Source organism: Nocardia arthritidis NBRC 100137 (assembly GCF_001612765.1).
Lineage (GTDB): Bacteria > Actinomycetota > Actinomycetes > Mycobacteriales > Mycobacteriaceae > Nocardia > Nocardia arthritidis.
On the sequence record NZ_BDBB01000011.1, the window covers coordinates 1 to 171,779 of the forward strand.

167 protein-coding genes and 6 tRNA genes are annotated in these 171,779 nt (G+C 69.5%); 64 read left to right on the forward strand and 109 right to left on the reverse strand.

Translation table 11 applies throughout. From position 1 onward, the window contains the following. The 6 genes from thrS to NA8_RS10005 form a co-directional block, all read right to left on the reverse strand. On the reverse strand, nucleotides 1–2,040 hold a 2,040-nt coding region (gene thrS, locus NA8_RS09980), incomplete at its 3' end, for a threonine--tRNA ligase (RefSeq protein ID WP_063050225.1). Between the two features lie 178 nt (nucleotides 2,041–2,218). Next, complete coding sequence (locus tag NA8_RS09985; protein WP_245663751.1) at nucleotides 2,219–2,833, reverse strand: (2Fe-2S)-binding protein; 615 nt, start codon at nucleotides 2,831–2,833, stop codon at nucleotides 2,219–2,221. Between the two features lie 2 nt (nucleotides 2,834–2,835). Next, nucleotides 2,836–3,258 carry a TIGR02611 family protein gene (locus NA8_RS09990; protein WP_245663752.1) on the reverse strand — a complete coding sequence of 141 codons (423 nt, stop codon included), beginning with the start codon at nucleotides 3,256–3,258 and terminating at the stop codon, nucleotides 2,836–2,838. A 106-nt stretch (nucleotides 3,259–3,364) separates the two neighbouring features. After that, nucleotides 3,365–5,614, reverse strand: a complete 2,250-nt coding sequence (locus NA8_RS09995; RefSeq protein WP_063050112.1) for a SulP family inorganic anion transporter — start codon at nucleotides 5,612–5,614, stop codon at nucleotides 3,365–3,367. 244 nt (nucleotides 5,615–5,858) lie between these two features. After that, nucleotides 5,859–8,087: a SulP family inorganic anion transporter gene (locus NA8_RS10000; protein WP_063050113.1), complete on the reverse strand. Its 2,229-nt coding sequence runs from the start codon at nucleotides 8,085–8,087 to the stop codon at nucleotides 5,859–5,861. Between the two features lie 342 nt (nucleotides 8,088–8,429). Beyond that, a tRNA-Val gene (locus NA8_RS10005) sits at nucleotides 8,430–8,501 on the reverse strand. Nucleotides 8,502–8,874: 373 nt separating this feature from the next. Between NA8_RS10005 and NA8_RS10010 the strand changes: the two genes are divergently transcribed. From NA8_RS10010 to NA8_RS10035, 5 genes are all read left to right on the forward strand, one after another. After that, nucleotides 8,875–8,947, forward strand: a tRNA-Gly gene (locus NA8_RS10010). 43 nt (nucleotides 8,948–8,990) lie between these two features. Beyond that, nucleotides 8,991–9,061: transfer RNA gene (locus tag NA8_RS10015), tRNA-Cys, on the forward strand. Between the two features lies 1 nt (nucleotide 9,062). Next, a tRNA-Val gene (locus tag NA8_RS10020) sits at nucleotides 9,063–9,137 on the forward strand. 701 nt (nucleotides 9,138–9,838) lie between these two features. After that, the gene (locus tag NA8_RS10030; protein WP_063050115.1) at nucleotides 9,839–10,816 is read left to right on the forward strand and encodes a hypothetical protein; all 978 of its coding nucleotides are present in this window, start codon (nucleotides 9,839–9,841) and stop codon (nucleotides 10,814–10,816) included. A gap of 203 nt (nucleotides 10,817–11,019) precedes the next feature. Beyond that, nucleotides 11,020–12,249, forward strand: coding sequence for a sigma factor-like helix-turn-helix DNA-binding protein (locus NA8_RS10035; protein WP_084466661.1), 1,230 nt, complete (start codon nucleotides 11,020–11,022; stop codon nucleotides 12,247–12,249). On the opposite strand, the gene NA8_RS10040 is transcribed toward NA8_RS10035, so the two are convergent. Then, nucleotides 12,215–13,159: a hypothetical protein gene (locus NA8_RS10040; protein ID WP_245663753.1), complete on the reverse strand. Its 945-nt coding sequence runs from the start codon at nucleotides 13,157–13,159 to the stop codon at nucleotides 12,215–12,217. The two genes, NA8_RS10035 and NA8_RS10040, sit on opposite strands and share 35 nt — an antisense overlap. A 558-nt stretch (nucleotides 13,160–13,717) precedes the next feature. Here NA8_RS10040 and NA8_RS10045 point away from each other — a divergent pair. Further along, nucleotides 13,718–14,743, forward strand: a complete 1,026-nt coding sequence (locus tag NA8_RS10045) for a hypothetical protein (protein WP_063050117.1) — start codon at nucleotides 13,718–13,720, stop codon at nucleotides 14,741–14,743. On the opposite strand, the gene NA8_RS10050 is transcribed toward NA8_RS10045, so the two are convergent. From NA8_RS10050 to NA8_RS10060, 3 genes are all read right to left on the reverse strand, one after another. Next, complete coding sequence (locus NA8_RS10050) at nucleotides 14,710–15,681, reverse strand: LysR family transcriptional regulator (protein WP_174550061.1); 972 nt, start codon at nucleotides 15,679–15,681, stop codon at nucleotides 14,710–14,712. The genes NA8_RS10045 and NA8_RS10050 overlap by 34 nt on opposite strands. A gap of 484 nt (nucleotides 15,682–16,165) precedes the next feature. Further along, entirely contained in the window at nucleotides 16,166–17,725 is a 1,560-nt protein-coding gene (locus tag NA8_RS10055; protein WP_084466662.1) for a flavin-containing monooxygenase, read from the reverse strand. A gap of 58 nt (nucleotides 17,726–17,783) precedes the next feature. Further along, the gene (locus tag NA8_RS10060) at nucleotides 17,784–19,016 is read right to left on the reverse strand and encodes a cytochrome P450 family protein (RefSeq protein WP_063050118.1); all 1,233 of its coding nucleotides are present in this window, start codon (nucleotides 19,014–19,016) and stop codon (nucleotides 17,784–17,786) included. Nucleotides 19,017–19,184: 168 nt separating this feature from the next. On the opposite strand from NA8_RS10060, the gene NA8_RS10065 reads away from it, so the two are divergent. Both NA8_RS10065 and NA8_RS10070 read left to right on the forward strand, forming a co-directional pair. Continuing rightward, nucleotides 19,185–20,414, forward strand: coding sequence for an MFS transporter (locus NA8_RS10065; RefSeq protein WP_063050228.1), 1,230 nt, complete (start codon nucleotides 19,185–19,187; stop codon nucleotides 20,412–20,414). 441 nt (nucleotides 20,415–20,855) lie between these two features. Continuing rightward, nucleotides 20,856–21,395, forward strand: coding sequence for a GNAT family N-acetyltransferase (locus NA8_RS10070; protein WP_063050119.1), 540 nt, complete (start codon nucleotides 20,856–20,858; stop codon nucleotides 21,393–21,395). A gap of 7 nt (nucleotides 21,396–21,402) precedes the next feature. Here NA8_RS10070 and NA8_RS10075 read toward each other — a convergent pair whose 3' ends face one another. The 3 genes from NA8_RS10075 to zapE all read right to left on the reverse strand — a co-directional run bounded on the left by NA8_RS10075 (nucleotide 21,403) and on the right by zapE (nucleotide 24,089). After that, nucleotides 21,403–22,155 (reverse strand): alpha/beta fold hydrolase, encoded by a 753-nt coding sequence (locus NA8_RS10075; RefSeq protein WP_063050229.1) that lies wholly within the window; start codon nucleotides 22,153–22,155, stop codon nucleotides 21,403–21,405. Between the two features lie 64 nt (nucleotides 22,156–22,219). Next, complete coding sequence (locus NA8_RS10080) at nucleotides 22,220–23,002, reverse strand: tyrosine-protein phosphatase (RefSeq protein ID WP_063050120.1); 783 nt, start codon at nucleotides 23,000–23,002, stop codon at nucleotides 22,220–22,222. 70 nt (nucleotides 23,003–23,072) lie between these two features. Next, nucleotides 23,073–24,089, reverse strand: a complete 1,017-nt coding sequence (gene zapE, locus NA8_RS10085; RefSeq protein ID WP_063050121.1) for a cell division protein ZapE — start codon at nucleotides 24,087–24,089, stop codon at nucleotides 23,073–23,075. 35 nt (nucleotides 24,090–24,124) lie between these two features. On the opposite strand from zapE, the gene NA8_RS10090 reads away from it, so the two are divergent. The 4 genes from NA8_RS10090 to msrB all read left to right on the forward strand — a co-directional run bounded on the left by NA8_RS10090 (nucleotide 24,125) and on the right by msrB (nucleotide 28,330). Continuing rightward, nucleotides 24,125–24,886 (forward strand): pyrimidine reductase family protein, encoded by a 762-nt coding sequence (locus tag NA8_RS10090; protein ID WP_063050122.1) that lies wholly within the window; start codon nucleotides 24,125–24,127, stop codon nucleotides 24,884–24,886. A gap of 31 nt (nucleotides 24,887–24,917) precedes the next feature. Next, nucleotides 24,918–26,465, forward strand: coding sequence for an alpha/beta hydrolase (locus NA8_RS10095; RefSeq protein ID WP_063050123.1), 1,548 nt, complete (start codon nucleotides 24,918–24,920; stop codon nucleotides 26,463–26,465). Nucleotides 26,466–26,546: 81 nt separating this feature from the next. Continuing rightward, entirely contained in the window at nucleotides 26,547–27,890 is a 1,344-nt protein-coding gene (locus NA8_RS10100) for a glycosyltransferase family 87 protein (protein ID WP_218019434.1), read from the forward strand. Then, complete coding sequence (gene msrB / locus NA8_RS10105) at nucleotides 27,887–28,330, forward strand: peptide-methionine (R)-S-oxide reductase MsrB (protein ID WP_063050125.1); 444 nt, start codon at nucleotides 27,887–27,889, stop codon at nucleotides 28,328–28,330. The genes NA8_RS10100 and msrB overlap by 4 nt, the downstream gene beginning before the upstream one ends. Before the next feature lie 84 nt (nucleotides 28,331–28,414). On the opposite strand, the gene hemQ is transcribed toward msrB, so the two are convergent. The 5 genes from hemQ to hemE all read right to left on the reverse strand — a co-directional run bounded on the left by hemQ (nucleotide 28,415) and on the right by hemE (nucleotide 33,606). After that, nucleotides 28,415–29,110 carry a hydrogen peroxide-dependent heme synthase gene (hemQ, locus tag NA8_RS10110; protein ID WP_063050126.1) on the reverse strand — a complete coding sequence of 232 codons (696 nt, stop codon included), beginning with the start codon at nucleotides 29,108–29,110 and terminating at the stop codon, nucleotides 28,415–28,417. Between the two features lie 4 nt (nucleotides 29,111–29,114). Next, complete coding sequence (locus NA8_RS10115; protein ID WP_063050127.1) at nucleotides 29,115–30,359, reverse strand: globin domain-containing protein; 1,245 nt, start codon at nucleotides 30,357–30,359, stop codon at nucleotides 29,115–29,117. Next, on the reverse strand, nucleotides 30,356–30,829 hold the full coding sequence (locus NA8_RS10120; protein ID WP_063050230.1) for an RrF2 family transcriptional regulator: 474 nt from the start codon (nucleotides 30,827–30,829) through the stop codon (nucleotides 30,356–30,358). The genes NA8_RS10115 and NA8_RS10120 overlap by 4 nt, the downstream gene beginning before the upstream one ends. A 177-nt stretch (nucleotides 30,830–31,006) precedes the next feature. Next, the gene (locus NA8_RS10125) at nucleotides 31,007–32,368 is read right to left on the reverse strand and encodes a protoporphyrinogen oxidase (protein ID WP_063050128.1); all 1,362 of its coding nucleotides are present in this window, start codon (nucleotides 32,366–32,368) and stop codon (nucleotides 31,007–31,009) included. Between the two features lie 182 nt (nucleotides 32,369–32,550). Next, nucleotides 32,551–33,606, reverse strand: coding sequence for a uroporphyrinogen decarboxylase (hemE, locus tag NA8_RS10130; RefSeq protein WP_063050129.1), 1,056 nt, complete (start codon nucleotides 33,604–33,606; stop codon nucleotides 32,551–32,553). Between the two features lie 132 nt (nucleotides 33,607–33,738). Between hemE and NA8_RS10135 the strand changes: the two genes are divergently transcribed. Together NA8_RS10135 and NA8_RS10140 are read left to right on the forward strand one after the other, a co-directional pair. After that, the gene (locus NA8_RS10135) at nucleotides 33,739–34,377 is read left to right on the forward strand and encodes a DUF3000 domain-containing protein (protein WP_084466663.1); all 639 of its coding nucleotides are present in this window, start codon (nucleotides 33,739–33,741) and stop codon (nucleotides 34,375–34,377) included. Between the two features lie 139 nt (nucleotides 34,378–34,516). After that, complete coding sequence (locus tag NA8_RS10140; protein ID WP_063050130.1) at nucleotides 34,517–35,755, forward strand: HRDC domain-containing protein; 1,239 nt, start codon at nucleotides 34,517–34,519, stop codon at nucleotides 35,753–35,755. A gap of 19 nt (nucleotides 35,756–35,774) precedes the next feature. Here the strand turns inward: NA8_RS10140 and dxs are convergent, their stop codons facing one another. Next, on the reverse strand, nucleotides 35,775–37,673 hold the full coding sequence (dxs, locus tag NA8_RS10145; protein WP_063050131.1) for a 1-deoxy-D-xylulose-5-phosphate synthase: 1,899 nt from the start codon (nucleotides 37,671–37,673) through the stop codon (nucleotides 35,775–35,777). A 326-nt stretch (nucleotides 37,674–37,999) separates the two neighbouring features. Between dxs and NA8_RS10150 the strand changes: the two genes are divergently transcribed. Then, a complete protein-coding gene (locus NA8_RS10150; protein WP_063050132.1) occupies nucleotides 38,000–38,674 on the forward strand; it encodes an SIMPL domain-containing protein in 675 nt (224 codons plus the stop codon). Nucleotides 38,675–38,975: 301 nt separating this feature from the next. On the opposite strand, the gene NA8_RS10155 is transcribed toward NA8_RS10150, so the two are convergent. After that, nucleotides 38,976–39,275, reverse strand: a complete 300-nt coding sequence (locus tag NA8_RS10155; protein ID WP_063050133.1) for a DUF1330 domain-containing protein — start codon at nucleotides 39,273–39,275, stop codon at nucleotides 38,976–38,978. Between the two features lie 121 nt (nucleotides 39,276–39,396). Here NA8_RS10155 and NA8_RS10160 point away from each other — a divergent pair, with 121 nt between their 5' ends. After that, nucleotides 39,397–40,200, forward strand: a complete 804-nt coding sequence (locus NA8_RS10160) for an enoyl-CoA hydratase (RefSeq protein ID WP_063050134.1) — start codon at nucleotides 39,397–39,399, stop codon at nucleotides 40,198–40,200. A gap of 4 nt (nucleotides 40,201–40,204) precedes the next feature. Here NA8_RS10160 and NA8_RS10165 read toward each other — a convergent pair whose 3' ends face one another. After that, nucleotides 40,205–41,617 carry a class I SAM-dependent RNA methyltransferase gene (locus NA8_RS10165; protein ID WP_063050135.1) on the reverse strand — a complete coding sequence of 471 codons (1,413 nt, stop codon included), beginning with the start codon at nucleotides 41,615–41,617 and terminating at the stop codon, nucleotides 40,205–40,207. 19 nt (nucleotides 41,618–41,636) lie between these two features. Further along, entirely contained in the window at nucleotides 41,637–43,625 is a 1,989-nt protein-coding gene (locus NA8_RS10170; protein ID WP_063050231.1) for an APC family permease, read from the reverse strand. 161 nt (nucleotides 43,626–43,786) lie between these two features. On the opposite strand from NA8_RS10170, the gene NA8_RS10175 reads away from it, so the two are divergent. Both NA8_RS10175 and NA8_RS10180 read left to right on the forward strand, forming a co-directional pair. After that, nucleotides 43,787–44,452 carry a potassium channel family protein gene (locus tag NA8_RS10175; RefSeq protein ID WP_063050136.1) on the forward strand — a complete coding sequence of 222 codons (666 nt, stop codon included), beginning with the start codon at nucleotides 43,787–43,789 and terminating at the stop codon, nucleotides 44,450–44,452. 2 nt (nucleotides 44,453–44,454) lie between these two features. Further along, nucleotides 44,455–45,126 carry a potassium channel family protein gene (locus NA8_RS10180; protein WP_063050137.1) on the forward strand — a complete coding sequence of 224 codons (672 nt, stop codon included), beginning with the start codon at nucleotides 44,455–44,457 and terminating at the stop codon, nucleotides 45,124–45,126. A gap of 51 nt (nucleotides 45,127–45,177) precedes the next feature. On the opposite strand, the gene NA8_RS10185 is transcribed toward NA8_RS10180, so the two are convergent. From NA8_RS10185 to NA8_RS10195, 3 genes are all read right to left on the reverse strand, one after another. Then, a complete protein-coding gene (locus tag NA8_RS10185) occupies nucleotides 45,178–45,804 on the reverse strand; it encodes a sigma-70 family RNA polymerase sigma factor (RefSeq protein WP_084466664.1) in 627 nt (208 codons plus the stop codon). Nucleotides 45,805–45,970: 166 nt separating this feature from the next. Beyond that, entirely contained in the window at nucleotides 45,971–46,663 is a 693-nt protein-coding gene (locus NA8_RS10190; protein ID WP_084466665.1) for a DUF3159 domain-containing protein, read from the reverse strand. A 3-nt stretch (nucleotides 46,664–46,666) separates the two neighbouring features. Next, nucleotides 46,667–47,044 carry an OB-fold nucleic acid binding domain-containing protein gene (locus tag NA8_RS10195; protein ID WP_040867807.1) on the reverse strand — a complete coding sequence of 126 codons (378 nt, stop codon included), beginning with the start codon at nucleotides 47,042–47,044 and terminating at the stop codon, nucleotides 46,667–46,669. 132 nt (nucleotides 47,045–47,176) lie between these two features. Between NA8_RS10195 and NA8_RS10200 the strand changes: the two genes are divergently transcribed. Beyond that, nucleotides 47,177–47,872, forward strand: coding sequence for an alpha/beta fold hydrolase (locus tag NA8_RS10200; RefSeq protein WP_063050138.1), 696 nt, complete (start codon nucleotides 47,177–47,179; stop codon nucleotides 47,870–47,872). 10 nt (nucleotides 47,873–47,882) lie between these two features. Here the strand turns inward: NA8_RS10200 and NA8_RS10205 are convergent, their stop codons facing one another. After that, nucleotides 47,883–48,752, reverse strand: a complete 870-nt coding sequence (locus NA8_RS10205) for a DUF3710 domain-containing protein (protein ID WP_063050139.1) — start codon at nucleotides 48,750–48,752, stop codon at nucleotides 47,883–47,885. Nucleotides 48,753–48,757: 5 nt separating this feature from the next. Further along, the gene (gene dut, locus NA8_RS10210) at nucleotides 48,758–49,258 is read right to left on the reverse strand and encodes a dUTP diphosphatase (protein WP_063050140.1); all 501 of its coding nucleotides are present in this window, start codon (nucleotides 49,256–49,258) and stop codon (nucleotides 48,758–48,760) included. Nucleotides 49,259–49,337: 79 nt separating this feature from the next. On the opposite strand from dut, the gene NA8_RS10215 reads away from it, so the two are divergent. Next, entirely contained in the window at nucleotides 49,338–49,823 is a 486-nt protein-coding gene (locus NA8_RS10215; RefSeq protein ID WP_040867968.1) for a DUF3093 domain-containing protein, read from the forward strand. Between the two features lie 23 nt (nucleotides 49,824–49,846). Here NA8_RS10215 and NA8_RS10220 read toward each other — a convergent pair whose 3' ends face one another. Then, a complete protein-coding gene (locus NA8_RS10220; RefSeq protein ID WP_014986697.1) occupies nucleotides 49,847–50,149 on the reverse strand; it encodes a DUF4193 domain-containing protein in 303 nt (100 codons plus the stop codon). Nucleotides 50,150–50,525: 376 nt separating this feature from the next. Here NA8_RS10220 and cei point away from each other — a divergent pair, with 376 nt between their 5' ends. Beyond that, nucleotides 50,526–51,203: an envelope integrity protein Cei gene (cei, locus tag NA8_RS10225; RefSeq protein ID WP_063050234.1), complete on the forward strand. Its 678-nt coding sequence runs from the start codon at nucleotides 50,526–50,528 to the stop codon at nucleotides 51,201–51,203. Between the two features lie 27 nt (nucleotides 51,204–51,230). Here the strand turns inward: cei and NA8_RS10230 are convergent, their stop codons facing one another. Beyond that, nucleotides 51,231–52,163 (reverse strand): inositol monophosphatase family protein, encoded by a 933-nt coding sequence (locus NA8_RS10230; RefSeq protein WP_063050141.1) that lies wholly within the window; start codon nucleotides 52,161–52,163, stop codon nucleotides 51,231–51,233. Between the two features lie 167 nt (nucleotides 52,164–52,330). Here NA8_RS10230 and ppgK point away from each other — a divergent pair, with 167 nt between their 5' ends. The 3 genes from ppgK to NA8_RS10245 all read left to right on the forward strand — a co-directional run bounded on the left by ppgK (nucleotide 52,331) and on the right by NA8_RS10245 (nucleotide 55,665). Then, entirely contained in the window at nucleotides 52,331–53,089 is a 759-nt protein-coding gene (ppgK, locus tag NA8_RS10235) for a polyphosphate--glucose phosphotransferase (protein ID WP_063050142.1), read from the forward strand. A gap of 193 nt (nucleotides 53,090–53,282) precedes the next feature. Beyond that, complete coding sequence (locus NA8_RS10240) at nucleotides 53,283–54,647, forward strand: RNA polymerase sigma factor (RefSeq protein ID WP_063050143.1); 1,365 nt, start codon at nucleotides 53,283–53,285, stop codon at nucleotides 54,645–54,647. A gap of 253 nt (nucleotides 54,648–54,900) precedes the next feature. After that, nucleotides 54,901–55,665, forward strand: coding sequence for a rhomboid-like protein (locus tag NA8_RS10245; protein WP_063050144.1), 765 nt, complete (start codon nucleotides 54,901–54,903; stop codon nucleotides 55,663–55,665). On the opposite strand, the gene NA8_RS10250 is transcribed toward NA8_RS10245, so the two are convergent. Together NA8_RS10250 and NA8_RS10255 are read right to left on the reverse strand one after the other, a co-directional pair. Next, on the reverse strand, nucleotides 55,666–56,850 hold the full coding sequence (locus NA8_RS10250; protein ID WP_084466666.1) for a cation:proton antiporter: 1,185 nt from the start codon (nucleotides 56,848–56,850) through the stop codon (nucleotides 55,666–55,668). Nucleotides 56,851–56,853: 3 nt separating this feature from the next. Beyond that, on the reverse strand, nucleotides 56,854–57,336 hold the full coding sequence (locus NA8_RS10255) for a cation:proton antiporter regulatory subunit (protein ID WP_063050145.1): 483 nt from the start codon (nucleotides 57,334–57,336) through the stop codon (nucleotides 56,854–56,856). A 110-nt stretch (nucleotides 57,337–57,446) separates the two neighbouring features. Between NA8_RS10255 and NA8_RS10260 the strand changes: the two genes are divergently transcribed. Together NA8_RS10260 and NA8_RS10265 are read left to right on the forward strand one after the other, a co-directional pair. Further along, nucleotides 57,447–58,619, forward strand: a complete 1,173-nt coding sequence (locus NA8_RS10260; protein WP_245663755.1) for a sensor histidine kinase — start codon at nucleotides 57,447–57,449, stop codon at nucleotides 58,617–58,619. Next, nucleotides 58,616–59,263, forward strand: a complete 648-nt coding sequence (locus NA8_RS10265) for a response regulator (RefSeq protein ID WP_063050147.1) — start codon at nucleotides 58,616–58,618, stop codon at nucleotides 59,261–59,263. The genes NA8_RS10260 and NA8_RS10265 overlap by 4 nt, the downstream gene beginning before the upstream one ends. Here the strand turns inward: NA8_RS10265 and NA8_RS10270 are convergent, their stop codons facing one another. Continuing rightward, nucleotides 59,264–59,623, reverse strand: a complete 360-nt coding sequence (locus tag NA8_RS10270) for a DUF952 domain-containing protein (protein WP_063050148.1) — start codon at nucleotides 59,621–59,623, stop codon at nucleotides 59,264–59,266. It abuts the gene before it with no gap. A gap of 275 nt (nucleotides 59,624–59,898) precedes the next feature. Between NA8_RS10270 and NA8_RS10275 the strand changes: the two genes are divergently transcribed. Continuing rightward, a complete protein-coding gene (locus NA8_RS10275; protein ID WP_036538000.1) occupies nucleotides 59,899–60,093 on the forward strand; it encodes a DUF7455 domain-containing protein in 195 nt (64 codons plus the stop codon). A gap of 105 nt (nucleotides 60,094–60,198) precedes the next feature. Here the strand turns inward: NA8_RS10275 and NA8_RS10280 are convergent, their stop codons facing one another. Then, nucleotides 60,199–60,915: a TetR/AcrR family transcriptional regulator C-terminal domain-containing protein gene (locus tag NA8_RS10280; protein WP_063050236.1), complete on the reverse strand. Its 717-nt coding sequence runs from the start codon at nucleotides 60,913–60,915 to the stop codon at nucleotides 60,199–60,201. A gap of 158 nt (nucleotides 60,916–61,073) precedes the next feature. Here NA8_RS10280 and NA8_RS10285 point away from each other — a divergent pair, with 158 nt between their 5' ends. Together NA8_RS10285 and NA8_RS10290 are read left to right on the forward strand one after the other, a co-directional pair. Further along, nucleotides 61,074–62,831 (forward strand): DEAD/DEAH box helicase, encoded by a 1,758-nt coding sequence (locus NA8_RS10285; protein ID WP_063050149.1) that lies wholly within the window; start codon nucleotides 61,074–61,076, stop codon nucleotides 62,829–62,831. Then, the gene (locus NA8_RS10290) at nucleotides 62,831–63,385 is read left to right on the forward strand and encodes an SWIM zinc finger family protein (protein WP_063050150.1); all 555 of its coding nucleotides are present in this window, start codon (nucleotides 62,831–62,833) and stop codon (nucleotides 63,383–63,385) included. Before NA8_RS10285 ends, NA8_RS10290 begins: the two co-directional genes overlap by 1 nt. A gap of 222 nt (nucleotides 63,386–63,607) precedes the next feature. Here the strand turns inward: NA8_RS10290 and NA8_RS10295 are convergent, their stop codons facing one another. After that, nucleotides 63,608–64,177, reverse strand: a complete 570-nt coding sequence (locus NA8_RS10295; protein WP_169810483.1) for a class I SAM-dependent methyltransferase — start codon at nucleotides 64,175–64,177, stop codon at nucleotides 63,608–63,610. A 55-nt stretch (nucleotides 64,178–64,232) separates the two neighbouring features. On the opposite strand from NA8_RS10295, the gene NA8_RS10300 reads away from it, so the two are divergent. After that, entirely contained in the window at nucleotides 64,233–65,000 is a 768-nt protein-coding gene (locus NA8_RS10300; protein WP_245663756.1) for an AraC family transcriptional regulator, read from the forward strand. Here the strand turns inward: NA8_RS10300 and NA8_RS10305 are convergent, their stop codons facing one another. Beyond that, nucleotides 65,001–65,741: an SDR family NAD(P)-dependent oxidoreductase gene (locus NA8_RS10305; RefSeq protein WP_063050152.1), complete on the reverse strand. Its 741-nt coding sequence runs from the start codon at nucleotides 65,739–65,741 to the stop codon at nucleotides 65,001–65,003. A 105-nt stretch (nucleotides 65,742–65,846) separates the two neighbouring features. On the opposite strand from NA8_RS10305, the gene NA8_RS10310 reads away from it, so the two are divergent. Beyond that, nucleotides 65,847–66,443, forward strand: coding sequence for a TetR/AcrR family transcriptional regulator (locus NA8_RS10310; RefSeq protein WP_063050153.1), 597 nt, complete (start codon nucleotides 65,847–65,849; stop codon nucleotides 66,441–66,443). A 6-nt stretch (nucleotides 66,444–66,449) separates the two neighbouring features. On the opposite strand, the gene NA8_RS10315 is transcribed toward NA8_RS10310, so the two are convergent. Beyond that, the gene (locus NA8_RS10315) at nucleotides 66,450–68,201 is read right to left on the reverse strand and encodes a DEAD/DEAH box helicase (protein ID WP_063050154.1); all 1,752 of its coding nucleotides are present in this window, start codon (nucleotides 68,199–68,201) and stop codon (nucleotides 66,450–66,452) included. 336 nt (nucleotides 68,202–68,537) lie between these two features. On the opposite strand from NA8_RS10315, the gene NA8_RS10320 reads away from it, so the two are divergent. Further along, complete coding sequence (locus tag NA8_RS10320; protein WP_169810486.1) at nucleotides 68,538–69,545, forward strand: YihY/virulence factor BrkB family protein; 1,008 nt, start codon at nucleotides 68,538–68,540, stop codon at nucleotides 69,543–69,545. Nucleotides 69,546–69,548: 3 nt separating this feature from the next. On the opposite strand, the gene NA8_RS10325 is transcribed toward NA8_RS10320, so the two are convergent. Continuing rightward, nucleotides 69,549–69,794: a DUF3039 domain-containing protein gene (locus NA8_RS10325; RefSeq protein ID WP_085994906.1), complete on the reverse strand. Its 246-nt coding sequence runs from the start codon at nucleotides 69,792–69,794 to the stop codon at nucleotides 69,549–69,551. 229 nt (nucleotides 69,795–70,023) lie between these two features. Here NA8_RS10325 and NA8_RS10330 point away from each other — a divergent pair, with 229 nt between their 5' ends. Continuing rightward, nucleotides 70,024–70,377 (forward strand): DUF3099 domain-containing protein, encoded by a 354-nt coding sequence (locus tag NA8_RS10330; RefSeq protein WP_063050238.1) that lies wholly within the window; start codon nucleotides 70,024–70,026, stop codon nucleotides 70,375–70,377. Between the two features lie 16 nt (nucleotides 70,378–70,393). On the opposite strand, the gene NA8_RS10335 is transcribed toward NA8_RS10330, so the two are convergent. Then, on the reverse strand, nucleotides 70,394–71,704 hold the full coding sequence (locus NA8_RS10335; protein WP_063050155.1) for an MFS transporter: 1,311 nt from the start codon (nucleotides 71,702–71,704) through the stop codon (nucleotides 70,394–70,396). 182 nt (nucleotides 71,705–71,886) lie between these two features. Between NA8_RS10335 and NA8_RS10340 the strand changes: the two genes are divergently transcribed. From NA8_RS10340 to NA8_RS10350, 3 genes are all read left to right on the forward strand, one after another. Beyond that, the gene (locus tag NA8_RS10340; RefSeq protein WP_063050156.1) at nucleotides 71,887–72,630 is read left to right on the forward strand and encodes a VOC family protein; all 744 of its coding nucleotides are present in this window, start codon (nucleotides 71,887–71,889) and stop codon (nucleotides 72,628–72,630) included. Nucleotides 72,631–72,758: 128 nt separating this feature from the next. After that, nucleotides 72,759–74,276 (forward strand): DUF7782 domain-containing protein, encoded by a 1,518-nt coding sequence (locus tag NA8_RS10345; RefSeq protein WP_084466667.1) that lies wholly within the window; start codon nucleotides 72,759–72,761, stop codon nucleotides 74,274–74,276. Nucleotides 74,277–74,471: 195 nt separating this feature from the next. Further along, on the forward strand, nucleotides 74,472–75,440 hold the full coding sequence (locus NA8_RS10350) for a sigma-70 family RNA polymerase sigma factor (protein ID WP_040867841.1): 969 nt from the start codon (nucleotides 74,472–74,474) through the stop codon (nucleotides 75,438–75,440). Nucleotides 75,441–75,609: 169 nt separating this feature from the next. On the opposite strand, the gene NA8_RS10355 is transcribed toward NA8_RS10350, so the two are convergent. The 3 genes from NA8_RS10355 to NA8_RS10365 form a co-directional block, all read right to left on the reverse strand. Next, the gene (locus NA8_RS10355) at nucleotides 75,610–75,912 is read right to left on the reverse strand and encodes a DUF4333 domain-containing protein (protein WP_063050157.1); all 303 of its coding nucleotides are present in this window, start codon (nucleotides 75,910–75,912) and stop codon (nucleotides 75,610–75,612) included. A gap of 156 nt (nucleotides 75,913–76,068) precedes the next feature. Next, complete coding sequence (locus tag NA8_RS10360; RefSeq protein WP_063050158.1) at nucleotides 76,069–78,741, reverse strand: bifunctional acetate--CoA ligase family protein/GNAT family N-acetyltransferase; 2,673 nt, start codon at nucleotides 78,739–78,741, stop codon at nucleotides 76,069–76,071. Next, nucleotides 78,734–80,005 carry an acetoin utilization protein AcuC gene (locus tag NA8_RS10365; RefSeq protein ID WP_063050159.1) on the reverse strand — a complete coding sequence of 424 codons (1,272 nt, stop codon included), beginning with the start codon at nucleotides 80,003–80,005 and terminating at the stop codon, nucleotides 78,734–78,736. The genes NA8_RS10360 and NA8_RS10365 overlap by 8 nt, the downstream gene beginning before the upstream one ends. Nucleotides 80,006–80,212: 207 nt before the next feature. Here NA8_RS10365 and NA8_RS10370 point away from each other — a divergent pair, with 207 nt between their 5' ends. Both NA8_RS10370 and galE read left to right on the forward strand, forming a co-directional pair. Further along, complete coding sequence (locus tag NA8_RS10370; RefSeq protein WP_063050160.1) at nucleotides 80,213–80,899, forward strand: iron-dependent transcriptional repressor DtxR; 687 nt, start codon at nucleotides 80,213–80,215, stop codon at nucleotides 80,897–80,899. Nucleotides 80,900–80,902: 3 nt separating this feature from the next. After that, entirely contained in the window at nucleotides 80,903–81,883 is a 981-nt protein-coding gene (gene galE, locus NA8_RS10375) for a UDP-glucose 4-epimerase GalE (RefSeq protein WP_063050161.1), read from the forward strand. Nucleotides 81,884–82,085: 202 nt separating this feature from the next. On the opposite strand, the gene NA8_RS10380 is transcribed toward galE, so the two are convergent. Both NA8_RS10380 and NA8_RS10385 read right to left on the reverse strand, forming a co-directional pair. Next, a complete protein-coding gene (locus NA8_RS10380; RefSeq protein ID WP_063050162.1) occupies nucleotides 82,086–83,450 on the reverse strand; it encodes a DUF4192 domain-containing protein in 1,365 nt (454 codons plus the stop codon). A gap of 158 nt (nucleotides 83,451–83,608) precedes the next feature. Further along, complete coding sequence (locus tag NA8_RS10385; RefSeq protein WP_245663757.1) at nucleotides 83,609–84,313, reverse strand: DUF5642 family protein; 705 nt, start codon at nucleotides 84,311–84,313, stop codon at nucleotides 83,609–83,611. A 278-nt stretch (nucleotides 84,314–84,591) separates the two neighbouring features. On the opposite strand from NA8_RS10385, the gene NA8_RS10390 reads away from it, so the two are divergent. The 4 genes from NA8_RS10390 (at nucleotide 84,592) to speD (ending at nucleotide 90,594) form a co-directional block, all read left to right on the forward strand. Then, on the forward strand, nucleotides 84,592–85,536 hold the full coding sequence (locus NA8_RS10390; protein WP_040867985.1) for a PAC2 family protein: 945 nt from the start codon (nucleotides 84,592–84,594) through the stop codon (nucleotides 85,534–85,536). 69 nt (nucleotides 85,537–85,605) lie between these two features. Then, nucleotides 85,606–88,104 (forward strand): DEAD/DEAH box helicase, encoded by a 2,499-nt coding sequence (locus tag NA8_RS10395; RefSeq protein WP_063050163.1) that lies wholly within the window; start codon nucleotides 85,606–85,608, stop codon nucleotides 88,102–88,104. Nucleotides 88,105–88,267: 163 nt separating this feature from the next. Further along, the gene (locus tag NA8_RS10400; protein ID WP_063050164.1) at nucleotides 88,268–89,383 is read left to right on the forward strand and encodes a type III PLP-dependent enzyme; all 1,116 of its coding nucleotides are present in this window, start codon (nucleotides 88,268–88,270) and stop codon (nucleotides 89,381–89,383) included. Between the two features lie 8 nt (nucleotides 89,384–89,391). Then, a complete protein-coding gene (gene speD / locus NA8_RS10405; protein ID WP_063050165.1) occupies nucleotides 89,392–90,594 on the forward strand; it encodes an adenosylmethionine decarboxylase in 1,203 nt (400 codons plus the stop codon). Here the strand turns inward: speD and NA8_RS10410 are convergent. The 6 genes from NA8_RS10410 to NA8_RS10435 all read right to left on the reverse strand — a co-directional run bounded on the left by NA8_RS10410 (nucleotide 90,591) and on the right by NA8_RS10435 (nucleotide 94,177). Next, nucleotides 90,591–90,893 (reverse strand): hypothetical protein, encoded by a 303-nt coding sequence (locus NA8_RS10410; RefSeq protein WP_245663766.1) that lies wholly within the window; start codon nucleotides 90,891–90,893, stop codon nucleotides 90,591–90,593. The two genes, speD and NA8_RS10410, sit on opposite strands and share 4 nt — an antisense overlap. A 165-nt stretch (nucleotides 90,894–91,058) precedes the next feature. Then, nucleotides 91,059–91,265 (reverse strand): tautomerase family protein, encoded by a 207-nt coding sequence (locus tag NA8_RS10415; RefSeq protein WP_062973959.1) that lies wholly within the window; start codon nucleotides 91,263–91,265, stop codon nucleotides 91,059–91,061. Nucleotide 91,266: 1 nt separating this feature from the next. Beyond that, nucleotides 91,267–92,001, reverse strand: coding sequence for an SDR family NAD(P)-dependent oxidoreductase (locus tag NA8_RS10420; protein ID WP_063050167.1), 735 nt, complete (start codon nucleotides 91,999–92,001; stop codon nucleotides 91,267–91,269). A gap of 76 nt (nucleotides 92,002–92,077) precedes the next feature. Beyond that, on the reverse strand, nucleotides 92,078–92,668 hold the full coding sequence (locus NA8_RS10425; RefSeq protein WP_063050168.1) for a TetR/AcrR family transcriptional regulator: 591 nt from the start codon (nucleotides 92,666–92,668) through the stop codon (nucleotides 92,078–92,080). Between the two features lie 55 nt (nucleotides 92,669–92,723). After that, the gene (locus tag NA8_RS10430) at nucleotides 92,724–93,215 is read right to left on the reverse strand and encodes a gamma-glutamylcyclotransferase family protein (RefSeq protein WP_218019435.1); all 492 of its coding nucleotides are present in this window, start codon (nucleotides 93,213–93,215) and stop codon (nucleotides 92,724–92,726) included. 53 nt (nucleotides 93,216–93,268) lie between these two features. Continuing rightward, nucleotides 93,269–94,177, reverse strand: coding sequence for a hydrogen peroxide-inducible genes activator (locus NA8_RS10435; RefSeq protein ID WP_063050169.1), 909 nt, complete (start codon nucleotides 94,175–94,177; stop codon nucleotides 93,269–93,271). Nucleotides 94,178–94,353: 176 nt separating this feature from the next. Between NA8_RS10435 and NA8_RS10440 the strand changes: the two genes are divergently transcribed. The 3 genes from NA8_RS10440 to NA8_RS10450 all read left to right on the forward strand — a co-directional run bounded on the left by NA8_RS10440 (nucleotide 94,354) and on the right by NA8_RS10450 (nucleotide 96,361). Beyond that, complete coding sequence (locus NA8_RS10440; protein WP_040867866.1) at nucleotides 94,354–94,941, forward strand: peroxiredoxin; 588 nt, start codon at nucleotides 94,354–94,356, stop codon at nucleotides 94,939–94,941. A gap of 98 nt (nucleotides 94,942–95,039) precedes the next feature. Continuing rightward, nucleotides 95,040–95,579 (forward strand): alkylhydroperoxidase, AhpD family, encoded by a 540-nt coding sequence (gene ahpD / locus NA8_RS10445; protein WP_063050170.1) that lies wholly within the window; start codon nucleotides 95,040–95,042, stop codon nucleotides 95,577–95,579. A gap of 107 nt (nucleotides 95,580–95,686) precedes the next feature. Next, a complete protein-coding gene (locus tag NA8_RS10450; protein ID WP_063050171.1) occupies nucleotides 95,687–96,361 on the forward strand; it encodes a PhzF family phenazine biosynthesis protein in 675 nt (224 codons plus the stop codon). A gap of 7 nt (nucleotides 96,362–96,368) precedes the next feature. Here the strand turns inward: NA8_RS10450 and NA8_RS10455 are convergent, their stop codons facing one another. From NA8_RS10455 to NA8_RS10475, 4 genes are all read right to left on the reverse strand, one after another. Further along, the gene (locus NA8_RS10455; protein ID WP_084466669.1) at nucleotides 96,369–97,103 is read right to left on the reverse strand and encodes an anti-sigma factor; all 735 of its coding nucleotides are present in this window, start codon (nucleotides 97,101–97,103) and stop codon (nucleotides 96,369–96,371) included. Continuing rightward, nucleotides 97,096–97,782 carry an ECF RNA polymerase sigma factor SigK gene (gene sigK / locus NA8_RS10460; protein ID WP_245663758.1) on the reverse strand — a complete coding sequence of 229 codons (687 nt, stop codon included), beginning with the start codon at nucleotides 97,780–97,782 and terminating at the stop codon, nucleotides 97,096–97,098. Before sigK ends, NA8_RS10455 begins: the two co-directional genes overlap by 8 nt. A 63-nt stretch (nucleotides 97,783–97,845) precedes the next feature. Further along, nucleotides 97,846–98,529: a DUF5134 domain-containing protein gene (locus NA8_RS10465; protein WP_063050174.1), complete on the reverse strand. Its 684-nt coding sequence runs from the start codon at nucleotides 98,527–98,529 to the stop codon at nucleotides 97,846–97,848. Nucleotides 98,530–98,980: 451 nt separating this feature from the next. Then, a complete protein-coding gene (locus NA8_RS10475) occupies nucleotides 98,981–100,210 on the reverse strand; it encodes an aminotransferase family protein (RefSeq protein WP_063050176.1) in 1,230 nt (409 codons plus the stop codon). 186 nt (nucleotides 100,211–100,396) lie between these two features. Between NA8_RS10475 and hrpA the strand changes: the two genes are divergently transcribed. After that, complete coding sequence (hrpA, locus tag NA8_RS10480; RefSeq protein WP_063050177.1) at nucleotides 100,397–104,506, forward strand: ATP-dependent RNA helicase HrpA; 4,110 nt, start codon at nucleotides 100,397–100,399, stop codon at nucleotides 104,504–104,506. 1 nt (nucleotide 104,507) lies between these two features. Here hrpA and nrdR read toward each other — a convergent pair whose 3' ends face one another. The 3 genes from nrdR to NA8_RS10495 all read right to left on the reverse strand — a co-directional run bounded on the left by nrdR (nucleotide 104,508) and on the right by NA8_RS10495 (nucleotide 107,018). Then, the gene (nrdR, locus tag NA8_RS10485; RefSeq protein ID WP_040867881.1) at nucleotides 104,508–104,978 is read right to left on the reverse strand and encodes a transcriptional regulator NrdR; all 471 of its coding nucleotides are present in this window, start codon (nucleotides 104,976–104,978) and stop codon (nucleotides 104,508–104,510) included. Nucleotides 104,979–105,184: 206 nt separating this feature from the next. Beyond that, nucleotides 105,185–106,438 carry a hypothetical protein gene (locus tag NA8_RS10490; protein ID WP_063050178.1) on the reverse strand — a complete coding sequence of 418 codons (1,254 nt, stop codon included), beginning with the start codon at nucleotides 106,436–106,438 and terminating at the stop codon, nucleotides 105,185–105,187. A 124-nt stretch (nucleotides 106,439–106,562) separates the two neighbouring features. Continuing rightward, on the reverse strand, nucleotides 106,563–107,018 hold the full coding sequence (locus NA8_RS10495) for a hypothetical protein (protein WP_063050179.1): 456 nt from the start codon (nucleotides 107,016–107,018) through the stop codon (nucleotides 106,563–106,565). Nucleotides 107,019–107,287: 269 nt separating this feature from the next. Here NA8_RS10495 and lexA point away from each other — a divergent pair, with 269 nt between their 5' ends. Then, a complete protein-coding gene (gene lexA / locus NA8_RS10500) occupies nucleotides 107,288–108,016 on the forward strand; it encodes a transcriptional repressor LexA (protein WP_063050180.1) in 729 nt (242 codons plus the stop codon). Between the two features lie 386 nt (nucleotides 108,017–108,402). On the opposite strand, the gene NA8_RS10505 is transcribed toward lexA, so the two are convergent. The 21 genes from NA8_RS10505 to NA8_RS10600 form a co-directional block, all read right to left on the reverse strand. Continuing rightward, the gene (locus tag NA8_RS10505; protein ID WP_063050181.1) at nucleotides 108,403–108,816 is read right to left on the reverse strand and encodes a hypothetical protein; all 414 of its coding nucleotides are present in this window, start codon (nucleotides 108,814–108,816) and stop codon (nucleotides 108,403–108,405) included. Between the two features lie 29 nt (nucleotides 108,817–108,845). Then, nucleotides 108,846–109,355, reverse strand: coding sequence for a DUF2231 domain-containing protein (locus NA8_RS10510; protein WP_063050182.1), 510 nt, complete (start codon nucleotides 109,353–109,355; stop codon nucleotides 108,846–108,848). Between the two features lie 707 nt (nucleotides 109,356–110,062). Further along, nucleotides 110,063–110,806 (reverse strand): DUF6390 family protein, encoded by a 744-nt coding sequence (locus tag NA8_RS10515; protein WP_063050183.1) that lies wholly within the window; start codon nucleotides 110,804–110,806, stop codon nucleotides 110,063–110,065. Then, nucleotides 110,803–111,918 (reverse strand): Nickel transporter NicT, encoded by a 1,116-nt coding sequence (gene nicT, locus NA8_RS10520; protein WP_501193536.1) that lies wholly within the window; start codon nucleotides 111,916–111,918, stop codon nucleotides 110,803–110,805. The genes NA8_RS10515 and nicT overlap by 4 nt, the downstream gene beginning before the upstream one ends. A 40-nt stretch (nucleotides 111,919–111,958) precedes the next feature. Beyond that, the gene (hypE, locus tag NA8_RS10525; protein ID WP_063050184.1) at nucleotides 111,959–113,035 is read right to left on the reverse strand and encodes a hydrogenase expression/formation protein HypE; all 1,077 of its coding nucleotides are present in this window, start codon (nucleotides 113,033–113,035) and stop codon (nucleotides 111,959–111,961) included. Next, nucleotides 113,028–114,140 carry a hydrogenase formation protein HypD gene (gene hypD / locus NA8_RS10530; protein WP_063050185.1) on the reverse strand — a complete coding sequence of 371 codons (1,113 nt, stop codon included), beginning with the start codon at nucleotides 114,138–114,140 and terminating at the stop codon, nucleotides 113,028–113,030. Before hypD ends, hypE begins: the two co-directional genes overlap by 8 nt. Then, complete coding sequence (locus tag NA8_RS10535) at nucleotides 114,137–114,463, reverse strand: HypC/HybG/HupF family hydrogenase formation chaperone (RefSeq protein ID WP_063050186.1); 327 nt, start codon at nucleotides 114,461–114,463, stop codon at nucleotides 114,137–114,139. Before NA8_RS10535 ends, hypD begins: the two co-directional genes overlap by 4 nt. Before the next feature lie 17 nt (nucleotides 114,464–114,480). Next, entirely contained in the window at nucleotides 114,481–116,847 is a 2,367-nt protein-coding gene (locus NA8_RS10540) for a carbamoyltransferase HypF (RefSeq protein ID WP_063050187.1), read from the reverse strand. After that, nucleotides 116,844–117,086 (reverse strand): HypC/HybG/HupF family hydrogenase formation chaperone, encoded by a 243-nt coding sequence (locus tag NA8_RS10545; RefSeq protein WP_063050188.1) that lies wholly within the window; start codon nucleotides 117,084–117,086, stop codon nucleotides 116,844–116,846. Before NA8_RS10545 ends, NA8_RS10540 begins: the two co-directional genes overlap by 4 nt. Nucleotides 117,087–117,088: 2 nt before the next feature. Beyond that, nucleotides 117,089–117,595, reverse strand: coding sequence for a hydrogenase maturation protease (locus NA8_RS10550; RefSeq protein WP_063050189.1), 507 nt, complete (start codon nucleotides 117,593–117,595; stop codon nucleotides 117,089–117,091). Between the two features lie 13 nt (nucleotides 117,596–117,608). After that, nucleotides 117,609–117,926, reverse strand: a complete 318-nt coding sequence (locus NA8_RS10555; protein ID WP_063050190.1) for a hypothetical protein — start codon at nucleotides 117,924–117,926, stop codon at nucleotides 117,609–117,611. Between the two features lie 21 nt (nucleotides 117,927–117,947). After that, nucleotides 117,948–118,067, reverse strand: a complete 120-nt coding sequence (locus NA8_RS35895; RefSeq protein WP_086006670.1) for a DUF6893 family small protein — start codon at nucleotides 118,065–118,067, stop codon at nucleotides 117,948–117,950. Between the two features lie 13 nt (nucleotides 118,068–118,080). After that, nucleotides 118,081–119,409 (reverse strand): hypothetical protein, encoded by a 1,329-nt coding sequence (locus NA8_RS10560; RefSeq protein ID WP_063050191.1) that lies wholly within the window; start codon nucleotides 119,407–119,409, stop codon nucleotides 118,081–118,083. After that, on the reverse strand, nucleotides 119,406–120,053 hold the full coding sequence (locus NA8_RS10565) for a DUF6084 family protein (protein ID WP_063050192.1): 648 nt from the start codon (nucleotides 120,051–120,053) through the stop codon (nucleotides 119,406–119,408). Before NA8_RS10565 ends, NA8_RS10560 begins: the two co-directional genes overlap by 4 nt. Further along, on the reverse strand, nucleotides 120,050–120,685 hold the full coding sequence (locus NA8_RS10570) for a DUF5947 family protein (RefSeq protein WP_063050193.1): 636 nt from the start codon (nucleotides 120,683–120,685) through the stop codon (nucleotides 120,050–120,052). Before NA8_RS10570 ends, NA8_RS10565 begins: the two co-directional genes overlap by 4 nt. Next, nucleotides 120,682–121,596, reverse strand: a complete 915-nt coding sequence (locus NA8_RS10575) for a NifU family protein (RefSeq protein WP_063050243.1) — start codon at nucleotides 121,594–121,596, stop codon at nucleotides 120,682–120,684. Before NA8_RS10575 ends, NA8_RS10570 begins: the two co-directional genes overlap by 4 nt. A 32-nt stretch (nucleotides 121,597–121,628) precedes the next feature. Further along, nucleotides 121,629–123,425 (reverse strand): nickel-dependent hydrogenase large subunit, encoded by a 1,797-nt coding sequence (locus tag NA8_RS10580; RefSeq protein ID WP_063050194.1) that lies wholly within the window; start codon nucleotides 123,423–123,425, stop codon nucleotides 121,629–121,631. A gap of 11 nt (nucleotides 123,426–123,436) precedes the next feature. Next, on the reverse strand, nucleotides 123,437–124,492 hold the full coding sequence (locus tag NA8_RS10585; protein WP_063050195.1) for an NADH-quinone oxidoreductase subunit B family protein: 1,056 nt from the start codon (nucleotides 124,490–124,492) through the stop codon (nucleotides 123,437–123,439). A 93-nt stretch (nucleotides 124,493–124,585) separates the two neighbouring features. Next, nucleotides 124,586–125,452: a hydrogenase nickel incorporation protein HypB gene (gene hypB / locus NA8_RS10590; protein WP_063050196.1), complete on the reverse strand. Its 867-nt coding sequence runs from the start codon at nucleotides 125,450–125,452 to the stop codon at nucleotides 124,586–124,588. Continuing rightward, entirely contained in the window at nucleotides 125,410–125,784 is a 375-nt protein-coding gene (locus NA8_RS10595; RefSeq protein ID WP_063050197.1) for a hydrogenase maturation nickel metallochaperone HypA/HybF, read from the reverse strand. The genes hypB and NA8_RS10595 overlap by 43 nt, the downstream gene beginning before the upstream one ends. 236 nt (nucleotides 125,785–126,020) lie before the next feature. After that, the gene (locus NA8_RS10600; RefSeq protein WP_063050198.1) at nucleotides 126,021–126,395 is read right to left on the reverse strand and encodes a PepSY domain-containing protein; all 375 of its coding nucleotides are present in this window, start codon (nucleotides 126,393–126,395) and stop codon (nucleotides 126,021–126,023) included. 114 nt (nucleotides 126,396–126,509) lie between these two features. Here NA8_RS10600 and NA8_RS10605 point away from each other — a divergent pair, with 114 nt between their 5' ends. Both NA8_RS10605 and NA8_RS10610 read left to right on the forward strand, forming a co-directional pair. Continuing rightward, nucleotides 126,510–127,187 carry a response regulator gene (locus NA8_RS10605; protein WP_063050199.1) on the forward strand — a complete coding sequence of 226 codons (678 nt, stop codon included), beginning with the start codon at nucleotides 126,510–126,512 and terminating at the stop codon, nucleotides 127,185–127,187. Next, nucleotides 127,180–128,664, forward strand: coding sequence for a sensor histidine kinase (locus NA8_RS10610; protein ID WP_063050200.1), 1,485 nt, complete (start codon nucleotides 127,180–127,182; stop codon nucleotides 128,662–128,664). The genes NA8_RS10605 and NA8_RS10610 overlap by 8 nt, the downstream gene beginning before the upstream one ends. A 40-nt stretch (nucleotides 128,665–128,704) precedes the next feature. On the opposite strand, the gene NA8_RS10615 is transcribed toward NA8_RS10610, so the two are convergent. From NA8_RS10615 to NA8_RS10650, 8 genes are all read right to left on the reverse strand, one after another. Continuing rightward, entirely contained in the window at nucleotides 128,705–129,607 is a 903-nt protein-coding gene (locus NA8_RS10615) for an alpha/beta hydrolase (protein WP_063050201.1), read from the reverse strand. 121 nt (nucleotides 129,608–129,728) lie between these two features. Continuing rightward, on the reverse strand, nucleotides 129,729–130,874 hold the full coding sequence (locus tag NA8_RS10620; protein WP_063050202.1) for an acyl-CoA dehydrogenase family protein: 1,146 nt from the start codon (nucleotides 130,872–130,874) through the stop codon (nucleotides 129,729–129,731). 734 nt (nucleotides 130,875–131,608) lie between these two features. Then, nucleotides 131,609–132,505 (reverse strand): lysophospholipid acyltransferase family protein, encoded by an 897-nt coding sequence (locus NA8_RS10625; protein ID WP_063050203.1) that lies wholly within the window; start codon nucleotides 132,503–132,505, stop codon nucleotides 131,609–131,611. A gap of 323 nt (nucleotides 132,506–132,828) precedes the next feature. Continuing rightward, complete coding sequence (gene hflX / locus NA8_RS10630) at nucleotides 132,829–134,256, reverse strand: GTPase HflX (RefSeq protein ID WP_063050244.1); 1,428 nt, start codon at nucleotides 134,254–134,256, stop codon at nucleotides 132,829–132,831. A gap of 189 nt (nucleotides 134,257–134,445) precedes the next feature. Continuing rightward, on the reverse strand, nucleotides 134,446–135,327 hold the full coding sequence (gene dapF / locus NA8_RS10635; protein ID WP_063050245.1) for a diaminopimelate epimerase: 882 nt from the start codon (nucleotides 135,325–135,327) through the stop codon (nucleotides 134,446–134,448). A 33-nt stretch (nucleotides 135,328–135,360) separates the two neighbouring features. After that, nucleotides 135,361–136,197 carry a TrmH family RNA methyltransferase gene (locus NA8_RS10640; RefSeq protein ID WP_063050204.1) on the reverse strand — a complete coding sequence of 279 codons (837 nt, stop codon included), beginning with the start codon at nucleotides 136,195–136,197 and terminating at the stop codon, nucleotides 135,361–135,363. Continuing rightward, nucleotides 136,194–137,126: a tRNA (adenosine(37)-N6)-dimethylallyltransferase MiaA gene (miaA, locus tag NA8_RS10645; RefSeq protein ID WP_063050205.1), complete on the reverse strand. Its 933-nt coding sequence runs from the start codon at nucleotides 137,124–137,126 to the stop codon at nucleotides 136,194–136,196. The genes NA8_RS10640 and miaA overlap by 4 nt, the downstream gene beginning before the upstream one ends. After that, the gene (locus NA8_RS10650; RefSeq protein WP_063050206.1) at nucleotides 137,123–137,887 is read right to left on the reverse strand and encodes a class III extradiol ring-cleavage dioxygenase family protein; all 765 of its coding nucleotides are present in this window, start codon (nucleotides 137,885–137,887) and stop codon (nucleotides 137,123–137,125) included. The genes miaA and NA8_RS10650 overlap by 4 nt, the downstream gene beginning before the upstream one ends. Before the next feature lie 241 nt (nucleotides 137,888–138,128). On the opposite strand from NA8_RS10650, the gene NA8_RS10655 reads away from it, so the two are divergent. Further along, nucleotides 138,129–139,505 carry a DUF349 domain-containing protein gene (locus tag NA8_RS10655; protein WP_063050207.1) on the forward strand — a complete coding sequence of 459 codons (1,377 nt, stop codon included), beginning with the start codon at nucleotides 138,129–138,131 and terminating at the stop codon, nucleotides 139,503–139,505. A gap of 56 nt (nucleotides 139,506–139,561) precedes the next feature. Here NA8_RS10655 and NA8_RS10660 read toward each other — a convergent pair whose 3' ends face one another. Together NA8_RS10660 and miaB are read right to left on the reverse strand one after the other, a co-directional pair. Further along, the gene (locus NA8_RS10660; RefSeq protein WP_063050247.1) at nucleotides 139,562–140,143 is read right to left on the reverse strand and encodes an Rv2732c family membrane protein; all 582 of its coding nucleotides are present in this window, start codon (nucleotides 140,141–140,143) and stop codon (nucleotides 139,562–139,564) included. Between the two features lie 131 nt (nucleotides 140,144–140,274). Further along, nucleotides 140,275–141,822: a tRNA (N6-isopentenyl adenosine(37)-C2)-methylthiotransferase MiaB gene (gene miaB, locus NA8_RS10665; RefSeq protein WP_084466671.1), complete on the reverse strand. Its 1,548-nt coding sequence runs from the start codon at nucleotides 141,820–141,822 to the stop codon at nucleotides 140,275–140,277. Nucleotides 141,823–142,080: 258 nt separating this feature from the next. Between miaB and NA8_RS10670 the strand changes: the two genes are divergently transcribed. The 4 genes from NA8_RS10670 (at nucleotide 142,081) to NA8_RS10685 (ending at nucleotide 145,393) form a co-directional block, all read left to right on the forward strand. Further along, a complete protein-coding gene (locus NA8_RS10670) occupies nucleotides 142,081–142,809 on the forward strand; it encodes an amino acid ABC transporter ATP-binding protein (RefSeq protein WP_063050248.1) in 729 nt (242 codons plus the stop codon). 46 nt (nucleotides 142,810–142,855) lie between these two features. After that, nucleotides 142,856–143,692, forward strand: a complete 837-nt coding sequence (locus tag NA8_RS10675) for a glutamate ABC transporter substrate-binding protein (RefSeq protein ID WP_063050208.1) — start codon at nucleotides 142,856–142,858, stop codon at nucleotides 143,690–143,692. Nucleotides 143,693–143,790: 98 nt separating this feature from the next. Continuing rightward, entirely contained in the window at nucleotides 143,791–144,471 is a 681-nt protein-coding gene (locus tag NA8_RS10680) for an amino acid ABC transporter permease (RefSeq protein WP_063050209.1), read from the forward strand. A gap of 19 nt (nucleotides 144,472–144,490) precedes the next feature. Continuing rightward, nucleotides 144,491–145,393 (forward strand): amino acid ABC transporter permease, encoded by a 903-nt coding sequence (locus NA8_RS10685; RefSeq protein WP_063050210.1) that lies wholly within the window; start codon nucleotides 144,491–144,493, stop codon nucleotides 145,391–145,393. Between the two features lie 458 nt (nucleotides 145,394–145,851). Here the strand turns inward: NA8_RS10685 and recX are convergent, their stop codons facing one another. From recX to NA8_RS10700, 3 genes are all read right to left on the reverse strand, one after another. Continuing rightward, on the reverse strand, nucleotides 145,852–146,502 hold the full coding sequence (recX, locus tag NA8_RS10690; RefSeq protein ID WP_084466684.1) for a recombination regulator RecX: 651 nt from the start codon (nucleotides 146,500–146,502) through the stop codon (nucleotides 145,852–145,854). Nucleotides 146,503–146,689: 187 nt separating this feature from the next. Beyond that, the gene (gene recA, locus NA8_RS10695) at nucleotides 146,690–147,733 is read right to left on the reverse strand and encodes a recombinase RecA (protein ID WP_043728224.1); all 1,044 of its coding nucleotides are present in this window, start codon (nucleotides 147,731–147,733) and stop codon (nucleotides 146,690–146,692) included. Between the two features lie 169 nt (nucleotides 147,734–147,902). Then, nucleotides 147,903–148,367, reverse strand: coding sequence for an Lrp/AsnC family transcriptional regulator (locus tag NA8_RS10700; protein WP_245663759.1), 465 nt, complete (start codon nucleotides 148,365–148,367; stop codon nucleotides 147,903–147,905). A gap of 83 nt (nucleotides 148,368–148,450) precedes the next feature. Between NA8_RS10700 and NA8_RS10705 the strand changes: the two genes are divergently transcribed. After that, nucleotides 148,451–149,452: an MFS transporter gene (locus tag NA8_RS10705; protein ID WP_245663760.1), complete on the forward strand. Its 1,002-nt coding sequence runs from the start codon at nucleotides 148,451–148,453 to the stop codon at nucleotides 149,450–149,452. 71 nt (nucleotides 149,453–149,523) lie between these two features. On the opposite strand, the gene NA8_RS10710 is transcribed toward NA8_RS10705, so the two are convergent. The 3 genes from NA8_RS10710 to NA8_RS10720 form a co-directional block, all read right to left on the reverse strand. Next, nucleotides 149,524–149,973, reverse strand: a complete 450-nt coding sequence (locus tag NA8_RS10710; RefSeq protein WP_063050211.1) for a nuclear transport factor 2 family protein — start codon at nucleotides 149,971–149,973, stop codon at nucleotides 149,524–149,526. Between the two features lie 24 nt (nucleotides 149,974–149,997). Continuing rightward, nucleotides 149,998–150,840 carry a pyridoxamine 5'-phosphate oxidase family protein gene (locus NA8_RS10715; protein WP_063050212.1) on the reverse strand — a complete coding sequence of 281 codons (843 nt, stop codon included), beginning with the start codon at nucleotides 150,838–150,840 and terminating at the stop codon, nucleotides 149,998–150,000. A gap of 75 nt (nucleotides 150,841–150,915) precedes the next feature. Beyond that, a complete protein-coding gene (locus NA8_RS10720) occupies nucleotides 150,916–151,377 on the reverse strand; it encodes a VOC family protein (protein ID WP_063050213.1) in 462 nt (153 codons plus the stop codon). 153 nt (nucleotides 151,378–151,530) lie between these two features. Here NA8_RS10720 and NA8_RS10725 point away from each other — a divergent pair, with 153 nt between their 5' ends. After that, complete coding sequence (locus NA8_RS10725; RefSeq protein WP_063050250.1) at nucleotides 151,531–152,046, forward strand: CGNR zinc finger domain-containing protein; 516 nt, start codon at nucleotides 151,531–151,533, stop codon at nucleotides 152,044–152,046. A 3-nt stretch (nucleotides 152,047–152,049) separates the two neighbouring features. Here NA8_RS10725 and NA8_RS10730 read toward each other — a convergent pair whose 3' ends face one another. The 7 genes from NA8_RS10730 to NA8_RS10750 form a co-directional block, all read right to left on the reverse strand. After that, nucleotides 152,050–153,294 (reverse strand): aminoglycoside 3'-phosphotransferase, encoded by a 1,245-nt coding sequence (locus NA8_RS10730; RefSeq protein WP_245663761.1) that lies wholly within the window; start codon nucleotides 153,292–153,294, stop codon nucleotides 152,050–152,052. Further along, nucleotides 153,291–153,485, reverse strand: a complete 195-nt coding sequence (locus NA8_RS10735) for a DUF3046 domain-containing protein (protein WP_062974051.1) — start codon at nucleotides 153,483–153,485, stop codon at nucleotides 153,291–153,293. Before NA8_RS10735 ends, NA8_RS10730 begins: the two co-directional genes overlap by 4 nt. Nucleotides 153,486–153,539: 54 nt before the next feature. Further along, nucleotides 153,540–154,697, reverse strand: coding sequence for a glycosyltransferase (locus NA8_RS10740; protein WP_063050214.1), 1,158 nt, complete (start codon nucleotides 154,695–154,697; stop codon nucleotides 153,540–153,542). 87 nt (nucleotides 154,698–154,784) lie between these two features. Beyond that, the gene (locus NA8_RS34325) at nucleotides 154,785–154,958 is read right to left on the reverse strand and encodes a hypothetical protein (RefSeq protein ID WP_169810484.1); all 174 of its coding nucleotides are present in this window, start codon (nucleotides 154,956–154,958) and stop codon (nucleotides 154,785–154,787) included. Nucleotides 154,959–155,175: 217 nt separating this feature from the next. Next, nucleotides 155,176–155,805, reverse strand: a complete 630-nt coding sequence (locus tag NA8_RS10745) for a PRC-barrel domain-containing protein (protein WP_084466672.1) — start codon at nucleotides 155,803–155,805, stop codon at nucleotides 155,176–155,178. Between the two features lie 78 nt (nucleotides 155,806–155,883). Next, complete coding sequence (locus NA8_RS33680; protein WP_157106634.1) at nucleotides 155,884–156,048, reverse strand: hypothetical protein; 165 nt, start codon at nucleotides 156,046–156,048, stop codon at nucleotides 155,884–155,886. A 170-nt stretch (nucleotides 156,049–156,218) separates the two neighbouring features. Further along, nucleotides 156,219–157,748, reverse strand: a complete 1,530-nt coding sequence (locus NA8_RS10750; RefSeq protein WP_084466673.1) for a bifunctional phosphatase PAP2/diacylglycerol kinase family protein — start codon at nucleotides 157,746–157,748, stop codon at nucleotides 156,219–156,221. 193 nt (nucleotides 157,749–157,941) lie between these two features. Between NA8_RS10750 and NA8_RS10755 the strand changes: the two genes are divergently transcribed. Next, nucleotides 157,942–158,175: a hypothetical protein gene (locus NA8_RS10755; protein WP_157106635.1), complete on the forward strand. Its 234-nt coding sequence runs from the start codon at nucleotides 157,942–157,944 to the stop codon at nucleotides 158,173–158,175. 11 nt (nucleotides 158,176–158,186) lie between these two features. Here the strand turns inward: NA8_RS10755 and pspM are convergent, their stop codons facing one another. The 5 genes from pspM to pgsA all read right to left on the reverse strand — a co-directional run bounded on the left by pspM (nucleotide 158,187) and on the right by pgsA (nucleotide 161,997). Continuing rightward, on the reverse strand, nucleotides 158,187–159,077 hold the full coding sequence (gene pspM, locus NA8_RS10760; RefSeq protein WP_245663762.1) for a phage shock envelope stress response protein PspM: 891 nt from the start codon (nucleotides 159,075–159,077) through the stop codon (nucleotides 158,187–158,189). Nucleotides 159,078–159,218: 141 nt separating this feature from the next. Continuing rightward, a complete protein-coding gene (gene pspA, locus NA8_RS10765; protein WP_062974061.1) occupies nucleotides 159,219–160,040 on the reverse strand; it encodes a phage shock protein PspA in 822 nt (273 codons plus the stop codon). Nucleotides 160,041–160,239: 199 nt separating this feature from the next. After that, the gene (locus tag NA8_RS10770; RefSeq protein WP_063050254.1) at nucleotides 160,240–160,701 is read right to left on the reverse strand and encodes a helix-turn-helix domain-containing protein; all 462 of its coding nucleotides are present in this window, start codon (nucleotides 160,699–160,701) and stop codon (nucleotides 160,240–160,242) included. A gap of 112 nt (nucleotides 160,702–160,813) precedes the next feature. Further along, complete coding sequence (locus tag NA8_RS10775) at nucleotides 160,814–161,341, reverse strand: CinA family protein (protein ID WP_063050255.1); 528 nt, start codon at nucleotides 161,339–161,341, stop codon at nucleotides 160,814–160,816. Further along, complete coding sequence (pgsA, locus tag NA8_RS10780) at nucleotides 161,338–161,997, reverse strand: CDP-diacylglycerol--glycerol-3-phosphate 3-phosphatidyltransferase (protein WP_063050217.1); 660 nt, start codon at nucleotides 161,995–161,997, stop codon at nucleotides 161,338–161,340. Before pgsA ends, NA8_RS10775 begins: the two co-directional genes overlap by 4 nt. A 142-nt stretch (nucleotides 161,998–162,139) precedes the next feature. Between pgsA and NA8_RS10785 the strand changes: the two genes are divergently transcribed. Both NA8_RS10785 and NA8_RS10790 read left to right on the forward strand, forming a co-directional pair. Next, nucleotides 162,140–162,706: an amino-acid N-acetyltransferase gene (locus tag NA8_RS10785; protein WP_084466674.1), complete on the forward strand. Its 567-nt coding sequence runs from the start codon at nucleotides 162,140–162,142 to the stop codon at nucleotides 162,704–162,706. A gap of 25 nt (nucleotides 162,707–162,731) precedes the next feature. Beyond that, nucleotides 162,732–163,016, forward strand: a complete 285-nt coding sequence (locus NA8_RS10790; RefSeq protein ID WP_063050219.1) for a YciI family protein — start codon at nucleotides 162,732–162,734, stop codon at nucleotides 163,014–163,016. A 4-nt stretch (nucleotides 163,017–163,020) separates the two neighbouring features. Here the strand turns inward: NA8_RS10790 and NA8_RS10795 are convergent, their stop codons facing one another. Continuing rightward, nucleotides 163,021–164,001, reverse strand: coding sequence for a TerC family protein (locus tag NA8_RS10795; RefSeq protein ID WP_063050220.1), 981 nt, complete (start codon nucleotides 163,999–164,001; stop codon nucleotides 163,021–163,023). Nucleotides 164,002–164,770: 769 nt separating this feature from the next. Here NA8_RS10795 and NA8_RS10800 point away from each other — a divergent pair. Then, nucleotides 164,771–164,843 (forward strand) — tRNA-Trp (locus tag NA8_RS10800). A gap of 30 nt (nucleotides 164,844–164,873) precedes the next feature. Next, nucleotides 164,874–164,950, forward strand: a tRNA-Leu gene (locus tag NA8_RS10805). A gap of 6 nt (nucleotides 164,951–164,956) precedes the next feature. Here the strand turns inward: NA8_RS10805 and NA8_RS10810 are convergent. After that, a complete protein-coding gene (locus NA8_RS10810; RefSeq protein WP_245663763.1) occupies nucleotides 164,957–167,365 on the reverse strand; it encodes a DNA translocase FtsK in 2,409 nt (802 codons plus the stop codon). On the opposite strand from NA8_RS10810, the gene NA8_RS35005 reads away from it, so the two are divergent. Further along, nucleotides 167,358–167,585 carry a hypothetical protein gene (locus tag NA8_RS35005; RefSeq protein ID WP_063050221.1) on the forward strand — a complete coding sequence of 76 codons (228 nt, stop codon included), beginning with the start codon at nucleotides 167,358–167,360 and terminating at the stop codon, nucleotides 167,583–167,585. The genes NA8_RS10810 and NA8_RS35005 overlap by 8 nt on opposite strands. Nucleotides 167,586–167,810: 225 nt before the next feature. On the opposite strand, the gene NA8_RS10820 is transcribed toward NA8_RS35005, so the two are convergent. Continuing rightward, on the reverse strand, nucleotides 167,811–168,434 hold the full coding sequence (locus NA8_RS10820) for a TIGR03085 family metal-binding protein (RefSeq protein WP_084466676.1): 624 nt from the start codon (nucleotides 168,432–168,434) through the stop codon (nucleotides 167,811–167,813). 403 nt (nucleotides 168,435–168,837) lie between these two features. Between NA8_RS10820 and NA8_RS10825 the strand changes: the two genes are divergently transcribed. Together NA8_RS10825 and NA8_RS10830 are read left to right on the forward strand one after the other, a co-directional pair. Then, entirely contained in the window at nucleotides 168,838–169,218 is a 381-nt protein-coding gene (locus NA8_RS10825; RefSeq protein ID WP_169810485.1) for a DUF4189 domain-containing protein, read from the forward strand. A gap of 29 nt (nucleotides 169,219–169,247) precedes the next feature. Beyond that, entirely contained in the window at nucleotides 169,248–169,805 is a 558-nt protein-coding gene (locus tag NA8_RS10830) for a WKL family lipoprotein (protein ID WP_063050224.1), read from the forward strand. A 67-nt stretch (nucleotides 169,806–169,872) separates the two neighbouring features. On the opposite strand, the gene NA8_RS10835 is transcribed toward NA8_RS10830, so the two are convergent. Further along, complete coding sequence (locus tag NA8_RS10835; protein ID WP_084466677.1) at nucleotides 169,873–171,714, reverse strand: ribonuclease J; 1,842 nt, start codon at nucleotides 171,712–171,714, stop codon at nucleotides 169,873–169,875. Nucleotides 171,715–171,779: the final 65 nt, after the last annotated feature.

Genomic DNA, 171,779 nt, shown 5'->3' on the forward strand with positions numbered 1-171,779 from the left:
CTTGATCTCGAAACCGTCGGCCGTCGGCGACGCGTTCTCCCGGTGGGCGATCCACGCGACAATGGTTGCCACCGCGTCGTCGACCGGTACGCCGTTGACCTGGGTGCCGTCGCGGAAGCGGAAGCTCACGGCGTTCGCGGTCACGTCGCGCTCACCGGCCAGCAGCATGAAAGGCACCTTCTGGGCGGTGTTGTTGAAGATCTTCTTCTGCATCCGGTCGTCGCTGCGATCCACCTGTGCCCGGATGCCCTCGTCCTGCAACCGTTCGATCACTCGATCCAGATGCGGGGCAAAGGCTTCGGCGACCGGGATGCCGACGACCTGCACCGGCGAGAGCCAGGCCGGGAACGCGCCCGCGTAGTGCTCGGTGAGCACACCGAAGAAGCGCTCGATCGAGCCGAACAGCGCGCGGTGGATCATGACCGGCCGCTGCTTGGTGCCGTCGGAGGCGGTGTATTCCAGGTCGAAGCGCTCGGGCAGGTTGAAGTCCAGCTGAATGGTCGACATCTGCCAGGTGCGGCCCAGCGCGTCCTTGGCCTGCACCGAGATCTTGGGGCCGTAGAAGGCGGCGCCACCCGGATCGGGCACCAACTCCAGGCCGGAGGCCGAGGCGACCTTGGACAAGGTCTCGGTGGCCTCCTCCCAGATCTCGTCGGAACCGACGAACTTCTTCGGGTCCTTGGTGGACAGCTCGAGGTAGAAGTCGTCGAGGCCGTAGTCCTTCAGCAGATCCAGCACGAACCGCAGCGTGTCGGTCAGTTCGCTGTGCATCTGTTCTTTGGTGCAGTAGATGTGCGCGTCGTCCTGCGTCATGCCGCGCACCCGGGTCAGGCCGTGCACCACGCCGGACTTCTCGTAGCGGTAGACCGAGCCGAACTCGAACAGGCGCAGCGGCAGCTCCCGGTACGACCGGCCGCGGGCGCGGAAGATCAGGTTGTGCATCGGGCAGTTCATCGGCTTGACGTAGTAGTCCTGGCCGGGCTTGCGGACGGTGCCGTCCTCGTTGAGCTCGGCGTCCAGGTGCATGGCCGGGAACATGCCGTCGCGGTACCAGTCCAGGTGGCCGGAGACCTCGAACAGGTGGCCCTTGGTGATGTGCGGGGTGTTGACGAACTCGTAGCCCGCCGCCACGTGCCTGCGGCGCGAGTACTCCTCCAGTTCCTTGCGGATGATCCCGCCCTTGGGGTGGAAGACCGGCAGGCCGGAGCCGAGTTCGTCGGGGAAGCTGAACAGGTCAAGCTCCAGGCCGAGCTTGCGGTGGTCGCGGCGCTCGGCCTCGGCGAGCAGGTGCAGGTGCTCGTCGAGCGCCTCCTGCGATTCCCACGCGGTGCCGTAGATGCGCTGCAGGTCCTCGCGGCTCTGGTCGCCGCGCCAGTAGGCGGCCGAGCTGCGGGTCAGCTTGAAGGCCGGGATGAACTTCGTGGTCGGAATGTGCGGACCGCGGCACAGGTCGCCCCAGATCCGCTCGCCGGTGCGCGGATCCAGGTTGTCGTAGATGGTCAGCTCTTTGCCGCCGACCTCCATGACCTCCGGATCGTCGATGCCGGACTTGTCACTGATCAGCTCCAGTTTGAACGGCTCCCCGGCCAGTTCGACCCTGGCGTCCTCGATCTCGACCACCCGGCGGGAGAACCGCTGCGCGCCTTTGACGATCTTCTTCATCCGGGATTCCAGCTTGGCCAGATCCTCCGGGGTGAACGGCCGTTCGACGCGGAAGTCGTAGTAGAACCCGTCCTTGATGTAGGGACCGATGCCCAGCTTGGCCTCGGGGAACTCCTGCTGCACGGCCTGGGCGAGCACATGCGCGGCGGAGTGCCGGATGACGTTGCGGCCCTCGGCGGTGTTCGCCGCGACCGGCTCCACGTCCACGTCGTCGGCCGGGGTCCAGGAGAGGTCCTTGAGCTCACCGTCCACCCGGACGACCACGACGGTCTCCGGCCCCTTGGTCGGCAGGCCCGCCTCGCGCACCGCGGCGCCCGCCGTCGTCCCGCCCGGCACCCGGACGAGGGTGACTGGGCTGATGGGGGCTGAGGTGGTCACGGCTGCGCTCTCCTTGGCGTTCTCGTGTGCGGGCGGGGCCCGCTGGATGGTGGCCGATCGCGAGTTCGTCCGGCGCGACCATGCTACTGTCCCGCCGCTGTCCTGCCGCTGCGGGCCTTTGGCCGTACCGGTCGGGTGGCGCGGGGAAACCACTTGCGCCTCGCGCAGGTTGCTCTGCTCAGTTTTCGGCTGCCAGGTCCGCGAGCAGTGCGGTCCGTTCGGCTGCCGGCCGCTTCGGGCAGCTGGTGCACATCTGGCAACCCGGCACCTCGAACACCAGGCAGCAGGAGATGCGCCGGACGAAGGTGCGTCCGCCGATCTCCACGAACCGCGGTACCGGGAGTTTGCCCGCGATGTCGGCCGCCAGCCGCGCCCCCGCATCCGGCGAACCGGCGTCGAGCGCGCGGTTGCCGATCGCGTCGGCGACGATCGCCCACAGCGCGGGGACTCCCGCGCCGGACACCTCGGCGACCGGCGGGATCACGACGCCGAGCGTGTCGCGCAGCGCCGTCGCGCCGTCGGCTGAGGAAACATCGTGCGCCGGCACGCGCACCCGCTCGACGCCACCGTCCGGGCGCAGCTCGCACTCCAGCCGGTCCAGCGCGGGCACGGGGGCGTCCTCGTCGTCCGCGTAGGCGCGCGCGAGCTGCTCCACCAGAGCGGAGGCGACCATGCACCACCACAGCGTGCCCGCGATGCGCGGCGACGTGGTCCCCCAGGAATGGCCCATCTCCGCGATGCGTGCGGCCAGCCATTCCGGTTCGGTGAGCATGCGCCCCGGAACGGTGGTCACCGTTAGAGGGGGCTGCGCAGCCATTCCCATTCGACTCCGATCCAACTACCCACGAGCCCGAAGGTCCCCAATATCCACAGCGTCGCCACGACCAACGCGACGGTGCCGATCGCCCCGACCGCCTGCACGGTCCGGCCCTGCCTGCGGTACCAGTCCATCAATTGCCGGTACCGGTCGCGTAACCAGGCCAGTGTGCTACGCGCCCAAGCGAATTCGGTGGCGAGGATGCCGAGCCCGGCGAACACGATCGCCCAGCCGGGACCGGGATAGGGGATCGCGAGCACGCCGACCGCGAGCACGGCGACACCGACGACCGCGACGACGATCCGGTAGACGAGGTAGAGCTTAGGCCGTCGTTCGAGGCCGGCGCGGAAGGCGCGCCAGCGGGTCGGATCGTCGGAGCTCGTTTCCAAGTCTGCGGTCACCTTCCCAGGGTACGAGCAATACGGCATGCCCAATTCGCTCTCGACTTCCGGATACAGCGATCCCGCCCGGGCGGCGCGCCCGGGCGGGATCACCCATCCCCGTCGATCACACGAGTTCGGGAGTGTGCTGATGGCCCGCGTCATCGATGTGCGCGATGCCGTTCTCGGTCACCTCGACGACCCGGGCACTGGCGATGTCGAAGAACAGGCCCGACACCGTGACGCCGCGCTCGGCGATCGCCTTGCGCACCGCCGGGTGCCGGTGCAGCAACTCGAGCTGTACCGCGACGTTCACCATGGCGAGCTGATCGACCTCGCCGAAACCGGCTTCCTGCGCCGCGACCGCTACCGGATGGCCCGCGCGGAATCGCTCGAGGCTCGGTCGCGCATGCGCGAGCCAGGCGTCCACACCGGGTACCTCGGCGCCGGTGTGCAGCGCACTCATCGCGCCGCAGGAGGAGTGCCCGCAGACCACGATCGAGCGGACGTTCAACTGCTCGAGCGCGAACACCAGTGCCGCCTCGACGGACGCGTCGCCCTCGGCGGGCGCGAGGTTGCCCACGTTGCGCACGGTGAACAGGTCGCCCGGTCCGCTGTTGGTGATGATGTTCGGCACGATCCGCGAGTCCGAGCAGGTCAGGAAGAACGAATCCGGGTCCTGCTTGTCGCGCAGCTCGTCCAGGTGCGGCCGGACCACGTGCGCGTGGCTGCGGTGGTAGGCCGCGACGCCCGCCGCGACCGGATTCTCGTGCCGCTCGTCGCGCCGCCAGGGGCCGAGGATGTCGTCCCACACCGAGCGCGCGAAGCTCCGCGCGGGCGGTTTCGCGCCGGCGTGGGCCATCCTGGCTCCGCCGATCTCCACGAAATCGACGCTGCCTCCGCTGTTCACCTGCTGGCGGGCGAACTCCTCGATGGCCTCGAAGGCCGCGTGATCGAGGAAGTCGACGGTCATCTCCACCGTGACCTCGGCTCCCGGAGGGATCTTCGCGAACTGCGCCGACAGCTTCGGCAGTGCGAGGAAGGTGGCCGAGCCGTCGATGGCGAAGAGCCAGCGCTGCGTACCGGGGACCTGCTCGGCCCTGACCGATACCCGGACGACCCGCCACAGCAAGAGCCCGAAGGCCAGGCCGAGGCCGATCAGCACGCCTTCCAGCAGGTTCAGGAACACCACACCGAGCACCGTGACGGCGTAGACCAGCAGGTCACCGGTGCGCCGGGCCAGTTTGATGTGGGCCAGCTTGACCAGCTGGGTGCCGATCACGATGAGCAGACCGGCCAGCGCGGCCTTCGGGATCTGCTCAACGACGGACACCAGCGCCACGGAGAACACCAGCAGCCAGACGCCGTGCAGGATCGCGGAGGCTCGGCTGTGCGCGCCCGCCTGCACGTTGGTGGCGCTACGCACGATCACGCCGGTGACCGGCAGGCCGCCGAGCAGGCCGGACAGCACATTCGCCGAACCCTGGCCGATCAGCTCGCGATCGAAGTCGGTGCGCTTGCGCGAGTGCATCTTGTCCACGGCCACCGCGGACAGCAGGCTCTCGACGCTGGCGATCAGGGCGATGGTGAGGACGGCCAGAGCCAGACCCGACCAATCGCCGCTGGGCAGCGCGGGCAGGCCGATGGCGTCGAACAGCGAGCCGTTGAGCACGATGCGCTCGGCATTCAGCGGCAACACCAGCGACAACGCCGTGCCCACGAGCACCGCGACCAATGGACCCGGCACCACGCGCACCCTGGCGGGCAGGTATTTCCAGCCGACCATGATGGCGATCACGACCACGCCGATCAGTGCGCCGCCGCCATGCAGGGACAACAGCTGCCCGGGCAGCTCGGTGATGTTGCGCCAAGCCGAACTGTGCGAGGAACCGCCGAGCAGCACATGGATCTGCTGCAGCGCGATCGTGATGCCGATACCGGCGAGCATCGCGTGCACCACGACGGGCGCCACCGCGAGCGCCGCTCTGGCCACCCGGCTGAGCCCGAGCAGGATCTGCAGCACACCGGCTGCGAAGACGATGAAACACGTGGTGCGCCAGCCGAATTGATTGATCGTCTCGGCGACGACCACGGTGAGTCCCGCGGCGGGGCCGCTCACCTGGAGAACCGACCCTCCGAGCGTTCCGGCGACGATACCGCCGATCACGGCGGCGATGAGCCCGGCGGCGACGGGGGCTCCGGAGGCGATCGCGATGCCCAGCGAAAGCGGCAGCGCGACAAGGAAAACCACGATCGAGGCGGGTACATCGTGGCGGAGGATCTCGGTGAAGCGGTCGGACAGTGGTCCGGAACTGCGGCCCGGGTCCGCCGGTGCGGGTATGGACGGTGGCGGGGCTAAATCGTGATCGATAGCCATGACTCTCCTTCGCCGACTCGGCTGATTTCGCCGAGGTCGGTTGACGATCAACATGTCCAGCAGGGCACAAGACCGCGAACCGGCATCTCGCGGTGAAGCAGTCCCGACACAGCGATGAGTCGAGATGTAAACACCGACAAGTGTATTGGTAAAGACTTAGCAAAGCCTGAGAATTTCGCCGATTGTGTGTAGTTCCCCACTGTCCTCTCGTCGTTATCACCGTGCCGCACCGCACATCGCCTGGTCAGACCGGCTCCGCAGCGATCCGCCCCTCCTGGTCGCCGAACTCCGCGATGCCGTCGACCATGACCTCGATCACGCGCGCCGTGGCGAGATCGAAGAACAACCCCGACACCGCTACGCCCCGCTCCTCGATCCCCCGGCGCACGACCGGGTGCGCGTGCAGCGTCTCCAGCTGCACCGCGACGTTCACCATGCCCAGCTGGTCGACCTCACCGAACCCCGCGACGGCCGCCGCGGCGGCTACCGGATGCCCCAGCCGATAGCGCTCCAGACTCGGCCGCGCGTGCGCGAGCCAGTCGCCGAGACCGGCCCCGGCACGCACCTCGCGGTGCAGCGCCTCCATCGCACCGCAGCCGGAATGACCGCATACCACGACCGCGCGCACGTCCAGCCGCTCCAACGCGTAGATCAGAGCCGCCTCCACCGAGACGTCCCCACCGCGCACCGGTACCAGGTTGCCCACGTTGCGCACTGTGAACAGATCACCCGGTCCGCTGTTGGTGATGACGTTCGGCACGATCCGCGCGTCCGCGCAGGTCAGGAAGAACGAGTCGGCGTCGTGCCGATGTTGCAGCTTGTCCAGATGCGGGCGCAGCACGTGGGCGTGGCCGCGGTGGTAGGCGGCGATGCCCGCCGCGATGCGGTCCTCCCCGGTACCCGAGCGCCGCCACGGCCCGATCACCTGGTCGATGACCTGCCGCACGTGCCTGCGCTCGGGCGGTCCGGTCAACGCGGTCGCCATCCGCGCGCTGCCCAGCTCGGCGAATTCCACGGTCGCGGAGCCGGATTCACGCTCCCGAGCCCACTCGGTGAGGAAGTCGTGCGTGGCATGGTCCAGGAAATCGACAGTCATCTCGACGGTCACGTCCGCGCCCGCCGGAACCGTCGCCAGTTCCGCGGTCAGCTTCGGCAAGGCCAAGAAGGTGCACGTGCCATCGATGCTGACCACCCACCGTTCCGAGCCCGGGACGGGGGCCGCCACGATCGTCACGCGCACCACCCGCCACAGCAGCAGCGCGAACGCGAGCACCAGACCGATCACCATGCCCTGCAACAGATTCAGGAACACCACGCCCAGCACCGTCGCCAGGTAGACGTACACCTCGCCCGCTCGCCTGGCCAGCCGGATATGCGCCAGTTTGATCAGCTGCGCGCCCACGAAGATGAGCAGTCCGGCCAGTGCGGCGGTCGGGATCTGCCGTACGAGCCCGGCCAGCGCCACCGCGAACAGCAGGATCCAGACTCCATGTAGCACGGTCGACGCCCGGCTGCGGGCGCCGGCGTTCGCGTTGGTGATGCTGCGCACGATGACGGCCGCGATCGGCAGGCCGCCGAGCAGGCCGGACACGACGTTGGCCGACCCCTGCCCGATCAGCTCCCGGTCGAAGTCGGTGCGGTGGCCTGGCCGCATCTTGTCCACCGCGACGGCCGACAGCAGGCTCTCGACACTCGCGATGAGCGCGATCGTCACCATCGTCGTGATGACGGCGGTCGTGCCGCCGGAGGGGACGGCGGGCAGGCCCAGGGAGTCCAGCAACGAGCCGTTCAGCACGATCCGCTCGACGTGCGTGGGCAGGACGAGCGCCAGCAGCGTGGCGGTGACCACGGCGACGAGCGGTCCGGGGATCAGGCGCACCCGCGGCGGCACGAATCGCCAGGCGATCAGGATGACGATCACGACGAGACCGACGCACAGGTCGCCCGTGCGCACCGACGTCAGCTGTTGCGGTAGGGCGGCCAGCGCGGCGAACGACGAACTCAGCGAGTTCCCGCCGAGCAGCACGTGCACCTGTTGCAGCGCGATCACCACGCCGATGCCCGCCAGCATGCCGTGCACGACCACCGGTGCGATGGCCAGCGCGGCGCGCGCGACCCGGCTCAGCCCGAAGAGTATCTGCAGCACGCCCGCGCCGACGGTGATGAAGCACGTTGCGGCCCAGCCGAAATGATGCACGCTCTCGGCGACGACCACGGTGAGGCTGGCGGTGGGCCCGCTGACCTGGATCGAGGAACCGCCGAGCAGCCCCGCCACCACGCCGCCGACCACGGCCGCGATCAGGCCCGCGGCGACCGGAGCGCCGGCGGCCACCGCCACGCCGAGCGAAAGAGGAAGAGCGACAAGGAAAACCACGATCGAGGCGGGTAGATCGTGACGGGCAATCCGGGTAAGCCGATCGGCCATGTGCGCGTGCGGCGACGTCCTGGGTGCGGAATCGGTGTCGGTGGACATATTTTCTCCTTCGCCGGGTGGTGATCCCGGTTCATCGGTCAAACATGTTCTTGGCATCGAAGGCGAGCGGCGGGCGGAACTCGGGCCGTCCCCCGTCGGTGGAAGCACGACCCCTGACACGGCGGTCGCGACAATAGTAAAGACTTCCCAAAGCGCATGAAAAGGTTTCGGGTCCGGATGGCGGCAACCGCTACCATAATGTGACCCAGGTCACAACACAACAGGGTCGCCACGGACGCCGAGTCTTCGAGGGCGCATGCCCGCGCGGCGGCCCGACAGCAGCACCTGGCGCGGAGAAGAGAAAAGACCGGGCAACAAGTGCACCGGTCTCACATATGGGAGTGGTCCCAGCTGGGATCGAACCAGCGACCTTCCGCGTGTGAGGCGGACGCTCTCCCGCTGAGCTATGAGACCTGATGTATTTCCGGCGGCTCGGGGTGCCCTCCGGACGAGACGAAACATTAGCACGCGCCACCGGCGGTTCACCAAATCGCCATCCGGACAGGGATGGTTCGGCGGAACCTTCACTCACCCGGCAGCCCCTCCCCACCCGGCCCGCACACTCGCCTCGATGCGGTCGCGGCCGGGCGCCGGCTCGACGTCCGCACCGCCGGAAGCGACGACCGGAGCCTCCCCTCCCCCATCCACCACATGCGCCACCGCCGTCACAGCATTCAACTTCTGGATTTCCGCCGTTCTACCAGCGGATTTGTACCTTTCACCGAGCGTCCGCTAATGTTCTGTCTCGCACCACGGAGGCCGGAAACGAGCCCCGGGGAGGCAGAATGCGGATGTAGCGCAGCTGGTAGCGCATCACCTTGCCAAGGTGAGGGTCGCGGGTTCGAATCCCGTCATCCGCTCGAGAGGTAGGGCCAGGCAACATAACGCCGTCCCCCTTTGCGCGGTGGAGTGGCCGAGTGGTGAGGCAACGGCCTGCAAAGCCGTGCACACGGGTTCGATTCCCGTCTCCACCTCGCGCGATTAGCTCAGCGGGAGAGCGCTTCCCTGACACGGAAGAGGTCACTGGTTCAATCCCAGTATCGCGCACCACCGTCTCACGAGGTCAGGCCCGGTTTTCACCGGGCCTGTTCTTGTTGCGGCCTACGAACGCCACCTTACCGATAGTCGGCCGCAGTCGGACGTCCCGTCACAAGGGCTCCACGAGTCGAAAGACAAGTAGTCGGCTACCCGTGAGCAACCATCAATGCCGTGGCAGTCTGCTCCTGATTTCGAGTAGTCGGATCAGGGAGTTCCGATGCGGTCACCACGAAGTAATCGCGCACGAAGCACACAAGTCGCTCGGCTCGCCGCTGCCATCTCGGCACTGGCAATTTCGGTAGCCGTGTTCACGGCTTGCGAGAGCAGCGCCACAGACCCAGCAACACCGCCCGGGTCGGCATCACCTGCCGTGACCGCCCCCTCTTCACCTTCTACGCCGAGTGCGCCACTACCCGGGTCGCCGATTTCCCCCGCGAATTCGGCCTCGGCGTCTCGGTCGGGGGCGACGCCGCGCCAAGCGCCGGTACCGGAGGGCAATTTGTTCCCCACCGCGGAACAATTCAGAACCCGTGCACCAGGAGGACGACCATCCGGACCGGAAGGCAACATCCGCCCTTCCACCCCACCATTGCCAAGTTTTACGAGCCCACCCCCGCCACCGCTGAGACCGTCTGACGGCACCCTGCCGCACCCTCCGGGCGCACCGGGCGGGCAAGCACCCGCTCCCGGCGGCACGCCGACGGCTCCGTGAGATGACCGAGCAGTCGGCCGCGCCGGCGTCTGCGGCGATGCTCCAACGGTGGGTCGGTGTCATCGGGGCGGTCGTCGCGCCGACCACAATCATCACGGCGCTGTGCTACTACTTCGGCTACGTCTACACGCGCAAGAAACTCGCCTATTTCGGCGTGGACTGCGATGCTCTCGGCTTCACAACCAGCGACTATGTCGTGGGAAGTGTCGGCGTGCTGTACGCCCCGCTGTTACTGCTGATCGTCGGGTGGTTCGCCGCTGTGTGGGTAGGCGCCTACGCAGGCCGCTTCATCCGGAGCGGCCGGCGACCGCGCCTGATTCGCACCGTCGGCCGCGTCATGCTGGCGCTCGGAGCGACCTTCGTCGTCACCGGCGTCACCGGAGTCGTGGTGCCGTGGCTCACGCCCGGGTGGGCCGTCGTCTCCTGGGCATTCGCGCCCATCACACTGGGTTCGGGCGGCCTTCTGGTCGTGGCCGGCTACTGGGTCCTGTCCACCTCGATGAGCGACACCGGAACACACGAACCGGGACCGACCACACGAGTAAGCCGCACCGTGGCGATCGCGATCAGCCTTCTGGCTCTCTTCGCCGTGATGAACTCCTTCGCCACCCGGCTAGGCGACAACGCCGCTCAAACCGCGGCGCACGATCTCTGGACGAAGGAATCCGTCGTCTCCGTCGTGACGGATGAACGCTTGGACGTGCCGACCAACATGATCGCGGAGACACTGGTCGAGGCCCAACCGCAACAGCCTCCGAGATTCCGCTACCAGTGTTTCCGCGCCCTCGTCGCACGAGGCGACGTATGGGTACTCGTTCCCGCGAAATGGTCCCGCGACAACGGATTCGCTGTCATCGTTCCCGCCGAGTCCTCTCTCGTCAGCGTCTCACGATCAAGTGCCTTCAGAAAGGTCGCCGAGGAAAACCCCCGAATCGACGGCGTGATATGGCAATGCCCCGAGCGGGCGCCGAACCCCTGAACCAGCCGGCATACCGCGCGCCGCTACGCCGCTACCGGAATGATGCGCCATCTGGGTGGGTCGTCTGCGCGGGGCGCTGAAAGACGGGGCTTCGATCGTTGTGGCGCGAACGTGTTCGCGACTGGTCGCGGCGGCGGTCCGGTGTCGGTGGGTGGGGATACGCTGTGGCGCACAGTGCCGGAGCCGAGTCAGGGGGTTGTCGCGTGACGATCAGTGCGGAGGTCGCGCAAGGGGCGGCGCCGGATGACGACGATCCCGAATCGCTCGATCTGCGAGATGTCATCTCGTTCGAACTCGAAGAGGTCAACGAGGTGCTCGGCGAGTTGATCGCTTTGCGTGCCGACCACAAGGCCAAGGACGGTGACCTGCTGACGGCTCGGCTCGGGGTGGGTGGGGAGAAACCCGAGACGTTGGCCCGGATCGGCGCTCGCTACGACCTTTCCCGCGACCGGGTGCGCCAACTGCACACCAAAGCGGTGGGGCAGATGATCCGGATGGCGCAACTGTCCGGGCATCACGCCGCCGCGGTCCTGTCCGCGCGCTATCCGCTCGACGCCAGGGACCGGCAGCTGGTGCGCGCGCTCCTGGTGGAGACGTACGCGACCGACACCGACATCGCCGCGACCGAACTGTCGTACCTGAAGCTGCGGCTGGCCGGGCACGCGGCCGAGGACGCGAAGCGGATCGCCGGGTTCGTCACCCAGCGCATCGCCGCCTGGCAGAAGAAGACCAACCGGCGCCTGGCGAAGCTGCACGATGCCGAGCCGCGGGCGACGAGTCAATTGAATCCTTGGCTGAGCCAGGTCGATTGGCCCAGCGCAGGCGCGGCGACCGCGGTCCCCACCGTCTCCGCGCGGACCGTGGACAGCGACGACGACGGCCGCGGGCGCTTCTACCTGGATAAGGTCGGTCGCGACGTGCCGTTCGACTCCGGCCTGGAGGCCAGGCTGCTCTGGATACTCAATGCCAGCGATCTGGTCGAGACTTTTCAGGAGCAACCCGCGGCGGTCGTCTACGACCTCGACGGCGCGCAGCGGGTTCACTATCCCAGCATCGTCGCCCGGCTCACCGGTGGCCGCACCGTCTTGATCGACGTCGCCGCGCTCGGGCACGTCGGCTTCCACGTCAGCCGGGTGAAGGCCGCCGCCGGTCGAGCACACGCGCACGCCAACGGCTGGGGCTGGCTGGTCTGGACCGGCAGCCGCATCGGGGTTCCCGATCTGCGCGCACGCCCCGTCGACGCCACCAGCGAACGGATGCTGCGCGACCTCGTCGAGCACGGCGCCGTGCACTGGGCCGCGCTGCGCGAGGTACGCGCGAAAACCGGCCTGGAACTGCTGGACTTCCTCGCGCTGGTGCTGCGCCACGACTGGCGATGGGAGCGGGCGCCCTTCCGGCTCAGCGCACCACCATCGCCGCCGCGAGGAACGTGACGATCAGCAGCATCGCGCAGATCGTGATCAGCTGCCAGCGGCCGATGGTCACCTCGAGATTGGCGATCGTGTTGCGCAACGCCTTGTCGAGCCGATCGTGATCGGCGATCGTACGCTGGGCGGTGGCGAGGGCGTCGGCCTGTTTCTGGGCGGCCAACTCCGCGCGTTCCAGTCGCGTGGTCAGCTTCAGCAGGTGTTTCTGCCTGTCGCGCAATGATTTGCGAGTCACCGCCAGCGCGGTGCGCTGGTTGACCAGTTCCTGGCGCTGCCGGGCGATGACCATGGCCTGCGTCTTCGTGTGGTATTCCCAGTCGGTCACGGTGGCCCAGCCTCCTGTCCTCTCATCCCGATAACCCCAGACGTACTCGCCGCGCACCCAGCCCGCGATGAACTCGCGCAGTTCGACCGGCTCCCGCCGCGGCGCCGCCATGGCGTGCTCGGTGTCCAGCACGCCGGTGACCGCGCGGTAATCACAGGCGGCGGGCGCGAAGTCGGCGATGCCGAGAGCGTGCAGGTACGGCACCCAGTAGCCGGGCGGGCACAGCCACAGCACGTCCGTGCAGCCGGCGGCGCGCAGCCGCTCGGTGTGCTCGTGAGCGAGGCCCCGCTCCAGCGGGCCGCTGCGCACCTCGATCGCGTACACCCGGTCGCCCTTGCGCCAGTACACGTCCACCGGCAAGGTGCCGATGCGCCGATCCACCTCGGCTTCGTCGGCCCCGTAGGCGAGTAGCCTGCCGCACAACCAGTACTTGAGCCGCCGCATATCCCACTGAGCGGCGGCACATTCCGGGCACCCGCAGGCGTAACCGGCTGTAGACCCACGCGTACGGCCGGAAGCCTCTCCGATACCCAACTCGGCGAGCATCGCCCGGCGCCCGCAGGCGATCTCCGCCCGCTGCTTCGTTCTCACGCGACCACTCCCCTGCACAAACCACCGCAGGCCCGGCGACCTACGCCATAGATCAAGAGTGCGTCAGACTCGGCTACCTCGCCAGCCCCGTTCACCCGCGCTCGGGTGTGCCGCGCAGGTGACCGATCAGCGGTATTGGCGTTGTACTCTGCGGCACAAGGACTTTCATCATGCCACGGGCCCGCACCGGGCAGTCCGGTATCGGCGAATTGACAGTTGCCGCCATCCCATGACGCGCCCGCCCGTCCGGCGTCCGGGCGAACTCGCGGCACCTGCGCGGCCCGCGTAACGCAGCTCACCGCGGCGATCCGGAGCGCGGAGTCGCGGAGGGCGTGGATCAGGCGGATAATGACCGATCAGACGCGTCGGCCTGTTTCCGGACAAACCGGGTCGCCGCGTAATCCCCCTGCAGGGGGGTAATTCCGGGGGCCTAGGCTGCTTCGATCAGGTCATGGATCGGCGCGCCGCCGATACTTCGCGAGCCGCGGATGTCCAACTGGGCGGATAGAATCGTCCGGCCGAGTGCGAGCTGGGCCGATACGGGGAAGTAGGTACTTGATGGAGCACGGTCAGCAGACCGGCGAGTCGATCGGCGCGATGTTGTCGAGTATCGCGTCGGCTCTCCGAGAGGTCAGCGACAAGCTGGACGCGGTGGCGGCCCGGATCGATGGCGCGCAGACCGTGGTGAGCGAACCGACCGCCGAGGGTCGGTTGGCGAAGCTCGAGGCGTGGGCTTTCCGTGCCGGACAGGATATCTCGGGTCTCGACGCCAGGATGCAGCGCCTGGAATCCGGCGACGACCCGGCCCCGGAGGATCGGACGGCGGCAGCGCAGCGCCCGGCAGGCTCGCTTCCCCGGGCGGCCGCGGGGCGGGCGAACGCACGCAAGGCGGAGCACGGCGGCGCCGAACCCGTGGCGCGAAACAGCGATGCCGGCGAAGCGGCCGTTTCCCGCAACGGCGCGCGACCACAGAGCACGCCCCGGGAGCCGGTGCATGCGGCGGCCGAACCGAATTCCGCCGCACAGACAGGTTTCACACCGCCGCGCGAGCCCACGCCCACCGCGCTGGATCCGACCCCCGCCCTGAGCTTCACCGCGCCCCGCGAACCGGCGTCGAACTTCACCGCCCCGCCCTCGCGTGAGCCTGCTTTCACCACACCGACACCGCGGGAACCCGTGGCTGCATTCACTCCGCCAGCGCCGCGCGATCCGAGTACCGGTCAGCGGGAGACGCACGAACCCGCCACCTCGACGGCCGCGTACTCCCCCGGCGAGAATGCCGCGTACGAGAGCATCGTCGCGCCCACCCCGAGCACGCGCCACAGCGGATCGGAGAACGGGGCGACACCGGGCACCGGACTCACCGGTGCGCACCGCGCCGGTGAGGACGACCGGACAGCGGTCGAGAACACCCACGTGGACAAGCTGCAAGCCATGCTGGACGAACTCAAGCGCACGGCCGCGGCCCCGCTGGGGCGCTCCGACCTCTTCGACTCGACCTCGAACGGCTATCCCTCCGAGCGCACCGAAGCGCAGCGCAGGCCTGCCGACTACCGGCTCTCCAGCCCGCCGCCGGTGTCCTGAGCCACTCTGGCGCGCCGCCGCTTCGGCGGACGCGCCGCGCCCGCCGAACGCAGCAGGATCTCCTGGACGAGATCGCGCAGCCAGCGATGCCCTCCGTCGGCGGTGTTGCGCGGATGCCACGCCATCCCGATCGCGGCCTCCGGCAGTGGCAGCGGTATCTCGAACGCGCCCAATCCGATCGCCGGTAGCGTGGCGGCGCTCAACATGGCGGGCGCGGAGCAGACCAGGTCGGTGCCGCGCACCGCGAACAGCGCGCTGGTCAGCGTCGGCACGGTGGCCACCACCCGCCGGGTGCGGCCGTGCAGGGCGAGACGGTCGTCGATCGGGCCGTGTGAACGTCCGTTGCGCGAGATGCTCAGATGCGGTGCGGCCGCGTACGCGGCGACGGTGACGCGATCGGTGACCAAGGGATGGTCGGCGGCGGCGACGCCGATCACGCGGTCGGTGAGCACTCTGCGCACGGTGGTCTCGGGGTCGGTGTGGTCGATCACTCCGACTTCGAGATCGACCCGTCCGTCGCGCAACGCGGCGGTGCCCTCCAGGGTGTCGGACAGGAAGCGCAGCGTGACGCCGGGCGCCTGGGCGCGCACCGCCGACAGCAGGGGCCCGGCCAGTTCGGTGAGCACCATGTCGCCCGCCTGCACGGCGAATGTCCGGCGCAGCGCCGCCGGGTCGAGGTCGTCGCGCGGTGTCAGCAGCGCGCGTCCCTGCTCGACCAGCGTGCTGACCTCGTAACGCAATTCCAGTGCCCGTGGTGTCGGCACCAGATTGCGACCCGCGCGTACGAGCAAGGGGTCGCCGAGCACGCCGCGCAATCTGGCCAGCGTCCGGCTCATCGCGGGCGGCGAGGTGTGTAGGCGCTGCGCGGCCAGGGTGACGCTATGGGTATCCAGCAGTGCGTCCAGGGCCACGAGAAGATTCATGTCCAGCGCTTCCACCCTTGGATTATCGCCAACGCAAACAGCGTGCCCCGGTATTGCGCGGGCGACAAGCGGGGGCGAGTCGCACCCCGGCGGCAACTCCGGACAGTCGTCGACGAAACTGCCCACGATCGAGCAGGCCATAACGCCGTCTCTCGTGTTCATGTGCCCGATGACCTCCGGATATGCCCTACGCACGTCGGCTCTGGGCCGCTCGGGCGACGACGCCGGAAACGGCGACTCTCACCGGCCCCGCACACCAGCCGGATGCCTCGGCACGATCTCGCCGATCGCCACCCGAGTTCGGCAGTCGATGCAATTGTGCGCACACACCATTTCGCTGACCGATGACCGTCCAGAAGTCGCAGGGCGCAGAGCGCCGAACTGCCCGCGACCTACCACCTCGCACGATAGAACCGGAACCGGCGCACCGGATCGACCGATTCTCACTCCGCGCCCCACCAGAGGTCGGATCGCCGCCTGCCAGGGCAGGCACGGAGGTCTAGTGGCTGACCCGGCCGCCGCCGCCCTCGTAGGGAAGCAGTTCCGCCTCGATCGGGGCGGGCGGCGGTGCCACCGGTCCTCGCCCCGGCTTGCGGCGAGTGGCCAGCCCCCGGTAGGACTCCGGCTTGATCCGGCGGAACACCTGCGCCAGACGCGTGTGCAGGGGCAGGCGGAACTTCAGGTCGCCGAGCATCTCGTCGATGTTCTGGATGGAGAACGGGATGACAGCCGTGCCGTGTGCGTGGTGGCCGGGCGTGCGTTCCTCCATCCAGCGCAGGCGGGCGTCGATCTGCTCGTCGAGTTTCTCGGCGGGCGGCAGATCGAGCCTGCCGGTGAGCAGTGCGGCGGTCCAGTGCGCGGCTACCTCGGCGTTCAGCGTGCTGATGACCGACGAGTTGTATCCGGCGAAGGTCAGGTTCGGAACCTCGAGCGGCAGGATCTGGCGGTGCAGGCGGAAGTTGCCGTGCTCATCGGTGAGCCTGCGCTGGATGTACGGCGTGAGGAAGGGTACGCGCTGCTGGAATCCGGTCGCGCAGATCACGACGTCGGCCTGCAGCACCTGCCCGGTGGACAGCCGGACCCCAGGCGCCGCCTTCGGACCGCCGCCCATCTCGGTGATCGTCGTGTCCCGGTGCACCGTGATGCGTCCGTTGGCCACCTGTTCGTAGAAGCCCTCGCTCACCAGGCTGACGGCGCTGTCGGCGATCTCCTCGAACCGCCCGCCGGGCACCAGACCGAGTTCACGCAGGTGGGAGTGCTTGGTGACCAGTTCCTGGATCAGGTCGAAGTTGCTGATCCGCACCGATTCCCCCGGTCCGTCCAGAAACCGGTCCATCCAGCGCGGCCGCAGGTAGTGGAAGTGCGCCTCGCCGAAGCGGGTCAACATCAGCCGTTCGTAGTCGATCACCCTGGCCAGCTTGCGCGGCATCTTCCACAGCAGCCGCCGGGCCACCACCGAGGTGGACGCCGCGACCTCGCTCACCGCGGTGGCGATGTCGCAGGCGGACTTGCCGTAACCCACCACGACGACCGACTTGCCGCGCACCGACTCCAGATCGGTGAACTCCGAGGAGTGGCACAGGCGCCCGCCCGCCGCGCGGAACCAGTCCGCGCCGCGATACTCCGGCATCGCCGGGTCACTGAAGATGCCGTTGGCGATCACCAGGTGGTCGCACGAGGCCCGATGGATTCCACTCTCGTCGCGAATCTCCAGCAACCAGCCGCTGTCCACCGGATCCGCGGCAACCACCTCGGTGCGCAAACGCAGGTGCTCGGTCAGCCCGAAGCGCTCGGCGTAGGCGGCCAGATAGGCCTGCATGTGCGGCCCGTCGAGGACCCGCGGGTAGTCGGCGGGCATGGGGAAGTCGGAGAAGTGATACGTGTCCTTGGAGTTCTGCGTTTGCAGTCCCGGGTATCGCCGGGTCGCGCTCCACACGCCACCGATATCGGGTGCGCGGTCGAAAATCTCGACCGGAAAACCCTCCTGTTTCAGCACTTTCGCGCAGGCGAGACCTGCGATACCCGCACCGACGATCCCGATGCGGCTTCCGCTTGTCATGCGCAGGAGACTACGTCGCCTGCGGCGCGCAGCAAAGTCGGTCGACCGAATCCGCTCTTCAACGTACTGCGGGCGCACTCACCGCAACGACGGGAAGCTCGAGCAGCCCGCGGATCAGGATGCTCTCCCGCCACCGCAGGTCCACGTCGTCGAAGGCGGGCCGCAGCAGCGGATAGCGCCGCACCAGACTGGTCAGCGCGACGCGGGCCTCGAGCCGGGCCAGACCCGCCCCGAGGCAGTAGTGGATGCCGTGGCCGAAGGCCAGGTGACCGTTCGCGCCGCGGTCCGGGTCGAATGCCGCGGGCGCGGTGAAGTGCTGTTCGTCGTGATTGGCCGCTGCCACCGAGACCAGCACCAGCTCCCCCGCCGGGATGACGCCGCCGCCCAGCCGCACCGGCGCGGTGGTGTACCGCAGGGTCGCCACATTGACCGGTCCGTTGTAGCGCAGCATCTCCTCCACCAGCGGTGCGACGCCCGCGGGGTCCTCGCGCAGGGCCTGATAGCGGGACGGATCGGCCAGAAGTTCCAGCACGCTGTTGCCGATCAGGTTGACCGTGGTCTCGTGACCGGCGACCAGGATCAGGAAGGCCATGGAGATCAGCTCGTCGTGGCTGAGCCGGTCCCCCTCCTCGGTGGCCGGCAGCAGCTGCGAGATCAGGTCCTCGCCCGGCCCCTCCGCGCGCCGCCGGGCGATCAGCCCATCGAAGTAGTCGACGATGGCGTCGGTCGCGGTGCGCATACGCTCCGGGGTGGACATGGGACTGTCGACCACGGCCGCCGACCACTCCCGGAACCGCGCGCGGTCCTCGACCGGCACGCCGAGCAGTTCGCAGATCACCGTGATGGGCAGCGGGAAGGCGTACTCCGCGAGCAGGTCGACGGGCCCGGCGCCCACGGTGCGATCCATCGCGTCGAGCAAATCCTCCGCGATCGCCACGACCCGTGCTGCGAGGGCCTCTGTTCGCGCGGGTGCGAACGCCGGGGTGACGAGTTTGCGCAGCCGCGAGTGCCTCGGCGGGTCGGCGTTGAGCAGATGGTGGCTCAGGCGCTGGTTGACAGCGGTCACGCCGCTGTCGCCCGCGGCTGATGTCCGGGCGTGGGCGCCTACCGACGTGCGCGGGTCCTTGCGGACGTCGGGATGGCGCAGCACCTGCTTGGCGGCGTCGTAGTCGACCACCAACCAGGCCCGAACGCCGGTACGCAAGCGGATCCGGTGCACCGGCCCCTCGGCGCGCAACTGCTGGTAGAAGGCGTGCGGCGTGTGGAAGAAGTCCGCGGGCAGCTCTCTCATCCGGTCGGTTCCCCCTCGGTTCGCGAGTGTTGTTGCGGCCCTTCGATAGTGACACCGATCACCGGTGTCGGCCAGGCCACGCGCCCGGACGTGCCGTCCGATCACCCTGGCCGATCGCCCCGGCCGGGTCGCCGCGCGCCGCCGCCACTGCCCGGCTACCCTGCGCCCATGAGTTCGATCGCGCCCGTCCTGCGGCGCGCCCGGATCGCGAACTCGTTCGCGTTCGGTTCGCAGGGCTTCTTCCTCGCCGTGGTGCTGACCGAATTGCCGCAGCAGAAGGAGCACTTCGGCCTTTCGGACGGAGTGATCGCCGTCTCGGTGGTGCTGATCTCGTTACTGGCGGGTGGCGGCAGCGTGCTGGCGGAGCGGCTGGCGCTGCGCTGGTCCAGCCGCGCGGCGGTACGGATCGGGCTGCTGCTCGTGACCGTCACCGGCTCGGCGGCGGCGTTCGCGCCGAACACGGCGCTGCTGGTGGCAGCGCTCGGCTGCTACGGGATCGCGGTGGGGATCGTCGACGCGGGCACCAACATGCAGGCGGTGTTCATCCAGCACGGGTACGGGACGTTCATCCTATCGTCGTTCTACGCCGCGTGGAGCGCCGGAACCATTGGCGGGGCGCTGTTCGTCTCGGGGTGCGAGGCGCTGGAGGTGACGCTGCGCCAATCGCTGCTCGTGGCCGCGGCGATCGTGCTGATGCTCGGCTGGGCCCTTGGGCCGGGGCTGCTCGGCGCCCGGGACGCGGAGACCGGTCCCATCGAGACCGCCGCACCCGGTCCGCCCGTCGCGCTGCGCGCGTATCTCGCGCTCGGGATCGCGGCGGCGTTCGTCTTCGCCGTCGATCTGGCGGTGGGCAACTGGTCGGCCCTGTATCTCACCGACGACCTGCTCGCCGGATCGGCGACCGCGGCACTCGCCTTCGCGGCGTATCAGGGGACGTCGCTGGTCGCCAGGGCCGCAGGCGATGCGCTGGTGCGCCGTTTCGGCCCGCGCAAGGTGGTGCGGACCGCGGCGGGCATGGGGGTTTTCGGTCTGGCGCTCGTGGTGGGCGCGCCGAGTCCGGCCGTCGCGATCGCGGGCTTCCTCATCGCGGGCGCCGGGCTGCCCGTGATCGCGCCCTTGTGCTTCAGCGCGGCCGGGCAATTGACGACGGGACGGGAACTCGACGCGTTGATCGCGCGTCTCAACCTGTTCAACTATGCGGGGACCCTGTTGGGCGGCGGCGCGGTCGGCGCGGTCGCGGCGAGCGCCGGGCACCGCGCGGGCTTCGTGATGCCGCTACTGTTCGCCGTCGCCTTGATCGCCCTGTCTCGCGTCTTCCACTCCCAGCGCGTCTCGAGCGCGCCTACCGCTCCCCGGCCTGCGACGCTGGACCAGCCCACCGAGTTCGGCGCCGAGTAAGCCGTGCCGGGCATCGCCGGTGCCGACCGGGTGGCCACAGGTGGGTTCCCCGTGGCGCTCAGCGGTGCACGGACCTTCCAGCGGATGAGCCAGGAAGAAATCCCACACGATCTCGTCGGCGCTGATCGACGTGGTGATGGCGCCGACCAACGGCACAGGCGGCCCCACGGACGGGTTGCCCGGCCATGTGTGCCCGCCGTCGATGATCGAGTGGAACTCGACGGCGCCTCCGGCCGGGCACGGATAGCTCGACAGTGCGACGTCGGAAGCGATCTGCCGCTGGAGGGAGCCGGGTCCGCAGCCGTTCCGGCGCGCCCATGCCGCCGCTTGCGCCGGAATGCTCTCCGGGCCCGGCCCGGTGATCACCGGGCGGCCCGTTCCGGCGTCCGGCCGCACGACCGAACCCCAGCCGTCCGGGGCGTCTTGTGCTCTGATGGAGGTATGAGCAACCTCCCAGTCATCGTCGACCGGGCCGGGCTGTGGGACGCGGAAGCACTCAGCGACGTTGCGGCGGCGACCTTTCCGCTCGCATGTCCGTCCGAGGCGACGCCCGACGACATCGACGTCTTCGTCGGTGAAGCGCTGTCGGGCGAACGCTTCGGCGAATACCTCAACGACCCGGCCAGGATCGTGCTCAAAGCCGTCGCGGACGACGAGATCGTCGGGTACGCGATGCTGGTCACGGGCGGTCCGGCCGACCCAGCGGTGATGGAATCGGTCGGGCCGCAACCGATGGTGGAGGTCAGCAAGATGTACGTGCTGCCCGGCCATCACGGCACGGGGGTTTCCACCGCGCTGATGCAGGCCGCGCTGGACTGGGCGCGCGCCGAGGGGCATCCCGGTGTCTGGCTGGGCGTCAACCAGGAGAACGCGCGCGCCCGGCGCTTCTACGCGAAGCACGGCTTCACCGAGGTGGGCACCAGGACATTCACCGTCGGCAGCCAGGTGCACCGCGACTACGTGCTGCGGCTGGTCTTCTAGTGCCGGCTCAGCGCACGAAATCGACGAGCGCGGTGTGGAACGCGGGGTTCACCACCGCCATCAGGTGATCGCCGGGCACCACGGCGAGCGCGCCGTTCGGCAGCGCCGCGGCGAGGCGCTCGGGTTCGGCGGCGAACGGGTCGTCGGCGCCCGCCAGCACCAGGGCGGGCACGGTGATGTCCGCCAGAGTCTCGATGGGACGGTCGTCGAGACCCGTCGCCACCGCGTGGATGGCGTCCACGTCGGCCCCGACCGCGTCGGCCAGCACCCGGAACATCTTCGCGGCCGGTGATGCGCCCGCGCCGTCCCCGGTCATCGCGGCCTGCAGGTCGGGCAGGTCGATCACGCGGCGGTCGACGCCGCCGCAGTCCAGCACACCCGAACCGATGCCGCCGACGGCCAGCCGCCGCACCCGCTGGTCGGTCGCGGCCACCATCAGCGAGATCACTCCGCCCATCGAGTATCCGACCTGCACGACTTCCTCGAAGCCCAGCTCGTCGTAGAGCGCGCGCACGTCACGCGCCATGGCCTGCCACGAGTACCGCGCCGCGTCGTGCGGCTTGCCGGAACGACCGTGGCCGCGCGCGTCCAGGGAGACCACGGTGTGCCCGGCGGTTTGCAGGGCCGCGACCACGCCGGTGCTCATCCAGTTCGCGTTGGTGTCGGCGACCACCCCGTGCTGCAGCACGACCGGGACGCCCTCGCCCTCCCAGACCCGATAATTGAGTTCCAGGCCGTCCCATGTCTCAAACTTCGCCATGCCGGGATCGTAGTGCACGCCGCGGCCCGGTACCGCCGAAGTGGGCGTTCGGCCGAGACGCCGCTCAGCCCAGCAGACGGGCCCGCAAGGCGGCGATATCGCCGTCGGTGAGCCTCAGCCCGTCCCGGACGTAGGCGTCGAAACTGCCATAGGTCTGGTTCGCCTGGTCGAAGGCGGCGTCGAGCCAGGACGCCTGGACACCGTTGAGCGGATCGTCCTGGCTCGCGTTGCGGAACCGGTTGGACAGCAGGTAGTCCTCGGTGACGGTGGCCCGATCCACACCGAGCAGGGTGAGCAGCACCGCCGCCGTCCAGCCGGTGCGATCCTTGCCCGCGGTGCAGTGGAACAGCACCGCCCCGTCGCCGCCGGTGATGTCGCGCAGCACCGACGCGAACGCCTCGTTCGCGCCCGGCGCGGTGATGAACGCGCGATACAGCCCATCGCCTCCGGTGAGCGTGGTGGCGATGACCTGCGGCGGAGCCTGGCCGATCACGTCGGCCCAATGCGCCGCCGCGCCGGCGGGCAGCCGGTCGGGCCCGAGCGCCCGCTCGTAGACCGTGCGCAGGTCGTGGACGGAGCGCACACGGCGATCGCTCAGCGCGGCCAGATCCTCCGGCGTCGCGTTGTTCAACTGCCCGGTGCGAAACACCAGACCGGTGCGCACGATCCGGCCGCCGGCCGTGCGGTACCCGCCGATGTCGCGGGCGTTCTGCACCCCCTGCAGGTGTAAGGCGGGATCGGCTACGACGGCCGCGGGCGGCTCGGCCTGCGCGAGGCCCGCTACCGGTCCGAAGGCGACTGCCAGACCGGCCGCCATCGCGACCGGGGCACGGAGACCAGGTGCCATTCGGCTGCTCCAATCATCGGTTCGCGGGCTCGCACCCGTCGTTGTCTCGCCGGAGTGTCGAGGTCGGTCGCTAGGCCGCGACTTCGAACCGCGACAGCGCGAGCAAGCGCGAGATGGCGCGCAGGTACTTCTTGCGGTAACCGCCCTCGAGCATCTCGGCGGAGAAGATCTCGTCGAGCTTCGCACCCGACACCGTCACCGGGATGCTCGCGTCGTAGAGCCGGTCGGCCAGCACCACGATGCGCAGCGCCACGGCCTGATCGGTGACCGGATGCACGTTGGAGACGAACACCGACGACACTCCGGAGATCAGCGCGCCGTACTTCGACGGATGCAGTGTGCCGAGGTGCTTCAGCAGCGCGTCGAACTCGTCGAGGGTGGCACCCGGTGTGCTCGCGGCCCGCTCGGCGAGCACCTCCGGCGCGGTGGGCGCCGGGGCGGGCGGCAGGTCGCGATGGCGGTAGTCCGGCCCGTCGACGCGCACCGCCTCGAAGATGGCGCCCAGCTTCTTGATCTCGCGCAGGAAATCTTGTGCGGCGAAACGTCCTTCGCCGAGCTGGCCCGGCAGGGTGTTCGACGTGGCCGCGATCGAGACACCGGCGGCGGACAGTTCGGTCAGGAGCCGGGAGACCAGCATGGTGTCGCCGGGATCGTCGAGTTCGAATTCGTCGATGCACAGCACACTGTTGTCCGACAGGCGCTCGAGGGCGTTGGCGAAGCCGAGCGCGCCGACCAGGTTGGTGAGCTCACCGAACGTGCCGAACGACTTGGGCGCGGGCGAGCTGTGGAAGATCGAGGCCAGCAGGTGGGTCTTGCCGACGCCGAAGCCACCGTCCAGATACAGGCCAGCGCCGCTGACCGGCTTCTTCTTGCCGAAGAAGCTCTTCTTGTTGGCGGCCTTGCTGATCTTGGCGACCTGCCCGGCGAAGTCCTCGGCCTTGCCGACCGCTTCCGTCTGGCTCGGTTCCTTCGGGTCGGGAATGTAGGAGGCGAAGCTCACCTCGTCGAACATGGGCGGAGGCACCATCTGGGCGACGAGCTGATCGGCCGGGACCTCCGGGTGACGATCGACGAGGCGTTCTTGCATGGACGAAGCCTAGAGACGTGGTGTGATCTGGTCTCATGCAGCGTAGCCAGAATGCGATCCAGCTCACAGGACTCAGCCCCGACGACCTCGCGCAGTTGTACGCCTTCCCCGCCGCGCTCGACGCGCCTTTGGTCAGGGCCAATTTCGTCTCCAGCATCGACGGCGCCGCGACCAGCGGGAACCTCACCGAAGGACTGGGCACGCCGGCCGACCGGACGGTGTTCATGTTGCTGCGGGAACTGGCGGAGGTGATCGTGGTGGGCGCGGGCACGGCGCGCGCGGAGAACTACGGCGGGGCGCGCACCGATCCGGCGCGCAGGCGCGCGTTCCACGAGCGCGGCATCGGGGGCCATCCCGACGGCGCCCCGCCGCCGATCGCGGTGGTCACGGCGAGCGCGGCGCTCGACCCAGGCGCGCGCCTGTTCACCGATACCCAGGTGCCGCCACTGATCATCACGACGGTCACCGCACCCGCCGACCGCAAACAGCGCTTGGCGGAGGCGGGTGCCGAGGTGATCGAAGCGGGTGACATCGCGGTGACGCCGGGCGGCCTGCTGCGGGTACTCACCGAGCGCGGCCTGCTGCGCGTGCTCACCGAGGGCGGCCCGCACCTGTTCGGCGAGTTGCTGGAGGCCGACGTGGTCGACGAACTCTGCCTGACCACCGCACCGCTGCTGGTCGGCGGCGCGGCGCGGCGAATCTCGCTGTCCGCGCACGAGTTCCGCGTCCGCATGACGCGCGCGCATGTGCTGCTGGACGACGACGGCACGATGCTCACCCGGTGGGCCCGTCGATGAAAGAACCGCCCGAACCTGGCAGGCTGTAGCAATGCGCTGGACTCGGGCCGCCGTGCTTGCCGCCACCCTCTCGATCGTGACCGCCGGTTGCGGCGCGGGACCGTCGGATCGTCCCGGTGTCGCGGTGCAGCGCCCACCCGTCGCCGGCACCGCGACGACCTCCTCCGCACCCGCGCCGCCGCCGAGCGCCGAGTTGCCCAAGACCGACCTCAGCTGGCGTGAATGCACGCAGCCGACCCTCGATCAGCTCGGGCTCGGCCCGGCGCCCGCAGGGCTGGTGCTCGACTGCGCCGAGTACTCCACCCCGATCGACTCGACCGGCGCGGTGCTGGGCAGCTTCCGCGCCGGCGCGTTGCGGGCCAGGCTGGCGCAGACCCCGGCCGACGCGCCGCCGCTGGTGCTCACCTCCGGTTCGGATCGCTCCTCCTCCGCCACCCTGGCCGGTCTGGCCGCGGGCCCGGCGTCCGCGCTGCTGGCCGCCCGCCCGATCGTCGCGGTGGACCGGCGTGGCATCGGCACCTCGCAGCCGATCGACTGCCTGCCGGCGGACATCCGCCGCGGCCTGGCCGAGAACGCCCAGTCCGCGGGCGACCCGGTGGCGCGGATGACGAAGCTGAGCCAGGACGGCACCATCGCCTGCCGCGACTTCCTTCAGCCCTACGAGGGCGCCTTCGACGCACCGCACGCCGCCGACGACATCGAACAATTGCGCAGGCAGTGGCAGGTGGAGCACATCGCACTGCTGGGCACGGGCAACGGCGCCAAAGTCGCGCTCAGCTACGCCCGCAAATACGGCGACCATCTCGCCCGGCTGGCGCTCGACTCCCCCGAGCCGGTCGGCACCGACTCCGTGACCCGCGCCGAACAAGCCGTGCAGGGCGCCGAGGCGGCGCTGACGGCGTTCGCGCAGCGCTGCGTCGGCGTCGGCTGCTCGCTCGGCGCCGACCCGCGCGCCGCGGTCACCGATCTGGTGAACCGGGCCGCGACCGGCGGCCTCGGCGATATCTCGGCGAACGCCGTGCTCACCGCCGTGTCGGGCTTCCTCGGCAGCCCGCGCGCCGACCAGGCAACTCGGGTCGCCGAGCTGTCCGACGCGCTCGCCGCGGCCGGACGCGGCGACCGGGGCCCGCTGGAGGCTCTGATCACCCGCGAAAGCGCGGCTATCGCGAGCGACGGCCAGTTCGTCAACCGATGCACCGACACGCAACTGCCGCCGACGCCGGACAAGGCCACCGAGCTCGCCGGCACCTGGGCGGGCAAGTACCCCGTCTTCGGCAAAGCCGCGGCCATCGGACTCATGGAGTGCGCGGCCTGGCCGGTGTCTGCCGCACCACCCATGCCGGAGAAGCTGGGTATCCCGGTGCTCGTGCTCGGCGGGGTCGCCGACCCGGTGGTCGGCAACGGTGGTCAGTCGTCGGTGACCGGAGCGCTCGGGGCGGCGGGCGCCCGTCACGCGGCGCTGTCCTGGCAGGGCTTCGGCCATCCGGTGGCCACGCACTCCGGCTGCGCGCAGCGGGCGGTCGTCGACTATCTGAAGGACGGCAAACTCCCCGCAGACGGTACCGCCTGCCCGGCCTAGCGCCGCTCGAGCGGCCGATCGGGCGGCGAGTCGGGCAGGTCCGGCCAACCGCCGGTAACCGATCCGGTGTACCGTGCCCCAGTGTTCCTTCGACCGCTCGAGCCCCGGACCGCTCGCACCACCGCCGAGGTGATCAAGTTCGCACTCTGGCCCCTGGCGGTCATGACCGTGCTGAACCGGGTTTTCATCAAGGCTGTCAACGGCTTCATCACCGACGACTACCGGCCGGTCTACCAGGCGTCGCTCGACTTCTTGAACGGGCGTCCGGTATACACCGCGAACTTCGACTCGGTGGACCCGCATTACCTGTACCCGCCCAGCGGCACCCTGCTGATCGCGCCGATCGCGGCCATCGACTACGAGAAGTCGCGCTGGCTGTTCATCGCCCTGAACGCGATCGCGATCCTCATCGCCTGGTACCTGCTGCTGCGGCTGTTCCGCTACACCCTGAACTCGGTCGCCGCGCCCGCGCTGCTGCTGGCGATGTTCACGTCCGAGACGGTGATCAACACACTCGTGTTCACCAACGTCAACGGCTGTGTGCTGCTGGCGGAGCTGATCTTCATCCACCTGCTGCTGAAACGGCGAGACCTCTGGGCGGGCGCCGCGCTCGGATTGAGTATCGCGGTCAAACCGACACTCGCTCCCTTGCTGTTGATCGCGCTCGTGCGCGGGCAGTGGAAGGTTTTCGTCACCGCGCTCGGCGTGCCGCTGGCGCTGACCGCGATCGCCTGGCCGCTGTCGAAGGATCCGGAGAAGTTCCTCACCCGCACCGCGCCCTACCTCTTCGAATCGCGCGACTATTTCAACAGCGCGATCGTCGGCAACGGCGAGTACTACGGGCTGCCGCCGTGGCTGACGTGGGGTATGCGCGTGGTGCTCGGCGTGCTCGTGCTGATCTCGCTGTGGCTGCTGTACCGCTACTGCCGCGAGGACGAGCTGTTCTTCGTCTGTACCGCCTCCGGCGTGCTGCTGACCGCCTCGTTCCTGCTCAGCTCGCTGGGACAGATGTACTACTCGATGATGCTGTTCCCGTTCCTGATGACGGTGGTGCTGCGCAACTCGGTGCTGCGCAATTGGCCGGCCTGGCTGGCGATCTTCGGGTTCATGAGCTACGACAAGTGGCTGTCGGACCGCTGGCAGCACATCGGCCGCAACCTGGAGTACCTGCGCATCACCTTCGGCTGGGGTCTGCTGCTCATCGTCGTGTTCTGCGTGCTCGGCGACCGCTATCTGGCCGCACGGCGGGAGGGCAGGCTGCCGTTCGGCATCGATCCCGCGTGGATGAGGTCCGCGCCGGACCCGCGCGGCGAGGCGCCGCAGCGTCCCTTCCCGGCGGGCGACTCGGCCCCGGCCGCGGAAACCCCCAGGCCACACAACGGTTCGGCGCCGGTGGAGCAGAATCGTATTAGCGTGGAGCCATGAGCTCCGAAGCCGAGACGTCCCTGCCCGCGCCGCGCATTCAGCTCACGCCGCAGGAATGGCGAGTGAAGCTGGACCCCGAGGAGTATGCGGTGCTGCGCGAGGCCGCCACCGAGCGGCCGTTCGTCGGCGAGTACACCGACACCAAGACCGAGGGCGTCTACGTGTGCCGGGCCTGCGGCACCCAGTTGTTCCGCAGCACGGAGAAGTTCGACTCGCACTGCGGCTGGCCGTCCTTCTTCGATCCGGCGGCATCCGACGCGGTGATTCTCCGGTCCGACGACTCGCTCGGCATGCACCGGGTCGAAGTGCTGTGCGCGAACTGCCACAGCCACCTCGGCCACGTGTTCGAGGGCGAGGGGTACAACACGCCCACCGATAAGCGCTACTGCATCAACTCCATCGCCCTGCGACTGCACCCCTCGGACAGCGCAGCGGAGTAACAGCCCGACGCTCATCGGCAGCGTACGGAACTCCAGCGCTCGGCGCATGCCCCGAAAATTTCGGGCAAGCGGTCCCGTGCGGCGTCAGGGCAGAGTGGCGAGCAGTTCCTCGACCTCGACGCGGGGGCCGGTGAAGAACGGGATCTCTTCGCGCACGTGCCGCCGCGCGTCGGTGGCCCGCAGATCGCGCATCAAATCGACGATGCGGTGCAGTTCGGGCGCCTCGAACGCCAGGATCCACTCGTAGTCGCCGAGCGCGAACGAGCTGACGGTGTTGGCCCGCACGTCCGGGTAGTCGCGCGCGGCCTTGCCGTGTTCGGCCAGCATCCGGCGGCGTTCCTCGTCGGGCAGCAGATACCACTCGTAGGACCGGACGAACGGGTACACGCAGATGTAGGCGCCCGGCTCCTCGCCGGCCAGGAACGCCGGGATGTGGCTCTTGTTGAACTCGGCGGGGCGGTGCAGCGCCGCGTTGCTCCAGACCGGCGCGCTCGCCCGGCCCAGCTCGGTGGTGCGGCGGAAGTCGGCGTAAACGGCCTGCAGGTCCTCGATCCGCTCGGCGTGCGTCCAGATCATGAAATCGGCGTCGGCGCGCATCCCGGCCACGTCGTAGATGCCGCGGACCACCACATCGCGGTCGGCGAGACCGTCGAAGAACGCCTTGGCCTCCTTGGTCGCGGCGTCGCGGTCCTCGCCCAGTACTCCGGGCTGCACCTGGAAGACCGAAAACATCAGGTAGCGGATGGTGGAGTTGAGAGCTTGATAGTCGAGTCGCGCCATAGCACTATCGTGCCACTCGCTCCGGAGCGCCCGCGTCGCCGGGCGTGAACTGCTCGATGTGCACCCGGGCCTCCGGGATCCCGGCGGCGCGCAGCTGACGCCCGATATCGCGCAGGAACATGGGCGGACCGCAGACGTAGACGTCGGCGTCGTCGGGCAGGCTCAGTGCCGAGAGATCGACCCTGCCGTGCCGCACGCCGGGAGCCGGTTGCTCGTACCAGATTTCGACATCGGCCTGTTCGAGCCTGGTAGCGAGTTGCCGGAGCCGATCGCGCAGCGGATGGGTCCCCGGTCCACGATCCGCGTGCACGATGAGGGTGCGGCGCCATGGGGCGTGAGCGGCGAGGTATTCCAGGATGCCGACCGTCGGGGTCACCCCGATTCCGCCGGAGATCAGCACCAGCGGCGTCGTCGCGGTGGTGTCGACGACGACATCGCCGAACGGGAGAGTGATCTGCAGTGGGTCGCCAGGGCGCAGATGCTTGTGCAGCCACGAGGAGACCTCGCCCGCCGGGCACCCGCCCGCCGCCTCGACCCGTTTGACGGCGAACGACAGCGCGCCGTCGCGCGGCCTCCCGACCAGGCTGTACTGACGTAGCTGGCGCGCGCCGTCGGGTAGGCGCACGCCGACCGAAATATACTGTCCCGGAACGAAGCCCGGCAGCTCGGTGGCCGGGTCGGCGGATTCGACCGTGAAGACCGCGACGCCGGAGGGGTCGTCGTCACGCGCCAGCACGCGCACATCCCGGAAGACGTCGCCGAAATCCACGCCCGCCTCGGCGTAGAGCCCCTTCTCCTGGTCGATCAGGGTGTCGGCCATCAGCCAGTAGACCCGATCCCAGGCCGCGGCGACCGTCTCGTCGACCACGTCGGCGCCGAGCACTTCCACGATGGCGGCGAACAGGTTGTCGTGCACGATCCGGTACTGCTCCGGAGTCACTCCGAGTGACGCGTGCTTGTGCGCGATCCGCGACAGCATGGTGGCCGGGTGCGGCAGCGCGGGGTCCACCAGATACGTGGCGAAGGTGGCGATAGAGGCGGCCAACGCCCGCTGCTGACTGCCCTGCGCCTGGTTGCCCCGATTGAACGTGTCACGCAGCAGCTGCGGGTGGGCATCGAACATGGTGCGGTAGAACACCGCCGTGATGCGGTCGATGTTCGCCGCCACGAGCGGGAGGGTCGCGCGGACGACGTCGGCGTACCGCGGTTCGAGTTCCGGTTCGGCACGGACAACGCTGTCGAGGTTCATGACACTTCCTTCATCTCAGGGGAAACATTCGCTGGGGAGCGGACGAGTAGATGCAGCAACCCGGCGGTCGACGAGGTGACCAATTCCTCTATCGAATAGCGGTCCAGTTCGGCATAGAAAGCTTTCTTCGCGTCGCCGAGAATTCGGCGCAACCGGCACGCGCCGAGTAATGGACACGGATTCGGTTGGCCGCACTCCACTACGTCGCGGTCGCCTTCCAATTCCCGGATCAGCTCACCGACCGACGCGGCGCGCCCGGCTGCGGTGATGAAGAGTCCGCCGGATCGTCCGCGGTACGCCTGCACCAGACCGAGCTCGACCAGCCGGGAAACCGCCTTGGCCACATGCTTTTCCGACGCGCCCACCTGCCGCGCGATGAGTTTGGTGGTGATTCGGGAATTCTTCTCGTCCTCGACCGCCAGCCGCATGATGGTGCGCAAACCGATATCGGTGAAGTGCGAGAGCTGCATGATGATCACGCTACCGGCGAATTCCCCCGATGCGGCATACCGGCGGAGTGTTCTTAATTACGCCGATTCGTGCGCATTTTCAGCGGGAATTGCAGAGCAGGCCCGGGAAAGCGGAGAATCGCATCGGCGGTATCGCGCTGCCCCGGCGTGCACGAGCGGGCGCGACCCCGGGTCCGCTCAGCGTGCGCTGTCCGCACCGATCGTCGCCGCGATCCGCTGCGCGGCGGCCGTGCCGGAGGCGACGCACGCGGGCACCCCGACGCCGTGCAGGTACGCGCCCGCGACCGCCAGCCCGTCGAGCGCCGCGACCTCGGCTTCGACGGCCGCGATGCGGGCCGGATGGCCGGGCGCGTACTGGGCGAGGCCCCCCGGCCAGCGCTGCACGACAGCCTCCATCGGCTCGATGGCCGCCCCGGTAACGGTAGCCAGGTCCTCGGTGGCGGCCGCGACGAGTTCCGCGTCGGGCCACGACAGCGGGGAGTCGTCCCCGAATTTGCCGAACGAGACGCGAACGAGGGCCGTTTCGCGCCGCGCGAGATGCGTCCATTTGCGGCTGGACAGGGTGAACGCCTTCGCACGCAGCGGCTCTCCGGTGGCCACCAGGATGCCGGAGTTCCGCGGCAGCGCGGTCTCGCGGGGCAGCGCCAGCGCGACCACCGCCGACGAGGAGAGTTCGACGCCCGCCAGTTCCGCCGCGGCGGCGGGGGCGACGGTCTTCAGCAGGCGCGCGGTCACCGGCGCGGGGGTAGCGAGCACCACCGCGTCGACGGCGCCGATCGGGTCGACCACCCAACCGCGCAGCCCCCTGGCCAGACGCGTTCCCGGGGTCGCGGTGACAAACCTCGCCTCGGAGCGTTCGGCGAGTGCCTCGAGCAGCACCCGGTACCCGTCGCGGATGGCACCGAAGACCGGTGCGTTCGAAGGCGGTGGCAGCGCGGCGCCGACGGCGGCGGTGAGGCTGGTCGCGCCGTTGTCCAGCGCGGCGGCGAGGGTGGGCAGCGCGGCACGGACACCGATGGATCGGGAGCTTCCCGCGTACACGCCCCCGAGCAGGGGGTCCACGCTGCGCTCGGCGACTTGTGCGCCGAAGCGATCGGCGACCAGATGGTAGACGTCGATATCGGAGCCCGGCTCCCAGGCCAGCGGCCGGTCGGGTTCGGCGGCAATCCGCCGCAGCGTCTCGGCGTCGACCAGATCGCGCATCGACTCGGCGTTCGACGGAACGCCCATCAACGTGCCCTCCGGAAGCGGATGGGTGGCTCCGGAGGACCACACCAGCGGCCGCAGGCCGGCAGGCGTCACCAACTGCGACTCGAGCCCGAGTTCCCGCAGCATCGCGGGTACCTCCGGCCGTCGGCCGACAAACGCTTCCGCGCCGAGATCCAATGGCTCTCCGGCCAGTTCACCGGTGTAGAGGATGCCACCTACCCGTTCGGCGCGATCGAGCACGACGAGGTCGGCATCCGGCCCGAGCAACGTCCGCAATCGATACGCGGCCACCAGTCCGCTGATCCCACCGCCGACCACCGCGATACGCATGCCTCGACCGTATCGCGTACCGCCACGGCGACAGTCCGACGGTCGGCGAACGATGACCCGGGACACATCGTGCCAACGGCGACAGCTGCCGTGCCGCCCGCAGCTTCCACCCGGACCGGATGGAACCGGCCACTGCGAACCGGCTGTTCCCGATGCCGGGGGGTTCCCCGCTTCGCCTTCCCCTATAGCTCGTGCACGAGCTCCACCAAGGCGGTCAGCACGCCGGGATCGGTTTCCGGCAGCACCCCGTGGCCCAGGTTGAAGATGTGCCCGGTGGCGCCGAGTGTGATCGCCTCGTCCGCTTCGCGCGCGATCCGCCGGGCCTGCGCCTCGACTGCGGCGGGGCCCGCGAACAGGACGGCGGGATCGAGGTTGCCTTGCAACGCCTTTCCGGGCCCGACGCGACGGACGGCCTCGGTCAGCGGCACCCGCCAATCGACACCGACCACGTCGGCGCCCGCCTCGCCCATGGCGCCGAGCAGCTCGCCCGTCCCTACCCCGAAGTGGATGCGCGGCACCCCCGCATCCGCGATCTCCGCGAACACACGCTCCGAATGCGGTAGCACGAAATTGCGGTAGTCGGCCAGCGAGAGCGCGCCCGCCCAGGAGTCGAACAACTGCACCGCGTCCACGCCGGCCCCCAGCTGAGCCTGCAGGAACGCGATGGTGATGTCGGTGAGCACGCCGAGCAGCACGTGCCAGGTCTGCGGGTCGGCGTACATCATCGCCTTGGTGCGCTCGTGGTTCTTGCTCGGGCCGCCCTCGACCAGGTAGGAGGCCAGGGTGAACGGCGCGCCCGCGAACCCGATCAGCGGCGTCTCCCCCAGCGCGTCGACCAGCAGGCGCACGCCGTCGGTGACCGCCCCGACCTCCTCGGGGCGCAACCGGGGCAGTGCGCGCACGTCGTCGACCGTCCGCACGGGCGCGGCGACCACCGGGCCCACGCCTGGCACGATGTCCAGATCGATCCCCGCCGCTTTGAGCGGAACGACGATGTCGGAGAACAAGATCGCCGCGTCGACCCGGTGCCTGCGGATCGGCTGGAGGGTGATCTCGCACACCAGCTCCGGATCGAAGCAGGACTCGAGCATCCCGACACCCGCGCGCACCTCGCGGTACTCGGGCAGCGAGCGTCCGGCTTGGCGCATGAACCACACCGGACGCCTGCTCGGCGTCGCGCCGGTAGCGGCGGCCAGGAACGGGGCATCGGTCAACCGGCGGCGGGTATGAGTGCTCATCACGGCTATCGTATGCGGGCCCGGCAGGAGGGGCGGACGCGGAGGCGGCAGCGATGACCGCGCAGACGCCGCCCGGCCCGTAGCGGCGCGCCTCCGACTGCACGGGGGGCGCAAGGTCTACCGTCAGCAGTCGTGACACCGCTCGACTTCCGCGACGGCGCCGCACCGACCGAAGGACCTCATGGCGAACCAGCTCGATTTCGCGCCGCGGTCGAGGCGATGGGCACCGCAACCGTGCACCCTCGGATCGAGCTCGCGCCCATCCGGCCGCCGCAACGGCTCGCACCGTACTCCTACGCCATCGGCGCCGAGGTCGCCCATCCGGAAACCCCTGTCGTGCCGATCGATTCCGAAGGCGACGCGTTCGGCAGATTGATCCTGCTGCACGATCCGGACGGCGACGACACCTGGCACGGCACCCTCCGTCTGGTCGCCTACATCCAGGCCGACATCGACGCCGCCCTCGCCACCGACCCCCTGCTACCAGAAGTGGCGTGGAGCTGGCTGGTGGACGCGCTGGAGTCACGGACCGAGCCGTTCACCGCGCTGGGCGGCACGGTGACCTCGACCAGCTCGGTGCGCTACGGCGACATCGCCGGACCACCGCGCGCCCATCAGCTGGAACTACGCGCCTCGTGGACGCCCGTCACCACCGATCTGCGGCCGCACCTGGAGGCGTTCTGCGAGGTGCTGGCCTACGCGGCGGGACTACCGCCTGCCGGGGTGACCCAGCTGCGGGTACCACCCGGCTTGTCCGGCGATCGTCCCTGAGCACGCCCGCCGGGGTGGCGTGACCTGCGCCGAAATCGCCGTCACCCGCTCCACCGGGCACATCGCGCCCGGTCCTTCGACACACTTATGCGCCGATAGGACGGCGGCGCCGTAGAGTCGGCACGTAGAGTTCAACACCATGTCCGTACCAGACCAATCCGAACCCTCGGCCGCGACGCCGCTGCTCGCGCCGGTGGAGGGCGTGCCACCGGTACTGGACACCGCCGCCGAGATCAGCGCAGCCGCCGCCCGCCTGGTGGCGGGCACCGGCCCGCTCGCCGTGGACGCCGAGCGCGCCTCCGGGTTCCGCTATTCGGCGCGCGCGTATCTGATCCAATTGCGCCGCGCAGGCGCGGGCACGTTCCTCATCGATCCCATCCCGGTCACCGACGCGCTCGGCCCGCTGGCCGACGCGATCAACGGCCTGGAGTGGGTACTGCACTCCGCGGATCAGGATCTCCCGGGGCTGGCCGAACTGGGCTTGCGCCCGGCCCGGCTCTTCGACACCGAGTTGGGCGGACGCCTGGCGGGTTTCGAGCGCGTCGGGCTCGCCGCGATGGTGGAACGGCTGCTGGGCCGTGCGCTGCGCAAGGGGCACGGGGCGGCCGACTGGTCCACCCGCCCGCTGCCCGCCGACTGGCTGAACTACGCCGCCCTGGATGTCGAACTGTTGCTGGAACTGCGCGACGCCGTGGCCGATGCTCTCGACGAGCAGGGCAAAATGGATTGGGCGGCACAGGAATTCGAGCACATTCGCACGTTGGACCCGCCCGCGCCGAAGGCCGAGCGCTGGCGGCGCACCTCGGGCATCCACACGCTGCGCCGCACCAGGCAGCTCGCGGTGGTGCGCGAGCTGTGGACCGCCCGGGACGCGCTGGCCCGCGCCCGCGACGTGGCGCCCGCCCGCATCCTGCCGGATGTCGCGATCATCGCCGCGGCGACCGCGGAGCCCAGATCCATCGCGCAGTTGCGCACCCTGCCGGTGTTCGGTGGGCCACGGCAGCGCCGGTACTCCCGTGAATGGCTCGCCGCGATCGAGCGCGGCCGCACCTTGCCGGACAGCGACCTGCCGCCGCTCGCCCAGCCCTTCGACGGCCCGCCGCCGGTCAACCGCTGGGAGCGCCGTGATCCGGCCGCGGCGGCCCGCCTGACGCGGGCGCGAGCCGCCATGGGCGATCTGTCGACCGAGCACTCGATCCCGGTGGAGAACTTGCTCGCGCCGGACCTGGTCCGCCGCCTGTGCTGGGACGGGCTGCCCGACTACGCCGCGGTCGAACCCTCCGCCGTCGACGGATTCCTGAAGTCCGGTGGCGCCCGGCCGTGGCAGCGCGAGCTGGCGGTTGCGCAGCTGGCCGCGGTGTTGCCGCCGTCGGACTAGGCACCGCTCGCCTCCGGCGTCAGCGAGCGGCGAGCCACCCGCTGATCCGCCGGGCGATCTCCGGGCCGGTGAGGCCGAGTTCGGCGTGCACTTCGCCGCGTGCGGCATGGTCGAGGAACTGCTGCGGAACACCGAGGTCGCGGGCCGGGATGTCCAGGCCCGAGTTGCGCAGGCGAGCCGACACCGTAGAGCCGATGCCGCCGTGCAGCCCACCGTCCTCCAGCGTGACCACCATCCGGTAGTTCTCCGCGAGCTTCAGCAGGGTGTCGGAGACCGGGAGCACCCAGCGCGGGTCGAGGACGGTGACCGAGATCCCTTCGGAATCGAGCAGATTGGCCGCTTCCAGGGCCGCACCGGCGAAGGAGCCCACCGCGACGAGCAGGACATCGCCGTGCACCGCCTGCACCGATCCGCCGTCCGGCTCGGCCATCCGCAGCACGTCGATGCCGTCGAGTCGTTCGATCGCCGAGATGTCCTCGGCCACACTGCCTTTCGGGAAACGCAGCGCGGTCGGCCCGTCGTTGACGGCCAGCGCCTCGGCCAGTTCCTCCCGCAATGTCGCGGCGTCGCGCGGAGCGGCGACCCGGATGCCGGGAATGATCCCGAGGACCGACAGATCCCACATGCCGTTGTGGCTGGCGCCGTCGGAGCCGGTGATGCCCGCGCGGTCCAGCACCACGGTGACCGGCTGCTTCAGCAGCGCCACATCCATCAGCAATTGGTCGAAGGCGCGGTTGAGGAACGTCGAGTAGATCGCCACCACCGGATGCATGCCGCCGAGCGCGAGTCCCGCAGCGGAGGCCATGGCGTGCTGTTCGGCGATGCCGACGTCGAACATCCGGTCGGGGAAACGCTCGCCGAAGGCGGCCAGCCCGGTCGGGCCCGGCATCGCCGCGGTGATGGCGACGATGTCGGCGCGGCGCTCGGCGTGCGCGATCAGCTCCTCGGAGAACACCGAGGTCCAACCGCGCGCCTTCGGACCGCCGACGGGGACGCCGGTCAGCGGATCAATGGGGTCGCAGGCGTGCATCTGGTCGGCGACGTGGTTCTCGGCGGGCGCGTAGCCGCGGCCCTTCTGCGTCACCGCGTGCACCACGACGGGGCCGCCGAAGTCCTTGGCCCGGCGCAGCGCGGCCTCCAGGGCGACGACGTCGTGGCCGTCCACCGGCCCGACGTACTTGAGGCCGAGATCGCTGAACAGTTCCTGCGGACTCACCGCGTCCTTGATGCCCGCCTTCACCGCGTGCACCATCGAGTACGCCGATTCCCCCACCCGGGGAATGCTCTTCAGGATGCGCTTGCCCGCGTCCAGCGCGTGCTCGTAGGCGGGCTGGGTGCGCAGCGCGGTCAGTCGTTCGGCCAGGCCGCCGATGGTGGGCGCGTAGGAGCGGCCGTTGTCGTTGACCACGATGACCACCGGGCGGTCCGGAGCGGCGGCGATGTTGTTGAGCGCCTCCCAGCACATGCCGCCGGTGAGCGCGCCGTCGCCGACGACCGCCACCACGTGCCGGTCCTGCCCGCTCAGCGCGAACGCCTTCGCCAGACCGTCGGCGTAGGACAACGCCGCGGAGGCGTGCGAGGACTCCACCCAGTCGTGGGCGCTCTCCGCTCTGCTGGGGTAGCCGGACAGGCCGCCCTGCTTGCGCAGCGAGTCGAACTGATCCTTGCGCCCGGTCAGGATCTTGTGCACGTAGGCCTGGTGCCCGGTGTCGAAGATCAACGGGTCGGCCGGTGAGTCGAAGATCCGGTGCAGCGCGATGGTGAGTTCGACCACACCGAGGTTGGGGCCGAGGTGCCCGCCGGTCGCGGCGACTTTGCGCACCAGGAACTCGCGGATCTCCTCCGCCAGCTCGCGCACTTGCGGCACGGTCAGCCGGCGCAGATCATCGGGCGTGTCGACCCGGGAAAGCACTCCCACCTGAACTAGCTCCCTCCGGATAGCGCATCTGATCCGATCAGTCTACGGAGCGGCGGCTGATGCTCCCGCACGAGAACGATCACACCAACCGACATGGCGTCGAAATGTGAGCCTTGACATACGGTACCCGGACCGAGTGACAAGGTGGACCGGCCCGAGCAAGTGGCCTCGCCCGGCAAACTAATCCGGGGTGGTCGCGCGGATCGGCGGCGGCGTCCACCCCGAGCGACTCGCCTCGGAGCCTCGCGCGGCGCGAGGACCGCCGCGACCCTCGAAGCAGGCACGATGGTGCGGTACGCATCGACAGCGAACGACGAGGAGACGTTGTGGGCAAGAAGACCGATTCGCGCACAGGCACCGTCACGACCTACGGGCACGGCACCGCCCGCGCCACCCCCGACTTGATGCGGGTGACGATCTCCGTCGAATCGCGGGCGAGCAAGGTCGCGCTCGCCTACAGCCGGGCCGGTGAGCGCGTCGCCGCGGTCGCGCGGTCGCTGCGCTCCGACGGCGTGGACGGCTCCGACATCGCCACCAGCGGACTGTCGGTGCAGACCGAGACCGTGTGGACCGAGGGGCAGGGCAACCGCGTCACCGGATACCTCGCGAGCACCTCGCTGACGATCGCGTTGCGCGAAGTCGGCGAAGACGCCGATCCGGCCCCTGGCACCGTCATCGCCAACTGCGTCGAGGCGGGCGGTGACGACGTCCGCCTCGGTGGACTCGTCCTCACCTTCGCCGACCAGGAGGCCCTGCTCACCCGCGCCCGCGACGCGGCATGGGAGAACGCCCTCGCCAAGGCCGAGCAGTACGCGCGGCGCGCGCAGCGCGTACTCGGCAAGGTCGTGGAGATCACCGAGAACACCGCCTCCGCGCCGCCGGTGCCGCGCGCGCAGTCCATGTCGGCTCCGATGGAGGCCTACCGCGCCGCCGCCATCCCGGTCGAGCTGGGCGAGAGCGAGATCTCCGCGGGCATCCGCATCACCTGGCAGTTGGACTGACGGCAGGTTCCGCCGGGTCCGCCGAGCATCAGCCCGCCAGGAACTCCACCCGATTGCTCACCGCGTCGTGCGTGTGGAACCGTCGCCGCCCCGGAATCTCCGCCGGATCGGCCACACGACCGGATATCCCGCCACCGGAACCGCTTCGGCGACTGCATCGATGTCCATGACGAACGCCGGGTGCGCCTTGCCGGCCGGGCGGAAGCCCGCGCTACCGGTCCTCCGTGCCTGCGGGGCAGCACAATTGGACGAGATGATTCAGACGAGATGATTCATCGGTCCATCGTGCCCGAGGTCCCGTTCACGAACCGTGCCCGAGACCGCGCACCAACAGGCTGACAGTATCCGCTCCGGCGTGCCGATCCTTCGAGATCTCTTGATATTCCGGTGATTCGGCCCAGGCGCGGAAGGACGGTTCGTCGGGGAAGGACATCAGGACCACCTTCTCGCGGTCGGTGACGCCCTCGATGGTCTGCGGAGACTCGTCGGCGGCCAGCAGCGTGCCGGAGTAGTGGAGGAAGACCTCGAGGAAGCGCGCCTGGTAGCGATCGTAGGCGGCGCGATCGGTGAACTTCAGTTGTGCAATTACGTACACGGTCATGGCGGTGACTCTAATTGGACGGTCCGGCGGCCCGGCTCGGGTCTCGCGGCGGCGCGATCGTTTCCTCGCCGCCCGGGGCCCGCCGTGCCTATATTGAGGTCGTCACCGATCGGGAGGTCGCATGTCGTTCGTGCTCATCGACACACCGCGGCCCCACATCGCCCTGGTGACGCTCAATCGGCCCGAACGGATGAACGCGATGGCGTTCGACGTGATGATTCCGCTGCGCGAGGCGCTGGAGCAGGTGCGCGCCGACAACGACGTGCGAGTCGTCGTGCTGACCGGTGCGGGACACGGTTTCTGCTCGGGAGCCGACCTGACCGGCGCGGGAAGGGTGCCGAACGTCGACGGGCTGACCATTACCAGCGTCGCGCGGCGTTCGATGGATCTGCTCAACGACGTGTTGATCACGCTGCGGCGGATGCACCAGCCGGTGATCGCCGCCGTCAACGGCCCGGCCATCGGCGGCGGGCTGTGCCTGGCCGTCGGCGCCGACATCCGGATCGCCGCCGAGGAAGCATATTTCCGCGCCGCGGGCATCAACAACGGCCTGACCTCGGCCGAACTGGGCCTCAGCTACCTACTGCCCCGAGCCGTCGGCGCGTCGCGCGCGTTCGAGATCATGCTCTCCGGCCGCGACGTCGACGCGACCGAAGCCGAGCGCATCGGTCTGGTCTCGCGCGCGGTGCCGGGCCCCGAACTGCTGGATACGTGCTACGACCTGGCCGAACGCATCATCGGCTACAGCCGGGTCGGCACCGAGCTCACCAAGCGCATGCTGTGGAGCGGTCTGGAGGCGGCCGGCTTCGAATCACACATGCAGCACGAAGGCACGGCTCAGCTCTACGTGCGCCTCACCACCGGCAATTTCGACGAGGCGATGCGCGCCCGCCGCGACCGCAGGCCACCGGTCTACGAGGACTGACCGCTCAGCGCCGCAGCAGCGCCAGGCATTCCACGTGGTGCGTCGCGGGGAAGGCGTCGAAGGCACGCAGATCGGTCAGCCGGTAGCCCGCGGCCTGATACAAGCCGAGGTCGCGGGCGAACGCGGCGGGATCGCAGCCGACGTGGACGATCCGGGCAGGCCCACTGGCGGTGACGGCGCCGATCACCTCTTTGCCCGCGCCGGCGCGCGGCGGATCGAGCACGACGACATCCGGGGCGGCCCCACCGACGTGCTCGAACACCCAGCGCTCCACCCGCTGGGCCCGCAGCTCCACCCAAGGCAGATCGCGCAAGGCGGCGGCGCCGTCGGCCACCGCGGGCCGGGCGGATTCCACCGCGAGCACCACACCGGTCCGCCCGGCCTGCTCGGCGAGGCGCGCGGCGAAGACCCCCGCGCCGCTGTAGAGATCCCAGGCGCGCCCGCCGGGCCCGAGTTCCGACCATTCCGCGATCAGATCCGAATAGCGTTGCGCCGCACCGTGATGCGCTTGCCAGAAGCCGGTAGCCGAGACCTCCCAGCGGCGGCCCGCCACATACTCGACCGCGCGCCCGCTGCCCTCGAACACCCACTCGTCGCGCGCCGCGTGGGCCGCCGCACGTCGCGCGGAGGCCGCGCGCCGGTCGTCGCGGCGGGTGGAATCCGCGGCGATCCATTCTCCGCCACGCCTGCCCCGGCCGTGCGGCCGATCGCGTCGGCCGCTTCCGGCACCCCCGCGCCGATCCCGGCCGGCGGCCTGCCGACCACTCGCGCCCGGGCCGCGACGATCCCCGCCACGGCTGCCCGGCTCGGATTCGGGCGGGGCCAACTCGACGACATGCCGGATCCCGTCACCGTCCACCGCGATCACCAAGTCTGCGCCGGGCCTCCACCGCCGGGCAGCGATGCCGTCCAACGCCCCCGCGACCGGTTGCGGGCACCGCAGATCCGCGATCACGTCGGTGCTGCGATAACGGTGCACGCCCGCGCGTCCGTGGGCATCGACCGCGAGCCGCACGCGCGTGCGCCACCCGCCGATCGTGTCACCGGTCCCGATCGGCTCCACGAGCACCTCCCGCTCGATCCCGGCCAGCCGCCGCAACTGCTCGGCCACCACCGTGGCCTTCAGCGCGCGCTGGGCGACCGGCGTGGCGAAGGAGAAATCGCAGCATCCAGCTCCACCGGGACCGGAGACGGGGCAGGTGGCCCGCACCCGGTCCGGGGACGCCTCGAGCACCTCGACCGCGTCGGCACGGCAGAACGAGCCGCCGCGATCCTCGGTGACCCGGACGCGCACCAGTTCACCGGGCAGTCCGTGCCGGACGAACACCACACGTCCCTCGTGCCGTGCGACACAGAAGCCGCCATGCCCCGGCGGCCCGAGCCGCACCTCGAACGTGCCGGTCCGCCGATCGCTCATCCCGAATGCTCCACTGGCGTCATGTCCGGTCCTCGTACCCGCGCCGGAACGCGCCCGGCGCGTTCACCACCCCGGGCGTCTTCAACCGCACCGACGAGCTCAGCTGCCACGGCACGCTGGTCACCATCACGCCCGGTTCGAACAGCAGCCTGCCCTTCAACCGCAGCGCACTCTGGTTGTGCAGAACCTGTTCCCACCAATGGCCCACGACGTATTCGGGGATGAACACAGTCACCACGTCGCGTGGGGCATCCTTGCGTACGCGTTTCACGTAGTCGAGCACCGGCTTGGTGATCTCGCGGTAGGGCGATTCGATCACTTTGAGCGGCACGGTGATATCGCTGTTCTCCCACTCCCGCACCAGCGCCCTGGTGTCGGCCTCGTCGACGTTCACCGTCACCGCCTCCAGCGTGTCGGGGCGGCTGGCGCGCGCGTAGGCCAGGGCGCGGCGGGTCGGCAGATGCAGCCGGGAGACCAGCACGATCGAGTGCGAGCGGCTGGGCAGCACACCGTCCCATTCGTGCTCGTCCAGCTCGCGCGCGACCGAATCGTAATGCCTGCGAATCAGCTTCATCACCACGAAGATCGCGACCATGGTGAAGATGGCGATGTAGGCGCCGGCGAAGAACTTGGTGATCAGCACGATCACCAGCACCGCTCCGGTCGCGCTGAGACCGACCGCGTTGATCACCCGCGATCGCTTCATCCGCGCGCGCTGCGCCGGGTCGGTCTCGGTGCGCAGCAGGCGGGTCCAGTGCCGCAGCATGCCGGTCTGGCTCAGCACGAACGACACGAACACACCGACGATGTACAGCTGGATCAACTTGGTCACCTCGGCGCCGAACAGCACCACGAACGCGATGGCCGCGCCGGAGAGGAACAGGATGCCGTTGCTGAACGCCAGCCGGTCGCCTCGGGTGTGCAGCTGGCGCGGCAGGTAGCGATCCTGCGCCAGGATCGAGCCGAGCACGGGGAACCCGTTGAACGCGGTGTTCGCGGCGAGCACGAGAATCAGCGCGGTCACCGTCGTGATGAAGAAGAATCCCACCGGGAATCCCTCGAATACCGTCTCGGCGAGCTGCGCGATCAGCGTCTTCTGGTGGTAGTCGGACGGTGCGCCGGTCAGGTCGGCGACGTTGTGCGCGTACACGACTCCGATCTTCTGGGCGAGGATGATGATGCCCATCAGCAGCACGATCGCGATCGTTCCCAGCAGCAGCAAGGTGGTGGCGGCGTTGCGCGACTTGGGCTTGCGGAACGCGGGCACTCCGTTGCTGATCGCCTCGACACCGGTCAGCGCGGCGCAGCCGGAGGAGAACGCGCGCGCGACGAGGAAGGCGAACGCCAACCCGTAGAGGTGCTCGTGCTCGGCGTTCAATCCGAAGCCCGCCGACTCGGCCCGCAACTCCTCTCCCAGCACGAAGATCCGGAACAGGCCCCAGCCGAGCATGACGAACATGCCCGCGATGAACGCGTAGGTCGGAATGGCGAACGTGGTGCCCGATTCCCGCACACCGCGCAGGTTCATCGCGGTGAGCAGGGCGATGGCCACGACGGCGAACAGCACCTTGTGGGTGGCGACGAAGGGAATGGCCGAGCCGATGTTGGACGCGGCCGAGGAGATCGACACCGCGACGGTGAGCACGTAGTCGACCAGCAGCGCGCTGCCCACGGTCAGGCCCGCGGTGGGCCCCAGGTTGGTGGTGGCCACCTCGTAGTCGCCGCCGCCGGACGGGTAGGCGTGCACGTTCTGCCGGTAGCTGGCCACCACCACCGCCATGACGAAGGCGACCGCCAATCCGACCCACGGTGCGTACAGGTACGCCGTCACTCCGGCGGCCGACAGCACGAGGAAGATCTCTTCGGGGGCATAGGCCACCGATGACATGGCATCGGAGGCGAACACCGGGAGGGCGATTCGCTTCGGCAGTAGCGTGTGGCCCAGCGAGTCGCTACGGAAAGGCCTGCCCAGCAGCACTCGCTTCGCTGCCGTCGTCAACTTGGACACTGGAGCGAGCATAGGCCCCCGCACGGTGGATCGCGCGAGTGGCTCGCAGGTTTGCTCGCCGCCTGGAGGGGGAACGTGGCCGGTGGAATCATTCGACGGGTAGCGTTCGACCGAACAGCAAACCAGACCGAACACCATGGTTCCAGGAACGAGGTTGCACGGTGTACGTAGTGATCATGGGGTGCGGGCGCGTCGGCTCGTCGCTGGCCCAAGCCCTGGTCCGCGTAGGTCACGAAGTCACCGTGATCGACCGGGATTCCAGTTCTTTCCTGCGCCTGGGATCCGATTTCCCGGGTGAGCAGGTGACGGGTGTCGGATTCGATCGAGATGTGCTGATAAAGGCGGGAATCGAACGGGCGAACGCGTTCGCGGCGGTCTCCTCCGGCGACAACTCGAACATCATCTCCGCCCGGGTCGCCCGGGAGATGTTCGGGGTGGAGCGCGTGGTCGCCCGCATCTACGACGCCAAGCGCGCCGCGGTCTACGAGCGGCTCGGCATCCCGACCATCGCCACGGTCCCGTGGACCACCGACCGCTTCTTGCGCGCGCTCATCGGCGATACCGGCACCACCACCTGGCGCGACCCCACGGGAACGGTTGCCGTGACCCAGCTGACGCTGCACGAGGAGTGGTACGGCCGCACCGTGCGCGACTTGGAGCAGACCATCGCGGCCAGGGTCGCGTTCATCATCCGGTTCGGCCAGGCACTGCTTCCCGACAGCAAGACCATCATCCAGGCCGACGACATCGTCTACGTGGCCGCCGCATCCGGCGCCGTGGGCGAAGCCGTCGCCTTGGCGACGAAGCCCCCAGCGAGCGAGGACTGAACATGAAAGTGGCCATCGCCGGAGCAGGCGCCGTCGGCCGATCGATCGCCAAGGAGCTGCTGCGTGGCGGCCACCGGGTCATGCTGCTGGAGCGCGAACTCGAGCACATCGATTCCGCCGCGATCCCGGACGCGGTCTGGGTACACGCCGACGCGTGCGAACTGGCCCTGCTGGAGCAGGCCGGGCTGGAGACCTACGAGGTGGTCATCGCGGCCACCGGTGACGACAAGGCGAACCTGGTGCACAGCCTGCTGGCCAAGACCGAATTCGGGGTGCGCCGGGTGGTGGCGCGGGTGAACGACCCACGCAACGAATGGCTCTTCGACGGTTCCTGGGGTGTGGACGTCGCGGTGTCCACACCCCGGCTGCTCGCCTCTCTGGTCGAGGAGGCGGTGTCGGTCGGCGATCTGGTCCGCCTGATGACGCTGCGTCAGGGGCAGGCGAATCTGGTCGAGATGACGCTGCCCGCGGACACCGCGCTGGCGGGCAAACCCGTGCGCACGCTCACCCTGCCGCGCGACGCCGCCCTGGTGACCATCCTGCGCGGCGGTCGCGTGATCGTGCCGCAGCCCGACGACGCGCTGGAAGGCGACGACGAGCTGCTGTTCGTGACCTCGGTGGAGGCCGAGGAAGATCTCCGGCTGGAACTCGCCAACCACGGCATCAGGCCATAACTCCCCGGAATACGGCCGGACGCGGGTTCGCGGCGAAGCACCGCCGGAGCGCTACGCGGCCAGTTTCAGCTGCGCGCGCAGCTTGTTCAGCGCGCGGTGCTGCATCACCCGGACCACCCCCGGGCTGGTGCCGATGGCCTCCGCGGTCTGCGCCGCCGACCAGCCGAGCACGATGCGCATCACCAGCACCTCGCGGTGCGCGGGGGCCAGCACCTTCATGAGTTCTTTTGTGGCGGCCCGCCGTTCGGAGGCCAGCGCCCACTCCTCCGGCCCGGCGGCGGAGGACGCGTAGTCCGGCACATCGGCCATCGGGTAGGCGGGGTGCTGCTGCGAGCGGCGGAACGCGTCGGCGACCTTGTTGGCCGAGATGCCGTAGACGAAGGCCAGGAACGACTTGCCCTGGTCGCGGTAACGGGGGATGGCGTTGACGGTGGCCAGCAGGATCTCCTGCACCACGTCGTCAGCGGTGACCTGCAGGTGAGCCGTGTTGCCCAGGCGCGCGCCGCAGTAGCGCCGCACCAGCGGATGCACGATCCGGATGATCTCCGCGACCGCCTGGCGATCGCCCGCCGCCGCAGGCCCGATCAGCTTGTCCAGCTCGGCCGATACCCGCCGGCTCTCCGAGAGAGCGGGATGGTGGTTCTTGGGCAGCGCCGCGGTGTTGTGCTCGGTAGCCACGTCCGAGTCCTTTCTTGCCGATCAGTGCGTGTTTTTCGGTACGCATAGATCGTCTGAGAAACTCGGAGGGGCGACCAGGCACCCCAGGGTGGGGAAGCACCCACCTCCGCGGTGGGACTTATCCCACCCCTGCGCTTTTCGCCGGGCGGCGGCGGAGGGTTAACGCTCAGGCCGGTCCGGTCGCCACCACCGACTTGGTGGGCAGGTGGCCGGCCCGCCGCACCGCCCAGACGGTGACGCCCAGCGCCACCGCGGTCAGCGGCCAGCCCATCGCGATCCGGGCGAAGGCGAGCCAGCCGGTGCGGTCGGTGTCGTAGAGCTGCGACTGCACCAGGTAGCGGGCCCCGAACACTACGATCCAGGTAGCGGTGGCCAGGTCGTAGAGGCGCACCGAGCGCGGATCGGACCGCCAGTCGGAACCGTGCCCGTTCAGCACGCCCCAGATCACGCCGACCAGCGGCCGCCGGATCAGGATGGACGCGAAGAACACCCCGGCGTATACGAGGCTGGTGTAGATGCCGAAGAGGAAGAAACCCTTGGCCTCACCCATCCGGTAGGCGATGAAGGCGCAGATGCCGACGCCGAAGAAGCCGGAGATGGCGGGCTGGATGGGATCGTGCCGCACCAGGCGCCATACGAGGATGGCGGCGGCCACTCCGAGGGCCGCCCAGATCGCGGCGGTCAGCCCGGCGAGGCTGTTCACGGGAACGAACACGACAACGGGAAGCGTCGAGTAGATCAGGCCGCTGAAGCCGCCGAGTTGTTCGAGGAGGGTCTGCTCGGCACGTTCCTCGTCACGATCGGGCACATCCAGCCCGGTGCGGTCGTCCGATCCTGCGTTGTCGTCGCTCAATGGCATACGTCAGCTGTTCCCGCGCAATTCGTAGTAGGGGTTGAAGATCACTTTGCGGCCGTCACGATCGCCGACCCGGCCACGGACGAGGATGCGCCGCCCCGGCTCGATACCGGGAATGCGCCTGCGCCCGATCCATACCAGTGTGATCGCGTCGGTGCCGTCGAAGAACTCGGCCTGGACGCTGGCCCCCGCCGACTTGGGACATGCTTCGACACTGCGGAGCCTACCCAGCATGGTGGCCTCGTCACCGCGTCGACACTCCGACGCGCGCGACGCGCCCGAGGCCTCTGATGTCTCGGCCAGTTCTTCGGCGTCCAGCTGATCGAGGTCCTGGGTCAGCCTGCGGCCCAGACGTCGAAAATACCCTGAGGCTGCGGATGACATTGTGCACGCTCTCCTGCATAGAGCAGATGGCATGGGTCGCACACCATCGTGAGGGATCCGATCCGCACGACCCGCTGCGGCCGTACAACGCCACTGTAGATGGGTGGGGCCACCCCCGCTACGCTCGGACCGATGTTCGACTCCCCACACCCCGCTCGCGTCGTGGCACTGCCCGGCACCGGATCCGACGCCGATTTCGCCCGGCGCGCATTCGGGCCTGCCAGCGCCGCACGCGGCTGGGATTTCGTCGCGGTGGAACCGGATCCCCGCCGGGTGGTGGCGAGCTGCCTTGCCGCGCTGGAGGCGGCGGCCGGCTCCGGCCCGGTGCTGGTCGCGGGCATCTCGCTCGGTGCGGCGATCGCACTGGAATGGGCCGCCGAGCACCCGGATCGCGTCGTGGGAGTCGTGGCGGCGCTGCCCGCCTGGACCGGACCGGATACCACCGCCTGCCCGGCCGCGCTGAGCGCCGCGGCCACCGCGGCACAGCTGCGCGCCGACGGTCTGGCCGCGGTGACCGACCGGATGCGCGAGAGCAGCCCGCGGTGGCTGGCGGACGCGCTGACCCAGTCGTGGCGGGCGCAGTGGCCGGACCTTCCGCAGGCGCTGGAGGAGGCCGCCGACTACAAGTGGCCCGCCGCCGACTTGCTGGCCACGCTCGAGCCGCCGCTCGCGGTGGTCACCGCGGTCGACGACCCGGTGCATCCGCACGCCGTCGCCGAGGAGTGGGCGGCGCTGGCCCCGCGCTCGCGGCTGTACCGGATCACCCTGGACGAACTCGGCGCCGACCCCGCGATCCTGGGACACGCGGGTATCGGCGCCTTCTTATGATTCCGTCGGCTCAGTTCAGGCCGAGCTGCTGCATGGCCGACCCGTCCGCGCCGCGGCGCGGGCCCTGCGGCATCCGCGGCACCGCCGGTTGCGCGCCGGTCTGCGCCGCCACCTGCGCGGCCATCGCCTGCTGCTGGGCCTCCACCTGCTGTTGATGGGCCGCGGCCAGCTGCTCGGCCAGCTGCTGGGGCAGCACCACCGGCAGCGGCTCCCGTACCGGCAGGGGGTCCTCGCCACGCCGCACCACCGTCTCGCTCAGGATGGCCCGCGCCGCCTTGACCAGCGGGGTGCCGTCGTCGGCCGCGCCCGAGGGGCCCGCCGCGACCAGTCGCACCATCCACCGATAGCCGTCCACACCGATGAAACGCAGATCCGCGCCTTCGGTCAGCGCCAGCAACTCCCGGCCCCACGGGCCGTTCTCGACCGACACCCGGGCGCCGTCCTTGCGCAGCGAGTCGGCCAGATCCGCGGCGACCAGCCGCCATTGGCCCGAGGTCTTCGGGGCGGCGTAGGCCGCGACGGTGATCCGGCCGTGCTCGGTGGCCAGGTGCACCGCTTGCGGCTGACCCTCCGGCGTCATCTCGACCTGCAACTGGCCGCCCGGCGGGACCGGCAGCAGCACCGACCCGAGATCCAGCCGCTGCTCGGACACCGCGTCCAGCAGTTCGGCGACCTCGTCGTAGTCGTAGGGGCCCGGCCTGCCGTGCGGCCGGTCGGCGGTCAGATCCACGCCCTCGTAGGAGCGCTCGTCGGTGGGGGCGTCGTCGTAGAAATCGTCGTCGTACTCGTCGGCGTAGGCGGACTCGTAGTCGGCGTAGTCGTCCGCCTCGTCGTACCGGTCGTCCGCGGCCCGGCTCGCGTTCTTTCTCTTTCCGAACATTCCCGTCATGCCTCCTCGCCGGTCGTCCGGCCCACCCCGTTCGTCTGTGCGGTCAGGCTCGCGTGACCTCCGCTGGAGCCGTACCCGCCCGCCCCCCGGGTCGTCTCGTCGAGCGAGTCGACCTCCACGAAATCCGCCAGCTCCACGCGCTGCACCAGCAGCTGCGCGATCCGGTCGCCGCGACGCAACTCGATCGGCGTGCGCGGGTCGTGGTTGATCAGGCACACCTTGATCTCGCCCCGGTACCCCGCGTCGATCGTGCCCGGGGTGTTCACCACCGACAGCCCGGCCTTGGCCGCCAGACCCGAGCGCGGATGGATCAGGCCGACCGTGCCGACCGGTAGGGCGACGGCGACACCGGTGCCGACCAGCACCCGCTCCCCCGGCTCCAGGATGACGTCTTGCGTGGTGCACAGGTCCACGCCCGCGTCGCCCGCATGGGCGCGCGTGGGCACGGGGATGCCGGGGTCCAGCCGCAGCAAGGGTATGGGTGAAAGTGCGCTCACGTTGGACGAGCCTACGCGTAGGCTGTTTGCCCTCGTGACTTAGTGTTGACTCGTGTCGGACCAGCCCAATCCCATGACCATGGACGAGAAAAAGCAGCCCGCGCAGCACTACCGGGAGCGCCTGTGGGTGCCGCTGTGGTGGTGGCCGGTGGCGTTCGCCGTCACCGGATTGCTCGCGGCGGAGATCCACATGGGCGCGCCGGGCCTGCGGGCGTGGCTGCCCTATGTGCTGTTGTTCCCGGTGCCGGTCTGGGTGCTGCTGTGGCTGAGCCGGCACCGCGTCGAAGTGGCACCGGACGCGAACGGCACACCGGAGCTGCGCGCCGATCGCGCACATCTACCGGTGAATTTCGTTGCCCGCGCGGCCGCCGTCGCCCCCACCGCGAAAAGCGCGGCGCTGGGTCGCCAGCTCGACCCCGCCGCTTATGTCCAGCATCGCCCCTGGATCGGGCCGATGGTGTTGCTCGTGCTCGACGACCCGGACGATCCGACGCCGTACTGGCTGGTCAGTACGCGGCGGCCCGAACGGGTCCTTGCCGCGCTCGGTCTACCGAGCGCGGGCTGACACTCTGCTCGATCTCGTCGAGATCAGGCGGCGCAATCCATGCAGATCATCTGGCCGCCCTTCTCACTTGCCAGCCTGCTGCGGTGATGAACCAGGAAACAGCTGGAACAGGTGAACTCGTCGGCCTGCTTCGGGATCACCCGAACCGTCAGCACTTCCTCGGACAGGTCGGCGCCGGGAAGCTCGAACGACTCCGCGGTATCGGATTCGTCGATATCCACGACGGCGGACTGTGCCTCGTTACGACGAGCCTTCAGCTCCTCCAGCGAATCCTCCGACACGTCGTCGGTTTCGGTGCGCCTCGGTGCGTCATAGTCGGTTGCCATGTCGTCTTCCCCTCGTCCTAACTCCGTATATCCCGGACCGGTCCGCTCACACCCGATTCCTGCCGGAATCGGCGCGACCGGTACCGCCCCGCCGGTGGTGCACGTCACACGTACACCGGTCGCCTATCAGGGCGGATCGTGTCGATCCACTCCCGATAGCGCTGGGTAAACGCAGGACATGCCCTTCTTGTTCCCGCGACCGACCACTGATTCCGCACCGGCGATTCGATCTGGGCCGCCAGACAATAGCGGACCCCGGAGGAAAAGTCGCAATCAAAACACAGCCGAGTCGAAAATGAGGGCCAATCGACACCATCTGGGGAACGCACCGAGACCTTGCGCCGGATCCGGCGTCAGATTTTCGTAGAGTGTGCTGGTGGTTTCACTGATCACCGAAGGTACCTCGACGGATCCGCATGGGCGGCCGTTCCTGCGTCGCCGCCCCCAGCCCTGGCTCATCATGCTCGGCGTTCTCGCTCTGATCTGCGGGATCGTCTGGGTCAAAGCCCTCACGACGCACGACACCGACCACACCGCGATGGCGTGCAACTCGCCCAGCCCCGCGTCGGATCCCGGTGCGCCGCAACCGGCTCCGCTCGGCCAGCGAGTCGGCGCGGGCCGGCTGCAGGACGTGGAACCAGCCCCGCTGGCGGCGAGCAGGGTGCGCGTGCTCAACGCGAACAACCAGCGCGGCCAGGCCGCGCACGTCGCCGCCCAGCTCGGCGATCTCGGCTTCGCGAGCGCACCCGGAACGCAGTACGGCAACGATTCGGTATACGTCAACGGCGACCTGGAATGCACCGGGCAGGTCCGCTTCGGCGTCAACGGCCGTCCGGCCGCCGCCGCGGTGCAGTTGGTCGCACCGTGCGCCGAGCTGATCGAGGATCAGCGCGGCGACGACACCGTCGATCTGGTGCTCGGCTCCTTGTTCCGGGACATCCGGCCCAGCAACGACGCGGAGGAAGTGCTGCGTTCGCTCAAGAACCCGGCGCCGGGCAACTCCACATCCATCGATATCAAGTTGCTCGACGCCGCGCGACAGGCGCGTTGCTGATCAGCCGCGCGGCAGGCGCGTTGCTGATCAGCGGTCCGGAATCGGCTCGGTAGCACCCACCCGGGCCAGCAGTTCGCCCAGTTCCTCGGCGATGCCGGGCGCGGCGGCCACCACCAGGTCGCCGTCGGTGCCCGGCGCCGTCGCGGGCGGGAGCGTCAGCCGCGCGCCCGCCTCCGCGGCGATCAACGCGCCCGCGCCCCAGTCCCAGGCGTTCAATCCGTGCTCGTAGTAGGCGTCCACCCGGCCCGCCGCGACATGACACAGATCCAGCGCCGCCGCGCCGAACCGACGGATGTCGCGCACGTGCGGCAGCACTTGCGCGACCAATTCGGCCTGCCTGGTCCTGCGCTTCCTGCCGTAGGCGAATCCGGTGGCCACCAACGACATCGCGACCGATTCGACGGGCGTGCAACTCAGGTGCTCCACCACGCCGTCGGCGTCGACCCGCAGCGCACCGAGCCCGAGCCCGGCGCTGTAGGTGGCCGCCCGCGCGACGTCCACCACGGCGCCTGCGACCGGTCGCCCGCCACGCAGCGCGGCCACCGACACGGCGTAGCCGGGGACGCCGTAGAGGAAGTTGACGGTGCCGTCGATCGGATCCACCACCCAGTGGACGGTGTCGGCGCTCGCGTCGTCGAGGCTGCCGCCGCCCTCTTCGCCGAGGATCGGGTCGCCGGGACGCTGTTCGGCGAGCAGTTTTCGGATCAGGTCTTCGGTCTCGGTGTCCACGATGGTCACCGGGTCGGTCTCGTGGCTCTTGGACTGCACGGCCCCTTCGGCGTGCGTACCCGCGGGGCCGAACACCTCGGGACGGCGGGCACGGACATGGGCGGCGGCCGTCTCGGCGATGTCGACCGCGACGCGACGCAGGTCGGCTTCGTCGCCACGCGCGACGATCGAGACGAAGGAGTCGGGGGTGTAGTCGGACACTGGCGATGAGGTTTCCGGCACGCCCTCCATCGCATCACACATCCTCGCCGAACGCCCAGCCCCGTGGTCCCATTACTCTTGTCGTGCACGACACAGCGCCGTCGTCGGGCATCCCATTCGCAGCGCCCGCAGTGGCGTCGTGGGCCCCGTGCAGCGCTGTCATCACACCGGCCAGCACAGGGAACGAGGGGTTAGTCATGTCCGCTCGGGGGCACGCATTCGGCATCGACATCGGCGGCAGCGGTGTCAAAGGCGCCGCGGTCGATCTGGCCACCGGCGAGTTGGTCCATGAGCGGATCAAGATCGCGACGCCGCAACCCGCGACACCGGGTGCCGTGGCGGAAGCGGTGGCCGAACTGGTCGCCGAGGCCGAGTGGACCGGGCCGGTCGGCCTCACGCTGCCCGCGGTGGTGACCGGCGGAGTGGCGCGCACCGCGGCGAACATCGACAAATCCTGGATCGGGACCGACGCGCGGGCGCTGTTCTCCACCGCGCTCGGCGGCCGTCCGGTCACCGTGCTCAACGACGCGGACGCGGCGGGCATGGCCGAGGACCGCTACGGCGCGGCAAGCGATTTCGCCGGTCTGGTGCTGCTGCTGACCTTCGGCACCGGCATCGGTTCGGCGTTGCTCTACCACGGCACGCTGGTGCCCAACACCGAACTCGGCCACCTGGAGGTCCAGGGCATGGAGAGCGAGCACCGCGCGGCGGCCTCGATCAAGGAACGCGACGGCCTGAGCTACGAGCAGTGGGCAGCGCAGGTCAGCCTGGTGCTGACCACGCTGGAGGACCTGTTCTTCCCCGTCGTCTTCGTCGCGGGCGGTGGCATCAGCCGCGACGCCGAGCAGTGGATCCCGCTGCTCACCAATCGGACCCCCGTCATCCCGGCCCGCCTGCGCAACACCGCGGGCATCGTCGGCGCAGCCATGGCGATCGCGGGAGGAGTCGCACCGTGAGGCGCGCGGGTACGGCGGGGATGCCACCACCGGCATCGTGCCGTAGGTACCCTGGTTAGATCGTTACAATGGAACGTGCCCGGCTGAGCCGGAGAAACCCCGACCGGCCCTCCGCCGGTGAAACCCGACAGATCGCTCCGCCGGAACACTACTCTGGCGTGACGCCGCACGAGACCGTCACGAAAGGGCGTACGTGGTAGCCACGAATACCCGTCAGACCGCCGACTCGGCCGATGCCGACTCCGCAGATGTAAACGCAGCACGGCCGGTCCGTAAGGCTGCCGCGAAGAAGGCTCCGGCGAAGAAGGCCGCCGCCAAGAAGGCGCCTGCCAAGAAGGCCGCGAAGGCGACCAAGGCTCCGGCGAAGAAGGCCACCACCAAAAAGGCGGGCCCGGACGGCGAGCCCGGCACCGACGAGGCGATCGAGGACGAGTCGCTCGATCTCGACGATCTCGGCGATCTGGAAGTCTCCGAAGAGGACCTCACTGAGGGCGACGATCTGGTCGACGTGGCCGAGGAGGCGGAGACCGAGGAAGCCGAGGAACCGACGCCCGCGGACAAGGCCTCCGGCGACTTCGTCTGGGACGAGGAGGAGTCCGAGGCGCTGCGGCAGGCCCGCAAGGACGCCGAACTCACCGCCTCGGCCGACTCGGTCCGCGCCTACCTCAAGCAGATCGGCAAGGTCGCGCTGCTCAACGCCGAGGAGGAGGTCGAACTCGCCAAGCGGATCGAGGCGGGCCTCTACGCCGCGGAGAAGGTGCGCGAGTTCGCCGAGCAGGGCGAGAAGCTGCCGGTCGCGATGCGCCGCGACTACAACTGGATCGTCCGCGACGGCAACCGGGCCAAGAACCACCTGCTCGAGGCCAACCTGCGCCTGGTCGTCTCGCTGGCCAAGCGCTACACCGGCCGCGGCATGGCGTTCCTCGACCTGATCCAGGAGGGCAACCTGGGTCTGATCCGCGCGGTGGAGAAGTTCGACTACACCAAGGGCTACAAGTTCTCCACGTACGCCACCTGGTGGATCCGGCAGGCCATCACCCGCGCCATGGCCGACCAGGCCCGCACCATCCGCATCCCGGTGCACATGGTGGAGGTCATCAACAAACTCGGCCGCATCCAGCGCGAGCTGCTCCAGGACCTCGGCCGCGAGCCGACGCCGGAGGAACTGGCCAAGGAAATGGACATCACGCCGGAGAAGGTGCTGGAGATCCAGCAGTACGCGCGTGAACCCATCTCGCTGGACCAGACCATCGGCGACGAGGGCGACAGCCAGCTCGGCGACTTCATCGAGGACTCCGAGGCCGTGGTCGCCGTGGACGCGGTGAGCTTCACGCTGCTGCAGGACCAGCTGCAGTCGGTGCTGGAGACACTGTCGGAGCGGGAGGCGGGCGTGGTTCGGCTGCGCTTCGGGCTCACCGACGGCCAGCCCCGCACCCTCGACGAGATCGGCCAGGTCTACGGGGTCACCCGTGAACGCATCCGCCAGATCGAGTCCAAGACCATGAGCAAGCTGCGTCACCCCAGCCGCTCGCAGGTCCTGCGCGACTACCTCGACTAGGTCGCCTCGCCTCGACGCCCGCATTCGTCGCGCCGCTCGATTCCTCCAGCGGCGTGCGGATGCGGGCGTCGCGCTTTTCCGCGGCCCCGAGGTCGCTCGTGTGAGTGCTCGGCTCCCGGGAGCCTCGCTTCGGCCCGTGAACCGATCGTGGGGCGGCGGTCGCCGAGTTGTGCGGAACCCCTTCGCCGCGCCGTGACGCAGCGCACACGGGCCATCGCGGCGGGCGTACGCCCGGCGCGGGCAGACTTGCGGGGTGGTTGCCCCGCCCTCGACTTCGCCCATACCGCGGTCGCCGTGGACGCAGACCGCCGACCTGCGCGCCGAACTGCGTGACACCTGGGCATGGCTGCGCCGTCCCGAATCGCCGCGCCGCATCCTGCCCGCGATCCGGGAGCATCTTGGCGCCGCGCCCGCGAGCACCGCATACGCGTTCACACTGTTCGTCACATGGTGGACGTTGCGCGGGGTCGGGGACTCGGTCGAACGCAGGCTGATCTTCTCGGCGTCGACCAACCTGTACAACATGCGGCACAACCCGGTTCAGGTGCTGGTCGCCTCGGCGTTCTGGACCGAGGGCGGTTTTCCCTGGGCGACCATCGCCGGTTTCCTGGTCGTCATGGCCTATGCGGAGCGCTGGCTGGGCACCGGGCGCTGGATTCTGCTGTTCGCGACCGGCCACATCGGGGCGACGCTGCTGACCGTCACCGGCATCGCCCATGCCATCGACCGCGGTGTCATTCCCTTGCGGGTGGCCGTCGCCGCGGACGTGGGCACCAGCTACGGCTTCTCGGCCGTGCTCGCGGCGCTGGCGTTCCGGTTCCGTGGCGGAGTGCGAACGGTGTGGGCCGGGGCGATCCTGGTGGCGCTCGGCGCGGCGCTGTGGGTGGAACCGACCTTCACCGACTACGGCCATCTGTGCGCCGCCGTGATCGGGCTGGCGGTCGGCGCGACCGCGAGCCTGTTCCGGCGTCGGCTGGAACGAACGGCCGCGCGTAAGGTCCGCTGGGCGCGGAGCTGATCAGGACACCGAAGGCTCGGGACGGCCGCGGTTGCGCAACAGCCCGACCATCGGCTCTACCACACGTGCCGCGATCGGACCCAGCACCGCCATCAGCAGGACGTAGGTCGAGGCGAGCGCGGTGAGCTGACCGGTTGTCGCGCCCGCGCTCACGGCCAGTCCCGCGATGACGATGGAGAATTCCCCCCGGGCGACCAGGGCCGCGCCCGCGCGGGCCCGGCCCAGCTGACGGATGCCCTCCCGGGCCGCGGCCCACCACCCGGTCGCCACCTTCGTCACGACACCGACCACGGCGAGCACGATTGCCCAACCCAACACCGGGGGGATCGCTCGCAGGTCGGTGCTCAAGCCGAACGCCACGAAGAAGATGGCCGCGAACAGGTCGCGCAGCGGTTCGAGCATTTTCACCGCAGCGCGCGCGGTCGAGCCGGAGATCGCGATGCCGAGCAGGAACGCTCCGACTGCCGCCGACACGCTCAGCGCCGAGGAGGCGCCCGCCACCAGCAGCGCCGCGCCGAGCAGCGTGAGCAGAAAGACCTCGCGGTCGGCGCTGTCCACGATCGCCGACACGTACCGTCCGTAGCGCAGGGCCACCACGAGAACCAGCGTGATGGTGACCAGCGCCACCGCCAGCGCGCGCAGCCCGCTGACCCAGCTCAGCCCGGCCAGCACCGTGGTGAGGATCGGCAGGTAGACCGCCATCGCCAAGTCCTCGAAAACGAGGATGGACAGGATGACCGGTGTCTCCCGGTTGCCGAGGCGCCCGAGGTCGTCGAGGACTTTCGCCACGATGCCCGAGGACGAGATGTAGGTGACCCCCGCCATCGCGATCGCGCCGTTGAGGCCCCAGCCCAGCATCAGCGCCACCACCGCGCCCGGGGAGGCGTTGACAACGATGTCCATCAGACCGGCCGGCCAGGAACGGCGCAGCCCGGTCACCAGTTCCACGGCCGTGTACTCCAGGCCGAGCAGCAACAGCAGCAGCACCACGCCGATCTCGCCCGCTACGTGGCCGAAGTCGTAGGCGGCCCGGAGTTCGACGAGACCACCCTGGCCGAAGGCGAGACCGCCGAGCAGGTAGAGCGGGATGGGCGACATACCGACACGGCCTGCGACACGCCCGAGCATGCCGAGAACGAAGAGAACCGCTCCGAGCTCGATCAGGGCGAGCGCGGTGTCCGTCACGGCTCAGCCGTGGGTCAAGATCTTCGCGGCGGCATCCAAGCCCTCCGGCGTGCCGACGACCACGAGCAGATCGCCCGCGGTGAAGGTGAAATCGGGACCGGGCGAGGGATGCAGCTGCCCGGCCCGCATGACCGCGACGATGGAGACCTTCGTGCGGGTGCGCATCTCGGTCTCACCGAGGGTGCGGCCGTCGTACGGGGAGTCGTCCCCGATCGGCAGCTGGCGCGTGGTGATCCCGGGCAGGTCCCGATGGTCGTCGTTGAGTTTGGCGACCAGTTGCGGCGCGCCGAGCAGATTGGCCAGGACCGCCGCTTCATCGGTGGTCAGCGGAATCTGGGCGGCACAGGCGTCCAAGTCGTCGAGCTTGGAGACGATCAGGTCGATATCACCGTCGCGGTGGGCGACCACGCCGATTCGGCGACCGGAACGCACTTCGAAGTCCTTGCGGACACCGATGCCGGGTAGTGCGGTGACGTCGACGTTCACACCCTCCAGACTAACCGGATCACCCGCCCGCGACCGGATCGGTCATCACTTCGGCCGATGGCGCGTCGCGGGCGCTGTGCTGTGATGGAGGCGTGCGGCGGTGGTCGGATGTGCCGGAGCGGACGCGGGACGCGCTGGGCGCGGTAATCGCGTTCGCCGGTGGCGAGGCGCTGTACCTCACCGGCCTGTCCACGATGACCGAGGTGGGCGAGCAGGTGTCGTTGTGGGCGCGTTCGAGCGTGCTCGCCGCGCTGTGCCTGGCGACCTTCGCCCGGCGCCGGACGCCGGTCGCGGCCATGCTGGGTGGGCTCCTGCCCCTGGCGGTGGACATCCGGCTCGGCGCCACGGTGCCGGTGTGGATCATCTACGCCGACCTGATCTACGCGGCCGTGCTCTACGCCGGGCGCCGGGCGTCGCGGATCACGGCCCTGATCTGGTCGGCGCTGTCCGGCATCATCGTGGTGTCGGCCCTCGCGCTGACCGGCGATCCGCGCGCCGTCGCGCTGGCGCTGGTAGGGGCGTTCAGTTTCGTCGCGACGCCGATCTGGTGGGCCAGTTCGGTGCGCACGCACAAGGAGGTCGCGCATGCCGAGCGGAGCCGTGCAGAGGCGCTGGCCCTGGTCGCCGAACTCGACCGCCGCGCGGCCATCGCCGACGAGCGCACCACGATGGCGCGCGACCTGCACGACGTGATCGCCGGGCATCTGTCGGCCATCGCGCTGCACTCGGAGGCGGCGCTGGGGGTGCTGGCCCGCCGCGACGCCGACCCTGCGGTGGCCGGAATCATGCGAGCCATCCGTTCGAACAGCGTCAGCGCGCTGGAGGAGATGCGCACCATGATCGGGTTGCTGCGCAGCGACGACACCGCGGCGGAGCTCGCCGCACCGCGCACCCTCGCCCAGTTGCCGATCCTGGTGGACGCCGCACGCGCGGCGGGCATCTCGGTGCGGGTGCGCGAAGCGCTGGACGGTGCTTCGCTGCCCAGCGCGGTCGACCAGACCGCCTATCGCATCGTCCAGGAGGCTTTGACCAACGCAATGAAACACGCACCGGGACAGGAGGTTCGCATCGATGTGCGGGCCGAAGACGAGATGCTGAGGATATCCGTCCGCAACCGGACCGTATCGGCGCGGCCGGCCCCGGCGGCCGGAGCGGCGCGCCGCGGTCTGGTGAATATGCGCGAGCGGGCCGGAGCGCTCGGCGGAAGCCTGCGCGCCGGAACGGATTGCGGCCATTGGGAAGTCGTGGCCCGGCTGCCGCTCGGCTGCGCCGGTGCCGCATGACGATTCGGGTGGTGATCGCCGATGACCACGCCGCGATCCGCGCGGGTCTGCGGATGATCCTGGACGTCGAGGACGATATCGAGGTGGTCGGCGAGGCGGCCGACGGCGATGTCGCGGTGGCGCAGGCCAAAGCGCTACGGCCACAGGTGGTGCTGATGGACGTGCGGATGCCCGGGATGGACGGAATCGCCGCCACCGAGCGGATCACCGCCGACGGCCTGGCGAAGGTGCTCATCCTGACCACATTCGATCTGGACGAGTACGTCTTTCGCACGCTGCGCGCGGGCGCCTCGGGATTCGTGCTGAAATCCACGTCGGGGCGGGCGCTGGTCGAGGCGGTGCGCGCGGTGGCGGCGGGGGACGGCGTGCTGGCTCCGGAAGTGACGCGAGCTGTGATATCGGCATTCGCCTCGTCGAATCAGCCTGCCGCGCAACCGGCTCCCGCCGGGCTCGACGAACTCACCGACCGGGAACGCGAAGTGCTCGATTGTCTCGGCGACGGCCTGTCCAACGCGCAGATCGCGGGCCGCCTGTTCATCGGCGAAACGACCGTCAAGACGCATGTCTCCCGGGTCCTGACGAAACTGGGTGTGCGGTCGCGGGTTCAAGCCGCCATCGTGGCGCGCGAGATCCGCGACCGATAGTCACTCCGCCAAGGGGGCGAATGTCCCGTCCGCCCCGGGCAGGTACTCCTCGACGCCCGTGACCGCGGCCACCGGCAAAGGCCCGTACAGGTGCGGGAAGAGCATCGCTTCCGGATCGGTCGGCACGCCCGGCTCCCATTCGATCGGTGACCCGACCCGATCGGGGTCGATACGCAACAACACCAGATCGCGCCGTCCTCGGAACAATCGGTTCGCGGGCAGGTGCACCTGCTGCGGCGCCGAGAGGTGGATGAATCCCGCTTCGGCGAGCGAGGGCGCACGGTACTCCCCCGTTTGCCGAGCGGAAAGCCATTCCTCCGAAGTGCATAGGTGAACAAGCGTGTGAGTGTCATAGGTCACGGGTAATCTCCCGGTAGACAACTGGATCGGTCGATCGAGGTGTGACGCAGTGCACATCGGCGACATGACCTGTGGCGTTCGCCCGTAGCGAAATCCCAGGTCGTGTTATCGAAAACACACTGCTTCATACGCGGGAACAAAGTCCCCCGTCCCGAACGTCTGACAGAGTAGTCATACCCCTGCTGGGAAGTAGCGGTAGCGAGCTCGTGGTGAGTGACCACGGGCCCCACACCAGGTGAACGGTCGTCGGGACCGGGAGCCAGGACGGAGGAGTCATGCCAGGAACCCTGACAAGCACCCCACTGACCGCGGTCGATCGTTGCGACCGCTGCGGGGCGGCTGCCCGAGTGCGTGCCGTACTGCCCGCAGGTGGAGAGTTGCTCTTCTGCCAGCACCACGCGAACGAACACATGGATCGGCTGCGTGAGCTGGACGCCGTGATCGACACGGAGTCCGCTCCCGCCCTCTGATTCGCTCCTCGCGTCCTGACACAACAGCATCGGACAACAGAACACCGTTTCCACCGGCAGCGGGCGACCAACAGGTCGCCCGCTGCCGGCGTGTCCGGGCGGCGATCAGTCCCCGGACACGCAGGCGAGGATGCCGTCCAACAGCCTGGCCAGGCCGTATTCGAACGCACCGTCCGGGTCGGCGGGCGCCTGGTACAGCTCGCCGACCGCCGCACCGACGCGCGACGAGAGCGGGAACCGGCTCGGCGGCATGACCTCGGCCAGCAGCGGCCCGTGCACCTCCCACCACTCCGCGTCGCTCATCCGCCCGTTCTCGCGGGCAGCTGCCACCGCCATGCGCGCGTTACCGGCGGCGAACTCCGACAGCACGGCGATCACCCGGTCCATCACCACATCCGGCATGCCGAGCCCCTCGATCGCGGCGAGCTGCCGCTCATAGCGGCGCATCCGTCCCGGCCCGAGCACGAGCCGCCAGGGCGGCACCTCGAGCAGCCAGGGGTGCGCGACGAACTCCGCACGGACCCGGCGGGCCACCCCGGCCAAGCGCTCACGCGGCGGTAGATCCGCCGGTATCGGTGGGTCCTCGTCGGCGACCGCGTCGACCATCAGGACCGTCAGCGCGTCCTTGCTCGGCACGTAGGTGTACAAACTCATCGGCCGCAGCCCCAGTTCGGCGGCGACCGTGCGAATGGTGACCTTCTCGTAGCCCTCCCGGTCGGCGAGCGCGACCGCCGCCGCGACCACCGCGTCGACGGTGACCGTCTGCTTCGGACCGCGCCCGACCGGCCGCGGCGGAAGCTCGTGCCGCCAGAGCAAGCTCATCAGCTGCCTGGCCTGGTCGGGTGTGACGTCGTCGCTCACCGGCTCCTCGGAACAAAATTCGGTACGGTGTACGTTGTCAATTTACTCCGTACGCCATACGTTGATTCAAGGGGTGCGTCCTGCCCAGCACACATGCCACTTACCTACCGGATCGGCACATGTTCGCACTCTGGACCTGGGCGGGACACGCCACGGATCCGGCCCCGTCCGGACCGGGTGACCGCGCGACCGTCGCGCTGGCCGTCCCGGCCGCCGCGGACGGAACCCTGGAGGTCACCGACGTCGACGCCGTCTTGGTGGATCCCGCGACCTTCGCCGACTCGACGCTCGAGCACGCCGGAGAGTCCGTCTCGGCCTGGCAGCGCATCGTGCGCTCCGCACTGGCCGGGGAGCCGCCCGGCCCGGAGACCGATGCCCTGCCCATCGCCGCGCATGCCGTGCCCGACGCGTCCGGCACGGCGGTCGTCTCCGCGCACCGGGCGTTGCGCGTACTGCACGACACCGAGGCCCTCACCGCGGATCTGCGGTCGACGCTGAAAGCGCGCCTGCGTCCCTACCAGGCCCGCGGAATCGGCTGGCTGCGCGAGACCGTGGCCGCGCACGGGGGCGCGGTGCTCGCCGACGAGATGGGGCTCGGCAAGACCGTGCAGGCCATCGGCTTCTTGCTCGACCGCGCCGCGACCGGTCCACAGTTGGTGGTGTGCCCGACCTCACTGGTCGGCAACTGGGCACACGAGATCGGCCGGTTCGCGCCGGGACTGCGGGTCGCCGTCTGGCGCGGCGGCGCCCTCGACACCGACCCCGCCACCGTGGTCGTCACCGGCTATCCGACCTTGCGGCTACACGGACGGCTGCTGACGCAGCGCGACTGGGCGACAGCCGTCTTCGACGAGGCGCAGGCGCTGAAGAATCCACGCACCCAGGTCGCGAAGGCCGCGCGCGCGATCGACGCGGCCGCGACAGTGGCGCTGACCGGCACGCCGGTCGAGAACCACCTCGAGGAGCTGTGGGCCCTGCTGCACCTGGTGGCGCCCCGGCTGTTCGGGCACCGGACGCAGTTCCGGCGCCGTTTCGTGCGGCCGATCCACGAGGGTTCGGCCGCCGCCGCGGCGCGTCTGCGCGACACCATCGAACCCGTGGTGCTGGCCCGCACGAAGAGCCAGGTCGCCGCAGCGCTGCCCGCGAAGATCCACAGCGACCTGCTCTGCGACCTCACCGCCGAACAGGAGCGGCTCTACGACCACCTGCTCGACAAAGCCGTCGAGGACGGATTCGGCGCGGGCATCGAGCGCCACGGCCGCGTGCTCGCGGCGCTGACCGCTCTCAAGCAGGTGTGCAACCATCCCGGGCTGATCACCGGCGAGCTCCACGAACTGGCCGGCCGCTCCGGAAAACTCGACCTGTGCACCGACATCGTCGCCACCAATCTCGAAACCGACAGTCCGACCTTGATCTTCACGCAGTACCGCCAGACCGGTGAGCTGCTGGTGCGGCACCTCGCCGAACAGTTCGGAGTGCGGGCGCCCTTCTTCCACGGCGGGCTCTCTCAGGCCGAGCGCGCCGAGATCGTCACGCGGTTCCAAGCCGAGGACGGACCGCCGGTGCTGGTGCTCAGCCTGCGGGCGGCGGGCACCGGGCTCACGCTGACCCGCGCCGCCGACGTCGTCCACTTCGATCGCTGGTGGAACCCCGCGGTGGAGGCCCAGGCCTCCGACCGGGTCCACCGGATCGGCCAGACCCGCACGGTCACCGTCACCACACTCACCTCGGCCACCACCGTGGAGGAGCACATCGCGGGCATGCACGACCGCAAGGCCGCGCTGCGCGACCTGGGCGACGCGGCGGGCATCGCCGTCCTGGCCGCCCTGGACGACGACCGGCTGATCGAGGTCCTGCGGCGAAAGAGGGAGAATTGATGGCGGACAACGAATTCGGCTACACGGCGTGGGGCATGGACTGGGTGCGGCTGGCCGAGCCGCTGCGCCAGACCCGGCCGGACCCGCTACTGCCCCGCGCGCGCAGCGTCGCCCGCAACAACGGCGTGCGAGCCACCGTCGAGGGCCGGGTGGTGCGGGCCACCATCCACCGCGGCGGCGAGGCGTCGCTGACCCACGTGGAGGTAGCGCCGCTGTCCCGGCAGACGATCACCGCGATAGCCGCGATCGCGCCGGACCCGACCCTGCTGACCGACGACACGCACCGCGCGATCAGCGCGGCCGGGATCGCGCTCGGGCCACAGCTCGCGGGCACCGACTGCTCGTGCACGGCGCGCAAGGCCCGGTGCGTCCACGTCCTGGCCGTCTACTACGAGATGGCGCGCCAAGTCGACGAGAATCCGCGCCTCGCTTTGGCGATCCAGGATTATTTCGCTGCCGCGCCGACGGATTCGGACGAGCCCGCACCGCAGGCGCGGTGGACGCCGATCAGTGCGCTGGACCCGCGGCGATTCTTCACAACGACGCCCGACTGAACGGCCGGGCGACAGCTGACGCGCCCGTCGCGGTGGTACGGGCCACTGGCGAGAGCGACATAGCCGTGACTCGGCGTCGTCGGCGCAACGCCGCCCAGCCGAAAATTCCTCGACAGACCGCGAGTACGAATGTGATCCGCCCCGACCTGACAAGTCCGATCCGGTCCGTTCGACGGCGATGGTTTCGACCGCCCCACGGCCATGTCGGCGACGTACTGGACCTCACTCAGGCCGTATGGCGCGGAAGCGGAAGCTCGAAGCGCCGATGTCGATCCGCACATCGGTGAAGCCGATCCGGCGCAGCCGGTCGGTGGCGGTCTCCGGCGGCACGGGCACACAGGTGTCGCCGAGGTGCATGAGCCGGAACAGGCGGCCGTCGAGCCCGTCGCTGCCCGCGAAGACCCCGCCCGGGCGCAGGACCCGCAGGGCTTCGGCGAACAGCGCGTCCTGCCTGCCGGGTGTCGGCACGTGGTGCAGCATGGTGAAGCAGACCACGGAGTCGAATCCTCCCGGGGGCAAGGGCATGTCGGCGCCGTCGCCGTCGATCACCGTCATCGCTCCGCCGTGCCGCTCGCGTAGCCGGGTCGCCAACGCCGGATCGATTTCGACACCGGTGAGCGCCGAGGTCCGGGCCAGTAACGCGGAGACGTTGGCGCCGTAGCCGGGACCGATCTCCACGGTGTCGGCGCCCAGGTCGAGGCCGGACAGCGCCCACGGCACAATGCGCGTCGCGCTGGTCTTCTCCCACATCGACGAGCGGCACACCAATCGGTGAAATATGTTCATCGCCATGCCTGTGACGCTAGGAACGGATCGCGCCGGGCACGACAGGCTACGGTGACAAATTGTGTCGCAGAACGGCCACGCCGTAGTCCATCCCGCCCCGGCGGGCGCGACCGCCATGGTGTTCGGGGTCGGGGTGCTGCCCGCCAGGCACTGGTTCGAGCGGCACGAGCATCCGCAACACCAGATCGCCTGGGCCTCGCGCGGCGTCCTCGCGGTCGAGGTGGACGACAACCGCTGGGTGCTACCGCCGACCAGGGCGCTGTGGATCCCCGCGGGCGTCGCGCACCGAACCGGCACCTCCGACGGCGCCGCGATGCGCGGCATCTTCCTCGACCCCCGCCGCTGTCCGGTCGAGTTCGCCGTGCCGACCATGTTGCGCGTGACCCGGCTCTTGCACGAACTGTTCGACCTGCTCACCACGGCCGACACCGGCCGGGAGCAGCGAGCGCGGGCCGAGGCGGTCGTGTTCGATCTGCTCGAGCCCGTCCAGGTGATTCCGGTCGGTGCGCGATTGCCCACCGATCCCCGGGCACGGCAGGTGGCCGACGCGCTCGCCGCCGATCCGGCCGACCCGCGCACGCTCGCCGAGTTCGCCGTCGACGTCGCCGCCAGCCCGCGCACGCTGGCCCGGTTGTTCGTGTCGCAGACCGGGCTGGGCTTCGGCCAGTGGCGCACGCAGGCCCGGCTGGCCGCTTCGCTGCCGCTGCTCGCCGCGGGTCTGCCGGTCGCCCGGATCGCGGGCCGGGTCGGCTACGGGACGCCGAGCGCTTACGTCGCGGCGTTCCGGCGGGCGGTCGGCATCCCGCCGGGACGGTATTTCTCCGGATGATCAGGCGTTGGTGCCGCTGTCCACGGTGAGGAACGCGCCGGTCACGCTGCGACCGGACGGCCCGGCCAGGAAGGCCACCGCCGCCGCGACATCGTCGGCGGCGCCGAAGCGACCCAGCGCGGTCAGGTCACGCTGCCGCTGCGCGTGCGCGCCGTCGACGGGGTTCATGTCGGTGTCGGTGGAGCCCGGCTGGACGAGGTTCACCGTGATCGCACGCGGGCCCAGTTCGCGCGCCAGCGCCTTGGTGAAGCCGTTGAGCGCCGACTTGCTGAGGTTGTAGAGCGCCAGACCGTCGAACGGCGCGTGATCGGTGAGGTTGGTGCCGATGCTGATGATCCGGCCGCCGTCGGTCATGTGCGCGACCGCGGCCTGCGCACCGACGAACGCGGCGCGGGCGTGCACGCCGAGCGCGTTGTCGATCTCCGCGAGGGTGAACTCCTCGAACGGCTTCGCCGGGAAGATCCCCGCGTTGTTGACCAGGATGTCCAGCCCGCCGAGTTCGGCCGCGGCGCGGTCCACCGCCGCGCGCACGGCCAGGGCATCGGCGCTGTCGGCCTGGATCGCGACGGCTCGGCGGCCCAGCGCCCGCACATCACCTACCACCGCCTTCGCCTGGCCTTCGGCGTGCTGGTAGGTCAGTGCCACGTCCGCGCCCGCCGCGGCGAGGCGGCGCGCGATCGCCGCCCCTATCCCGCGGCTGCCCCCGGTGACCAGCGCGGCCTTGCCCGTGAGGTCCGGCATAGGTACTCCTCCAATTTTTGTGTCGATCAATACATAAATAGCCAAGCGGATCGGCCATACGGGTGTCAAGGGGTATATTTAACGATCGACACAGAAAGGTCCGGCATGGCTGAACGGGGACGACCGCGTGCCTTCGATCGCACCGCGGCGTTGCGCTGTGCCATGGAAGTGTTCTGGGAGCACGGCTACGAGGGCACCTCGATGAGCGACCTCACCACCGCGATGGGGATCAACTCCCCCAGCCTGTACGCCGCGTTCGGGGGCAAGGAGGCGCTGTTCCGCGCGGCCGTGGAACTCTACGGGCACACCGACGGCGGCTACACCGCCCGCGCCTTGCGCGAGGAGCCGACCGCGCGGGCGGCTGTCGAGGCGATGTTGCGGGACAACGCGAGGGCTTACACCGAGGAGAACAAGCCGCACGGGTGCATGGTCGTGCTCGCGGGATCCACCTACACCACCCGCAACACCGGCATCCGCGACTTCCTGATCGACAAGCGCCGCGACACCACCGAAGACCTCCGGCGGCGGCTCGATCGCGGCGTCGCCGAGGGCGACCTACCGGAAGGCACCGATACCGCGGCACTGGCCGGTTTCTACACCACGGTCCTCTACGGCCTGTCCATCCAGGCACGCGACGGCGCGTCGGCGGCGGAGCTCACCGCGTCCATCGACTGCGCCATGACCGCCTGGCCCGCCGGCTGACGCGGGCTACTTCCGGCGCAGCGCGGCGATGCGCTCACCGAGTTGCTCGGCGGAGGCCAGCGCGGTCGGTGGCCCACCGCACTCGCGGCGCAACTCGCCGTGGATCACCCCGTGCGGTTTCCCGGTGCGATGGTGATGCATCGCCACCAGGCTGTTGAGTTCACGTCGCAGTTCGCCCAGCCGATCGGCCGTGGCGACCCGCTCCGCGGCTCCGGCCACCTGCGCGCCGGGATCGGGGACGGGCCCGGGAACACTGCGCTCGGAAACCTGTTTGGCCTGCCGCTCGCGCAGCAGCGCGCGCATCTGCTCGGCGTCCAGCAGACCCGGAATCCCCAGGTAATCGGCCTCCTCGTCGCTGCCGGCGAAAGTCGCGGTACCGAAGGAGGATCCGTCGTAGATCACCTGGTCGAGTTCGGCGTCGGCGGCCAGCGCGACGAAGGACTTCTCCTGCTCGCCCGGCTCGTCCTGCTGCTTGTTCGCCTCGATCAGCAGGTCGTCGTCGAGGCCGTTCTTCTCCCGGTGCGGCTTGCCGATGACGTGGTCGCGCTGCAACTCCAACTGGGCGGCCAGATCCAGCAACACCGGCACCGACGGCAGGAACACGGTCGCGGTCTCGCCGGGTTTGCGGGCACGCACGAACCGCCCGATCGCCTGTGCGAAGTACAGCGGGGTGGAGGCGCTGGTCGCGTACACCCCGACAGCCAGGCGCGGGACGTCGACGCCCTCGGACACCATGCGGACCGCGACCATCCAGGGCTGGGTGCTGTTGCTGAATTCGGCGATCCGGTTGGAGGAGGCCGGGTCGTCGGAGAGCACCAGCGCGGGCTTCTCACCCGAGATGTGTTCGAGCAGTTCCGCGTAGTCGCGGGCACGGTCCTGGTCGGTGGCGATCACCAGACCGCCCGCGTCCGGCATACCGGAGGCGCGCTTCTGGCGCAGCCGGATGTCGGCGGCGCGCAGCACAGCGGAGATCCAGTCGCCCGCCGGATCCAGCGCGGTCCGCCAGGCGCGGGCGGTCTGTTCGGCGTTCAGCGGCTCGCCGAGGCGCGCGGAATACTCCTCCCCCGCGCTGTCGCGCCAGTGCGCCTCGCCGGAATAGGCCAGGAAGACCACCGGCCGCACCACGCCGTCGGCGAGGGCCTCGGCGTAACCGTAGGTGTGGTCGGCACGGGACTTCGGGAACCCGGACTCGTCGGGTTCGTAGACGACGAACGGGATCTGGCTGTCGTCGCTGCGGAACGGTGTACCGGTCAGCGCGAGGCGGCGGGTGGCGTCGCCGAATGCCTCGGCGGTCGCCTCGCCCCAGCTCTTGGCGTCTCCGGCGTGATGGATCTCGTCGAGAACGACGAGCGTCCTGCGGTTTTCGGTGCGCACGCGATGACGGAAAGGATGCGCGGCGACCTGCGCGTAGGTAACCACGACGCCGTGATAGTCACCCGAGGTGCCGCCGGTGGAATTGGAGAACCGTGAGTCCAGTGCGATCCCGGCGCGGGCGGCGGACTGCGCCCACTGATGCTTGAGATGCTCGGTCGGCGCCACCACGGTGATCTGGTCCACGGTGCGGTCGGCCAGCAGTTCGGCGGCCACCCGCAGCGCGAAGGTGGTCTTGCCCGCGCCCGGGGTGGCCACGGCGAGGAAGTCCCGCGGCCCGGTGGCCAGATACTTCGTCAGCGCCCGTCGCTGCCAGGCGCGGAGCGAGCCGCCGACGACGGTACTCGCCGCTGTCGAATCGCCCGGCGTCTCTGCTTGTCCCGCCACAGCGGCGCCACCCGACCCAGTCACGCAGACGACCCTAGCGGCCCGCCACGGTGTGTCGCCAAACCGACGCGGCGGGCGCGACGGGCATCACACGGCCACCAGCCAGGACACCGGCCGTTCACCCGATGCGAATCGACACGTCGCGCGCACAGTCCGATGCCGATCGCCGAAGTGCGCGATGCTGTAAGAACGATGACCGAGCACCGCGCCCTCCCGGGCGATCCGCCGCGGACCGACGCACTGTCGCCCCGCGCCGCCGCCGTGCGCGCCCCCACCTGGACCGACCGCGCAGGCGCGCGGGCGGCGGTGGTGAGCAGGCGCGCCGCCGCGCTGATCATGCGGGTGGCACGGAAGGCCTGGGCGGATTCCATCTTCGCCAAGTCGGCCGCGGCGGCGTTCTGGCAGACGCTCTCCCTGGCGCCGCTGCTGCTCGGGGTACTCGGCAGCCTCGGTTACGTCGGCGGCTGGTTCGGCCCGGACACGGTGCAGATCGTCGAGTCCAAGATCATCGCGTTCAGCCAGGACCTGTTCAGCGCGAACGTGGTCTCCGACCTCATCGAACCCACGGTGCAGGACGTCCTCGGGCGTGGGCGCGGCGCGGTGGTGTCGGTGGGCTTCGTGCTGTCGCTGTGGGCCGGATCGTCGGCGATGGCGACCTTCGTCGACTCGATCGTGGAGGCACACGACCAGCAGGACGCACGGCACCCGGTGTGGCAGCGCATCTTCGCACTGTTGCTGTATGTGCTGTTCCTGGTGGCGTCGGTGTTCATCCTGCCGCTGGTGGCGCTGGGGCCGACGCTGATCGGGCGGGTGCTGCCCACCGCTTGGCGGGCGACCGGACTGGGACTGCTGGATTTCTTCTACTACCCGGGCGTCGGCCTGCTGCTGATCGTCGGGCTGACCACGCTGTACAAGCTGGCGCTGCACACTTCGCTGCCCTGGCACCGGCTCTTCGGCGGGGCCCTGGTGGCCGGGGTCTTCTTCATGGCGGCCAGCGACGTGCTGCGCCGCTACCTGTCCTGGGTCACCCGCACCGGCGTCACCTACGGTGCGCTGGCGACGCCGATCGCGTTCCTGCTGTTCACGTTCTTCCTGGGCTTCGCGGTGATCCTGGGCGCGGAGTTCAACGCGGCGGTACAGGAGTTCTGGCCCGCCCGGGCGACGCGCATGGAGCAGGTGAAGGAGTGGATCGCCAGCCAGGTGCGCGGAGAGGGAGAGGCCGGAGCCGACGAGGACACGGCAGACCGGAACGAGGCCGCCGCGGGCCCGGACGAGGCCGGGCCCGACGGCTCGCACGCGATGTTCGGTCTACGCGGAGCGAAGTCCTCGCCCGGCGAGTTGTAGGTCTCACTCGCCCTTGCGTAGGCCGTCGTAGACCTTCTTGCACTCCGGGCACACCGGAGAGCCGGGCTTGGGCGAGCGGGTCACCGGGAAGACCTCTCCGCACAGCGCGACCACGTGGGTGCCCATGACGGCGCTCTCGGCGATCCTGTCCTTCTTCACGTAGTGGAAGAACTTCGGGGTGTCGTCGCCCGTCGTCTCGTCGGTCGTCGTATCCGGGCGAACCATGGTGTCGGTGCTCACGCATTCCATGATGCCGCATCGCGCGGTACCGGGCCGAGCACGGTGCCGCATCAGCGGTGACCACGTCCTCCGAGCGGAGCCGATCGCGCGATCGCATCGGATGTGCCCCCCGATCTCGGAGCAGAAGACGACCGTATGTGCGCGGATCGAGCGCGAGTGGAAGACTCGGGGTATGCAGCAGAACGGCGATTCCCCCTCCGCCGACGGCCGCGACCGCGAAGAGCACCCCGACGTGACGATGCCGACGCAGCCCCGCCGTTCCCCCGGATACTTCCCGGGCAATGACGACAAGCACCCGGTGCTGATCACCGAGGCGGCGCCCTCTCTCGAAGATCAGCACCGGGCCCGGGTGCGCCGGTACACGATCATCATGGCGTTCCGTATACCGTGCCTGGTTCTTGCCGCGATCGCCTACAGCACGTTCGGCAATCCGCTGCTGTCCATCCTGATCATCGTCGCGTCGATCCCGCTGCCCTGGATCGCGGTGCTCATCGCCAACGATCGCCCGCCCCGCCGCAAAGACGAGCCCAGTCGCTGGGACCGTCCCCGCACCGCCATCGAGTCGCGTTCGCACAACGCCATCGACGGCTGAGTTCTCCACGGCCCGCTCACCGCGAGCCGAGCGCCCCGCCGAGGACCGGAACTCGGCGAATGACCGCCGACATCACCGCGGCGGCCCCGCACAGACCGCCCGCCAGATACCAGGCGAGGTCGTAGCTGCCCTGGAGGTCGCGGATGACGCCGGCACCGGTGGCCGCCACCGCCGAGCCGATCTGGTGGGCGGCGAACACCCAGCCGAACGCGACCGGACCATCGGCGCCGAACAGTTCGCGGCACAGCACGACCGTCGGCGGCACCGTGGCCACCCAGTCCAGGCCGTAGAAGATGATGAACACCCAGAGACCGGGCTGGATGCCCGGCCCGAGCAGCGCGGGCAGGATCAGCAGCGACAGACCGCGCAGCGTGTAGTAGCCGATCAGCGGGTAACGCGGGTCCATGCGGTCGGTCAGCCAGCCCGAGGCGATGGTGCCCGCCACGTCGAAGATGCCGACCACGGCCAGCAGGCTCGCCGCGGTGGTCGGCGGCATGCCGTGGTCGTGCGCGGCAGTGACGAAATGGGTACCGACCAAACCGTTGGTGGACGCGCCACAGACCGCGAACCCGCCCGCGAGCAACCAGAAGCCGGGACGGCGGGCGATGGTGGCGAGCACCGTGAGCGCCCGCGATGCCCCACCGGCGGCGGGTACCCGCAGGCCCACCGCGCTGTCCGGCTCGGCGCCATAGGCTCGCACGCCCAGGTCACTGGGATAGTCCCGGATGAACAGCAGCGCCAGCGGCGCCACCGCCACCGCGGCGCCCGCGACGATCAACGACGGCACCCGCCAGCCGTGCGCGTGGGCCAGCGCCGACACCAGCGGAAGGAAGATCAGCTGTCCGGTCGCGCCCGCGGCGGTGAGCACCCCGGTGACCAGACCGCGCTGACGCACGAACCACCGGCCGGTGATCGTCGCGACGAACGGCATCGACATCGACCCCACACCCACTCCGACCAGCAGCCCCCAGGTCAGCACCAGGTGCCAAGGCCGGGTCATGAACACCGTCAGCCCGCTGCCCGCCGCGACCAGCAGCAGTGCACAGGTCACCACCCTGCGGATGCCGAAACGGTCCATCAGCGCGGCGGCGAACGGGGAGATCAGCCCGTAGAGCAGCAGATTCAGCGAAACGGCGGTCCCGATGGTTGCGTGTGACCAGCCGAACTCCTCGTGCAGCGGGTCCATCAGCACGCCGGGCACCGACCGGAACCCGGCCGCGCCCAGCAGCGCGATGAAACCGACGCCCGCGACCGGCCATGCCGGATGCACGCGCCGGCGCGGCGCGGTATCGAGGGAATTCGGGGGCGGCGTCCGCAGTTCGGTCACGCGATGAGCCTGCCGGAACTATGTCCACGCAACGAGTGGCGGAAATGCCACATACCATCGAATTCGCGCCAAACGCGGGAGCGCCGGTATCTTCTCGACAAGGCTGGCACGCATACCTGGGGTCGCATGGGACCTCGCGCACCACGATCACCGTTGTTGCGGGCGACAAGACAGGAGTGCACATGATTCGGTGGATCTGGGTCTTCCTGGACCGCCCGACGCAGCGTTTCGACGACTGCGCGAAGTTCTGGTCCACGGTCACCGGCACCGAGCTCTCCCCTCGGCGCGGTCCGAACGACGAGTTCCTCACCTTGTTGCCCGATCCCGCGCTGTTCGCCGCGGCGAGCGTCAAGATGCAAGCGGTGACCGGCCTGGGCGGTGTGCACCTCGACCTGGACGTCGACCACATCCCCTCCGCTGTCCGCACCGCCCTCGACCTCGGGGCGGAGCTGGTCGCCAACCATCCGGACTACGCCGTGCTGCGCTCCCCCGGCGGCCAGACGTTCTGCCTGACGCCCAGCGGCCGCGCGAGGAGCACGCCCGCACCCGCCGTCCGGGCCCCGGACGGCACGTTCTCGCGCCTGGACCAGGTGTGCCTCGATATCGGCCCGCTCGACCACGAGGTGGAGACCCGCTTTTGGAAGCTGCTGACGGGGTGGGCATTCCAGCCCGGCAGGCGGCCGGAATTCGCCCGCCTGCGCTCCGGGGAACAGCAGCTACCCGTGCAGCTGTTGTTGCAGCGCCTCGGGGAGAACCGCCCGACCAGCGCGCATGTCGACTTGGCCGCGAGCGACATCGAAGCCACCGCCGTGTGGCACGAGTCGCTCGGCGCGACCGTGGTGGAGCGTCATGAGCACTGGATCGTCCTGAGCGATCCGGCCGACGCGCTGTACTGCGTCACCGGACGCGATCCCAGCGGAGTCTGATCGGCCGCGGCACGGACGCACGGACGCACGGACGACAGGCCCGGCACGGGGACGTCCACCACGTCGAGGTCCCATGACACAGTGGGCGCTCGATCCGCGCCCGGTGGTCGCGGTGGCAGAGTACCGGTGTGTCTACGAACCGATCGACGACCACCGGATCGCTGCTCACCGCGCTGTGCCCGGACCTGCGGACCGCGCTGACCAGGGTGGGCTATGACGCCGACACCCTGCTCGAGGTACTCGGCGACGCGCACGCGGCATTGGGCCGGTCGGAGCCGGTGCCGGTGCGCCGCGCGGCACGCCGGGCCGGGGAGCTGGGCACGCTGATCCGCCTTCTGTTGCTCGGCGACGCGCTGCCCGAACGGGAGGTGGCCGGGGCGCTCGCGCCCGTGGAAATCGACCGCGCGGTCGCCGCGGGCCTGCTCGACCGCGACGGCGACCAGGTGCGGGCGGCGCTGGACCTGCGGCCGCTGGACGTGGGCGCGGGCACCCGATGGGTCCTGTCCGACCTCGACGATTCGATGCACCGGCGCACCCTGACCGAGGAGCACGTCCTCGGCGTCGGCCACGCCTCCCTCTCGCTGCTGCGCGCCACACCCACCCGGCCGGTCGGCACGGTGCTCGATCTCGGCACCGGCTGTGGCGTACAGGCGGTGCACGCCACCTCCTACGCGCGGCGCGTCACCGCCACCGATGTCAATCCGCGGGCGTTGTGGCTGGCCGAGGCCACCGCGGCGCTCAACGAGCTGGACATCGAACTGGTGGAGGGTTCGTGGTTCGAACCAGTGCGGGGCAGGCGCTTCGACCAGGTGGTGGCCAATCCCCCCTTCGTGGTGGGCCCCGGGCGCGTCGAGCACACCTATCGCGATTCCGGCCTAGCGCTCGACGGCGCGAGCGAATTGGTGATCGCGCAGGCCGCCGACCTGCTCGCCCCCGGTGGCACCGCCGCGATGCTCGCCGCCTGGGTCCATGTCGAGAACGAGGACTGGCGCGGGCGGGTCTCGTCCTGGTTGCCCGCCCACGGCGTGGACGCCTGGGTGGTGCAACGTGACGTCGCCGATCCCGCGCTGTATGTGGGCACCTGGTTGCGGGACGCGGGGGCGGATCCGCGCGATCCGGCGGCGCAGGCTCGCGCGGAGCGCTGGCTGGAGGCTTTCGAGGCCGCCGACGTCGAGGGAATCGGGTTCGGTTTCGTCTACCTGCGCAGCATCGACGGGCCCACCGAACTGCTCGCCGAGGATCTCACCCACGGCTTCGACGATCCGCTCGGCGAGGAGGCCGTCCGGTATTTCGAGCGCTCGGCCTGGTTGCGCGCTGTCTCCGGTGACGAAAGTCTCGCCTGGTCTTCGCGTTTCGCCGTGGACCCGGCGACCGCGCTGGAACGGGTGTATCTGCGGGGCGCCGACGGGTGGGCGCCGGAGGTGGCGCGGCTGCATCGCGGCGACGGGCCCCGCTGGCAGCATGAAGTGGATGAGGCCACGATCGCACTGCTGGCGGGAATGCAGGCCGAGGGCCTGCCGTTGTACGAGCTGATCGAGCTGCTGGCGCTCGCGCACGGATCCGAGGAGGTGAGCGCCGAGTTCGCGGCCGACGCGTTGTCCGTGGTCACCGGATTGGTACGGCACGGATTGATCAGGCCCGTGTGATCGCACGGCGACCGCGCGCCGGTCGGTGCGGGTCCTGGCGGGAGATTGTCCCCGCGCTGCGGTGCTTCTCAGGAACTTCTCAGACGAGAGGGGCGAAAACCGCTGCTCAGAGCGGTTTACGCCAGCCGTAACGGGGAACTTTCTTCCTGTCGGGTCCGTTTATCGGAGTGAGACACCACCGACAGGAGGCAAGTCATGACAAGCCCCGCCACCACTCGTGTGCGCATCAGCGATTCGGACCTCGACGCTCAGAGCCCTGCCGCCGACCTGGTACGCGTGTACCTGAACGGGATCGGCCGCACCGCGCTGCTCACCGCTGCCGATGAGGTCGAGCTGGCCAAGCGCATCGAGGCGGGCCTCTACGCGCAAAACCTGCTGGAAACCGGCAAGCGACTGTCGGCGACCCGCAAGCGTGATCTCGCGATCATCGTGCGCGACGGTCAGGCCGCCCGGTCTCATCTGCTGGAAGCCAACCTGCGCCTTGTTGTCTCGCTCGCCAAGCGTTACACCGGCCGCGGCATGCCGCTGCTCGACCTGATCCAGGAGGGCAACCTCGGGTTGATCCGTGCCATGGAGAAGTTCGACTATGCCAAGGGCTTCAAATTCTCCACCTACGCCACCTGGTGGATCCGGCAGGCCATCACCCGCGGTATGGCCGACCAGAGCCGCACCATCCGCCTGCCCGTCCACCTCGTCGAGCAGGTGAACAAGCTGGCCAGGATCAAGCGCGAACTGCACCAGCAACTGGGGCGCGAGGCCACCGACGAGGAACTGGCCCGCGAATCCGGCATCCCGGTCGACAAGATCTCCGATCTGCTCGACCACAGCCGTGACCCGGTGAGCCTGGACATGCCGGTCGGCAACGATGAAGAGGCCCCGCTGGGCGATTTCATCGAGGATTCCGAGGCCACCTCGGCCGAGTCCGCGGTCATCGCAGGCCTGCTGCACCATGACGTACGTAGCGTGCTCGCCACCTTGGACGAGCGCGAACAGCAGGTCATCCGGCTGCGATTCGGCTTGGACGACGGCCAGCCGCGCACGCTGGACCAGATCGGCAAGCTCTTCGGTCTGTCTCGCGAGCGGGTGCGCCAGATCGAGCGTGAAGTCATGGCGAAGCTGCGCAAGGGCGAGCGGGCCGATCGGCTCCGCGCCTACGCCAGCTGATCATTCCCGGCGCCGGCTGCGTCGAGACAGCGCCGGCGTTCGGCTCGGTGACCCGTTTCCGCTCTGGTCACCTCTCCGCGCCGACCGGTAAGCGCGCGTGCCCGTCCCCTCCGGGTATCGCGCGAGCCGGTCGGCGGTGTCGTACTTCCCCCACGTCGGTCCGGTGGGCTCAGCTCTGATCCACCGCGATGTCGTACTTCACGGTGCCCCCGTCGACCGAGGTCACCGTCAGCATCACACCGAGGCTGTCCCCGCCCGCGGTCAGCGTGCAACGCATGGTCGTTCCTTCCTTGCCGGTGAGATCGCCGGGGCAGTCGATGGCGTCCGGTTCCTGCCCGACCTTCTCGGTGAGCGAATCCTTCACCGACTTCTCCAGCTCGGCCTCTTCGACTTTCGGCGTGCCGATGCTGACGGAACACGCGGTGAGCACCGTCACGAGCAACGACAACAGGGCAAGGCTGCGAATCTTCATGGCGAGCTGAGCCTTTCTCAGGACGAATGTGGCATCCCCAGATCGCGGAGGGAGGGATCGTCCGTTATCGGAGATCTCGCTCGTGACGTGTGTGGGCCGACGTCTCAGCCGCGCCACACTTCCGGCGGACAGCTCGGCCGGGGTAGCTCGTCGTGCTCAGCCGAGCCGACGCGGACCGGTATCGAAACGACTCGGCTCCGGGCCGATACGGCCACGCGCGTAGAGGATCTCCGCCGAGGTCGGTGAGGCCAGCACCGGGTCGAAGGACAGTTCCCGCATCTCCGGCAGATCGTCGAACAGGGCCGAAATGCGCTGAGCCAACTCGGCCAAAGCTGCTTTGTCCACACGCGGGCTCGCGGGAGTGCCCGACAGCAGGGGCGCGGCTCGCGGCGCGTCGATCAGTGCCGTGGCCTCGTCGGCGGTCAACGGCAGCGCCCGGTAGGCGCGGTCGCCGAGCAATTCGATGATCAGGCCGGACAATCCGAACTCGATCACCGAACCGAACGAGGGATCGTCCTGCACGCGCAGAATGCAGCCGACTCCCTTCGTAGCCATCTTCTGGATGTGTAGTACGGGATCACCGCACAACTCCGCCAGATCCGCGTAACCCTGCCGCACCGCTTCCGGTCGCCACAGATCGAGCCGTACGCCAGTGAGATCCGGCCTGCGCCGCCACAATTCACCGGTCGCCTTGGCCGCCACCGGATAGCCGAGTTCCTCGGCGGCTGCCACCGCCTCCTCGGCGCTGCGTACCTCACGGAATCGCACAACCGAAATGCCGTAGCAGGCCAGCAGTTCCACCGTCTCCAGATCGGTGAGCCGCCGACCGCCCGACTCGGCCATCCAGTCGGCCACCAATCGGCGCGCGCGGTCGGTGTCGATGCCCTGCGGCCGCACCACCGGCGACACGGGCCTGGTCCGCCACTCGGCGTATCGACGCACCCGCGCCAGTGCCCGCGCGGCGCGCTCGGGGTCGGGATACGACGGGATCGATCCGTGCGCCGCCGTCGCGCCCGGACCACGTACCGCGAGCAGGTTCGGGATTCCTTGCTCGGCGACGAACGTCGTGAGAATCGGTTTGCCCGAGTCGGGCACCGCGGCCGCCGCCGCCCGGATCGCTTCGGCGAAACCGGCGGTCGGCAGCGGCACCGGGGGCGCGAAAACCACTATCACGGCGTCTGTCTCGTCCGACCGCAGGGCCGCGACCAGTGCGTCCAGGTACGCGCCCGGCGTTGCCTGCGGGCCGAGGTTGACCGGCTCGCCGACCTGCAGGCCCTCGCCCTGCGCCGCGTCGATAGCCAACCAGTTGAGCGCCGTGCTGTTGCCGACGACCGCCAGACGCGAGCCGCGCGGCAGCGGCTGATAGCCCAGCAGCGCGGCGCAGTCGAACAGTTCGGAGATCGAGTCGACCTGGACGATGCCCGCTTGCGCGAACAGATCCCGCACGATCGAACGGTCCATGTCCCCCGCCGGCTGCGCGACCGAGCGGCCGCTGCTCACCGCGACGATCGGTTTGGTCCGCGCCACCCGGCGCGCGATCCGGGAGAACTTGCGCGGATTGCCGAAGCTCTCCAGATACAGCAGCACCACATCGGTGTCCGGGTCGCTGTCCCAGTACTGCAGCAGGTCGTTGCCGGAGACGTCGGCGCGGTTGCCCGCCGACACGAACGTCGACAAGCCGAGATTGCGCGCCGCCGCCTCACCCAGAATGGCCGCGCCCAAGGGGCCGGACTGGCAGAAGAATCCGATCCGTCCGCGCCCGGGCAGCACCGTGGCGAGGGTCGCGTTCATGCCGACCGCCGGGTCGGTGTTCGCGATGCCGAGCGCGCTCGGCCCGACCACACGCATGCCGTGACCACGGGCCGCGGCCACTAGTTCGCGTTCGGCTGCCAGACCACCTTCGCCGGTCTCGCCGAAACCCGCGGTCAGCACCACGAGACCCTTGACCCCCTTGGCCATGCAGTCGTCGAGCACCGACCCGATCGCCGCGGGCGGCACCGCGACCACGGCGAGATCGACCTCGTCGGGGATTTCCCGGACCGTGGCGTACGCCCGCACCCCGCGTACCGATCTGCGGTTCGGATTCACCGGGAACACCGGTCCTTGGAACACACCCGACAGCAGATTCGTCAGCACCGCACCGCCGACTCGTCCCGGTGCGGGGGTGGCCCCGATCACGGCGACCGACCGCGGCGCGAGCAGATTGCCCACGCTGCGCGCCTCCGAGGCGCGTTCGCGCGAATCGCGTACCGAGAGCAGCGCTTCGGTGGGGTCGATGGCGAACTCGAGGTGCAGGACCGATCCGTCCCTGCTGCGCTCGACCTGATAGCCCGCGTCCCGGAACACCGTCACCATCACGGTGTTCTCGGCGAGCACCTCGGCGACGAAGGTCTCGATCTTGTTCTCGGCGGCGGCACCGGCCAGATGCTCCAGCAGGATCGAGCCCAGCCCGCGTCCCTGATGCCCATCGGCGACCACGAACGCGACTTCCGCCGCGCGCGGCCCGTCCCGCTCCAGCAGTTCGTAGCGGCCCACCGCGACGATCGCCTCGCCCAGTTCCAGCACCAGCCCGACCCGGTCGTGATAGTCGACATGCGTGGTGCGGTACAGGTCTTTGGGCGAGATCCGCGGGTACGGGCCGAAATACCGCAGGTACCTGGTGCGATCCGACAGCGCACCGTGGAATTCCTGCAGCCGCTCGGCGTCGCCGGGAGTGATCGGGCGCAGTCGGACCACGCCGCCGTCGGAGGCCAGCACGTCGGCGAACCAGTGCTGCGGCGGTGGGGACGGGGTGGCGGGAGTGTCCGAGGTATCGGGGAAATCAGTCACGAGGGTCCTCCGGGTCCAGACCTAGCAACCCGAAAGTCGCTCGGCGGGTGGCCAGCACGGCCATGTCGACGGCACGTTGGGCGCGGTCGGCCCGCGCGTCACCGGTCTCACCGGTGCCGCCGGGGCCGTCCCACGCACGGTAGGCGACGTCGCCGCCGTCGCCCATGGTGCGCGGCGGCTCCGCCCGCGGCGCCGCCGCGCGGATCGAGTCGATCCAGTCCTGCGGAATCGGCGTCGCCGGGTCGACGGTGCGGTCCAACGCGGTGGCCAGCAAGTGGGTCCACGCCCGTGGCACCACCCGGACCAGGCCGTATCCGCCGCCGCCGACGGCCAGCCAGCGTCCTTCGGCATATCGGTCGGCGATCTCGCGCATGGCGCGGAAGGCCGCGCGCTGTCCGTCGACGGTGAGTTCCAAGTCGGCCAGCGGGTCTTCGCGATGCGTGTCCACCCCGCACTGGCTGACCACGATCTGCGGACCGAACGCCGCCACCGCGCCAGGAACCACCGCGTGGAAACCCCGCAGCCACTGCGCATCCCGCGTGCCGGGCAACAGCGGCAGGTTGATCGAGGTGCCTTCCGCCGCACCCGCGCCGGTCTCCTCCGGCCACCCGGTGTTGGGCCACAGGGTGGCCGGATGCTGGTGCACCGAGATGGTCAGCACCCGGGGGTCGGCGTAGAAGGCCCGCTGCACGCCGTCGCCGTGGTGCACGTCCACATCGATGTAGGCGATCCGGTCGAAACCGTGATCCAGCAGCCAGGAGATGGCCACCGCCGGGTCGTTGTACACGCAGAAACCGGCCGCCGAATCGGCCATCGCGTGATGCATGCCACCGCCGATGCTCACCGCCCGTTTGGTGCGGCCCTCGGCGATCTCCCTCGCCGCGGCCAGGGTGCCGCCGACGATCGTGGACGCGGCCTCGTGCATACGCGGAAACACCGGATTGTCCGGGGAACCGAGCCCGTAGGGCGGCGCGGCCGGCGAACCGACCGGCGGCACGGCGCGTTCGACCGCGTCGAGGTAGTCGGGAGTGTGGATACGCAGCAGATCCGGACGTCCGGCGGCGGCGGGTTCGAGCAGCTCGACACCCTCGAGCAATCCGAGACTTCCGGCCAGCGCCATGGTGAACTTCAGGCGCGCCGGCTGCATCGGATGCTCCGGAGTCCAGGTGTAATCCAGGAACCGCTCGCTCCAGACGACGGTTCCGGCCCGGCTCGTCCCGGACGGGGGCGGCGCCTGAGGTTCGTCGCGCGGTGCAGTGGCCATGATCGCAACGCTAGCGGGAAGCAAGGAACCCCGCGAAACGTTCCTATGCAGTACAAATACAAGAAAGACGCTCATGGCCGCCTGCCGCGCGCCGATCGGGTTGCCGCAATGCCGCCGGAATGTCGTGCGCGGCGTGGAGCGACACGATCCGGCACACGGGGGTGCTGTCGTGCGTGGGTAGAATTCGTGCCGACGAAGGGGTAACAGGTGAAGGATCTGGTCGACACCACGGAGATGTATCTCCGTACCATCTACGACCTCGAGGAGGAGGGCGTGGTGCCCCTGCGCGCCCGGATCGCCGAGCGCCTCGAACAGAGTGGTCCCACCGTGAGCCAAACCGTCGCGCGGATGGAACGTGACGGTTTGCTGCTGGTTGCCGGAGACCGTCATCTCGAGCTGACCGAGAAGGGGCGCAGCATGGCCGTCGCGGTCATGCGCAAGCACCGGCTGGCCGAACGGCTGCTCGTCGACATCATCGGCCTCGACTGGCAGAACGTGCACGCGGAGGCCTGTCGCTGGGAGCATGTGATGAGCGAAGACGTCGAGCGCCGCCTGGTCGAGGTGCTCAACCACCCCACCACCTCCCCGTACGGCAACCCCATCCCCGGCCTCGACGAGCTGGGCATCATTCCGCCCGCCTCCGCCGACGAGACGCTGCTGCGCCTGTCCGATCTGCCGCACGGCCAGCTGCACGCCGTCGTCGTGCGCAGGCTCGCCGAGCACATCCAGACCGACCCGGAGGTCATCGGCCGGCTGCGCGAGGCGGGCGTGGTCCCTGATGCTCGCGTCACGGTGGAGACGAAACAGGGGTCGGTGGTCATCACCGTGCCCGGCCACGACGGCTTCGAACTGCCCGACGAGATGGCGCACGCCGTCCAGGTGAAGCTGGCCTGACGCGTGAAACTTCTCGTCACAGGTGGCGCGGGCTACGTCGGCGGCGTCTGCGCTCAGGTCCTGCTGGAAGCCGGCCACGAAGTGGTCGTGATCGATGATCTGTCCACCGGCAATGCCGACGGCGTCCCTTCCGCCGCCCGGTTCGTCGAGGGTGACGTGGCGGTCGCCGCGCCGCGGCTGCTGGCCGCAGAACCCTTCGACGGAGTCCTGCATTTCGCGGCGCAGTCGCTGGTCGGCGAGTCGGTGCAGCAGCCGGAGAAGTACTGGCACGGCAATGTGGTGAAGACGTTCGAACTGCTGGAGGCCATGCGGCGCGCGGGAACGCCGCGACTGGTCTTCTCCTCCACCGCGGCGGTCTACGGCGAACCGGAGCAGGTCCCGATCACCGAGGACGCTCCGACCCGCCCGACCAATCCGTACGGCGCGTCGAAGCTGGCCATCGACCACGCCATCACCTCCTACGCGGTCGCGCACGGGCTGGCGGCGACCAGCCTGCGGTACTTCAATGTCGCCGGCGCCTACGGTGGCCTCGGCGAGAACCGGGTCGTGGAAACGCATCTCATCCCCCTGGTGTTGCAGGTCGCGGCGGGGCATCGCAAGGCGATCTCGGTCTTCGGCACCGATTGGCCCACCCCCGACGGCACCGCGGTCCGCGATTACATCCACATCCGCGACCTCGCTCAGGCCCATCTGCTGGCTTCGGCGACCGCCGAAGCGGGGACCCATCGGATCTACAACCTCGGCAGCGGCACCGGATTCTCCGTTCGCGAGGTGATCTCGGCCTGCGAGCGCGTCACCGGCCTGCCGATCACCGCGCAGGACGCGCCCCGCCGCCCGGGCGACCCGGCGACGCTCATCGCGTCCAGCGAACGTGCCATCACCGAGCTCGGCTGGCGTCCCGAACACAACGATCTCGACGAGATCGTCACCGACGCCTGGGCTTTCCTGCAGTCGCTCGGTCCCCGCGCGCACAGCGCGAAATAACCGCGCCCGCACCGCCCGGGCCGGCCCAGTGCCGACTCGGGCGGTCACGATCGCGCCACCGTGCCGGAGCCCGGATCGCCGTGTGCCGGGCATGCGTGCGAAGCGGCCGCGCATCGCGAAGTCATCGGAATGCTTCCGCACCCGGCCCGGCTCGCCGGACTACGCATCGCGGACTCGCCGAACGCTAGTGGGACAACGGATCTCACGACGTCGGCGCGCCGAGGTCGACACCGAGACCGGCGGCGGTTCGGTAGCCACTGTGCGCGAGCCGGCGCAGCTGTTCCGGGCGCATGCCCAGGCGCAGCGAGGTATCGAGCAGCATCGCCATCGGGTGTCCCGGGTCCGCCTCCAGCGCGGCCTCCAACGCGATGCCCGCCAACGGTCCGTCGCCACGGACGTAGGCGCTGTAACCGAGCAGAGCGGCGGCCTCGGCACGATCGGCGCCGGACAGCGCGCGGGTCAGCGCGGCCCACACCGCCTCGGCCGCGTCGGCGTGGTCGCCGACGGCCAAGGCGAACATCGAGTCGCGCACCGCCCTATCTCGCAGGGCTGCCGTTATTTTCGCGAGCTCGGGCGCCATCAGCGTGGCGCCCGAGGCGGTGTTGGCGATCTGCCACAGCACATGGTCGAGCGCTTGCCTGCTGTATCCGATCGGATCGCCGCGGCGCGCGGCCCTGGCATAGCGTTCACGCGCGCGCGCCAGCGCGTCCTGTAGATGCGCGGCCACCTCGGCATGCGCGAGTGGGTCCCGCGCGACCAGTTCGGTGAGTTCGGAACGCGAACCGCGGATCGGCCTGCCGTCCAGCACGTGGGTCAGCGTCACCAGCGAGGCCGCCGGATCCCGGAGCACCCCGCGCCGCTGCGGACCCGCCAACGTCCACCAGCGCTGCCCGGCGGCGATCGCACGCACCGCCCACACTCCGCCGAGCGAGATGTCGCACGCCGCCAACCTCCTGCCGAACGAGCCGACCAGCACGTCGAATCGTCCGGCCGCGCATTCCGGCCGGTCTGCGCCCGCCCCTGGTTCCACGGCGCGTTCGTCCACGACGACGGCCAGGACCTCGGCCGCCTCGTCGTGCGCGCAGATCCGCGCGACCGCCGCCGCCAATGTCGCGCCCCGTACCCGCCGCCCGCTGGGCGAGTCCAGATCGAACCGCACCACCGCGTCGACTACCGCGCCACCCGCGGTCCCGTGCCGGAGGACGAGCACGACCACCGACCGTTCCGGGGTGAAGCCCAGCATGGCGGGCACTCCGGCGATCAACTCCGCCGGGTTGTCCACGCACACAACGTGATCAGGCACACCCCGGAACGGCGGATGTTCATCACGGCATCGGGCATCGTCTGCCACGCCACCGGGGTTCCATGCGTCCGTTCCCCTCTGCGCGATATGCGAAGAGGAGTACGGCGCGACCAGGGCGGCGGGAGAGCCGCACACCTCGGCCTCGGAAGGAACGCCGGAGAGCGAGGAATCACTGCCGGTGCCAGGCCGGAAGGTGTCGCCTTTGCCCGCATAGCCGGTATCGACCGGCTCGGGAGCGGGAAACGGGGTCGCGGAATTGGTCATGCTTCGACCATGCGGCCTGGCTGTCTCCGGCCCGCGCCGCCGACCTGGCGATTCCGCTGCCCTGGGGATTTCGCTTCACGCTGTGCACGACTCGACCGGCACGACGGACGTATCGCAATTCGTGTCGGTGGCGCCTGCTACCGTGCCGCCCCTGCCCGCTATCTCTCGCGCACTTTGCGCACCGCGGTGGCGAACAGGGCATCCAACGCCGCGGCATCCGGTTCGTCATCGGCGAAGGACATATACGTCACCGAGACACGCACATCTCCGGCCTGCGCGACATGGGTGCGCATGGACTGGATCAGCTGGGTGCCGCCCGCCTCCGGCCGCACGGTCCTGCGCAGCGAAAGGGCGTCGTCGGCGTCGATCGGCGGTGGCGGAGCCAGCTCGGTCGTCACCGTTGTGGCGGCGCCCGCCCGCTGCACCCGCACCGATCCGCACTGCTCCAGCCGGGCGCGCAGTGCCGTCAACGGCTCGCCGGTGCGCGTCAATTCGACGGTCAGCGTGGCACGCGTGACGTCGTCCGTGCCGACCGCCATGGCGGTGTGCTCGGGGCCGAAGTCCTGGTTCGGCGGCATACAGCGGCTGGGCTGGACATTCGCACCGCGGCCCATGCCGTCCAGATCGCCCGCCGCCTGGGCCACGGCTTCCTGCGGCAGCACCACCGCCGTATAGGGCGGCGGGAACTGGTTCGCATCCGGCAACAGCGTCGGTAGTTCGGCGCTCACGTGCCGGGTCACCGTGGCGGGCACCGAGGCGATCGGGCGCCCCGGTACCGTCGACCCGCATCCTGCGAGCAGCACCGCGCAGGCGACGGGCGCCACCCAGCCCGGCCGCATGCGCCTCGAATCCGCCACGGTCACACCCCCCACTGTGCCAAACTCCTGGTGTCCAGCCGGCGATGCCACGCCGCCGGGCCGGGAATGCGCGAGCCACCGATGCTGTTGCCTCGGAGTACGGGTCGGTGTCCGGCCGTGCGCGGTGACCGCCACAGCATGGGGGACAATGGACAGCGGTCCCCGGTCCGGACGACTGCTCGTCTCGCACCACCAGCAAGGGTGGCGAACGATCGGGCAGGCAACCACACTGGCGCGTGAGGTACGCGTCCGGGCCGCAGGAGCCGCGCAGGAAGGAGTACGCGATGGACTACGAGTCGCGAATGTACGAACTGGAGTTCCCCGCTCCGCAGCTGTCGTCCGCCGACGGCGCGGGCCCGGTCCTGGTGCACGGGCTGGAGGGTTTCACCGACGCCGGGCACGCCGTACGGCTGGCGACCACGCACCTGCGCGAAAGCCTCGAAAGCGAACTGGTCGCTTCGTTCGACGTGGACGAACTGCTGGACTACCGGTCGCGCCGGCCGCTCATGACGTTCAAGACCGATCATTTCTCCGATTACGCCGAGCCGGAACTCAACCTCTGGGCACTGCGGGACACCGCGGGGACCCCGTTCCTGTTGCTCGCGGGCCTGGAACCGGACCTACGCTGGGAGAAGTTCACCACCGCGGTGCGATTGCTCGCCGAACAGCTGGGCGTGCGCCGCAGCATCGGCCTCAGCGCCATCCCGATGGCCATTCCGCACACCCGCCCACTCGGCGTGACCGCGCATTCCTCCGATCGCGACCTGATCTCGGACCATCAGCGGTGGCCTGGCGAGCTGCAGGTGCCGGGCAGCGCGTCGTCGCTGCTGGAATTCCGCATGGCGCAGCATGGGCACGAGTCGGTCGGCTTCTCGGTGCACGTGCCGCACTACCTGGCGCAGACCGCCTATCCGGAGGCCGCGCAGACGCTGCTGGAGAACGTCGCCGACAACGCGGGGCTGGAGTTCCCGCTGGCCGCGCTCGGGGAGGCCGCCGCCCGGGTGCGTGAACAGGTCAACGAGCACATCGCGGGTAACGCCGAGGTGGAGACCGTCGTGCACGCCCTGGAACGGCAGTACGACAGCTTCGTCACCGCGCAGGAGCGGCAGTCGAGCCTGCTGGTGGGCGACGGCGAGTTGCCCAGCGGCGACGAACTGGGCGCCGAGTTCGAGCGATTCCTCGCCGAGCAGAGCCGTGACAAGGGCGAGGACGAGGGCGAGCAGGACTGAGCCGCGCGCCGGCCGGGTCCCGGTCGCCCCTGCACGGCCGCTCGTCGGCGAGGCCGTAGGGTGGTCGGAGTGGATCTGACCGAACTGCTCGACATCCCGGGGACCGACGCCGACGCGCTCTACGAGTCGTTCGGGACGTGGGCCGCCGAGCAGGGCACCCCGCTCTACCCGGCGCAGGACGAGGCGCTGCTCGAGCTGGCATCCGGATCCAACGTCATCCTCGCCACCCCAACCGGTTCCGGGAAATCACTCGTCGCGGTCGGCGCGCATCTGTTCGCCCTGACCCAGGGGGTGCGCACCTACTACACCGCCCCGATCAAGGCGCTGGTGAGCGAGAAATTCTTCGCTCTCTGCGAGGTGTTCGGGGCCGAACGCGTCGGCATGGTCACCGGCGACGCCGCGGTGAATCCGGAGGCGCCGATCATCTGCGCGACCGCGGAGATCCTGGCCAACCTGGCGCTGCGCGAGGGCGCGGACGCCGCCGTCGGCCAAGTCGTGATGGACGAGTTCCACTTCTATTCCGACCCCGACCGGGGGTGGGCCTGGCAGGTTCCGTTGCTGGAACTGCCCCGCGCCCAGTTCCTGCTCATGTCGGCCACGCTCGGCGAGGTCGACTTCTTCGCCCGTGACCTGGAGCGCCGGACCGGCCGCTCCACCGCGATCGTCGCGGGTACCGAGCGCCCCGTGCCGCTGAGCTTCTCCTACGCCCGCACCCCGATTACCGAGACTCTCGAGGAACTGGTCACCACCCACCAGGCCCCGGTGTACGTCGTGCACTTCACCCAGGCCGCCGCGTTGGAGCGCGCGCAGGCGTTGACCAGCGTGAATTTCGCGACGCGCGCCGAGAAGGACGCGATCGCCGGCGCGCTGGGCGAGTTCCGGTTCGCCGCCGGCTTCGGCAAGACCCTGTCGCGGCTGATCCGGCACGGCATCGGCGTGCATCACGCGGGCATGCTCCCGAAGTATCGGCGCCTGGTGGAGCGTCTGGCACAGGACGGCCTGCTGAAGGTGGTGTGCGGCACCGACACCCTCGGCGTCGGCATCAACGTGCCCATCCGCACCGTGCTGCTCACCGGGCTGACCAAGTTCGACGGCGTGCGCACCCGCAGGCTCAAGGCACGGGAGTTCCACCAGATCGCGGGCCGCGCGGGCCGAGCCGGTTACGACACCATGGGCACCGTCGTCGTGCAGGCTCCCGAACACGAGGTGGAGAACACCCGGCTGCTGGCCAAGGCGGGCGATGATCCCAAGAAGCAGCGCAAGGTACAGCGACGCAAGCCGCCGGAAGGCTTCGTGTCCTGGAGCGAGGAGACCTTCGACCGCTTGGTCACCGCGCAGCCGGAGCCGATGGTGTCGCGTTTCACGGTGACCAACGCGATGCTGCTGAACGTGATCGCCAGGCCGGGCAACTGCTTCACCGCCATGCGTCACCTGCTCGAGGACAACCACGAGCCGCGTCCCGCCCAGCGCAGGCACATCCTGCGCGCCATCCGGCTGTATCGCGCGCTGCGCGACGCCGGGGTGGTGCAGCAACTGCCGGAACCGGACGCCCACGGCCGTCGCGCCCGCCTGACCGTCGACCTGCAGCGCGATTTCGCCCTCGACCAGCCGCTGTCGCCGTTCGCGCTGGCCGCACTGGACCTGCTGGACAAACAGTCCCCGAGTTATACCCTCGACGTGGTGTCGCTCATCGAATCCACCTTGGAGGATCCGCGCCAGCTGCTGATGGCCCAGCAGCACAAGGCACGCGGCGCGGCGATCGCGGAGATGAAGGCCGACGGCATCGAGTACGACGAGCGGATGGAGCTGCTCGAAGAGGTGACCTGGCCCAAACCGCTGGCCGAGCTGATCGAACCGGCGTACGAGACCTATCGTGCCGGCCACCCGTGGGTGTCGGAATTCGCGCCGGCGCCCAAGTCGGTGGTGCGCGACATGATCGAACGCGCCATGACCTTCGCGGAGCTGATCTCCTTCTACGAGCTGGCCCGCTCCGAGGGCGTGGTGCTGCGCTACCTCGCCGACGCCTACCGCGCGCTGCGGCGCACCGTGCCCGATTCGGCGCGCACCGAGGAACTCGACGACATCACCGAATGGCTCGGAGAGCTTGTGCGCCAAGTGGATTCGAGCCTGCTCGACGAGTGGGAGCAACTGACCAACCCGGGTGCGGAGACCGACGCCGACCAGCTCGCCTTCGGCGCGGAAACGGTGCGCCCGATCACCGCCAACGAGCGCGCCTTCCGGGTCATGGTCCGTAACGCGATGTTCCGCCGCGTCGAACTGGCCGCACTGCGACGCTGGGACGAACTGGCCGAACTGAGCCCCGGACCGGATTGGGCCGAGGCGCTCGCGGACTACTACGCGGAGTACGAGCGGATCGGCACGGGCCCCGACGCCCGCGGTCCGCAACTGTTCCAGGTGGAACGAAGACCCGGATTCTGGCAGGTGCGCCAGGTGCTGGACGACCCGGCGGGCGAGCACGGCTGGTCGATCGACGCGGTGGTCGATCTGGCCGAGTCCGACGCCGCGGGTGAGGTCGTCTTCGACGACCTCACCGTGTCCGCCGGCTGAGCCCGCATCACCCGTCAGTCCCCTATCCATGCAGGTCAGCAACTCCGTCACGTCGAGAAGACGGGGGTGCGCGACCATGTGGCGAATCCAGGTTTCGACGGATTCGTTTCTGGGTACGGGCCGCTGATACTCTCTCCCCCGCTGCCCAAGCGAAAGATCAACTATGCCCGAATCGCCCTACCTTGTCATCCATCCCGAGCGTGTCCGCCAGAATTACCGCGCGCTCGATGCCGCCCTGTCCACAGACACGGGCGCCACGACGAGGATCCGTTTCGCCGTGAAGGCGAGCCCGGTGCCGGCGATCGTGCGCCTGCTCGACGAGGAGGGCGCGGAATTCGATGTCGCCAGTATCGGCGAGATCGACCTCTGCGTCGGGCTGGGAGTGGCGCCGCAGCGGTTGTGCTACGGCAACCCGATCAAGAAGGCCGCGCATATCGCCCGGTCCTATGCCTTGGGTGTGCGCCGCTTCGCCTTCGACACCGAGGACGACCTGCTGCGCATAGCGGAGCACGCGCCCGGCTCCGAGGTGGAATGCCGGTTCCTCGCCTCGGCGCCGGAGTCGCGCACCCCGTTCGGCACGAAGTTCGGCTGCAGCCCGGGTGAGGCGTTCCGGCTGCTGGTCCGGGCCCGCGACCTCGGGCTCGTGGTCGCCGGGCCGTACTTCCACGTCGGCTCCCAGCAACTGGATCCCACCGCCTGGCGGATCGGCATCGAGCAGGCGGGCCGGATCGCCGAGGCGCTCGCCGACAAGGACATCGCGGTCGGTTCGGTGAACATCGGCGGCGGGTTGCCGATTTCCTATGCCGACCCCGCTCCCGGGCTGGGCGAGGTCGCCGCGGTGGTCAAGCATGCCGCGGCCGAATTCCTCTCCGGGGATACCGGATTGGTCGTCGAACCGGGCCGGGCACTGGTCGGTTCGGCGGGCACCATTCACGCCGAAGTCGTCGGCGTCCGCACCGCGCCGGACGGCAGGCGCTGGGTGTATCTCGACATCGGCCGCTACAACGGAATGGCCGAGACCGAGAACGAGTACATCGCCTACCGGTTCGTCACCGACCGGGACGGCGACCCCGTCGACGAGGCGGTGGTGGCCGGTCCGACCTGCGACGGCGACGATGTACTGTATCAACGCACGCGCGTCCTCCTACCGACCACGTTGCGAGCCGGTGATCGCGTTCGAATCCTCGACACCGGTGCCTATACCGCGAGCTATTCGTCGGTGTCATTCAATGGTTTTCCGCCCTTGACCGTTCATGTCTCGGGCGCTGAGCGAGAGTGAGTTTGCCCATGACGGCGGAATTCACCGGTTGGCATGTGCTGGCCGAGTTCGGTGGTGTCGACGCAGACCTCTGCGACGATCTCGAACGACTCGAATCGGCGTTGCGTGAGTCTCTGATCGCGGCGGGCGTCACCATCTGCGATGTCGTACACAAGAAGTTCGAACCGCAGGGGGTGACCGTCCTCGCGCTGTTGTCGGAGTCCCACGCCTCGATTCACACTTATCCGGAGTCCGGCGACATCTTCGTCGACGTGTTCACCTGCGGCAGCATCGGCGCGGGCGCGTCGAAAGCGGTCGAGCTACTGCGGGACGCGTTGGCTCCCAAGGATGTTCGCATGCAGGTCATCCGCAGGGGACACGGCAGCCAGCGGATCGAGGAACCGGTGGGCGCTGGCCTGACCCGCATCTGGGACCTGCACGAGGTGATCGTCGACACCCACACCCCGTTCCAGCACATGGTCATCGCGCGGACCGAGCAGGGCATCAGCCTGTTCTCCGACGATGACCGCCAGTCCACCGAGTTCTCCCAGCTCACCTACCACGAGGCGATGATGGTCCCCGCCTTCGTGCTGGCCGGGAAGCTGGACAAGGTGCTGATCATCGGCTCCGGCGAGGGTGTGGCCAGTCAGATGTCGGTCGCCGCGGGCGCCACCCACGTCGACCACGTCGACATCGACCAGCTCGAGGTGGAGCTGTGCGCCCGGCACCTGCCCTACGGCTACTCCAGCGACGAACTGGCCGCCGCCGTCGAGGGCGAGGGACCGATCAAGGTGCACTACGCCGACGGCTGGGACTTCCTGGCCACGGCCGCGCAGGCGGGCACCCGCTACGACGTCATCGTGATCGACCTGCCGGACGAGCGCGTCGAGGACGCGCAGCACAATCGGCTCTACGAGGCGGAGTTCCTGTCCCGATGTCGTGCGCTGCTCGCGCCCGGCGGGGTGCTGTGCGCCCAGGCCGGCTGCGCGACCATGTGGCGCAACGAGACGCTGAAGCGGTCCTGGGAGCGTTTCCACGAGCAGTTCGGCACCGTCGTGCACTACGGCAGCGACGAGCACGAGTGGTCGTTCCTGTTCGGGCTGGTGGACGTGGTCGACGACCCGGTCGGCGGGATGACCGATCGTCTGTCGCGGCTGCCCTACCGGCCCGAGACCATCGACGCGCGGGCGCTGGTGCGCGGCGCGATCGAACCGCACGCGCTGCGGGTCTAGGCGAAGACACCCGGATGCGCCGATCCCGATAGGGATCGGCGCATCCGGCGGCACCGCCACGCCGGTCGCCGAAGTCGCGCTGGCTGCCGCAGGTGCTTGCCGAAGATATCGAGCTGGAACGAGCTACTCACCAGGAACATGTACAGCACCAGCCCGATCAGTCCGACAACGTAGAGGGCAGTGAGGTTCGGGGGGATGCTCGCGCCTCCCACCGCGAGCTCGGTCAGGAGCAACCACTCCCGCGCCTGCGGCCAGGCCCAGCCGAGCACCGAGGACCCGAGCAGGAATCCGGCGATCATAACGGCCACAACCTGCACCTGGCCCAGACGCCGCGGCAGCGGATCTCGGCGGCGGAGGGAAACGTAACGGTTCCGGCGCGACTCCCTCGTGACGAGTTCGGGCGCCATCGCTCGCGCGCGCCGTGATTACGCCCGAACAGCTTGTCGGACAGGGAATTCGCGGCTTCAGGAGCGTTGCTGCTCGCGCCACCGCTCGACGTCGACCCCGCCGACACCCCAGTTCGACAGGGCGACTTCATCGATCACGACGTAGGTGCTCGCGGGCGCCTTGCCGAGCACGTCGTACAGCAGATCGGTGACGCCCTCGATCAGCCGCGCCTTCTGTTCGCGGGTCACGCCTTCGTCGGTGACTTTGATGTTCACGTAAGGCATTTCAGGCCGCCCTTCCAGAGATGTACCCGCCGTCGACGGGGAGGATGTGTCCGGTCGTGAATTCCGCATCGGTGAGATACAGCACCGCGGCCGTCGTTTCGGCGACTTCGCCGATGCGGTTGAGCAGTGCGAGCCCGGCGGAGGCCTGTTCGTCGCCGGCGCCGAACAGGGGCGTGCGGATGATGCCGGGGGCGACCGCGTTGACCCGGATGCCGTCGGCGGCGAGTTCGGCGGCCAGGCTGGTGGTCAGCGCGTGCACGCCACCCTTGCTGACCAGGGCCGCCGTGGCGGGTAGCCCGGCGAGGGCGTGGTCGATCAGCACGGTGCCGATATTCACGATGCTGCCGCCTCTTGCTTGCGCCAGGAACCGCCGCACCACGGCCTGCGTGGTGAAGTAGGTGCCTTTGAGGTTTCCGTTCAGATAGCCGTCGAGGTCTCCTTCGGTGACCTCCACGAACGGTTTGGCTCCGAAGATGCCGGCGTTGTTGACCAGCACGTCCACGCCGCCGAACCGCTCGACGGCGACGCCGACCAAGCTCGCTCCGGTAGCGGCCGCGCCGATATCGCCCGCCACCGTGGCCACTCGCTCCGGCGCGCCGAGTGCGGCGGCCACCTCCGTCAGCCTTGCCTCGTTTCGTCCGTTGAGCACGACGTTGTCGCCACGTTCCACGAATGCCCGCGCGATATCGCGGCCGATCCCGCTGGAGGAACCGGTCACGATAACCGTCTTCGCCATCGCTGTCCTTTCATATATACGACCGGTCGTCTTGAAATGGATCGCCGAAGACGCCGGGCGGGTGTGATGCCCTGGATCAGGGCAGGAAGTAGTCGCCCAGCAGGCGATCCAGGCACTTGCGCAGTGGGTCGAGGGTGCGATCGATCTTCATCCTGATCACCGCCCCCTCCCAGGATTCGAGCAGCAGATCCGCCAGTTCGCCCGCCTCGATGTCGGCGCGGATCAGGCTCAGGCGCTGCCCCTGCGCGAGTTGCTCGGCGATACGGTCGCGCCATGCGGCCCATGCCTGCGACAGCGATTCCCGCAGCAGCTCACTGCCTTCCAGTTCGCCGCCCAGATTCGCGATGAGGCAGCCACCGGTGAAATCGGAGGCGACGAAGTCGTCCATCAGCCGCCCGAAGAACGCCCGCAGGCCGCTCACCGGGTCCGGCGCGTCGGCGAATGCCTCTGTCAGGTTGCGTTGGACACAGCGGGAGTGGTGCTCGATGATCGCGCGCCCGAAACTCTCCTTGCTGTCGAAGTAGTTGTAGAACGAACCCTTCGGCACCCCGACCCGGTCGAGGATCTGTTTGATTCCGGTGCCGTGATAGCCGCTGGTCAGAAAGCCCGCGGCACCCTCTTCGACGAGAAGCCGCCGAGTGTCTTCGCTGCGCCGTGGTCGTGCCATACCTGAAATATACGACCGGTCGTCTTGGAATTGCAAGGGGAGACGCCCGTGCGCCTCATGCCGAGGGCCCCGACCATCCCGGTCCGGCCGAATCCGGGAAACCAGCGGGATCTCGGCGCCACCGGGCGGAGCGAGCGGCGAAGAGCGCTAGATGCTCGGCGGCGAACCGGTCCCGCTGCCAGTCCGCCGAATCCGCCGCCACCGTCCAGACATAGGTCCACACCGGAGCGTTCCGGTGGCCGATACGCACTCGGCGCAGGTCGTACTCGTCGTCCTCGAACGCGTCGAGGACCGTCCACTCCGCCGCGGCGAGACCGCTCAGCACCACACCGCGGGTGCGTGCGTGCGAGGCGGCGACCAGCCCCGGGTAGATCCGCCCCGGCAGCGCCGCGGCGCGCCAACCGGCCAGCTCGGCCGGTTCGCTCGGCGGGACTCGCCCGAGCAGCGTCTCCAGCACTTCGGGAAACTGCAGCGTGCCGTAGACGAACAGCGCGTCATCCCACCCGGACAGGCGGCCCAGCCGCGCCTCGCCCGACGCCGATGCCACCTCACGCCTCCTCTCACCCTGGCTCGGCATGCTCCGCCCCACTGGCCGCGCAGCTACATCGGCCGCTGAGCGCGGACGATGGCGGCCAGGTATTCGTAATCATTTGCCCGAGCACTGGAAGTACGGAAGACCAGGCCGATGGTGCGGCCGGGGGCGGGGGCGCCGAAGTGCGCGACATCCAATGTGCCGCGCGCGGTTTCCGTCGCGACGGCCATTTGCGGGATCAGCGTCACACCGAGTCCGCCCGCGACGCACTGCACCACCGTGGACAGGGACGCGGCCCGGGTGTCGCCGACGGCGGCCGGGTGCACATCGGCCGAGCGGCAGGCCTCCAATGTCTGATCGCGCAGGCAGTGCCCCTCGTCCAGCAGCAGCAGCGGCTGCGCGTCCAGCACCGCCGCCGCCAGATCGGTACGCCCGGCCAGCTCGTGACCGCGCGGCGTGACCAGCACGAATTCCTCGGTGTAGAGCGGGATCTCGACCAGGCCGGGCATCTCGGTGGGCACCGCGAGCAGCGCGACGTCCAGCACGCCGGTGCGCAGGGCGTCCAGCAGCCGGGCGGTCTGGTCCTCGACGATCTGCGGACGCAGCTCAGGTAGCCGCTTGCGCAGTTCCGGCAGCAACCCGGGCAGCACGTAGGGGGCGACCGTCGGGATGATGCCCATTCGCAGCGTGCCGCCGAGTCCGTCGCCGGTGGCCGAGGCGACGAAGCGGTCGGCGGCCTCCAGCGTCGCCATCGCCTTGGGTAGCAAGCGCATCCCCGCGGCGGTCACCAGCACGCGGCGGGTGCTCCGTTCGATCAGCTGGAGCCCGAGCCCGTGTTCCAGAGCGGCGAGCGCCTGCGATAACGTGGGCTGACTCACACCGAGGCGCGCGGCCGCGGTGCCGAAATGGCGGTATTCGGCGATCGCCACGAACGCACGCAGCTGTGACAGGGTGGGCTGATAAGTCTGATCAGTCACGCCTATCAGTGTAGTGCGACTGATCACCTTTACCTTTTACGCACCCTTGGGCAAGATCGCCGGTGAGCTTTTCCACCGGCGGTGTGAGTGCCGGGCCGACGCGGTGGCTCGTATAGCCGCAACGGCCCGCAATACCGCAGAACACAGTTGGCAACCAACCTGACGAGGAGACGAGCATGGCCCTGCTGACCATCGGCGACCAATTCCCGGCATACAACCTCACCGCGGTCATCGGCGGTGATCTGTCGAAGGTCGACGCTCAGCAGCCTGACGACTACTTCACCCGGATCACCAGCGACGACCACGCGGGCAAGTGGCGGATCGTCTTCTTCTGGCCCAAGGACTTCACCTTCGTGTGCCCGACCGAGATCGCCGCGTTCGGCAAGCTCAACGACGAGTTCGAGGACCGGGACGCGCAGGTCCTCGGCGCCTCGGTGGACAACGAGTTCGTGCACTTCCAGTGGCGCGCTCAGCACGAGGATCTCAAGACCCTCCCCTTCCCCATGCTCTCGGACCTCAAGCGTGAACTGGCCACCGCCACCGGCGTGCTCAACGCCGACGGCGTCGCCGACCGCGCCACCTTCATCATCGACCCGAACAACGAGATCCAGTTCGTCTCCGTCACCGCGGGTTCCGTGGGCCGCAACGTCGACGAGGTGCTGCGAGTGCTGGACGCTTTGCAGTCCGACGAGCTGTGCGCCTGCAACTGGAAGAAGGGCGATCCGACCATCAACGCCGGCGAACTCCTGGCCGCCAGCGTCTGAGATACCCCTTCGCACCCGGGATTTCGGGTACGCCGCCCGCATCATCGAGAAACGACCCGGTCCCCCACGGGGATCGCACCGAGTAGAGGAATCGCCGAATGAGCATTGAGAACCTGAAGAACTCCCTTCCCGAGTACGCCAAGGACCTCAAGCTCAACTTGTCATCCATCGCGCGCACCACCGTGCTGAACGAGCAGCAACTGTGGGGCACCCTGCTGGCGTCCGCGGCCGCGACCCGGTCGACGAGCACGCTGCGCGAGATCGCCGAGGAAGCCGCCGGCGCGCTGTCGGCGGAGGCGTACAACGCCGCCCTCGGCGCCGCCTCGATCATGGGCATGAACAACGTGTTCTACCGGGGCAAGGCGTTTCTCGGCGGCCGCTACGACGACCTGCGGGCCGGACTGCGCATGCAGATCATCGGCACGCCCGGCGTCGACAAGGCCGACTTCGAGCTCTGGTCGTTCGCGGTCTCCTCGATCAACGGCTGCGCGCACTGCCTCGAGGCGCACGAGCACACTCTGCGCGAATCGGGCGTCTCGCGCGAGGTGATCTTCGAATCGCTGCGCGTCGCCGCCATCGTGGCCGGTGTCGGCCAGGCGGTGCAATCGACCGAGGCGCTCAGCACGGCCGCGATCTGATTTCGCTCGAAAAGAGGCCCCTGTCCTGCGACGGGGGCCTCTTTCGCGTTCCCGATGTGGTCCGGCCGACAGCCCGCGGCGGGGGCACACGGGTAGGCTCGTCGAGCATGGGCACACAGGTTGATGTGGTGCGAGTGTTCACCGACGCGGCCGGACGCTTCGGCAACGAGCTGGGTATCGCGCGGGCGGCCGACGTCGCCGCGGCCGATCGGCAGGCGCTGGCGGCCAAAGCCGGCTACAGCGAGACCGTGGTGGTCGAGGAGCCGGTCGACGGCACGGTCGCGGTGCGGATCTACACCCCCACGGTCGAACTTCCGTTCGCGGGACACCCCTCGGTGGGGACCGCGTGGTGGTTCGCGTCCCAGGGCATCCCCGTGCGGACCCTGGCTGTGCCTGCGGGCCCGGTGGCGGTGGAACTCACCGAGGGATTGACCTGGATCACCGCTCGCGGCGAATGGGCGCCCCCGTTCACCTTCCATCAGCTGGAGGACGCCGAGGTGCTGGCCACCCTGCGCCCGGACGAGTTCCCCGGCGGCCCGCACTACCTGTGGGCGTGGACCGACGAACATCGCGCCGTCCTGCGATCGCGCATGTTCGCGCCGACCATGGGGATCTCCGAGGACGAGGCCACCGGAGCGGCGGCCGTGGCGTTGACGGCCTTGCTGCGCAAAGGCCTGGTCATCACCCAGGGCAAAGGCTCGCAACTGTTCACCCGGTGGGACTCCGACGGGTGGGTGCACCTGGGCGGCCGAGTCGTCGGCGACCAACCGGTGGAAATCTAGACCCCGCTCAGGGCAGCGTGACGCCCACGATGGGATCGCCGCTCGGTACGTCGGAACCGCCGTCGGGTTCGACGCTCACCGCGAGGACATCGCCGGAGCGGAAACCGGTGACGAACGGCCGATCCATCGACGGGAGGTCGCTCAGCACCCCGGCCGAGCGGGCTTGCCCATCAGGGCCGACCAACCACATCTGATACACCCGGCCCGAAGGCGGCGGCGCGACCCGGTCGAACACGACGACCGCGCGCCCGAGCTCGGGCGAGGCGTCGACGACGAGCACACCGCCACCGGCGAACGAGCCGTTCACCGTCCGCGCACCCGGGTGCATCTGCACCTGGTCGGCAGCCGCAGGATCGGACGGCGAGCCGATGAACTGCGCGGTCAGCACGCTTCCACCGAACACCAGGCTCGCGACGGCCGCGATGGGCACCGCCCAGCGCAGCGGCCGCCGCCGCCACGCCGAGATGCGCGTGACGGATGGCCCGGCGGGCTCGTCGGGCAGCGCGGCCAGGATGCGGCTTTCCAGCTCCGGCGGCGGCGCGAACTCGTCGAGCACGGCGAGCCGTCCCATGACGTCGCGCACCTGCCAGACGGTGTCGGAGAATGCCCGGCGCACGTCCGGGTCCGCCGCCGCGAGGCGGGCATCGATATGCCTGCGCTCGATATCGGCGACCGCGTCCAGCGCGCATGGGTAGGCGAGGTCGATGAGGTCGGCCTCCGTCCGTGGCAAGGCGTCAACCATCGGTGCGTTCCCCGGACAAACACTTCTCCAATCTCTTCAGCCCGTCGCGGATGCGGGTCTTGATCGTGGGCAACGGCACCGAGAGATGATCGGCGACCTCCCGATAGGTCCACCCGCTGTAATACGCCAGCGCGATCGCCTCGCGCTGGGTGGGGGTCAGGTTCTGCAGGCAGCCTGCCACCTGTTGCTCTTCGATGCGCTGGGTGACCGATTCCGCGACGACGTCATGGTCGCGACCCAGATGCTCGTGCGCGTACACCAGGTCCCGGCTGGTGGCCGAACTCTCCGCGCGGACCCGATCCACCGCTCTGCGATGAGCGAGCATCATCAGCCAGCCGACCGGGCTGGCCAGCGAGGCGTCGTAGCGGTCGGCCATCGACCACACCTGGAGGTAAACCTCCTGGGTGACCTCCTCGGCGGCGGCGTGACTGCGCAGGATCCGCACGGTCAGACCGAACACCCGCGGGCTGGTGAGCTGATAGAACTCGGTGAACGCGGCACGATCGCCCGTGCCGGTGGCGGCGAGCAGCGCCGCGAGCTCACGGTTCGCCCGAGTGGCCTGGGATCGGTCGTAGCCGGTCGGCAGCGGGCACGCGAGCGCCGGGCCATCGGATTCCTCTCTCGCGCGTGCCGCAGCGCCCGATCGGTGGGGTGAAGCAGAACCGTGTTCGTTGCTCATCGCCGAATCCCGTGCCTGCATGCACAGGGGTTCGGTATGCGGACGGACCCGGATTGGTCGCGGTCACCGAATGATCACGGCCACCAGCATGTAAGCGGCGCCTGCGTCCATCACCACATGTGGCACCGCCGCCCACGGTTTCGCGGGCCCGGTGAGGGCGGCGACGCAACCGCCGGAACGCGCGAGCAACCCCAGCGGGCCCGACGGCCGCGCCTGCGCCCAGCCGGTGCAGGCGGCGACCGCGACCACGAGCGCGTCGAGGAGAAACAGCGCGGCAAGGCCGAGAGCGGGCCCGACGGCCGGGCCGCCCGCGTGGCCGGAGGCGGTGTGACCGGACATCGCGTAGAGCATCGCTGCGGCGGCGGCGATGTGGTAGCCGAGCGGGATCAAGCGGTCGAGCGGCAGCGCCCGCCCCTGGGCGGCGTGCTCGGCGGCGCGCAGCATCAGCAGTCCGGCGAAGACCACGGCCATCGCCGTCAGCACGCCGCGCAACGCGTGCGGGCTCGCGCCCGAGGGGAACAACAGCATGCCGAGCATGACCAGGCACATCACCAGATGGGCGGCGTCGGACTCGGAATGCCCGGCCGCGGCATTCTGGGCGGAGGAAGAATCCGGCAACGCGTCGACGGGATCGGCGGACGGCACCGCAGGCGCCGTCACCCGCGACAGCACGATCACCGCGGCGACGACGAACGCCGCCACCGCCACCCACCGCAACGCGGCATACTCCTGCGCGAACTCCGCCACACCCCACCACCTCTCAGCACGGCGACCACGGTCGTCGCCCTCCCATGCTCGCATCCCGAGACGGTCGGGGTGTCCCTTTTCGATGCGCGCACATCGTCGATCGACCGCGGCGGCGGCGATCGCCGCGCAGAGCGAGATATTCCACCCGCTATCACCGAGATCTTCTGTGGCGCAGCCCGTTACCGCGACGATGCCGGGGCGATCACTTCGAATCACTGCCCGCGGCCGAGTCGCCGACCCGACCCGCACGGTCCCGGGACGTTCGCACGCGCCACGACAGGCGGGCGGCGCGCAGGACTTCTTCCGGCCGGCCCGCCGCCTGTACGCCGCCCACGGCTTCGGTGACTGCCCGCCGTTCGGCGACTACCCTCCCGATCCGCACCGCGTCTTCATGACCCGCGCGTTCTGGCATAGGGTCCGGTGCACGGTTCCGATCGCCGACACGGGCGAATCAGACATCGTTCAACGCGCGGGTGAATCCGTCGACGAGTTCGGCGATCTGGTCGTCGGTCATGATGAAGGCCGGGGAGATCTGCATGGCTCCCTGACCCGCCGCGCGACTGGAGATCCCGTGCGCCCGCAGCGTTTCGACCAGCGGCAACCCTTCGGCGGGGTCGGCCAGTTGGATGGCCGCGACGGCGCCGAACCCGCTGCGCACCTCGGCGACCCTGGGATGTCCGGCGAGCACCGACAGCTGCTCGTGCAGGTTCGCCTCGAGGCGCAGCGCGGCCTCGAGCAGGCCTTCACGCTCGATGATGTCGAGATTCGCCAGCGCGGCGGCCGCGGCGCCCGCGTGGCCGCCGTAGGTGTAGCCGTGCCGCCACCAGACGCCGCCGCCGAAGAACGGCTCCGCCACGCGCGGGGCGGCGAAGACCGCGCCCATCGGGAGATAGCCGGAGGTCAGTCCCTTCGCGGTGGTCATCAGGTCGGGTTCGAGCCCGAGCCGGGACGAGGCGAACCACGCTCCGCCGATGCGGCCGAAACCGGTCACCACTTCGTCGGCGACGAACAGGATGTCGTGATCGCGGCAGATGCGCCGGACTTCGGCGAGATAGCCCGCCGGCGGCGGATACACACCGCCCGCGCCGATGACCGGTTCGCAGAAGAACGCGGCGATCCGATCGGCGCCGACCTCCTCGATCAGGGCGAGCAGGGCTTTCGCGTCGTCCCACTCGACGGTCCTCGCCGCGGGCATCAACTCGCCGTAGCCCTCGCGATTGCCCGGGAGACCCGCCAGCGCCGTGCCCGCCACGTGCATGCCGTGATAGGCCATCCGCCGCCCGACCACGATCGTCTTGCCGGGCTGTCCGAGTTCGTGCCAGTAGCGGCGGGCGAGCTTGGCCGCGGTGTCGACGGAGTCGGAACCGCCCGAGGTGAAGAAGACCTTGCTGCCCGGCACCGGGGCGAGGCCGGCGAGCCGCTCGGCGAGTTCCTGGGTGGCGGGCTCGGTGATGTCGCCGAAATTGGAATAGTGCGCGATCGTGCGCAGCTGCGCGGCCACCGCGTCGGCGATCTCGCCGCGCCCATGGCCCACGTTGGCGAACCACAGGCCTGCGGTCGCATCGAGGTACCGATTGCCCGCCTGGTCGAAGACATAGACGCCGTCTCCGCGAGCGATCACGAACGCTCCGTCCCGCTCGACGGCACCCATATCGGCAAAGCCATGCCATAGCGCGTTCATGTCTCCACCTTTACCGGTTCCCGGGTCGTGGTCCACTCCCGGCCGTCAAGTCGCCGCGCACAGCGCAAGACGGCGCTGATCCGCGCATGTCAGCGGCCGGGATGGGGCTTCAGTTCCCACTCGGCTACCGGCCGCGGTGGCTGGTGGAAAAATCCGCTGGCGGATTTCGCTAGGCTGGTCGATGCAATGACCAGGACAGCCGCCACCGACTCCCGCGAACTTCGCACCCGCTTGGCGAATCTTTCCCTTCGCGACGAACACCGGTTGCGGCGCAGGCTCGACAAAGCGCGCGGCGGCGACCTGGGCGAGGTGGAAGCCGAGATCGCGGCCGCCGAACTGCGGGTCGAGGCGCGGCGCGCGGCGGTGCCGGAGATCCGCTATCCGGAGCAGCTGCCGGTCACCGCCCGCCGCGAGGACATCGCCGCGGCCATCGCCGAGCACCAGGTGGTGATCGTCGCGGGCGAGACCGGCTCCGGCAAGACCACCCAGATCCCGAAGATCTGTCTCGAACTCGGCCGCGGCATCCGTGGCACGATCGGGCACACCCAACCCCGCAGGCTCGCCGCGCGCACCGTCGCCGAGCGGATCGCCGAAGAGCTGGGCACCGAACTCGGCGACGTCGTCGGCTACACGGTGCGGTTCACCGACCACGCCTCCGAGCACACCCTGATCAAGCTGATGACCGACGGCATCCTGCTCGCCGAGATCCAGCGCGACAGACTGCTGCGCCGCTACGACACGATCATCATCGACGAGGCGCACGAACGCAGCCTCAATATCGACTTCCTGCTCGGCTACCTGAAGCAGCTGCTGCCGCGCAGGCCCGACCTCAAGGTGATCATCACCTCGGCGACCATCGATCCCGAGCTGTTCGCCCGGCATTTCGCGGACGAGGAAGGCACTCCCGCACCGATCGTCGAAGTCTCCGGTCGCTCGTATCCGGTGGAGATCCGCTATCGGCCACTCGCGCTGGAACTTCCGGGCGCCGCCGGTGACGAAGACGACGAGGACACCCGCATCGTCGACCGGGATCCGGTGGACGCGATCGGCGACGCGGTAACGGAGTTGTTCGCCGCGGGTGACGGCGACGTGCTGGTTTTCTTGTCCGGCGAACGCGAGATCCGCGACACCGCGGACGCGCTGCGGGATCTGAAGCTGCCGCGCACCGAGATCCTCCCCTTGTACGCCCGGCTGTCGGCCGCCGAGCAGCACCGTGTGTTCGCCCCGCACACCGGGCGCCGGGTGGTGCTGGCGACGAATGTCGCGGAGACCTCGCTCACGGTGCCGGGCATCCGGTACGTCGTCGACCCCGGCACCGCGCGGATCTCGCGCTATTCCATGCGGACCAAAGTGCAGCGGTTGCCGATCGAACCGGTGTCGCAGGCGTCGGCGCGGCAGCGCTCCGGGCGTTGCGGTCGCGTCGCCGACGGCATCTGCATCCGGCTTTATTCGGAGGACGACTTCGAATCCCGGCCCGTCTTCACCGATCCGGAGATCCTGCGCACCAATCTGGCCGCGGTGATCCTGCAGATGACCGCGCTCGGCCTCGGCGACATCGAGAACTTCCCGTTCGTGGAGCCACCGGACCGCCGCGCCATCCGCGACGGCATCGCCCTGCTCGAAGAGCTCGGCGCCCTCGCGCGCCGGGACGGAAAGTCCCGGACCGAGGGCGACGGCGCGACCGCCCTGACGCTGACCCCGATCGGCCGCGACATGGCGCAGCTGCCTGTCGATCCCCGGATGGCGCGGATGCTGGTGGAGGCGCAACGCACCGGTTGCCTGGCCGATGTGCTGGTCATCGTCGCGGCGCTGTCGATCCAGGATGTTCGGGAGCGGCCCGCCGAGCAGCAGCAGGCAGCCGACACCAAACACGCGCGCTTCACGGTCGAGGGTTCCGACTTCCTGGCCTACCTGCGCTTGTGGGACTACCTCGGCGGGCAGCGCAAGTCGTTGTCGTCCAACCAGTTCCGGCGTCTGTGCCGGGAGGAGTTCCTGCACTACCTGCGGATCCGGGAGTGGCAGGACCTGCACGGGCAACTGCGCACGATCACCAAGGGCCTCGGATGGTCGGCGCGGGCGCAGGACCCGGCGGAACCGGACCGAACCGAAGCGGCCGCGCCGGACGTCGAGCAGGGCAACCGATCACGCCGCAGCCGGTCCACGCGCGGGGGCGACGGGCGCCCCGGCGCCGAACGTGGCCGGGGGGCCACCGCGGCGACCGTCGCGGACAACGAAGGACTCCCCTGGGATTCCACCGCCATCCACCAAGCGCTGCTGGCGGGCATGCTGTCGCACATCGGCGTCAGGGAAGCGGAATCCCGGGAATTCCTCGGCGCGCGCAACGCCAAGTTCATGATCTTCCCCGGCTCGTCGCTGGCGAAGAAGCCGCCCCGTTGGGTGATGGCCGCCGAATTGGTCGAGACCTCACGGCTGTGGGGCCGGATGGCCGCGAAGATCGAGCCCGAATGGGCCGAGCGGCTCGCGGGCGACCTCGTCAAACGCGTCTACTCCGAGCCGCACTGGTCGGCCAAGCGGGGCGCGGCGCGCGCCTACGAACGCGTCACGCTGTACGGGATACCGCTGGTCACCGGCAGGCCGGTGGACTACGGCCGCATCGACCCCGAGTTGTCGCGCGAGCTGTTCATCCGGCATGCCCTGGTGCAGGGCGAGTGGCAGACCCGGCACGAGTTCTTCCACCGCAATCGCGCGCTGCTCGACGACGTCGCCGACCTCGAGCATCGCGCCCGCCGCCGGGACATCCTGGTCGACGACGAGGTGCTGTTCGCGTTCTACGACGAACGCCTGCCCGCCGACATCGTCTCGGTGCGTCATTTCGACAGCTGGTGGCGCACCGCACGCCGGGCGGACCCCGGGCTGCTGGATTTCTCCACCTCCACCGTGGTCAACGAGGGCGCGGCCGCACTGGACCCGGCGGCCTTCCCCGACTCCTGGCGCCAGGGCGAACTCGGTTTCCCGCTCTCCTACCAGTTCGAGCCGGGCAACGAGAACGACGGCGTCACCGTGCGGATCCCGGTGGAACAACTCGCCCACGTCCGCGCCGTCGGCTTCGATTGGCTGGTACCGGGCATGCGCGACGAACTGGCCGCCGCTCTGATCAAGACATTGCCGAAGACATTGCGACGCAGCGTCGTCCCCGCACCCGACTTCGCGTCCGCCGCCCTGGCGGCGCTGACCCCGCGGGCGGAGCCGCTGCGGGCCGGGCTGGCGCGCGAGCTGTCCCGGCTGGGTTCGGTGTCGATCGCCCCCACCGACTTCGATGTCTCCGCACTGCCCGACCACCTGCGCATGACTTTCGCGGCCATCGGCGACGACGGCGCCGTGCTCGCCCGGGGCAAGAGTCTGGCCGCGCTGAAAACACACCTGGCCGAGCAGGTTTCCGCCTCCGTCGCCCGGGCCACCGCGGGAGCGGAACGCCCGCCCGCCACGGTGTGGACCTCCGAATCGCTCGGCACCCTCGCGCCGACGGTGCGGCGCGAGGTGGCTGGGCAGACCGTCACCGGATACCCGGCACTCGTCGCCGAGGGCGACGGTGTGGCGGTCCGGGTGCTCAGCTCCGCCGCGGAGCAGGCCGCCGCCATGCGCCTCGGCACCAGAGCGCTGCTGCTGCACGCGCTGCCCGCTTCGGCCCGTAGCTCCACCGCGGGCCTGTCGCCCGCGGATCGCCTTGCCCTGAGCCAGAATCCGTACGGCTCGCTGGACGCGCTGCTCGACGACTGCCGCGCGGCCGCTGCCGACGAACTGCTCGTGGCCGCCGGCGGGCCGGTGCACGACCCGGCGGAGTTCGACGCGCTCGTCGCCCGGATCCGTCCGGATTTCGCCGCCACCGTCGCTCGGTACGTGCGCCTGGTCGTGCCGGTGCTCGCGGGCGCCCACCGGGTTTCGGTGGCGCTGACGCGAACGAGCGAGCGCGACATCGCCGAGGACGTCCGGCATCAGCTCGACAACCTGGTGTTCCGCGGCTTCGTGTCCGAAACCGGCGCGGCCAGGCTGCGTGAGCTGCCGCGCTACCTCCAGGCGGCGGTAGCGCGACTGGAGGCGTTGCCCGGCTCGGCCGTTCGCGATCGGCAAGGCATGGCCGAACTCGATCGGGTGCTCGCCGCCTATGACCGCTTGGTCGCGTCGCTCCCGCAGAGCCGCAGGCACGCGCCCGCGGTCACCGAGATCTGGTGGATGATCGAGGAATTCCGCGTCAGCCTGTTCGCGCAGAAGCTCGGTACCCCGTTTCCGGTGTCGGCCAAGCGAATCGAGAAGGCGATCGCCGCGTTGCGGCGCTGAGTCAGTCGGCGGCCGACAGCGCTTCGGCGCGCGCCTGGCGCATCTCCCGGATCTCGCGTTCGAAGTCCTCGGCCGAGGTGAACGACCGGTAGACCGAAGCGAACCGCAGGTAGGCCACCTCGTCCAGATCGCGCAGCGGGCCCAGGATGGCCAGCCCCACCTCGTGGCTGGGCACCTCGGGAGATCCCTTGGCGCGCACCGCGTCCTCCACTTGCTGCGCCAGCAGGTTCAGCGCGTCGTCGTCGACTTCACGACCTTGGCAGGCCCGGCGCACACCCCGGATGACCTTTTCGCGACTGAACGGCTCGGTGACGCCGCTCCGTTTGACCACCGACAGGATGGCGGTCTCCACGGTGGTGAACCGCCGCCCACACTGCGGGCAGGCGCGACGCCGGCGGATGGCCGCGCCTTCGTCGGCCTCGCGCGAGTCCACCACCCGGGAGTCGGGGTGTCGGCAGTACGGGCAATGCATCCGAGAAATCCTTCGTCGATGCGCGTGCTCGCGTCCGGACCGGGCACCGATCGGGGCGATCGGTCCGGCGAGCCCGTGTACAGAGGTCTATACCCCGGCACCAGACATTCCTCGTGCGACACGCGGAATACCTGCATAACACTTCGAGGATACCCGTCCGGGTTCCCGAATTGCCGCACTCACCCCCGCTGCCGGGCTCGGCTTCCTCATCCGGCGATCTGCCAGTGCGCGGTCAGGTCGGCGAGGAGGTCCGGCAACCGGGCGGCGAGGCGGCCACGGGCCAGTTTGCCCCAGAACGCCTCGCCGAGGACGGCGCCGGCCACGGCGGGGTCGGTCTCCATATCGATATGGCGGGGCAGCAGGTCATCGGTGATGTAGTGCCAGCGTGTCTCGCGGTCGGCCCAGTTGAAGCCGGGCAACGGCACGCGGAGCGCGAGGCTGCGGCCACCTACCTCGGCGCCGACCACCGTGGCGGCGAACACGCCGGGCGCGCGGACGCCCGGGACTCCGGGTTTGCCCGCGATGGTGCTGACATAGGTGAGCACGCGGCCGATCGGCGCCCGGCCCGCCGACGTCTCGTCCCACTGGTCGGCGACGACATGGTTCTGTTCCCGATCGGTCATCCGGATCAGCGCGTCGATGTAACCGTCCCTGGTGCCCGAGGCGATCGACTGCCACGCGGTGCGGATGCCGTCGTCGAGCACACCCGCGGCGTACATCTCGTCGATCCCGCGCATGCCCAGCGCGACATAGGCTTCGTGCATCGGCACCAGATCCGTGAAGATGTGCTTCTGCATGATCATCAGGCGGGTCTGATACCAGGCGACGTCCGCCGCGCTCAGGCGGGAGCCCTCGGTGGCGAGCAGCCGGATGTCCTCCGGCAGCGCCCGCGTCAATTCCGGCGGGGTGGCGCGCAGCAGATCCGCGACCGCGTCGCCGAGCCGATGGATGCCCGGCACGTCCAGCACTACGCCCACATCGCTCATGTCGAAGAAGCCCGAGGCGAACGATCCGCCCGCGATGCCGGCCAGCCCCGCCCAGTAGAACTCCGGGTGGCGCGTGGCCAGCCGCAGGTAGTTGACGTAGACCTGGTTGAAGGTGCGTTCGTTCGCGCGCGGGCCCTGCTCCGGATCCCAGGCCGCCAGATCGATATCGGCGTTCCCGGTGGCGATCACCAGCCAGTACTGATGCAGCAGTGTCGCGTAACGGTGCGGCGCCACACCGTCGGCCCGTGCCTGTCGCAACGCCTCGGCGAGATCCGATTCGTCGAGTGGCAGAGAAGGATTGAGCCCGCCCGCCCCCGAACCGTCACCGTTGCCGGAGGGAAGGTCCAGATAGGCCGCGTACGCGGGTTCCGCCCGAGCGATCGATGCTGCGCCGAGTCCGAGGACCAAACAGAGAGCCAAGGCGGCCGCGCGGAGGAAGACGCGAACCGAGCGGCCTGCGCTGAGGAGTGTCATGTGCTGAAAGATCCCGCCATCGTTCGGGCGGTGTTGCCCGCATCACGTTTTCAGCACGGTAGCAACACGTTCTAGTTTTCGATCAACAATTCCGGCCGCCCAGGGTGGCCGAATTCCCTTCCGCTCAGCGCGAAATGCCACCCACCGGCGCACCCGGGGCATCCACCACCGCCGGTACCGGCCGACCGGAATCACCACCCCACTCGCCTGCGCGCACATGCGCCAGGGCGATCAGCCCCGCCACTACCAAGGCGGTGACCAGCGCGGTGACGGCGAGGACGGCGAACCCGATCTGCGCTTGCTCGACCCGGCGCATCGGGTGTTCACCATGAGCACGCCGCCGCGCCAGCGGTCGCGAACTCCGGTCGTAGGCGACCGCGCCCGCGGGGGGACGCGCCCCGGGCGGGCGCCGATCGGCCGCGGATCGGTGCGCGGGCGTCAGTGCGCGGGCACGCGCATCACACAGCAACCGCCGGGCGGTCTCGTAGCCGAGATCGTCCCGATCGGGATCGGCAGGGCGCTCGGGTTGCGCGACCGCCGAGCCGAGGGAAGGGGTGACATCGCTGATCGCAGTGCTCATCGGACAAACCTCCGTGGTAGGTGCTCCGTCGGCGTTCGAGCTGTTCGAACACGTGTTCAGTCTCGATTCGCTCATGTGTTCGAAGAACTGGTGTTCGATTTCTACCACGCGGCGCCGACGAAGTCAGCAGGAACACCCGACATACGTCGAACAGATGTTTGATCCAGCGGCGTGACCGGACTAGATTCGAAGAACCGAAGACACGACAGGCCATGAGGGACACATGCCGGGCACCGACCGGCCTGGCACAGCAGGAAAGGGCGGTTGCGGTGAGGCAGACGGACGACACGGGTGACGAGACCGAGAGCGGCGCCGACGCGGCGGGTAGCGGGGCGGATCTCACCGTGCGTCAGCGCAAAGTGCTGGAGGTGATCCGCTCCTCGGTGAGCGAGCGCGGCTACCCGCCGAGCATCCGGGAGATCGGTGACGCCGTCGGCCTCACATCCACCTCGTCGGTCGCCCATCAGCTGCGCGCCCTGGAGCGCAAGGGCTACCTGCGCCGCGACCCGAATCGGCCACGCGCCGTGGACGTCCGGGGCCTGGACGAGGTGGTGCGGTCGGTGACCAGCCTGCCCGCCGCAGCGGTCGACGACGGTGAGATCACCGTCGACGTCGACCGTCCCGTCCCCACGTTCGTCCCGGTACTCGGTCGCATCGCCGCCGGTGGCCCGATCCTGGCCGAGCAGGCTGTGGAGGACGTCTTCCCACTGCCGCGCGAGCTGGTCGGCGACGGTTCGCTGTTCCTGCTGAAGGTGGTCGGCCAGTCCATGATCGACGCGGCGATCTGCGACGGCGACTGGGTGGTCGTGCGCCAGCAGAACGTCGCCGACAACGGCGACATCGTCGCGGCGATGATCGAGGGCGAGGCCACGGTGAAGACCTTCAAGCGCACCGGCAAGGACGTCTGGCTGATGCCGCACAACCCCGTCTTCGAGCCGATTCCCGGTAACGACGCCCAGATCCTGGGCAAGGTCGTCACAGTCATTCGCAAGATCTGACGTTCGTGGAACGACGAACGCCGGCCATGCGCTGATGCGCGCCGCCGGCGTTCGCCGAACGACGGAAGGTACGGCGCACTCACAGCTGACTGCCAGCTGATGCGCAGGTGATTCACCAGGACGCTTGCGAAGCTCCAGCGGTGACAGCGATCCCCGCCGCGGCCGCCGTGCCCGATGCGAACCCGATTGCCACCCGCCGCGGATCGACCGGCTTACCTCCCGCGCGAAGGTGGGAGCGCGTGGGGCTGTCCCTCCTGCTGATCGGGACCGCGGTCGCGTATCTGTGGCACATCACGGTCAACGGGATGGGCAACAGCCGTGGTCGCGGTGGCATTGCTGTATCGCGTTCCTGGCGAAGCTGAGGATCGGAGCCGGGGACGACTGGGTCAGCTCGTGCCCACACCGAGGGCTGTCAGCAGCACCAGCACGACGGTGAGCACGGCCAGCACGCCATGGCCCGCGACGATGGCGACGGGAAAGTTCCCTTCGGGAGGTTCTGCACTACCCGCCGAACGGGCACGGTAGGTGGGCAGCCAGCGCAGCAGCATCGCGAATCCGAGCAGCGCGACGGGGATCAGCAGTACGAACGCGACCCACGCCAGTGCGTCCGTGTCGAGGACGAGGTACAGAATCCAGCAGATCAGTCCGGCCACGGCGAGCGTGAAATGACCGAACACGACCGGCACGGGCAGCTGGGTGGAACTCGATTGCCGCGTCCCGCCCCGGGCGATCCACGTGCCGAGCATGAAGAAACCGCCGCCCGCGGTGAGCAGCCAAGAAACCAGTGCGGCGATGCCCATGGTGTGCCTCCTGAAGGATGCGAAGGGATTCAGTGGGTGAAGCCGCCGGCTTGGGTGGTTTCGTCGGCGACCCGCACGCCATAGCGATAAGCCAGCTTGCCGCCGAGATACCCGGAAATCGCCAGTGTCACCAGGCTCGCCGCCGACAGGGTCAGCGGCCCGGCCGGGACCGCGACCGCGAGGTCCGCACCCCGCCGCCACACGAAACCCAGCGCATAGGCGACGGTCACCAGCAAGTTGAGAGTCATGTGCACCAAGCCGGTACGGAAGGCGGGCGTGCCGGTCGGGATCGCGAGCAGATCGAGGAACCCGATTGTCGCGGCGACCAAGGCGCCGAGCACGCCGATCGCGATCAACCAGGACGATCCCTCGACCAGGAAGTCCGGATCGTCGACGAAACGGGACGCGATGTCGAACACGAAACTGGCGACCCAGGCGCCGATCGGGACGGTGACCAGGATCGGGTGGAACGGATGCCCGTAGGGACCGGCCAGCACCGCACTCACCGGCCGCTTTCCCTGCCGTGGATCGCCGCTCATCGCACACCTCCGCCGAGGTCGATCAGGTCGATGACGAAAGCAGACTTACCCGCCGCGCGGGACATTCACACCGCACATCGGGTCGACCACCCTCGACCCCGAGGTCGATTATCTGCCGTCGAATACTCGGCGGGTAACGCGCTGGTTTTTGCACCCGTACGATGACCGAAACACTCGCACGCCACACCGCGACATCATTCGGTTTTCCGTCTGACGAACAGCTACATCATCGGCATCATCGGCATCGGCATGCCGGGGAACATGCGATTCCACCAGTCGCGCACCATCCCCATCATCTGATCCATCACGGTAGTTCACCTCCCTTCGACAGGACTCGAGAAGCAGTTCAGCTCATCGGACACGAAGGTGAGGAAACGCGGTCACACGCCGTGATAATCACCGGGAAACAATTCCTGGGGAGCGATGAATTTTCCGACCGGGCGACCATTGGCGAATCCACGCGGCACTCCTCGTGGTCCGGCTCGACAGCTGTGTACATTCTACTCCGAGCGCGGTTGCCGTAAAATGTCGTCGCGCCTTCGGAATTCGCCGAATTTTCGAGTGCCGCGCATTGAACCGATCCGATCATCGCGCCCGTGAAGGAACGCATCGCCATAGGCCTCGATGGCGGCGGCTATCTTGTCATTCCGAGGGAGTTCGCCGCGACGAATGCGGTGCCCGGGATCGGCGGCGCCGCCCAGAGATCGTCAGCTCGCCGGGCTCCGCCGCACAGCCAGCCGCCGATTGGTGACCTCCAGCTGACGCACCGTGCCCGCCTCCAGAGCCCGCACCCCGGCGTCGTCCAGTCGCCCGCACAGCCGCCCCCAATGCACCGCGACCCGCTCCCCCGCCGCTACGTCGGGCAGCGCCGCGTACCCGTCCACCCGGATCGGCACGGACTCGGACGTCTCCGCCGACAGCGTGAGGCGTTCTCCGTCCCAGCGGAGCCTGCGGCAGCGCAGCGCGACCTCGCCGCCGCTACGGTCGAGGACCGTTCCCCAGGTGATCCGGCAGCTGTCGAGGACGTGCAGGGGATGTGCGTTGCCGTGCCGGAGCAGCCGGGACCACGGGTACACGCCGAAGACGTGGAAACAATGGTTTGCCGCGGCTTCCTCGGCCAACCGTGGGGTCAGATGCGTCCAGTACCCGCCCGCGACCGGGCCGAGCAGACTCAGCAGTTCCGCGGTGAACTCCTGGGGGTCCAGGCTCGCGCCGACTCCACCGCCCAGCCAATAGGACTCGACGAGCCCGCGGTCCAGCGGATCGGCGATGCCGGTCATCCGGGCCATCACCTGCAGGTAGGGCCACGCGCCGGTGAACCGGCGCGCCACCGCGCGCACCTGTTGTTCCGAGCCGTCCCGCAACGCGGCCGCGTCGGGCGGCCCGCAGTAGCCGAGCCGGTTGGGCGCGTAGGCGTACCGGGCGAACATCTCCGCGCCGCCGCCCGTCATCGGCAGGGCCTTCCACCAGCCCGCTCGACGGACCACCGCTGCTCGAGCCTGCCGAATCGCCACACCGCCACCGCTACCGCCCAGGTGAGCACGAACAGCCCGGCGATCAGCAAGCCCATGGCGCCGAGATCCAGTCCGCCGACCCAGGCCACCGGGCCGTCGGCGATGCCGAATTCGTCGGCCAGCACGGAGATCATCTCCTGCGCGCCGATCATCAGGGCTACCACGACCGACAGGCCCGTGACGACGATGTTGTAGTAGACGCTGCGCAGCGGCCCCGCGAACGCCCACCCGTACGCGTAGTTCATGAACGCGCCGTCCAGCGCGTCGAACAGCGTCATTCCCGCCGAGAACAACACCGGCAGCACCAGGATCGCGTACCACGGCAGGGCGGTCGCCGCCGCGCCGCCCGCGATCACCAGCAGGCTCACCTCGGTGACGGTGTCGAAGCCCAGACCGAACAACAGTCCGACGGGGTACATCTGCCACGGTGCGCGCACCGCTCGGGTCAGTGGGCCGATCACCCGCTGCAAGGCGCCGCGGTCGTCCAGCTTCTGTCGCAACGCGGCCTCGTCGTATGTGCCGCGACGCATGCCGCGGAACACCCGCCAGATCCCGATCAAGGAGACCAGGTTCAACAACCCGATGGCGAGCAGGAAGGTTCCCGAGATGCCGGTTCCGAACACCCCGGTCCAGCGGTGCAGCCCGGACTCCTCCTCCCGCAGGTTTCCCGCCAGGGCCTTGACGCCGAACGCCAGCAGCGCGACGAGGACGAAGACGATGGTGGAGTGGCCGAGGGAGAACCAGAACCCCACCGACAGCGGCTTGCGCCCGTCGGCGACCAGCTTGCGGGTGGTGTTGTCGATGGCGGCGATGTGGTCGGCGTCGAAGGCGTGCCGCATCCCGAGCGTGTAGGCGGTGACGCCGAGACCGACGCCGAACACCGCACCGTCCACGACGTACCCGCCGGGGACCACCACCAGCAGCAGCGCCGACCACCCGAGGACATGCAGGGCGACGATGACCGACGCCATCCCCGCGACGCCGCGCCGCTGCCGCCCGTCCCGGGGGCGGGGCGTCGCCGAGGGGGTATCGGCGATCCGAACGATGATCCACACCTCGCCTTCTGGCTCCGGACCGTTGCGTCCGCCGTCAGCAGATTCGCGGCAACTGCTCGCCTGCGGGCAGGTCCACCACCCGGGTCCCGCCGAGCGCGGTGCGGGCCACCACCATGCCGGGATGTTCGGCGACGCACCGGCCGATCGCCGCGGCCTGCGCGCCCAGCGGGTGCTCCCGCATCGCCGCGAGCACGCGATCGGCGTCCTCGGGCGCGACGAACGCCAGCAGCTTGCCCTCGTTGGCCACGTACATCGGGTCCAGGCCGAGCAGCCCGCACGCGTCGCGCACGCCGCCGGGCACCGGCAGCTGCCGCTCGTCCAGGGATACGCCGACTCCCGCGGCGCGGGCGATCTCGTTGAGCGAGGCCGCGACGCCGCCGCGGGTGGGGTCGCGCAGCACGTGAACGTCTGCGCCGGTGGCCAGCATGGCCGCGACCAAGCCGTGCAGCGGCGCGGTGTCGCTGAGCACGGTGGTGCCGAATTCCAGCCCTTCGCGGCAACTGAGCACCGCGACACCGTGCACGCCGATATCGCCGCTGACCAGCACGACGTCGCCGGGCCGCGCGCGCTGCGGCCGGATATCGACATCGGGGGCCACCACGCCGATTCCGGCGGTGTTGATGTAGATCCCGTCCCCGTGTCCGGCGTCCACGACCTTGGTGTCGCCGGTGACCAGCTGGACTTCCGCCGCCAGCGCGGCGGTGCCGACCGCCTGCGCGATGCGCGCGATGTCGGCCAGCGCGGTGCCCTCTTCCAGGATGAACGCGGTGGACAGCACCATCGGGCGCGCGCCGGACATGGCCAGATCGTTCACCGTGCCGTTGACCGCCAGCTCACCGATCGTGCCGCCCGGGAACACGATCGGCTTCACCACGAACGAATCGGTGGAGAAGGCCAGCCGTGCGCCGTCGAGCGTGACGACCGCGGAGTCGCCGAGATCGGCGTGCGCGGCCGAGCCGAACGCGGGCAGGAACAGATGCTCGATCAGTTCGCCGGACATCGCTCCGCCGCCGCCGTGGCCCATCACGATGTTCGGCGCGTCCCGCAGCGGCATCGGGCAGACCCAGCCGTCCATGTCGATCGCCACGGGGGCGGCGCCGTCCTCACGCATGGGCCACCTCCGCGGGCAGATCGAGCCGCCGGTACAGGTAGTAGGCGGCGCACGCGCCTTCGGAGGACACCATGGTGGCGCCCAGCGGGTTCCGCGGCGTGCACTGCTTGCCGAAGGCGGCGCACTCGTTGGGTTTGATCAACCCTTGCAGCACCTCGCCGGAACGGCAGATGGTCGATTCGGCGGTGTGCAGGTCGCCCACGGCGAAGCGGTGTTCGGCGTCGAACTCGCGATAGCGATCCGACAGCCGCCAGCCGCTGCGCGGGATCACGCCGATGCCCCGCCAGGCTCGGTCGGTGACCTCGAAGACGTCCTGCAGCATGGCCTTCGCCGCGGGATTGCCCATCGCCGACACCGCGCGCGGGTAGGCGTTCTCCAGTTCGTGCCTGCCCGACTCCAGCTGCAGCACGGTGCGGCGGATCCCCTCGAGGATGTCCAGCGGCTCGAACCCGGTGACGACCATCGGCACCCTGTACTGCTCGGCCAGCGGCGGATACTCGTCGGTGCCCATCACGGTGCAGACGTGCCCGGCGGCGAGGAACCCCTGCACCCGGCAGGTCGGCGACTCCATGATCGCGGCGATGGCAGGCGGCACCAGAACGTGCGACACCAGCAGCGAGAAGTTCCGGATGCCCAGGCGCTTTGCCTGATACACCGTCATCGCGTTGGCCGGAGCGGTGGTCTCGAAACCGATACCGAAGAACACGACTTCCCGGTCGGGATTCTCCTTGGCCAGGTTCAGCGCGTCCAGCGGCGAGTACACCACCCGGACGTCACCGCCTTCACTCTTGACCCGGAAGAGGTCCTTGGCGCTGCCGGGCACGCGCAGCATGTCGCCGAACGAGCAGAAGATCACACCCGGCTGCGCGGCGATCTCCAGCGCCTTGTCGATGACCTCGAGCGGGGTGACGCAGACCGGGCAGCCGGGACCGTGGATCATCTCGATCTGGTCGGGCAGCAGTTGGTCGATGCCGTGGCGGATGATCGAATGGGTCTGTCCGCCACAGACTTCCATGATCGCCCAGCGGTGGCTGGTCGCGGTGCGGATCCGATCGAGCAGGCGCTGGGCCAGCTCGGGATTGCTGAATTCGTCCAGGTATTTCATGACCGGGCCTCCGGTTCCTCGCGTGATGGCTCGGCGGCTGGATTGTCCATGCCCGCCTGCTTCGCGGCGATGGCGAAACCGTCGCCGAATTCCTCGTTCAGTACGCCGAGGTGCTCGAATTCGGCCAGGGTCCGCAACGCGGACTCCTCGTCCAGCCGCTGGATCGCGAAGCCGACGTGGACCACGACGTAGTCACCGACCGCCGCGTCCGGGATGTATTGCAGGCACACGTCCTTGTGCACGCCGCCGAAGTCGACGACCGACATCAGCGTGCCGTCCCGCTCGTGCAGGCTGAGCACTTTGCCTGGTACCGCAAGACACATCTTGCTTTCTCCTTCGCTCATCCCTCGCTGCACGCGAGGAGTTGCCCGAATGCGAGGCCGCCGTCGTTGGGCGGCAGTCGGTGGTGGGTGATCACGGTGAAGCCGTTGTCGCGCAGCAGCGCACACGCTCGAACGAGCAGCAGGGCGTTCTGGAAGACGCCGCCGGACAGGGCGAGGACCGTCGCCGGGGCGGCGTAGCGAGCCGCGAGCTCGAGCACCAGCCGGGCGACAGCGGCGTGGAACCGCGCGCCAACCACCTGCGCGGGTGCGCCCGCGCGCACGTCGGCGACCACGCCCGCCAGCACCGGTGCGGGATCGATCACGGCCGGATCGCCGCCATCGAGTGCGAACCGGTATGCGGTGGCGCCTTCCGCGCCGGACCGGGACAGTCCCTCCAGCTCGATGGCCGCCTGCGCTTCGTAGTCGACGACGTGCCGCACGCCGCACAGCGAGGACACCGCGTCGAACAGCCGGCCCATGCTCGACGTGGGAGCGCAACCCCATCCGGTCCGGAACTGGTGGGCCAGCACCGAACGCTCGGCGGGCGGGCATGCCGCGACCGCCGGAATGTCCTCGGTCCACTCGATCCCGGCCGACCGCAGATGCGCCAGCGCCATGCGATAGGGCCTGCGCACCGCGAGATCGCCGCCGGCCAGCGGCACGTACTTCAGATGGGCCAGACGGCGATAGCCCTTGTAGCCCGCGAGCAGCACCTCACCGCCCCACACCGCCGCGTCCGGCCCGTATCCGGTGCCGTCGAAGGCGATGCCGACCACCTGCTCGCTCGCGCCGAGTCCGTGCTCACCCATGACGGCGGCGATGTGCGCGTGGTGGTGCTGGACGGTGTACACGGCTCGCTCACCCGCGTGCCTGCGCGCCCACGCGGTGGAGCGGTAGCCGGGATGCGCGTCGGCCACCAGTTGCGCGGGCCGCACCCCGGTGAGTGCCGCGAGGTGGCGCTGGGCCGCGCCGAAGGAGCGCAGCGTCGCCAGATCGTCCATGTCGCCGATGTGCTGGCTCAGCCAGGCGTAGCGACCGTCGGCGACCGCGCAGGTGTTCTTGAGGTCGGCGCCGACGGCGAGCGTCGGCGGCAGCGGAACCGGCAGCAGCAGCGGCAGCGGCGCGTACCCGCGCGAGCGCCGGACGGGCAGTTCGCGGCCGTCGAGCGAACGCACCACCGAGTCGTCACAGGGCACCAGAATGCGCCGGTTGTGCGTCAGCCAGCCGTCGGCCAGCCCGGCCAGCCGGGTGCGGGCGTCCTCGTCCTGGTAGCAGATCGGCTCGCCGCCGAGGTTGCCGGAGGTCATCACCAGCACCTGCGGGCCGGGCGGGTCGCCGGGCAGACCGAACAGCAACAGATGCAGCGGGGTGTAGGCGAGCATGACGCCCAGGTCCGGATTGCCGGGTGCCACCGAGGGAGCCGGGATCGGGCGGCTCGCCCGCGCCGCGCCCACCGACACGGTGTCTTCACCCGGCTGAGCGGCGCGGATCGAATCGGCTGCGAAAGAGGAGGATTCCTCGGCCGCGGACCGGCGAGCGAGCAGCACTATCGGGCGAGCCGGGCTGGTCAGCAGCGTCGCGGCGGCGTCGTCGACGGTGACGATGGCCCTTGCCGTGGCGAGGTCCGGCACCATCACGGCGAACGGCTTGTCCCCGCGGCGTTTGCGCCTGCGCAGCTCCGCCACGGCCGTCTCGTCGGTGGCGTCGCAGGCCAGGTGGTACCCGCCGATGCCTTTGACCGCCAGGACGCCGCCCGCGCGCAGCAGCTGCCGCGCGGCCGTCAACGGCGCGCCGGCTCCCGGTCCGGTATACGCGAGGGTGGGACCGCAGTCGGGGCAGGCGATCGGTTGCGCGTGGAAGCGGCGGTCGGCGGGATCGGCGTACTCCCGCGCGCAGCGGTCGCACATGGCGAAGTCGGCCATCGACGTCCGCTCGCGGTCGTAGGGGAGGCTCGCGATGATGGTGAAGCGCGGACCGCAATTGGTGCAGTTGACGAACGGATGGCGATAGCGGCGGTCGCCGGGATCGCGCAACTCGCGTTCGCAGTCCGCGCAGATCGCGACATCCGGAGAGGCCAGCGTGCGGCCACCGCCGTCGTGGGTGGTACCCGCGATGTGGAAGCCGGTGCCGCCCCGCACCGGGAGCTCGGCCTGCTCGACCGACTCGACCACCGCCAGCGGCGGCGGGCGCAGACGCAGCCGCTCGGCGAACCGGTCCAGATCCTGCGGCGCACCCTCGATTTCGATGACGACGCCGCTGCTGTCGTTGCCGACGCTGCCGGACAGGGACAACTCGGCGGCGGTGGTGTAGACGAACGGGCGGAACCCGACGCCTTGGACCACGCCGCGCACGAGCAGACGACGCCGCAGCCGCTGGGTGGTCATGGCAGGTCTCCGCGTTGCAGCAAGCGCAACCCGTCCAGCGCCGCCGTGGCCCCGGCCTCGTCGGTCTTCTCCACCGCGAAGCCCATGTGGATGATCACCCAGTCACCCGGCCGGGCCGGATCGTCGTCGAGCAGGCCGACGTTCACCTTTCGCTGCTCGCCGGACACCTCGACCAGCGCGATCTGGCCGTGGTAGCCGTCGGGGATCGCCAGCACGCGTCCCGGGATGCCCAGACACATCGTCAGTCCTCCTGTCGCGCTGTGGCCCGCCGCAGCGGCTCGCAACCATCGGGTGCACCGGCGGAGAGCAACTCGGCGAGCACACCGCCCACGGCCGCCACCCCCTCGTCCACCGCCGCGGCGACCGGCTCGGACAGGCCGATACCCTCCGCCACGCAGGCGACCTGGCAGCCGATCACCACCGTGGGTGGGAGCGCACCGCCCAGGGCGCGCACTCCGGCGAAGACCGCGTCCGGGCTCATCGCGTGCGCGTCGAGATGCGCGGCGCCGGTGTCCTCCGCCGCGGTGGCGAACACCTCGATCCGGCCGGGTGCGCCGCGATCGGGCAGCGCGTCGATCAGCACCAGCGCGTCCCAGGGATCGAGCAGGTCGTAGGCGAGGTGCATGCCGCGGATGCCGTAATCCACCGCGCGCACGCCCGGGTCGGGGTGGAGCGGCAGCCGCCGCACCACCTCGGGTCCGAATCCGTCGTCGCCGAGGAAGATGTTGCCGATCCCGGCGATCAGCACCGCGCCCGTGGGTTCACCCCTCTTCCTCGGTCGGCGTTGTCGCGCCGCCCACCCGCGCGTCGTCAACCTTCCCGGTCGCCGTCTCGGAGGGGGCGTTGGCGGTCTCCTTGCGCTCGTCGTAGGGCGGCACCGCCGATTCGGTGCCGGACGGCGCTTCCGAGGTGAACTCGGTGCCCTTCTCGGTGTCGTCGGAGTGCGCGGAGGTCATCTCCTCGTGATGGATGTGCCCCGGCTCCCGATCCGCCGGACCACCGGCCGCGACGTCGGCCCCGGTGTCGCGCGAACCCGGCGCGCCCCGTGCCGATTGCGGCTCTTCGCGATGCTCAGCCATGATGCTCCTTTCCGTCGGCCGCTACATGTGCCGGATCTTGAGGTATCGCCGCAGATCCGGGATCGAGCGCACGCCGAGATACAATCCCGCCGCCACCAGCACGGCGACGACGGTTGTCGACACCACTCCCACGGTTTCCATAGCGGACTTCCTTTCACTTCTCGGTGCCGTCGAGCGGCTCCACTTCGTCGGGGGCGAAATACAGGTAGCGGCCGTACCATTCGTGCAACTCGGCCGCCGGGTCGTCGTCCAGCACGACCCCGACGTGCGCCTGCCCGTCCACGTCCTCGTGGACCGAGACGACCCGGGCGCACCGGCCGTCGAAGAACAGATCCTGGGCGTCGGCCCGCCGCGACGGATGCAGCCGGACCCGGCTGCCCTTGCGCACGAGTACGCCCGCGACCGGCACCGCGTCGAGCTCGGGGCGAACGGCCTCGTCGGCCGCCGGATCCCACCAGTCGAGGCCCTCGGGGATCTCCGGGATCAGTCCCGGACCTTCGGCGTGGGGGTCGCGCAGCACCCCGTGCAGCTGCCGCATCGCGTCGGGTGACATGGCTTCACAGCGGTCGATGATCTCCCCCGCGCGCGGATCGGTGGCCCGCGCCCGCGCCTTCTCCGCGTCGGTCATCGTGAGGATCCGCAGTGTGAGGATCTCGTCGATCTCGGTGGAGTCGAACAGCGCGCCTTCGCTCTGCTCCGCGATCTCCGGGTGGTCGTAGAGGATGATCGGCGAGATCAGCAGCATGCTGTAGTCGCCGGGCGGCCCCGCGAGCACCGGGAAGCAGCGGTATCGATCGCAGCGGGCGGCCGCGGCCACCGCCTCCGGCGGCGGTTCCAGCAGCGAGACGAACTCGCCGCCGGTGATCTCCGCGATGACGTGCGCGCCGATCAGCGAGCGCGCGATGGCGTCGCGCTGGTCGGTCGCGGGTTCGCCCACATTGCGCAGGGTGACGGTCAGCCGCGAGAAGCCGTCGTCCCGGTCGGCCGCGAGTTCCAGCTCGCCCGCCAGCGGCAGCCGGGTCCGCACCAGCGTGCCTCGCCCGGGGGCGGCGGCCGTGGCGATCTCCTCGGTGTCGCGGCCGCCCGGGATGTCCAGCGGCCGCACGAGGCGGCCCGGCGGGACCGGACCGATGACGACCTCCTGCTCGACCGCCTCGTCCCAGGACAGCCACGACCGCTCGCCGTCGGACCACTCGGCGACGGACGCGCCGTCTCCGTCCATCACTTGGCGGCGTTGGAGCTGGAGGAATCGGACGGTCAAGGTGATCTCCGGATGTTCGCCGGGAGCGACCAGGCACTGCGCCGACAGTGCCTGCTCCTCACCGAGCCCTGTTGCGGCGGCTCCGCGCGGCCCCAGCACCCCGAACTGCCATCGCGACTGGTTCTTGCGCGCGTCGGCCCGGTAGGGGTAGAGCAAGTAGCCCTCGTAGAGCACCGCGTCGGCAACGGCACGTGCGCGGGCGCGGGCGTCGGCGGTCGTCACGGCGTCTCCTCGGTGTCGGTCAGCAGGCGGGTCACCGCGTCGTCGAAACCGGGCAGCCCGTGGCCGGACTTGTAGGCGGCGAGCGCACGGAGGGTGTCGTTGTGCAGCCGCACCCACCCGGAATTCGGGAAGTACGCGGCCATCAGATTTCGCCACACCGACACGGGCATCTCGAACTTGTCCTCGCGGTCCCACGGGATCTGCTGGATGGCGAATCCGGTGCTGCCCCGGATGAAAACGGTTCCGCTGAACAGAAAGAGCAGCGGAACCACACCGTCGCGCAACGCGTGCAGGTACTTCGACCCGGTCACCTCGAAGTCGTAGGTGCACGGCATCGGCAGATCCACTTCGGCGCCGCCGGTGAAACCCGGAATCATGGTGGCGCAGTGCATCCAGAGAAACGAACGCTGGGTCTCGTGCCACCGTTCGCGCGGACCGAACAGATCGACCAGGCCCGCGGCCTCCTCGTCGGAGTAGCCGCGGCGGAACGGCTCGATGCGCACCTGCGCGCGCAGGGCGATGGCGTGCACGGGTTCCTCCCCGAGCGCGGCGATGCCGACGCGCGCGGACAGGATCGGCGCGACGGCGTACGGCTCGGGTTTCATCTCGAGCACGGCGAACGTCGTCGAGTACACCGGGCTCATGCCGCACCCCCCGCTCTCGCACGCGCCGCCGCCTCGGCGAAGAACTGTTCCAGATACCGGTGCACGTCCTGACCACCGTCGAATCCATGCCACAGCAACCGCATCCGGCCGACGAACTCGTAACAGGCGTCGATCGGCAGCAGCAGGCAGGCCGCCTGCTCGGCGCGGCGGTCCGGCACCCGGATGAGCAGTGCCTCCACGTCGGGAGCGAGCACATCCAGCTCGGGATGCCGGTGCAGGATCGCGTTCCATTGCTCCAGCGGCAATTCCGATTCCGTCGCGCCCGCGGGCCCGGGATAGAACGCCACCGTCCGCTCCAGGGCGGAATTGCGGAAGAAGAACGCCAGGCTGACCGGGATCTCCAGCGCGTCCCACTCCGCCCCGCTGATCGTGAAATCGGGGAACCCGAGATACCGATCCGGCACCGCTCGATAGCGCAGCGCCGCGTTCTGGTCGACGAACAGCAGATAGCAGCCGCGGCACACGCACATCAGCTGCCTGCCTTCGACGTCCACGACGTGCTGGTGCTGCTCGGCGATCGGCTCCGCGCACATCTCGCACCGTTCGCCGGGCCGGGGATCGGGCCCGCGGTCGGCGGCGATCCGCTGGAGCGCGCGAAACGGTGTGCTCACCCGTGCACCCCCACCGGCACCGCCACCGACAGTTCGCCGGATCGCACGAGCACGGGAAGCGGCTCGAGATGTCCATCGCCGTCGACCCGGGCGCCCGCGTGCACCACGTCGTAATGCGCCCGGCAGGTGGGGCACCGCAGCACCGCGTCGCCGACCGGGAATCCCACGCGCCGTTCCAGCACCGCGCCCGCGAGGGAGCGGTCGCACCCGGGACAGTGGTCCCGGTAGGCGTACAGCTCCTCGCCCACCCGGCAGGCCAGCACGGTCAGCCCGGCGACGTCGAAGCCACCCACCTCGCTCGCATTCAGCTCGGCCAGTTCGGGGACCGCGACCCAGTTGCCGGACCGCGCGCCGTCCGCGCGCACGCGTGAGAACAGCGAGTCGGCGGAGATCACCCCCGCCGACTCCGTCTGCGCGGCCACGACTTCGATGGACTCGATTTCCGGCGCCGCCGCCCGCACCGCGTCCTCGACGGCCAGTTCGAGTGTCACCGACGAGGACGGACAGCTCTTGCAGCTACCCGCCAGTTCCAAGCGGACCACCCCGTCGACGATGTCGACCAGGTGGACGCCGCCGCCGTGCGAACCGAGGTAGGGGCGCACGCTGTCCAGCGCGGTGCGCACCCGGGTGGACACATCGTGCGGATGCAACCCGTGCACCAGCAGCAGGCTCGCGACCAGATCGTCACGGGCCAACCGCTCGACCGCGTCCGCGTCGAGCAGCGCGACCGCGCGGGTCAGCCCCGCGCCGTAGAGTCCGACCAGTTCGCGCACGAGTTGCTCGGCGCGCTCGCGGGCGAGCGCACCGCCCGCCGAACTCGCCTCCAGCAAGGTTTCGATGCGATCGCCGGCTTCTCGCCACCGGGCCGTATCGAGTGTCGCGTCGTCCTGGTCGTCCGGGCGATCCTCCACCGTCACCTCCGGTCGTTTCTCCCGACGCGGACTCACTCGGGGGTGAGCGTCTGCGTCGGAGAGTGCAGTTTCTCCAGCGACTTTCCGTTGCCGAGATACATGTGCACGCCGCACGGCAGGCACGGATCGAAACTGCGCACCGTGCGCATGATGTCGATGCCCTTGAAGTGCTCGCGGTCGTTCTCCTCGAAGATCGGCTGGCCCTGCACCGCGTCCTCGTAGGGTCCGGGCGTGCCGTAGCTGTCGCGCGGGCTGGCATTCCACGGCGTCGGCGGATACGGGTGGTAGTTGGCGATCTTGCCGTCCCGGATCACCATGTGATGCGACAGCACGCCGCGCACGGCTTCGGTGAAACCGCAGCCGATGCCTTCCGCTGGGACCTCGAACTTCTCCCAGGTCTTGGTGTGGCCGGCCCGGATCTCCGTCATCGCCTTCTCCGCGAAGTGCAGCGCGCAGGCCGCCGCGTACGCCTGGAAATAGGTGCGCGCGCGGTTGCGCTCGAGGGTGTTGCTGCCGTGCACGGGGATTTTCCACTCCAGCGTGACCGGGCCTTTGAGCGCGGTCTTGGGCAGGTTGATCTGCACGCTGTTCCCGGTCGACTTCACGTACCCGATGTCGACCAGGTCGGCCAGCGCTGTCGCCCACAGCCGTGCCAGCGGGCCACCGCCGGTGTCCAGGGAGAGGTGGTCGGTGCCGTCGAACCAGCGCGGCGACATCACCCAGCTGTACTTCTCGTCCAGGTCTCGCTTCTGCGGCCGCGGGTTGGTGTGCTGGTTCCAGGGGTGGCGCCGGTCCACGGGGTTGCCCAGCGGATCGGTCTTCACGAACATCTCCTGATCGGTCCAGTCCTCGTAGTACGAACTGCCCAGCAGGATCCGCAGACCCAGGTTGATGTCGACCAGGGAGGTGGTCAGCAGCTTGCCGTCGACCACGACGCCGGGGGTGACGAACATCTTGCGTCCCCAGTCCTCCATGTCCTTGTACTCGAAATTGCAGAATTCCGGGTCCTGGAACGAGCCCCAGCAGCCCAGCAGCGTGCGCCGCAGACCTACCTTCTCGTACCCCGGCAGCGCCTCGTAGAAGAAGTCGAACAGGTCGTCGTGCATCGGCACGACCTTCTTCATGAACTCCACATAGCGCATCAGCCGGGACAGGTAATCGGTCATCAGCTGGATCGTCGCGACCGTGCCCGGTCCCCCGGGATACAGCGTGGACGGGTGGACGTGCCTACCTTCCATCAGGCAGAACATCTCCCGGGTGATCCGGCTGACCTGCAGCGCCTCCCGGTAGAACTCACCGGTGAACGGGTTGAGCGCCCGCATGATGTCGGCGATCGTGCGATACCCGTGGTCGCCCGCGTGCGGCGCCTCGGTGTTCTCCGCCCTGGCCAGCACGCCCGGGTTGGTTTCGGAGACCATCTTCTCGCAGTAGTCCACGCCGACCAGGTTCTCCTGGAAGATGTTGTGGTCGAACATGTACTCGGCGGCTTCGCCCAGATTCACGACCCACTCGCCGAGGTGCGGCGGGCGCACGCCGTAGGCCATGTTCTGGCAGTAGCACGAACAGGTGGCGTGGTTGTCGCCGCAGATGCCGCAGATGCGGCTGGTGATGAAGTGCGCGTCGCGCGGGTCCTTGCCCTTCATGAAGATCGAATAGCCGCGGAAGATGGACGAGGTGCTGTGGCACTCGATCACTTCCCGGTTCTCGAAGTCGATTTTGGTGTAGATGCCGAGGCTGCCGACGATGCGGGTGATCGGGTCCCACGCCATCTCGACGAGACGGTCCGGCTCGATCGTCCGGTGCGACGGCTCCGGGATGATCTGTGTCATCAGAGATCCTCCTACCAAGTGCGGGTCGCGCCGGTCTCGAGCTTCCGTCCCCGGTGCCGCCAGTGCGGCTCCTTGTCGACCGTGCGTCCGGTGATGTGACGGAGGCTGCGGATCACCGATCCGTAGAGCCCCGATGCGCTGGACGAGAGCTTCCCGCCGGGCGGTTCGTCCATGAACGGCATGAACTTGTCCGGGAAGCCGGGCATGGTGCAGCCGATGCAGATGCCGCCGACGTTCGGGCAGCCGCCCAAGCCGTTGATCCAGCCCCGCTTGGGGACGTTGCACTTGACCACGGGCCCCCAGCAGCCGAGCTTCACAATGCATTTCGGTGAGCCGTACTCGGTGGCGAACTCACCCTGCTCGTAGTAGCCCGCGCGGTCGCAGCCCTCGTGCACGGTCGCCCCGAACAGCCACTTGGGCCGCAGCGCCTCGTCGAGGGGGATCATCGGCGCCTGTCCGGTCGCCATGTACAGCAGATAGGTGAGCGTCTCCGACATGTTGTCCGGCTGGATCGGGCAGCCCGGCACGCACACGATCGGAATACCCGCCTTGCTCTTCCAGTCCCAGCCGAGGTAGTCCGGCACACCCATCGCGCCGGTCGGGTTGCCCGCCATCGCGTGGATGCCGCCGTAGGTCGCGCAGGTGCCCGCCGCCACGATGGCCGTGGCCTTCGGCGCGAGATGGTCCAGCCATTCGCTGGTCGTCATGGGCTGGCCGGTGGCGGGATTGTTGCCGAACCCGCACCAATAGCCCTCTTCCTTGATCTGCTCGTTGGGAATCGAGCCCTCGACCACCAGAACGAACGGCTCGAGTTCCCCGCGGTCGGCCTTGAAGAACCACTCCAGGAAATCATCGGCGCCGCCGTTCGGCCCGCACTCGAAGTCGATGAGCGGCCAATGCACGGCGATCTTGGGCAGACCGGGCAGGGCGCCGAGAGCGATTTCTTCGATGCTCGGCTGCGTGGCCGCCGTCAAGGCGACCGAGTCACCGTCACAACTGAGTCCGGCGTTGATCCAGAGAACGTGGATCAGCGTTTCTTCGGCTCGTACTGCTTCCTGAGTGGGCATGTCTCGCCACCTTCCGCAGCGGACCACCGGGGGCCGAATCTCGCCTTTCTCGAAGAAGGGGTCACCCGTAGATGTGATCCTGATCACTTCACCTTAAGCGCGCCCGGCGGCTTCCTCAAGAGCCGCCGAACCGGCCGCGCGACGCCGGGCGGCCAGCCAGTCATACCAGGTAGACAGGCCTGCACCGCTGCTCACGGACAGCGGAAGGACCTCGACGCCGGGATGTAGCGAATGGATGTACTCCCGGCATCGGTCCAGATCGAAATCGACATACGGCAGCAGATCGGTCTTGTTCACCAGCACCAGGCCTGCCGCCTGGAACATGTGTGGATACTTCAGCGGTTTGTCGGTCCCCTCGGTCACCGAGATGACGACCACCTTCTCCCGCTCCCCCAGGTCGAACAGCGCCGGGCAGACCAGGTTGCCGACGTTCTCGACGAACAACAGCGTGCCCGGCGCCGGGTCGAGCTTCTCCAACGCGCGATACATCATCTCGGCGTCCAGGTGACATCCCGCCCCGGTGTTGATCTGCACGACCCGGCACCCGGTGGCCTGGATCCGTTCGGCGTCGAGCAATGTCGCCTGGTCACCCTCGATCACCGCGATCGGGGTCCGGCCGGACTCGCGGATGGTGCGTTCCAGCAGACTGGTCTTGCCCGCGCCCGGCGAGCTGGTCATGTTGAGCGCGACGATGTCGCGCTCGGCCAGCCAGGCCCGGTTGCGCTGCGCCAGTTCGTCGTTCTTGGCCAGCACCTTCAGCTCGAGGCTGACGGTCTCGGTGGCGGGCAGGTGGACGTGGTCGGCGTCCGGCCCGTGCGTGTGCTCGTGGTCCAGGACCTGCGCATGCTCATGGGGATGCGGGTGCTCATGATCGTGGCCGTGCGCCTCGGAGTGCTGGTGGTCGTGCGGGACGCGAATCAGCGCGGCGGCGTCGTCGCCGCACCCGCAGGTTGCGCACATTCCTCACTCACCTCCATGGATCGGATACGCAGCTCGCGCCCGGAGCGGATCTCGACATCGGCGCTGCCGCAGGGACACAGCAGGATCGGGTCGGGCAGCCGGAACTCGGCTCCGCAGGTCCGGCACGCCCCTACGCCGGGGATCTCCACCAGGACCAGCTGCGCGCCCTCGGCTACGGTCGCCTCGGCCGCGACTTCGAAACAGAACCGCATGGCCTCGGGCACGACCGCGCACAGCGCGCCGACCTCGACGGTGACGGAGTGCACCGGCCGGCCCGCCGCGTGCTCGCAGACGGCGTCGATGACGCTCTGCGTGATGGCCATCTCGTGCATCGCGACCTCGATTCCTCGAGCGGACAACCTTGAGGCTACTCCTCGGCAAACGCGGTGAGGGCCCGATCTTCGATGCTCGGCGAACGCATCTCCATGGCGTTACACCCGAGGCTCGACCGTGTCCCGCTATCGGCCAAGCCGCGGCCGGGATCCCCCTCCGGATCCCCGCCGCCGGCAGCAAACACCTCGTGCTTTACCCGAGCACCGACCCGTCACACTTGCGCTGCCGCGCAAGCTCAGTCTTGGTCGACCGCGCTGTGGACCGCGCCGCTGTGCGCATCGATCGTCACGTCGTACCGCACGCCCGCGGGCGTGGTGAGCTCCACCTCCCACACCGAGGTGCCGCGATCGGAGTCGAGTTCGGTGGACCGGACTCGACCGCCGGGCACGGCCTGCATCGCCTTGTCGATCGCCTGCTGCCTGCTGATCCCGGTGTCGGCCACCAGCGACCAGTCCCCCGCGGACGAGCGGAAGGCGACGGTGTGATCGTCCGGCCCGCCGGTGGCGACAGCGGCCAGGGCCGCGCTGAGACCGACGACGACGGCCGCGACGGCGGTGCCGACGAGGAGCCAGCGAAGACCGGCGTAGGCATGGCGGAAAACGGTTGACATACGAAACCTCCTGCGGGAGTGCTGATTCGAATGCGTCTACGGTGACGCACGGAACTGAAGGCGAGCTGAAGCCACCTGAAGACGGTTTCAGGATCCGTCTGCCACTCTTGGTGAATGCGTCTGCTGATCGTGGAGGACGAGAAACGTCTTGCTCTCACACTGGCAAAAGGCTTGTCGGCCGAGGGATTCGCCGTGGATGTGGTGCACGACGGCGCCGAGGGGCTCCATCTGGCGACCACCACCGACTACGACCTGATCATCCTCGACATCATGCTGCCCGGCATGAACGGTTACCGGGTCTGCGCCGCGCTGCGCGCCGGGGGCAACGAGACACCGGTGCTCATGCTGACCGCGAAAGACGGCGAATACGACGAGGCCGAGGGGCTGGACACCGGAGCGGACGACTACCTCAGCAAGCCGTTTTCCTACCTCGTGCTGCTGGCCCGCATTCGCGCCCTGTTGCGCCGCCGAACCCGCGGCGGAGCACGGGTGCTGCGCGTCGGCGACCTGATCGTGGACCCGGGCACCCGGACCTGCCGCCGCGGCTCGCAGGAGGTGACGCTCACCGCCAAGGAGTTCGCCGTGCTCGAGCACCTGGCCGTCCGCGCAGGGGAGGTGGTGTCGAAAGCCGATATCCTGCACCACGTCTGGGATTTCGCCTACGACGGCGATCCGAACATCGTCGAGGTCTATATCAGCACGTTGCGCCGCAAGATCGACGCGCCGTTCGGGCGCCGGACGATCACCACCGTCCGCGGCGCCGGATACCGGTTGGCAGCCGACCGTGCCTGAGCGGAGCAGGCGTGCCTGGTGGCGGTCGGTCCGCACGCGCACCACGGTCGCGGCGACGGCAGTCGTCGCGGTGGCGCTGACGGCTGCCGGGATCACGGTGCTGGCGGTGCTGCGGCACAACCTGGTGCACAGCGCCGAATTGCAGGCGGAGACCACCGCGCGTGACGTGGCGACCCAGCTCGCCTCGCGCGCCGATCTCGCGCGATTGTCGTTTCCGGACGCCGAAGATCAACCGGTGCAGATCGTTTCGATCGACCGCCGGGTCCTCGCGGCCGCCGACGAACTCGCGGGCAAACCTCCGATGGCCGACTTCGGGCCCCTCTCGAAGGCCTCCGAGGACCAAGACGACGAGCACGACGACGACGAAGAAGACGATGACGATGACGAGGGGGAGTCGGACGACGACGAAAGCCCCTCCTCGACCGCGGACCCCACGACGGCCGACGCGGAATTCGGTGACGTACGGCTGACGGTGGACGCCGAGGACGGACCGCACCCGTTCCGGGTCGCCGCCCTCGCGGTGAGCACCCCCGGCGGGCAGCCCGCCACCGTCTACGCGGGCTCGTCGCTGGAGACCGCCGACAGCGCGGTGGCGGACGCGCGGCAGGCGATGCTGCTCGGCCTGCCGCCGCTGCTCGCCCTGGTCGCCCTGGTGACCTGGCTGGTCACCAGGCGCGCCCTGCGCCCGGTGGAGGCGATCCGCAGGCAGCTCGCCGAGATCATGGACGGTGATCTGTCCCGGCGCGTGCCCGAACCGGGCTCCCACGACGAGATCGGCAGGCTGGCGACCACCACCAACGCCACACTCGCCGCGCTGGAGGAATCCGGGGAGCGCCAGCGCCGGTTCATCGCCGACGCAGCTCACGAATTGCGCAGCCCCATCGCCAGCCTGCGCACCCAGCTCGAGGTGGCCCAGGCGCACCCAGACCTGCTGGAACTGGACGGCCTGATCGGCGACACCATCCGGCTGGAACACCTGGCGGCCGACCTGTTGCTCTTGGCCCGGCTCGACGCGGGCGAGCAACCGCGTGCGGATCGCGTGGACCTGACGGTCCTGGTGCGCGACGAACTGGAGCACCGTGCGGGCGACCGGGTGGCCGTGGAGATCGCGACACCGGAGGACGCCGTCGCGGTCACCGGCAGCCGCACCCAGCTCGCGCGCGTCCTGGGCAACCTCGTCGACAACGCCCAACGGCATGCCGCGAGCATCGTGCGCGTAGCCGTGGAGCGCGGCGCCGACGGGCTGGCGACGTTGTCGGTCGGCGACGACGGCCCGGGTGTGCCGCCCGCCGATCGCGAGCGCATCTTCCAGCGGTTCGTCCGCTTGGACGACGCGCGCAGCCGCGACGAAGGCGGCGCGGGTCTGGGCCTGGCCATCGTCCGCGATGTCGTCGAACGCCACGGGGGCGCCATCCGGGTCATCGACGGCACGGCCGGCGGCGCCTGCTTCGTCGTAACCCTGCCCGCTCGCGTCTGACTACCGCCGCTGTCAGCGGCGATATCGACTGGGGATGCGCTCAACCCCCGAGTGCGCTGCGCAAACGTTCTATGACGATCCTGCGGGCGGCCCGTCCTTCGGGGGTCGGCGTCAGTGGGTAGACATGCGGCAGCCCCTGCCCGGCGTGGTAGTCCACCGTTACTCCGGCGCGACGTGCCGCGTCCACCAGCAGGCGCGTGTCCGGGTGCAGGATGTCGTCGGTGCCGCAGAAGACCGTCAGCGGACCGAGCCCGCGCGGGTCGGCGGCGAGCGGGCTGACCCTCGGGTCGGCGATCTCGAGTTCGCCCCGCCAGTGCTCGATGAGCACCCGAGTCCCCGCGACGCCCAGCCACGGGTCGCGGGGCTGCACCACCGGTATCTGCGGATTACTCAGCGAGAGATCGAGGGCGGGGGCGATCAGCACGGTGCCCGGCAGCCGCACTCCATGGTCGTCCCGCAACACCACCGCGGCCGACAGAGCGATCTGTCCACCGGCGGAATCCCCTGCCAAGCAGACGCTTTCATATATTTCCCGGTTCGCCAGCACCAGGTCGACGAAGCCCTGGACGACTTGCGCGGCCGTCCCGAACGGAATCAGCGGGTAGATCGCGACAGTCACGGCGGCACCGGTTTCCGCGGCGATGGCCGCGCACAGGGCCCAATGCTGCGGTGCGATCTCGTGCACCCAGCCGCCACCGTGCGCGTACACGACATTCCCCCGAGGCCGCCGCCCGCGCGGAGTCAGCGTGTAGACCGGCCAGCCGCCGCGACGGTCCACCGCGATCGCCACATCCGCGCGCAACCTGCGCGGCGGACCGTAGCGCCGTGGCCGCACGCTCAAATCGCGAACCCGCTCCCGCGCCGTGCCGGCGTCGACGAATACCCGATTGGCGCGCGTCGCCTTCAAATATCCGCGCACGATCTGGTTGGCCAGACTCGGCATCGTATCTCCTGCACTTCGGGTGATGGACGGACGCCGGGTCCACCGGCACCTCGGGAGGCGATTGTGCCCCGGGCGATGCCCGGGCCGGCGGCGGATGACGGCCCGAGCGTAACCCGCGCTGTCAGGAGAGTTTCAGGCTGCGCCCGATGATCTCCTTCATGATCTCGGTGGTGCCACCGTAGATGGTCTGGATGCGGGCGTCCATGTAGGCCTTCGCGATCGGGTATTCCTTCATGTAGCCGTATCCGCCGTGCAGTTGCAGGCAGCGGTTGATCAGGTCGAGCTGCTCCTCGGTGCTCCACCACTTGGCCATCGCCGCGTCCTCGGCGGTCAGCTTGCCCTCGTTGAGCAGTTCGATGAACTTGTCCACCATCAGACGCACGGCGGTGGTCTTGGTGGCCAGTTCGGCGAGCACGAAGCGGGTGTTCTGTAGCGCGCCGATCGGCTTGCCGAACGCCTTGCGGTCGCGGACGTACTGGACGGTCATGTCCAGGCAGGACTCCATGGCCGCCGCCGCCATGACGGCGATCGACAGCCGCTCCTGCGGCAGGTTCTGCATGAGGTGGAGGAAGCCCATGCCCTCGGTGCCGAGCAGGTTCTTGCCGGGCACGCGCACGTCGGTGAAGCTCAGCTCGGCGGTGTCCTGGGCTTTGAGGCCGAGCTTGTCCAGGTTGCGGCCGCGCTCGAAGCCGGGCATGCCGCGCTCGACCACGAACAGGCTGAAGCCCATCGCGCCCTTCTCCGGGTCGGTCTGCGCCACCACGATCACGATGTCGGAGTTGATGCCGTTGGTGATGAAGGTCTTGGCGCCGTTGAGGATCCAGTCGTCCCCGTCACGCACCGCGCGGGTCTTGATGCCCTGCAGGTCCGAACCGGTGCCCGGTTCGGTCATCGCGATCGCGGTGATGATCTCGCCCGCGCAGAAACCGGGCAACCAGCGCTGCTTCTGCTCCTCGTTGGCCAGCTCTAGCAGGTAAGGCGCGATCACATCGTTGTGCAGCGAGAAGCCGAGACCGGAGTACTGGCCGCGCACCGACTCCTCCGAGACGATGGCGTTGTAGCGGAAATCCTTCACCCCGCCGCCGCCGTACTGCTCCGGCATGGCCATGCCGAGGAAGCCCTGCTTGCCCGCCTCGAGCCAGACCTGCCGGTCGACGATGCCCTGCTCCTCCCACTTCGCGTGATTCGGCGCGACGTGCTGATCGAGAAACTTGCGGAACGACTCCCGGAACAGTTCGTGTTCGGGTTCGAACAGTGTGCGTTCCACGCCAACCTCCTAGTGACCACACCGGCCGGTCCACACCGACCAGTCGTTGCCCCATACCGTACCCGGCAGGAGAATCCGCGTTCACTTCTGGGGCCAGAACCATGGTCTCACCAGGAGCGGCGGCGCTGGTCCGGATCAGCAGGCGAGATTCCCCGCAAACGGTCGAGGAGTTCGGGGCGGCCGGAAACGACAACGCTGGACATCGAAGATCCCACCCCGGTTCTTCGGCGAGGTCAGCCGATCGCCGGTCGGGTAGCCGCTACACGGCGGCTCGATCCTGTCCGCTGCCGGCTCATTCCGCTGGTAGCGCCAGAGCCCGCTTCCCACAATGGCGTCACCGGTAGGGGGCATTGCGTGCGCATGCGGACTCTCCGTCCACCTACGCGGACAGAACCCCGCCACCCCGCTGTCGCCGACGCCTTCTGCGCCACTCGGCTCGGCGACGACCAGGGCATCGCGCAGGCGCGGACCGACCACGGATCCGGACTCCAGCGCCATCACGCGGCGCGATCGCATCCAGCTGCGTTCGAGTCCGAGGGGCCGACTTGCCGATCGAGCCGGACACCATCGCATCGGCGCCGCGGGCCTGTCGGTACCGAGTGACTCGGAGTCGATCCGACGTCGACTTCACCCCGCTCGGCGGCGACTACACCGAAGCGACCTCATGCCCTCGCTCGATCGGATCGGCGATCATCGGATCGAGAGCCGGGGTAGACCGGACAGTGCCCGCGCCGTCAGAGGTTCAGCCAACCCCGCACGCGGCCCACCAAGGTGCGGCCTTGGTCGCGTGCCCGTTCGGCGAAGAGGAAGTTCATCTCCTCCTCGAGCGCCTTGCGCACCACGTCACGGAACTCGACCGCGGCGGCGTGCATGTCGCCCGCGTTGCACCAGGGCGCCGGGTCGATGGGGGCGCCTGCGGAGAAATAGAAGCGCTCCGGCCGCGGGATGACTGTGGGACCGACGCCGCGGATGAGCGGCGGGGTGAGGTCGCGGCTGAGGCCGAGCGCCTCCACGGTCCAGCGCAGCGGGCGCAGGATCGGATGGTCGCCGTCCACCACGATGTCGTAGGCGTCGTCGACGCCGATCATCGCGACCGGGACGATGGGCGCACCCGCTTCGATGGCCATGCGCGCGAAACCGCTGCGCCCCTCCCACTTCAGCAGGTACTTCTCGTTCTTGCGGCGCACCGCCTCCCGGCCGCCGCCGGGGAACACCATCACGGCCTCACCGCGCCGCAGCAGTGCCAGGCAGTTGGACCGAGTTCCGCGCACCGCGCCGTAGTGGTGCAGCAGGTGGCGTATACCGGGCACGTTGATCAGCACGTTCTCGGCGAGACCGCGGATCAGGCGGCCGCGGCGGCGCAGGACCTCGGGCAGCAGCATCGGCGCGTCGATGCCGCCCAGCAGGTTGTGGTTACCGACCAGCAGCACCGGGCCGTCGGCGGGGATGTTCTCCAAGCCGTAGAAGCGCGGACTGGTCCACGCGCGCAGCGGCGCGAGCAGGGTGTCGATCACCCGCAGATCGGTGCCGGTCAGCGCGACCGACAGCGGCGCACCGTCGGTGAGCGCCGGATCGGCGCTGCTCGCGGCGCCGGAGCGCCGGGTGCGGGAATCGGATCGGGCGTCCGACATGAACCCTCCTGGTGTCGATTCGATGACGATAGCGCAACGAAATCGACTGCGTCGCACCGGATGTGCGCGTCATATCGCGACACGCCCATTCGGTCGAGCGACCAGCCGTTCCTCGTCCCGGCAAGCCCGTCGCGAACTCGCAAGTCATCGCCCCGCCGAGGCGCCCGTACCGAGGCCCGCTCCACCGCACGGAAGCCATGTGGCAGCCGCGCAACCGCGGCCGGAGCACCCCGAGCTGACGTGTGCGCACGTGACGAGGCACCGACAGCCGACGACCAGCGGCGCGCGCCGCCGCCGCGTCGCCGTACGGCGCGGGGAGCGGCTTACTCGCCGGGCTCCCCCGTGCCCGCGTGGGCGTACTCCGACACGGCGGCCGCCAAGGAGTGCGGGACGCGCGCGTGCACGCGGGTTCCGCCTTCCTCGTGGTGGGAGTCGAAGATGCGGCCGTCGGCATGGATGCGGGCGAGCAGGTCGCCGCGCGTGTACGGCAGCAGCACGCTGATCTCCACGTCGAGGCCACCGAGCATTTCGGCGAGCCGCTCGCGCAGCGCGTCGATGCCACGACCGCTGCGCGCGGACACGAACGACGCGTCCGGCAGCAGCGCGCGCAGGTTGGTGAGCTCGGTCGGCCCCATCGCGTCGGTCTTGTTCACCACCAGTAGTTCCGGCGGGGCGGGCGTGCCGGATTCCTTGATCACGTCCGTGATCACCTCGCGGACGGCCTTGATCTGCTCGGCGGGCAGTGCGTCGGAACCGTCCACCACGTGCAGCAGCAGATCGGCGCCGGTCACCTCCTCCAAGGTGGAGCGGAACGCCTCGACCAGTTGCGTGGGTAGATGCCGCACGAAGCCGACGGTGTCGGTGAAGACGACCTCGCGCCCGTCGTCCAGCTCCGCACGGCGGGTGGTCGGGTCCAGGGTGGCGAACAGCGCGTCCTGGACCAGCAGGCCGGCGCCGGTGAGCTTGTTCATCAGGCTCGATTTGCCGGCGTTGGTGTAACCGACGATCGCGACGGACGGGATGCCGCTGGAGTTGCGGCGCGCCCGCATCGTGTCGCGCGCGGTCTTCATCTCCCGGATCTCCCGGCGCAGCTTGGCCATGCGCTCGCGGATGCGACGACGGTCGGTTTCGATCTTGGTCTCACCGGGACCACGCAGACCCACGCCGCCGTTGCTGCCCGCGCGGCCGCCGGCCTGCCGGGACATCGACTCGCCCCAACCGCGCAGCCTGGGCAGCATGTACTCCATCTGGGCCAGCGAGACCTGCGCCTTGCCCTCCCGGGAGGTGGCGTGCTGGGCGAAGATGTCCAGGATCAACGCGGTCCGGTCGACCACCTTGACCTTGACCACCTTCTCCAGGGCGGTCAGCTGCGCCGGAGTCAGCTCGCCGTCGCAGATGACGGTGTCGGCGCCGGTCTCCAGCACGACGGAGCGCAGCTCCTCGGCCTTGCCGGAGCCGATGTAGGTGGCCGGATCCGGCCGGTCACGGCGCTGGATCAGCGCTTCGAGCACCTCGGAGCCCGCGGTCTCGGCGAGCGCCGCCAGCTCGGCCATGCTCGCCTCGGCCTGCGCGGCGGTACCCGCGGTCCAGACACCGACCAGCACGACACGCTCCAGGCGCAGCTGCCGGTACTCGACCTCGGTGATGTCGGCGAGCTCGGTGGACAGGCCCGCCACACGCCGCAGCGAGCTGCGGTCCTCCAGTTGCAGCTCGCCCACGGTGGGATCGGCCGACCAGCCGGACCGGTTCATTCGCGCGGCGTGCTCGGCGACCACGTCGCCGGTCACCGCTTCTTCGCCGGTCACGGCGTCGTCGGCCGCCTCGGCGGCGCGATCGTTCGCGTCCGCCGGAGTGAATTCATACGTCTCTGATTTCCTCATACACCATCCATGCTGCCACGACATCACCGCAGCACGCACGCGGTTATCGGAGCGCGACGCTCACAGCCCATCCCACCACGATCCCGCGAGGCGGCCCGCGGCCACCAGGATCGAGGGCCCGCGCAGCCACGCCGAGCCGCGCTCCAACCCGACGGTCAGCTCACCGCCGGGCACCCGGACCGTCACCCGGCCGGTGTCTGCGGCGATCCGGAACCCGTCGGCGGCCAGTGCCGCGGCGGCCGCGGCGACGGTTCCCGTTCCGCAGGAACGGGTTTCGCCCACACCACGCTCGTAGACCCGCATGTCGACCGAACCCTCGGCATACAGCGCGGTGACGAACTCGACGTTGACCCCGTGCGGGAAGAGGTCCGGATCGAAGCCGGGTGCCACGGTCAGGTCGAGCTTGCCCAGCGCGTCCGCGGACATGCCCGGATCGACGCAGGCCAGATGCGGATTGCCGACGTCGATGCCGATGCCGGGCAGCGCCCAGCCCGCGAGGGTCGCGGTGGACGCGCCGAGTTCGCGCACCGGCCCCATACCGACGGTGACGTCGCCGGTCACCGGGTTCCCGGCATGCACCGTCACCGGGCGCGCGCCGGCGCGGCTGCCGACGACGAAGCTGTCGCGCGTCTCCAGTCCCGATACGTTCAGGTAGTGGGCGAACACGCGCACACCGTTGCCGCACATCTCGGCGATCGAACCGTCGGCGTTGCGGTAATCCATGAACCAGTCGTCGGCGTCGACGCCTTCCGGGATCTCCGTGAGTACCCCGGCGGCCAGTAGCGCACCGGCGCGCGCGACCCGCAGCACGCCGTCGGCGCCGAGCCCGCGGCGGCGATCGCACAGCGCGCCGACCTGCGCGGCCGTCAGCGCCAGGTCGGCCCCCTGGTCCGGCAGCACCACGAAATCGTTCTGGGTACCGTGGCCCTTGGTGAACTCGATATCCGGCACGTGCGATGTCTCCCTATCTCCTCGTCACTTGGCAAACGTCCGGCGCTGCCGGGAAATTTCGTAGAGCGCCACCGCGGCCGCCGAGGGTGCCCCCAGCGAGCTGGCCGTGCCGCCCATCGGGATGTACACCATGTCGTCGCAGGCCGCTTGCCAGGCAGCGCTCATCCCGCTGGTCTCGTTGCCGACGACCAGGATGGTCGCGTCGGTGAAGTCGTAGTCGTAGGCGGCGTGCGGGCCGTGCTCGTCGGTCCCCACGATGCGGGTCGGAATGCCACGGCGCACCTGCCGGTTGCGGAACTCGAGCACCTGTGCGGGCCCGGCGGCGCGGATCACGGGCACGGCGAACAGCGAACCGGTCGAGGCGCGCACGGCCTGCGGGTCGTACTGGTCGGCGCCGTGCCCGGTGACGATGACGCCGCCGGCCCCGAACGCGTCGGCCGAGCGGATCAGGGTGCCGAGATTGCCCGGCGAGTTGGGCCGGTCGAACACCACGATCACCGGGGCGTCCTCCCCGGGCTCACCCGGCTCGAAGGTCTCCAGCTCGGGCTGCCGCGACTCCGCGACCGCCACGAGTTCCGGTATCCCGCCGGACTTCTCGCCGAGTTCGGCCATCAGCTCGGGCACCAGGCCGACCTGCGGCACGCTGCTGGTGTCCAGCACTTCGCGCGCCCAGCCCGACAGCTCCGGGCCGCCCAGGCGGTACAGCAGCGTCTCCAGCGGCCAGTCGTTGGCCACGGCCTGCGTGATCGGACGGACCCCCTGCACCAGGAAACGGCCGTCGCGATGACGCTTGGTGCGGTTGTTGAGATAGGCCTGCCACACCTGGACGGAGGCGTTGCGGGTGCTCACACGTCGGGTCACTGCGGGGTCCGTTCTTTCTCTTCGAGCAGGGCCAGCGCCCTCGCGGCCGGTTCCGGCGCGGCGCCGTCCACCCACCGCACCCGAGGATCGCGCCGGAACCAGGAGCGTTGTCTGCGCACGTAGCGCCGGGTACCGATCAGGGTGCGTTCCTGAGCGTGATTCAGGTCGTATTCGTTGTCCAGGTAGGCCAGGACTTGTGCGTAGCCGATGGCGCGCCGCGCCGTGACGCCCTCGCGCAGGCCGTGCTCGATGAGACCGCGCACCTCCTCGATCAGCCCGCCTTCGAACATCGCCGCGGTGCGCCGCTCGATACGCTCGTCCAAGGCGGCGGTCTGCCGGTCGACGCCGATGATGACGGTGCCCCAGCGCGGCGGGCCGATGGTCGGCGCCGAGGCGGCGAACGGCCGTCCGGTGAGTTCGACGACCTCGAGCGCCCGCACCATGCGGCGACCGTCGGTGGGCAGGATGGTGGCCGCGGCCGCCGGATCGGCCTCGCGCAGCGCCGCGTGCACGGCCGCGACACCCCGCTCGGCGAGCACCGCCTCCCAGCGCGCCCGCACGGCCGGATCGGTGGCCGGGAACTCCCACTCGTCCAGCAGCGCCTGGACGTACATCATCGAACCGCCCACGATGATGGGTACCCGGCCGCGCCCCATGATCGCGACGACGTCCGCGGCGGCCGCCGCCTGATACGCGGCCACGGACGCGGTGTCGGTCACGTCGAGCACGTCGAGCTGGTGATGCGGAATGCCCCGGCGCTGCGCGATGGGCAGCTTCGCGGTGCCGATGTCCATGCCGCGGTAGAGCTGCATGGCGTCGATGTTCACGATCTCGCCGCCGAGCCGCTCGGCCAGATCGAGGGCGAGATCGGATTTGCCGGTGGCGGTGGGACCGACGACCGCGATCGGAGTGATGCCGGAATCGGTCACCGCTCCTCGCTTTCGGCGGGCCGCCAGAGGCTCACGTGGTAACCGACCCCGAACGGGGCGTCGCAGTACAGCGTCTCGACCAGCGGGTCGGCCCGGAACAGCCCCGCCAGCACCTGGTAGGCGGCGCGCCCCGAGAGGCTCAGCTGGGCGCACAGCAGGGGATCGAGTGCCCGCAGCGCGGCGCGATCCCCCGCGCTCAGGGCGTGATCCAGCCGGTCCTGCACCGGCCGGGCCCGTTCGTCGAGGTAGCCGGGCGCCTTGGTGGACAGTGTCGCGGCGCCGTCGGCGACGACGAGCACACCGCGCGGCGCGATATCGCCGTCCAGATCGGCGCGCAGCTTCGCCCCCGCCTCACGGCAGTGCTCCGGCGTCGCGTCCGCGGCGATGATGCGCGCGTCGGCGGTTGCGCTCGGGGCGACCTGCCCGCGTAGCCATCCCCCGATCAGCACGGCCAACGGCAGACCGGCATCGGCCCGCTGCGCCGCGGCGACCGCCGCGCCGGAGAGCCCGACGCGCACGTCCGCGCCGAATCCGCGGAATGTGCCCATGGTCTCCGGACCGAACGTGCTCTCACCTGCTCCGACGCCGAGCACCGTCCAGCGCTCCGCCACGGCCGCGAAGGCGCGCACGGCGTCGAGCACGGCGGACCGCAGCACCGCGCGCGGGTCCGGAGCGCCTGCTCCCGCCGTGTCCGCCACACCGCCGCACAGCTCGGGAACCAGCACGGGTGGCGACGGAACGAGAGCGGCGACGGAGAACACGTCGTAACCGTAGTCGTTGCCGGGACCACCGGTACCGCCCGGCTTCGAGTGTCTCTGCCGGAAATACCGCCGGGATTGATAGTGTTCGAGGAGCTACAACCCAGGTCATCAGGGGTTGGAAACCCCCGGGATTCCTCCTCGGGAAGGCATGGGTCGATGGTCACAAGGGCTCGGACCGGGTTGAATGGGATGAGCTAGGGCGTAACCAGGCAGCCGTGACGCGCGGCAGGGACGAGGAAACATGACCGACAGCAACGGAACCGCGAAAGCCGGCCCCGGCAAGATGCCCCGTTCTTCCGGTGCCCCGAAACCGGGCCGCTCGATTCCACCGCCCAAGCCGCACGCGGTCAAACCCGCCCCGGGCCCCGCCCAGCAGCACCCCCATCCCGTCGTAGTCCCCAGCGTCTCCGATCCGAGCCTGTGGGGCCGGGTCGATGAGGACGGCACCGCCTGGGTGAAGACGCCCGAGGGCGAACGCCAGGTCGGCTCGTGGCAGGCCGGCGACGCCACGGAGGGCCTGGCCCACTTCGGCCGCCGATTCGACGACCTGGCCACCGAGGTCGCCCTGCTGGAGGCCCGGCTGGCCGCGGGGGCCGACGCGCGCAAGACCAAGGCCGCCGCCGTGACGCTGGCCGAGTCGCTGCCGACCGCCGCGGTGATCGGGGACATCGAGGGGCTAACCCGGCGCTTACAGGCCATCGCCGAGCACTCCGAAGAAGCCGCCGCGCATGCCAAGGAAGAGAAGGAACGCGCCCGGCACGAGCACACCGAGCGCAAGGAGGCGCTGGCCGCCGAGGCGGAGAAGATCGCCGCCGAGTCCACCCAGTGGAAGGCCGCGGGCGATCGGCTGCGCGAGATTCTCGACGAGTGGAAGTCCATCCGGGGCGTGGACCGCAAGGTGGACGACGCGTTGTGGAAGCGCTACTCCAAGGCCCGTGAGGCGTTCAACCGCCGCCGCGGCGCGCACTTCGCCGAGTTGGATCGCGAACGCGCCGCCGCGAAGTCGCGCAAGGAAGAACTGTGCGTGCAGGCCGAAGAATTGTCCGGCTCCACCGAATGGGTGGCCACCGCGGGCGTCTTCCGCGATCTGCTCGCCGAGTGGAAGGCCGCCGGGCGCGCGCCGCGCGAGGCCGACGAGGCGCTGTGGCGGCGCTTCAAGAGCGCGCAGGATGTCTTCTTCGCCGCCCGCAACGCCGCCGTCTCCGAGCGCGACGCCGAGTTCGAACAGAACGCGACCGCCAAAGAGGAACTGCTGAGCGCCTACGCCTTCATCGATCCGTCCGCCGATCTGGAAGTGGCCCGCAGCGCGCTGCGCGAGCTCCAGGAGAAGTGGGACGCCATCGGCAAGGTGCCGCGCGAGCGCATGCAGGAACTGGAAGGCAAGCTGCGGGCGATCGAGAAGCGCGTGCGCGACGCCGTCGACGCGCAGTGGCGGCGCACCGACCCCGAGGCGATGGCCCGCGCCGCCCAGTTCCGCGAGCGGGTGGCACAGTTCGAGGAGCAGGCGGCGAAGGCCCAGGCCGCGGGCAACGCGCGCGACGCGGAGAAGGCGCTGGAGCAGGCCAAGCAGTGGCGGGAGTGGGCCGAGGCCGCCGAAGGCGCGGTCAGCAACCGCTGAGTTCGCTCGATCGCGGCCCTTCCCATCGGGAAGGGCCGCTCGTGTGTGCGATCAGGTCAGGAGTCGCCCATCAGGCGACGCCGGTCGCGTTCCTCCGCGGCCGCGGCGGCGTTGCGGCGCTGCTCCTCGGCGGCCAGGTGCAGCGTGGTGCGGCTCCACACCACGCGGACCCAGTGGAAGGTGAGCACGACGGTCACGATCGCGCCCAGGATCAGCCCGATGCCGGGGCCCGCGCCGATGTAGTTGCCCACGCCGGGGGTTTGGCGGTGCCAGATCGAGAGCACGCCGAACACGCTTGCCACGGCGCTGCCCGCGACGGCGATCCAGGCCAGCACCCAGCGGCGGGTCATCAGCGCCAGCATCGAGAACCCGATGCCGAAGATCACCAGGAACCAGACGAAGACCCGCGAGGGCAGCCCGATGTGCTCGGCCCGCGCGACGTCGGTGTTCAACAGCACGTCGAAGCCGCGGGCGGCGCCCGCGTGCGGCAAAACCAGCGAGGCCAGCAGCAGGAACACCGCACCGGCCACGACCATGGCGCGGATGCCGGGATCGATCTCACCGGCGATCTTGCGCTCGACGGCGTCGAGATCGTCGCGGAACTGTTCGAAATCGCCGGTGCTCTCGACGGAGCTCACTGAGTCCTCGTTTCGTTCGTCCGCATCGCGGCTGCCGGGCTGGTGTCGCGGGTTCCCCGCGGACGCGTCGTCGCCGGAGGCGGGAACCGCCCCGTCGCGATCGCGGGTGGCGTCGTCGTCCGGGCCGGTGGTCATGCGCCGCAGCCGGTCGAGCAGCCCGCGGCCGCGGGTTCCGGGGTGGGCGCACCGATGCGGGGCAGTCCGAGCCCCACGCCGATCGGCGCGGTCTTCGGCGTGACACCGCGTTCGTGCGCGTCACCGGCGCGGGTGCGGCGGTGTGTCTTGATCGCGGCATCGGCGACGAGGTGGTGCGGCGCCGCGGCGGTGATGTCGACGGTGACCAGGTCGCCGGGGCGAATCGGCTCGGCGGTGCCGCCCGGCCGGAAGTGCACCAGCCTGCCGTCGCGGGCGCGGCCGCTCATGCGCGCGGTCGCGGCGTTCTTCTTGCCCGCACCCTCGGCCACGAGCAACTCCACCTCGGTGCCGATCAGCTCCCGGTTGGCGGCCAAGGAGATCTCCTCCTGCAGCGCGATGAGGCGGTCGTAGCGCTCCTGCACGACGGCCTTGGGCAGCTGGCCGGGCATGTCAGCGGCGGGCGTGCCGGGCCGCTTGGAGTACTGGAAGGTGTAGGCGCTGGTGAAACGCGCCTGCCGCACCACATCCAGGGTCTCCTGGAAATCCTCTTCGGTCTCGCCGGGAAAGCCCACGATGATGTCGGTGGTGATCGCGGCGTGCGGCATCGCGGCGCGGACCTTGTCGATGATCCCGAGGTAGCGGGCCTTGCGGTAGGAGCGGCGCATCGCCTTGAGCACCCGATCCGAGCCGGACTGCAGCGGCATGTGCAGCTGCGGGCAGATGTTCGGGGTCTCGGCCATGGCCTCGATCACGTCGTCGGTGAACTCGGCCGGGTGCGGCGAGGTGAAGCGGACCCGCTCGAGGCCGTCGACGTGCCCGCACGCGCGCAGCAGCTTGGCGAACGCGCCGCGGTCGCGCGGCTCGCTCGGGTCGGCGAACGACGCGCCGTAGGAGTTCACGTTCTGGCCGAGCAGCGTCACCTCGAGCACGCCTTGGTCCACCAGCGCCTGCACTTCGGCGAGCACGTCACCGGGGCGGCGGTCGACCTCCTTGCCGCGCAGGGCGGGCACGATGCAGAAGGTGCAGGTGTTGTTGCAGCCCACCGAGATGGAAACCCAGCCCGCGTAGGCGGATTCGCGCTTGGCGGGCAGCGAGGACGGGAACGCCTCCAGCGACTCCAGGATCTCCACCTGGGCTTCCCGGTTGTGCCGGGCCCGCTCCAGCAGCACCGGCAGCGAGCCGATGTTATGGGTGCCGAAGACCACGTCCACCCACGGCGCCTTGCGCACCACGACGTCGCGATCCTTCTGCGCCAGGCAGCCGCCGACGGCGATCTGCATGCCCGGATGGCTCGCCTTGGTCGGCGCCAGGTGACCGAGCGTGCCGTAGAGCTTGTTGTCGGCGTTCTCGCGCACCGCGCAGGTGTTGAAGACGACGAGGTCGGCCGTCGCGCCGGGCGCGGCCTTCACGTATCCCGCGTCCTCCAGCAAACCAGACAAGCGTTCGGAATCGTGCACGTTCATCTGGCAGCCGAAGGTGCGGACCTCGTAACTGCGTGCTGCGCCCTCGGCGGGAGCCGACAGTGCCTGTCCGATCGAATCCACCCATCCAGGGTACGGGGCGGCCTCCGGCGGTTTTCGCGCGCATCGGCGCAGGCTCCGGGCGTCTGCCGCCGACGCCGAAGGGGCCGCGAGGTTACGCGCACATGTCGAATCGGCGCGGCGAGACGGTGTGTCGCGGAAAGCCGGGCAAATCCCCGATTTTTGCCTAAGGTCATGACCATGACCGACGACGCCGCCGCTCCGGGCACGACCGGGGACGCCTCTGCCGGGGACGTCAGCGCCGCCACCAGCGCGCCGCCGATGATCTTGATGCGCAATGTGGACAAGCACTTCGGCGACCTGCACGTACTCGAGGACATCACGCTGGAGGTCCCGCGAGGGCAGGTCGTCATCGTTCTGGGCCCCTCGGGCTCCGGTAAGTCGACGCTGTGCCGCACCATCAACCGGCTGGAACCGATCGACTCCGGCGACATCGCCATCGATGGCGTCGCGTTGCCCGCGGAGGGCCGCGCGCTGGCCGCTCTGCGCGCCGACGTAGGCATGGTCTTCCAGTCGTTCAACCTGTTCGCGCACAAGACGATCGTCGAGAACGTCATGCTCGCGCCGGTCAAGGTCCGCAAGGTGAAGAAGGACGACGCCCGCGCCCGCGCGATGCAACTGCTCGACCGGGTCGGCATCGCCGATCAGGCCGACAAGTACCCCGCGCAGCTGTCCGGCGGGCAGCAGCAACGCGTCGCCATAGCCCGGGCGCTGGCGATGAACCCGAAGGTGATGCTGTTCGACGAGCCGACCTCCGCGCTGGACCCGGAGATGGTCAACGAGGTGCTCGAGGTGATGGTGTCGCTGGCCAAGGAGGGGATGACGATGCTGGTCGTCACCCATGAGATGGGCTTCGCACGCCGCGCCGGGAACCGGGTGCTTTTCATGGCCGACGGCCAGGTGGTGGAGGACGCGCCGCCGGAGGTGTTCTTCACCGCCCCGAAGTCGGAGCGGGCCAAAGACTTCCTGGGCAAGATTTTGAGCCACTGATCTGCCGGACAGCGGCCAGCACCCACGGATAGGGAGAAGGAACTCGATGAGGATCAAACGCGCTCTGCGCATCGGCGGCGCAGCGATCGCCCTGACACTCGCCGCCGCGACAGCCACCGCGTGCGGCGGCGGCAGCGACAAGTCCGCCCTGGACAACGCCAAGGACGGCAAACTCACCATCGGCATCAAGTTCGATCAGCCGGGTCTGGGCCTGCGGAACAAGGACGGGTCCTACAGCGGCTTCGATGTCGAGGTGGCCAGGTACGTCGCCGGGAAACTGGGCGTGCAGCCGGACCAGATCACGTTCAAGGAGGCGCCGTCGCCGCAGCGTGAGACGCTGATCGAGAACGGGCAGGTCGACTACATCGTCGCCACCTACTCGATCAACGACAAGCGCAAGGACAAGGTCGACTTCGCCGGCCCTTACTACATCGCCGGGCAATCGCTACTGGTGCGGGCCGACAACGCCGACATCAACGGCCCGGACAACCTCAAGGGCAAGAAGGTCTGCTCGGTGAAGGGCTCCACGCCGGCCCAGAACATCGAGAAGAACTTCCCCGACACCCAACTGCAGACGAACGACACCTACTCGCTCTGCCTCGAGGGCCTGCGCGCCGGGTCCTGGGACGCGGTGACCACCGACGACATCATCCTGGCCGGTTACGCCGCGCAGAGCAGCGGCGCGTTCAAGGTGGTCGGCAAGCCGTTCACCACGGAGAACTACGGCATCGGGTTGAAGAAGGGCGACAAGGAACTGCGGGACAAGATCAACGACGCCGTCGAGGCGATGATCGCCGACGGTTCCTGGAAGAAGGCCTTCGATTCGACTGTCGGCGCGTCCGGCTACCAGGCCCCGCAGCCGCCGACCGTGAATCGGTACTGACCTCCCGTATCCGGACGGGTGGCCCGGCCTCGGCCCGGCGCGGGCCACCCACCGCACTTCCCTGACCATCGAGACCTGATCGGAGGGACGCGTCCGCCGTGTTCGACCTGATCTCGAGGTATGACGACCAAATCCTCGAAGCCTTCTGGGTGACCATTCAACTGACCGTGCTCTCCGCGGTCGGCGCGCTGATCCTGGGCACTGTCGTCGCGGGCTTGCGCGTGTCTCCCGTGCCTGTCGCCCGTTGGGTCGGCACCGCCTATGTCACCATCTTCCGCAACACCCCGCTCACGCTGATCATCGTGTCTATGTCGCTGGGTCTCTACACGACGATGGGCTGGCGCCTCGCCGGTGAGGGGCCGGACTCGTTGGCGCAGAACAACTTCCGCTTCGCTGTCGTCGGCTTGAGCATCTACACCGCCGCCTTCGTCTGCGAGTCGCTGCGTGCCGGCATCAACACCGTGCCGATGGGGCAGTCCGAGGCGGGGCGCTCGCTCGGCTTCGGCTTCCTGCAGAATCTGCGGCTGGTCGTGCTGCCGCAGGCATTCCGTTCGGTCATCGCCCCGCTGGGCAGCGTCCTGATCGCGCTGACCAAGAACTCCACCATCGCCTCCGCCATCGGTGTCGCCGAAGCGGCGACTCTGATGGCGGAAATGACCGAGACCGAAGCCGCGGTCCTGGCGATCGGTGCGATCTTCGCGCTCGGTTTCGTGATCCTGACCCTGCCGACCGGCCTGTTCTTCGGCTGGCTGGCCAAGAAGTACGAGGTGGCTCGATGAGCGTCAGTGAGGCGCTGGTATGAGCGCAGGCGCTTCGGTCCTGTTCGACGCGCCGGGGCCGAAGGCGAAGCTGCGCAACAATATCTACTCGGTACTGGCGCTGGCCGCCGTGGCAGCGGCGGGCTGGCTGCTCTACCGCGGCTTCGCCGAGAAGGGGCAGTTCACCGCGGAGAAGTGGAAGCCGTTCCTGGAGGCCGAGGTCTGGTCGACCTATCTGCTGCCCGGTCTGCGCGGCACGATCGTGGCCGCGCTGCTGTCCATCGTGTTCGCGTTGGTCCTCGGCATGGTCTTCGGCGTCCTGCGGATGTCGGATCATCGCATCGTGCGCTGGGTGGCGGGGGCGATCGTGGAGGTGGCGCGTGCCATCCCGGTGCTGATTCTGATGATCTTCCTGTTCGCCGTGTACTCCGAGTACGACGTGTTCAAGTCCGATGATCTCGCGCTCGCCGCGGTGGTCACCGCCCTGACCGTCTACAACGGCTCGGTCATCGCGGAGATCGTGCGAGCGGGCATACGCTCGCTGCCGAAAGGACAGACCGAGGCCGCGGTCGCACTGGGCATGCGCAAGAACCAGCTGATGCGATTGATCCTGTTGCCGCAGGCGATCACGGCGATGCTGCCCGCGCTGATCTCGCAGATGGTGGTCGCGCTGAAGGACTCGGCGCTGGGCTACCAGATCACCTACGTCGAGGTGGTGCGCTCGGGCCAGCAGCTCGGCGCGGCCGAACAGAACACGATTCCGGCGCTGATCATCATCGCGATCATCATGATCGCCCTCAACAGCGCGTTGACGCTCGTTGCCACCAGGCTCGAACGACGGCTGCGGGCGCGCAAACGTGGCAAGGGCGGCGGCGCCGTCGTTGCCGCGGACTCGATCATCACCGACGCGGCACCCGGTGTCGACATCGGCAAGAAGCCCTGAGCCGACCGCGGAGTCGTTGCCGCGCAAGCGAACTGGCTACTGCGCGGCAATGCCCGGCGGCGCCGATCGAGGCGCCGCGGTGTTGCGCGCGAGATGAGCGCAACACTCGTGCCCTCGGCGGCGTCCCGCCGATCTCGTAGGCATACGCCGATCCCCGGAATTCGACCGGTGGGACGGTCATCAGTGCTTCATACCTGCGGGAGTTGATGACCGATGACCAGCCGTACCGCCGACCCGCTCTTCGACGAGTCGTTCTCTTTCCCTGGCGAACTGCGCCGCGCCGGGCACGCCGGCCCCGCGCGGGTCGCGGCGGTAACCATCACTCGCGCTACCGAGCCGGTAGCCGCACCCACCATCCGTGTCCCGCGTATCCGACCGGCGTGGAACGCAGTTGTGAGCGGGATACGGCTTCGCGCGATCCGGCCACGCCATCGCCGCGAGCGGCCGTGGGCCGAAGCTCAGTCGACGGGCTCGTCGAGGTCGCCCCCAGCCCCTCGATCGGCCAATTCGGCTTTGACCACGCGATAGGCCGTGGCCTGGTTGTAACCGCGCCGAGCGAGCATGCCGACGAGACGACGAATCATCTTGTCCCGGTCCAGGTCTCGCGGCAAGGAGCGCAATTTGCGGCGGACCAGCTCGCCGGCGCGCGTCTCCTCGTCGTCTGTGGTGATGGCGTCGAGGGCGGCGGCGACGTCCGACTGCGCGACGCCCTTGCGCCGGAGTTCCTGAGCGAGCGCCTGCTTGCCTTTACCGGAGAAGGCGTGGCGGGAGTGCACCCATTGCTCGGCGAAGGCGGCATCGTCGATGAGGCCGACTTCGGTGAGGCGGTCGAGCGCCCCTTCGCTCACCTCGGGTGAATATCCCTTGGCGGCGAGACGCTGGGCCAGTTCGGCACGACTGCGGGCGCGGACGGCGAGCAAGCGGAGACACGCCTCCTTCGCCTGCTCGACCGTCCCGCCTTCGGATCCGGCCGCCACCGGATCCGCCGATCGGCCCTCGGGCCGGCCGGAGTCGGCCGAGGACGAACCTGCGCGCTCCCCGCGGTGACCGCGGCGGGACCCAGCCGGACGCGCCCGCTGCGGATCGGACGCATCCGGCCGAGTTCCCATGGTGTCCGGCGCAACCGAACCACCTTCGGCACTCCGGACGAGCTCGGAATCCTGTCCGCGCGGCCGGCTACCGTTCGGCGAACCAGAGGCGGACAGGAGTTCTTCCAGGCGGCGCCGCATGTCCTGCACGACGTCGGCCCCGGGGTCGGCCGAAGATGCCCCGGGTGAGCGGCGGCGGTTCATCGGCTCAGAAATCGGCGGGCACCTCCGCGGCCGCATCGGCCGTCACGTCGGCGCCGATGCCGAGCTTCTCCTTGATCTTCTTCTCGATCTCGTCGCGGACGTCGACGTTCTCCAGCAGGAACTTGCGGGCGTTCTCCTTGCCCTGACCGAGCTGATCGCCCTCGTAGGTGTACCAGGAGCCGGACTTGCGGATGAAGCCCTGCTCGACGCCCATGTCGATGAGCGAGCCCTCCTTGGAGATGCCGTGCCCGTAGAGGATGTCGAACTCGGCCTGCTTGAACGGCGGGGAGACCTTGTTCTTCACGACCTTCACGCGAGTGCGGTTGCCCACCGCGTCGCTGCCGTCCTTGAGCGTCTCGATGCGGCGCACATCCAGGCGCACCGACGCGTAGAACTTCAGCGCCTTACCGCCGGTGGTGGTCTCCGGCGAGCCGAACATCACGCCGATCTTCTCGCGCAGCTGGTTGATGAAGATCGCGGTGGTGCCGGAATTGTTCAGCGCGCTGGTCATCTTGCGCAGCGCCTGGCTCATCAGGCGGGCCTGCAGACCGACGTGGCTGTCGCCCATCTCGCCCTCGATCTCGGCGCGCGGCACCAGCGCGGCCACCGAGTCGATGACGATGATGTCGATGGCGCCGGAGCGCACCAGCATGTCGGCGATCTCGAGCGCCTGCTCACCGGTGTCGGGCTGGGAGACCAGCAGCGCGTCGGTGTCGACGCCCAGCTTGCGGGCGTAGTCCGGATCGAGCGCGTGCTCGGCGTCGATGAACGCCGCCACCCCGCCCGCCGCCTGCGCATTGGCCACCGCGTGCAGCGCCACGGTGGTCTTACCCGAGGATTCCGGACCGTAGATCTCGACGACGCGGCCGCGCGGCAGGCCGCCGATGCCCAGCGCCACGTCGAGCGCGATGGAGCCGGTGGGGATCACCGAGATGGGCTGGCGCGCCTCCTCGCCCAGGCGCATGACGGCGCCCTTGCCGAAGCTCTTCTCCACCTGGGCCAGCGCGAGTTCGAGCGCCTTGTCCCGGTCGTACGCCTGTGGTGCCATGTCCTGATCCCCTTTTCGACGGGTGAGTCTCGTTCTGTGGTTGGCGCCTACAGTAGAGCCCGGCACCGACAAGTTCTGGCGACCAGACTAGACGAACAGGTGTTCGAGTCAAGTGACGCGCCCGGCGCCCTCCACACCGCCCGCACCCTCCTCGGCAAATGCCGTGCGATCAGGGCGCCAGCGTGATCCGGTCGGTGTCCAGCAGCGTCTGCGCCTGCTTGAGCACGCGCAGCGACGGCGTCACCTCGAGGCCGGTGATCCCGTCCAGCGCGCCGAGCCGACCCGTCACGTACCGGTAGAGGTCCGCGGTGTCGCGGCAGATGATGGAGGCGAACATATTGGACGGCCCGGTGGTGGCGGCGACGAAGACGATCTCCGGATGCGTCGCCATCGCGCGCCCCACCGCGTCCAGATCGGCGGGACGCGCGCGCAGCCACGGCGCGCCGCGCACCCCGTAGCCCATCCGCTCGATCGCGAAATCGACGTCGAAGTACAGCACGCCCGCTGCCGTCAACTCGGCCATCCGCCGCGCGACCCGCGGCGCCGTCCACCCGGTCTCGGCGGCGAGCTGAGCGTACGGGGCGCGCCCGTCCCGCCCGAGCAGCGCGAGCATCGCCTCGTCGGCCGGGGACAAATCGACCGGCTTCTCCGGTCCCGCGTCCGCGGGCCACCTACACCGGCCGCGACCGCGGCGTCGCCTTCGGCGTCTGGGGCGCGGTGTCCGGAGCGGCGGCGGGAATCGGCGTGGTGCTCGGCGGGGTCCTCACCGAAGCGCTGTCGTGGCGCTGGATCTTCTTCGTCAACCTGCCCATCGCCGTGCTGGCGATCGCCCTGACCGCCACGGTGTTCCCACCCTCGCGGCGGCGGATCGACCGAGTGGTGGACGTGCCGGGCACGCTGTCGTTCGCGACCTCCGCGACGGCGGTCACCTACGGCGTCATCCGCGGTGGCGAGCACGGCTGGACCGACACGGCCGCGGTGATCGCGTTCGCGTTGGGCGCCGCGGGGACACTGGTCTTCGGTTTCGTCGAGGCGCGCGGTGCCGCCCCGATGTTCCCCCTGGCACTGCTGCGCAACCGCGACTTCGGCGCGACCCTGTTCGGCGCGTCCGGGCAGACGTTCGCCGCGTTCGCGAGCAGTCCCCTGATCTCGCTGTGGCTGCAGCAGCAACTGCACATGTCACCACTGCACGCGGGCCTGGCGATGCTTCCGATGGCCGCCACCGCGTTCGTGGTGGCGGGCGCGTTCGGGCGGCTACTGCACGATGTCGCACCGAAGTGGACCATCGGAGCGGGGTTGATGGTGGTCGGCCTGGGCGCCTGGCTGCTCATGCTCGTTGGCCCCGAGTCCTCCTGGCTCGCATTGATACCCGGGTTCGTGGTGATCGGCCTCGGGATCGGCGTCAACGCGCCCGCGCTGGCGTCGGTCGGCATGGCGGCCGTCGCCCCGGAGCAGGCCGGCACGGCCGCGGGGGCGGTGAACACCGCGCGGCAACTGGGCTTGGCCCTCGGCGTCGCGGTACTCGGCACCGTGTTCCGCGGTGTGGCGACCGCCGAGCAGCCGATGACGCTGCCGCGTTTCGTCGCCGGGCTCGACGCGGCGTTCGGTGTCGCGGCCGCGGTGGGCGTCGGATTCGGGCTGGTCGCCTTCGCCCTGTTCCACCGGCAGCGCGCGAACGCCGAGCCATCCGAAGCCCAGCGGCAGGCCGTCGCCGCCTGAGCACGATCCGAAACGACGAGATGGCGGCGTCGCCTGGACGCCGCCGTCTCCGCGTGGTCCGGAGAACTTCCTCAGTGCTGGGGTAGCACCGACTCGTCGCCCGGATCGCGCGGTCCGAAGATGCGCCGCTCGGATTCCTCGATGCGGACGTCGTTGATGCTGGCCTCCCGCCGGGACATCAGCCCGTCCGGCGCGAACTCCCACTGCTCGTTGCCGTAGCTGCGGAACCACCGGCCGGACTCGTCGTGCCATTCGTACTGGAAACGCACCGCGATTCGGTTGCCTTCGAAGGCCCACAGATCCTTGCGCAGCGCGTAGCCGTTCTCGATGGACCACTTTCTGGTGAGGAACTCGACAATGGCGGCGCGGCCGGTGAAGAACTCCGCACGATTGCGCCACACCGAGTCCTCGGTGTAAGCGGCGGCGACGCGCTCTGGATCGCGAGTGTTCCAGGCGTTCTCGGCGGCCCGCACTTTGGCTTTCGCGGATTCCGCGTCGAACGGTGGCAAGGGAGGTCGCATGGGACGGCTCCTTTCTCGTGAGGTTCAGGGGTTGACCGGCGACAGCTCGGCAGGCCCCCACCGCAGCGCTCCCCCGGGCCGCTCGACCACCTCCTCGACGGTGAAGTCGAGGGAGCATTGTGCACCGGCCGCGAAAGTGTCGGCGGCCCAAATCAACTCGGCCGTGCCGGTGAGTTGCAATGTGGCGCCCGTGGACCAATCGGGGATCAGGATCCCGCACCGGGGGTTGACCTCGATGTTGCCCAGCGTCATGAACATCGAATTGCCCCGGTAATCCGGCCAGCGCAGCCGCGTGGGCGAAAGCACGCGGAGGAAGCCGGGATTCCCGCCGCGATGCGAGGCGTCGGCGTTGCCGTCGGCGTCCGCGGTCGCGACGAAGAACGTGTCGGCCGCCGCTATCGCGGCCCGCTGATCGGCATCGAGTTCGACACTGTGACGCACCGTCGGCGTCTCGGCAGCGGGCGTATAACTCTCGATCTCACGCCGGGAGATGTACTTGGGGCAGTTCGAGTACACCTGGTCGGTGACGATGCGCAGGCCCGCGCCCTCGGGCGTCGATCTGCCGTTGACCCGCATCCGCCTGCGCCGCTGCGGTTGCAGGGCGATCATGCCGACGCCGCGGCGATGGGTCAGCGCTTCGTGCAACGGATCGGTGGCCGCGGGCCGGACGCCGACCGATATCGTCCGGTCGTCCACCGCCCGGACGAAACCCGGCTGCCCGACCAGCTCGCTCGCCCACAACCTGCCCGCCGGGTCGGCGGCGGCGAGCACGACCATCCGTTGTTCGGCCAGGAACCCCGCGGCGACCGCGGGGATATCGGGACGGATCATGCGGCCGACCCGTTCGGCGATGTCCGCCTGGCCCATCCGGCGCTGGACGGCGACCTCTCCGCGATGAAACGGCTCAGCCACGATGCTCCCTTCGCTTCGCGGACGACCGGATCAGAAGAAGCCGCAGGTCGGGGCGGCGCCGCTGGGCGCGGGCGCGGATTCCGCGCCGCTGGGCGCGTAGACCTCCAGGCGAATGCCGTCGGGATCGGTGAAGAAGATCCCACCCGAGGCCACGCCCTCACCGTGCGCCACCACCCCGTCGTGCGCGAAGGCCACCGACAGCTCACGCAGCACCCGCTCCACCGCGCGCACCTGGTCGATGCTGTCGACCTGGAACGAAAGATGGTGCAGGCCGGGCGTTTCGGTGGAGAAGGCGCCGTCACTCTGTTCCCACAGCGTGATGACCAACTTGCCGTCCGCCCCGAGGAAGGCCCAGCGGCGCTGCTCGTCGGCGCTCGCGGCGAGCTGCTCGAAGCCGAGGGCTCGGCGATAGAAGTCCACCGAACGATCCAGATCGGAGACGTTCAGGCCGATGTGCCCGGTGGCGAGCTGAGGTGCGGCGACCGCGGTCATGGGTTCCTCCTCGGAATATTTGACCGTTCAATACTGTTTTAACAGTTAGAACATACCGGCCGACGCCACTCGGGTCAACCACCTAAAATGATTTGATCAGTTAGACAGGAGGTGGCCGCCCTGGACTTCGACACGCACTCGATACCCTCGGGCATGCCCGATCCACGCCCCCACCTCGGTGAACCCTTGGCGCTCGATCTGCTGAACACGAGATGGATCGAGCACGGACCACAGGACCTGCTCACCGAGGTCGCCGGACTGCGCACCTGGCTGGCGACCGCCGGCCTCACCGAGCGCGCCATCGCCGACGAGGCCACCTTGCACGCGGTACTGGCCGCGCGCACGGCCATCTACGACGTGGTGGCGCACGCCTCCCCCGCGGGGCTCAACGACGTGCTGGCGCACGGCCGCATCCGCCGCGCACTCACCGAGACCGGACCCGCCGACCTGGTGGAGGTGCCGGAACAAGCCTGGCTGCCCGCCTGGCTGGCCGCCGACAACCTGGTGGAACTGCTGCGCGCCGCGCCCGATCGGATCCGTCAGTGCGCGCACCCGGAATGCGTGCTGTTCTTCTACGACACCTCGAAGAACGGCACCCGCCGCTGGCACTCGATGGCCACCTGCGGCAACCGCACCAAAGCGGCCCGCCACTACGCGCGAAAAGCGTGAAGCTCAGAACAATTCGTCGAGCAGCCGGTAGTACTCCAAGCGGCTCTCGTCCGGATCGGTCAGCCCGTAGGCCGCGAAGAATGCCGTCACTTCCACGTCGCCGAAGTCCGCGCGCAGATCGCGGACGGCCAGTGCCAGATCGCGGTAGCGGTCGGCCACGCCGAGCGCGCCCACGTCTAGCACGATCTCGTTCTCCAGCACGTTCGGCGGGGTGAAATCACCGTGCGCCACCACCAGGTCCTCCCCGGCCGGGCGCTGCCGGAGCAGCCGCGTGAGCACGTCCGCCGGGGTGGTTCCACGGTTGTCTTCGTCGAACTCCTCCGCGTCCACGAGCCCTTCGACGACGTTGCGGCGCGCCTGTGCCAGAACGACATCGAGGCGGCCGTCGAAGGGGCACTCGGTGACCGGAATGCTGTGCAGCCGCCGCAGTAGCCCGCCCAGCACGGCGCCGATCGACGCCGCGTGCGCGCTGCCGGACTTCGCTCGCGCCGCCAGGCTGGGCGCGCCCGCGTCCGCGAGCACCATGACGTCGTCTTCGAACGCCGCGACCTCCGGTACGGCAATCCCGCGCTCGCGCAACCAGGTGAGCCGCTCGTACTCGGCGACCGCCTTCGGTCCGCGTTTGAGCCAGTAGGCGCCGTCGACCCACACCACCCCACCGCTGAGGCCCTCGTGCTCGTCCGACCAGCTCGACGCCTCGCCGAACAGCGCCGCGACGGTGGGCGGCAACGGGATCGGCAGCTCGCCCAGCGTGTCCAGCGCGGCGCGGGTGGCTTCGATCTCCTCGGGATCGCCTTCGGCGACGCGCAGCCGCATCGCCTCGGTCAGCAGCGCGCGCGCCTCGGTAAGATGATTGCGCTCGGCGAGCGCCTTGCCCAGGTGCTGCACGGCGAAGGAGAGCACTTCCGGAGCGGCCGCTCGCGCGTGCGCCACGGCGCGGCGGTACAACGTCTCGGCGGTGCCGACGTCGCCGCGGTAGCGGTAGACGTCACCCAGGTTGATCCAGACACTGATCCTGCGCCGCTCCGTATCAACCAGTTCCAGCGCGCGATCGAGGTGATCGAGCGCCTCGTCGTAGCGGCCGAGCAACATCAGCTCGATGCCGGTCTGCCGGTAGCCGGCGAAGTCGTCGGGGCGCGCCTGCGCCACCCGGGCGGCCAGCCGCTGCGGGTCGTGCGGGATCATCCGCTGCCGCTCGTCGAATCGGTACAGCGGCTCGTCCCGCTCCACCTGCCCCGGGGCGCTCACCAGCGCGCCCTGGGCACGTCGAATTCGGCGCACAGGGCTCGCCACACGTCGCGGGGATCGATCCCGGCCTCGATGGCGTCGGCGCCGGTACGCCCGCCCAACATGGGGATCACATGGTCGGCCAGCAGGGCGTCGCCCCGGGCCACACCGAACTCGGTGTGCAACAGTTCCTGGAATTCGGTCAACCGCACCGTCCCGAACTTACTCCCATTCCGCGCGTGGCCAGGTCAGCGGCACCCACTCGATCAGTAGTGAACGGCGTGGCGAACCTGGTGGCACAGGCCGACAGGATCCGGGAACTCGGTCGCGGCGGCGGCGTCCCTGGCCGCCGCGCTGTAGCGGGGGTCGGCGAGGATCTCCTGGACCGCGGCGCGGACGGCATGGGGCGACAGCGGCCGCACGACGATCGAACTGCCCTGCCGCGCAGCACGATTGGCCAGCTCCCACTGGTCGCCGCCGCCGGGAACGGTGACGATCGGGACGCCCGCGGACAGCGTCTTGGCGAGCAGGCCGTGTCCGCCGCCGCCCACGACGACGGACGCGTGGGTCAGCAGTTCGTCTTGCCGCCCCAGCCCCGCCGTGGACCACGGCGGCAGGTCGGCGGGCGGCGCGTCCAGCATCGAAATCGCCACGCGGACACCGGTTCCGTCCAGAGCCTCGAGCACGGTCTCCGCCATGCCCGCCACGCCGGTGTGCGCGGTCGAGGGGGCGACCATGACCAGCGGACCGTCACCGGGCGGAAGGTCCAGAACCGCGTCGGTCGGCTCCCACAGCAGCGGGCCGATCACGTGGGTGGATTCCGGCCAGTCGGGGCGCGGCACCTCGAGCGCGGGCAGGGTGGCGATCAGGCGAGCGGCGGGACCCGGGTCGACGGCCGGGAGACCGACGCTCTCGCGGGCCCGCTCGCGCTGGCGGCGCCCGTTCCGGAGGGCACGCGCGGTCATGCCGCGCAGTACACCGTCGCGCGCCCGCCCGCGCAGACCCGTGCCGGGGGCGAGCCCGCTTCCGATGGGCGGCAACCCCTTCGACGGCAGGTACAGCGGATGCGGGGACAGTTCCACCCACGGGACGCCGAGCCGCTCCGCGGCCATCCCGCCGCCCGCGGTCAGCACATCGGAGATCACCAGTTCGGGCAGCATGGCGCTCAGTTCGGGCAGGATCTCGGTGGAGATGTGCGCGGCCCGCTCGTGGATGCGCTGTCCGGCGTCGGCGTCGTCGTCCACCGGCCGCGGCGCCAGGCCTTTGAGTCTGCGCACGCCGATGCCTGCGGCGAGCGCTGCGTCGAACCAGCGCGGACCGGTGAACAAGACCGGCTCGTCACCGGCCGCCAGGAACCGCAGGCACAACGCGATAGCGGGGAACGCGTGACCGGGATCGGGCCCTGCGACAACGGCTACTCGCATCCGCCTAGCCTGCCACACCCGCGTGCGAGCCGATCACACCCGCGTCGCGGCGCGGGATCGGTTGGCGCCGCGCCGCCGCCTCTCCCGCTACAACTTGCTCACCGTCGAGTTGCCCGAGCCCGCCACCGCCTTGTACAGCAGGTACAGCCCGAACACGACGGCGCTGATCACCAGGATGGGGAACAGGCCCTTGATCAGCGCGCCGATGACCGTCAGCGCGATCCAGACGACCGCGACGATACCGATGATCTTCCACAACATTTCGATGCCTCCCGAAGTCCGTTTACGCTTCGATCATGACATCCGGGTGAGCGTGAATCACCAGGTGAGGCGGGATATGGGGGTGGAAATCAGGGTTCCCCCGGACGCTGTCGACCGCCCGCGGGGCGCCGATCGGGGTTTTCTCCCGGCATATCGCGTAGGCGAACGGAGCGGGGCCCGGCCGCGCGGTCGGCGCGGCCGGACCCCACCTACCCGATCAGCCCCGTCGGCGCTCGGCGTCCGGAAGGTCTCCGGCCAGTGGGTCGTCGTGCGGCACGCCGTCCGGTTCCCGCATACCGAGATCGGCCGTGTCGACGGCGTAGGAGTCGATCATCGGCTCACGTCCCACGCGCGCCCGCTCGCCCGCCGGCGGCATGCGCAGCGTCTCCTCCTCGCTCCCCGGATAGGTCCGCATGCGGGCCGGGGCGGCGTCTCCCGGTTGCCCGGCGCGCTCCTCCGGCGGGCGAGTCATCTCGGGGCGGGCTCGCCGCGGCTGCGGCACCGGCTGCCTGCCGTAGACGTCCCAGGCGGCCTGCTCCGGGTCGATCTGGTAGTGATCGAACAGTTCCTGCTCGGCCTGCGGGCTGATCTGCCCGTTGTGGTCCAGCTGGGGCGAGGCCTTCACCGCGTCCTTGCCGACCCGCACCTGCAGCGTGGCCGACTCGGGGCGATGCTCGGCCCCGGCCAGCGGGACCAGGGCGTCGGCGCTGAACAGACCGGTGGATACCGCGATCCAGGTGGGTGATCCAGAACTGTTGTCGACGTAGACCCGCTTGACCTTGCCGATCTTCTCGCCTTCGGGACCGTACACCGAGCTTCCGATGAGCGTTTCCAGCATTTCAGTCATGGGTTCCTCCGCAGTTCGTCCGTACGACGGGCAGCCCGACAGAACGCGGCCGACCACCGCACGTGCTGAGAAAAGGGTTCAATCGCTTGTGGGTCGATCGGTGACGTCGGGGCCTGCGAGGCGCTGCGCTCTGCGCGACAGCCGCACCGGGTCCTCGGCGGCCTCACACGACAGATACCGGCTGACATCCAGCCGCTGCGTGTCCTGGTCGAGCAGCGATCGACGGTAGGAAACATCAAGCATGACGTGCTCCTGCCCAGTAGTGCATGTTCCCGGCCCCAGACGAAGCCGGACGAGATCAGCTACAGGGTGGCAACTACCCTCGCGTTCCACGATCAAACAGGACAATGCCCAATTATCCGACGCGAAGCATAAATCACAGACACGCAGCAATCAGATAGCTATCTGGACATTCACCGCATCCCGCGCGGCGCGGCATCGGAAGCGCCAGGTGCGCCCTTGAGCAGCACCAGCGCCGATGGCCCGCTGGTGAACCGGAAGTCCTTGCCGCGGTGGTCCACCTCGCCGTCGGTGGCCAAGGAGACCGGCTGCTCGGCCACCCGCACGTCCACGCGAGAGACCCGGCGATACCGGTAGGTGGGCGAATACTCCAGCGTGCCGGTGAACGTCGCGAAGACCAGCCGCAGCCGCGAGAAGCGGACGTCGGCGCGCAGGTAGCGGACGTCGAGAGTGCCGCCGTGTAACTCCGGGCGCGACATCGGGATCTGGGCAGCAGGGTGGTAGGTGCCGTTGCCGACGAACAGCATCCACAGCGCGGCGCGGGCGCCATCGATGGTGACGTGCAGCGGCTGGGCCCGGAACAGCACGCGCACCATGGCCATTCCCGCGGCGGGCCATTTACCGATCCGGCGCTCCCAGCGCTCGCGGACGCGCACGAAATCGGGATAACCGCCGAGACTCGCGGTGTTGACGAAGACGCGCCGCTCGGCGTCGTCGAAGCACACCTCGGCCACGTCGACGCGGACCGCTCGGCCCGTTTCCAGCCCGGCGAGGGTCACCGCGGTGTCCTCCACTCCAGCGTCCCTGGCGAAGTGGTTGAGCGTGCCGCCCGCGAAGACCGCCAGCGGCAACCGGTGGCGCACCGCGCACTCCGCGACCGCCGACACCGTCCCGTCTCCGCCCACGACGCCGAGCGCGACGATGTCGTCGCGCCGCAGCAGTTCGCCGACCCGCGCCTCGACATCCTCGTCGCCGCCGAGCTCGAGCACTTCGGCGGCAGGCAGCCGGTCACGCAGGGTGGCGAGCGCGTCGTCGCCACCGCCCGATCCCGCGTGCGGATTACCGATCAGCAGCAGCCCGGCGCCGCCCGGCAGCGCGTCCACATGCTCGACCGGCCCCAGGGTGGCGGGCCCGTCGTCGCGCACCGCCCACCACCGCCGGGTGCCCAGCGCGACCGCAGCACCGAACAGCGCGCCCGCGACCACGTCGGAGGGCCAGTGCACGCCGATGTGCACGCGCGAATAGCCGACTGCGGCGGCGACCGGGGCCACCGCGGCGGCCGCCCCGGGCGATTCCAGCGCCAAGCCCGTCGCGAAGGCGGCCGCGGAAGCCGAGTGCCCAGACGGGAACGACGACGAGTCCGGCGGCGCGACCAGCCTGCGCACGAACGGGACGGACTCGTCCGGCGGACGGCGGCGCGGAAACAGCGGCTTCGCCACGCCGTTGGCCACGCCGCTGGCAATGCTCAGCGCCAGCAGCCCGCGCGCCGCGCCGCGCCGGGTCGAGCGATCCCCGGCCACGAACAGGACCGCCCCGAGCGCGATCCACAAGCGATTCTTGTCAGCGGACGTGCTCAACGCCTTCAGCACCCGGTCCGCCGGGGTCGGCCGCACGCGCGCACTGCGGCCGACCAGCCAGCGATCCAGGCTGCTCGTCAGTCCGACCACCCCACCGTCGCCCCCGCGAGTCGAGAGAAACCGCATCGCCGCAGCCTACCGACCGCGCGGGCGACCGCTGCGCGCTCAGGCGTTCGCGGACGCTGTCGGCGCTGTCACAAACCGGTTAGTACGCGACTTCAGTGCACGGATGTACTCTGATCTCGAACGCACAGTGGCGTTGCGCGACAACAGGGAAGGGATGATCCAATGACGCAGACACCCCAATCAGCACACAGTCATGCACCGAATCTCAGGTGACGGCCGGGACTCGATGGACAACACGAACGAGCTGGCGCAGGAACTCGCGGCCGCGGCACGGCGGCACGGTTCGGCGATCGCGGGGATCGTCGGATCGGCCGCCCGTAAGGCGTCCTGGGAAGTGCTCGACCTCATGGCCGAGAGCCGAGAACTGATGGGCGCGGCGTTTCGCGCCAGGGCCGAGGAACTCCGCCACCGGGACCGGCAGAACTGAACCCGGTCCGATCAGATCGGTGGCCGCGGCGACGCGGGCACCGATCTGTCGGCCACCTCGATGAGGGCCTGGGCCCACCCGTCCAGCCGATCGGAGGCGTGTCGCAGATCCGCCACGATGGTGTCGAAGTGGTGGCGCACCACGGTGTTCTCCGGAACCGCGAGAATCCGGCCCGCAGCGGCCACGACCTGCTCGTACTCCTCGACGCCCGCGTCGAGCCTGGCCAGGGTCAGCCGCAGGTTCTCGGTGAGCGCCACCGCGACGGGCGAATTCGCGCTTCCCATGGCGCCGAGGCCCTGTTCCATCGCCGTGATGTCGGCGGCCAGCGCGTGCAGCGCCGCCGCGCCCGAGGCGGCTGTCTCGAGCATGTCGGCCAGTTCGTCGGGGGGCAGCCGATGCGAACGAGCGATGTGGACGCCCAGCCCGTGCAAGGCCTTCTCCCCGCGCGCCAGACGCGCGATCGACGGGCGCGCGTTCGACCACAACGGCGGCTGCTTGCGCGGAACGAACGCCGCCTGCGGCAGCGGCGCGCCCCGCAGCCGCAGATAGCGGCGAGTGCTCAGCGCCGCACCGGTGACCAGCGCGACCGCCCCGCCGCCGAGCATGACCACGGCCCACACCGGCGCGGAAACGACAACGAGGCCAACGGTTCCCGCCGTGGTGAGACCGGACACGGTGCCCAGCTGGAAGCTGCGGCGGCGAGCCCTGCGGCGGCGGCGCAGCTCCCGCTCGCGCGGATCGGCCCAGCGCCGCACGGCGACGAGCGCGTTCTCGCCCACTTCGCGAAGGCTGTCCGGCAGGCTGCCCGGCTGTGGCGCGAGCGCGGCTTGTGCCCGGATCATCGCCGACCCGCGCAGGCGCCGCGCGTCGAGCTGCCGCTCGCGAAATACACTGCCGCTCATACCTTCTCTCCCACCGGTTGCACACATCGGACAGACCGAGACCCGACTCGGCCGACGGCCGGCCGGTCGGGTCCCCACGCCTTGTCTTCCAGTGAACCAGCCCCCACCGACACGTGTTCGCCGAACGCCCGGTCGCAGCGGTTACTGCTGCGCGGCCTGCCCCTTGTTCATCTGCGGTTGCGCCGAATTCGCCTGCGCCGGATTGATGGCGGGCTGGGCGCCACCGGCAGGCAGCTGGTCGCCGCGCATGGACGCGCGGATCTGCTCCAGCTTGCTGTGCCCGGCCATCTGGATGCTGGCCTGCTGCACCTCCAGCATCCGGCCCTGCACCGAGTTCTGCGCGAGTTCGGCGGCGCCCAGCGCGTTGGCGTAGCGACGCTCGATCTTCTCGCGTACCGCGTCCAGGCTCGGCGTGCTGCCCGGCGCCGAGAGCGTCGAATCCATCTGCTGCAGCGAAGCGGAGACCTGCTCCTGCATCTTGGCCTGCTCCAGCTGGCTGAGCAGCTTGGTGCGCTCGGCGACCTTCTGCTGCAACAGCATCGCGTTCTGCTCCACGGCCTTCTTGGCCTGGGCGGCCGCCTGCAGCGACTGGTCGTGCAGGACCTTCAGGTCCTCGACGGACTGCTCGGCGGTGACCAGCTGCGCGGCGAACGCCTCGGCGGCGTTGGTGTACTGGATCGCCTTCTCGGTGTCGCCCGCCGCGGTGGCCTGATCGGCCAGCAGGACGGCCTGGCGTGCGTTGGCGTTGAGCTTCTCGACTTCGTCCAGTTGCCGGTTCAGCTTCATCTCCAGCTGGCGCTGGTTGCCGATGACCGACGCGGCTTGCTGGGAGAGGGCCTGGTGCTGCCGCTGGGCTTCCTCGATAGCCTGCTGAATCTGGACCTTCGGATCCGCGTGCTCCTCGATCTTCGAATCGAAGAGGGCCATCAGGTATTTCCAGGCCTTGACGAACGGACTAGCCATCGATTGATCCCGCCTCCATCTGACATGCCGCGCTCCGGCGCGACTCCAGTGCGCGACCGTCACGCACCCGATATGTGCCTATCCTCCACCATGCGGCACCCGGGCCGGGCGAACCCGGCCCATCCGACGCCTAGGGAGAATCTATCCGCTTTCCGCGGCGGCCCGCAGCGTTGCCGCCGTGGCCACGTCTCGTAGCGCGTCACACGCCCTTCACCAGGACGAGCATGTCCGATCGCGGAGCGGGGATGACGATCCGCGTGTCCTCCGCCAGCGGCAGCGGCCGCGCGGCCGCGTCGGCCGCCGACATACTCGCCGTCGCCGGAGCGGGCGCGGATTCGTCCTGCGCCGCAGGCTCGGCCGCCGTCCGCTCCGACTCGACGGCGGCCGCGGCCGCGGCGTCGTCCGCGGGCGCACCGGCCGTCGGCCCGTCGGCCCCCGCCATGAGCGTGCTCACATCCCACAGCACCCGCGACAGCGGGACGTCCAGCGCTGCGCAGATGGCGGCCAGCAATTCACTGGAGGCCTCCTTGCGACCGCGCTCGACTTCGGAGAGATAGCCCAAGCTGACCCGCGCCGATGTCGACACCTCGCGCAACGTCCGGTTCTGGGCGAGACGCGCACGCCGCAGACTGTCCCCGATGGCCTCTCGCAGCAGCGTCATCTCGTTCTCCTTCGCTCCCGGTCGCCGGGCCGACACGATTCTCGACCCCACGCATGCCGTTCTTTCTGGCACAACGTCGGAGCCGGGGCGGTTGGTTCCCGCCCGGGGCACCTCAGCCGCTCCGCCCGACGCGGTCGGCCGGGCCCGCGCCCGCCTCCCGCACACACCGCAGCAATTCCGCCACCGCCGTGCGCGTCGCACCGAGTCTGATCGTCCACCGGTCGCCGGAGAGTTTCAACCGCATCACTTCGGTATGCCCGGGACCGGCCAGTCCGAGGAAGACCGTGCCGACCGGATGCCCGTCCTGCGAATCGGGGCCCGCGACGCCGGTCAGACCGACGCCCCAGTCCGCGCCGCAGCGTGTGCGGGCGCCGACGGCCAGCTGTTCGGCGGTGCTCGCCGCCACCGGTCCCTCGGTCGCGAGGACCTCCGCGTCCACACCGGCGAGGCTGTGCTTGAGGTCCGTGGCGTACACCACCAGACCACCGCGCAGCACCGCGCTGGCCCCGGGCACCCCGGCGATGGTCGCCGCGAGCAGGCCCGCGGTCAGCGATTCGGCGGTGGCGACGGTTTGCCGCACGGTCACCAGTGCACGCACGAGATCGATGGCGGGCAGGTCGGCGATCAAGGGATCACTCATGTGCCGCGCGTCCGCCCGGGGCCGCCCGCGAACCACACCCGGGCCGCCTGACCGACGTAGTCCAGTCCGGTGCCCACGGTCAGCGCGACCGCCAGGTACATCAGCGGCAATCCGATCCCGGCGACCCAGCCCGACAGCGGCAACAGCACCATGGCGATCGCCAGCGACTGGACCAGCGTCTTGAGCTTGCCGCCACGCCCGGCCGGGATCACCCCGCGCCGCACCACGATCAAACGCAGCAGTGTGACGCCGACCTCACGCCCGCATATCACCAGGGTGATCCACCAGGCCAGATCACCGAGCAGGGACAGCCCGATCACCGCGGACCCGATCAGCGCCTTGTCCGCGATGGGATCGGCCAGTTTGCCGAAATCGGTCACCAGGCCGTATTTGCGAGCCAATTGCCCGTCGAACCGGTCGGTGATCGCGGCGAGGCCGAACAGCGCCGCGGCGGCGATTCGCCAGCCGGTCTCGTGGCCGTCCCCGACGAACAGCGCCGCGACGAACAGCGGCACGATCGCGATGCGCAGCATGGTGAGCACGTTCGCGATGTTCAGCAGCGGCGGCCCGGTCTCGGCCTGGGCGGGCGCGAAGCCGGGCCGGAGCGGGGCGGGCGCGCTCCAGGGGCGGTCCGTCTCGTCGGGTTGCACGCTCATGCCTTCGCCTCACCGGCGACATGCTCGGTCACGGCCGCCTCGTCATCGCGTCGCGCCACCCGGCGCGACGCGATGAGCTGAACGAGTTGATCCGCGGCACACGTTCAGAGTATCGGTAGCCGGGCCGACTACTGTGCACCCCATGACCTCTCGGGGACCATTAGGTGGTTCGACCAGCGACGCGCATCCGGGCGCGGCTTCTGCCGCGCAGAGTTCCCGCCCGGTCGTCCGACGCGCGCGAACCTCCGATGTGCCCGAGATCAAGCGCCTCATCGACGTCTACGCGGGCCGGATCCTGCTGGAGAAGAACCTGGTGACCCTCTACGAGGCGGTACAGGAGTTCTGGGTCGCCGAACTCGACGGCCGCGTCGTCGGCTGCGGCGCGCTGCACGTGCTGTGGGCGGACCTCGGGGAGGTGCGCACGGTCGCGGTGCACCCCGACGTCAAGGGCTCCGGTGTGGGCAAGCTCATCGTGCAGCGACTGGTCGCGGTGGCCCGCGAACTCGAGCTGCGGCGGCTGTTCGTGCTGACGTTCGAGGTGGAGTTCTTCGGCAGGCACGGCTTCGTCGAGATCGACGGCACCCCGGTCACCGCCGAGGTGTACGCCGAGATGTGCCGCTCCTACGACACCGGCGTGGCCGAGTTCCTCGATCTGAGCTATGTGAAGCCCAACACTCTCGGCAATACTCGGATGCTGCTGACGCTCTGAGTCCGTCCCACAGGAAGCGATACCCGTGCCGATCTTCGCCGTCCACTACGCCTACTCCGAGTCCACCATCGCCGACCGGGACGCGCACCGTCCCGAGCACCGTGACTGGCTGGCCGGCCTGCTCGAGTCGGGCGCCCTGCTCAGCAGCGGTCCGTACCCGGACGGGTCCGGAGCGCTGCTGATCTTCCGCTCGGAGGACGCGGGGCAGTTGAAGAACCTGCTCGCCCAGGATCCGTTCGCCCGGGAGGACCTGATCGACGACGTCCGCGCCGTGGAGTGGGCCCCGGTCTTCGGCGCCTTCGCGTCCTGACCGGCTAACGGTCGGCGCGGACGCGCGTCCGCAGCAGGCTGGCGACCGTCGCGACCACCAGGATCACCAGGATCACGCCCAGCGAGACGGGCGTGGAGATCTCCGGGACCGCGACGTGCTCGCCGCCGTTGACGAACGGCAGCGTGTTCTCGTGCAGGGCGTGCAGCACCAGCTTCACGCCGATGAACGCGAGGATCGCCGCCAGTCCGTAGGACAGGTAGACCAGCCGGTCGAGCAGCCCGCCGATCAGGAAGTACAGCTGGCGCAAGCCCATGAGGGCGAAGGCGTTCGCGGTGAAGACGAGGTAGGGCTGCTCGGTCAGGCCGTAGATGGCCGGGATCGAGTCCAGCGCGAAGAGCAGATCGGCGAATCCGATCGCCAGCAACGCCAGCAACAGCGGCGTGACCGCCCGGCGGCCGGCGATCCTGGTCACCAGCTTGTCGCCGTCGTATTCGTCGGTGGTGGGCAGCACGCGCTTGGCCAGGGCGACGATCCTGCTGTCGCGTTTCTCCTCGACTTCGACCTCGTGGCCGCTTTCGCGCAGCAGCTTGACCGCTGTGTAGACGAGGAAGAGCCCGAACAGGTAGAACACCCAGCTGAACGCGTTGATCGCGGCCGCGCCGACGGCGATGAACGCACCGCGCATGACCAGGGCGAGCACGATGCCGATCAGCAGAACCTTCTGCTGGTAGATCCGCGGCACGGCGAAGGTGGACATGATGATCAGGAAGACGAACAAGTTGTCCACCGAGAGCGCCTTCTCGGTGACGAAACCCGCGTAGTACTCCCCCGCGTAGGTCGAACCCCACTGCCAGGCGACCACGCCGCCGAACAGCACCGCCAGCCCGATGTAGACCGCGGACCAGAATCCGGATTCACGGAACGACGGCTCGTGCGGGGTACGGACGTGGGCGAAGAAGTCGAAGACGAACAATCCGAGGATCACCACGACGGTGATGGCCCATTCGAGTGCGGTTACGTGCATGCGGCGTGCCGATCGGTAGCGAAGATCATGATGCCCATAATGCCCGCTTTGTCCGTTCAGGCTCGGTAGCGGGGTGATTGCCACCCATAATTCCACATGCGTTCAGCCGACGTTTCGCGTCACCGTCCTCCCGCGTGCCCGACGAGTACCGTCTCCCGAACCACGCGGACCGGGACGAACGCGCGCCGGCACGCGCGGGATTTGCCGGGTCGGCGGTGCATCGCGTCGTGACGGGCCCGCCCGTCTTCAGCGCTGTGGTGCGCTTCGATCCGCGCCCCGCGTCGGCGACATCGCCGGACTACGCGCGGTGTGCACCTGCGATGCCACATGGGCACCGGCACGCTCTCGCTGGCGCGGCTCGGCGCCCCGACGACCGGTGTTGCCCGGCCTCATTCCAGCGGGGCCCGGACGGGGAAGGGCGGCTGATCCGGCGCCCGGAGAGACTGCCGTCGAGCGATACCCTTCAGGCTCGGAAGAACTGAACCAGGTAGGGTCGTCGGCGAAGCAAAATCGGTTCCCGACACCGGCATCCGGTGTTAGTTTCTGAGCGGCGAAGATCAGACCACAGGAGGGCGACACGATGACCGGGACGGTGCGGCGGCAGGGGTTGCCGAGCGGTGCCCTCGAGTCGCATGCCGGCACCGCGCTATCGGCCTCATCCGCGTGGCGGATGAGCGCGCGGAGCCGCCCCTGAACGTGTCTTTCGCAGACCCGTACGAAGGGGTCACTCCGCGGCCGACCGCCGAGGAGTGACCCCTTTTTCGTGCGAACGGACGTAGCTCAGCTGGTAGAGCAGCGGTCTCCAAAACCGCGAGCCGGGGGTTCGAGTCCCTCCGTCCGTGCCGATCCTCTCAGGTCGGAACTCCGACCTATCCCTCGTAGCCCAATCGGTAGAGGCGCCGGACCTAGATTCCGGGAGATGCGAGTTCGAATCTCGCCGAGGGAACCAGCCGGATCACTCCGGCGGCTGCGCGTCGCCGTCGTCCCCGCCGCCGCGGATCGACCACAGCAACCCTTCCAGCTCATCGGGTTTCACGAGCACATCACGCGCCTTGGAACCCTCGCTCGGACCGACCACGCCGCGGGTCTCCATGAGGTCCATGAGCCGCCCCGCCTTGGCGAAACCGACGCGCAGCTTGCGCTGCAGCATGGAGGTGGACCCGAATTGCGAGGTGACCACGAGCTCCACCGCCTGCAGGAAGACGTCGAGATCGTCGCCGATGTCGGGGTCGACGTCCTTCTTCTCCCCGGCCTTCGCGGCGGTCACGCCCTCCTGGTATTCCGGCTCGGCCTGATTTTTGGTGAACTCGACGACGGCGTGGATCTCCTCGTCGCTGATGAACGCACCCTGCAACCGGGTGGGCTTGCCCGCGCCCATCGGCAGGAACAGGCCGTCACCCATGCCGATCAGCTTCTCCGCACCCGGCTGGTCGAGGATGACGCGGGAGTCGGTCAGCGACGAGGTGGCGAAGGCCAGCCGGGAGGGCACGTTGGTCTTGATCAGACCCGTCACCACGTCCACCGACGGCCGCTGCGTGGCCAGCACGAGGTGAATGCCCGCCGCGCGGGCCTTCTGGGTGATGCGCACGATGGCGTCTTCCACGTCGCGCGGAGCGGTCATCATCAGATCGGCCAGCTCGTCGACGATGGCCAGGATGTACGGGTAGGGCCGGTACACCCGCTCGCTACCCAGCGGCGCGGTGATCGCTCCCGACTTCACCTTCTTGTTGAAGTCGTCGATGTGGCGCACCTTGTTGGCCTGCATGTCCTGGTAGCGCTGTTCCATCTCCTCCACCAGCCAGGCCAGCGCGGCCGCGGCCTTCTTCGGCTGGGTGATGATCGGCGTGATCAGGTGCGGAATGCCCTCGTAGGGGGTGAGTTCCACCATCTTCGGGTCGATCAGGATCATCCGGACCTCGTCGGGCGTCGCCCGCTGCAGCAGCGACACCAGCATCGAGTTCACGAAGCTCGACTTACCCGAACCGGTGGAGCCCGCGACCAGCAGGTGCGGCATCTTGGCCAGGTTCGCCGAGACGAACTCGCCCTCGATGTTCTTGCCCAGACCGATCACCAGCGGGTGGTGGTCGGTGCGGGTGCTGGGCGCCTTCAGCACGTCGGCCAGCCGGACCAGCTCGCGGTCGGCGTTCGGCACCTCGATGCCGACGGCGGACTTGCCGGGGATCGGCGCGAGCAACCGGACGTTCTCCGTCGCGACGGCGTAGGCGATATTGCGCGCCAGGGCGGTGATCTTCTCGACCTTCACGCCGGGCCCGAGCTCTACCTCATAGCGCGTGACCGTGGGGCCGCGGACGAATCCGGTGACGGCGGCGTCGATCTTGAACTGCACCAGTACCTCGGTGATCGCCTCGATCATCGATTCGTTGGCGGCGCTGCGTTTCTTGGGCGGATCACCGTCGGTCAGCAACGACAACGGCGGCAGGGTGTAATCGCCTTCGACCTCGCGATCGGGGACGAACTCCAGTTGCTGCGGCTGCGGGGGCGGTGGCGTCTGATCTTCCACCACCGCGGCCGGACGCTGCTTCCTCGGCTTCGGTTTCGGCGCGGGTTCCTCGACCGGGATCTGCTTGGCGTCGCGCAGCGGGGGTTCGCCGAGCGCCTCGGTGACCGCGTCGGGGTCGCCGAACTCGTCGGGCGGGTAGTTCTCCACGGGCGTGCGACCGCGCCGCCGCCTGGCGGTCGTGCGATGCACCGGGAAGCCGTCGGCGTCGTATTCGGCCGGGTCGTAATCCCGGTACTCGCCGTCGAATTCCCCGTAGTCGTCGCCACCGGTCTCGGTGCCGAAGTATCGGCGCAGCTTGTCCGGCACCTCGCGTACCGTCGTCCCGGTCACCAGCAGCGCGCCGAAGACGATGGCCAGCAACAGGATCGGGACCGAGAGCCAGGCGGTGAGTCCGTTGGTCAGGGGCCCGCCGGTGACGAAACCGACGAAACCGGCGGCACGGGAACGCCCGTGCGCGTCGGTGGGCGCGCCCGCGGCGATGTGCCACAGGCCGAGGATCGGCAAGCCGATCAGCAAGCCGCCGAGCACCAGCCGCGGCCGGATCTCTGGTCGCGGTTCGGTACGCATCAGCACGACCGCGATCCCGGAGGCGACGAATGGCAGTGCGGCGGAGGCCGATCCGGAGATCGCGCGAATCACGTCCTCCACCCAGTGGCCGATCGGACCGCCTGCCGACAACCAGACCGCCGCCGCGATCACGCCGCTCAGCGCGATCAGCGCCAGCGCCGCGCCGTCGCGCCGATGTCCGTGTTCGATCTCGCCCGCGCGGCTCAGCGTGCGCGTGGTCGCGCCGAGCCCGCGGGCCAGCACGGTCCAGCCGCTGCCGATACCGCGCGTGATCACCGCGAGCGGAGCCGTGTTCGACGGGCGGCGCGCCGGCCGCCGGGCCGGGGAGCTACGCCTGCGGGGCGCGGCGGTCGTTCTGGGCGTGGCCGCGCGGGGTGTCGCCGCGCGGGGCGTGGCCGCGCGAGACCGTGCCGTGGTGGTCCTCCCCCGCGCCGATCCCGCCCGCGCCCGAGTCGTCGGGGTGCTGCGGGACTTACCTGCCATGGCCCCAGGCTAGCCGCAATCGCCCCATCCGGACCATCCGCAACACTGGTACCGTTCCGGCGCTCGCGGCTTTTCGCCGGTCGCCGGGTGCCCCACCAGGAGGCGACGGAGTGCCGGTCCGGCGCACGGACGGTTGCGAACACCGCGAGATTTCGTCTGGTACCACGGTTTCGTACCCGAGCAGGCGGCTGTCGCCGAGTAGCTGCCGGCAACCTCCGGATCCGCCCTTACGCGCCCATCAGACCGATCGGTCCGCTTCGAGCACCGCACGGACGGCTTCGGGGGATCCGGCGGTCTCCAGCCGGACTTCGTCCCGACCGAAAGCGTGCAGCAACAGCTCCGAGGGCTTGCCGGTCAGCGTGACGACGTCCTCGGACGCCGACCGCACCACCGCGCGCCTGCCGTCCGGCGTCGCCAGCTCGACCGTGACCGGCGCCTTGCGGTAGGCCATCCTGGCCATCTTGCGCAACGTTGACCACAGTTTGTCCTCGTCGTCCGCGGGCAGTTCGCGCGGCTGCCAACCGGGCTCGGCGCGGCGCACATCCTCGTGATGCACGAACATCTCCGAGAGGTTGACCACCGCGTCGAGTGGACGCAGCGGCGACCACCACGGCGGACCGGTCCGCACCTGCTCCAGCAGCTCGGGAAACGGCTTGTTCGCCGCCTTCGCCTGCACGCGGTCCAGATACCCCGCGAGTGGCTTCACCAGGATGCCCGGCGCGGCGTCGGGCCGTCGTTCGCGAACCACCAGATGCGCGGCCAGGTCACGCACCGTCCACGTGCCGCAGAGCGTGCGCGCGTCCGGCCCCGCCGCCTCCATCGCCTCGACGAGTTCCCGGCGTTCCCGCTGTGCCATAGTCACACCCCGAACATACCGACCACCCTGCGGCGTCGCCGCGCGGCGCGACGGTCCTCGATCGCGGCAATCGCGGTGCCACCCGGGTGTCCACGACGGGGCGACCCCCGGCGGCGCGAGCCCGACCGCGGAACCCCGGACCATTCCGCTCCTCGGCTCCGTCCCGCAACGATGCGCAATGACGTTGCCCTCCAGCGGATTTCACCGCGTACGGAGTCCACGGCAACCGCATGCTCCGGGTTGCGGGAGCAACGACCCCGGACTCTACGCCGACCAATGCGTGTCCATCCCGGGGTGTGCGCGGCTCCCTATGCCGGGAAATCTCCGGCTAGCGCAATGAGAGTCGGCTCTGTACCTTGTCACTCGGTCCATCGGGTCGTGGACCTTATGACAAGAAGGGCAAATCCTCGTGAAGAAGTTTGCTACCGGTGTAGCCGCGCTCGCGGCGGTAGGTGCCGCGCTGGCAGTCAGCGCGCCCGCCGCGAACGCCTACACCAATAACTACGGCGCGATCGCGCTGTCCACCTCCACCGGTTTGATCGGGTACTCCTACGACTACCCGAACTCGGGTGCCGCACAGCAGCGCGCCGTGAGCTCCTGCGGCGCAGCGGACTGCCAGTCGGTGGTCTGGTTCCGCAACGGCTGCGGCGCCGTGGCGTACTCCAGCGGCACCGGCACCTGGAGTTGGGGGTACGCGTCGTCGCGCCGCAGCGCCCAGGGCCAAGCCCTGGCGCACAACGATTCCGACGCCTACATCGTGCACTGGAACTGCACGTCCAACCACGGCTGACGCCCGGACTCCGAGTCGAAGGAAACATCGTGAAACACCGCACTTTCCGGACCGCCGTGGCCGTCGTCCTCACCGCAGTCGCTTGCTCGCTGACCGCCTGCGCGTCCAACGACGACTCCTCGTCCCCGAGCCCCAGCGCCAACCCCAGCCACGCGGCGGGTGAATTGGAGGGTGGCTCGGACAAGGGCGACAAGGAGGCCGGCTCCGCGCCGACCACGCCGTCCTCACCCGCACTGCCCAAGCCCTCCGTGCAGCAACTGAACGAGCGGCTGCAGAAGGCGTTCGACCCGAACGTGCCCAACGAGGAGAAGATCAGCTGGATCCAGGCCGCCGAGCAGGATCCCTATCTGGTCGCCAACCTCGTCGACGCCGCGAAGAAGCAGAAGGTCACCGTCGAGGTCACCAACGTGGGCGACCCGAAGGACAACAAGCTCAAGGCCGACGCCAAGGTCACCATCGACGGCACCCCGGTGGACGACGCGTTCATCCAGTTCGTGTCCGAGGGCGGCCAATGGAAGGTCGACCACACCTTCGCCTGCAACATCGTCAAGAGCGCGAAGATCGAATCCGCCGCCTGCCAGGAGTAGCCGGTCCCGAATCAGCGAAAGGCGCCGGACAGCCGAGCTGTCCGGCGCCTTTTCGGCTTCCGCAAGATCAGACGCCGAGGACGGTCGGCACGATCATCGGCCGACGACGATAGGTGTCGGCCACCCAGCGGCCCACCACCCGGCGCACACCCTGCGCGATCCGGTGGGTGTCGGTCACACCCTCGCCCGCCAGCCGCAGCAGTTCGGCTTCCACCAATTCCGCCGCGTCGAGCAGGGCGGTGGGATCGTCGGAGAAACCACGTCCGCTGACCTCCGGGGTGCTCACCGCCTTGCCGGTGGTCTCGTCGATGGCGACGGTGATCGCGATGAAACCGCCCTCACCGAGCACCAGCCGGTCGGACAACGTCGACTCCCCGACATCGCCCACCGATAGTCCGTCGACGTATACATGGCCCACCGGGACCCGGCCGACGACCGAGGCGATGCCGTCGACCAAGTCGACCACCACGCCGTCCTCGGCGAGCACCACCCGCTCCTCCGGCACGCCGGTCGCGACTGCCAGCGCCGCGTTCGCGCGCAGGTGGCGCCACTCGCCGTGCACCGGCATCGCATTCGTCGGGCGCACCGCGTTGTACAGGTACAGCAGCTCCCCCGCCGAGGCGTGCCCCGAGACATGCACCTTGGCGTTCTGCTGGGTGACGACTGTGGCTCCGAGCCGAGCCAGGCCGTTGACCACCGCGAACACCGAGTTCTCGTTGCCGGGGATCAGCGAGGAGGCCAGCACCACCAGGTCGTCGGGGCGGATGTTGATCTGCCGGTGGTCGCCGCGCGCCATCCGCGACAGCGCCGACAGCGGCTCGCCCTGCGAACCCGTGGAGATCAATACCAGGCGGTGGCTGGGCAGAGTCGCGGCGACATCGAGGTCGACGACCACGCCGTCGGGCACGGTGAGATAGCCCAGGTCCTGGGCGATCTGCATATTGCGGACCATCGAACGCCCGACGAAGCACACCCGCCGCCCGTACTGCTGGGCCACATCGACGACCTGCTGGATGCGATGCACGTGACTGGCGAAGGACGCGACGATGACCCGGCCGCGAGCCTTGCCGATGACCGAATCCAGCACGCCGCCGATCTCGCGTTCCGGCGTGACGAAGCCGGGGACCTCGGCGTTGGTGGAGTCCACCAGGAACAGGTCGACGCCCTCGTCACCGAGCCGGGAGAATCCGGCCAGATCGGTGAGCCGCCCGTCCAGCGGGAGCTGGTCGAGCTTGATGTCACCGGTGTGCAGCGCGACGCCGGCAGGCGTGCGGATGGCGACGGCGAGCGCGTCGGGAATGGAGTGGTTGACCGCGAAGTACTCGCAGCCGAACGGGCCGTGCGTGGTGTGCTGCCCCTCGGTCACTTCCACCAGCTTCGGGTGCAGACGATGTTCCCGGCATTTCGCGGCGACCAGCGCGAGGGTGAACTTCGAGCCGACGACCGGGATGTCGGGCCGCAACCGCAGCAGGAACGGCACCGCGCCGATGTGGTCCTCGTGACCGTGGGTGAGCACGACCGCGACCACGTCGTCGATGCGGCCCTCGATGGGGCGGAAGTCCGGCAGGATCAGGTCGACACCGGGCTGCTGGTCCTCCGGGAACAGCACGCCGCAGTCGACGATCAGCAGTTTGCCGCCGTACTCGAAGACCGTCATGTTGCGGCCGATTTCGCCGATGCCGCCGAGGGCGAACACGCGCAGGCCGTTCTCGGGCAGGGCGGGCGGGGCGCCGAGACGGTCGTGCGCGGCGACCGGAGCCGCCTGGGGCTGAGGAGCTTCGGCCCGCCGAGCGCCGGACTGGCCGCGGCCACGCGCCGGTCGGCGGGCCGCCGTGTTCTGCGCCTTGGGCTCCCGGCGCGGCTGCGCGGGCGCGCTCTCCTTGGCGGAGACGACCGGAGCGGCGTCCACGGTGGCCTCCTCGGGTGCGGGCCGAGGCGGCGCGGCGGCCTCCGGCGACGTGGCAGGCGTCCGCT

What these genes read in the sequence shown, in the direction of transcription:
- NA8_RS09995 (WP_063050112.1), bottom strand. Translation starts at nt 5,614, where the DNA reads ATGGCTATCGATCACGATTTAGCCCCGCCACCGTCCATACCCGCACCG.
- NA8_RS10000 (WP_063050113.1), bottom strand. Translation starts at nt 8,087, where the DNA reads ATGTCCACCGACACCGATTCCGCACCCAGGACGTCGCCGCACGCGCAC.
- NA8_RS10030 (WP_063050115.1), top strand. Translation starts at nt 9,839, where the DNA reads ATGACCGAGCAGTCGGCCGCGCCGGCGTCTGCGGCGATGCTCCAACGG.
- NA8_RS10045 (WP_063050117.1), top strand. Translation starts at nt 13,718, where the DNA reads ATGGAGCACGGTCAGCAGACCGGCGAGTCGATCGGCGCGATGTTGTCG.
- NA8_RS10055 (WP_084466662.1), bottom strand. Translation starts at nt 17,725, where the DNA reads ATGACAAGCGGAAGCCGCATCGGGATCGTCGGTGCGGGTATCGCAGGT.
- NA8_RS10060 (WP_063050118.1), bottom strand. Translation starts at nt 19,016, where the DNA reads ATGAGAGAGCTGCCCGCGGACTTCTTCCACACGCCGCACGCCTTCTAC.
- NA8_RS10065 (WP_063050228.1), top strand. Translation starts at nt 19,185, where the DNA reads ATGAGTTCGATCGCGCCCGTCCTGCGGCGCGCCCGGATCGCGAACTCG.
- NA8_RS10070 (WP_063050119.1), top strand. Translation starts at nt 20,856, where the DNA reads ATGAGCAACCTCCCAGTCATCGTCGACCGGGCCGGGCTGTGGGACGCG.
- NA8_RS10075 (WP_063050229.1), bottom strand. Translation starts at nt 22,155, where the DNA reads ATGGCGAAGTTTGAGACATGGGACGGCCTGGAACTCAATTATCGGGTC.
- NA8_RS10080 (WP_063050120.1), bottom strand. Translation starts at nt 23,002, where the DNA reads ATGGCACCTGGTCTCCGTGCCCCGGTCGCGATGGCGGCCGGTCTGGCA.
- zapE (WP_063050121.1), bottom strand. Translation starts at nt 24,089, where the DNA reads ATGCAAGAACGCCTCGTCGATCGTCACCCGGAGGTCCCGGCCGATCAG.
- NA8_RS10090 (WP_063050122.1), top strand. Translation starts at nt 24,125, where the DNA reads ATGCAGCGTAGCCAGAATGCGATCCAGCTCACAGGACTCAGCCCCGAC.
- NA8_RS10095 (WP_063050123.1), top strand. Translation starts at nt 24,918, where the DNA reads ATGCGCTGGACTCGGGCCGCCGTGCTTGCCGCCACCCTCTCGATCGTG.
- msrB (WP_063050125.1), top strand. Translation starts at nt 27,887, where the DNA reads ATGAGCTCCGAAGCCGAGACGTCCCTGCCCGCGCCGCGCATTCAGCTC.
- hemQ (WP_063050126.1), bottom strand. Translation starts at nt 29,110, where the DNA reads ATGGCGCGACTCGACTATCAAGCTCTCAACTCCACCATCCGCTACCTG.
- NA8_RS10115 (WP_063050127.1), bottom strand. Translation starts at nt 30,359, where the DNA reads ATGAACCTCGACAGCGTTGTCCGTGCCGAACCGGAACTCGAACCGCGG.
- NA8_RS10120 (WP_063050230.1), bottom strand. Translation starts at nt 30,829, where the DNA reads ATGCAGCTCTCGCACTTCACCGATATCGGTTTGCGCACCATCATGCGG.
- NA8_RS10125 (WP_063050128.1), bottom strand. Translation starts at nt 32,368, where the DNA reads ATGCGTATCGCGGTGGTCGGCGGTGGGATCAGCGGACTGGTGGCCGCG.
- hemE (WP_063050129.1), bottom strand. Translation starts at nt 33,606, where the DNA reads ATGAGCACTCATACCCGCCGCCGGTTGACCGATGCCCCGTTCCTGGCC.
- NA8_RS10140 (WP_063050130.1), top strand. Translation starts at nt 34,517, where the DNA reads ATGTCCGTACCAGACCAATCCGAACCCTCGGCCGCGACGCCGCTGCTC.
- NA8_RS10155 (WP_063050133.1), bottom strand. Translation starts at nt 39,275, where the DNA reads ATGACCGTGTACGTAATTGCACAACTGAAGTTCACCGATCGCGCCGCC.
- NA8_RS10160 (WP_063050134.1), top strand. Translation starts at nt 39,397, where the DNA reads ATGTCGTTCGTGCTCATCGACACACCGCGGCCCCACATCGCCCTGGTG.
- NA8_RS10165 (WP_063050135.1), bottom strand. Translation starts at nt 41,617, where the DNA reads ATGAGCGATCGGCGGACCGGCACGTTCGAGGTGCGGCTCGGGCCGCCG.
- NA8_RS10180 (WP_063050137.1), top strand. Translation starts at nt 44,455, where the DNA reads ATGAAAGTGGCCATCGCCGGAGCAGGCGCCGTCGGCCGATCGATCGCC.
- NA8_RS10190 (WP_084466665.1), bottom strand. Translation starts at nt 46,663, where the DNA reads ATGCCATTGAGCGACGACAACGCAGGATCGGACGACCGCACCGGGCTG.
- NA8_RS10195 (WP_040867807.1), bottom strand. Translation starts at nt 47,044, where the DNA reads ATGTCATCCGCAGCCTCAGGGTATTTTCGACGTCTGGGCCGCAGGCTG.
- NA8_RS10200 (WP_063050138.1), top strand. Translation starts at nt 47,177, where the DNA reads ATGTTCGACTCCCCACACCCCGCTCGCGTCGTGGCACTGCCCGGCACC.
- NA8_RS10205 (WP_063050139.1), bottom strand. Translation starts at nt 48,752, where the DNA reads ATGTTCGGAAAGAGAAAGAACGCGAGCCGGGCCGCGGACGACCGGTAC.
- NA8_RS10215 (WP_040867968.1), top strand. Translation starts at nt 49,338, where the DNA reads ATGGACGAGAAAAAGCAGCCCGCGCAGCACTACCGGGAGCGCCTGTGG.
- NA8_RS10220 (WP_014986697.1), bottom strand. Translation starts at nt 50,149, where the DNA reads ATGGCAACCGACTATGACGCACCGAGGCGCACCGAAACCGACGACGTG.
- NA8_RS10230 (WP_063050141.1), bottom strand. Translation starts at nt 52,163, where the DNA reads ATGGAGGGCGTGCCGGAAACCTCATCGCCAGTGTCCGACTACACCCCC.
- ppgK (WP_063050142.1), top strand. Translation starts at nt 52,331, where the DNA reads ATGTCCGCTCGGGGGCACGCATTCGGCATCGACATCGGCGGCAGCGGT.
- NA8_RS10265 (WP_063050147.1), top strand. Translation starts at nt 58,616, where the DNA reads ATGACGATTCGGGTGGTGATCGCCGATGACCACGCCGCGATCCGCGCG.
- NA8_RS10275 (WP_036538000.1), top strand. Translation starts at nt 59,899, where the DNA reads ATGCCAGGAACCCTGACAAGCACCCCACTGACCGCGGTCGATCGTTGC.
- NA8_RS10280 (WP_063050236.1), bottom strand. Translation starts at nt 60,915, where the DNA reads ATGAGCTTGCTCTGGCGGCACGAGCTTCCGCCGCGGCCGGTCGGGCGC.
- NA8_RS10285 (WP_063050149.1), top strand. Translation starts at nt 61,074, where the DNA reads ATGTTCGCACTCTGGACCTGGGCGGGACACGCCACGGATCCGGCCCCG.
- NA8_RS10290 (WP_063050150.1), top strand. Translation starts at nt 62,831, where the DNA reads ATGGCGGACAACGAATTCGGCTACACGGCGTGGGGCATGGACTGGGTG.
- NA8_RS10295 (WP_169810483.1), bottom strand. Translation starts at nt 64,177, where the DNA reads ATGGCGATGAACATATTTCACCGATTGGTGTGCCGCTCGTCGATGTGG.
- NA8_RS10305 (WP_063050152.1), bottom strand. Translation starts at nt 65,741, where the DNA reads ATGCCGGACCTCACGGGCAAGGCCGCGCTGGTCACCGGGGGCAGCCGC.
- NA8_RS10310 (WP_063050153.1), top strand. Translation starts at nt 65,847, where the DNA reads ATGGCTGAACGGGGACGACCGCGTGCCTTCGATCGCACCGCGGCGTTG.
- NA8_RS10320 (WP_169810486.1), top strand. Translation starts at nt 68,538, where the DNA reads ATGCGGGTGGCACGGAAGGCCTGGGCGGATTCCATCTTCGCCAAGTCG.
- NA8_RS10325 (WP_085994906.1), bottom strand. Translation starts at nt 69,794, where the DNA reads ATGGAATGCGTGAGCACCGACACCATGGTTCGCCCGGATACGACGACC.
- NA8_RS10330 (WP_063050238.1), top strand. Translation starts at nt 70,024, where the DNA reads ATGCCGACGCAGCCCCGCCGTTCCCCCGGATACTTCCCGGGCAATGAC.
- NA8_RS10340 (WP_063050156.1), top strand. Translation starts at nt 71,887, where the DNA reads ATGATTCGGTGGATCTGGGTCTTCCTGGACCGCCCGACGCAGCGTTTC.
- NA8_RS10350 (WP_040867841.1), top strand. Translation starts at nt 74,472, where the DNA reads ATGACAAGCCCCGCCACCACTCGTGTGCGCATCAGCGATTCGGACCTC.
- NA8_RS10355 (WP_063050157.1), bottom strand. Translation starts at nt 75,912, where the DNA reads ATGAAGATTCGCAGCCTTGCCCTGTTGTCGTTGCTCGTGACGGTGCTC.
- NA8_RS10365 (WP_063050159.1), bottom strand. Translation starts at nt 80,005, where the DNA reads ATGGCCACTGCACCGCGCGACGAACCTCAGGCGCCGCCCCCGTCCGGG.
- NA8_RS10380 (WP_063050162.1), bottom strand. Translation starts at nt 83,450, where the DNA reads ATGACCAATTCCGCGACCCCGTTTCCCGCTCCCGAGCCGGTCGATACC.
- NA8_RS10390 (WP_040867985.1), top strand. Translation starts at nt 84,592, where the DNA reads ATGGACTACGAGTCGCGAATGTACGAACTGGAGTTCCCCGCTCCGCAG.
- NA8_RS10400 (WP_063050164.1), top strand. Translation starts at nt 88,268, where the DNA reads ATGCCCGAATCGCCCTACCTTGTCATCCATCCCGAGCGTGTCCGCCAG.
- speD (WP_063050165.1), top strand. Translation starts at nt 89,392, where the DNA reads ATGACGGCGGAATTCACCGGTTGGCATGTGCTGGCCGAGTTCGGTGGT.
- NA8_RS10410 (WP_245663766.1), bottom strand. Translation starts at nt 90,893, where the DNA reads ATGATCGCCGGATTCCTGCTCGGGTCCTCGGTGCTCGGCTGGGCCTGG.
- NA8_RS10415 (WP_062973959.1), bottom strand. Translation starts at nt 91,265, where the DNA reads ATGCCTTACGTGAACATCAAAGTCACCGACGAAGGCGTGACCCGCGAA.
- NA8_RS10420 (WP_063050167.1), bottom strand. Translation starts at nt 92,001, where the DNA reads ATGGCGAAGACGGTTATCGTGACCGGTTCCTCCAGCGGGATCGGCCGC.
- NA8_RS10425 (WP_063050168.1), bottom strand. Translation starts at nt 92,668, where the DNA reads ATGGCACGACCACGGCGCAGCGAAGACACTCGGCGGCTTCTCGTCGAA.
- NA8_RS10440 (WP_040867866.1), top strand. Translation starts at nt 94,354, where the DNA reads ATGGCCCTGCTGACCATCGGCGACCAATTCCCGGCATACAACCTCACC.
- ahpD (WP_063050170.1), top strand. Translation starts at nt 95,040, where the DNA reads ATGAGCATTGAGAACCTGAAGAACTCCCTTCCCGAGTACGCCAAGGAC.
- NA8_RS10450 (WP_063050171.1), top strand. Translation starts at nt 95,687, where the DNA reads ATGGGCACACAGGTTGATGTGGTGCGAGTGTTCACCGACGCGGCCGGA.
- NA8_RS10455 (WP_084466669.1), bottom strand. Translation starts at nt 97,103, where the DNA reads ATGGTTGACGCCTTGCCACGGACGGAGGCCGACCTCATCGACCTCGCC.
- sigK (WP_245663758.1), bottom strand. Translation starts at nt 97,782, where the DNA reads ATGAGCAACGAACACGGTTCTGCTTCACCCCACCGATCGGGCGCTGCG.
- NA8_RS10475 (WP_063050176.1), bottom strand. Translation starts at nt 100,210, where the DNA reads ATGAACGCGCTATGGCATGGCTTTGCCGATATGGGTGCCGTCGAGCGG.
- hrpA (WP_063050177.1), top strand. Translation starts at nt 100,397, where the DNA reads ATGACCAGGACAGCCGCCACCGACTCCCGCGAACTTCGCACCCGCTTG.
- nrdR (WP_040867881.1), bottom strand. Translation starts at nt 104,978, where the DNA reads ATGCATTGCCCGTACTGCCGACACCCCGACTCCCGGGTGGTGGACTCG.
- NA8_RS10490 (WP_063050178.1), bottom strand. Translation starts at nt 106,438, where the DNA reads ATGACACTCCTCAGCGCAGGCCGCTCGGTTCGCGTCTTCCTCCGCGCG.
- NA8_RS10495 (WP_063050179.1), bottom strand. Translation starts at nt 107,018, where the DNA reads ATGAGCACTGCGATCAGCGATGTCACCCCTTCCCTCGGCTCGGCGGTC.
- NA8_RS10505 (WP_063050181.1), bottom strand. Translation starts at nt 108,816, where the DNA reads ATGGGCATCGCCGCACTGGTTTCTTGGCTGCTCACCGCGGGCGGCGGT.
- NA8_RS10510 (WP_063050182.1), bottom strand. Translation starts at nt 109,355, where the DNA reads ATGAGCGGCGATCCACGGCAGGGAAAGCGGCCGGTGAGTGCGGTGCTG.
- NA8_RS10515 (WP_063050183.1), bottom strand. Translation starts at nt 110,806, where the DNA reads ATGACGGGCGGCGGCGCGGAGATGTTCGCCCGGTACGCCTACGCGCCC.
- hypE (WP_063050184.1), bottom strand. Translation starts at nt 113,035, where the DNA reads ATGCGTGAGGACGGCGCCGCCCCCGTGGCGATCGACATGGACGGCTGG.
- hypD (WP_063050185.1), bottom strand. Translation starts at nt 114,140, where the DNA reads ATGAAATACCTGGACGAATTCAGCAATCCCGAGCTGGCCCAGCGCCTG.
- NA8_RS10535 (WP_063050186.1), bottom strand. Translation starts at nt 114,463, where the DNA reads ATGTGTCTTGCGGTACCAGGCAAAGTGCTCAGCCTGCACGAGCGGGAC.
- NA8_RS10540 (WP_063050187.1), bottom strand. Translation starts at nt 116,847, where the DNA reads ATGACCACCCAGCGGCTGCGGCGTCGTCTGCTCGTGCGCGGCGTGGTC.
- NA8_RS10545 (WP_063050188.1), bottom strand. Translation starts at nt 117,086, where the DNA reads ATGTGTCTGGGCATCCCGGGACGCGTGCTGGCGATCCCCGACGGCTAC.
- NA8_RS10555 (WP_063050190.1), bottom strand. Translation starts at nt 117,926, where the DNA reads ATGGCTGAGCATCGCGAAGAGCCGCAATCGGCACGGGGCGCGCCGGGT.
- NA8_RS35895 (WP_086006670.1), bottom strand. Translation starts at nt 118,067, where the DNA reads ATGGAAACCGTGGGAGTGGTGTCGACAACCGTCGTCGCCGTGCTGGTG.
- NA8_RS10565 (WP_063050192.1), bottom strand. Translation starts at nt 120,053, where the DNA reads ATGAGCCCGGTGTACTCGACGACGTTCGCCGTGCTCGAGATGAAACCC.
- NA8_RS10580 (WP_063050194.1), bottom strand. Translation starts at nt 123,425, where the DNA reads ATGACACAGATCATCCCGGAGCCGTCGCACCGGACGATCGAGCCGGAC.
- NA8_RS10585 (WP_063050195.1), bottom strand. Translation starts at nt 124,492, where the DNA reads ATGCCCACTCAGGAAGCAGTACGAGCCGAAGAAACGCTGATCCACGTT.
- hypB (WP_063050196.1), bottom strand. Translation starts at nt 125,452, where the DNA reads ATGTGCGCAACCTGCGGGTGCGGCGACGACGCCGCCGCGCTGATTCGC.
- NA8_RS10595 (WP_063050197.1), bottom strand. Translation starts at nt 125,784, where the DNA reads ATGCACGAGATGGCCATCACGCAGAGCGTCATCGACGCCGTCTGCGAG.
- NA8_RS10600 (WP_063050198.1), bottom strand. Translation starts at nt 126,395, where the DNA reads ATGTCAACCGTTTTCCGCCATGCCTACGCCGGTCTTCGCTGGCTCCTC.
- NA8_RS10605 (WP_063050199.1), top strand. Translation starts at nt 126,510, where the DNA reads ATGCGTCTGCTGATCGTGGAGGACGAGAAACGTCTTGCTCTCACACTG.
- NA8_RS10615 (WP_063050201.1), bottom strand. Translation starts at nt 129,607, where the DNA reads ATGCCGAGTCTGGCCAACCAGATCGTGCGCGGATATTTGAAGGCGACG.
- NA8_RS10625 (WP_063050203.1), bottom strand. Translation starts at nt 132,505, where the DNA reads ATGTCGGACGCCCGATCCGATTCCCGCACCCGGCGCTCCGGCGCCGCG.
- hflX (WP_063050244.1), bottom strand. Translation starts at nt 134,256, where the DNA reads ATGAACCGGTCCGGCTGGTCGGCCGATCCCACCGTGGGCGAGCTGCAA.
- NA8_RS10655 (WP_063050207.1), top strand. Translation starts at nt 138,129, where the DNA reads ATGACCGACAGCAACGGAACCGCGAAAGCCGGCCCCGGCAAGATGCCC.
- NA8_RS10670 (WP_063050248.1), top strand. Translation starts at nt 142,081, where the DNA reads ATGATCTTGATGCGCAATGTGGACAAGCACTTCGGCGACCTGCACGTA.
- NA8_RS10675 (WP_063050208.1), top strand. Translation starts at nt 142,856, where the DNA reads ATGAGGATCAAACGCGCTCTGCGCATCGGCGGCGCAGCGATCGCCCTG.
- NA8_RS10685 (WP_063050210.1), top strand. Translation starts at nt 144,491, where the DNA reads ATGAGCGCAGGCGCTTCGGTCCTGTTCGACGCGCCGGGGCCGAAGGCG.
- recX (WP_084466684.1), bottom strand. Translation starts at nt 146,502, where the DNA reads ATGGGAACTCGGCCGGATGCGTCCGATCCGCAGCGGGCGCGTCCGGCT.
- recA (WP_043728224.1), bottom strand. Translation starts at nt 147,733, where the DNA reads ATGGCACCACAGGCGTACGACCGGGACAAGGCGCTCGAACTCGCGCTG.
- NA8_RS10710 (WP_063050211.1), bottom strand. Translation starts at nt 149,973, where the DNA reads ATGCGACCTCCCTTGCCACCGTTCGACGCGGAATCCGCGAAAGCCAAA.
- NA8_RS10715 (WP_063050212.1), bottom strand. Translation starts at nt 150,840, where the DNA reads ATGGGCCAGGCGGACATCGCCGAACGGGTCGGCCGCATGATCCGTCCC.
- NA8_RS10720 (WP_063050213.1), bottom strand. Translation starts at nt 151,377, where the DNA reads ATGACCGCGGTCGCCGCACCTCAGCTCGCCACCGGGCACATCGGCCTG.
- NA8_RS10725 (WP_063050250.1), top strand. Translation starts at nt 151,531, where the DNA reads ATGCCCGATCCACGCCCCCACCTCGGTGAACCCTTGGCGCTCGATCTG.
- NA8_RS10740 (WP_063050214.1), bottom strand. Translation starts at nt 154,697, where the DNA reads ATGCGAGTAGCCGTTGTCGCAGGGCCCGATCCCGGTCACGCGTTCCCC.
- NA8_RS34325 (WP_169810484.1), bottom strand. Translation starts at nt 154,958, where the DNA reads ATGTTGTGGAAGATCATCGGTATCGTCGCGGTCGTCTGGATCGCGCTG.
- NA8_RS10745 (WP_084466672.1), bottom strand. Translation starts at nt 155,805, where the DNA reads ATGACTGAAATGCTGGAAACGCTCATCGGAAGCTCGGTGTACGGTCCC.
- NA8_RS33680 (WP_157106634.1), bottom strand. Translation starts at nt 156,048, where the DNA reads ATGCTTGATGTTTCCTACCGTCGATCGCTGCTCGACCAGGACACGCAG.
- NA8_RS10750 (WP_084466673.1), bottom strand. Translation starts at nt 157,748, where the DNA reads ATGCGGTTTCTCTCGACTCGCGGGGGCGACGGTGGGGTGGTCGGACTG.
- NA8_RS10755 (WP_157106635.1), top strand. Translation starts at nt 157,942, where the DNA reads ATGCACCGAATCTCAGGTGACGGCCGGGACTCGATGGACAACACGAAC.
- pspM (WP_245663762.1), bottom strand. Translation starts at nt 159,077, where the DNA reads ATGAGCGGCAGTGTATTTCGCGAGCGGCAGCTCGACGCGCGGCGCCTG.
- pspA (WP_062974061.1), bottom strand. Translation starts at nt 160,040, where the DNA reads ATGGCTAGTCCGTTCGTCAAGGCCTGGAAATACCTGATGGCCCTCTTC.
- NA8_RS10770 (WP_063050254.1), bottom strand. Translation starts at nt 160,701, where the DNA reads ATGACGCTGCTGCGAGAGGCCATCGGGGACAGTCTGCGGCGTGCGCGT.
- NA8_RS10775 (WP_063050255.1), bottom strand. Translation starts at nt 161,341, where the DNA reads ATGAGTGATCCCTTGATCGCCGACCTGCCCGCCATCGATCTCGTGCGT.
- pgsA (WP_063050217.1), bottom strand. Translation starts at nt 161,997, where the DNA reads ATGAGCGTGCAACCCGACGAGACGGACCGCCCCTGGAGCGCGCCCGCC.
- NA8_RS10785 (WP_084466674.1), top strand. Translation starts at nt 162,140, where the DNA reads ATGACCTCTCGGGGACCATTAGGTGGTTCGACCAGCGACGCGCATCCG.
- NA8_RS10795 (WP_063050220.1), bottom strand. Translation starts at nt 164,001, where the DNA reads ATGCACGTAACCGCACTCGAATGGGCCATCACCGTCGTGGTGATCCTC.